212 protein-coding genes, 2 pseudogenes and 1 riboswitch are annotated in these 230,686 nt (G+C 44.9%); of the genes and pseudogenes, 177 read left to right on the top strand and 37 right to left on the bottom strand.

Features of this window, described 5'->3' with window-relative positions; all coding sequences use genetic code 11:
• Window positions 1-751: 751 nt before the first annotated feature.
• The 6 genes from HP548_RS24230 to HP548_RS24205 all read left to right on the top strand — a co-directional run bounded on the left by HP548_RS24230 (window position 752) and on the right by HP548_RS24205 (window position 8,946).
• Window positions 752-2,977: a hypothetical protein gene (locus tag HP548_RS24230; RefSeq protein ID WP_175383104.1), complete on the top strand. Its 2,226-nt coding sequence runs from the start codon at window positions 752-754 to the stop codon at window positions 2,975-2,977.
• 26 nt (window positions 2,978-3,003) lie between these two features.
• Window positions 3,004-4,215 (top strand): HEAT repeat domain-containing protein, encoded by a 1,212-nt coding sequence (locus HP548_RS24225; RefSeq protein WP_076288245.1) that lies wholly within the window; start codon window positions 3,004-3,006, stop codon window positions 4,213-4,215.
• A 22-nt stretch (window positions 4,216-4,237) separates the two neighbouring features.
• Window positions 4,238-5,635 (top strand): glycosyltransferase family 2 protein, encoded by a 1,398-nt coding sequence (locus HP548_RS24220; RefSeq protein ID WP_175383103.1) that lies wholly within the window; start codon window positions 4,238-4,240, stop codon window positions 5,633-5,635.
• A 68-nt stretch (window positions 5,636-5,703) separates the two neighbouring features.
• On the top strand, window positions 5,704-6,507 hold the full coding sequence (locus tag HP548_RS24215) for a response regulator (protein ID WP_175383102.1): 804 nt from the start codon (window positions 5,704-5,706) through the stop codon (window positions 6,505-6,507).
• Between the two features lie 139 nt (window positions 6,508-6,646).
• Complete coding sequence (locus HP548_RS24210; protein ID WP_099858236.1) at window positions 6,647-8,014, top strand: nucleotide sugar dehydrogenase; 1,368 nt, start codon at window positions 6,647-6,649, stop codon at window positions 8,012-8,014.
• Window positions 8,015-8,046: 32 nt separating this feature from the next.
• Window positions 8,047-8,946, top strand: coding sequence for a hypothetical protein (locus HP548_RS24205; protein ID WP_310853677.1), 900 nt, complete (start codon window positions 8,047-8,049; stop codon window positions 8,944-8,946).
• Window positions 8,947-9,072: 126 nt separating this feature from the next.
• Here HP548_RS24205 and HP548_RS24200 read toward each other — a convergent pair whose 3' ends face one another.
• Complete coding sequence (locus tag HP548_RS24200) at window positions 9,073-9,945, bottom strand: helix-turn-helix transcriptional regulator (protein WP_063565624.1); 873 nt, start codon at window positions 9,943-9,945, stop codon at window positions 9,073-9,075.
• A 510-nt stretch (window positions 9,946-10,455) separates the two neighbouring features.
• On the opposite strand from HP548_RS24200, the gene HP548_RS24195 reads away from it, so the two are divergent.
• From HP548_RS24195 to HP548_RS24155, 9 genes are all read left to right on the top strand, one after another.
• Complete coding sequence (locus HP548_RS24195) at window positions 10,456-11,637, top strand: LLM class flavin-dependent oxidoreductase (protein ID WP_175383412.1); 1,182 nt, start codon at window positions 10,456-10,458, stop codon at window positions 11,635-11,637.
• A 288-nt stretch (window positions 11,638-11,925) separates the two neighbouring features.
• On the top strand, window positions 11,926-13,200 hold the full coding sequence (locus tag HP548_RS24190) for an ABC transporter substrate-binding protein (protein ID WP_175383101.1): 1,275 nt from the start codon (window positions 11,926-11,928) through the stop codon (window positions 13,198-13,200).
• A 3-nt stretch (window positions 13,201-13,203) separates the two neighbouring features.
• Window positions 13,204-14,076 (top strand): carbohydrate ABC transporter permease, encoded by an 873-nt coding sequence (locus HP548_RS24185; RefSeq protein ID WP_175383100.1) that lies wholly within the window; start codon window positions 13,204-13,206, stop codon window positions 14,074-14,076.
• A gap of 178 nt (window positions 14,077-14,254) precedes the next feature.
• Window positions 14,255-15,070, top strand: coding sequence for a carbohydrate ABC transporter permease (locus tag HP548_RS24180; RefSeq protein WP_063565626.1), 816 nt, complete (start codon window positions 14,255-14,257; stop codon window positions 15,068-15,070).
• Window positions 15,071-15,184: 114 nt separating this feature from the next.
• Window positions 15,185-16,402, top strand: coding sequence for an MFS transporter (locus tag HP548_RS24175; RefSeq protein ID WP_076288250.1), 1,218 nt, complete (start codon window positions 15,185-15,187; stop codon window positions 16,400-16,402).
• 281 nt (window positions 16,403-16,683) lie between these two features.
• Entirely contained in the window at window positions 16,684-17,742 is a 1,059-nt protein-coding gene (locus HP548_RS33475) for a cell wall hydrolase (RefSeq protein WP_246318201.1), read from the top strand.
• Between the two features lie 440 nt (window positions 17,743-18,182).
• The gene (locus HP548_RS24165) at window positions 18,183-19,061 is read left to right on the top strand and encodes a prohibitin family protein (RefSeq protein ID WP_099858232.1); all 879 of its coding nucleotides are present in this window, start codon (window positions 18,183-18,185) and stop codon (window positions 19,059-19,061) included.
• A 215-nt stretch (window positions 19,062-19,276) separates the two neighbouring features.
• Window positions 19,277-20,017, top strand: coding sequence for a peroxide stress protein YaaA (gene yaaA, locus HP548_RS24160; RefSeq protein WP_175383099.1), 741 nt, complete (start codon window positions 19,277-19,279; stop codon window positions 20,015-20,017).
• Between the two features lie 227 nt (window positions 20,018-20,244).
• Entirely contained in the window at window positions 20,245-20,526 is a 282-nt protein-coding gene (locus tag HP548_RS24155; protein ID WP_099858230.1) for a DUF6809 family protein, read from the top strand.
• Between the two features lie 214 nt (window positions 20,527-20,740).
• Here the strand turns inward: HP548_RS24155 and HP548_RS24150 are convergent, their stop codons facing one another.
• Together HP548_RS24150 and HP548_RS24145 are read right to left on the bottom strand one after the other, a co-directional pair.
• On the bottom strand, window positions 20,741-22,096 hold the full coding sequence (locus HP548_RS24150) for a right-handed parallel beta-helix repeat-containing protein (RefSeq protein ID WP_246318200.1): 1,356 nt from the start codon (window positions 22,094-22,096) through the stop codon (window positions 20,741-20,743).
• A 468-nt stretch (window positions 22,097-22,564) separates the two neighbouring features.
• On the bottom strand, window positions 22,565-24,157 hold the full coding sequence (locus HP548_RS24145) for a catalase (RefSeq protein WP_175383098.1): 1,593 nt from the start codon (window positions 24,155-24,157) through the stop codon (window positions 22,565-22,567).
• Between the two features lie 183 nt (window positions 24,158-24,340).
• Between HP548_RS24145 and HP548_RS24140 the strand changes: the two genes are divergently transcribed.
• Complete coding sequence (locus HP548_RS24140) at window positions 24,341-26,305, top strand: ATP-dependent DNA helicase (protein WP_246318199.1); 1,965 nt, start codon at window positions 24,341-24,343, stop codon at window positions 26,303-26,305.
• A gap of 141 nt (window positions 26,306-26,446) precedes the next feature.
• Here HP548_RS24140 and cysK read toward each other — a convergent pair whose 3' ends face one another.
• The 4 genes from cysK to HP548_RS24120 form a co-directional block, all read right to left on the bottom strand.
• The gene (cysK, locus tag HP548_RS24135) at window positions 26,447-27,406 is read right to left on the bottom strand and encodes a cysteine synthase A (protein ID WP_217504811.1); all 960 of its coding nucleotides are present in this window, start codon (window positions 27,404-27,406) and stop codon (window positions 26,447-26,449) included.
• A gap of 280 nt (window positions 27,407-27,686) precedes the next feature.
• Entirely contained in the window at window positions 27,687-28,073 is a 387-nt protein-coding gene (locus HP548_RS24130; RefSeq protein WP_064636668.1) for a hypothetical protein, read from the bottom strand.
• 393 nt (window positions 28,074-28,466) lie between these two features.
• Window positions 28,467-28,700: a hypothetical protein gene (locus tag HP548_RS24125; protein WP_064636670.1), complete on the bottom strand. Its 234-nt coding sequence runs from the start codon at window positions 28,698-28,700 to the stop codon at window positions 28,467-28,469.
• The gene (locus HP548_RS24120) at window positions 28,697-29,734 is read right to left on the bottom strand and encodes a nucleotide-binding protein (protein WP_175383096.1); all 1,038 of its coding nucleotides are present in this window, start codon (window positions 29,732-29,734) and stop codon (window positions 28,697-28,699) included. Before HP548_RS24120 ends, HP548_RS24125 begins: the two co-directional genes overlap by 4 nt.
• 850 nt (window positions 29,735-30,584) lie before the next feature.
• Here HP548_RS24120 and HP548_RS24115 point away from each other — a divergent pair.
• Window positions 30,585-31,307 (top strand): YitT family protein, encoded by a 723-nt coding sequence (locus tag HP548_RS24115; RefSeq protein ID WP_076291835.1) that lies wholly within the window; start codon window positions 30,585-30,587, stop codon window positions 31,305-31,307.
• Between the two features lie 190 nt (window positions 31,308-31,497).
• Here the strand turns inward: HP548_RS24115 and HP548_RS24110 are convergent, their stop codons facing one another.
• The gene (locus HP548_RS24110) at window positions 31,498-31,971 is read right to left on the bottom strand and encodes a DUF2188 domain-containing protein (protein ID WP_099858224.1); all 474 of its coding nucleotides are present in this window, start codon (window positions 31,969-31,971) and stop codon (window positions 31,498-31,500) included.
• Between the two features lie 230 nt (window positions 31,972-32,201).
• On the opposite strand from HP548_RS24110, the gene HP548_RS24105 reads away from it, so the two are divergent.
• Window positions 32,202-33,002, top strand: a complete 801-nt coding sequence (locus HP548_RS24105) for a lipid II flippase Amj family protein (protein WP_175383095.1) — start codon at window positions 32,202-32,204, stop codon at window positions 33,000-33,002.
• A gap of 327 nt (window positions 33,003-33,329) precedes the next feature.
• On the opposite strand, the gene msrA is transcribed toward HP548_RS24105, so the two are convergent.
• The gene (gene msrA, locus HP548_RS24100) at window positions 33,330-34,292 is read right to left on the bottom strand and encodes a peptide-methionine (S)-S-oxide reductase MsrA (RefSeq protein WP_163755087.1); all 963 of its coding nucleotides are present in this window, start codon (window positions 34,290-34,292) and stop codon (window positions 33,330-33,332) included.
• Window positions 34,293-34,420: 128 nt separating this feature from the next.
• On the bottom strand, window positions 34,421-35,032 hold the full coding sequence (locus tag HP548_RS24095) for a TVP38/TMEM64 family protein (RefSeq protein ID WP_076291839.1): 612 nt from the start codon (window positions 35,030-35,032) through the stop codon (window positions 34,421-34,423).
• Between the two features lie 200 nt (window positions 35,033-35,232).
• On the opposite strand from HP548_RS24095, the gene HP548_RS24090 reads away from it, so the two are divergent.
• Complete coding sequence (locus HP548_RS24090) at window positions 35,233-36,171, top strand: Gfo/Idh/MocA family protein (RefSeq protein WP_175383094.1); 939 nt, start codon at window positions 35,233-35,235, stop codon at window positions 36,169-36,171.
• A gap of 83 nt (window positions 36,172-36,254) precedes the next feature.
• Window positions 36,255-36,569, top strand: a complete 315-nt coding sequence (locus tag HP548_RS24085; RefSeq protein ID WP_099858220.1) for a hypothetical protein — start codon at window positions 36,255-36,257, stop codon at window positions 36,567-36,569.
• Between the two features lie 41 nt (window positions 36,570-36,610).
• Here the strand turns inward: HP548_RS24085 and HP548_RS24080 are convergent, their stop codons facing one another.
• The gene (locus HP548_RS24080) at window positions 36,611-37,429 is read right to left on the bottom strand and encodes an AraC family transcriptional regulator (protein WP_099858219.1); all 819 of its coding nucleotides are present in this window, start codon (window positions 37,427-37,429) and stop codon (window positions 36,611-36,613) included.
• A gap of 189 nt (window positions 37,430-37,618) precedes the next feature.
• On the opposite strand from HP548_RS24080, the gene HP548_RS24075 reads away from it, so the two are divergent.
• From HP548_RS24075 to HP548_RS24040, 8 genes are all read left to right on the top strand, one after another.
• Window positions 37,619-38,731 (top strand): Gfo/Idh/MocA family oxidoreductase, encoded by a 1,113-nt coding sequence (locus HP548_RS24075; RefSeq protein WP_175383093.1) that lies wholly within the window; start codon window positions 37,619-37,621, stop codon window positions 38,729-38,731.
• 27 nt (window positions 38,732-38,758) lie between these two features.
• The gene (locus HP548_RS24070) at window positions 38,759-39,523 is read left to right on the top strand and encodes a sugar phosphate isomerase/epimerase family protein (protein WP_076291844.1); all 765 of its coding nucleotides are present in this window, start codon (window positions 38,759-38,761) and stop codon (window positions 39,521-39,523) included.
• Entirely contained in the window at window positions 39,516-40,598 is a 1,083-nt protein-coding gene (locus tag HP548_RS24065) for a Gfo/Idh/MocA family protein (RefSeq protein ID WP_076291845.1), read from the top strand. Before HP548_RS24070 ends, HP548_RS24065 begins: the two co-directional genes overlap by 8 nt.
• 179 nt (window positions 40,599-40,777) lie before the next feature.
• Entirely contained in the window at window positions 40,778-41,746 is a 969-nt protein-coding gene (locus tag HP548_RS24060) for a sugar phosphate isomerase/epimerase family protein (RefSeq protein WP_024631039.1), read from the top strand.
• Window positions 41,747-41,770: 24 nt separating this feature from the next.
• A complete protein-coding gene (locus HP548_RS24055) occupies window positions 41,771-42,499 on the top strand; it encodes a ThuA domain-containing protein (RefSeq protein ID WP_175383092.1) in 729 nt (242 codons plus the stop codon).
• A 321-nt stretch (window positions 42,500-42,820) separates the two neighbouring features.
• Entirely contained in the window at window positions 42,821-43,117 is a 297-nt protein-coding gene (locus HP548_RS24050) for a winged helix-turn-helix transcriptional regulator (RefSeq protein WP_148661829.1), read from the top strand.
• Between the two features lie 167 nt (window positions 43,118-43,284).
• Window positions 43,285-44,016, top strand: a complete 732-nt coding sequence (locus HP548_RS24045; RefSeq protein WP_076291847.1) for a hypothetical protein — start codon at window positions 43,285-43,287, stop codon at window positions 44,014-44,016.
• A 196-nt stretch (window positions 44,017-44,212) separates the two neighbouring features.
• Window positions 44,213-44,926: a hypothetical protein gene (locus tag HP548_RS24040; RefSeq protein ID WP_063565665.1), complete on the top strand. Its 714-nt coding sequence runs from the start codon at window positions 44,213-44,215 to the stop codon at window positions 44,924-44,926.
• Window positions 44,927-45,012: 86 nt separating this feature from the next.
• Here the strand turns inward: HP548_RS24040 and HP548_RS24035 are convergent, their stop codons facing one another.
• A complete protein-coding gene (locus tag HP548_RS24035; RefSeq protein ID WP_076291848.1) occupies window positions 45,013-45,729 on the bottom strand; it encodes a Crp/Fnr family transcriptional regulator in 717 nt (238 codons plus the stop codon).
• A gap of 430 nt (window positions 45,730-46,159) precedes the next feature.
• Here HP548_RS24035 and adhE point away from each other — a divergent pair, with 430 nt between their 5' ends.
• From adhE to HP548_RS23950, 17 genes are all read left to right on the top strand, one after another.
• Entirely contained in the window at window positions 46,160-48,772 is a 2,613-nt protein-coding gene (adhE, locus tag HP548_RS24030) for a bifunctional acetaldehyde-CoA/alcohol dehydrogenase (RefSeq protein ID WP_175383091.1), read from the top strand.
• A gap of 675 nt (window positions 48,773-49,447) precedes the next feature.
• Window positions 49,448-51,706 carry a formate C-acetyltransferase gene (pflB, locus tag HP548_RS24025; protein ID WP_076291850.1) on the top strand — a complete coding sequence of 753 codons (2,259 nt, stop codon included), beginning with the start codon at window positions 49,448-49,450 and terminating at the stop codon, window positions 51,704-51,706.
• A 90-nt stretch (window positions 51,707-51,796) separates the two neighbouring features.
• Window positions 51,797-52,549 carry a pyruvate formate-lyase-activating protein gene (pflA, locus tag HP548_RS24020; RefSeq protein WP_175383090.1) on the top strand — a complete coding sequence of 251 codons (753 nt, stop codon included), beginning with the start codon at window positions 51,797-51,799 and terminating at the stop codon, window positions 52,547-52,549.
• 214 nt (window positions 52,550-52,763) lie between these two features.
• Window positions 52,764-54,128, top strand: a complete 1,365-nt coding sequence (locus HP548_RS24015; RefSeq protein WP_099858215.1) for an extracellular solute-binding protein — start codon at window positions 52,764-52,766, stop codon at window positions 54,126-54,128.
• A 163-nt stretch (window positions 54,129-54,291) separates the two neighbouring features.
• Entirely contained in the window at window positions 54,292-55,176 is an 885-nt protein-coding gene (locus HP548_RS24010) for a carbohydrate ABC transporter permease (protein ID WP_063565671.1), read from the top strand.
• Window positions 55,176-56,006, top strand: coding sequence for a carbohydrate ABC transporter permease (locus HP548_RS24005; protein ID WP_063565672.1), 831 nt, complete (start codon window positions 55,176-55,178; stop codon window positions 56,004-56,006). Before HP548_RS24010 ends, HP548_RS24005 begins: the two co-directional genes overlap by 1 nt.
• 31 nt (window positions 56,007-56,037) lie before the next feature.
• Window positions 56,038-57,879 carry a cache domain-containing sensor histidine kinase gene (locus tag HP548_RS24000; protein WP_076291854.1) on the top strand — a complete coding sequence of 614 codons (1,842 nt, stop codon included), beginning with the start codon at window positions 56,038-56,040 and terminating at the stop codon, window positions 57,877-57,879.
• Window positions 57,876-59,510, top strand: a complete 1,635-nt coding sequence (locus HP548_RS23995) for a response regulator (RefSeq protein ID WP_175383089.1) — start codon at window positions 57,876-57,878, stop codon at window positions 59,508-59,510. Before HP548_RS24000 ends, HP548_RS23995 begins: the two co-directional genes overlap by 4 nt.
• Window positions 59,511-59,523: 13 nt before the next feature.
• Entirely contained in the window at window positions 59,524-61,185 is a 1,662-nt protein-coding gene (gene nagZ, locus HP548_RS23990) for a beta-N-acetylhexosaminidase (RefSeq protein WP_409347676.1), read from the top strand.
• A 284-nt stretch (window positions 61,186-61,469) separates the two neighbouring features.
• Entirely contained in the window at window positions 61,470-63,737 is a 2,268-nt protein-coding gene (locus HP548_RS23985) for a stalk domain-containing protein (protein ID WP_175383087.1), read from the top strand.
• Between the two features lie 393 nt (window positions 63,738-64,130).
• A complete protein-coding gene (locus HP548_RS23980; RefSeq protein ID WP_063565677.1) occupies window positions 64,131-64,595 on the top strand; it encodes a Fur family transcriptional regulator in 465 nt (154 codons plus the stop codon).
• Window positions 64,596-64,597: 2 nt separating this feature from the next.
• On the top strand, window positions 64,598-64,849 hold the full coding sequence (yidD, locus tag HP548_RS23975; RefSeq protein WP_076291858.1) for a membrane protein insertion efficiency factor YidD: 252 nt from the start codon (window positions 64,598-64,600) through the stop codon (window positions 64,847-64,849).
• 429 nt (window positions 64,850-65,278) lie between these two features.
• On the top strand, window positions 65,279-67,348 hold the full coding sequence (metG, locus tag HP548_RS23970) for a methionine--tRNA ligase (protein WP_281364908.1): 2,070 nt from the start codon (window positions 65,279-65,281) through the stop codon (window positions 67,346-67,348).
• Between the two features lie 306 nt (window positions 67,349-67,654).
• Window positions 67,655-68,650 (top strand): metal ABC transporter solute-binding protein, Zn/Mn family, encoded by a 996-nt coding sequence (locus HP548_RS23965; RefSeq protein WP_076291859.1) that lies wholly within the window; start codon window positions 67,655-67,657, stop codon window positions 68,648-68,650.
• Between the two features lie 37 nt (window positions 68,651-68,687).
• The gene (locus tag HP548_RS23960) at window positions 68,688-69,464 is read left to right on the top strand and encodes a metal ABC transporter ATP-binding protein (RefSeq protein ID WP_246318198.1); all 777 of its coding nucleotides are present in this window, start codon (window positions 68,688-68,690) and stop codon (window positions 69,462-69,464) included.
• A gap of 50 nt (window positions 69,465-69,514) precedes the next feature.
• A complete protein-coding gene (locus HP548_RS23955; RefSeq protein WP_024631018.1) occupies window positions 69,515-70,318 on the top strand; it encodes a metal ABC transporter permease in 804 nt (267 codons plus the stop codon).
• A gap of 48 nt (window positions 70,319-70,366) precedes the next feature.
• Window positions 70,367-71,080, top strand: coding sequence for a cytochrome c biogenesis CcdA family protein (locus HP548_RS23950; RefSeq protein ID WP_024631017.1), 714 nt, complete (start codon window positions 70,367-70,369; stop codon window positions 71,078-71,080).
• 148 nt (window positions 71,081-71,228) lie between these two features.
• Here HP548_RS23950 and splB read toward each other — a convergent pair whose 3' ends face one another.
• Entirely contained in the window at window positions 71,229-72,299 is a 1,071-nt protein-coding gene (gene splB / locus HP548_RS23945; RefSeq protein ID WP_175383086.1) for a spore photoproduct lyase, read from the bottom strand.
• Between the two features lie 230 nt (window positions 72,300-72,529).
• Here splB and mntR point away from each other — a divergent pair, with 230 nt between their 5' ends.
• From mntR to HP548_RS23930, 3 genes are all read left to right on the top strand, one after another.
• Complete coding sequence (mntR, locus tag HP548_RS23940) at window positions 72,530-72,958, top strand: transcriptional regulator MntR (RefSeq protein ID WP_076291863.1); 429 nt, start codon at window positions 72,530-72,532, stop codon at window positions 72,956-72,958.
• A gap of 207 nt (window positions 72,959-73,165) precedes the next feature.
• Window positions 73,166-74,764, top strand: a complete 1,599-nt coding sequence (locus tag HP548_RS23935; protein WP_076291864.1) for a family 10 glycosylhydrolase — start codon at window positions 73,166-73,168, stop codon at window positions 74,762-74,764.
• 84 nt (window positions 74,765-74,848) lie between these two features.
• Window positions 74,849-75,850: a patatin-like phospholipase family protein gene (locus HP548_RS23930; RefSeq protein WP_076291865.1), complete on the top strand. Its 1,002-nt coding sequence runs from the start codon at window positions 74,849-74,851 to the stop codon at window positions 75,848-75,850.
• Window positions 75,851-75,918: 68 nt separating this feature from the next.
• Here the strand turns inward: HP548_RS23930 and HP548_RS23925 are convergent, their stop codons facing one another.
• Both HP548_RS23925 and HP548_RS23920 read right to left on the bottom strand, forming a co-directional pair.
• Window positions 75,919-76,251 (bottom strand): hypothetical protein, encoded by a 333-nt coding sequence (locus HP548_RS23925; protein WP_076291866.1) that lies wholly within the window; start codon window positions 76,249-76,251, stop codon window positions 75,919-75,921.
• A 5-nt stretch (window positions 76,252-76,256) separates the two neighbouring features.
• Window positions 76,257-77,249 carry a DUF1385 domain-containing protein gene (locus HP548_RS23920; protein WP_063565687.1) on the bottom strand — a complete coding sequence of 331 codons (993 nt, stop codon included), beginning with the start codon at window positions 77,247-77,249 and terminating at the stop codon, window positions 76,257-76,259.
• 215 nt (window positions 77,250-77,464) lie between these two features.
• Between HP548_RS23920 and HP548_RS23915 the strand changes: the two genes are divergently transcribed.
• From HP548_RS23915 to HP548_RS23895, 5 genes are all read left to right on the top strand, one after another.
• A complete protein-coding gene (locus HP548_RS23915) occupies window positions 77,465-78,043 on the top strand; it encodes a YqhR family membrane protein (RefSeq protein WP_076291867.1) in 579 nt (192 codons plus the stop codon).
• A 77-nt stretch (window positions 78,044-78,120) separates the two neighbouring features.
• Window positions 78,121-78,564: a type II 3-dehydroquinate dehydratase gene (gene aroQ / locus HP548_RS23910; protein WP_076291868.1), complete on the top strand. Its 444-nt coding sequence runs from the start codon at window positions 78,121-78,123 to the stop codon at window positions 78,562-78,564.
• A 39-nt stretch (window positions 78,565-78,603) separates the two neighbouring features.
• Window positions 78,604-79,677: a M24 family metallopeptidase gene (locus HP548_RS23905; RefSeq protein WP_175383085.1), complete on the top strand. Its 1,074-nt coding sequence runs from the start codon at window positions 78,604-78,606 to the stop codon at window positions 79,675-79,677.
• 297 nt (window positions 79,678-79,974) lie between these two features.
• Window positions 79,975-80,532: an elongation factor P gene (efp, locus tag HP548_RS23900; RefSeq protein ID WP_024631007.1), complete on the top strand. Its 558-nt coding sequence runs from the start codon at window positions 79,975-79,977 to the stop codon at window positions 80,530-80,532.
• Window positions 80,533-80,723: 191 nt separating this feature from the next.
• Window positions 80,724-81,977: an aspartate kinase gene (locus HP548_RS23895; RefSeq protein WP_099858207.1), complete on the top strand. Its 1,254-nt coding sequence runs from the start codon at window positions 80,724-80,726 to the stop codon at window positions 81,975-81,977.
• A gap of 78 nt (window positions 81,978-82,055) precedes the next feature.
• On the opposite strand, the gene HP548_RS23890 is transcribed toward HP548_RS23895, so the two are convergent.
• Window positions 82,056-82,805, bottom strand: a complete 750-nt coding sequence (locus HP548_RS23890; protein WP_175383084.1) for a 2-phosphosulfolactate phosphatase — start codon at window positions 82,803-82,805, stop codon at window positions 82,056-82,058.
• Between the two features lie 276 nt (window positions 82,806-83,081).
• Between HP548_RS23890 and spoIIIAA the strand changes: the two genes are divergently transcribed.
• From spoIIIAA to HP548_RS23760, 26 genes are all read left to right on the top strand, one after another.
• Window positions 83,082-84,086, top strand: coding sequence for a stage III sporulation protein AA (gene spoIIIAA / locus HP548_RS23885; protein ID WP_076291872.1), 1,005 nt, complete (start codon window positions 83,082-83,084; stop codon window positions 84,084-84,086).
• Entirely contained in the window at window positions 84,079-84,597 is a 519-nt protein-coding gene (gene spoIIIAB / locus HP548_RS23880; protein ID WP_076291873.1) for a stage III sporulation protein SpoIIIAB, read from the top strand. Before spoIIIAA ends, spoIIIAB begins: the two co-directional genes overlap by 8 nt.
• A gap of 29 nt (window positions 84,598-84,626) precedes the next feature.
• A complete protein-coding gene (spoIIIAC, locus tag HP548_RS23875; RefSeq protein ID WP_017687585.1) occupies window positions 84,627-84,830 on the top strand; it encodes a stage III sporulation protein AC in 204 nt (67 codons plus the stop codon).
• A 32-nt stretch (window positions 84,831-84,862) separates the two neighbouring features.
• The gene (gene spoIIIAD, locus HP548_RS23870) at window positions 84,863-85,252 is read left to right on the top strand and encodes a stage III sporulation protein AD (RefSeq protein WP_017687586.1); all 390 of its coding nucleotides are present in this window, start codon (window positions 84,863-84,865) and stop codon (window positions 85,250-85,252) included.
• A gap of 21 nt (window positions 85,253-85,273) precedes the next feature.
• Window positions 85,274-86,464 carry a stage III sporulation protein AE gene (gene spoIIIAE, locus HP548_RS23865; RefSeq protein WP_076291874.1) on the top strand — a complete coding sequence of 397 codons (1,191 nt, stop codon included), beginning with the start codon at window positions 85,274-85,276 and terminating at the stop codon, window positions 86,462-86,464.
• Window positions 86,465-86,493: 29 nt separating this feature from the next.
• Window positions 86,494-87,372, top strand: coding sequence for a stage III sporulation protein AF (spoIIIAF, locus tag HP548_RS23860; RefSeq protein ID WP_099858206.1), 879 nt, complete (start codon window positions 86,494-86,496; stop codon window positions 87,370-87,372).
• A gap of 15 nt (window positions 87,373-87,387) precedes the next feature.
• Window positions 87,388-88,029: a stage III sporulation protein AG gene (gene spoIIIAG, locus HP548_RS23855; protein ID WP_175383083.1), complete on the top strand. Its 642-nt coding sequence runs from the start codon at window positions 87,388-87,390 to the stop codon at window positions 88,027-88,029.
• A 65-nt stretch (window positions 88,030-88,094) separates the two neighbouring features.
• A complete protein-coding gene (locus HP548_RS23850; protein ID WP_076291877.1) occupies window positions 88,095-88,934 on the top strand; it encodes a SpoIIIAH-like family protein in 840 nt (279 codons plus the stop codon).
• A 139-nt stretch (window positions 88,935-89,073) separates the two neighbouring features.
• Window positions 89,074-89,538: an acetyl-CoA carboxylase biotin carboxyl carrier protein gene (accB, locus tag HP548_RS23845; RefSeq protein WP_076291928.1), complete on the top strand. Its 465-nt coding sequence runs from the start codon at window positions 89,074-89,076 to the stop codon at window positions 89,536-89,538.
• 55 nt (window positions 89,539-89,593) lie between these two features.
• Window positions 89,594-90,937, top strand: a complete 1,344-nt coding sequence (accC, locus tag HP548_RS23840; RefSeq protein ID WP_099858204.1) for an acetyl-CoA carboxylase biotin carboxylase subunit — start codon at window positions 89,594-89,596, stop codon at window positions 90,935-90,937.
• Window positions 90,938-91,163: 226 nt separating this feature from the next.
• Window positions 91,164-91,574, top strand: coding sequence for an Asp23/Gls24 family envelope stress response protein (locus tag HP548_RS23835; protein ID WP_024630996.1), 411 nt, complete (start codon window positions 91,164-91,166; stop codon window positions 91,572-91,574).
• A gap of 148 nt (window positions 91,575-91,722) precedes the next feature.
• Window positions 91,723-92,262, top strand: coding sequence for an alkaline shock response membrane anchor protein AmaP (gene amaP / locus HP548_RS23830; protein WP_076291879.1), 540 nt, complete (start codon window positions 91,723-91,725; stop codon window positions 92,260-92,262).
• 14 nt (window positions 92,263-92,276) lie between these two features.
• Window positions 92,277-92,510 (top strand): DUF2273 domain-containing protein, encoded by a 234-nt coding sequence (locus HP548_RS23825; RefSeq protein WP_053784412.1) that lies wholly within the window; start codon window positions 92,277-92,279, stop codon window positions 92,508-92,510.
• A gap of 195 nt (window positions 92,511-92,705) precedes the next feature.
• Window positions 92,706-93,158, top strand: a complete 453-nt coding sequence (gene nusB, locus HP548_RS23820; RefSeq protein WP_063565701.1) for a transcription antitermination factor NusB — start codon at window positions 92,706-92,708, stop codon at window positions 93,156-93,158.
• 229 nt (window positions 93,159-93,387) lie between these two features.
• A complete protein-coding gene (gene folD, locus HP548_RS23815) occupies window positions 93,388-94,245 on the top strand; it encodes a bifunctional methylenetetrahydrofolate dehydrogenase/methenyltetrahydrofolate cyclohydrolase FolD (protein WP_076291880.1) in 858 nt (285 codons plus the stop codon).
• A 9-nt stretch (window positions 94,246-94,254) separates the two neighbouring features.
• Window positions 94,255-95,619 carry an exodeoxyribonuclease VII large subunit gene (gene xseA, locus HP548_RS23810; protein ID WP_175383082.1) on the top strand — a complete coding sequence of 455 codons (1,365 nt, stop codon included), beginning with the start codon at window positions 94,255-94,257 and terminating at the stop codon, window positions 95,617-95,619.
• Entirely contained in the window at window positions 95,609-95,866 is a 258-nt protein-coding gene (gene xseB, locus HP548_RS23805) for an exodeoxyribonuclease VII small subunit (protein ID WP_063565703.1), read from the top strand. Before xseA ends, xseB begins: the two co-directional genes overlap by 11 nt.
• Window positions 95,859-96,764: a polyprenyl synthetase family protein gene (locus tag HP548_RS23800; RefSeq protein WP_076291882.1), complete on the top strand. Its 906-nt coding sequence runs from the start codon at window positions 95,859-95,861 to the stop codon at window positions 96,762-96,764. The genes xseB and HP548_RS23800 overlap by 8 nt, the downstream gene beginning before the upstream one ends.
• Before the next feature lie 281 nt (window positions 96,765-97,045).
• Window positions 97,046-98,953, top strand: a complete 1,908-nt coding sequence (gene dxs, locus HP548_RS23795; protein ID WP_076291883.1) for a 1-deoxy-D-xylulose-5-phosphate synthase — start codon at window positions 97,046-97,048, stop codon at window positions 98,951-98,953.
• 69 nt (window positions 98,954-99,022) lie between these two features.
• Window positions 99,023-99,868: a TlyA family RNA methyltransferase gene (locus tag HP548_RS23790; protein ID WP_091001512.1), complete on the top strand. Its 846-nt coding sequence runs from the start codon at window positions 99,023-99,025 to the stop codon at window positions 99,866-99,868.
• Window positions 99,869-99,952: 84 nt separating this feature from the next.
• Entirely contained in the window at window positions 99,953-100,438 is a 486-nt protein-coding gene (locus HP548_RS23785) for a hypothetical protein (protein WP_076291885.1), read from the top strand.
• Between the two features lie 124 nt (window positions 100,439-100,562).
• Complete coding sequence (gene ahrC, locus HP548_RS23780; RefSeq protein WP_063565708.1) at window positions 100,563-101,012, top strand: transcriptional regulator AhrC/ArgR; 450 nt, start codon at window positions 100,563-100,565, stop codon at window positions 101,010-101,012.
• Between the two features lie 57 nt (window positions 101,013-101,069).
• Window positions 101,070-102,788, top strand: a complete 1,719-nt coding sequence (gene recN / locus HP548_RS23775; RefSeq protein ID WP_076291886.1) for a DNA repair protein RecN — start codon at window positions 101,070-101,072, stop codon at window positions 102,786-102,788.
• A 120-nt stretch (window positions 102,789-102,908) separates the two neighbouring features.
• Complete coding sequence (spoIVB, locus tag HP548_RS23770; RefSeq protein ID WP_076291887.1) at window positions 102,909-104,240, top strand: SpoIVB peptidase; 1,332 nt, start codon at window positions 102,909-102,911, stop codon at window positions 104,238-104,240.
• Between the two features lie 192 nt (window positions 104,241-104,432).
• Window positions 104,433-105,248, top strand: coding sequence for a sporulation transcription factor Spo0A (gene spo0A, locus HP548_RS23765; protein ID WP_076291888.1), 816 nt, complete (start codon window positions 104,433-104,435; stop codon window positions 105,246-105,248).
• 160 nt (window positions 105,249-105,408) lie between these two features.
• Entirely contained in the window at window positions 105,409-106,389 is a 981-nt protein-coding gene (locus tag HP548_RS23760) for a tyrosine-type recombinase/integrase (RefSeq protein ID WP_175383081.1), read from the top strand.
• 296 nt (window positions 106,390-106,685) lie between these two features.
• Here the strand turns inward: HP548_RS23760 and HP548_RS23755 are convergent, their stop codons facing one another.
• From HP548_RS23755 to HP548_RS23740, 4 genes are all read right to left on the bottom strand, one after another.
• The gene (locus tag HP548_RS23755; RefSeq protein WP_175383080.1) at window positions 106,686-107,288 is read right to left on the bottom strand and encodes a hypothetical protein; all 603 of its coding nucleotides are present in this window, start codon (window positions 107,286-107,288) and stop codon (window positions 106,686-106,688) included.
• Window positions 107,289-107,787: 499 nt separating this feature from the next.
• Window positions 107,788-108,504 carry a hypothetical protein gene (locus HP548_RS23750; RefSeq protein ID WP_175383079.1) on the bottom strand — a complete coding sequence of 239 codons (717 nt, stop codon included), beginning with the start codon at window positions 108,502-108,504 and terminating at the stop codon, window positions 107,788-107,790.
• Between the two features lie 125 nt (window positions 108,505-108,629).
• Window positions 108,630-108,869 (bottom strand): hypothetical protein, encoded by a 240-nt coding sequence (locus tag HP548_RS23745; RefSeq protein WP_175383078.1) that lies wholly within the window; start codon window positions 108,867-108,869, stop codon window positions 108,630-108,632.
• Complete coding sequence (locus HP548_RS23740) at window positions 108,866-109,093, bottom strand: helix-turn-helix domain-containing protein (protein WP_175383077.1); 228 nt, start codon at window positions 109,091-109,093, stop codon at window positions 108,866-108,868. The genes HP548_RS23745 and HP548_RS23740 overlap by 4 nt, the downstream gene beginning before the upstream one ends.
• 166 nt (window positions 109,094-109,259) lie before the next feature.
• Between HP548_RS23740 and HP548_RS23735 the strand changes: the two genes are divergently transcribed.
• The 4 genes from HP548_RS23735 to HP548_RS23720 all read left to right on the top strand — a co-directional run bounded on the left by HP548_RS23735 (window position 109,260) and on the right by HP548_RS23720 (window position 112,903).
• Window positions 109,260-109,739: a hypothetical protein gene (locus HP548_RS23735; RefSeq protein WP_175383076.1), complete on the top strand. Its 480-nt coding sequence runs from the start codon at window positions 109,260-109,262 to the stop codon at window positions 109,737-109,739.
• Window positions 109,740-110,558: 819 nt separating this feature from the next.
• Window positions 110,559-111,185, top strand: coding sequence for a hypothetical protein (locus HP548_RS23730; RefSeq protein ID WP_175383075.1), 627 nt, complete (start codon window positions 110,559-110,561; stop codon window positions 111,183-111,185).
• A gap of 50 nt (window positions 111,186-111,235) precedes the next feature.
• Window positions 111,236-111,451, top strand: a complete 216-nt coding sequence (locus tag HP548_RS23725) for a YgiT-type zinc finger protein (protein ID WP_175383074.1) — start codon at window positions 111,236-111,238, stop codon at window positions 111,449-111,451.
• A 606-nt stretch (window positions 111,452-112,057) separates the two neighbouring features.
• On the top strand, window positions 112,058-112,903 hold the full coding sequence (locus tag HP548_RS23720; protein WP_175383073.1) for a hypothetical protein: 846 nt from the start codon (window positions 112,058-112,060) through the stop codon (window positions 112,901-112,903).
• Between the two features lie 1,274 nt (window positions 112,904-114,177).
• Here HP548_RS23720 and HP548_RS23715 read toward each other — a convergent pair.
• Entirely contained in the window at window positions 114,178-114,705 is a 528-nt protein-coding gene (locus HP548_RS23715; protein WP_175383072.1) for a pyruvate kinase, read from the bottom strand.
• Window positions 114,706-114,829: 124 nt separating this feature from the next.
• Window positions 114,830-115,630 (bottom strand): hypothetical protein, encoded by an 801-nt coding sequence (locus HP548_RS23710; protein ID WP_175383071.1) that lies wholly within the window; start codon window positions 115,628-115,630, stop codon window positions 114,830-114,832.
• 370 nt (window positions 115,631-116,000) lie between these two features.
• Here HP548_RS23710 and HP548_RS23705 point away from each other — a divergent pair, with 370 nt between their 5' ends.
• The 3 genes from HP548_RS23705 (at window position 116,001) to HP548_RS23695 (ending at window position 118,484) form a co-directional block, all read left to right on the top strand.
• Complete coding sequence (locus HP548_RS23705) at window positions 116,001-116,165, top strand: hypothetical protein (RefSeq protein WP_175383070.1); 165 nt, start codon at window positions 116,001-116,003, stop codon at window positions 116,163-116,165.
• A gap of 298 nt (window positions 116,166-116,463) precedes the next feature.
• The gene (locus HP548_RS23700) at window positions 116,464-117,357 is read left to right on the top strand and encodes a hypothetical protein (protein ID WP_175383069.1); all 894 of its coding nucleotides are present in this window, start codon (window positions 116,464-116,466) and stop codon (window positions 117,355-117,357) included.
• The gene (locus tag HP548_RS23695; RefSeq protein WP_175383068.1) at window positions 117,348-118,484 is read left to right on the top strand and encodes a hypothetical protein; all 1,137 of its coding nucleotides are present in this window, start codon (window positions 117,348-117,350) and stop codon (window positions 118,482-118,484) included. The genes HP548_RS23700 and HP548_RS23695 overlap by 10 nt, the downstream gene beginning before the upstream one ends.
• A 90-nt stretch (window positions 118,485-118,574) precedes the next feature.
• Here the strand turns inward: HP548_RS23695 and HP548_RS23690 are convergent, their stop codons facing one another.
• From HP548_RS23690 to HP548_RS23675, 4 genes are all read right to left on the bottom strand, one after another.
• Window positions 118,575-119,717 (bottom strand): phosphoribosyltransferase, encoded by a 1,143-nt coding sequence (locus HP548_RS23690; protein WP_175383067.1) that lies wholly within the window; start codon window positions 119,715-119,717, stop codon window positions 118,575-118,577.
• Window positions 119,710-120,828, bottom strand: coding sequence for a DNA-processing protein DprA (dprA, locus tag HP548_RS23685; protein ID WP_175383066.1), 1,119 nt, complete (start codon window positions 120,826-120,828; stop codon window positions 119,710-119,712). Before dprA ends, HP548_RS23690 begins: the two co-directional genes overlap by 8 nt.
• Before the next feature lie 325 nt (window positions 120,829-121,153).
• Window positions 121,154-121,516: a hypothetical protein gene (locus HP548_RS23680; RefSeq protein ID WP_175383065.1), complete on the bottom strand. Its 363-nt coding sequence runs from the start codon at window positions 121,514-121,516 to the stop codon at window positions 121,154-121,156.
• 698 nt (window positions 121,517-122,214) lie between these two features.
• On the bottom strand, window positions 122,215-122,580 hold the full coding sequence (locus HP548_RS23675; RefSeq protein ID WP_343054927.1) for a helix-turn-helix domain-containing protein: 366 nt from the start codon (window positions 122,578-122,580) through the stop codon (window positions 122,215-122,217).
• 169 nt (window positions 122,581-122,749) lie between these two features.
• Here HP548_RS23675 and HP548_RS23670 point away from each other — a divergent pair, with 169 nt between their 5' ends.
• Window positions 122,750-123,436 (top strand): hypothetical protein, encoded by a 687-nt coding sequence (locus HP548_RS23670; RefSeq protein WP_175383064.1) that lies wholly within the window; start codon window positions 122,750-122,752, stop codon window positions 123,434-123,436.
• Window positions 123,433-123,981: a hypothetical protein gene (locus HP548_RS23665; protein ID WP_175383063.1), complete on the top strand. Its 549-nt coding sequence runs from the start codon at window positions 123,433-123,435 to the stop codon at window positions 123,979-123,981. The genes HP548_RS23670 and HP548_RS23665 overlap by 4 nt, the downstream gene beginning before the upstream one ends.
• 157 nt (window positions 123,982-124,138) lie before the next feature.
• On the opposite strand, the gene HP548_RS23660 is transcribed toward HP548_RS23665, so the two are convergent.
• A complete protein-coding gene (locus HP548_RS23660) occupies window positions 124,139-124,780 on the bottom strand; it encodes a hypothetical protein (RefSeq protein ID WP_175383062.1) in 642 nt (213 codons plus the stop codon).
• A gap of 287 nt (window positions 124,781-125,067) precedes the next feature.
• On the opposite strand from HP548_RS23660, the gene HP548_RS23655 reads away from it, so the two are divergent.
• The 6 genes and pseudogenes from HP548_RS23655 to HP548_RS23635 all read left to right on the top strand — a co-directional run bounded on the left by HP548_RS23655 (window position 125,068) and on the right by HP548_RS23635 (window position 130,384).
• Window positions 125,068-125,724 carry a stalk domain-containing protein gene (locus HP548_RS23655; protein WP_343054938.1) on the top strand — a complete coding sequence of 219 codons (657 nt, stop codon included), beginning with the start codon at window positions 125,068-125,070 and terminating at the stop codon, window positions 125,722-125,724.
• A 573-nt stretch (window positions 125,725-126,297) separates the two neighbouring features.
• Window positions 126,298-126,396, top strand: a complete 99-nt coding sequence (locus tag HP548_RS34145; protein ID WP_409347675.1) for a putative holin-like toxin — start codon at window positions 126,298-126,300, stop codon at window positions 126,394-126,396.
• Window positions 126,397-126,664: 268 nt separating this feature from the next.
• The gene (locus HP548_RS23650; protein WP_175383060.1) at window positions 126,665-127,795 is read left to right on the top strand and encodes a TIGR02391 family protein; all 1,131 of its coding nucleotides are present in this window, start codon (window positions 126,665-126,667) and stop codon (window positions 127,793-127,795) included.
• 181 nt (window positions 127,796-127,976) lie between these two features.
• A pseudogene (locus HP548_RS23645) lies at window positions 127,977-128,204 on the top strand (sporulation initiation factor Spo0A C-terminal domain-containing protein); the annotation flags it as partial.
• A 307-nt stretch (window positions 128,205-128,511) separates the two neighbouring features.
• Complete coding sequence (locus tag HP548_RS23640; RefSeq protein WP_343054926.1) at window positions 128,512-129,378, top strand: EAL domain-containing protein; 867 nt, start codon at window positions 128,512-128,514, stop codon at window positions 129,376-129,378.
• Between the two features lie 175 nt (window positions 129,379-129,553).
• Complete coding sequence (locus HP548_RS23635) at window positions 129,554-130,384, top strand: GGDEF domain-containing protein (RefSeq protein WP_246318196.1); 831 nt, start codon at window positions 129,554-129,556, stop codon at window positions 130,382-130,384.
• Window positions 130,385-130,706: 322 nt separating this feature from the next.
• Here HP548_RS23635 and HP548_RS23630 read toward each other — a convergent pair whose 3' ends face one another.
• Window positions 130,707-130,991, bottom strand: coding sequence for a hypothetical protein (locus HP548_RS23630; protein WP_099858201.1), 285 nt, complete (start codon window positions 130,989-130,991; stop codon window positions 130,707-130,709).
• Between the two features lie 130 nt (window positions 130,992-131,121).
• Between HP548_RS23630 and HP548_RS23625 the strand changes: the two genes are divergently transcribed.
• From HP548_RS23625 to HP548_RS23605, 5 genes are all read left to right on the top strand, one after another.
• Window positions 131,122-133,080: an AraC family transcriptional regulator gene (locus HP548_RS23625; RefSeq protein ID WP_175383058.1), complete on the top strand. Its 1,959-nt coding sequence runs from the start codon at window positions 131,122-131,124 to the stop codon at window positions 133,078-133,080.
• A 185-nt stretch (window positions 133,081-133,265) separates the two neighbouring features.
• A complete protein-coding gene (locus HP548_RS23620; RefSeq protein ID WP_175383057.1) occupies window positions 133,266-135,251 on the top strand; it encodes an AraC family transcriptional regulator in 1,986 nt (661 codons plus the stop codon).
• 157 nt (window positions 135,252-135,408) lie between these two features.
• Window positions 135,409-136,446 (top strand): NAD(P)/FAD-dependent oxidoreductase, encoded by a 1,038-nt coding sequence (locus HP548_RS23615; RefSeq protein WP_076291893.1) that lies wholly within the window; start codon window positions 135,409-135,411, stop codon window positions 136,444-136,446.
• A gap of 225 nt (window positions 136,447-136,671) precedes the next feature.
• Window positions 136,672-137,316: a hypothetical protein gene (locus HP548_RS23610; protein WP_099858200.1), complete on the top strand. Its 645-nt coding sequence runs from the start codon at window positions 136,672-136,674 to the stop codon at window positions 137,314-137,316.
• A gap of 539 nt (window positions 137,317-137,855) precedes the next feature.
• Window positions 137,856-138,332, top strand: coding sequence for a hypothetical protein (locus HP548_RS23605; protein ID WP_024630975.1), 477 nt, complete (start codon window positions 137,856-137,858; stop codon window positions 138,330-138,332).
• A 223-nt stretch (window positions 138,333-138,555) separates the two neighbouring features.
• On the opposite strand, the gene HP548_RS23600 is transcribed toward HP548_RS23605, so the two are convergent.
• The gene (locus HP548_RS23600; RefSeq protein WP_024630974.1) at window positions 138,556-139,149 is read right to left on the bottom strand and encodes a thymidine kinase; all 594 of its coding nucleotides are present in this window, start codon (window positions 139,147-139,149) and stop codon (window positions 138,556-138,558) included.
• Window positions 139,150-139,333: 184 nt separating this feature from the next.
• On the opposite strand from HP548_RS23600, the gene HP548_RS23595 reads away from it, so the two are divergent.
• Complete coding sequence (locus HP548_RS23595; RefSeq protein ID WP_076291895.1) at window positions 139,334-139,546, top strand: hypothetical protein; 213 nt, start codon at window positions 139,334-139,336, stop codon at window positions 139,544-139,546.
• A gap of 8 nt (window positions 139,547-139,554) precedes the next feature.
• On the opposite strand, the gene HP548_RS23590 is transcribed toward HP548_RS23595, so the two are convergent.
• Both HP548_RS23590 and HP548_RS23585 read right to left on the bottom strand, forming a co-directional pair.
• Window positions 139,555-139,902: a potassium channel family protein gene (locus tag HP548_RS23590; RefSeq protein WP_024630972.1), complete on the bottom strand. Its 348-nt coding sequence runs from the start codon at window positions 139,900-139,902 to the stop codon at window positions 139,555-139,557.
• 186 nt (window positions 139,903-140,088) lie between these two features.
• Complete coding sequence (locus HP548_RS23585) at window positions 140,089-140,412, bottom strand: DUF2627 domain-containing protein (protein ID WP_076291896.1); 324 nt, start codon at window positions 140,410-140,412, stop codon at window positions 140,089-140,091.
• 244 nt (window positions 140,413-140,656) lie between these two features.
• Between HP548_RS23585 and lpdA the strand changes: the two genes are divergently transcribed.
• From lpdA to lipB, 5 genes are all read left to right on the top strand, one after another.
• Complete coding sequence (gene lpdA / locus HP548_RS23580) at window positions 140,657-142,081, top strand: dihydrolipoyl dehydrogenase (protein WP_099858199.1); 1,425 nt, start codon at window positions 140,657-140,659, stop codon at window positions 142,079-142,081.
• A gap of 139 nt (window positions 142,082-142,220) precedes the next feature.
• Window positions 142,221-143,249 (top strand): thiamine pyrophosphate-dependent dehydrogenase E1 component subunit alpha, encoded by a 1,029-nt coding sequence (locus HP548_RS23575; protein ID WP_099858198.1) that lies wholly within the window; start codon window positions 142,221-142,223, stop codon window positions 143,247-143,249.
• 2 nt (window positions 143,250-143,251) lie between these two features.
• Window positions 143,252-144,238, top strand: a complete 987-nt coding sequence (locus HP548_RS23570; protein ID WP_024630968.1) for an alpha-ketoacid dehydrogenase subunit beta — start codon at window positions 143,252-143,254, stop codon at window positions 144,236-144,238.
• Window positions 144,239-144,286: 48 nt separating this feature from the next.
• A complete protein-coding gene (locus HP548_RS23565) occupies window positions 144,287-145,741 on the top strand; it encodes a dihydrolipoamide acetyltransferase family protein (protein WP_175383056.1) in 1,455 nt (484 codons plus the stop codon).
• 166 nt (window positions 145,742-145,907) lie between these two features.
• Window positions 145,908-146,615 (top strand): lipoyl(octanoyl) transferase LipB, encoded by a 708-nt coding sequence (gene lipB, locus HP548_RS23560; RefSeq protein ID WP_175383055.1) that lies wholly within the window; start codon window positions 145,908-145,910, stop codon window positions 146,613-146,615.
• A gap of 27 nt (window positions 146,616-146,642) precedes the next feature.
• On the opposite strand, the gene prli42 is transcribed toward lipB, so the two are convergent.
• Window positions 146,643-146,744 carry a stressosome-associated protein Prli42 gene (gene prli42, locus HP548_RS23555; RefSeq protein WP_090810668.1) on the bottom strand — a complete coding sequence of 34 codons (102 nt, stop codon included), beginning with the start codon at window positions 146,742-146,744 and terminating at the stop codon, window positions 146,643-146,645.
• A gap of 83 nt (window positions 146,745-146,827) precedes the next feature.
• On the opposite strand from prli42, the gene HP548_RS23550 reads away from it, so the two are divergent.
• The gene (locus HP548_RS23550; RefSeq protein ID WP_076291900.1) at window positions 146,828-147,961 is read left to right on the top strand and encodes a tripeptidase T; all 1,134 of its coding nucleotides are present in this window, start codon (window positions 146,828-146,830) and stop codon (window positions 147,959-147,961) included.
• A 127-nt stretch (window positions 147,962-148,088) separates the two neighbouring features.
• Here the strand turns inward: HP548_RS23550 and HP548_RS23545 are convergent, their stop codons facing one another.
• Window positions 148,089-148,223, bottom strand: a complete 135-nt coding sequence (locus tag HP548_RS23545) for a Z-ring formation inhibitor MciZ (RefSeq protein WP_143764840.1) — start codon at window positions 148,221-148,223, stop codon at window positions 148,089-148,091.
• A gap of 121 nt (window positions 148,224-148,344) precedes the next feature.
• Here HP548_RS23545 and HP548_RS23540 point away from each other — a divergent pair, with 121 nt between their 5' ends.
• From HP548_RS23540 to sigF, 11 genes are all read left to right on the top strand, one after another.
• Window positions 148,345-148,920, top strand: coding sequence for an NUDIX domain-containing protein (locus tag HP548_RS23540; RefSeq protein ID WP_076291901.1), 576 nt, complete (start codon window positions 148,345-148,347; stop codon window positions 148,918-148,920).
• On the top strand, window positions 148,920-150,140 hold the full coding sequence (locus tag HP548_RS23535) for an endonuclease Q family protein (protein ID WP_409347674.1): 1,221 nt from the start codon (window positions 148,920-148,922) through the stop codon (window positions 150,138-150,140). Before HP548_RS23540 ends, HP548_RS23535 begins: the two co-directional genes overlap by 1 nt.
• A 187-nt stretch (window positions 150,141-150,327) precedes the next feature.
• Window positions 150,328-150,957 (top strand): stage II sporulation protein M, encoded by a 630-nt coding sequence (gene spoIIM / locus HP548_RS23530; RefSeq protein ID WP_076291903.1) that lies wholly within the window; start codon window positions 150,328-150,330, stop codon window positions 150,955-150,957.
• A 108-nt stretch (window positions 150,958-151,065) separates the two neighbouring features.
• Entirely contained in the window at window positions 151,066-151,533 is a 468-nt protein-coding gene (fur, locus tag HP548_RS23525; protein WP_063565729.1) for a ferric iron uptake transcriptional regulator, read from the top strand.
• Window positions 151,534-151,690: 157 nt separating this feature from the next.
• The gene (locus tag HP548_RS23520; RefSeq protein WP_024630960.1) at window positions 151,691-151,933 is read left to right on the top strand and encodes a DUF4227 family protein; all 243 of its coding nucleotides are present in this window, start codon (window positions 151,691-151,693) and stop codon (window positions 151,931-151,933) included.
• Window positions 151,934-152,006: 73 nt separating this feature from the next.
• Window positions 152,007-152,897 (top strand): tyrosine recombinase, encoded by an 891-nt coding sequence (locus HP548_RS23515; RefSeq protein WP_076291904.1) that lies wholly within the window; start codon window positions 152,007-152,009, stop codon window positions 152,895-152,897.
• 179 nt (window positions 152,898-153,076) lie between these two features.
• Window positions 153,077-153,901 carry a purine-nucleoside phosphorylase gene (locus HP548_RS23510; RefSeq protein WP_076291905.1) on the top strand — a complete coding sequence of 275 codons (825 nt, stop codon included), beginning with the start codon at window positions 153,077-153,079 and terminating at the stop codon, window positions 153,899-153,901.
• A gap of 304 nt (window positions 153,902-154,205) precedes the next feature.
• On the top strand, window positions 154,206-155,327 hold the full coding sequence (locus HP548_RS23505) for a D-alanyl-D-alanine carboxypeptidase family protein (RefSeq protein ID WP_246318228.1): 1,122 nt from the start codon (window positions 154,206-154,208) through the stop codon (window positions 155,325-155,327).
• A 143-nt stretch (window positions 155,328-155,470) separates the two neighbouring features.
• The gene (gene spoIIAA, locus HP548_RS23500) at window positions 155,471-155,824 is read left to right on the top strand and encodes an anti-sigma F factor antagonist (protein ID WP_036663380.1); all 354 of its coding nucleotides are present in this window, start codon (window positions 155,471-155,473) and stop codon (window positions 155,822-155,824) included.
• Entirely contained in the window at window positions 155,821-156,276 is a 456-nt protein-coding gene (spoIIAB, locus tag HP548_RS23495; protein WP_062324397.1) for an anti-sigma F factor, read from the top strand. The genes spoIIAA and spoIIAB overlap by 4 nt, the downstream gene beginning before the upstream one ends.
• Before the next feature lie 14 nt (window positions 156,277-156,290).
• Window positions 156,291-157,046 carry an RNA polymerase sporulation sigma factor SigF gene (gene sigF, locus HP548_RS23490; protein WP_076291907.1) on the top strand — a complete coding sequence of 252 codons (756 nt, stop codon included), beginning with the start codon at window positions 156,291-156,293 and terminating at the stop codon, window positions 157,044-157,046.
• Between the two features lie 88 nt (window positions 157,047-157,134).
• Here sigF and HP548_RS23485 read toward each other — a convergent pair.
• Window positions 157,135-158,067: pseudogene (locus HP548_RS23485) on the bottom strand (DMT family transporter).
• Window positions 158,068-158,176: 109 nt separating this feature from the next.
• Here HP548_RS23485 and HP548_RS23480 point away from each other — a divergent pair.
• The 16 genes from HP548_RS23480 to HP548_RS23405 all read left to right on the top strand — a co-directional run bounded on the left by HP548_RS23480 (window position 158,177) and on the right by HP548_RS23405 (window position 173,374).
• Window positions 158,177-159,082 carry an AraC family transcriptional regulator gene (locus tag HP548_RS23480; protein WP_175383053.1) on the top strand — a complete coding sequence of 302 codons (906 nt, stop codon included), beginning with the start codon at window positions 158,177-158,179 and terminating at the stop codon, window positions 159,080-159,082.
• Window positions 159,083-159,720: 638 nt separating this feature from the next.
• The gene (locus HP548_RS23475; RefSeq protein WP_175383052.1) at window positions 159,721-160,377 is read left to right on the top strand and encodes a stage V sporulation protein AA; all 657 of its coding nucleotides are present in this window, start codon (window positions 159,721-159,723) and stop codon (window positions 160,375-160,377) included.
• Window positions 160,358-160,786: a stage V sporulation protein AB gene (locus tag HP548_RS23470; protein WP_076291911.1), complete on the top strand. Its 429-nt coding sequence runs from the start codon at window positions 160,358-160,360 to the stop codon at window positions 160,784-160,786. Before HP548_RS23475 ends, HP548_RS23470 begins: the two co-directional genes overlap by 20 nt.
• 83 nt (window positions 160,787-160,869) lie before the next feature.
• Window positions 160,870-162,480 (top strand): spore germination protein, encoded by a 1,611-nt coding sequence (locus HP548_RS23465; RefSeq protein WP_099858268.1) that lies wholly within the window; start codon window positions 160,870-160,872, stop codon window positions 162,478-162,480.
• 102 nt (window positions 162,481-162,582) lie between these two features.
• Window positions 162,583-163,914 carry a diaminopimelate decarboxylase gene (lysA, locus tag HP548_RS23460; RefSeq protein WP_175383051.1) on the top strand — a complete coding sequence of 444 codons (1,332 nt, stop codon included), beginning with the start codon at window positions 162,583-162,585 and terminating at the stop codon, window positions 163,912-163,914.
• 221 nt (window positions 163,915-164,135) lie between these two features.
• Window positions 164,136-164,567 (top strand): peptidylprolyl isomerase, encoded by a 432-nt coding sequence (locus HP548_RS23455; protein ID WP_024630947.1) that lies wholly within the window; start codon window positions 164,136-164,138, stop codon window positions 164,565-164,567.
• Between the two features lie 146 nt (window positions 164,568-164,713).
• Window positions 164,714-164,877: riboswitch (FMN riboswitch) on the top strand.
• Between the two features lie 359 nt (window positions 164,878-165,236).
• Complete coding sequence (gene ribD / locus HP548_RS23450) at window positions 165,237-166,340, top strand: bifunctional diaminohydroxyphosphoribosylaminopyrimidine deaminase/5-amino-6-(5-phosphoribosylamino)uracil reductase RibD (protein ID WP_175383050.1); 1,104 nt, start codon at window positions 165,237-165,239, stop codon at window positions 166,338-166,340.
• Window positions 166,341-166,380: 40 nt separating this feature from the next.
• Window positions 166,381-167,049, top strand: a complete 669-nt coding sequence (gene ribE / locus HP548_RS23445; protein ID WP_099858191.1) for a riboflavin synthase — start codon at window positions 166,381-166,383, stop codon at window positions 167,047-167,049.
• A 57-nt stretch (window positions 167,050-167,106) separates the two neighbouring features.
• The gene (locus HP548_RS23440; protein ID WP_217504807.1) at window positions 167,107-168,345 is read left to right on the top strand and encodes a bifunctional 3,4-dihydroxy-2-butanone-4-phosphate synthase/GTP cyclohydrolase II; all 1,239 of its coding nucleotides are present in this window, start codon (window positions 167,107-167,109) and stop codon (window positions 168,343-168,345) included.
• 86 nt (window positions 168,346-168,431) lie between these two features.
• Window positions 168,432-168,899: a 6,7-dimethyl-8-ribityllumazine synthase gene (ribH, locus tag HP548_RS23435; protein ID WP_063565743.1), complete on the top strand. Its 468-nt coding sequence runs from the start codon at window positions 168,432-168,434 to the stop codon at window positions 168,897-168,899.
• 102 nt (window positions 168,900-169,001) lie between these two features.
• Window positions 169,002-169,802, top strand: a complete 801-nt coding sequence (locus HP548_RS23430) for a segregation/condensation protein A (protein ID WP_175383049.1) — start codon at window positions 169,002-169,004, stop codon at window positions 169,800-169,802.
• Complete coding sequence (gene scpB / locus HP548_RS23425) at window positions 169,771-170,427, top strand: SMC-Scp complex subunit ScpB (RefSeq protein ID WP_175383048.1); 657 nt, start codon at window positions 169,771-169,773, stop codon at window positions 170,425-170,427. The genes HP548_RS23430 and scpB overlap by 32 nt, the downstream gene beginning before the upstream one ends.
• Before the next feature lie 188 nt (window positions 170,428-170,615).
• Complete coding sequence (locus HP548_RS33960) at window positions 170,616-171,341, top strand: DUF2953 domain-containing protein (protein ID WP_175383047.1); 726 nt, start codon at window positions 170,616-170,618, stop codon at window positions 171,339-171,341.
• Window positions 171,342-171,532: 191 nt separating this feature from the next.
• Window positions 171,533-172,024, top strand: coding sequence for a GerW family sporulation protein (gene ytfJ / locus HP548_RS23415; RefSeq protein ID WP_076291919.1), 492 nt, complete (start codon window positions 171,533-171,535; stop codon window positions 172,022-172,024).
• Window positions 172,025-172,091: 67 nt separating this feature from the next.
• A complete protein-coding gene (locus HP548_RS23410) occupies window positions 172,092-172,616 on the top strand; it encodes a phage holin family protein (protein WP_246318195.1) in 525 nt (174 codons plus the stop codon).
• On the top strand, window positions 172,616-173,374 hold the full coding sequence (locus tag HP548_RS23405) for a peptidoglycan recognition protein family protein (RefSeq protein WP_175383046.1): 759 nt from the start codon (window positions 172,616-172,618) through the stop codon (window positions 173,372-173,374). The genes HP548_RS23410 and HP548_RS23405 overlap by 1 nt, the downstream gene beginning before the upstream one ends.
• Window positions 173,375-173,803: 429 nt before the next feature.
• Here the strand turns inward: HP548_RS23405 and HP548_RS23400 are convergent, their stop codons facing one another.
• The 3 genes from HP548_RS23400 to HP548_RS23390 all read right to left on the bottom strand — a co-directional run bounded on the left by HP548_RS23400 (window position 173,804) and on the right by HP548_RS23390 (window position 175,432).
• Window positions 173,804-174,040 (bottom strand): hypothetical protein, encoded by a 237-nt coding sequence (locus tag HP548_RS23400; RefSeq protein WP_175383045.1) that lies wholly within the window; start codon window positions 174,038-174,040, stop codon window positions 173,804-173,806.
• A gap of 198 nt (window positions 174,041-174,238) precedes the next feature.
• Window positions 174,239-174,508, bottom strand: a complete 270-nt coding sequence (locus tag HP548_RS23395) for a hypothetical protein (protein ID WP_175383044.1) — start codon at window positions 174,506-174,508, stop codon at window positions 174,239-174,241.
• 183 nt (window positions 174,509-174,691) lie between these two features.
• The gene (locus tag HP548_RS23390) at window positions 174,692-175,432 is read right to left on the bottom strand and encodes a GT-D fold domain-containing protein (protein WP_175383043.1); all 741 of its coding nucleotides are present in this window, start codon (window positions 175,430-175,432) and stop codon (window positions 174,692-174,694) included.
• Window positions 175,433-175,621: 189 nt separating this feature from the next.
• On the opposite strand from HP548_RS23390, the gene HP548_RS23385 reads away from it, so the two are divergent.
• The 44 genes from HP548_RS23385 to HP548_RS23170 all read left to right on the top strand — a co-directional run.
• Entirely contained in the window at window positions 175,622-176,281 is a 660-nt protein-coding gene (locus HP548_RS23385) for a glycosyltransferase family 2 protein (RefSeq protein ID WP_175383042.1), read from the top strand.
• A gap of 73 nt (window positions 176,282-176,354) precedes the next feature.
• Window positions 176,355-177,365, top strand: a complete 1,011-nt coding sequence (locus HP548_RS23380; RefSeq protein ID WP_217504806.1) for a glycosyltransferase — start codon at window positions 176,355-176,357, stop codon at window positions 177,363-177,365.
• On the top strand, window positions 177,334-177,972 hold the full coding sequence (locus HP548_RS23375) for a hypothetical protein (RefSeq protein WP_175383040.1): 639 nt from the start codon (window positions 177,334-177,336) through the stop codon (window positions 177,970-177,972). The genes HP548_RS23380 and HP548_RS23375 overlap by 32 nt, the downstream gene beginning before the upstream one ends.
• Before the next feature lie 261 nt (window positions 177,973-178,233).
• Window positions 178,234-179,055: a hypothetical protein gene (locus tag HP548_RS23370; protein WP_175383039.1), complete on the top strand. Its 822-nt coding sequence runs from the start codon at window positions 178,234-178,236 to the stop codon at window positions 179,053-179,055.
• Window positions 179,056-179,184: 129 nt separating this feature from the next.
• Window positions 179,185-179,667, top strand: coding sequence for a hypothetical protein (locus tag HP548_RS23365; protein ID WP_072735271.1), 483 nt, complete (start codon window positions 179,185-179,187; stop codon window positions 179,665-179,667).
• 200 nt (window positions 179,668-179,867) lie between these two features.
• Window positions 179,868-180,023 (top strand): hypothetical protein, encoded by a 156-nt coding sequence (locus HP548_RS33465; protein ID WP_246318194.1) that lies wholly within the window; start codon window positions 179,868-179,870, stop codon window positions 180,021-180,023.
• A 67-nt stretch (window positions 180,024-180,090) separates the two neighbouring features.
• Window positions 180,091-183,912, top strand: coding sequence for a phage tail tape measure protein (locus HP548_RS23355; protein WP_175383038.1), 3,822 nt, complete (start codon window positions 180,091-180,093; stop codon window positions 183,910-183,912).
• Between the two features lie 14 nt (window positions 183,913-183,926).
• Complete coding sequence (locus HP548_RS23350) at window positions 183,927-184,577, top strand: S-layer homology domain-containing protein (protein ID WP_099858180.1); 651 nt, start codon at window positions 183,927-183,929, stop codon at window positions 184,575-184,577.
• Window positions 184,578-184,677: 100 nt separating this feature from the next.
• Entirely contained in the window at window positions 184,678-186,042 is a 1,365-nt protein-coding gene (locus HP548_RS23345; RefSeq protein ID WP_175383037.1) for a hypothetical protein, read from the top strand.
• A 13-nt stretch (window positions 186,043-186,055) separates the two neighbouring features.
• On the top strand, window positions 186,056-189,196 hold the full coding sequence (locus HP548_RS23340; RefSeq protein WP_175383036.1) for a M23 family metallopeptidase: 3,141 nt from the start codon (window positions 186,056-186,058) through the stop codon (window positions 189,194-189,196).
• Entirely contained in the window at window positions 189,196-189,612 is a 417-nt protein-coding gene (locus tag HP548_RS23335) for a hypothetical protein (RefSeq protein WP_175383035.1), read from the top strand. Before HP548_RS23340 ends, HP548_RS23335 begins: the two co-directional genes overlap by 1 nt.
• 18 nt (window positions 189,613-189,630) lie before the next feature.
• A complete protein-coding gene (locus HP548_RS23330) occupies window positions 189,631-190,041 on the top strand; it encodes a hypothetical protein (protein WP_099858176.1) in 411 nt (136 codons plus the stop codon).
• 11 nt (window positions 190,042-190,052) lie between these two features.
• Window positions 190,053-191,972: a hypothetical protein gene (locus tag HP548_RS23325; RefSeq protein WP_175383034.1), complete on the top strand. Its 1,920-nt coding sequence runs from the start codon at window positions 190,053-190,055 to the stop codon at window positions 191,970-191,972.
• A gap of 16 nt (window positions 191,973-191,988) precedes the next feature.
• Window positions 191,989-193,122, top strand: a complete 1,134-nt coding sequence (locus HP548_RS23320; protein WP_099858174.1) for a hypothetical protein — start codon at window positions 191,989-191,991, stop codon at window positions 193,120-193,122.
• A 101-nt stretch (window positions 193,123-193,223) separates the two neighbouring features.
• Window positions 193,224-199,118 (top strand): hypothetical protein, encoded by a 5,895-nt coding sequence (locus HP548_RS23315; protein WP_175383033.1) that lies wholly within the window; start codon window positions 193,224-193,226, stop codon window positions 199,116-199,118.
• Window positions 199,119-199,163: 45 nt separating this feature from the next.
• A complete protein-coding gene (locus HP548_RS23310) occupies window positions 199,164-203,810 on the top strand; it encodes a hypothetical protein (protein WP_175383032.1) in 4,647 nt (1,548 codons plus the stop codon).
• 16 nt (window positions 203,811-203,826) lie between these two features.
• The gene (locus HP548_RS23305) at window positions 203,827-204,966 is read left to right on the top strand and encodes a hypothetical protein (protein WP_175383031.1); all 1,140 of its coding nucleotides are present in this window, start codon (window positions 203,827-203,829) and stop codon (window positions 204,964-204,966) included.
• Window positions 204,967-205,025: 59 nt separating this feature from the next.
• Window positions 205,026-206,792 carry a hypothetical protein gene (locus HP548_RS23300; RefSeq protein ID WP_175383030.1) on the top strand — a complete coding sequence of 589 codons (1,767 nt, stop codon included), beginning with the start codon at window positions 205,026-205,028 and terminating at the stop codon, window positions 206,790-206,792.
• Window positions 206,793-206,838: 46 nt separating this feature from the next.
• A complete protein-coding gene (locus HP548_RS23295) occupies window positions 206,839-207,138 on the top strand; it encodes a hypothetical protein (RefSeq protein ID WP_143806503.1) in 300 nt (99 codons plus the stop codon).
• 12 nt (window positions 207,139-207,150) lie between these two features.
• Window positions 207,151-208,209, top strand: coding sequence for a hypothetical protein (locus HP548_RS23290; RefSeq protein ID WP_175383029.1), 1,059 nt, complete (start codon window positions 207,151-207,153; stop codon window positions 208,207-208,209).
• Between the two features lie 3 nt (window positions 208,210-208,212).
• The gene (locus HP548_RS23285) at window positions 208,213-209,166 is read left to right on the top strand and encodes a hypothetical protein (protein WP_175383028.1); all 954 of its coding nucleotides are present in this window, start codon (window positions 208,213-208,215) and stop codon (window positions 209,164-209,166) included.
• A 16-nt stretch (window positions 209,167-209,182) separates the two neighbouring features.
• A complete protein-coding gene (locus HP548_RS23280) occupies window positions 209,183-209,974 on the top strand; it encodes a hypothetical protein (protein ID WP_175383027.1) in 792 nt (263 codons plus the stop codon).
• Window positions 209,975-209,988: 14 nt separating this feature from the next.
• On the top strand, window positions 209,989-210,549 hold the full coding sequence (locus HP548_RS23275; RefSeq protein ID WP_175383026.1) for a hypothetical protein: 561 nt from the start codon (window positions 209,989-209,991) through the stop codon (window positions 210,547-210,549).
• Window positions 210,546-210,941, top strand: a complete 396-nt coding sequence (locus HP548_RS23270) for a hypothetical protein (RefSeq protein WP_175383025.1) — start codon at window positions 210,546-210,548, stop codon at window positions 210,939-210,941. The genes HP548_RS23275 and HP548_RS23270 overlap by 4 nt, the downstream gene beginning before the upstream one ends.
• A 10-nt stretch (window positions 210,942-210,951) precedes the next feature.
• Entirely contained in the window at window positions 210,952-211,866 is a 915-nt protein-coding gene (locus HP548_RS23265) for a hypothetical protein (RefSeq protein WP_175383024.1), read from the top strand.
• 179 nt (window positions 211,867-212,045) lie between these two features.
• The gene (locus HP548_RS23260; protein WP_099858162.1) at window positions 212,046-212,372 is read left to right on the top strand and encodes a hypothetical protein; all 327 of its coding nucleotides are present in this window, start codon (window positions 212,046-212,048) and stop codon (window positions 212,370-212,372) included.
• Entirely contained in the window at window positions 212,338-212,529 is a 192-nt protein-coding gene (locus HP548_RS23255; RefSeq protein ID WP_072735249.1) for a hypothetical protein, read from the top strand. Before HP548_RS23260 ends, HP548_RS23255 begins: the two co-directional genes overlap by 35 nt.
• 243 nt (window positions 212,530-212,772) lie before the next feature.
• On the top strand, window positions 212,773-213,189 hold the full coding sequence (locus tag HP548_RS23250) for a Na-translocating system protein MpsC family protein (RefSeq protein ID WP_099858161.1): 417 nt from the start codon (window positions 212,773-212,775) through the stop codon (window positions 213,187-213,189).
• A gap of 737 nt (window positions 213,190-213,926) precedes the next feature.
• Entirely contained in the window at window positions 213,927-214,493 is a 567-nt protein-coding gene (locus tag HP548_RS23245) for a sigma-70 family RNA polymerase sigma factor (protein ID WP_175383023.1), read from the top strand.
• 144 nt (window positions 214,494-214,637) lie between these two features.
• Window positions 214,638-215,024, top strand: coding sequence for a hypothetical protein (locus tag HP548_RS23240; protein WP_175383022.1), 387 nt, complete (start codon window positions 214,638-214,640; stop codon window positions 215,022-215,024).
• Between the two features lie 85 nt (window positions 215,025-215,109).
• A complete protein-coding gene (locus tag HP548_RS23235) occupies window positions 215,110-215,544 on the top strand; it encodes a hypothetical protein (RefSeq protein WP_175383021.1) in 435 nt (144 codons plus the stop codon).
• A 347-nt stretch (window positions 215,545-215,891) separates the two neighbouring features.
• A complete protein-coding gene (locus HP548_RS23230; RefSeq protein WP_099858157.1) occupies window positions 215,892-216,524 on the top strand; it encodes a lytic transglycosylase domain-containing protein in 633 nt (210 codons plus the stop codon).
• A 77-nt stretch (window positions 216,525-216,601) separates the two neighbouring features.
• Complete coding sequence (locus HP548_RS23225; protein WP_246318193.1) at window positions 216,602-217,369, top strand: sigma-70 family RNA polymerase sigma factor; 768 nt, start codon at window positions 216,602-216,604, stop codon at window positions 217,367-217,369.
• A gap of 159 nt (window positions 217,370-217,528) precedes the next feature.
• Window positions 217,529-218,716 (top strand): D-alanyl-D-alanine carboxypeptidase family protein, encoded by a 1,188-nt coding sequence (locus HP548_RS23220; RefSeq protein ID WP_175383019.1) that lies wholly within the window; start codon window positions 217,529-217,531, stop codon window positions 218,714-218,716.
• An 18-nt stretch (window positions 218,717-218,734) separates the two neighbouring features.
• On the top strand, window positions 218,735-219,361 hold the full coding sequence (locus tag HP548_RS23215) for a nucleoside recognition domain-containing protein (protein WP_063568316.1): 627 nt from the start codon (window positions 218,735-218,737) through the stop codon (window positions 219,359-219,361).
• A gap of 6 nt (window positions 219,362-219,367) precedes the next feature.
• Window positions 219,368-219,901 (top strand): spore maturation protein, encoded by a 534-nt coding sequence (locus HP548_RS23210; RefSeq protein WP_062324415.1) that lies wholly within the window; start codon window positions 219,368-219,370, stop codon window positions 219,899-219,901.
• Window positions 219,902-219,965: 64 nt separating this feature from the next.
• A complete protein-coding gene (locus HP548_RS23205; protein ID WP_064636817.1) occupies window positions 219,966-220,784 on the top strand; it encodes a S1 family peptidase in 819 nt (272 codons plus the stop codon).
• 214 nt (window positions 220,785-220,998) lie between these two features.
• A complete protein-coding gene (locus HP548_RS23200; protein WP_063568319.1) occupies window positions 220,999-221,748 on the top strand; it encodes a pseudouridine synthase in 750 nt (249 codons plus the stop codon).
• Window positions 221,749-222,001: 253 nt separating this feature from the next.
• Complete coding sequence (locus tag HP548_RS23195) at window positions 222,002-222,529, top strand: redoxin domain-containing protein (protein ID WP_076291921.1); 528 nt, start codon at window positions 222,002-222,004, stop codon at window positions 222,527-222,529.
• Between the two features lie 14 nt (window positions 222,530-222,543).
• Window positions 222,544-224,217 carry a cytochrome c biogenesis protein ResB gene (gene resB / locus HP548_RS23190; RefSeq protein ID WP_175383018.1) on the top strand — a complete coding sequence of 558 codons (1,674 nt, stop codon included), beginning with the start codon at window positions 222,544-222,546 and terminating at the stop codon, window positions 224,215-224,217.
• The gene (ccsA, locus tag HP548_RS23185; protein WP_175383017.1) at window positions 224,214-225,476 is read left to right on the top strand and encodes a cytochrome c biogenesis protein CcsA; all 1,263 of its coding nucleotides are present in this window, start codon (window positions 224,214-224,216) and stop codon (window positions 225,474-225,476) included. Before resB ends, ccsA begins: the two co-directional genes overlap by 4 nt.
• Before the next feature lie 143 nt (window positions 225,477-225,619).
• Window positions 225,620-226,336 (top strand): response regulator transcription factor, encoded by a 717-nt coding sequence (locus HP548_RS23180; protein WP_017687664.1) that lies wholly within the window; start codon window positions 225,620-225,622, stop codon window positions 226,334-226,336.
• A 55-nt stretch (window positions 226,337-226,391) separates the two neighbouring features.
• On the top strand, window positions 226,392-227,789 hold the full coding sequence (locus tag HP548_RS23175; protein WP_326101901.1) for an ATP-binding protein: 1,398 nt from the start codon (window positions 226,392-226,394) through the stop codon (window positions 227,787-227,789).
• A gap of 196 nt (window positions 227,790-227,985) precedes the next feature.
• Window positions 227,986-230,686 (top strand): collagen-like repeat preface domain-containing protein (locus tag HP548_RS23170; protein WP_217504805.1); only part of this gene is annotated, 2,701 nt, incomplete at its 3' end.

Genomic DNA, 230,686 nt, shown 5'->3' with positions numbered 1-230,686 from the left:
TTTATAAGCATATCCGACAATGCCAGATGCGGCAACCGGAATTATTTTGCAATTTGGACACAAATATTGGATGGACCTAATAGAGTCAAAATTTAGGAAATAAGATGTATTTTTTTACATTTCATGTAAGAGATCCGTGACTTCCGGGTGATGACCGGGTGTTCATTGGGCTTTATGTAAAAGTAATATAAATGGGCACAGTCCTATAGGGGGGGACTGATGTCCTTTTTTCATTTTCTGCACTTTTCAGAAAACCTTGATAGGGCGCGGGTTTTCAAGGATATGTTATCGGACTATAGTATCAATTTTGTAATCTTTATGGTTAATACTGTAAAAATGTCCGCAACTTTAAAATATCATTAGCGTTTAATGGGGTAAGCGTTCAAGCGGAAACAGATCTCGCAATCCGCGTTGCATATAACAATAACGGGTAGAGATGTGCAAGGCTGGAAGAACTTCAAAGGACGGTTAAAGTGACATATATTCGTGCCCATGGAACATAAGAGCAAGAAGGGCTCCTGAATGCTAGTTGATGGCGCATTTTACGAATTATGGGCAGAATGTTGCAGTTCACGTTTGCTTCCATCAGCCTAGTTACAAATGCAGACACTTAGAGCTATAGTGAGAACTACACCGCTGACATCTCTACCCAAAGCGGACATCCGATGCGGAATTTCCCGTAGACCTTCATGTCATTTAAGATCCGCAGATGAAGCAGGATGCATACTAGAGAGGTGAGCAATTAAGAGCCATGAGCAGACGAAGACGAAGACGCTGGTTGCTAACGATGTTTGCAGGAGCGGCCGTAGTGACAGGCGGAATATTTGCCGGCTGGCACTATATGCAACCCCAGCTCGTTACGTACACAGCGGATAATGGCACGGAGATGAAATTCAAGACCGATGGAGACCGGTTCATGGAATATGGACCCGATGGTGCATGGCGGGAGATGTTCGTGAAAGGTGTGAACCTGGGCGCAACATCACCAGGACATTACCCAGGCGAGTTTCCGTTGACCAAAGAGGATTACTTAAAGTGGTTCCAGCAGATTGAGGATCTGGGGGCCAATGTCATCCGGGTGTACACGGTACATGAGCCGGTTTTTTACACCGCATTGGTTGAGTATAACCGTGGCCGGGAGCAACCGTTATATTTTATACAGGGCATATGGTCGCCGGAAGAAGAGTTGATCGAGAAGCAGGATGCCTATGCTGACCATATTGAGCAGACGTTCAAGCAGGAGATTGAAAAGGCGGTATCGGCTGTATATGGGGATGCGGACATTCCCGATAAACCGGGAGAGTCAAGCGGCAAATACAAGACGAATGCCGGGAAATATCTAATGGCTTGGCATGTGGGGACCGAGTGGGACCCTTCGATGGTGAACAACACGAATGAGAGTCACCCCGATGTGCCGCAGTACAAAGGCGCTCATTTTTCCGGGACGCAGGATGCATCACCGTTCGAGAATTGGCTGGCAGAGCTGCTGGACTATACCGCCGTGTTGGAGAAGAAATACGGATGGGAGCATCCGATGACCTTCACCAATTGGGTTACCACCGATGTGCTGGATCATCCGGGTGAGCCGCTGTTTGAAGAGGATTTGGTGAGTGTGGATGCGCGACATATTCAACCGGAAGAGTGGCAGGGCGGATATTTTGCAGCATACCATGTGTATCCTTATTACCCGGACCTGTTCCATACGGACCAAACACTCCAGACGATTAAGGATGAGAACGGCGAGTACAACACGTACAAAAGTTATCTGCGCAAGCTCAAAGCCGAGTTTTCCGATATGCCTGTAATGATTACAGAGTACGGTGTACCGTCTTCGCTTGGAATCTCCCATCTGGGTATGGGAGGTCGGGATCAGGGCGGACATAACGAGGCCGAGCAGGGCGAGATCGACGCATCGCTGACTCAGGATATTTATGATGAGGGGTATGCAGGAGCGATTTTGTTCATGTGGCAGGATGAGTGGTTCAAAAAAACCTGGAACACGATGCCGCTCGAAATTCCCGCTGATCGGCGGGCCTACTGGCTGAACGTGCTGACGAATGAGAAGATGTTCGGTCTGCTCGCTATGGACCCCGGTAAGCAGGAACAGCTGACCATCGACGGGAGGCTGGATGACTGGAATGCGCTGAAGAAGGAAGAGGTCACCGTCTGGCAAGGTAAGGTAGACGGCATCAAGGAAATGAAAATGACCCATGATGAAGCCTACCTGTACATTGGCATGACGCTCGATCAACCTTTTGATCCAGACCAGACCTTGCTGCGCATCGGAACGGATACGCTGGATGGTGGGAATCAGCCGGGTGCGAGACTTCCGGATCGAACGCTGAGTGATGGACTCGAAACAGTGATTACATTGGGACAGGATGATGAATCACAAGTGGAGATCGCCAAGGACTATGATTTTAACCAGCGCCTCTACGGCAAGGACGGTTATGGGATGCTGCCCGAGGAGCAAGAGAATGCAGCAGATCCATTCCATCCATGGAACCTGGCGGTCAGCTTACGGATGACCCCACCGGATACCCGGTCCGCCCAACCGTTCATGAATGAGAAGGTTGGCACATTGAAACGGGGAACAACAGCTCCAGATCAATCCGATACCGATTCGTTAACCGCCTGGCAGTATAACGGTAATCAGGTCGAGATGCGTATTCCATGGATGCTGCTTGGATTCGGTGACCCAAGTTCACTGCAAGCGATCAAGTATGGAGCGCTGAAAGGTGGGCGGGAATTCGAAACCGTCGCAGTCAAAGGTGTGACCCTGATTCCGTGGCTAATGGATCGTTCTACTGGAAATATTTCTTGGCCTGGTGGTGAACAGAAGACACTGGATGTGAAGACATTGCCTATATACAGCTGGCAGCCCTGGGAGCAGGTACAGTACAGTGAGCGACTGAAACTGAGCTACGAGGAAATGAAGAAACGGTATGAACAAATTCCAAGTTTTCAGACCGAATAAATGAGTATAAAGGAGGACCTTTTCACATGTTTCCGAATTTGGCTTTGGCTTATCTATTTCTATACATCTGTACGGCGCTCGTCGCTGTGGGTGTAATCCTGCTGTTTGCCATGAAAATGTCCCACAACGGCAAACGGCGCAAGATTGAGTTTTATAAATTAAAGCAGCGTGACTACTTTACGTATCTGCAGACGGCGTTGACAGAGGACAGTCCCTTGAGATTGCCACCTGGGAAGCTGGCCCCACTTGAGCGTCGGGTCATCCAGAGCAAACTTATTGAATGGATTGATCAGTTCAAGGGCGAGTATCGCAACAAATTGATTGTACTCTGCCGTGAAGCCGGATTTGTTGAGCATGATCTGAAGGAACTGAGTCGTATTCGTTACGGACGCCAGATTGATGCGGCTTATCGCTTGGGCGGTATGCGTTGTCCAGAGGCCGTTCCAGGCTTGATGGAATTGCTTAAGGATGAAAAGCCTGGCCCGATGGCCATTATGATTGGCCGTTCCATCGCAAGATGTACTACCCGTCAGGGTGAACTGAAAGACATGCTCGCGCTGCTGTTGACCAAAGGAAAATCGATTCATCATCTGGCAGCAGATATTTTGCTCGAAACCAGTCTGGATACAAGCAGAATTCTGATTGAACTACTGGAAGATCGCAATCCTGACTTTGTCAAAGTGGGATTGGTTGCGATGTGGGGACAAGCTGTGCCGGAAGTGATGCCTGCACTCGACAGACTCGTTGGCGCAGAACATCAGGATGTACGGGCAGAAGCAGTGAAGCTGTATCTTAGCGCAAGTCCGGCACTTCAGGACGAGACCATTCTGAGGCTCATGCAGGATTCGGACCCGGAGGTACGTGCTGAAGTGGTGCAGGCGCTTGGTTCGAAACATGCGGCAGGCAGCATTCCACTGCTGCGCAAAGCGCTGCGTGATGAAGATTGGGGAGTACGCTATAACAGTGCGGAGAGCCTGGGCAAGCTGGGTGAACCGGGATTTGAAGCCTTGTGTCAGGCCGCTGTGGAGGGCACAGGTGCTGAACGGGAAATTGCAATGCAGCAGATTGAGAGTACGATGCAGCACTCAGGAACAGACCACAAAGCCGTTGACCAGATGATTGCACATAACAAAAAAAGGCTGCTGTATGATCGGTACTTCGGTCCCGTACGTGGGAACCGGATAACAAGCAAGAAACGTACAGGTGTGGCTGCGGTAGGAGGGGATTACACTGCTTAGAGATCTACTATTAATCTACGGCATGGTCGCAATCTATTATGTCGTTGCCGTAAATACGCTTTACTTTTCCATTCTGGCCTTATCATTCCGTAACATTTGGACGATCTTCAGGCGATCGCATTATTCCAAATACAATACGTTGTCAGGCTCGGAGCTGGTACCATCGGTTTCCTTGCTGGTTCCCGCATATAACGAGGAACTGACGATTATTGAAAATGTGAACTGCCTGATGACGCTGAATTATCCAACATATGAAGTCATCGTGGTGAATGATGGTTCGAGCGATACCACCTTAAAGGTGTTGCTGGAAGAATATCGTCTAAAGCCGGTACCCAACACGAAGATTCGGGGCAAGATTTCCTGTCAGAAAATTCGCGGGATCTACCACAATCCGGAATTCCCCGACCTGTATGTCATTGACAAGGAGAATGGTGGTAAGGCCGATTCCCTCAATGCCGGAATTAACCTGTCTCATTATCCGTTGATTTCTTCCATCGATGCTGACTCTTTGCTGGAGAAGGATGCCCTGATTCGTATGGCTCGCATGTATATGGAGAATCCGGAAGAGACGGTTGCTATTGGCGGGGATGTACGGATAGCTAACGGCTGCAAAATCGAGAATGGGGCAGTGCAGGACGTTTCACTGCCTCGCAAGATTTGGCCGATGTTCCAGTCTATCGAGTATCTCAAAGCTTTTCTCGGCGGACGGATCGGCTGGAGTCACATGAATGGTCTGATTATCGTTTCTGGTGCCTTCGGCATGTTCCGCAAGGATGCGGTTATCGCGGTTGGGGGATACCGGGACGGTTATCCGGGTGAAGACATGAACATTATCATCAAGCTTCACCGTTATATGCTGGAGAACAAATTGAAATACCGCGTAGCTTTCTGCCCTGAAGCCGTGTGCTGGACACAGGCACCGGATTCCTACCGGATCTTGTCCAGTCAGCGCAAGCGCTGGGGACGTGGAAATCTGAAGAACATGATCGAGAATCGCGGCATGTTGTTCAACCCGAAATATAAAGTCATGGGCATGCTTACCATGCCGTACAACATCCTTTTTGAAGCGCTGAATCCGTATTTCCGCATTACCGGACTTCTCGCTCTCACGGGATATGTACTGATGGATATGACCCAGTGGCCGATACTTGTGCTCTTTGGATCGCTTAACATTGTGAGTGGTTATCTGCTCAGTGTGGGAGCCCTTGTGCTCGAGGAAATTGCATTCAAGCGGTATAACAAGCTATCGGATCTGGTCAAAATGCTGTTCTACTCCGCTCTAAAATTCGTCGGCTATCATCAGCTCGGCGTGCTGTGGAGATTGCAGGGGCATATCCAGTTCATGCAAAACAACAACTCATGGGGTACCATGACACGCCAGAGCTGGTCCGAGGAAGAAAAAACAAGCGAGGCGGCTTAAGCACAGCGTAATCAAAGTAATACAGCAGAAACAATATAGATAACCGAGGGAGAAGGGTGGAAAAGAACATGCCAAATACGGCGACATTGCAGCGTGAGGCTGCCGTTAATGTGTACCGCAGTGTAGAACAGGGATTGAAAGAAACGGGTGCCGAAACATGCGGCTTAATGTTCATCCATTGTGCAGGGCAGTCTCAGCCGGAGCAGCTGGTCAGGACACATCTGGAACAGACCAGTGAGTCTGAATTTCAGGTTTGGAAGGATGGAGCCACACAGGCGATTGCTGTCCTGCTGCCAGGGTTGACACTGGATGAGGTTCATTATGAAGGGCTTCGCATCAAGCATGAATTGCAGGAGACGGTACCTGGTGCCGATCCACAAATCACGCTGGCAAGTTTCCCGGCAGGTGAACGTCCTTCAAAGGCAACCATCCAACATATGGCTGAGTCGGCCAAGCTGGTAGACCCGTCGGAGATTCATATCTACACGCTGGACAAGACGGCAGACGAGCCGGAACGAATTTTGATTGTGGATAACGATCCGACGGTACGCGAGTTTCTGCAATTGCGTCTGAAGATGCAGGGGTACGAAACCTATGAAGCGGTGGATGGACTGGCTGCACTGGAATTGATTGAGAAAATCACACCTGACCTGGTACTGACCGAATTGAACCTATATGGCATTGATGGTCTGCCGTTCATTCAACATATCCAGAACCTGGATGTGGCTCAGCCGCCCAAAATCGTCGTATTGACGGAACAGCGTGTGGAACAAACGATCAGTCAATGCTTCCGCAGCGGAGTCGATGATTATATGACCAAACCATTCTCACCTGTGGAGCTGGATGCCCGAATCAGGCGTTGTCTGCATTAAACGCAACCACATAGCAAAGCGAAGAGAAACAGCTATCCTTCATTAATCTTTATTAGACAAACAAGTACATCTACAGACAAACATCTATCAAATGGATTCGTCAATCAACCAAACAAATACACTGCCCGGAGGGAATATCATGGAGAATCAACAATTCCACACATTACTGAATGCGATCGAAAATAAAGAAGCGGTGCTCGGCGTGGTCGGGCTCGGTTACGTAGGATTACCACTTGCGGTGGAAATGGTCAATCAGGGTTTCACTGTAATCGGGATTGATCTGGATGCATCCAAAGTGGAGAGCATCTATCAGGGAGATTCCTATATTCACGATATTTCGTCCGATGAATTGAAAAAAGTGATGCAAAGCGGCCGCTTCCAGCCTACAACGGATTACAGCATGCTGCGCGTGATCGACGCGTTGAGCATCTGTGTACCTACACCACTTAGTGAAAATCAGGACCCAGATACGTCTTATATCGAGACAGTGGTGGATCAGATTAAACTGCACATGAAACCAGGCATGCTAATTACACTGGAGAGCACTACTTATCCGGGTACAACGGAAGAACTGATCCAGGATGAGCTGGACAAAATCGGACACGAAGCAGGTAAAGACTACTTCTTGTGCTTCTCGCCTGAACGTGTGGACCCGTCCAACGGACGATTCACTACTTTTAATACACCAAAAGTAATCGGGGGCACAACTGAAGCTTGCCTCAAGCTGGGAACAGCGTTGTACAGTAAATACGTTGAAACGGTTGTACCTGTATCTTCACCAAAAGTGGCAGAAATGTCCAAACTGCTGGAAAATACGTTCCGCAGCGTCAACATTGCCTTTGTTAATGAAATGGCCATGATGTGTGACCGTATGGGCATCGATATCTGGGAAGTTATCGACGCAGCTGCGACGAAGCCGTTTGGATTCATGCCTTTCTATCCGGGCCCTGGCATCGGCGGTCACTGCATCCCGCTTGATCCGATGTACCTGTCCTGGAAGGCTAAAGGATTCCGTTTCTACAGCAAGTTCATTGAGCTGGCGCAATCCACCAATGACAATATGCCATATTATGTACTGAACAAAACATCAACCATTCTGAATGAGTACGCGAAATCGGTACGTAAATCCAACATTCTGTTGCTCGGTATGTCGTACAAGCCAAATATTGCCGATTTGCGTGAATCTCCAGGACTGGAAATCTATGAACAGTTCAAGGAAGGTGGAGCCAATGTCAGCTATTATGATCCACATGCGGAATCGTTCCGGGACAAACATGGCGAGACGGTTTATAGCGAAGCGTTCAATCTGGAGCAGTTCAAGAAGTACGATTGCATCGTGCTGATCACCAACCACAGCGATTTGCCTTACTTTGATATTGCCGAGATGGGTGTGCCAATTCTGGATACACGTAATGCGTTCAAAACGTATTCACATCCGCACATTTACAAGATTGGTCATTCGGTACAGCACCCTGTGCTTGAGCCAAGTGAAGCGTTGCTCGTCTGAGGAATATAACGAACAAGTGGGGCAAACTGACGGTGAAGGCAAAATGGGCCATCTTGGCCCTGCTGTTCTGCCTGCTTCTTCTGCCCTGGCTACTCAAATGGTTTTCACATGAGGAACATAAGGCGACCTGGCTGTGGGACGCTTCCATTATTGCAGAGCAGACGCCTGAGATTATCTCCTTCTCCAAAGCGCAGGGTGTGGATACCATTTTCCTGCAAATTCAGGATGAGGTACCCGATGCGACATACCGCAAATTCATCGCGGCTGCGAGGCAGGCTGAGATCAAAGTGCATGCCCTTAACGGTCATGCAGACTGGGCCTATACGGAGAAGCGGGAAGAGGGACTTGCGTTTATTGAAAAAGTACGGGCATATAATGCAGCTTCGGCCAAAAATGAACGCTTTGAGGGAATTCAGCTGGATGTTGAGCCTTATCAGCTAAAACGCTGGGAGAACGAGCAGAATAGCGTTATTGCGGAGTGGAGCGACAACATGAAGGCATGGACCAAAGCTGGTAAGGATGCCGGACTCTACATGAGCGCCGCGATCCCTTTCTGGCTGGATGCACGCGAGTCGGCAGAAGGCGGAGGTACATTCAGCCGCTGGGTGATTGATCACTTTGATGCGGTAGCCATTATGGCTTATCGGGATAGTGGTCAGCAGATGTATGATCTGTCCAAGGAAGAGCTGGAAGAAGCGGATGAGCTTGGCAAGAAGGTATGGGTTGGAGCCGAGCTGGCCGATACGCATGAGGGTGATCATCTAACCTTTTTCAGCAAATCCATCACTAATATGGACGAAGAAATGAAGAAAGTGTTTGATCTCGGCGCTTCTCATTCCTCCTTTGCAGGTGTCGCAGTGCATCATTATGAGGCATGGTATGCAAAGGAAAACGGAATTCCGCTGGCTCGAAAGAGCGAGGAGAAGAAGTAGCGGGTGTATATATTAGGTATATGCAGTTTAAGAAAGAGCACTGTAATATGTAATGAGGAAAAGGCAAGTCTCCGATCAAGGAGGCTTGCCTTTTTTGCTATTCGTTAGCATGCGGCTGGCGACAAATCAGCTTTTATTGTTCTCGGCGGTTCGATATCTGTTGGGTGGCAGACCCACCTGCTTTTTGAACGCTTTGGAGAAAGAAAACAGATCAGGGTAACCCACCGAATGCGCTACTTCAGTTAACGTTAACGGGGTCTGAACAAGCAGCCGTTTGGCCTGATTCATTTTGAGACGTTGAATATACTGGACAGGAGACAGGCCGTAGGCTTTGCGGAATTGTTTGGCAAAATGGGTCCGATCCACGCCAGCGTGAGAAGATACACCTTCCACGGTAATGCCGCCGGCAAAGTGAATATCCATGTACTCCTTGCCCTTTTGCAGCCAGGGTGTGGCAGAGTCTGGTTGAAGCACTCGGGTAGCAGGGGATTTGGCAATCCGGTCAAACAATCCGAGAAAACGGGTAAGTCGTCCCAGGTCGCTTGCGCCTCCCTGAGGTTTGCGAACCTCTTCCATAAAAGCACGCATGCCACTTGCCGTCTCCGGCGTGAGTACACCTGAACGATGCGGCGCGTCTGGAGTAAGCCCGATTCGTGCCAAAAGTTCAGCTGCATGTTTTCCATCAAAGGCAATGAAAATTTTGTGCAAAGATTCCTTTGGGTCGGACCAATACTCATGGGTAACCTGTGGATACAGGCAGAATGCATCGCGGGCACGCAGGGAATAACGATGTCCGTTCTGTATGAAAGTTCCCTCGCCCTCCAGAACAAAAATTAAATAATGAAAAGGCGTCGTTCGAGGGCCAATATGATAATTGCTCTTGGCTATATTACGACCGATTCGAATCGGCCATGCTCCACCGGCTTTCTCGAATTCAGACGGAGTAAAAAAAATAATATCCAAAAACTCGTGGTGGTCCTCCTTCATGCTCTCGATCATCAGGAACACCTCTTTAATATAAGTATAGTTTGTAATCTCTGAAAGTTTCTCTTATAACCTATTATACAGGTGGGTTTTGTAAATATTCAAGATCGAGAAGACCTATTCCTGTGAATTCACCACAAAATGACAAAATAAAATTACCGCGAAATGACATTGATCACAGACAAATCAATTGTTATGATGTCCATACCTATTAAACCAAGTTAATTAATCGGCATTTGGGAGTGTACGTACTTATAAAATGATTAGAAATTAGGCGTACTTTAAAAATAAGGTTTAACGAGTGCGAACGTAGTGAAGGGGACGAAATCGATTCTGAAGAAGCAACGCGTTCACCTTTATCTCCGGATTTTCCCCTTTGAAAAGGGAATCAAAAAAATCTGGAGATAACAGTGATCGAAAGAACGATTCGTAACCGGAACGGCCAATGTGCACAACACCGATCTTATTTTTAACATGAGACTTTATTTATAGAAGGGATTGACTTGCGTGAGCGAACAGGAAGAGATGAAGTTTGGTTGGTTTTTGCCTACAGCAGGAGACGGAAAATATGTAGGGGTTGCCCCGGAGCGTGAACCGAGCCTGGATTATTTGGTTCAAGTAGCGCAGACAGCGGAGACGGCAGGTTTTGAATTTGTATTGATTCCGACAGGTGGAGCCTGTCTGGATGCGTGGGTTGTGGGTTCGGCTGTCATGAGTCACACGAAAACACTGCGTCCGCTTGTGGCCATTCGCCCAGGTCTGGTCACCCCTGTATTGGCGGCACGAATGGGAGCGGCACTGGATCAACTGTCTGGCGGTCGTGCCATGATCAATGTGGTGACAGGCAGCTCGGTTCGGGATTTGGAGGAACTGGGAGATCCACTGGCTCATGCCCATGATGAACGTTATGAACGGGCGAGCGAGTACATGGAAGTGATGAAGCGTTCATGGACACAATCGGCCGGGCTCAATCTGACCGAGTTTGCTGGAAGTGGTGCTCAGTCGAATCAGGAAGCATCCGAAGACAAATCGGAGTTTAATGGTAAGTATTACAATTTCAAAGGTCCGGTAGGCATGCCTGAAACGGTGCAAAAGCCGTATCCGCCGTTCTACCTGGGTGGAAGTTCACCGATTGCCAAACGGGTCGCTGTTGAACACGCAGATACATTCCTCATGTGGGGCGAGCCGCATGACTGGATTCAGGAGCAGATCGAAGAAATTGAAGTCATTCGCGAACAGATCCAAGAGGAAACCGGACAAGATCGCCAGTTGCGTTACGGCATGCGGGCACAAGTACTCATCCGGGATACGGAAGAAGAAGCATGGGCGGCGGCTTGGGAGATTATTAGCAAAGTCCCACCAGAGGCAATCGAAAAAGCCAAAGCAGCCTTCGCAGAGACGGATGCAACCAACCAACGCAGACAGAATGAGCTGCGGGAGTTGTCCGAGAAACAGCAGTTCGTTGTAGGGCCAAACCTGTGGACAGGGTTATCCGTTGTTCGTTCAGGCGGAGCGATCCTCATTGTCGGTACAGCGGAACAGGTCGCAGAACGATTGATGGAATATGGAGATCTGGGCGTGACCACATTTATATTATCCGGGTACCCGCATTTGGAAGAAGCCGAAATTTTCGGACGCACGGTTATGCCCATCATTCGTGAGAAGTGGAAAACAAGACAGAAGAAGCATTCAGTTACTACCAACTAAGTGAGTTAACCCTTTTTTTACACTTTAACGGAGAGAGCAGAACCGATCTGAAGAAGCGGAGCTAAAAGCTTTCTGAAAGAAAGCTACTTCGTAAGCATCATCTCGCCTGAAAGCTTTCTGGAAGAAAGCTACATCGGAAGCATACGCTATCCCGAGATTTTAACCATTTATAGAGATGATTCAAAGAAATTCGGTGATAACAGCGATCGGAAGATGGTACTGCACTCGGAGTGCCCAGTGTAAAATCATTGTTTAACTTATATAACATCCTTCAGGAGGTCTTTTTTTATGAGAAAAAAACAAAAATATATCCTGCCCCTTGTCAGTATGCTGGTGATGTCCATCCTGCTGTCTGCCTGCGGCGGCGGGGAAAACGCGGCATCAGGAGGGGACGATTCCTCCGGTTCGGGCAAAGTAACAATCAGCTTCATGCACTGGCGTGGAGAGGATGTGGAAGCATTGAACAAGACGATTGATGCGTTTGAAAAGGAAAATCCGAACATCCATGTGGAAATGCAGACTCTTCCTTCAGATCAATATCAATCTACTGTACAATCCAAAATCAGTGATGGTTCAGTTGGAGATGTATTTGCTTCCTTCCCTGGTGCACAGTTCGAAGCCTTCACCAAAGCCGGATTGTTCACCGATCTGACCGGGTCATCGTTTCTGTCGGCCTACAATTCAAAGCTGATTGAAGCAGGCCAGCACGATGGCAAACAATATGCAATTCCCTATCAACTCGTATACAACGATCCAATCTATAATGTGAAGCTGTTCGAAAAATATGGACTGACACCACCGACGGATTGGGAAGGCTTCTTGGCACTCTGCCAGACGCTGAAAGAAAACGGCATTATTCCGATTGCATTTGCTGGAGCGGATATTGGTCCGGGCCAATTCATGAATACGATGGTGATGAACAATGCACCAAGTGACGACATTTTTACCAAAGTGGAAGCCGGAGAGGCCAAACTGACGGATGAGTTTTGGGTGAAAACATTAACCCAGATCAAAGAACTGAACGACAAAGGATACTTCCAGCAGGACGCACTGGGAACGAAAGACCCGGCAGCGGGAGCACTCTTTATCCAGGAGAAAGCAGCCATGCTGGCAAGCGGATCTTATCAGCTGGCTCAGAACAAACAGCAGAACCCGAATCTGGAGCAGAAGCTGCTTGCACCGATTACGGTGAGTGCCGATCAGGCGAAGTATGAAGGCGTTCATACCACGACATTTATGCTTGCGGTGAACAGCAAGTCCAAACACCCCGAAGAAGCGAAGAAGTTCATCGAATTCCTGAGCAATCCGGAAGTGGCTGGCGAATATGCGAACCAGACGGGACAGAATGTAACAGTGAATGATGTGAAGTACGATACACCTGAGCTCCAGGTTGCCGGAGATTGGGCGAGCAAAAAGACCGTGTTCCAGCCACGGTTCACTATCCTGAACGGAGATAATCAGAAAGCAGTAACCAACTCCATTCAGGCTGTACTGAGCGGAACTTCTCCTGAAGAAGCAGCGCAGCAGGCACAGGCGATCATTGATCAGCATATCGGGAAATAAACAATGAAGAACCGTATTCAGCTATCCCTGTTTTTGTTACCCGGGTTGCTGCTGTACGTTGCACTGTTCGTATTTCCTACATTGACGGGGCTGTTCTACTCCTTTACGGATTGGGACGGGGTATCCCCGTCGTATGCATTTGTAGGGCTGGATAATTACAAGGACAGTCTCAGCAGCATCGTATTTCGCAAAGCCTTTGGCAACAACGTTGAGTTCATGTTAACGGTTGTCATTGCGCAAACCTTTATTTCACTTGTTCTGGCGCTGCTCCTGGTACGTAACACCAAGACACGCATCGCACTCCGGGCGCTCTATTTTCTGCCTGCGATTCTGTCCTCTGTATCGGTGGGTCTGATCTGGGCATTTATGTACGATCCTTCGATCGGGCTGATTAACTATGGATTGAACGAGGCAGGTATGGGGAGCATGGCCCACAACTGGATTGGTGATCCGAAGATCGCCATCTACTCGATTGCAGCTGTACAAGTCTGGGCGCATGCCGGGCAGATGATGATCGTGTTTATCGCAGGTCTGCAAGGTATTCCGGCGGAGCTGTATGAAGCAGCACGTATGGATGGCGGCAGCAAATGGCAGGTATTCCGTACCGTGACCTGGCCGCTGCTGGCACCTTCGGCAACGATTGTTGTGGCCTATACGACGATTCAATCGTTCAAGGCGTTTGACCTCATTTTCACCATGACGGACGGAGGCCCTAACTACGCTACTGAAATTTTGACGACATACATCTATCATACTGCCTTTGGCAGCTACTCATTTGGCCTTGCTTCTGCGGGTTCGATGATTTTCCTGGTTCTGCTCGCTTTGCTGACGTTATTGCAGTTCAAGGCGCTGCGTGCCGACCGGGTAAGCTATTAACGATTGGACGGATTGATATGCTTGTGAATAGGTGAGTTGTGAGTATTCTAATTGTTAAACGAATTATTGAACGAGTTCTGGATTTCATTACGTTGAAATGACTTTAGGGCAGAAAACTTGAATGAGAACGATGCCTGAGCAGACCTAAAAGACTTAAAGAAGAAGGGAGGGGGTTCCTATGGTTTTAAAATGGTTCAATCGACTGATCCTATTGGTGTACGCCCTGTTAATTCTTGTGCCGCTGTACTTTGTATTTGTGTCATCGTTCAAAACGAGCAGCAACTTCTTCATCAGTCCATTTAGCTGGCCGGACCCGTTTACGTGGGATAATCTCACTGGCATGTTTCGCAATCAGCCGATGTGGCAGTATTTCGGGAACAGTCTGGTCGTGACGCTGGGCACGGTTGCGATTGAGTTATTGCTCAGCAGCATGATTGCGTATGCCATTGTCCGCTGGGGTGGCAGCGTGGGCAAAATTGTGTTTGCTTTGTTTGTTGCAGGTCTAATCGTTCCTTCCCAAGTGAGCATGCTGCCGATCTATTCTCTGACGCGTACGCTCGGGTGGTCGGACAGTCTGACAGGACTCATTGTAGTATCAGCCGCGATGTTAATGCCGGTCTCCGTATTTATGCTGACGGGCTTCATGCGTATGCTGAATGCGGAAATACTGGAAGCGGGCAGTATGGATGGAGCAAGCGAGTGGAGGCTCTATACACGAATCGCTTTGCCGCTGGCTGCACCTTCTCTGGCAGCTACAGCCACGTTCCTGCTCGTGATGGTCTGGAATGACTTGCTCATTCCGATGCTAATGCTCAGCAGTAAGTCCAAGCTAACGTTACCACTCGCACTCATGCAGTTCCGCGGGGAATACGTGACGAACTATCCGATGATGCTCACCGGTGTGCTAGTAACAGCCATTCCGATGATCGTGCTGTTCATTTTGCTCCAGCGTTATTTTGTAGCAGGCCTGACAGCGGGTTCACTCAAGGGGTAAGGTATGGGGAGAAGATCAACGGATATGCGTATTTTACATTGATTTCTGGATCATTCTGCATAATAATGGTTTAGTGTCAGAATGACTACATAGAGATCAAGGGAGCTATAAGACATGAGCAAACTGGAAGTATTGCGGAATCCCAAGCAGCGCAAGCTGCTGTTCAGTGCCGGCATGAGCTGGCTGTTTGATGCAATGGAAGTCGGCATGATTTCCTTCATCGTGGCTGCACTCGCCAAGGAATGGAGTCTCAGTCCCGGACAAGTCGGGGTGCTTACGAGTATCAACTCCATCGGTATGGCGCTAGGTGCATTGCTTGCGGGGGCACTTGCGGACCGTTTCGGCCGAAAGGCAATTTTGATGTGGACCCTGCTGGTATTTACGATTGCTAGTGGCCTGTCAGCATTGGCGACCGGATTCGCCGTATTGTGTGTACTGCGTCTGATTGCAGGTATTGGCCTTGGCGGGGAGCTGCCCGTTGCATCTACGTTGGTATCGGAGTCGATGCCTACGGCAGAACGTGGACGTGCAGTTGTACTGCTGGAGAGTTTCTGGGCAGGTGGCTGGATTGTATCAGCACTCATTGCCAACTTTGTTATCCCGGAATATGGCTGGAGAATTGCTTTTGCCATTGGTGCCGTTCCAGCGTTCTATGCGCTGTATCTGCGCCGTGCCATTCAGGACCCGCCTCGTTACAAGAACAATACCAAGATTAAGAAAATCACGTTCCGCGAAAAGGTTGCGACCGTATGGTCAGCACCGCATCGCCGCACAACGTTGATGCTCTGGATCTTGTGGTTTACCGTCATTTTCTCTTATTATGGTATGTTCCTCTGGTTGCCGTCGGTTGTTATGGCAAAAGGCTTTACGCTGGTCAAAAGCTTCCAGTACGTGCTGATTATGACGATCGCACAGTTGCCAGGTTACTTCACAGCGGCGTACTTCATTGAGCGGTTTGGCCGCAAATTTGTACTTGTCGTTTATCTTACATTGACAGCAGTAAGTGCGATTGCTTTTGGACTGGCAACAACGGAAGCGACGATTCTGACCGCAGGTATCTGTCTTTCCTTTTTCAATCTGGGAGCTTGGGGCGGTCTATACGCGTATAGTCCGGAATTGTACCCCACTTCCGTTCGTTCAACAGGTGTGGGTCTTGCCACATCGGTAGGCCGGATTGGGGGCGTGCTTGCTCCATTAATGGTTGGTATGCTGGTTCAGCGTGAGGTTGCAATCAGCCTGATTTTCACGATTTTCTTCGTGACCATCCTCATTGGTGCAGCAGCTGTGCTGTTCCTGGGCCGGGAAACCAAGGGTCTGGAACTGGCCGAATAAATGTCAATAAATACAACGCAACTTTTGTGCGGGTCTGCCTGCCTACGCCTATAACGGGCTGGATAAGCGGCAGAAGGTTGATACAAGAAGAGGCATGACCATGGCGTGACCATGGGCTCATGCCTCTTTTTGCTGTGTGTGGAGTGGATTTTCGCCTGCGCCATCGGTCCGATAGACGTTACTTTTTCTATATCCTATAATGACACTCGGGATGTAGGGCCGTGAGGATTCAGGGGGAAAAAGTGGGATCTGGATTCAGAAAAGTGGAGGTTAATCTAATCATGAAGAACAGTAATGAAATGGATCAGACGTGTGAAATGATTGAAAAGAATATGATGAATGAGAAGAATAAAATGAATGAAAAGCAAATGATGAGTGGACAGAATAGCGTGTGTGAACGGATACGTGTGATTGAGAATGTCGGGATGAATGTGATGTACAGCTATAATGGCAACGATAGGATGAGTGAGATAAACGGGAGATATGATGTGATTGATCTTACTCCTATTAGAGAGATGAAAGAAATGAACCAGATGAAGATGACGAGCTATATCTACAGCCTTGATGAAGAGTTTAGATTAGATAGCGGGGATGAGAGGCTTGATCTACATGATTTGCACACAAGCACTGACCACATGGAACCTATTAACGTCAGCCGTAAAGTCACCCATCGCAGGGGAAGAAAGGCTGGCAAAAGAGCAGGACGAGTTAGTGTGCTTCTTGGTGCCTTCGCGATGGTTCTTGGACTTACGATGGCAGCTCCGTCTGCCGGGGCGCAGAAGCTGGAACAAGGCGTTCGCGGTGAACATGTTCTTCAATTGCAGGAGCAACTAAGCGAACTGGGGTATTTTAAAGCTGGATTGACCGGATATTACGGTTCTATTACCAAAGGGGCTGTCCGTAAGTTTCAGCAGGCTCAAGGGTTGAGTGCGGATGGAATTGCAGGTCCGGCAACGCTGAACAGACTGAACAAGAAGGCTGCAGCCCAAGGTAATACGCTGCGCCAGCTCGCGAAGCTGATCCATGGGGAAGCACGCGGAGAATCCTTTGAAGGACAGGTTGCTGTTGGCGCGGTTGTCTTGAACCGAGTGCATTCAAATGCATTCCCGTCATCAATTCCGAAAGTAATTTTCCAAAAAGGGCAGTTCACGGCCATAGACGATGGACAGTTTAATACCAAGCCAACCCAGACTTCCTATCAGGCAGCTCGTAAAGCCTTGAATGGAACCGACCCGACACACGGAGCGCTCTATTATTATAATCCGAAAATTGCCACTTCGTTGTGGAGTAAGAGCAGACCAACGTTGCTGACGATTGGGCAGCATGATTTTACAAGGTGAGTTTAAGTAGAGATAAATAATGTATTATTTGAAATGATAATGATGAACCTCGGCTGTACGCTGCTGAATGCAGACGTGCTACCGGGGTTTCTTTTATATTTTGATTGTGCAGGCGAGGGGATTGGGGGAAATCTTCCGTATTATTATGTCCCTCTTTTCAATTGACAGCAAAGAAGGATATTGGAATGGTGTCTGAATATCATTGAAACCGAATACGAATTTACAAAGTATATATAAAGGAGGATATAATTAGTTGCTATTTATAAATTTGTACTCGGTTACATCCATAGAGGGGAGGATGAATATGCCATTTATTGGGGGAATCATTTTAATCTTTATCCTAGCATTTATTCTATGGGCATTAATGATCCCGCTATTCAATAAAATAGGTAGTAGAATTCTGAAGAAATATAATAAATTCAAACAAGAGGAGAATGATGATGAAAAATTCAAAGACTTTTAGGGTAGGGGCGATCACGGTTGCCTTGGTTATTATTGTGGGAGTGTTACTGGTGACTTTCTTTTTAACACGAATTCCTAATGGATATGTTGGGGTCGTTTATTCACCCAATGGAGGCGTAAAAGATAGTACACTGAGTCAAGGATGGAAACTCGTTGGAGCGTTTGATAAAGTAACGAAATATCCGATCCGAATTCAAACGGTTGAATACAGAGATATTCAGATTGCCACTTCTGACGGGAAAAACATCACAATTGATTTTGCTTACAACTACCAAGTAGAACCAAGTAAAGTATCTTCTATTTTCAATACATTTGGGCCAATTAGCATTCAAGAAATTGAGGATACATATCTCAAAACACGTTTCCGTGACGCAGCTCGTAAAGGTATTTCCAAGTTTACAGTCATTGATGTTTATGGTGAGAAGTCATCCGAAGCAGGAGTGGATGTCCAACAACGTTTTTCTGATGACGTTAAAGAGTTAGGCTTTATTGTATCTAACGTTACCGTAGGTGTTCCTCAACCTGATGCTAAGACTCAGGAAGCAATCGATAAGCGTGTTGAAGCCTCTCAAGAACTGGAACGTAAAACGACTGAACTTGAGATCGCCAAGAAAGAAGCAGAACGTAAGCGCGTGGAAGCGCAAGGTAATGCAGACAAACTATTGATTGAAGCAGAGGGTCAAGCTAAAGCCAATAAAGAGCTCCAACAATCATTATCGAGTCAACTCGTTGAATATGAAACCATCAAGAAATGGGATGGAGCCCTTCCATATGTAAGTGGGTCAAATACGCCAATGATTCAATTACCGACTACTAAAGTAGAGCAAAATAGCGGCGCGGGGAGCGTATCTCCCTAATAGCAGTTTGAAATGCACGCCTTACTTTTTCAACAATTTAATCTGTTGAATTCTAATGAACAAGCCAGTCCAATCGTGGGCTGACTTGTTCATTTTTGAGTCTTTTCAAAGGAAACATGAGGGATTTAGTTAAGCCTAGACATTGGATTCACCTGTCCAATCCTGTACAATGAATAACGACAAAAACAACGGTAGATTAAGGATGGATCAGCACGATGAGAATTATTATATCACCAGCTAAAAAGATGAAGATCGATACCGATCTTATGGCTATTGCGCAGATGCCGCAGTTTATAAAAGAGTCAGAACAGCTACTCAGTTTGCTTCAAAAGTTAACCTATGACGAACTCAAAGCAATGTGGAAGTGTAACGATGCAATCGCCGAACAGAACGTGGAGCGGATTCGGAATATGAATATAAAAGAAAATCTTACCCCAGCCATCTATGCCTATGAGGGTATTCAGTATCAGTATATGGCGCCAGGTGTTTTTCAAAATGAGGAACTGGCGTATCTTCAGGAGCATTTACGCATATTATCCGGTTTTTATGGCATGTTACGGCCTTTGGATGGGGTTACCCCTTATCGGTTGGAGATGCAGGGCAAGTTGCAAGGTCCAGGTTTCAAGTCACTCTATCAATTCTGGGGGAGCAAATTGGCAGATCAGCTTCAAGCGGAAAGCAACTGTATTCTGAATCTGGCTTCCAAAGAGTATAGCAAAAACATCACGCCTTTTCTGAGCGAGGAAACCCGGTTCATTACATGTGTATTCGGACAAATGGTCGATGGGAAGCTTGTTGAAAAGGCAACGCGGGCCAAAATGGCTAGAGGTGAGATGGTACGGTATATGGCAGAGCGTAAGATTACAGATGTGGAGGATATTAGAAACTTTGATCGGTTAGATTTTGTTTTTTCAGAGGAGAAGTCGGATGAGAGCACGTATGTATTTATATATTGATTAATAGCCAGCCATTAAAATATAACCGTTGAAAAGTTCGCTACGTTTGTGGCAACTATTAAGGTTTACAATAGAAAGATAAGATATCATTTTATGTTAGAAACGTGATTAAACTTAAACATCGATTCAACCTAGTTATAAACTATAAAACAGTACTAGCGGATTTCCCGCTAAAAGCTCACCTTGCTTCTTTCCTTCATGTACAATTTTCCTGAGGTGACCTTACTATGAAGGATAACATGCCAAACCTGATCGAAGATTTGTTTTACGGGAACCTGCGGTTGGACGAGTCGATTCATCCTGAGCATGCCGAGTATCAGAAGATCAATCGCCGGATCTCGGATTTTATGCAGAACTATAAGATACAGCATAGCGAGAATGAATATGATGCATTGGAAGGATTGGTAGACTTGATCGGGCAATCCACGTCCATGTACGTGGAAGCAGCGTTTGAGCAAGGTTTCCGTACAGGCGGTAGGTTGATGATCGAGGTTTTGTGCAGAGCATGAGCGCAAACGATTAGCCTTACCTAGAAGCGAGCAGGGCAGATCTCAACTTTCAAAACCAGGCCCACAAAAGTCAAAAACATAAGCAACTAGCACTGTGACTGCCCGATCATTCAAAAACCATAAATCCCCTAATCCATCACCAGCAATCAGACTGGAATGGAAAGGGGATTTTGTGTTTAATCCTGAACTTTTCAACTACAGCTGACTAACTAATCTACCGCGCACCAATATTCGTACCAGCTGGCGTACCTGACCCAATCAGATCACTGCCTGTGGCAAGCTTCAAGAAGTTACCCATTACAGGGGTGCCATCGGCGGCACGGGTTACCGAAGGCACGAGGGAGACAAAATCAGCTGCGCTGGCGAGCAGGCCTTTGGCGTTCTCGCTTTTTTTGTTCTTCCACCAGACGTTGGTGCTGCTGACGTCGGTTCCGCTGGTTTTGTCACTGGCGCCGCCTTCGAAGGACAGGTTGTTGGTGAAGATGTGTGTGCCTACATCAAAGGCAAAGTTGCTTTGACCATTCTGCCAGGATGTATTATTTTTCATCTGAATAGAACCGGGATTGCTGTTATAGGTGAAGCCGTGCTTTTTATTTTGAAAAGCAATGCTGTTCTCCACGATGTGATTCACTGCGATTTTCTCGCCGCCCAGTTTGAAGCCGTTACCGTCACTATTGGTGGTGGATGTACCATCCAAAGTCTGCCCGTTGTGATGGGAGATGCTGTTGCGGATCGTCACGACGCCGATGGCGCCTGTATCTGTTTTGCTATAGAGATCCCAGCCATCGTCTACATTATAGGCAGCGATACAACCATCGAACAGGTTGCCCGGGCCTACCGTCAATTTGGCAGCAAAACCGTCGGCATCCTCGCCGTCATCCGGGTCATAGTTATCATGGGAATAGGAGCGAATAATCTCGTTATAGGCAGGCCATTCGCTGTTTGAAGCAGTCGAAGCATAACGCCCGAGCTGGATGCCAGTATCCCGGTTATGATGAGCTTCGATCTGTTCCAGGCGGTTGTAGCTGCCCCCGATAAAGATACCGTTGTCGCCCGCGTTCTTCACTTCAAGTCCTTTGACGAGCCAGTAGTCTCCGAACATTTGCAGCCCACGATTGGTGGAGGCGAAGGTTTGGGCCGAGAAATCAAAGACAGGCTTTTCCGATCCATACGCCACCAGATTTTTGCGTTGTCCCGATGTACCACTATTGCCTCGCTCAATCGTAACCGTTTCCGAGAAGCTGTAGGTGCCACCGCGCAGATATATTGTTTTACCCGGTGCGATTTGTGTCAGCGCGTTAGCCAGTGATGTAGGACTCGCAAGGGTTCCGGGATTGCTGGCCGAGCCGCCAGGAGCGACATATAGATCACCTGCAGCGAGTGTAGTACTGGAGGCAGCTACAGAATCAGAGGGATTTTGCAGTCCGCTATCGATCAGTTCCGCCGCACCAGCCGATCCACCTCCGAGCAATAATAGTGGGAACGCGGCACTTAGGCAGATGTGAGTCATTTTCGATTTCAGCGAACGTTGAGATGATGCATGAATAGAAGTAATTGGGAATAATTTCATTAAGCAAACCTCCTTAGTAATTGGGAAATGAAGTCCTAGAGGACACAGGTTCATGGTAAATGTTGTAAACGTTATCATCAATAATCATTTGATCAGATGGGCTCAACCTGCTGACAAGCCTTGAATAACTGGTCGGAAATGGAAATTCATATGAGTAGCACATAATCTTGCGCTCAGTTCATGTCCCTCATTTAACAGGGGATCATCTGAAATTAACGTAGAAAGAGCCCCTTTTCCGAGCAAACATCATGATCCATACCTCCAATCATCCGAAATCAACCTTATAAGTATTTAAAATAGAAGGCCCTCACGTGATCAGCTCACAGGCTGCTCAGTTTGAAACGCCAAATACCCCCGATAGCAGCTGCGCAAGCAGTCTTTGCTACCGAGGGTTAATTAACGAACCTATACGTTTCTATATAACATGTCCTTTACCTTAAAATACGCCTTAACTAAACCAGCCAGTGCTTAATATGGATCTGCTTCATGACTGCGCTTGGCGGCCTGTTCCACTGTGGGCTCATGCTTGGGCTGAACTGTGGGGCTGTCATCCGTTGAGACGGAGGATAATCCTTCCGCTACCCGGCGTCCATAATCGGCATCCGCTTGGGTAAAATGGGAGATCATGCGCTCGCGGATATCCGGTTTGCATGTCGCTAAAGCATCGACCAGATTGCTGATCAGCTCATCCCGCTCCCAATCCTCGAACGCTCGGTACGTATCGCCGGCTTGTCCGAAGTCATTGGTACGCTCAATTTTTTCACGAACAAGACGACCCTCAATAAGAGGTTCATGTTCCTTGCCGCGTGGAGTTGCTTCCTTTAAGCCACCCAACGAGGAAGGTTCATAGTTGACATGTGGATTCTGCCCCGGTGCACGATCGACTTGATACTGCATCTGACCGCCGCTTTGATTCGTTGCAACCCGGTTCTTTGGTGCATTCACAGGCAATTGCAGATAGTTCGCACCCACCCGGTGACGCTGGGTATCCGAGTAGGAGAAGGTGCGCCCTTGCAGCAGCTTGTCATCCGAGAAATCCAGTCCATCCACCAGTACACCTGTGCCAAAGGCTGCCTGTTCCACTTCATTAAAATAGTCCTCGGGATTACGGTTTAGCGTCATTTTTCCAACAGGTAAAAACGGAAACTGCTCTGGCGGCCACAGCTTGGTCGGGTCCAACGGATCAAAATCCAGTTCGGGATGCTCGCCGTCCTCCATCACCTGAACGCACAGCTCCCATTCCGGGTAGTCTCCTTGTTCGATGGCGTGATACAGATCCAGCGTGGCATGGTTAAAGTTCTGCCCCTGGATATCGCTGGCGTCTTTCTGGAGCAGGTTGCGTATGCCTTGATTGAGCGGCTCCCAGTGATATTTAATGAGCACGCCAGTGCCTTCCTGATTCACCCATTTGTATGTATTGACGCCCGACCCCTGCATTTGTCGATAGTTGGCCGGAATTCCCCAAGGGGAGAAGAGAAACGTAATCATATGGGTGGCTTCAGGACTGAGCGAAACGAAATCGAAAAACCGTTCCATATCCTGTGCATTGGTCAACGGGTCGGGCTTGAAGGCATGTACCATATCCGGAAACTTGAGCGGGTCACGAATGAAAAAGATTTTCAGATTGTTGCCCACCAGATCCCAGTTGCCGTCCTCGGTATAGAATTTTACAGCAAATCCGCGCGGGTCCCGAAGTGTCTCCGGTGAATGTCCACCGTGAATAACCGTAGAGAAGCGAACGAATACGGGCGTTTCTTTGCCTTTTTCCTGAAACAGACGAGCGCGAGTATACTTCGATACCGGTTCATCCCCGGCCGTTCCATACGCCTGAAATACACCATGAGCGCCAGCTCCGCGGGCATGGACAACCCTTTCCGGGGTGCGTTCACGGTCAAAATGGGTGATCTTTTCGAGAAAATGATAGTTCTCCAGCGTAGTCGGTCCTCGACTGCCGACGGTTCGAACATTCTGATTGTCCGTGATGGGATGGCCTTGCCGATCCGTTAATGTCTCGGGTGCCTTGTCTGAGGAATGATCAGGTTGTGAAGAATGGTTATCCATAGAGACCACCTTTCCTTAAGTTGGATTTCTGTATATATTTTCCCTGTGGTCCGGTTCTATACATAAAATTTCGCAAAAAAAGCTTGTCACCCACCTCATGGCGTGGGATAATTAACTTTTGCCCTATGGACGGTTTTTAGATAAAAATGCACCACTTATAGAAGAATGGAGGCTGACTTAGGATTGTCTACACAACGTTATCCTTTTGCATATGATCCGGCAGAGCCCTTTGTATCCCGTTTAGGGGAATGGGTTGCCGATGTTTTTTACGATATTTTGCCTGAGTCCGGCTTCGAGGTACGGGATGAACAGATTTTTATGGCGTACCAGCTTGAACGGGCCTATGGAGATAAAAAGACCATTATGGCTGAGGCTGGTGTGGGAACAGGAAAGACATTAGTCTATCTGCTCTATGCGGTCTGTTATGCACGTTATACGGGGAAACCGGCGGTGATTGCCTGTGCAGATGAGTCCTTGATTGAACAGCTCGTGAAGCCGGGCGGAGATATTGCAAAGCTGGCTGCACATCTGGACTTGGAAGTAGACGCACGTCTGGGCAAGTCACCTGACCAATACGTCTGTCTGAACAAATTAAGTGCGATGAGATTTGCGGATGAGGATGCGCCTGTCATTGAAGAAGTGCATGAGAGCCTTCCGGATTTTGTGAATACGCCGGGTACGCTTCAGGCATTTCATCCATATGGTGATCGCAAACAGTATCCACATCTGAATGATCGCCAGTGGAACAAAATTAACTGGGACCCGTTCCAGGATTGCTTCGTTTGTCCCAAACGTCAACGCTGTGGCTTGACGCTGTCGCGTGACCACTATCGTCGTTCCAAGGACATCATCATCTGTTCCCATGATTACTACATGGAGCATGTGTGGACCTATGAAGCGCGCAAACGCGAGGGACAATTGCCACTGCTGCCAGATCACAGCTCGGTTGTATTTGATGAAGGACATTTGCTGGAAGAAGCGGCCCTGAACGCACTGAGCTACAAATTGAAACACCGCATCTTCGAGGAACTGGTTACCCGTCTCCTTGAAGGGGAGATTCGTGAATCCCTCGCGGAGCGTGTGGATGAAGCGATTGAGAGCAGTGAACGATTGTTTGCGCTGCTGGATACGTATACGGTGGCGATTCCGGGATCGGAACGGAAAGAAGTGCGGGTAGAACCGCCGTTGCTTCGTGAGATTGAACGACTGACCAGCGTATTGGATGCGATCGGCGAAGAATTGGTATTTGAGAGCGGATTGTTCTCACTGGATGGCTATCAGATGCGTGTAGTGGAAGAACATCTGGACATGATTCAGTCTGCACTTGCGTTGTTCCGTAAGGAAGATGGGTACATCTGCTGGGCTGAAGAGAGCGAAGACGAGACAACCTTATCGATCATGCCGCGTACCGTGAAGGAAATTCTGAACGAGCGTGTATTTAATACAGGCATTCCGATTGTCTTCTCGTCCGCAACGTTATCTGTGGATAATTCATTCCGTTATGTGGCAGACAGTCTGGGGATAGATGATTTTGTATCGTTCTCAGTGGCTTCTCCATATGACTATGCAGACAAAATGCAGATGAAGATTACAGATGAAACCGTACCTGGTCACCCGGAAAACGAAAATCGGTTGCGTGACGCCGTGACGCTGCTTCAGGAGAGTGGGGGCCGTGCCCTGATTCTGTTCCGTACGATGGAGGAGCTGCGTGCATTCAAGCAGGACATCGTTCATGTCCCTGAGGCTCAAGGGTTACGTTTTATGTATGAGGGAGATCGGGAGATTAGTGACCTGATTGCCGCTTTCCAGGAGGATGAGGAAAGTGTGCTATGCTCCGTCAATCTGTGGGAAGGTCTGGACGTTCCAGGACCGTCATTATCCAATGTCATGATCTGGTCGCTCCCGTATCCACCACAGGACCCTGTATTTAATGCAAAACGCACAGCATCAGCGGCACCTTATGAAGAGATCGATCTTCCATACATGTTGCTGCGCGTGAAGCAAGGTCTGGGACGTTTGATTCGGACCAGCAGTGATTCAGGTACCGCCGCGATTCTCGATGAATCGTTGTACAGCAAAAAGGAAGCCAAAGACCGCATTGCGGCTCTGCTTCCCGAAGGTGTAGAATGGACAACCCTGACACACTAGTTCACATTCATATTTAGAATATTTAACTTAACTGGCTCCCTTTCAAGAGTAAGTACTTGTACGCTGCGAATTCAACGTCCAGCTGTGATCAAGCGCTCATTTTGGAGGGGAGCCTTTAACTTGTGTAAGAGTTTTTCTTTGTTAAAAAATACCCATGCTCAAATACCGTTCCCCGGTATCGGGCGCAATGCAGAGCACTCGGTGACCCGGCCCCAGTTCCCGCGCGATGCGCAGGGAGGCCCACACCGAAGCGCCAGAGGAAGGGCCGAGCAGCAGCCCTTCCCGGGCAGCGAGCTGCCGCATCGTATCCAGTGCATCCTCATCGGACACCTGGATAATGGCATCCCACACGTCGGTATTCAGAATGTCCGGAATGAACCCCGGACTTGTACCGACGAGCTTGTGGGGTCCGGGCTCGCCCCCGGACAGCACAGGTGAACCTTTCGGCTCTACCGCATAGATACGAATGTCCGGCAGCTGCTTACGCAGTTCTTCTCCCGTTCCGGTGATCGTACCGCCTGTTCCCGCCGTGGCGATAAAGGCGTCCAGCTTGCCCTCCATCTGCTGCATAATTTCGGGAGCCGTGGTGATCCGGTGGATATCCGGGTTCGCTTGGTTCTCAAATTGCTGGGGAATGAAACTTCCCGGAATGTCGGCCTGAAGTTCTTTGGCCTTACGAATCGCACCAGGCATCCGTTCCGCAGCAGGGGTAAGTACGACATCTGCACCATAGGCTTTCAGAATGTTGATGCGTTCCTTGGACATGTTGTCCGGCATGATCAGAATGGCCTTATATCCTTTGGCAGCAGCATTCATCGCAAGACCGATGCCGGTATTGCCGCTTGTCGGTTCGATAATGGTTGCGCCGGGAAGCAGCAGTCCTGCCCGTTCAGCCTGAACGATCAGGTTATAGGCGGCACGGTCTTTGACGCTGCCGCTTGGGTTGAAGTATTCCAGCTTGACGTATACGTCAGCGGAATCGCTGCCTGTAAGTCTGTTCAGTTTAACGGCAGGTGTCTGGCCGATCAGTTCGGTAACATCTGCGGCAATGCCTGTATGTGCGGGTGTTTGATTTTTAATTAAATGCGAATTCAAGTCCATGAAGTACAACTCCTTGATTGATAAGACGTTGAAAGCAATTCCAATGAACAAGTCTGTCCGCCGTTAATGGCAGGCAGGCTTGTTGCTTATAGGAATCCATTTTCATTACAAGTCTGAACGGAATGTACAGACATGTCTATTCCATCTTAATGAACGCAGCCTTCCGGGGTCAACCTGTTTCGATTAGGCAGAAGGGTGAGGAGTCTGAGGAGTAAGTGAACTAAGTGAACTAAGAATTATGAATTTAAACCATGACGGGTACATTAAGCAGATGAATCAGCTATAACGGCTGGGTCAAGTCCATATCCAAATGCCGACTAAGCTCTTTTTTGACTTCATTCCGTGCGAACGTCCACAGCATATAGAACCGCTGTAAATATCCTCTGCACAGGTACTGGGTTTCGATTCCATCAACTTGCCGTTTCTCTTCCAGAACCTTGACGCCACGAGTTCTCATCTGTTTGCGAAGCGTCAGCATTTCCTTAAGTACATCATTCTGAATGCGGGTTAGAGACAGAATGTAGACCTCTGGCATTTTGAGCTGCAACGTATCCAGTGTGCGAATATCCCGTTCAAGCACATCCAGCAGCAGGGTGCGTACAACCATGCTTTTAATCAATCGGTGGTCTTCATCCGCAGGGGATGGGGCGGAAGGGGATGATGACATACTTTCACTTCCTTAACCTTGAATTCGGACATGTTCTTATTTACAGAACGTATGTTCTTATATTATAATCAATATATGCAATGATGATACATAATACAACCGAGAAATATTGGAAGTAGTCCGTATGCGATTGATGTTGAGGTTGTAGGCGGTGAAATAGGGACAGGCCATCTCCAAAATAAGGTATAATATTTGGGTTTTGCAGGAAACCTAAGGGCATAAGAAAACGACTTAATGCATCAGAGGAAGAGATGAAGAGCTTTTGGTTCGTTGATTGGGGAAGGTTATGAAGAATTGCCAAGGTGTTGCAACAAAAAAGCCCCTGCCTTGGGCGGCGGGGCCAGAGATGATCTGCCGAACCAGACGGCAGAGTTGTATATGAGCATAAAGCGGTTAAGCCAGATACTGAGGCTTCTCATAAAGAGCCTCTTTTTCCAGAATCACTTTGTAAGGTCTTTCTTTACCCTTCAGTGAAGGGCCAATCGTAGTCAGCGGTACGGCCGGTTTGTGGAAACGATCTTCTTCCTTGGGTTCCGGAACCGGTCGTGATGATTCGGGCGCAGAACTGAGGCGTACCTTTTTCTCGCTGCCCCAGCGCTTGCTTATTTTTTTCGTTTCCGGTTTCATTCCGGTTCGCCTCCTAACAAATCGTTGATGGCGTTGAACAGATGACGATTCTCCAAATCCATCTGCTGAAATATCGCCTCATCCGCTTCAATATGTCCAATAATATGGACTGTGATTACATACCTCTTGGCTACAGGATAGCATAGCAGATACTCTTTCTCAAGGTAGTCGTCGTAGAGATTGATCTTGATTTTGTTCTCCCGGTAAGAATCAATAACCAGAATTCGCTTCGGATCATCAGGCTGTTTGTCGTCGTTGGCGGACAAGTTATATTTTCTCCCCGGTTCCCCAACATTACCACATAATTGTTCAATATGACCACTGTCATCTGTACGGTATATGGCAGTTCCACGCACGGCAAATGGAGGAAGGGATACAAATGCACTTCGAAGTGCATCGCTCATTCGCTCCAACATAACCGAATCTGCTTTGCGGGTACGCAGTAACTCCCTGAAGAATCGCAGCAGCTTGAGCAACTGTAATCGGGCTTCGCCCTCAGACCTTTTATGTTTCTCGATGATTTTTTCCACTTCGGGATCGCTCCATCGTCCCTGTTCTTCGATGCTGTTTGCGATTTTGGAACAGGCCACCGAGACGGCTGGCGCCCATTTCCCGTCTGAACGAATTTCATAAACCAGTGGATTTAATCCCAGGAGGTCTGTAGGCATGCGTAAACCTTCGATCTTGGAAGCGTCTTTGATGTCCGTAATATCTTCGGGGAGAATGAAAAAAATACGCTTTCGTCCTAGCCGACCCATAAACAAACCCATTTCCAGCATTGTATTATCACGGACAGAGGCATAGTACTTCCCGCGAATTTTAGATATATCATCCGGATGAAAAATAAAAATGGCAAAGTCAGTCGTACGCACTTCTGTTTCCAAATCGTCCATGGTATAACTGCTTGGATTAAAAACTCCGGAGTACCAAGGGGTAACTTCGGCCGAGAAACGCAAGTTTTCGTGTACTGCGGCTGCAATCGGCTTCGCTTCCAGCGAGCAGCCAATAAAGATTCTTGGCTTTAACGTTTTCATCAATCCGCCTCGCTTAAACGGGTAGTGGGAATCAATTGTTATATTATACCATAAACAGCAGAGTAAGTCTGGAAACGTTTAGCTGGACCAAGATAAGCCGATTACATTTGCTATAGTGTATGTGCAAGAGGGAAATGATTCCTTTAAAATCCGCGGAAAAATAAAAAATGGACCCAAATTGTCACAGTTGGGTGACTGGATAGTTATATTTGGAAGCTTCAGTCATAGAATGAAGGAGCAGGTAGCACCATTAGTTAGAGAAGCTTGTCCTGGTGTGGCTGTTTGACGGCACAAGCAGACCAGAGTGTGCTTTTTGCGCATATTTGAAGGGTCTGCTGTTTCGACCCAATCACATCGGTGTTATATAATAGAAGAACAAGCAAGTTAGCTTTGATGTTTAAACTAAATCTTTACACGGTAACGGAGAGTGTAGACCCGTCTGAAGAAACGAAGTGTTCGCCTTTATCACAGGATTTTTCCCTTAGAAAAAGGGAATCAAAAAAATCCGGGGATAACAGCGATCGGAAGAGGGTGCTACAATCGAAGTGATTAGTGGAAAGTATACGTTTAACCAAGCATAGCTAACCACCAACAGACAGAAAGGATCAGGATACCATGAGTTCCCGAAGGATAATCTCCCCAAGGACGATCTGGAAACGTTACGATCTCTCTTACACTTAGCGCCCCTTGTAGAGTACACCACCGTAAAGAAAAAAAACGGCTGACTCTGCGAAAGAGGGGATTGGAATGAATAATATTCGAAGGACAAATACGATGATTTCTTCCAGGCTTGCCTTTTGCAGGGTACGGTCGGTGCAAACCAACCTTTACAAACTGCGAGGGAACCTGAATGAAGAGAACATCGTTAACCTTACAACAAGTTAAGACAGAGGCGGGAAAGTTCGCCATTATGCTGCTCGGAACATTTATTTTGGCATTTGCCTATTATCACATTAATTTTCAGAATCATTTATCGGAGGGCGGATTTGTCGGTCTGGCCCTGCTTGGAAAGTACGCGACAGGCTTATCACCTGCAATCGGCATGCTACTGCTGGATATTCCAGTCATGATTCTGGCCTGGTTCCTCAAGGGCTGGAAGTTCATGATTCAGGCGCTGCTGGGTGTGGCCGCATTCTCATTGTTCTATGACGGGTTTGAGCGGTACTCTACCCTGGTCATTCCGTTTCATGGTAATCTGTGGATTCCGGCAGTCCTATCCGGTGTTATTACCGGCGTGGGAGCTGGCATGGTGCTACGATTCGGAGGAGCGACAGGTGGAGATGACATTTTGGCGGTGCTCATTAGCCGTTGGAAAGGCTGGAAGCTGGGAACGGTTTTCTTTGTCAGCGATGCGTTTGTACTCGGATTGTCGCTTTTCTTTCTACCGGTAAAAGAAACTTTATATACCATTCTGGCCGTATGGATTGCCAGTAAAGTGATTACGTACATGGTCAGTTTCCCGGCTCGCCGGACGGTTACGACCTCAGCTGTGAAACTGCCCGTGTCGACTGCAGCCAAAGTAGTCAGCGGTGCTTCACAACGAGTTCCAGTGGCTAGAGGGGTTTCGCATTAAACGTAACGACCACCCTATTCGAAATGAATGTTGTTCGAGTATGGTGGGCTTGCCTCATACCAAACACAAAGCCCTTTTGCATGCTTGATGGGAATCATTCCATTAGCGGCGAAAGGGCTTTTTTGCTTGCCTTCAGTAAAAAAATTAACGTAATACATTCACGATATATCCTATTTTAGAACAGATTCACTTAAGGCTTAATGGAAGAAGCGATTTGCCCATCTTCATTATGGATAATAGCCCGAATGTTCTGTTTTTCACTCTTTTCTTTGGCAGCATCCACAGCTTCGGCTTTGGTTCGGAACGTAGCCAGAGATTTGGATTGACCTTCTTCCTTGATGGCCCAGCCAGAGTCGGTAGGAACCACATGAATATTATCATGGCTTTTGGAAGAAGAGACAGGTTCGGAATGACGGCGTGGAGATGAAGATTTTCCATGTTCTGATTTGCTGTCTGATGAAGGTTGTTTCGTACCCTGCTTCGAATGCTTCGATGTGGGATGGTTCTCATCCCATTCTTCCGCTTTGGCAGTAGCGATCGCAATGGAGCGTCCTTCCTCATAACCGTCATCCAGCAGTGCATTGGCAATTTCAATGGCCTTATGTCTGACACGAGGCTCCAGATTTTTCATGGAAACGGGATAATCCTGTTTGTTCCACGGCATATTGATTCCCTCCTGTACAATATAAGTTATTTGTATATTACCCTGTACCCGGATGAATAAACGATTATTGTGGAGAACCTTGAAGCACACGCTGTAGTTTTGGTGCATTCTACTGTTTAGCTTCTCTGCCCTTTTCTATACTTTTATGTGGATGAGGAGTATAATGCTTCCATACTTGAAATTACAATAGAAGCCCATTAGGAAAAAGAAAAAGATAAGGAGATTTACATATGTTTAGTTTGAGCCTAGCCATTCCTATGTTGTTTACGATGCTTATTCATGCCGCTGACAGTCTGTCCTATGCGCTGCGCCTTGGAGGATTACGTACTCGCAGAATCGCGCTGGCCTTGTCCCTGTCCGGAATTTTGCTGCTGGTGTCGCGTACCTCCAATATGGCCCAAGGGCCGATGGTAGGTAATCTCGTGGATACGGCAACGAATGGAGGGAATCCACACTTTGCAGCGCAATTGCACTGGCTAATGGGTGCGGCTACGATAGGAACAGCCCTGGCTATTCTAAGTTTTCCAACGATGGTTAAGCTCGCTTCCCGAATGGTCGTTCATTTTGAGGCGGCAGGATCGATTCCATCCATGATTCGAGGTCTGCTGAAGCGCAGCAAGTTCAAAAATGCGATGTATTACATTACCCCGCCATCATGGAAAATGGCAAAGCTATTGGTACACAATGGAATGCCCAGACGTCTAATGACGTTGAACATAGCGGTGACAGCGATCTATACGACTGGAGTTCTGTCCAGTCTGTACGCTGCGTATCTTTATCCGGGGCAGGCTGTAGCTGCTTCGCAATCCACAGGACTCATTAATGGAGTAGCAACTATTCTGTTAACCATTCTGATTGATCCTCGCATTTCGTTGCTCAGTGACAAATCTCTGCGCGGTGAAATCCGGCTGGATCGAATGAATCAGATCTATGGTTGTATGCTTGTATCCCGTTTATTTGGCACATTGTTGGCTCAGTTGTTATTGATTCCATTTGCCTACTGGATCGGCTGGATTGTGAGTATGATGTAAGCTAATTCCAATCTATATACAAAAAAAGAGAAATAAAAAGGGGACTTCCCATGCGTCATGAAGATGACGGGAAGTCCCTTTTTTAGTCTTACTTAATGTCTAACGAACGGAGCACAAGTTAATAGCTCCAGTCCCTCAAGTCTGCGGTTTAACGAGTCGTAGAGACATTATGTCATCGCTTTACATGTGCTGCCTCAGGCTGTTCCGCAGTTTCACCGGAATAACGTGACTGAAATTCGTTAAAATTAGCATTCCAAGTGAATTGTCCTCTTAAGATGCGATCGATTCGCTAGCGCTTCTTAAATACGTACTTCAATGGACCATTACTTAATTAAAAAGTACGGCGTATTCGGCATATCCTTCTTTTTCAAGATCTTCTTTGGGTACAAAACGAAGGGCTGCGGAATTGATGCAATAACGCATTCCACCAGCTTCGGCAGGGCCATCATTGAACAGGTGACCCAGATGGGAATCCCCTTCACGACTTCTCACTTCGGTACGAATCATGAAGTGGCTGAGATCTGTTTTTTCCTTCACATTGTAGTCACGTAGTGGACGGGTGAAGCTTGGCCAGCCGCAGCCTGAATCGTATTTGTCGGTGGAACTGAACAATGGCTCGCCGGATACGATGTCCACGTAAATTCCGTCACCGTGGTGATCCCAGAACTCGTTATGGAACGCTGGTTCGGTTGCGTTGTTTTGGGTTACTTCATATTGCAGCGGCGTAAGACGCTCCTTCAGGCCGTCTTTATCCACTTTGCCGGACCAGTTACGTTCGATAAAGTCTTCACGTCCAGAACCTTTACGGTACCGTTTGTAGTGCGCAGGGTTTTTGTGATGGTAACCTTGGTGATGCTCCTCTGCTTCATAGAACGTTTTCGCTGGCAAAATCGGTGTGAAGATTGGTTTGTCAAAACGTCCGCTTTGTGCCAAAGCTGCTTTGGAAGCCTCTGCGATCTGGCGTTGTTCTTCACTATGATAGAAGATGGCTGTCTGATAAGATGATCCACGGTCATGGAATTGTCCACCCGTATCTGTTGGATCGATCTGTTGCCAGAACAATTCAACGAGTTTCTCATATGGGAAGATGGCCGGGTCGAATGTAATTTGAACGGCCTCTACGTGACCTGTCGTTTCCGAGCAGACCTCCTCATATGTTGGGTTCTCCGTATGTCCTCCTGTATATCCCGATACAATCTTATGAATACCGGGTAGTTCCTCGAAGGGGGATACCATACACCAGAAGCATCCGCCTGCAAAAGTTGCTTTTTCACTAGTATGTTGTTCCATGCTATAGTCACTCCATTTCTGATGAAGAATGATATTTTGGCTTACTCTTCTATTATATCCCGAATTGGCAAGCCAACCAAGCAGGATCGTAAAGAGGATGAGTCTGAAATGTTTCTGACTGTTCCGACTTAGACTTTTTTACGAGAGCGTAAGCGAAACCAAAGTAATATTATCGTCATGAACACGAGATAACCGGCAAGGATTAACAGGCTCACCCAGATTGATGATTCTGCTTGTGCACCCGCATAGGCAAAAACAAAAATCGCAGGCAATTTGCCAATCGCTGTCGCAACCATGAACACCCAGAATGGGGTGTAGGTAATGCCCGCATAGATATTAACCGCCATTTGCGGCACGATGGGCAACAGTCGCATAGACATGATACCCATGAAGGGATGAGCCTCCATCCACGTTGTAAATCGATTTAAACCCCGAATGCGTTCGAGATAGGTTCTGGCCTGATTTCGGAATATCGTTCTTGCTCCGGTGTATACCAGCAGTGCAGCAAATGTGGTTCCAAGCCAGCATATCCAGGCTGCTGTTGCAGTGCCGTAACTGTAGCCAAAGGCAATAATGACGATTTTGTACGGAATTACGGGTACAAGAGCAAACAACGTCGCCATGGCGAGTAAAAGTGGTATGGACTGATGCAGATCGGTCCAGGCCAGTAGTTCATATCTGTAAATAAACGTGACTCCGGCAACTAAAACATATAAGAGGAGCCATAACCATTTTCGCAAAATCCCAAACGCTCCTTTCAGACCAGGAAGGTCTTACCGTATCCCAATCCGTATTGCTATCTCTCTAAAGTTTACCACGTTCAACCAAAGGATGGACAATTCGTACCGGTTCTAGCTGCAATCACTGGCATGTTGCTGTCTGAAGGGTTACACTATAGGACGTAGAAATATAGAACTCATCTGAAGGTGGAATGATCATAATGGAAACAACCAAGCGAACCCGTGCTGCGATCATCGGACTCGGGGATATTGCACGTAAAGTATATTTGCCGCTGTTGACTGCCCACGCTAACGTGGAAATTACGGGGATTATGAACCGTTCTCCCGAGCCGGTGAAGGAAATACAGCATACCTATAGATTGAACAATGGAACAACGGATATAAAAGAATTGTTGTCCTGGGATCTGGATGCGGTGTTTGTACATACAGCGACAGAAGCTCATTTTGACATCGTTATGCAATGTTTGGAGCGCGGGCTGGCAGTATACGTGGACAAACCGCTGTCCTATACGTTACGGGAGTCGGAAGAAATGACCGCATTTGCTGAAGCACAGGGTCTTCTTTTGGCGGTAGGTTTTAACCGGAGATTTGCACCGTTGTATCAAAATGCGAAGGAATGGATGCAGGCTGGACAGGGTTTTGAATCGCTGACAGTTACTAAACATCGGACAGGCATTCAGGATCGTCCCGCTGCGGAAACCATCTATGATGATCTGATTCATATCCTTGACCTGATGTTATGGTATTCGGATCACAATGTGCAGCTGCTCCATCAGTGGATACGTAAAAATGATCTGGACCGACTGTTGCATGCGGCTGGTTCAGCCAAGCTGGGCAGAACGGCATTTGGCAGATTCGATATGGTACGCCAAGCAGGAGTGGATCTGGAGAAGATTGAGCTGTATGGCGGGGGAAGATCGGTAGAAGTGCTGAACATGGAAATAGCGAAGTATGAGGAACGTGGTGCACAGGAACGCAAGGAAACCTTTGGCAGCTGGGAAAGTATTTTGACCCGAAGAGGATTCACAGGAGCAATTGATCAATTCTTGGCAAATCTTGAAACCCCGGATGACTGTGCCATCAGTGCAAGTCATGTCATGGACAGTCATGACCTGGCCGAACAGCTTATTCGCGGTTAATCTTGAAGAAGGTCGTGCGGGAGTGTGAATGAAGCCTTCCGCACCAATGATTCATTAAACGATATTGGAGGAAGTATAATACCATGGATGAATATGAAAAAGAACGCAACAAACAGATTGAGGAAGCTGTAATTGAGACGTATAAACAGGAAGAGGAAATGATGATTCTGGTATTTGCCCAGTGGTGTGTCAATCATGGACTGGATCCGGAAGAGATGTACCAGCAAGCCTACCCGGAACAACTGAGCAACGAGCGTTTGCAGCAGGTGCTGAAGCTAGTTGTATCCAAGGAGGAAGCCGGTGACATTCCGGACGACACTGTATTGGGCGTGTTATCCATGTTTGGCAATGAAGATCTGGCTATGGTTGTATCCGAGGCGATTGCCAAGCGCAAATAAGTTTCGGTTACGAATAATACGTATACGTATTAATGAAGCGATTACATCTGTTCCCGGTGAATGACGCGGAATTCCTTGGGCGACATGCCGAACCGGGAGCGGAATACCCGGTGGAAATACGTATAATTGTTAAAGCCGGAAGATTCGGCTACATGTTCGAGTGTCATTGGACTAAAAATGATCCGTTCCCTGGCCATGTTCAGTCGTACATCCAGTGTATATTGCATAATACTTTTACCAAACGCTTCTTTGAAGAGATGAACTCCCCTTGATACACTGATTCCAATATGGGTAGCTATATCTTCAAGCTTGAATAGAGAAGAAGCGTTTTCCTCGATGTAACTTTTAATCTCATATGCCACATAGTTGGTATTAGTAATCGTCGGATGCTCCGAGAGCATACGATCCACTTCAAGACAAAGAATTCGCATATAATAACTGGCGATTTCAGGGTACGGATTGGAAATACGGCGCTGCTCCAGTACGAGCTGTCGAAACAGGGTAAGCAGGCTTTCGGTTAGCTGCACCTTGATCCGGTTCGGCCTCTTGTGATGTTTCCACCACTCATCCACCCAGTCCCCATTGAAGAAAATATGGTAATCACCACTCTCCACAAGTCGTTCGCCCATCGGATTTTGCTCTTTGTCTATTCTCAGTTCATATGGCTCATCTGGACTAAACAGAAGCAGATCACCCGCATCAACAAGCGACATCTCGCCGTCTACACGGGCTCGGCAACGTCCGTCCGTCTGGAGCCTCAACAAGTAATTCTTTACTCCCTCAGGATGCAAGCCTATATAAGGTTTGCGATGAAACGAGAAGCCTGCTGTAAGAACCTGGCAGGAATAATCAGTCGGCATTGGCATACTCCTTGCAATTTGAAAATTATGACCAGATAGTTCATGTTTCGATCATATTATTCATTTTAATTGAAGCCGAAACGGAATACCATAGTATTAAATTCAAGTGCAACACTTAAGCGTAAAACCTTCAATTACAAATATGTAAATTTACAGGTTCTCACCATTCATAAGGAGATGAACATCACTGTGGAGAAAATGAAAGCGGGCATTATAGGTTGCGGTAACATTAGCGCCATTTATCTTGAGAATTTTAAAGATAATCCTCTCATTGAAGTGGTGGCTGTTGCGGATTTGATCCGTGAACGGGCACAAGAACGAGCTGATGAATTCAATATCGCAAACGTTTACAATGTAGATGAGTTGCTGCAAGATAACGAAATTGAGCTTGTGCTAAACCTCACGGTTCCTGGCAGTCATGCCATGACTGATCTGGCTGTGCTTGAAGCAGGCAAACATGTGTATGCCGAGAAACCGTTGGCAATTTCTCTTGAGGATGGTCGCAAGGTAATTGAACTGGCTGAGGAAAAAGGATTGTATGTTGGTTCAGCACCGGATACGTTCCTTGGATCAGGCATTCAGACTGCCCGCAAGGCAATTGAAGAAGGACTGATTGGTAAACCGATTGCGGCAACTTCATTCTTCATGGGTGGAGGGCCGGAGGCATGGCATCCAAATCCAGAGTTCTTTTATGTCGCTGGTGGCGGACCGATGTTCGATATGGGGCCTTATTATTTGACCGCGCTGATTACTCTCCTTGGACCGATTCGCAGAATTAGTTCATCGGCAGGTGTACAGATCACGGACCGCGTTATTGGTTCCGGGCCGAAGGAAGGTACACCTATTGAGGTACAGACGCCAACACACTTGGCAGGAACGATTGATTTTGAGGAAGGTGCCATTGCAACAATGATCACCAGCTTCGATATCCGGGGTGCTTCGGATTTGCCACGGATTGAAATCTACGGTACCGAAGGTACGATGAGCATACCGGATCCCAACTTTTTTAACGGGGAAGTGAAGCTGCGCAGATTCGGTCAGGACACATGGGAGACTGTGACGCCTGCTTTTGAAAGCAGACAGAACGAGCGCGGAATCGGCGTTACCGAAATGGTTGAATCCATTCGAGCCGGACGCGAGCACAAGGCCAGCGGTAAGCTCGCCTACCATGTGCTTGAAGCTATGCATGCGTTCCAGCGCTCCTCGCTTGAGGGCAAACACATCCAAATGGAGAGCACTTATCAAGCAGGAGCAAAGAACAATACAGATGAAAATCAGTCAGAGGCTGTACAGTCACACTAATTGATCTCGGATGAGGTGAACCGGTAAATGTTGAAGGTTGGATTACAGCTATATACGGTACGTGATGAACTGGAACGCGATTTCAAAGGCACACTCGCTAAGGTTGCAGAGCTTGGATATCAAGGCGTAGAGTTCCATAACTTTTACGGACATAGCCCGGAAGAAGTAAGGGCCATTCTGGATGAATTCGGTCTGGAGATTGTGGGTACCCATGTTCAGTACAATAGTCTGCTTGAGGATCTTGATGGCGTGATCGCTTATCACAAAGCCATCGGAAACAAAAACCTGATTGTCCCTTATCTGTCAGAAGAACAAAGGCAGTGGGATAACGTATTTGCTTCCCTGAATGATATTGGTGAGAAATGTGCAGCGCAGGATATGGTGTTAATGTATCACAATCATGATTTTGAATTTACAGAGCAGGTTGAGGGGCAGCCGGCGTTATACGCGATGTATGATACCGTAACCGCTTCCCATCTGCAAGTGGAGTTGGATTCGTGTTGGGCTCACGCCGCAGGATACCCGCCAACGGAAGTCATCGCGAAGTATGCGGGACGTCTGCCACTGGTGCACTGGAAAGACATGCGCCGTTCAGAAGGTCAAGTCCTGACTGTGGAATTCGGCCAAGGTGAGGTAGATTTGGGTGCTGTAGCTACAGCGTCAGATCAGGCGGGAGCCGAGTGGCTTGTTGTGGAGCAGGATGTATGTCAGAATCCTCCACTGCAAAGCATCGAGAGCAGTATGAACTGGATTAGAAAATATGCCGCTAATGGAGGACTTGTTCATGTCTAAAGTACTTAATATCGCCATCGTAGGTTGTGGCGGAATCGCCAAAGGTAAACATATGCCCAGCCTGTCCAAACAATCTCAGGGCCGTATGGTCGCTTTCTGCGATATTGTGAAAGAACGTGCGGAGGAGGCAGCAGCCGAATTCGGTGCTGAGGGAGCCAAAGTATATACGGATTATAACGAGATGCTCAAGGATGAAAGCATTGATGTGGTACACGTGTGTACACCAAACGACTCCCACTCCGTGATCACGGTCGCTTCTCTTGAGGCGGGCAAACATGTAATGTGTGAAAAGCCAATGGCGAAGACGTCTGCACAAGCGCAGGCTATGTTGGAAGCCGCACAACGTACAGGCAAAAAGTTGTCCATTGCGTATCAGAACCGATTCCGCAATGATAGCCAATACCTGAAACAAATGTGTGAAGAAGGCGAGCTGGGCGATATTTATTTCGGTAAGGCAATTGCACTTCGCCGCCGTGCTGTACCTACCTGGGGTGTGTTTCTTGATGAGGAAAAGCAGGGCGGAGGACCGTTGATTGATATCGGTACACATGCGCTGGACCTGACTCTTTGGTTGATGGATAATTACAAACCGAAGAGTGTAATGGGCTCAACGTTCCACAAGCTGGGTCAACGTGAGAATGCGGCCAATGCTTTTGGTCCGTGGGACCCGGAACAATTCAAGGTAGAGGATTCTGCATTCGGCTTTGTGACGATGGAGAATGGGGCTACAATTATTATCGAGTCCAGCTGGGCACTGAATGTTGCTGAGTTCGGCGAAGCCAAATCACTGCTTTGCGGAACAGAAGGTGGCGCGGATATGAAGGATGGTCTGCGTATCAATGGCGAGAAACGCAGCCGTCTGTTTGAAACTAAGGTAGATCTGGATGCAGGTGGAGTTGCTTTTTATTCTGGTAGTGCAGAAAATGAAGCGGATCGTGAAGCTAGAATGTGGCTTGAAGCGATCATTGAAGACAAAGATCCAGTTGTAAAACCTGAACAAGCCATCGTGGTTACTCAGATCCTTGAAGCGATCTACGAGTCTGCTCAGACAGGCAAAGCGGTTTATTTCGACTAAACCGACCAGATATCATTTCCAATGAAATAACCAGTATTCTTACGTTTAATTTCAGGATAGAATAGCTCTTGATTTTCCACAATAACGATACAATCATGTGATCTGAACGGTATTTTAGGCAGTTCATGGTTCATAAAACCAGCAAATAATATGATATTTAATCTAGGGAGGAATCGCACTTGAAACTCGGCGTATTTTTGGTACTATTCGGAGGACGTAAATTGGAGGATGCACTCGACTATGTTGCATCCAAGGGCTTGAAAGCAGTAGAAATCGGAACAGGTGGACATCCAGGTAATGCACATTGTAAACCGGATGAGCTTCTGAGCAATCCGACAGCATTGAAAAACTTCAAAAATGCAGTAGAATCCCGTGGCCTGACTATCAGCGCATTGAGCTGTCACGGTAACCCGCTTCATCCACAAAAGGATATTGCAAAAGGATTCCACGATGATTTCGTTAAGACGGTAGAACTGGCTGAGAAACTGGAAGTTCCTGTTGTAAACACATTCTCCGGTTGTCCAGGAGACCATGAGGATGCCAAATATCCGAACTGGCCTGTTGCACCATGGCCGAATGACTTCCAGGAAGTTCTTAAATGGCAATGGGACAACAAAGTTATCCCTTACTGGACAGAGTGGGGCAAGTTCGCTGCAGATCACAATGTGAAAGTGGGACTGGAGCTGCACGGTGGGTTCTCGGTGCATACACCAGCTACCTTGCTGAGACTGCGTGAAGCAGCAGGCGAAGTGATTGGCGCTAACTTGGACCCAAGCCACATGTGGTGGCAAGGTATTGATCCGGTGCAAGCAATCCACATTCTGGGACGTGAAGGCGCGATTCATCACTTCCATGCGAAAGATACAACTATTGATCCAATTAACGTGAACAAATATGGTGTAACAGATATGCAGGATTATACAAACATGCTTGATCGTGCTTGGCAATTCCGCTCGGTCGGTTATGGTCACGATAACAAGACTTGGGCTGATATTATTAGCGCTCTGCGTCTGGTTGGATATGATTATGTCGTAAGTATTGAACACGAAGATGGTTTGATGTCGGTAGAAGAAGGATTCTCTAAAGCTGTGCAAAATCTCCAACAAGTATTGATTGAAGAGCCGCTGGGAGATATGTGGTGGGTTTAGAGTTACACTAGGGGGAAATTGAATATGATTAACGTCACCATTTGGAATGAATTTGTCCATGAGAAAATTCACGATGAAGTAAAAGAAGTCTACCCTGACGGTTTGCATATGGCGTTGGCAAACGGGCTGGGAGGCGAAGGCTTTGCCATTCGGACTGCAACACTGGATCAGCCTGAACATGGATTAACTGATGAGGTGCTGAATTCTACAGATGTGCTTATATGGTGGGGACATATGGCGCATGATCGTGTGAGCGACGAGATTACACAGAAGGTTGCACAGCGGGTCCTGGATGGTATGGGATTGATTGTGCTGCACTCCGGTCACTTCTCCAAGCCATTCAAAGCGCTGATGGGCACAAGTTGTGACCTGAAATGGCGTGAAGCCAATGAGCAGGAGATTATCTGGTGTGTGAATCCGTCCCATCCGATTGCAGAGGGCATCAACAGCAAGATAATTCTGGAAAAAGAAGAAATGTACGGGGAATTCTTCGATATTCCAGTACCGGATGAGCTGGTGTTTGTAAGCAATTTCCAAGGTGGAGAGGTATTCCGGAGCGGATGTACATTCCTCCGCGGTTCAGGTAAAATCTTCTATTTCCGTCCAGGTCATGAAACATACCCGACCTTCTATAATCCGGAAATTTTAAAAGTGATCAGCAATGGAGTGAAGTGGGCATATCCTACGCGCAACGTTAAGCCTGAATTTGGCTTCAGCGAGCCTGTGAGATCCCTTGGTAACGTGCTGGTTTAAGCTGCAAATTGGCTGTGTGAACGCATAAAATAAACGATATACCAGAGAACCCTTCTCCAAGTCAAGTATGACTGTGGCAGCGGGGTTCTTTTTGGGTAAGATAGCTACATGGGAGTTAGACGATATTTTCCCATGGTTCCGTTGTCCCATGTGATGTATACTGAGTTGTATCATCGAAGTTGAGTTATGCTCTAAAAATTTAACTTTTTAGCGGCAGACGTTTTCTTTGAGACTTAAATATGTTATTATGAAATATACTAACTAAACGTAAGTTGAGTGATCTCTAAAGAGGTGATTAATGTGGAAGGCCAAGATTTGCGGATGTGTCCGCGCTTTGAGACGGCGTTTTCTTTTCTGGGTAAGCGCTGGAACGGTCTGATTATTCAAACGTTGATGAGTGGTTCGAAGCGATTCAAGGATATCTCCAACCTGATACCATCCATGAGTGATAAGATGTTGTCAGAACGGATGAAAGATCTGGAAAGCGAAGGAATTCTGATCCGTCATGTCTATCCGGAGACGCCAGTTCGTATTGAATATGAACTGACAGAGAAAGGCAAGGCGCTACAGCCTGTTATGAATCAAATTCAAGACTGGGCAGAGCAGTGGGTTGAGTAGTAACAGCTTCCCCGGCTCAAACTAAGTGAACTGTTGGGATAAAGGCTCTTGGTTTCCAGTGGAAATCAGGAGTTTTTGTCTTCACGGTCCTGCACATGTTGTCGCGAGTTGTAGTATAATTGTAAATAAAATGGCCGCAGGCGGCCGGAGCGAGGAGGCCACTTGTCATGAGAGAAGAAAGCTTATCCCGTGAAGTACGCTACGGCAAGCAAGATATTGCAGAACTTGAGAGCGCATCCATCCAGGTACATCTAATCTACAAAAAAGCTGCGGAGCTATTTAAACGAACTTCATATTCCGCGTCGGTTAAGGATGATGTTGCAGGAGAGAAGACTCATTCCACGAATAGCAATGGTCAGGTAATGGCTCCGGCGGTACTGCAAAAATGGATTCAGACAGCAAGAGGCTGGAAATGTATCGGATGTGAACTGAGACAACCCGATTCCATCGGAGCACAGACTGAAGCCAACTTTCATGAAGAACGTGTGTATCTGGATGTGGGCGAAGGTCGTTTTGTTCAAGCGGAGATGCTGATTCAGGCGATTGTATGGTCACAATATGAGAAGATCCGCCTGTTCGCGCCTTGGCTGGGTGATGACACCTTCTACACTGTACAGGAGCTGGATGTGATTGCCCGTTATATTGTACCTACCTATTTCTCCGAACGGCCGCTGCATGAGCAGGGCAAGGTATCCAAGGTACACCATTCATATGGTCAGATTCCGTTCTATCAGGAATATGTGGATGCACCTTCGTTCTGTGTACAGGTGGACGGTGGATTACTTGAAGGGCGTTTGCTGACAGGTGTTTATGTGTCGGAGGAACAGTTCTTTGGGCTCAATCCGTATCTGAAGGATGGAGACGGGGGCCGTACCTACATGCAGGCTTGTGTCCAGTAACCATGTTATTCAATAACCTTAAAGATAATTAGGAGCCAAAGGGCCTGCTTGCAGGCTCTTTGTGCTGTACAAACCAGTTATGGACGCTACTGGATGAAAAGTAACGGCATTGACACTTTTTTTGCATGAATTTTGTGCCATAATAGAGGTTATGGACAACAGGGTGAATGATTTTACGCAGGGTGGTGTTACCTACATGAAGAAGAGAATCCCCGGTTACATAGGTATATGTCTGCTTATTCTGGTTATATTAGCCGGTTGTAGCGAGACACAGCCTTCCGAACAGCCAATCGTCAAAGAGACCGAATCGCAGAATACGATCACTGTGGCAGTGGATGGCAGCACTTTTTTGCCTGACGCAACGAAGTCCATTAAGAGAGATTTTAGTGAAGGTCTGACGCTCAAGAAAGCACTGTTGAACAGTGGACTTGTCGATTTTACAGCAGATGGAAAGCGGATCCAATCCGTGGGGGAAGTTTCTCTGGACTCCTCACTTAGCTGGGCAGTCAAACTGAATGGCAAGGATATTGACCCGGAAAATTGGGACATGGAACTTCATGTCAAAGATGAAGTGATCATATATGTAAAAGCCGCTGACAGTGGGGGAGACGATGTTGTTTACCAAACAACATTACTCAAGGTGAGCGGTGGAAATATTATGCCAAATCTCAATCGTCAATATGCCGGGGTGTATGTTCAGGAATGTACTGTGCGTGATGTATTGAAGTCCAGTGGGATTGTAAGAATGTCGGAAAACAACAAGTTCGTCGTTTCCGTTGAAAATGTAATTCCCCGGATGAACCAACGCTGGATGATCATGGTGAATGATAAGGAACTGATGGAAAACGGTTTGGACATGAAATTGAATCCACGTGATGCAGTAAAGCTTGAGTTGACTACTGTATCTTAAGTATAACAAAAGCCCAATCTTCGTTATAGAAGATGGGCTTTTTTCATTTGCGTATCAAATGTTTACAAGATGGGGAAAGCGTCAAATCAAATTCGGCAAATCTCGTTAGGACACAATTCACAGTGACAGATGCCCTGGAGCATGTGCAGATCCTTGATGACAATCATGCCGTTGTCGTATTCAATGGCGTCTTTTTTACGCAGATCGCTTAACATGCGGTTGACACTTTCACGGGTCGCTCCAATCATATTGGACAGATCCGTGTGCGTTATTTTTTTATGAATCATGACATGCTCTCCATGGGGTTCGCCGTAGGAATTGGACAATCGAATTAGCGTGGAGCAGAGTGCACCTGGTTTCCCATATAACATCAGATCACGGAATTTGGTTTGGGTTAACCGGTGATGGATACCCATCCATTTCATAAAGTCGATCGCAAAGTCACAGTGTTGGCAGATCAGCATCTCCAGGTCTTTATGCTCCAGTACACCGATCTCACTATCCTCCAGCACTTCCGCCGAAAAGCTGTGTTTCGATCCGAAGAACGGATCAGCCTGCCCAATCATATCACCGGATTGATACATGTACATAATCAGTTCCTTGCCTTCATCCGTGGATTTGGTGATCTGAGCACGGCCCCGTTTCATATAATAAAGTTTGTCAGAGACATCTCCTTCCCAATACAGATGGGTTCCTTCCGGATAGGTTCTGTCCTTCATCGTTACGAGCAGATGGTTGAAATTCGCTTCCGAGAAACAGTTGGTATTTCCGCGTTTTTCCAGTACACTCAGTTGTTCTCTCATAAGTCTATCTCCCCTTTGTGTCCATCGGACGGCCTTCTGCAGCTTGGACTGGCCCCCGTGGTTCGCCGCAAACCGTTGCCGTCCTGATCAGGGTCATCTCTCGGCCGGGAAGGACGGTACAAATTGCGGTGGTTCAATTTTTAAGTTCAGTATATACCTTATCTTGCCGTTTGAGGGGCGTGGAAAGGGGGCAAAAATGGCGAAATTTCAAACATTGTGATTAAATTCACTTTCTGAAGGGGAGGATGAATCTGACAGCCCTATAGTTTAAATAGGAAGTGTGAATGGCTAAGTGAGGGACACTAAAAAACTTAAATTAAATTTGTTATACTTTGTGAAAAAAATCACATAATTAACTCTTTCCCCATGATACGATGTGAATGTAAAGAAGAGAGACAAACCAATACGAACCTTTAGGAGGATGAGGGAGATGGCTGTAAAGAACGAAGTCGCCCCAGTAAAAGAACCGACAGCAGGTCAGTATATTCAAACGTTAATTGACAAAGCGAATAAAGCACATGCAGCATTCATGTCCATGGATCAGAAACAGATTGACCGCATCGTGCAAGCGATGGCGCTGGCAGGTCTCGACAAACATATGATGCTCGCCAAGATGGCCGTGGAAGAAACAGGCCGGGGTGTGTATGAGGATAAAATCACCAAAAATATATTTGCAACAGAGTATGTATATCATAGCATCAAATATGACAAAACAGTAGGGGTTATTGAAGATAATGAGTACGAAAGTTTCCAGAAAATTGCGGAGCCTGTCGGCATTATCATGGGGATTACCCCGGTAACGAATCCGACATCCACCACAATGTTCAAAGCACTGATTTCCATCAAAACGCGTAACCCGATCATCTTCGGTTTCCACCCATCTGCACAGAACTGTAGCCGGGAAGCTGCCAAAATTTTGCGAGATGCTGCAGTGAAGCATGGTGCTCCAGCGGATTGTATCCAGTGGATAGATGATCCTTCAATGGATCGTACAAACGCGCTGATGAATCATAACGATGTGGCGCTCATTCTGGCAACAGGCGGGTCAGGCATGGTACGGGCGGCATACAGCTGTGGTAAACCGGCACTGGGCGTAGGGCCAGGGAACGTACCTTGCTTTATTGAGAAAAGCGCAGATATCAATCAAGCGGTAACGGATCTGATTTTGTCCAAATCGTTTGATAACGGCATGATCTGTGCTTCCGAGCAAGCAGTCATCATCGAAGAACCGATCTTCGATCAGGTGAAAAAGAAAATGATCGCGAACGGCTGTTACTTCGTCAACAAGGATGAGGCTGCGAAACTGACCGCAGGTGCCATTAATGCTGAGAAATGTGCGGTGAACCCGGCGATAGTTGGTCAATCTGCAGTCAGCATTGCGCAAATGTGCGGTATCGAGGTCCCTGCTAACACCAAAATTCTCGTAGCCGAGATTGAAGGGGTAGGTACAAAATTCCCGTTGTCGGCTGAAAAACTAAGCCCGGTACTGGCTTGTTACAAAGTGAAAACGGCAGCTGAAGGGATTGAGCGTGCAGCAGAAGTGGTTGCTTTTGGCGGCATGGGTCACTCCTCTGTTATTCATTCGACGAACGAAGAAGTCATTGGCAAATTCGCAGATCGTCTGCAAACCGGACGGATTATCGTGAATTCGCCATCCACACACGGTGCCATAGGTGACATCTACAACACCAACATGCCGTCACTGACGTTGGGCTGCGGATCGTATGGACGTAACTCGACTTCTTCCAACGTAACCGCTGTGAACTTAATCAACGTGAAAAGGGTGGCTCGCCGTACCGTGAATATGCAGTGGTTCAAAGTGCCGAACAAAGTCTACTTCGAAAAAGGTGCAACACAGTATCTTGCCAAAATGCCGGACATCACACGCGTAGCCATTATTACCGATGCGATGATGGTCAAACTCGGTTATGTGGAAAAAGTAGAGCACTATCTGCGTCAACGTCAAATGCCAGTAGCTATTGAAGTGTTCTCTGATGTCGAACCCGATCCATCGACAACAACGGTAGATCGCGGTACAGAAATGATGCGCCGCTTCCAGCCAGACTGCATTATCGCACTCGGTGGGGGATCACCGATGGATGCTGCCAAAGCGATGTGGCTGTTCTACGAATATCCTGACACAGACTTTAACGACTTGAAGCAAAAATTCATGGATATCCGCAAACGGATCTACAAATATCCACGTCTCGGCGTGAAAGCGAAATTCGTAGCGATTCCGACAACTTCGGGCACAGGTTCGGAAGTAACATCGTTCGCGGTTATTACAGATAAAAATCAAGGAAATACCAAATATCCGCTGGCAGATTACGAGTTGACACCAGACGTGGCGATCGTGGATCCTGAGTTTGTATATACTCTGCCTAAAACGGCTGTCGCAGACACAGGTATGGACGTACTGACGCATGCGATCGAAGCGTATGTCTCCGTTATGGCGAATGATTACACGGATGGACTCGCGATCAAAGCGATTCAACTGGTATTCCAATACCTCGAGCAATCGGCGCTGCAAGGTGACAAATTGGCTCGTGAGAAAATGCATAACGCTTCGACGATTGCCGGCATGGCTTTTGCCAACGCCTTCCTGGGTATTAACCACAGCTTGGCACACAAATGGGGCGGTCAATACCACACTGCACATGGACGTACCAATGCGATCCTGATGCCGCACGTCATTCGCTACAATGCGAAAAAACCGACGAAGTTTGCATCGTTCCCGAAATATTCGCACTTTGTGGCAGATGAGCGTTATGCCGAAATTGCCCGCATTCTGGGATTGCCTGCACGTACGACAGAAGAAGGGGTTACCAGCCTCATCAATGCCATTCGCAAACTGAACAAAACATTGGGTATTGAAGAGTCGTTCCAGGAAATCGGATTCGATGTCAAAGACTTTGAGGCACATGTCGATTATCTGGCAGACCGCGCATTCGAGGACCAATGTACAACAGCCAATCCAAAACTGCCGCTGGTGACTGAACTGGCAGATGTGTATCGCAACGCTTTCTACGGCAAGTTTGAATAACAACTAAAGCAACAGCATGATTCAGCCATATAGTCAGGGTTCCCCGTAAGGGGAGCCCCGATTGCCGTCTTTCCTGTAAAAAAAGGTATAACGTAATCTTTGCAGTTGTCTTTTTTAAAAGAGGTTACACGGAATCGGTGATGTTACTTTTTGAACTAGGTATTCAAACCATAACGAAGAGGGAAGAAAGAACTGAAGAAGCGAAGCGTTCTCTTTCAAACACGATTTCATCCTTTTATGCTATATAGTTTGAATCATAAATGTACACGATAACGGAGAGGAGAGAAAAAACCTGAAGAAGCGATAGCGCTCGCCTTTATCCCCGTATTTTACCCTTAAAAAATAGAATCAATAAAATTCGGGGGTAACAGCGATCGGAAGTTGTTCTGTCCGCGCAGTGGCTAAGTGTGAATTTGCAGGGTTCACCATGACACAGCACAGGTGGAGTGAGGATGGTCACAAACTTTGTGATAAAAATCACAGATGATGAAAGAACGAAGTCGTATACTGAAAATGTAAGAAAAACATTCATCCGCGGTTCCGGTTCCCAAGTAGAGAGAACATGTTCCGGCTTACATGTGAAAAATATCACATTAATCGCGGCTCTGGGCACAGATGAGACGAGTGAAGCATCCTGTCATGTGTCCGGAAATCCAAATTTGTGGAGGGATTACTATGTCGGTGATCGAAAAAGATGTCAAACAACAAACAGGTTGGAGAAACTTTACCAAAGGAACATGGACGAAATCCGTAGATGTGAATGATTTTCTAGTACGCAACTTATCACCTTACTATGGCGACGAAGCATTTCTTGCAGGTGCAACTCAGAATACAAAAGAGTTATGGGATATCGTATCCGATCTGACCAAAAAAGAGCGCGATAATGGCGGGGTACTCGATGTTGACGTAAACACGCCAGCAACGATTGTTTCTCACCAACCCGGTTATCTGGATAAATCCAAAGAGCAGATTGTTGGTGTTCAAACGGATGCTCCATTCAAACGTTCCATTCAGCCATTCGGTGGAATTCGCATGATGATTGATGCTTGTGAAGCTTATGGTTTTGAAATGCCTCAAGGCGTCATTGATATATTTACGAACATCCGCAAAACACATAATCAGGGCGTATTTGACGCTTATACATCCGAAATGCGTGCAGCACGTAAAGCAGGGATTATTACCGGTCTGCCTGATGCTTACGGCCGTGGCCGGATCATCGGTGACTATCGCCGGGTAGCTCTGTATGGCGTGGACTTCCTGATTCGAAATAAAAAAGGTGAGCTGAATGCACTTGAAGTCGATGTGATTGATGAAGATGTCATTCGCCTGCGTGAAGAACTGTCTGAGCAGATTCGTGCATTGCAAGAATTGAAACAACTGGGTGAAATGCATGGTTTCGATATTTCCTTGCCAGCCACAACCGCAAAAGAAGCGTTCCAATGGCTCTACTTCGGTTACCTGGCTGCGATCAAAGAGCAAAATGGTGCGGCGATGTCGCTCGGACGTGTTTCTTCGTTCCTGGATATTTACATTGAACGTGATTTGCAAGAAGGCTTGCTAACTGAAGAACAGGCTCAAGAACTGGTTGACCATTTTGTTATGAAACTGCGGATCGTCAAATTCCTGCGTACGCCAGATTATAATGAATTGTTCAGTGGAGACCCAACATGGGTAACTGAATCCATCGGTGGCATGTCCGTAAATGGAGAAACCCGTGTTACGAAAAACAGCTTCCGTTTCCTGCACACCCTGAACAACCTTGGCCCTGCACCTGAGCCGAACCTGACTGTACTTTGGTCCACAAAGCTTCCGGAGGCTTTCAAACAATACTGTACGAAAGTATCCATCGAAACGAGCTCCATCCAGTATGAAAATGATGATCTGATGCGTCCGATCTACGGAGACGATTATGGTATTGCTTGCTGCGTATCTGCGATGAAAATCGGGAAACAAATGCAGTTCTTCGGCGCTCGTGCGAACCTGGCAAAAGCATTGCTGTATGCAATCAACGGCGGTCGTGATGAGAAATCGGGAGCACAAGTTGGACCTGAATATCCGGCGATCACAAGCGAAGTGCTGGAGTACAATGAAGTTATGAAACGGTTCAAACCGATGATGGAATGGCTCGCCAAACTGTATATGAACTCACTCAACGTCATTCATTATATGCATGACAAATACAGCTATGAGCGTATTGAAATGGCCCTACATGACCGTGACATTGTACGTACAATGGCTTGTGGTATTGCTGGTCTCTCGGTTGCAGCAGACTCTCTGAGTGCCATCAAGTATGCGAAAGTCAAACCGATCCGCAACGAACAAGGCATCGCAATTGATTTTGAAATTGAAGGCGACTTCCCTTGTTACGGTAACAATGAAGACAGTGTCGATAGCATTGCAGTTGAACTGGTGGAAAGCTTCATGGGCATGATTCGCAAACACAAAGCGTATCGTAATGCGATCCCAACACAGTCTGTACTGACGATCACATCGAACGTAGTGTATGGCAAAAAAACAGGTACAACACCTGATGGCCGTAAAGCAGGCGAACCGTTTGCTCCAGGGGCGAACCCAATGCATGGTCGGGATAAAAAAGGTGCACTGGCATCCCTTGGCTCAGTAGCCAAACTGCCGTACGAACACAGCCTTGACGGGATCTCTAACACATTCTCCATCGTGCCTAAAGCACTCGGAAAAGAGTCAGACACACGTAAATCCAATCTGGTTGCCATGATGGACGGTTATTTTGGTCAAGGGGCACACCATCTGAACGTGAACGTATTTGATCGCCAGCAGTTGATTGACGCGATGGATCACCCGGAAAACTATCCGCAGCTGACTGTACGGGTATCCGGTTACGCGGTTAACTTCATCAAACTGACACGTGAGCAACAACTCGATGTCATTAACCGGACCTTCCACGGTTCGATGTAACACGGGCTTAACTTAACAGTTCATAGGAGATAGGAGTAGAACCTCCATATTAAACGCACAGCGGATGCGATACAGAAAGGAAGAGGCAGCATGGTTAATGGACATATTCATTCACTCGAAACTTTCGGGACGGTTGACGGCCCAGGCATCCGCTTCGTGCTTTTTATGCAGGGATGTCTGCTCAAATGCCAGTATTGTCATAATCCGGATACATGGGCACTGGATGGTGGCAGGGAAATGAGTGTGGAGGAGGTACTGGCTGAAATCGAGCCATACCTGTCCTACTATCGCAGTTCCGGCGGAGGACTTACGGTATCCGGCGGGGAGCCAACATTACAGGCTCATTTTGTAGCCGAAGTTTTCAAAGAAGCGAAACGCCGCTGGGGATTGCATACTACGCTGGACAGCAACGGTTTCAATGAACCGGATCGGATTCATGATTTGTTAGATAACACGGACCTGGTTTTGTTGGACCTGAAGCACATTAATGATGAGAAACATATCAAGCTGACAGGTAAATCCAACGAGAGAACATTGCGCACCGCACAATGGTTATCGGACAATGGACGAAAAATGTGGATTCGCCACGTGTATGTGCCAGGGATTCACAATGAGGAAGAAGACTTGCTCAATCTGGGGCGGTTTATTGGAACGCTAAATGGAGTCGAGAAGTTCGAAATCCTGCCTTATCATCAGATGGGTATTTACAAATGGCAGGCGCTGGGGAAAGCCTATCCGCTTGAAGGTGTTCCTTCTCCGAGTGATGAGGAAGTAGAACGAGCGTATCGTTTGATTGAACAAGGTCATACGGAAACAGCAGGCGTGGCTTGTTTCAATAAGTAAACATTTATATACAGATCTTCCAACCAAGCAGTCTTTGCGAACATGTTTCGCAGGGGCTGTTTTTTACTGTTATCAATTGTAAATGCAAGATTATTTGTCCAGTGAAGGATTTTATCCCTCTATTGATGAATTGTCATCCTTACGATGTAAGCTACAACTTTTTATAATCAGAGTGTAAAGCCAAATGCTCAATATCTTGAGGGGGGTCATACGAATGAAAAAAGGAATGACATTACTGCTTTCATTATTGCTTATCGCATCATGGACATTGGCAGGTTGTTCGAGCTCAACTAACGAACCACAACAGGGAGCAGGCAATACGCCTGCGGAGCCAAGCAAGGAACCGGTTGAGATGCTTCTCCGTCACACTCAGGTGGGTGCCGACAAACAAAAAAGGCTGGCCATTCTGCAGGACGTTGTGGCCAAAGTGGAGAGCGAAGTACCTAACCTGACCTTTACACTGGACGGAGTTGAATCCGATGTAAACCGTAAGGAGAAGCTTCGTGGTGAGATGGCAGCAGGCAATCCGCCGGATATCTTCGAATTGTTCGGTAGTCCGGACTCCAAAGTATATGCCAAGGAAGGCATGTTGTTAGATCTCACGCCGATCTTGCAAGAACTGGGCATTCAGGACCAATTCTCATCACTTGAACCATTTACCTATGAAGGCAAAGTGTACGGACTGCCTATTGGCGGATCGGGTGAAGGATTCTTCTACAATAAAGAGTACTTTACGCAAAAAGGTTGGAAAGCGCCTTCAACAATGGCTGAGCTGGATAATATGCTCGCTGAGATCAAGGCTGATGGCAAAGTGCCACTTGCTTCTGCTTCCAAAGCAGGCTGGGTTCCACTCATGTTAACAAACCATCTGTGGTCCCGTTACGCTGGACCTGATATTACGGCGAAGTTTGCTACAGGCGAAGCCAAATGGACTGATCCAGGCGTTGTCGCAGGATTCGCGAAGCATAAGGAATGGGTGGATAAAGGTTACTTCAAAAAAGGCGAGCTTGGCTTTGAGTATGCAGAATATACAACTCAATTTACGAGTGGTGAAGCGATTCTGATGTACGACGGTACATGGAAATCGTCTGTATTCAAGGAAGGACAGAGCGGTGAGTCACTCATTGGCAAGGTTGGTTTCTTCAATATGCCTCCAGTAGAGAACGGTGCAGGAGATCAAACAGCCCTGATGCGTGACGTCAATAACGGATACGGCTTCTCCGCAGCGGTTGCGGATGATCCTCAGAAGCTTGCGGCTGTTAAAGCCTTTATCAAAAACTTCTACAACGAAGATATGCAAGTTCGTGGACTCGTAGAAGACGGTGTGTTACCAGCAATGAAATTGGATGAAAAAGTGCTGACAGACAGCATCACTGACGATTTGATGAAAGAAATCGTAGCTGTTCTGAATGCATCGCAGACTTCATTCCCGGCTTTCGATGCACTCGTTCAAGCCGATGTAACGACAGAGATCAGTAACTTGCAAATTCAGAAGCTGGTTGGTGGACAAACGACACCAGAGAAAATGGCTGAAGAATTGCAGAAGGTTCAGGAAGAGGCTAATGCTTCAGTAGAATAAACGATCTTTAAGCGAAGAAGAGTACCTGCTAACACCATGCTGGTTTACCCCGGTTGGAACACTGCCGGGGTAAAACCCTTGGTCCTATCTAGAGAATTATACTGCTGAGGAATCTGCTCTATATACGAGCATAAGAAGTTGAAGTCACTGAAGGAGGTAGATCATGAATACTTCACTCCGCAGCCCGCTGATCTATACGTTGTTTGTGTTGCCGGCACTGATCCTGTTTATCATGTTTTTCCTGTATCCTATCGGCAGTTCGCTCTATTACAGTCTGACCAGTTGGAACGGTGTATCCGCAGAGCCGCGTTTTGTGGGACTGTCCAACTATGCAAAAGCATTGACAGATGAACGTTTTTGGATTTCTACGCGCAATAACGGTTTCTTTATCGCATTTTCGGTTTTGATCCAGGTGCCTCTCATTGTGCTGTTTTCCCTGCTCATTGCGAATGTAAAGAAATTGAAGGGATTGTACAAAACAGCCGTCTTTTTGCCGTCCATTATGTCAACGGCCGTCATCGGTATTCTGTGGGGATTCATATACGAGCCTAACATCGGCCTGTTGAATCAGTTACTTGAAACCGTAGGTATTTCGCCAGTCTATTGGCTATCCGATAACCGATTCGCAATGATATCCATTCTCGTAACCAATGCGTGGCAGTGGACGGGATTTTATATTGTCATGGTTTTGGCAGCCATTCTGGCTATTCCCAAGGATCTGGATGAAGCGGCAGCCATTGATGGAGCAACAGCCGTACAAAGAGCTTTCAAAATTACATTGCCACTTATCAGACCTATTATTTCCGTCGTCATCATGTTATCCATTGCCGGGGCGATGAAGGCAGCAGATATTGTTCTGGTTATGACCAAAGGTGGACCCGCAGGCTCTACCGAAGTGCTTGCTACGTATATGATCAAATATGCGATTACCAATTTCAAATACGGTTATGGCAATACGATTGCTGTTCTGATCTTTGCTCTGACGCTTGTGCTCACCGCGGTATATCAGTTGCTGGTGGCGAGACGCAACGAAAGGGTGGAATATTGATGGTAAAAAACATAAAAGGCAGTATACCTCATGTTTTGTTAATGTTGTATCTACTTGCGATTCTGTTTCCCTTTTTATTCGTAATTTTTTCTTCATTTAAGCAGGATAACAACGAAATTGCACTGAATCCGTTCGGTCTGCCTTCCACTTGGGTGTTTAATAACTACGTTGAGGCTTGGGTAAATGCCAAGATTGGAACGTATTTCTGGAACAGCATGTATATTTCGGTCTTGTCCTCAGTCGGAACCATTGTGCTTGGTGCTATGTTTGCTTTTGCTATAACGCGGATGAGACACCGCAAATGGAGCATGTTACTGTACAGTCTCATTCTGGCGGGCATGCTGATTCCAAATAATGCGCTCATGCTGCCAATTTATTTGCTTGTCCGCAAGCTCGGCATTTTGGATACTCATTTGGCGCTGATCATTCCTTATGTTGCGAATGCAATTCCGTTCACAATTATTATTTTGGCTGCTTTTATGCGGTCACTCCCTGGAGAAATTGAGGAAGCCGCGGTTATGGATGGGTTGAGGGCTCCGGGTATCTTTGCTAGAATAGTGATACCCCTTACAGTTCCAGCCATTGTTACGGTGTTTATCGTGAATTTCCTCGGCAACTGGAACGAATTTTTACTCGCCAACTATTTCTTATCCACCGATAAACTGCGTACATTGCCTGTCGGCATGGTCCAGTTTCGTGATCAGTATCAAATGAATTATGCCCAGATGTCAGCAGGCATTGTATACAGTGTTGTACCGGTTGTTGTAATCTACGCCATATTGCAGGAGAAAATCATTGAAGGCGTAACGGCAGGTAGTGTTAAAGGTTAATTAACGATGCGTTATATAGGGAGAACGGGAAATGAACTTGCGGATGAAGCTGGCCATGGCATTTCTGTTGCTCATCATTGTACCGATGTGCACGCTTGGAATCGGCATGTTCTTGGTCACATCACATACGATTGAGAAAAAATACAATCAGCAGTCTGAATATGCACTCCAGGCGATCAGCTATAATATCGAGAATGTTTTTCAGCAGATCAACAATGTCACGGACAACGGCATTGCCACATCGGTATTCCAGATGGCTTTGAACGCCAAAGATCCTAGCAAACAGGACCTTGGAATCGGTAATCAATTGTCGCTGAATGCCAGCCAGCGTAATTTCCGTTCCCTTTTATACAACTACCCGTTTATTAGTTATGCCTTCTTGTATGATTTGCGTCCGCGTTCGTCTCAGGATAACCAGATTGTTTCTATATTTACGAAAGAAAATTTTCAAGCGCTTCCTTTCCAACAATTTAAGGTTCATCCAATATTCAAAGAAATCCAGGAACTCAACGGCGTGCCCAAATGGCTGGCCCCTCTGGAATATCCTGAACTGACGGGCGTAGAGCCTGTCTTTACTCAGATTCGGTTGGTCAAGGAACTCAGTTATTTTCAGAATATTGGGGTCCTTGTCGTTCAGATTAAAAAAGGGGAGATGGACCGCATCTTCCGCCATCTGCAGATAAGTGATCCTGCACAGGATACTTCGTTCCTGCTCATCAATGAAGAGGGTCTGATCGTATACGATCCTTCCGGACGCTACAGCGGAGAGAAGATGGAGAATCTGGGTGTGCGTTCTGGAATTTACGGACCAGGGTTCAGCAGCACCAGAGCAGTGTTCGATGGCAGTGAAAGCATCATTTCACAATATCATCTGAAAAACTATAACTGGAGTCTGGTCAGTGTCACTTCATGGGAAGCATTATCGGCAGAGACGAATGTGTTTGCTGGCTGGTCGATTATTATCATTCTGCTGTGCCTGCTTGCTGCGATGGTTTTCAATGTGTTCTTCATGAACCGGATTACCGGCAATATTGCGGTACTCGTACGATTCATGAGGCGTGTAGATGACGGGGACTTTAATGCCCGGGTCGAAGGAAGTGGCTTTGACGAGATGCAGCTGCTTGCCCAAGGGTTCAACGAATTGCTGGATCGCATCGGCGGTCTGTTCCGACGTGTTCGTGCAGAGCAGGAACAGAAGGCCAAGGCAGAACTACGCGTGCTTCAAGCCCAGATCAAACCTCATTTTCTATTTAACACGCTGGAATCCATTAACGGACTAGCCATGAGGGGAGAAGGGCGTAAAGTAAGTGAAATGGTGACACGTCTTGGCAATATGCTGCGGATCAGTATTCAGGATCAGGAGGAGATCTCGCTTAGTGAGGAGTTAAGGCACTTGCAGAGTTATCTTGAGATCCAGCATTACAGGTTTAGTGATTTGTTCCGGTACGAGATTGACATTCCATCTCATCTGTACACCTCATCTATACTCAAGCTAACCCTCCAACCTCTTGTGGAAAATAGTATTCAGCATGGGTTCGAGGGAATCGAATATCAGGGTGTACTTCGGATCAGTGCATTTGTGGAAAGGAATAACTTGGTGCTTCGAGTTGAGGACAATGGTATCGGTATTCCCCAGGAAATGTTGGCTCGATTCGAATACATGGCAGAAGACCCGCCTGAATACATCATGGCTGAGGGAACGAAGCAGCTGTCTTCAATGGCAGAGCGTCGAGGGCTGGGTTTAAGAAGTGTTGCAGATCGGATAAGGATTCAATATGGGGCCGGATACGGGGTGTTTATATGTTCCTCTCCGGGACATGGCACTATCATTCAATGTATTATTCCACAATATGAGCAGGGGGAAGATGAATGAATCTAACCGCGTTGTTGGTTGACGATGAGCTGCCGATTTTGGAGAATTTGAGTTTTATCTTGCCATGGGAAGACATGGGCATTGAAATTGTAGGTACGGCCAGAAGCGGGTCCGAAGCACTGGATAAAGTTGCTGAATGTCACCCTGACATCATGTTATGTGATATTCGCATGCCCTCTATGGATGGTCTGGAACTAATTCAAATATTGCGGGAACAAGGTGAAACTTGCGAGATTATTTTGCTGACAGGATATCAGCAGTTTGAGTATGCTCGTACGGCCATTCGTTACAATGTCCATGAATACATATGCAAACCAATCGATTACCTGGATCTGGAACAGAAATTGCGTGAGCTTGCTAGTCAGATTCAGAAGAAACGGTTGGAAGTGGAGGCTGAACGCCACCGCAAATCGGAGATGGAAGTATGGGTAAGGCACAAACATATCATTGACCTGATGCGAAAAGAGGAAGATTCATTATATTCTTCCCCTCCTTCTTCCTCCGAACCACAGGCATCTTCGTTACGATATATCCTGCTACTTATCGATGTGTCAGGTTATTTTAAACATTCGATCGGATGGTCTGGGGCTCGGCACCAAAGCTGGCATGGAATGGTCCGTTCTAAACTTAGGGAGATTACAGACCGGATTTGTGAAGGTACTCTGCTGATTTCGGCCCGTAAGGGAGAATGGTGCATGTTGGTGGAGGCGTCAGATGAATGGAGACTGCGAGCAGATGCACTGGCTCAACAGGTCCAGTTGGAACTAGATACGACATTTGAGATAGGTTCAGGCATGAAGACAAGGGTCATTCAGGATGTTATGCCTGTGAAACTGAATGATCAGATGGCTGAGCGATACCGGCACTGTCAGCGATTACTAATTATGAATGATTCTAATCAGCGCAGCGATGGGCAGGAACAAGAATCTGCTGAGCACTCTATCATGTCATCCAAAGAACCTTCCAGCAGGACAACAATGTGGATTACAAAAGAGGATTTGGACTTGATCACCCGCTGGATCAGACAGGGAAATAAACAAGGATTGATAGACCTGCTAGTGAGGCTCAAACATCAGATGAGCGAGCATAAAAGTACGCTGGATGGCGTAGCCGAAAATAGTCTGCGTTTTCTGCTGGTACATATGCTTCGTGAATTGCGCGAAGTACATGTCATGGCTGAACAGGACGAAATGCACTTCTGGAGTGCATTGCATTCAGCAACATCCATCAAGGAATTAATCGAACTGGCGGAGGCACTTGCTTATGTTTGTCATGATAAGAAAAGTGTACCTCGCCCCTCTGTGTCTGAGCTGATCAGTTCTGCGTGCGAGTATATGAACGCCAGATTGGAATGTGATCTGGGCATTGATGAGGTAGCTGATTGGCTGGGCATCAGTCCGGGCTACTTTTGCCAGCTGTTCAAAAATCAGATGGGTGTAACCTTTGTTGAATATATGACCCATAAGCGAATGGAGAGTGCGGCCTTATTATTGAGTACAACGGAATGGAGTATTACAGCCATTGGAGAAGCGACGGGGTATAAGGAACGGCGATATTTCTCCAAGGTGTTCCATAAACATTTTCACATGAAACCATCAGAATTCAGGTCAAACCAAAGAGCAGGTTCATAATGGGGAGGAAAGCATGCGTATGAATTCGATCGATCAGCTTTCGTTGGAACAGCGGGTAGGACAGATGTTTATGTGTGGATTCCATGGACAGCATGCTGATGAACAGATCAATCAACTGATCCGTGATTATCATGTTGGAGGCGTCATTTATTTCAGGCGGAATGTGGAAAGCGTAGACCAGTTAAAACGACTGTCTGCCGACTTGCAAGCGATCGCAGCTGAAGCCGGAGATTTACCTCTGATGATCTCCGTGGATCAAGAGGGTGGGATGGTGGCCCGGATTGACAAAGAGGGAGTGACCCAGGTGCCTGGAAACATGGCGCTTGGAGCGACGGGGAATCCGGACTATACCCTTGAATGCGCACAGATTCTAGGTCAAGAGTTAAAAAGCATCGGTATCGATATGAACCTCGCTCCAGTGTTGGATGTGAATAATAACGTTCTTAATCCGGTCATCGGGGTGCGCTCCTATGGCGAGAATGCGGAGAGCGTAGCTTCTCACGGTGCAGCAGCCATCAAAGGATATCAATCCCAAGGCGTTGCTGCAACAGCCAAACATTTTCCTGGACATGGAGATACAGCGGTGGATTCACATCTCGGTATGGTCACTGTACCTCATGAACGTAACAGGCTGAATGAGGTGGAACTTCTGCCGTTCCATCGCGCTATTGAGGCCGGAGTGGATGCCATCATGACTGCTCACGTCGTCTTCCCGGCGATTGAACCGGAGCCGATTCCAGCTACATTGTCCCGTAAAGTGTTGACGGGGCTGTTACGCGAAGAAATGGGCTTTGACGGCATTATTATTACAGACTGTCTGGAAATGCATGCGATATCCAAGCCATATGGTGTGGCCGAAGCAGCCATTCGTGCCGTGGAGGCAGGTGCTGATCTAATTCTGGTCAGTCACACACTGCAAGATCAAGTCTCTGCTGTGGAAGCCGTTGTGGAAGCCGTTCGCACTGGGCGAATTGAAGAAGCTACCATTAACCAGGCATTGGAACATATTATTTCATGGAAGGCAGCGCGTTGTGGTCAGTGGGAGCATGCGTTTGTCTCCATGGAAGAGGATGATACTGTATCGGATGGATCTGATGAGGATGGGATCACGTTCTCAATAAAAGAGAAAGATGAATCATCAAGGTCGCTGGCCTCCATCGAATCCAGGTTGGATGAGATTGCCTCCAATAGTATTACTGTAGTTCAGAATGATGGATTGCTTCCCTTAAACCCTGAAAAGAATGTGTATGTCATCTGGCCGGAGGTTGTGCAACGCACAGAAGTGGATGAACCATGGTCTCATACAGATTCGCTTGGCGTGGCGTTATCGCAGCTGAGAGCCGGAGTTCGGGAGCACAAAATAACGACACAGCCTTCTTATGATGAAGCGGACGAGATACTCAAGAATGTGTCGGAGGAAGATCAAATCATCGTATGTACTTACACTTCCGCAGGCCATCTTCCGAAAGGGCAACATCATTTGGTTCAAAAACTTAGTGAGAAGCATTCCCTGATTGTAGTCGCTCTGCGTAATCCATACGATCTATTGGAGATTCCGACGCCGGGAAGTTATGTATGTACGTACGAGAACACTCCTGCAGTGGTTCGCGCATTGTCCCTCGTTTTAACAGGTGAATTGCAGCCAACAGGACGCTTGCCCGTCAGTTTGCGTTAGCAAGTTCGAAAACTCTATATCTCTAAATCTCTCTGTGGCATGGTGCTTATTCAACCATGTCTTGAGGGATTTTTTTATTGGAAAATGCGGCCGGTTTTAATACAGATTTCACTCCAAGTCGAAGGTGTGATAGATAACTATTTTCATAGTATTTTCGCTCTATTAAATGTTTACAATTCTTATCAAATATTTTTAGCAACTTTTCCCGGTACTAAGCGTCTAATAGTATGACTTTTTGAGGGGGATATTTATAAAATGGGAGCAGAAGGAGCCAAAGACAAAGAATGAATTTGAAGAAGAAATTATCCATACTTACCGCTTTAGCTGTATTCCAAGCGTTTGCAGCGATTCCAGCGAATGCACTAGCAACCGATCAAAGTGATACAACAACAACAAATACAGCCAATGTAAAATCCGTGGAGGTTGTGAAGAAAGAACAAACAATCTCGGAATCGGATGTAAAGTCTGGGGCAGATACAAAACAGCCTGATAACAATGATAACAATGCAGTCGAAGGAACAAACCCGGTGACGAATGAACCTACCGGTACAGATGTTACTCCGATTGACCCTGTTACAGACCCTGCTGATGGAGAGGATGCGGAAGAGGAAACAACAGTTCCGACAGCTCCAGTTGAGGTTGAGCAACCATCTACAAGCGGTCAATCTGTAGCCGGAAGTAAAGGCGGAGATCTGACACTTTATATGAACAGCAACAAAATGGTGCAAGACGGCAAAACATATCTTGCTGGACAGCCGATGGCTGTTAAAAATGGAGTATCTTATGTAGCGATCCGCGCACTGGTTGATCGGGTTGGTTATGAAGTGAAATATGACAATACAACCAAAGAAACCATTATTATTAGTGGCGAAGATGAGCTTCGCTTCAAAACAAATAGTAACATTTACACTGTTAACGGTGAATCCAGAACGATGAAAGGCCCTGCCTATCAACAAAAAAATACGTTCATGGTGCCACTGACATCGATTACTCAGGCACTTAATATTACTTATAAAGTTAATCAGTCTGCCAAGACTGTTGTACTGAACCTGAATACCAAACCTGTAGCCAGCTTCACAGTACAAAAAGAGATCTTTGTAGGAGACACGGTGACATACAACACCAAATCCAGCTCTCCAAAGGGATTTGATATCGTAGACGAGCGCTGGACTGGCCGTCAGGATTCGTTTGACCAACCAGGTACATATACGGTAACGTATGCTGTCCAGGATTCGAGCGGACAATGGAGTGATTCGTACTCTGTTACGATTCAAGTTCAGAAACCGAATCTTCCCCCTGTAGCGATGTTTACGACAGACAAGGAAGAATACAAAATGGGTGAAAAGATCACGTACATTGATCAGAGCACTGATGATGAAAATGCTATTGTAAAAACTGAATGGGAAAACAATGCTCTGGCATTCTTTGTTCCGGGTCCAAAAACAGTAACAATTACCGTTACGGACAAACATGGTGCTAGTAACAGCTATACCAAGAATGTCAATATCACTAATGAAACACTGTATACTATCTCTGATTTTAATCAGTTGTTCACGCCGGTAGGTGATAAGTTCAGCTTTAACGGCAGTGAAGTTCCTGCCATGGAGAAAGTTCCGTACACTTATTACGATGAGCAAAGTGTGCTGATTCGTAGTAACAGCCCAGAAACCGTTAATTCGGAAGGGATTGTGTACAAAGAGTCTTCAATCGGTCAGACCCGTTTCATGATTCACCATGTAAATAACACCGGTAAAAACGTGAAAATGTACGTTGTTGCTACGAATAATAATATGTACGCAGCAACATTAGAGCAGCAAAATATGGGCTTCGCGGGTCCTTCGCCATTTGCAACAGTAGCCGGAAGGTTATCGATTGAGCGTTGGTTCCAGTCCATGCAAGATGGCACTGGAAAATTGAATGTTGTGTTGCAGCCAGGAGAGAGCAAATTGATTCTTACTGAACTCAATGCTCTTCCTATGAAGCAAGGGCAAGTAATTTCACTGTATTCTGATGTTTTCAGCGACTACAGGCTGGATTACAACATTATCATGATCGAAGAAAATAAAGATCCGATGGCTGTATGGTCCACACTGCCTGTTCTGGATCGTGACGGTGTGCACAACCGTGGTACGTACCCGAATGCAACACGTGTCATCACGTATGACCAAGAAGTAGGTTCGAAGCCCGCTCGTCTGCCACTTGGGGATAATGCAAGTGATCCGAATCTGGTCGGCACAGACCCTATGGCCTATACGGAAGCTTCTAACGCGGGTAACTTCGGCGTACTTTACAAAATTACACTGAACAATGTGGCTCCGCACACGCTGATCTCATTCAACCCTCGTGGTGGTAGATACTCGGGTGTAGCACTTGTTAATGGTCAGGTTGTGCAGATTTCGAATGGCAGCAAATCGTTAAGTGCACCAAATGAACAAAGTGTACTCTACCGCACAGGTTCTTACGGCGAAGCTGTAACGATTGTGTTCTCGGCTGCACCAGGAAGCAATTTGCCGGTTAACCTGCTGTTCACACCGCTTCCGACAGAGAAGTAATTGTTTCACCTGTTACCTAGGACGGACGGTTTGGTGTGAAGTTATATGGTATTATCCTGTCACCCCCAAAGTCGCCCGAAGGATTGATCATCTGAACCGTCAGAAGAAGGAGTTGTCCCCAAGTCATGCAAATGACCGGGGGCAGCTCTTTTTTAGTCACGCTTGTAATTAGCGGTATCCAAGCGCTTTCGTTGACTATGAACTTCATTTAAGGCATTATTAGTAGTATATAAATCAAGCATAAGTATCAGCATTTGCATAATTTGATTCCACAGGCTAACGGGTACAATACCTAGACGAATAAAACCATTCCGATCTAAGTATTGCTGGAATTGAAGTCTCGCTCTTTGGGGGTTATGCAGAATGCTCAAATGACAGGAGGTGCTTTAGATCATGCTGTCGACAGAACAGATTATTACTACCATGTCCTCGCAGGGGCTCCGCATTACGGATCAGCGGAAGACACTGGCCCGGTTATTTGCCGAATCCCCTGGGTATTTGACACCCAAGGACGTCTATGAATATATGGGTAAGACTTACAGCGGACTGAGTTTTGACACGGTGTACCGGAATTTGCGTGTCATGCAAGAATTGGGTGTGCTGGAGCAGGTCATCTTTGAAGATGGGGTGAAGTTCAGAGCACATTGCAGCGAGGATCACCATCACCACCATATGATTTGTTTGAAATGCCAAAAGACATATCCAATCGTTTTTTGCCCAATGCAGCTTGCAGATGCGCCTGAGCAATTCCAGGTTGTCGATCATAAATTTGAAGTTTTCGGGTACTGTAAGGACTGTGCTGAACATGTGCCAGCCAAAGTGTCATCTGGTCATCAGCACACTCACGGGAAGCACTGACGATGAAGTTATCCCGCAGACTGGTTCAGGCTCCCATTCGGGTGTATCGTAGCTATATCTCTCCTTTGAAGCCGCCGACATGTCGTTTCTATCCTACTTGTTCGGCTTACGCGATGGAGGCGATTGAGGTGCACGGTGCGTTCAAAGGATCACTGCTTGCGGCAAAGCGTATTGCGAAATGCCATCCATTTCATCCAGGCGGAGTGGATCTGGTGCCGCCCAAGGCTGAAAAGACTGTGATGGTATCGGATTAACAATCCAATGGTCGATTTTACCGGTTTGAGTTGAATCAAGATTGCTGTCCACTTGACAAAGGAGGCAGTATTTCAGTATATTTTTGGTATGTATATCTGATCCAAAAGTTTGGTTTTCAGTAGTTCTATATGATTTCCAGTGAAGGGATAAGTACAGACACACCCCCAGTGCAGAGAGCCGGATGAGCTGAGAACCGGTCTGGGAGGAGGATGGAATATGGTCCCGGAGGAACCTCTTTCGAGCGTGCAGACGTTGATTAGAACGGCTGTCGTAAGGCCGAGGCGTGATCCAGCGTTAATGGGCGGTCGAAGGACCGGCAGAGCCTGTGGTTTGTGAAAAGCACGGGGAATTTGGGTGGTAACACGTGAGAGCAACTCTCGTCCCATACAGGGACGGGAGTTTTTTGTGTTCTTTTTTAGGCAAATGCAATGAAAAAGCACGACTATATGAAGGAGGAGAATTCATCTATGGCTGATCAAAAAACATTTTATCTGACAACACCGATTTATTATCCGAGTGACAAACTGCATATCGGGCACGCCTACACGACTGTAGCGGGTGACGCTATGGTTCGTTACAAACGTCTGCGTGGCTATGAAGTTCGTTATTTAACAGGAACCGATGAACACGGACAGAAGATTGAACGCAAGGCACAGGAGAAAGGACAGTCACCGCAGGCTTTTGTAGACGACATCGTGGTTGGCATCAAGGAACTGTGGAACAAACTGGATATTTCCAATGACGACTTCATTCGTACGACGGAGGAGCGCCACAAAACAGTGGTACAGGATATCTTTGACCGTTTGCTGAAACAAGGGGATATCTACAAGGGTGAGTACGAAGGTTGGTACAGTATCCCGGATGAGACGTATTACACGGAAACCCAACTGGTTGATGTGGAGAAGAATGACAAAGGCGAAATTATCTCGGCCAAAAGTCCGGATAGCGGACATCCGGTTGAGCTGGTAAAAGAAGAATCCTACTTCTTCCGGATGAGCAAGTATGCGGATCGTTTGCTGAGATATTATGAAGAGAATCCGGGTTTTATTCAGCCGGAGTCCCGCAAAAATGAAATGATCAACAACTTCATCAAGCCAGGTTTGGAAGATTTGGCCGTATCCCGGACAACTTTCGAATGGGGTGTCAAAGTTAAAGGCGATCCGAAACACGTTGTATACGTATGGATTGATGCGTTGTCCAACTACATTACAGCTCTGGGCTATGGTTCATCCGACGAATCGCTTTACAACAAATTCTGGCCTGCGGACGTGCATCTGGTAGGGAAAGAAATTGTTCGTTTCCATACGATTTACTGGCCGATTATGCTGATGGCATTGGACCTACCTTTACCGAAGAAAGTATTCGCTCACGGTTGGCTGTTGATGAAAGACGGCAAAATGTCAAAATCAAAAGGCAATGTCGTTGATCCGGTAACTCTGATTGACCGTTATGGTCTGGATGCACTGCGTTATTACCTGCTGCGTGAAGTTCCATTTGGTTCAGATGGTACATTTACTCCAGAAAGCTTTGTAGAACGTGTGAACTCCGACCTGGCCAATGACCTTGGAAACCTGTTGAACCGTACGGTAGCCATGGTGGACAAATATTTCGAAGGCAAAGCGCCTGAGTTTACTTCTGGTGTGACCGAATTTGATGCATCTCTTGAAGAAGCGGGTCTTGCTGCTGTGGAGAAAGTGGAGCAGGCTATGGAAAACTTGCAATTTTCCGTAGCGTTGACAGCGATCAGTCAGTTTGTTAGCCGCAGTAACAAATACATTGACGAGACTCAGCCTTGGGCTCTGGCTCGTGATGAAGCAAAACGCAATGAACTGGCATCGGTAATGTCGCATCTGATTGAAAGCTTGCGGATTGCTTCTATCCTCTTGCAGCCGTTCCTGACACGTGCTCCGCGCAAAATTTGGGAACAACTTGGCATTCAGGAAGGTGAACTGACGGCTTGGGATACAGCGAAGCAATGGGGTGTTATTCCAGCTGGCAACGCATTGCAGAAGGGTGACCCGATCTTCCCACGTCTGGACTCTGAGCAGGAGATTGCTTATATTGCTGAAGCGATGACTGGAGGCAAAAAAGCTGAAGCGCAGCCTGAGGCAGCTCAAGCTGATGCTGGAGGCTCTTCTGAAGCCGCTCAACCCGTCACAGCACCAGAAGGTAAAGAAGAGATCAGTATTGACGATTTCGCCAAAGTGGAACTGCGTGTCGCTCAAGTAATTGCTTGTGAACCGGTCAAGAAAGCCGATAAATTGCTGAAGTTGCAGCTGGATCTTGGCTATGAGCAACGTCAGGTTGTATCGGGAATTGCGAAGTTTTATTCACCTGAAGATATGGTTGGACGCAAAGTCATCTGTGTGACGAACCTCAAGCCTGTGAAATTGCGCGGTGAACTGTCCCAGGGCATGATCCTGGCCGCATCTCATGGCGACCAGCTTACTCTGGCAACGGTACCGGATAATATGCCTAATGGTGCACAAGTAAAATAATACTTTGAGGGTACAACAAGGTTTTGATTTATATAGTTGTAATAGAAGGTGGCTCGATGAGAATCGGGTCACTTTTTATTTTGGGGTGAAATCGGATCTGATAGGAAGAAAACAAGCATATACTGTTATGAACTCCGTGCTCAAGGAAAGAATGGATAGGACAAAGCGGCTTGACAAGTTCGAGCAGGTTACCTATAATTCTTTCAGTAATGTTTACGATTAAGAGATGCGGAGTGAATACTAGTGAAACTTTATAATGGAAGAAATCTAGACCAGTTAAACCGGACTCAAGTGACAGGTAGAAGAATGCATATGAAATTGTTGCTCAGCGGTCTGCTTGTTCTTAGTTTGCTCATATTGTCGGCATGCGGTCAGAATAATTCGGATAGTGCCAAGCTGGTGGAAGGCAAAGTGAATGTGATCACGAGCTTCTATCCTGTCTATGCGTTTACTTCCACTATTGGCGGGGAAGATGCAAATGTCATTAATTTGCTGCCCACAGGTGTTGAACCACATGACTGGACGCCGAAGAGCCAAGATATTGTGAATACATCCAAAGCCGAGTTGTTTCTATACAATGGTGCAGGTTTGGAAGGATGGGTCCCCAACTTCCTGAAGTCACTGAATAGCGATACCAAGGTGAAGTCAGTTGCAGTAAGTGAAGGGGTTACTCTATTGACTGCTGAAGGTGATGATGGACACGGTCATGGTGAAGAACAGGTGGATGAACATAGCGACGAACATGCTGATGAAGCTAACGCAGAGGATATCGCAGACCATCATGTGGACCCTCATACGTGGGTAAGTCCAAAATCGGCAATGGTAATGGCTGAAAATATCAAAAACAGCCTGGTTGAAGTAGACCCTGCACATAAAGAAGGATATGAACAACGTTACGAAGAGCTGCGGACCAAGCTGGAAACACTGGATCAGCACTTTACGGATGAATTGTCTAAAGTACCCAACAAGGAAATTGTCGTATCACACCAAGCCTTCGGGTACCTTGCACGTGACTATGGGTTGACCCAGCATGCCATTATGGGACTTTCTCCCGATGCGGAGCCTACAGGACAAGATATTGTGAAGTTGGCCAAGTTGGTGAAGGATGAAGGGATTAAATACATTTTCTTCGAAGAGTTGGTATCTGACAAACTGGCGAAAACTCTTGCCAATGAAGCGGGTGTAGAGACCATGGTCCTGAATCCGGTAGAAGGTTTAACCAAAGAACAGGCTACCAACGGGGATGATTATTTCACTCTGATGGAGAAAAATTTGCAAAATCTGCTGATCGCATTAAAATAAGATAGACTGAAGGATTCGATTGCAATCCTTATATATAATGAAGGGCGGCTTTGCCATGCAGCAAATCATGCCATTGTGTCATGATCCAATCATAGAGATCGAGAAACTATCATTTTCCTACGGTGACCAGCGAGTAATTGAAAATCTCGATTTTATGGTCCAGGAAAGGGATTTTGTCGGAATTATCGGTTCAAACGGGGCGGGCAAAACGACATTGCTGCGGATGTTGGTTGGACTTTTGCCTCCAGCCGAGGGAGATATCAAGCTATTCGGACAGTCGATCCGCCGATTTAAGGATTGGGAACGGATTGGTTATGTTCCGCAAAAAAATGCGTTTAACCCATTGTTTCCTGCGACGGTAAGGGAAGTTGTGATGTCTGGCTTGTACAACAATAAGAATATGTTCCGCCGAATGTCGCGTAAATGTCAGCAGCAGTGCACAGATGCTATGCAGGTGATGCGGATTGAGGATTTGGCCAACAAACGGATTGGACAACTGTCAGGCGGACAGCAACAGCGTGTGTTTTTGGCACGGGCGCTTATTAATCACCCTGACCTCTTGATTCTGGATGAACCGACGGTGGGTATCGACGCTGAATCCCAGGCCAGTTTTTTCGAATTGATTACCCATATGCATGAACACCACCGGATGACATTCCTGATGGTATCACATGATATGGACCGGATGGAGAGTTATCTCGGTTCCAAAGCAGCGGTGACAAACGGAAAGATACATTTCCATGTCCGTCATTCCCATGAGGTGGAAGACTGCGCCGAGACTAATTTGCAGCATACCACCACCCAGGTACGTTAGACGCGAGTACGCAACCAGATTAGAGCAAGGCCGAAGGAGTCGTGTGTGTTTTGGAAATTTTAATGAGTGATTTTTTTCAGCGGGCGCTTGCGGGGGGATTGTTAATCGGCATCACCGCACCGTTGATCGGATTGTTTCTGGTGCTGCGGCGTCTATCCATGATCGGGGATACCCTGTCTCATGTGACTATAGCCGGGGTTGCACTCGGATTCCTGATTGAAGTGTATCCGATTGCGGTGGGGCTTATTTTCGCCGTGCTCGCATCCTTTGCGATCGAGAAACTGCGCAAGGCGTACAAAAGTTATGCCGAATTATCGATCGCGATTATCATGTCCGGTGGGGTAGCGCTGGCTTCATTGTTCTTCACGCTGGGCAAAGGTTATAATACAGATGTTATGAGTTACCTGTTCGGCAGTATTTATACACTTGACTCCACAGATTTGAAGCTGGTCGGTGTGGTCACGTTGATCGTGGTCATCGTTGTAGCACTGTTACATAAGGAGTTTTTCCTGCTCAGCTTTGAAGAGGATGCCGCAGCGGTAACCGGATTACCCGTGAAATTGCTTAACATGCTGATTACCGTGATGACAGCCCTTGTCATTAGTACGGCGATCAAAATCGTGGGTGCATTGCTGGTATCCGCACTGCTGACCATTCCGGTAGCTGTAAGCTTGCTGATGGCACGAAGTTTCAAATCGGCGATTATATTGTCCGTAGTCATTGGCGAAATTGCCGTGGTCATTGGGCTGGTTGTGGCCGGGATCTGGAACCTTGCACCAGGAGCAACAATTGTACTTTTGCTTATCATGATGCTGATTCTAACGATGATTGGAAAAAAAGGGTTCCGAGCCTGAGTCTGAACGAGAGCAAGTGAGCCCCCAGGGAAGGGAGATATCCGCTTCATGCCTGATGTTAATGTGTGGCTGGCTTTTGTAGCAGGATTAGCTTCGTTTATATCGCCATGCTGTCTACCGCTGTATCCATCGTATCTTTCCTACATTACGGGGATGACGGTACAACGGTTGAAGGATGAGCGCAATCAGCGTGAAGTTCGCTTCAAGACATTGACTCATACGCTGGCGTTTATTTTGGGCTTCTCAGCTGTGTTTTATTCGCTCGGACTGGGAGCCGGATTGTTTGGCCAATTTTTCAATGATAACCGAGATCTCATTCGTCAATTATCCGCAATCTTAATCATGTTAATGGGTTTATTTTTGCTTGGTTTGTTCAAACCTCAGTTTCTGATGAAAGAGCGCAAAATGGATATGAAATGGAAACCAGCGGGGTACTTAGGCTCATTTATTTTTGGCATTGGTTTCTCGGCAGGATGGTCGCCTTGTATTGGGCCGATATTGACTGCTATCATCGCGATGGCTGCGAGCGAACCAACAACGTGGTTGGCTTTAATTACGGGTTACACAGCTGGATTTGCGTTACCGTTCTTCATTTTGGCCTTTTTCATCGGTTCTACACGCTGGATCTTGCGTTATTCCAATATCATGATGAAAGCTGGAGGGGCATTAATGTTGTTCCTCGGAGTGTTGTTGTTTACGGATCAGATGACGAAAATTACGATTTGGCTACAGCAAATTACACCAGACTGGATGATTATCTAGCACAGAGTAACGACGCTTTTTATTATTTTACTCAAGGGTTATTTTAAATAAGAACAAAGCAGGCTACATGGAAACCAGAATGATTCTGGGCTCATGTAACCTGCTTTTTTAATCAATGGCTCTTTAATATTAGGTATCAGCTCTACGCTTAAGTGAAGTAATCAATGTTGGCCAGTGGGAAATGTTCAAAAATGCGTTCAGTAATAAACTCACGCAGGGCATCCTGCTGATCATCTTTATACACATATTTGTACTGGCCCCAGCGGCCCCATTTCATTTTCCGCTTTTCGATATCCATCTCCAGCTTGGTTTTGGGGTATCGCTTCTCAATGGTGGCTTTTGCCGTTTTGGTAAAACGGTGTTGGATCATCTCAAAAGTTAGATCCTTGGTTGCTTCTTCGGGAAGTGTATCGGCAAGTTTTTGTAAAAGCTCGCTATATCCTTCTTCCCACCCGTCGTACCACATAATTGGGGCAATAATGAATCCGAGCGGATATCCGGCATGAGCAATTTTGCCTGCGGCTTCAATTCGCTCTTCAAATCGTGAGGTGGCTGGCTCAAAATTTTTGATCACATAATCCGAATTCACACTGAAACGGATTCGAGTGTGTCCGTTATGCTTGATGTTTAATAAAGGATCAACATGATGATATTTGGTTACAAAGCGAAGTCGCCCGTGTTCCTCATCCGCCATAAAACGAATTAGGTCACCGAGATTTCCTGTAATATGCTCCAGACCTACGGGATCAGATGTACAGGCTGCTTCAAAACGGGTAAGTTCAGGTGCACGTTCCTCAATGTATCCCTTGGCAGCCTCAATGATTTCTTCGGTGTTTACATAGACACGGACATAGGGTTTGGCCCCAAGTGTCGTTTGAAGATAACAATAATGACAGTGGCCCATACAACCTGTGGAGATGGGAATGGCATATTCCGCCGAAGGCTTCGATTGGTCAAACTTGAGTGTTTTACGCACGCCGACGACAAGGGTGCGCTTGGCCATTCGGTATTTTTCCTGTTCCGTTTCACCAGGGAGATTGGTAATTCGATTATGGGATGTCGTCATCTGATATGGGATATCTCTAGAGGTAATCCATTCCATAATTCGTTTACCTTTTTCATATTCCAGCGCACCGGGTTCAAAATACACCAAATCGGGAATAAAGGGTTTAGTGCCTTTTGCTTTGCGAACGGGTGGCTGCGCTACACTTGTACTCACGAAATCACTCCTTTCAATACGGAACCTGCTTAGTTTGCCTCGTTTAGAGATAAGTCACCCTTGCCAATACTTGCGTAATGGTGAAGGAATTCAAGCCCGAAAAGTGTTTTATGGACTGTAAATAGTGAATGAATTGTGCAGGACTTGCCAATGCGTATTGATAACATGTATCATTATAAGATAGTGACCAGGCAAGAATATTGCAGGTCAGAGAGAAGAGAGGGAAGCAGATGCCAACGCCCAGTATGGAAGATTATTTGGAGCGTATATACAAATTAATTGATGAAAAGGGCTATGCTCGTGTGTCTGATATAGCTGAAGGTTTGGAAGTACATCCTTCATCGGTGACGAAGATGATCCAAAAGCTGGACAAAGACGAGTACCTGATCTATGAGAAGTACCGCGGGCTGGTGCTTACGCCAAAAGGTAAAAAGATGGGCAAACGGTTGATGGAGCGCCATCATCTGCTTGAACAATTTTTGACGACGATAGGTGTTCAAGAAGAAAATATTTACCAGGATGTTGAAGGGATAGAACACCATTTGAGCTGGGATTCCATTACCTGCATCGAATCTTTGGTTGAATATTTCCGCCAGGATGAGACTCGACTGCGTGATCTCAAAAGTATTCAGGATGTCATGAGCAATACAGAATCTTAAGTTTTTAAGCCAGACTTAACTGAAAAATTACAATGAATATCCATTCAAAATCAGAGGATGCACCTGCCGCTAAAACGGTAGGGAGCGTCCTTTTGCATTTTTCTGACCAAAATTTGGCGATTATTCGCAACTTAACAATCATTAGGAGCGTCTATTAAACTAGCAGAATTTGCCGCGAATTTATAATTATTTTGGAGGATTGCACTGATGAAGCTTCGTAAAGGATTAATCCTGCTGCTCATTTTTGTTCTGGGTTTACAAACGTCAGGACTGACGGCGCAGGCAGCTAGTCAAAAGGAAATTGTTATTTATTTGGATGGACAGCGTTTGGAGTCTGATGTTTCACCTTACATTTTGCCCAAAGTAAATGTAACGATGGTTCCCTTGCGTGTTATTAGCGAAGGACTGGGTGCATCTGTGCTTTGGTCACAGGCTACCCGCACAGTTACGATCAAGAAATCCGATTCAGTCATTACGATGACGAGTGGACGCCAGCAGGCAACGGTGGATAGTGCTGTGGTTGATCTTGATGCATCGGTAGAACTGAAGCAAGGCCGCGTTATGGTACCGATTCGATTCGTCAGTGAGAACTTGGGAATTCAGGTCACCTGGAACCAGTCTGAGCAGACGATTAATCTGGCCACAGGCAATGCTCCCAATCCTACTCCAGTGACACCAGCAGAGCCTGGAGGCACGGGAACTACGCCAAATACAGATGAGATGCGAGGAGCCTGGATCTCGACTGTAAACGGAGACTGGCCTTCATCTAGTGCCAAAGGAAATGTAGAAAAACAAAAGTTGGAGTTCATTCAGCAGCTTGATACGTTGAAGGATATGGGGATCAATGCTGTATTTGTTCAAGTACGAGCCAATGGGGATGCGATCTATCCATCAGGTCTTGTACCGTGGAATAGTGTACTGACAGGCACACAGGGGAAAGATCCTGGGTATGATCCACTTGCATTTATGATCGAGGAAGCTCATAAACGTGGCCTTGAGTTCCATGCTTGGTTCAACCCGTTCCGGGCTACCAACTCGGCAACGACAACTGGGCTTGCTGCCAATCATGTATCCAAGCTTCATCCGGACTGGATTGTTAACGCATCAGGCAAGCTGTATATTAATCCAGGCATACCGGAAGCGAGACAGCATATTATTGATTCCATCATGGAAGTGGTTAACCAGTATGATGTTGATGGCGTACATTTGGATGATTATTTCTATCCTTCCAATGTAACGTTTAATGATGATGCGGCTTTCAAAGCATACAACACATTGAATACGAGTGACCGGGCAGAATGGCGCCGGGACAATATCAATCAATTCGTCAAGCAGCTCGGAGAGAGCATTCACAAGGTGAAAGCTGGCGTTGAATACGGCATTAGCCCATTTGGTGTATGGCGTAACAAATCGGTTGATATGACAGGTTCTGATACAAAAGCCGGAGTAACCGCTTATGACAGCATGAATGCGGATGTGCGGACTTGGATCAAGCAGGAGTGGATTGACTATGTTGCACCCCAAGTGTACTGGAGCATGACACTAAGTGCTGCCAGATATGACAAGGTGGTTGACTGGTGGGCCAATGAAGTGGCAAATACCGATGTGAAATTGTATATTGGTCACTCTCCTTATAAGCTTGGTACACCAGAAATCGGGTGGCAGACATCCCAAGAAATCATTGATCAGCTTATATATAATGAGAAATATGATACGGTGAAAGGGGATATTTTCTTCAGCTCACAGTACCTGACGAAAAACCCGCTCGGCTTAATCGCCAAATTAAAAGCCTATTATGGACTGTAAAACATTTTAACGTAATATGACCAACCCCTGTTCTCATACAGTGGCAGTAGTAGCATGGACTGCCTGGAGAACGGGGGTTTTATTGTGTTGATTAACGGAGTATTTGAAGGTGGCGGCGTAAAGGGAATTTCACTTGCTGGCGCCGTAAAGGGTGCAGAGGATCACGGTGTTGAGTTCAATCGCGTAGCGGGCACGTCATCGGGTTCCATCGTAGCTGCTTTGTTGGCGGCTGGCTATTCGGCGGAAGAGATGAAAGGCATTATCGAGAATACACCGTTTGCTTCGTTGCTGCGACGTTCTCCCATTTTTGATACGAAGTGGATCGGGCCCGCCGCAAGGCTGTTTTTGAAGAAAGGACTATATTCTGGTGAAGCGCTGGAATGCTGGATTCGGGATATGCTGAAAAAAAAGGGGGTTAGGACGTTTGCTGATCTGCCTCCAGGTAAATTGCTAATCATTGCATCCGACATTTCCAATGGCACCATTTTGGTGCTTCCAGACGATATCAAACGATTCGGGATTGATCCTTCGAAACTGGAAGTAGCCAAGGCCGTACGCATGAGCTGCAGTATTCCCTATTTCTTCGACCCGGTTGCCATTCGCAGATCCCCGATTCTATCCAAAGGTTTACGTTTTGCGGACCAGTTTGTTTACATCGTGGATGGCGCATTACTGAGCAATTTTCCGCTCTGGCTGTTTGATGGAGAGCGTACAGAACGTGGAGGAGACATCATCCCTGTAGTCGGTTTTAAGATGGTTGGCAAAACCGAAGGAGAGCCAGCCAGAATCAGAGGGCCTCTAAGTATGCTTCAGGCATTGGTTGAAACGATGCTTACTGCTCATGATGAGCGATATATCGAACAGGTTAATCGATTCCGTACTGTAAAAATTCCTACCCTTGGAATTAAACCGACTGAATTTCACCTTTCTGTACAAGACAGTACAGCTTTATATCAATCTGGTGTTACCGCTGGTACTGAATTTTTCAGTGGGTGGAATACCAAGATATATGGTGAACAGCTGGACAAACAGAGACGAGAGCTTAGAAAGAAACAGACGGACATACCACCGCTGACTCCTGTATAAAAATGAAAAAGCAATTCTCCGCATGTTTGGAGAATTGCTTTTCTGTGTGTTTCGTCTGTATTAGCGTTTTAATGATACTTGGGAACGTCTTCATCACTTTTACCCTTTTGTCCCTGAATGACTTGGAAAGGATAATCCTTGCGTTTTTTGGAAGCACCGCTACTTTTTCGGGCACCAGACTGTGCGTTAACTTTAGCCATGGTTTTAGCCGAGGGTTTAATCTTTGGTGATGATGTCTTGCGTGCCCAACGGCGGGGCGGATATTTATAGAGCAGGAACACAACTCCGAACACGACGAGGGGGATGATAATTTGGGATATACCTCCACTTCCCAGCCTAGCCAAGATTCCAATAGCAGCGAGTGCGATGAACGTCCAAAATATGATTGCCTGCTTCTTCATATCATTCACCCTTTCACAGGATCAAGTGTTGCAACAGGAACTTCCGACGTGGCCGAAACGTTTGCGAGTTTGGCATCCAATTCACGCATACGGTTAAACGAAGCGATGGATACTTCTACCTGTTCATTCGTTGGCTCTTTGGTTGTCAGCAATTGCAGCCACAGCCCTGGATATCCGAGATAACGAAGTACAGGGATGTCACGTACCGAGTTGGTCATCTTCAACAATTCGAATGAAATACCGAGTACTACTGGCAACAACAGCAACCGCTGTCCCATACGTTCCCAAAGGTTATCGTATGTGAAGAGCGAGTACAAAAATATGCCGATAATGACAGTTAACATAATAAAACTGCTTCCGCAACGATAATGCAGACGGCTATACTTCTGCACATTCTCTGGTGTAAGCTCTTCTCCGGCTTCATGAGCACTAATGACTTTATGTTCAGCACCATGGTATTGGAACAGACGTTTAATCATTGGTGTCTGAGAAATCAGCCACAGATAGGCAAGCAACAGAATCAGCTTAATTCCGCCTTCCAGTAAATTATGCAAAAACTGATTGTCGAATGCATTTTTAAATAGAAAATTTTCAATGACAACCGGCAACAATGTAAGCACAATTTTACCAAAGAGGAACGAAAGGATAGCTACTGCAGTAACGCCGATAATCATGCTAAGGCTCCAACCTGAGCCTTCTTTTTCTTTTTGCTTTGCTTTTTCTTCAGGTTCCAGTTCATCATCAGCATATGCGTCAGCAGAATAATTGAGATGTTTGCTTCCTTTGACGCTCGAATCTATAATGCTGACAATCCCGCGCAGTAGTGGAATCCGCCGCAATTTCATGACCCAGGACTTGTCTTGCTTGGGAACTTCCAGATACGTAATTTCGCCGTCTTTTCTTCGCACAGCTGTAACGTTGACATGTTTACCGCCAAACATTACGCCCTCAATGACAGCTTGCCCCCCGTAGCTGACAGGCTTGGATTGTTGAGGCAAATTATTCACCTTCCTATTCTGTTCTAGGCCTTCATGGTCGAAGGCAGTTTTATAACCCTATTGTATCGAATTTTGAGAGCAATTTCTAGTTTACGAGTCGATACAGGGTCGATGTTGTTAACTTTGTCCTGATTTGTACATACTACCCGGTAGAGTTAGGACGAAAATGGAGATTTATTCACAGTTTTGCAAACTGAACGTGAAGGAGAATATCGATGACAGAGCACACGAGCGAACAAACATCCCATAAGGAAAATCAGCGTGCTGACAAAGGAGAGCAAAAGGACCGGGGTAGACGTCCTACCCAGCGTCAAGGGCAGGCACATTATTTCACCAAGCCCTTCCCTTTTGCAGTGGAGCTAGGTTTTTTCGCAGGTTTTATCTGGGGAGGTTTGCATTGGTTATTCTATCTGCTTCATTTTACGACTGTGCCACTGGGATTTTTGGCTGAACCGTTTTTCAAGCACAATTTTATCTATACTGCAGCAGGGCATTTGACTGGGTGGCTGTTTTTTATTGTCTTTTCCGTTCTCACCTCCCTGATTTACACGTTCACTTTGAAAAAATGGAAAGGGCCGCTTCCAGGCATGGGTTACGGAATTTTTTGGTGGCTCATTATCTTTGTTCTGGTAGGTCCCAAACTGGATATGGTGAAGCCCTTAAACCGGTTAACCTGGGATTCAATCATTACAGAATTTTGTTTCTTTTTGTTATGGGGACTGTTTATTGGCTACACCGTAGCCATGGAGTTCACGGATGAACGAAAACGTGAGCCAGAGCAAGCGGGAGCATAGCCGCAAAAAAGCTTCTCAATCCGGCAATGGCTGTGTTAAAATAGCAGATGGTTATTTGCAGAAAGGGTGGAGCAGCTATGAAACGGATTGTTGTAATCAATGGCCCGAACCTGAACATGCTCGGAGTACGTGAACCCGGCATCTATGGAACGCTTAGTCTGAAGGATATTGAGGACAAAATTCGCAGACAGGCGGAGGAGCTGGGCGTCTCCATCGCTTTTTATCAATCCAATCACGAAGGGGACATCATTGATCGAATTCATGCAGCGATGGGCGATGCAGACGGAATCATGCTGAATGCCGGAGCGCTGACCCATTACAGCTATGCTGTGCGTGATGCCATCAATGCCGTAAAAGTTCCTACAGTAGAAGTACATCTATCCAACATTCATGCACGCGAAGCATTCAGACATCATTCAGTAATTGCTGCAGAAACAATCGGGCAAATTGCCGGATTTGGCGAAGTAAGCTATGAACTGGGGCTGCTGGCTCTCGTGCGTCATCTGGACAAACAAACCTGAGCCGGGGACCCGGGAATGTGAGAGAAAGAAGGGTTACCGATGGAAAACAAACGAGTAAATAAGTTGCGTGAGGCCATGCATGAACATGAACTCACGGCTATGCTGATTACAAATCCGATTAACCGTCGTTATATGACGGGTTTTACAGGTTCAGCAGGATATGTACTGATTACGGAACAGGAAGCTTATCTGCTTACCGATTTCCGTTACATGACACAGGCGCCGCAACAAGCCAAAGGATTTACCGTTGTGGAACATGGACCAAAACCGTTGGAATCCGTACGCGAATTGCTTACATCTGCGAATATCAAACAGGTTGGCTTTGAGCAGGATCATGTCACTTATGGCACGCATACTGCTTATGCCCAAGCGCTTCAGTCCATTGAATTGAAAGCTGTATCCGGTATAGTGGAGCAACTTCGCATGTTCAAGGACGAAGATGAGATCGCTGTAATGCAAAGAGCTGCGGATCTGGCAGATGCAACATTCAGTCACGTTTTGCAATTCGCAAAACCGGGTATGACTGAACGTGAAGTGGATTTGGAGATGGAGTTTTTCATGCGCAAACATGGAGCAACCTCCTCTTCATTCGACACCATTGTGGCTTCGGGTGAACGTTCTGCTATGCCTCACGGTGTAGCAAGTGGCAAAGTCATCGGACAAAATGAGTTAATTACATTTGACTTTGGTGCGCTTTTGGATGGATACTGTTCAGATCTGACACGTACCATCGCAACGGGCACACCTGTACCTGAACTGCGTAAAATTTACGATATCGTACTGGAAGCCCAGTTACATACGCTGGCGAACCTGAAACCGGGCATGACCGGACGGGAAGCAGATGCATTGGCACGTAATATCATTGCAGGGCACGGATACGGAGAGCAATTCGGACACAGCACGGGCCACGGTCTGGGTATGGAAGTCCATGAGGCTCCTCGTTTGTCCAAGCTTAGCGACGATGTATTGAAACCGGGCATGGTGGTAACCGTTGAACCGGGTATCTACATTGACGGCCTTGGCGGCGTGCGTATCGAGGATGACGTGGTGATTACCGAGACAGGTATTCACATTTTGACGAATTCGGACAAGAAGTTCACCGTTATTGGCTAAATTACAGCCAACGGTGATATAAGACGATTTTTAATTTATGCTTTTGAATGAAGTAAACATGGAATTACACAATAACGGAGAGGGCAGAAAAAACCTGTAGAAGCGAAGCGCTCGCCTTTATCCCCGGATTTCTCCCTATTAGGATAGGGATTAAAAGAAATCTGGGGATAACAGCGATCGGAAGGTTGTTCTGCCATCGTAGTGGTCTGTGTAATATGACGGTTTGACTTGTTCAAACTTAAATTAACCCATCGTCTTATATCACCTACTTTTCAACCATATCAGGAGGGATTTTTTGTGATTTCAGTAAACGATTTTAAAACAGGCTTGACCGTACAAGTAGACAACGACATCTATACCGTACTTGATTTCCAACATGTTAAACCAGGTAAAGGCGCTGCCTTCGTACGTTCCAAACTGAAAAACTTGCGCAATGGTAACACCGTTGAGAAAACATTCCGTGCAGGTGAAACCATTGGTCGTGCCATCATCGAAAACCGTGGCGTATCCTACTTGTATGCAAGTGGTACAGAGCACACGTTCATGGACAACGAAACATATGATCAATTCACACTCACAAGTGACCAACTGGAGTGGGAATTGAACTTCCTCAAAGAAAACATGAACGTAAAAATCGTTAGCTACCAAGGTGAAATCCTCGGAATTGACTTGCCTACAAGTGTAGAGTTGAAAGTTATCGAGACAGAGCCAAGCGTAAAAGGTAACACAGCACAGGGCGCTACTAAAAACGCTAAAGTTGAAACAGGCTTGAATGTACAAGTGCCATTGTTCATCAACGAAGGCGATGTTCTGCTGATCGATACTCGTGAAGGTAAATACTCTTCCCGCGCGTAACGTTCACATGGTGTAAGCTAAATAAAGCGTTAATTCAACCCTTTGCCGTTTCTCTGGCAAAGGGTTTTTTCGAAAAAAGATTAGCCTATCAGACGCTTTCGTAATATACTGGGTTAAAGTCATTTTTCGGAGAGAATAATGACGATGGACATCAATTATGCATACTGCACAAGGTAGGGAGTGGATTTGCGTTGTCATTGTACGTCATGAAATTTGGGGGCAGCTCGGTCGGAGATACAGAGCGCATGAAGCGTGTAGCCGGACGTGTTGTAGAAAAAGCGGATGAAGGACATCAGTGTGTAGTCGTGGTTTCGGCCATGGGGGATACCACGGATGATTTGATTGATCAGGCGAAACAGCTGAACAGTGAACTGCCTGCACGTGAGATGGATATGCTTTTGACTACGGGAGAACAGATCTCGATTTCATTGTTATCTATGGCGATTCAGGCGCTGGGACGCAAAGCCATTTCATTTACAGGCTGGCAAGCGGGATTCCGAACAGAGTCGGTACACGGCAAAGCACGGATTAACGATATTCATCCGGAACGGGTGAACCAGGCGTTGGCAGAAGGCAACATTGTAATCGTTGCAGGCTTCCAGGGAATGACGGAAGACGGCGAGATTACGACGCTAGGCCGCGGCGGATCGGATACAACAGCAGTAGCTTTGGCTGCAGCCATCAAGGCTGACGCTTGTGAGATTTACACGGATGTAGACGGTATCTATTCCACCGATCCGCGTATCGTGAAGGTTGCACGCAAGCTTAAGGAAATTTCGTACGACGAGATGCTGGAACTGGCCAACCTGGGAGCAGCGGTATTGCATCCGCGTGCAGTTGAATACGCGAAGCATTCCGGTGTACCTTTGATTGTAAGATCCAGCTTTAACCATAATGAAGGAACGGTTGTGAAGGAGGAAGCAACAATGGAACAAGGTGTGGTAGTTAGTGGAATTGCCTATGACAAAAATGTGGCTCGCATCAGTATTCTGGGTGTACCAGACGTACCAGGAGTTCTTGCTGAAGTATTTGGTGCCCTTGCATCAGAACAGCTGGATGTCGACATTATCGTTCAGAGCGGTGTGATGGACGGTAAAGCAGACTTCTCGTTCTCTGTTGCGCTATCTGACCGGGAGAACGCACTGCGTGTCATTGAAGCTCTTCATAGCCGCCTGCCTTACCGTGAAGTTACTTCTGAAGAAAACCTGGTTAAAGTCTCGATCGTTGGTGCAGGCATGGTTAGCCATCCTGGTGTTGCTGCGAAGATGTTCAAAGTCATCTCGGGCGAAGGCGTTAGCATTAAGATGGTCAGCACTTCCGAAATCAAGGTATCTTGTGTAATTGATGGAGAGAAGCTTCATGACGTAATCAAGGCGCTGCATACAGCGTATGATTTGGATACAGCTGAGCAAGCCGTAATTGGCGGACCGCAAGTTCGTAGATAAAAAGAGAAAATGGCAAAGAAATACCAAAGGTGTACTGTGTATTCCCATTCGGGATCGCAGTACACCTTTTTAGATTGTTCACAGTGACTTAAACAGCGGTTCCTTACGCGTTCCTCTGAATGGTTGCATTCGGTTCCCTTCACCCATCTCTGGAACGCAGTCCAGCAAGTTCAATTGGGTACAATACGTTACGTCATGCACCCTCCCTAACCTCTCCAACCTTCGGCCACCAGCGGATACTCTAATCAGATCGGGTAATTTGTCCTCGGCATGAGTAGCAGCCTGATGAAGAGCCAGCCCCAAATCGTTCAGCATAATGGGAAAAGGAGATTGTCGGTACAACTCCTCGATAATGCTGCCTGCACATAAACCATCTTCCAGCGCGAACTCATCCTGATCCCCGGCGCATAACAATAAGATATCCCTGCGCAGCTCGCACAGAACAGCCGCCACCGCTTTCACATTGAGAAATGAGCCTGCAAACACATGTCTAGCCTTGGAGGCCTTGATCAGGGCACGCGTACCATCTGTTGTAGTCAGAATAATGGTTTTCCCCGCAATATTCGGAGTCATATATTCATAGGGGGAATTGCCCACCTCGAATCCTGTAATTTTTTTATCAAAACGCTCCCCGCCACGAATGGCATCTTTCAAGTTCAATTGTTTCGCTTGAGGAACTGTTTCTACAGCAATGATGTCCGCTGCATCGTATGCCAGTGCCGTAACAATAGTACTGGTTGTTCGCAACACATCGATAACGACCACACATCGTCCTTCAATATCCATTTTTCGAACTTCATTCACATTGCCTACTACATCGACTCGCACTCCCCACAACTCCTTTCTATATTTGGGGATAGTTGGTTCTGTCCTTTTTTATCCCGGAATGTTTATCACCTGTCTGCAAGCACTATATGCACTTGGATCTAGACAGGTGCCTAGAACTGGAACAGTAGGCTGATCTATGATTTTTAACTCTCCTCCCTATTTTGAAGAAAATGATAGATTTCAGCGTCATAAATTCAATGTACACACATAAACTTGAGATATGAACAAGCACCAGGAACGCAATAAAACCGAATTCCAGGTTGGAGGGGCCTATTCATGATGGTGAACTGGAAGGATCTCTTTCCGGAACCGATTCGAACCATTCTGGGAAGAATGCCGCCCGCTTTATTAGATAAAGTGGAGGAAGTACGTATCCGTGAAGGAAGACCACTGGAAATCAATGCAGGAGACACCTATCACTTCCTCACACCCCAGGGCAGTCCGACTTCGAAGCCTGATGAAGCCTATATTCCCTTAAAAGAGGTAACACACAGGCTGCTGGATCTGATCAGCAATCATTCGCTTTATACATTGGAAGAGGAGCTGCGTAAAGGGTTCATCACCATTCCTGGCGGGCACAGAATCGGACTGGCTGGCCGGACGGTGTTAAGTGGAGGCCGGGTCGAATACCTGCGCGACATCAATGGATTTAATGTCAGGGTGGCCCGAGAGATTCACGGAGTTGCTGATCGGATTCTGCCGTATCTGCTGGACATGAAAAGTGGACAGGTCATGCACACCTTAATTCTTTCACCTCCGCAGCAAGGCAAGACCACATTACTGCGGGATTTGGCAAGACAGATTAGCAGTGGTACCAAACTTACGGGTGTCAATGAACTTGTTCAGGGCATACGTCCACGTCTAAAGGTTGGCATCGTTGATGAACGGTCTGAAATCGCTGGAAGTTATAAGGGCGTACCCGGATTTGACGTAGGACCTCGCACCGATGTCATGGACGGATGTCCAAAGGCTGAGGGCATGATGATGATGCTTCGCTCCATGTCTCCCGATGTCCTGATCGTGGACGAGATAGGCCGACCGGAAGATGCGGAGGCGGTCATGGAAGCACTCCATGCAGGCGTATCTGTCATCGCTACTGCGCATGGTCGTGATCTGGCCGAGCTTTCTTCCAGACCTGCACTGAGAACCCTGATCGTCGAGCAGATGTTCCAACGCTATGTACAGCTGCAACGGACGAGCCGGGGCATGACCTTTCGATTGGCCGATGGCAAAATGCGTGGTCTCCAGCAGGCGGAAGTGGGAGGTGAGGCCTTTGGTTAACATGCTCGGTGCTGTCATCATTCTGCTGGCCAGTACCCTCGCCGGATTCTATAAGGCAAGGCAGTATGCCTTGAGGCCAAGACAACTGCGAGAATTAATCGCCGCTCTCCAGCGGTTGATGACAGAGATTAACTACGGGCTGACCCCGTTACCTGATGCCATGGGGAAAATGGGAGCCCAGACAAAAGAGCCTGTTCGGACGCTGTTTCTCCACGCAGCCAAACAGATGGAACCACCTCATGGACACACTGCTCGTGAGAGTCTTCAGTCTGGTATAGCAGAGGCGTGGGGAAGATCAGCCATGAAGGCGGACGAGCGGGAAGTCATGCTGCAATTGAGCTTCAGCCTTGGCACCAGCGATCGTCAGGATCAGACCAAGCACATCTCGTTAGCCATTCAGCAACTTATGCATGAGGAATCCCGTGCCCAAGCCGATCAAATGAAATATGAACGAATGTGCCGCAGTCTCGGGATGCTTGTCGGAGCGTTAATCGTCATTCTGATCTTCTGAAATAGCCGGGATAGTGAGGTGCCAAGGTCATGAATTTAGAAGTGAACGCAATCTTTCAAATTGCGGGCATCGGAATCATCATTGCGATGATTCATACGGTGCTGAAACAAATGGGAAAGGAAGATATGGCTCACTGGGTGACCGTGATCGGATTTGTCGTTGTATTGTTCATGGTGGTCCGTATGCTGGACAGCCTGCTGCAAGAGATCAAATCGATATTTCTTTTTCAATGAAAACGGTCATGAAGCCGGGATGGTGGTGACCTGTGGAAATTATCCAAGTTGTAGGTCTGGCGCTCATCGCAACAGTGCTCATTCTAGTTATCAAAGAACAGAAGCCGATGTTCGCTTTTCTGATTGCGGCTGCAACCGGCATCGTGATCTTCATGCTGCTGATTGGCAAGATTGGCGCGGTAATCGAGGTGTTGAAACGGCTTGCCGAAAATTCAGGCATGGAGAGTATTTATCTGAAAACTGTACTGAAAATTATAGGCATAGCGTACATTGCTGAATTCGGAGCACAGATTGTCAGGGATGCAGGCCAGGAGAGCATTGCTTCCAAAATTGAACTTGCTGGCAAGGTGCTGATCCTTGTACTCGCGATACCGATCATCAGCATTATTATCGAAACCGTCATGAAGCTGATGCCGGTGTAGAGGGAGGCGTGCGGACTTCATATGAAAATGATGCATCATAAGCCGCAGTGGCGCCTTACCTTCGTGCTGACGCTGTGTTTTCTGTTTGCGATCATGGGACAGGTATTCGCGGGTTCTCCCTCGGGAGAGTGGATGCAGCAGCAGGCTGACCAGCTTCCCAAGGATCAGGTAGAAAAATATTGGGACCAACTAATGCAACAATACGGCGGTTTTTTCCCGGAAGGAAAAACACCTTCCTTTATGGATATGTTAATGCCCGGCAATGAAGGGTTCAGCCTGAAGTCGGTGTTTATAGCAATTGGAACCTTCATGCTGCATGAGATTTTATATAACGGCAAACTCCTGGTCACGATTGTGATGCTAAGTGTGCTGAGCATGATTCTGGAGACATTGCAGACTGCTTTCGAGAAAAATAACATTAGCAAAATCGCTTACTCCATCTGTTACATGGTCATTATTATCATCGCCATCAATAGCTTCAGTGTGGCGATTGGATACGCCAAGGATGCCATAGCCAGCATGATCAACTTTATGATGGCCATGGTGCCCCTGTTGTTTACGCTGCTGGCTTCAATGGGGAATGTCATTACCGTTTCTGTTACCCATCCGCTGATCATTTTCATGATTCATCTGGTCGGTACATTGATCCACCTGCTGGTGTTCCCGCTACTCTTTTTCTCAGCCGTATTACATCTCGTCAGTTCCTTGTCCGACAAGTACAAGCTTACACAGCTGGCAGATCTCTTACGGAACATTAGTGTGGCTCTGCTGGGTATACTGCTTACGATGTTCCTGGGCGTAATTTCGGTGCAGGGAGCATCGGGCTCCGTGGCAGATGGTGTCAGTCTGAAAGCGGCGAAGTACATCGCAGGCAACTTTGTCCCCATTGTCGGTAGAACGTTTGCGGATGCAACGGACACGGTTATCACAGCGTCACTGCTGGTGAAAAATGCAATCGGACTAACGGGTGTCATCATCATCTTGTTTCTATGTGCGTTTCCTGCACTTAAAATTCTGACGTTAGCCCTGATCTACAACATAACTGGCGCGATCATGCAACCGCTGGGGGATACGCCAATTGTAGGATGTCTGCAGGCGATAGGCAAAAGCATGCTTTACGTATTTGCGGCACTGGCAGCAGTCGGACTGATGTTTTTTCTGGCAATCACGATCCTGCTAACCGCAGGCAATCTGACCGTCATGATGAGATGAGGGATGCTCGATAGAAAGGGGCTGGAAGGATGGGGTGGCTGAGCAGCTGGCTCCGGGAATTGATCATGATCGTTCTGTTGGCGACTTTCGTGGATATGCTGTTGCCCAACCGATCCATGGAACGCTATGTCAAGCTTGTGCTGAGCCTTCTTATCCTGCTGACCCTGTTATCGCCCATAACGAAGCTTTTGAAAAGTGATCCGGTTGGCGAGCTTAAGCGAGCGATGACCGCCATGGATTCGCCATCTGATGGAAATGCAACACTTGAACAGATTTTGGCTCAGGGCAGGCGGCTGCAATCCAATGAACAGGAACAATCGCTGCAATGGACAGCCAAAGAGCTGGCTAACGTAATGAAAGGGCAAATTGAAGAAACAACGGGGGAGCGAGTGCAGTCTGTTGAGGTAAAGCTCGCCATGGATACAAGCAAGCTGGAGACGGATTTGGCCTCTTCGGTGGAACTTCCGGTGATCCAGTATGTTTTGGTGGAGATGTCAGGGGAGACAGCAGCTGGGAAAGTCAACTCCAATACAGCTCAACAGGAAGCAACGGCAACGACAAAACCGATATTCGACTCTGACCCGGAATCCCAAACCACTGAATCTCCTCCAGTTCAGGAGCCAATCGAGATTGGTCAGATTGAGGTGCCTGATGTACAGATCGAGGTGAACAGCGTTAGCAAAAGTGAAAGTAACATGGGTAACGGTAACTCTGGCGAACCCCAAAATGGACAGGTAGCAGACTCCACACCTGTGTCGGGTGAGCAGGCAGAGACAAACACTCAGCAAGGACAGACATCATCCCGATCTGAACGAGCAGTACAAATTATTACGTTGTTGACAGAGAAGTGGGATATTGATGCAAACAAAGTACAGGTGAAAGAAAAGAAGAGCGCTTCAACGCTGTAAGAAGGAGGGTATCCGATGAGGCAATGGCTCAAAAAGATGGAAAGCTGGTTCGGCGGAGGAGGAGAAGGTGGGCAACGGCGCAGTCAAACCTTTCGCTGGCTGATTATCCTTGGATTGATCGGAGTCGGAATTATGCTGTTCAACTCTTTCGTCAATGTCAAAAAGATTGATTCTGAAAATATCGGTCGTGAGCCTCCTGATCCGGCTACATCCATGGCATCCATACAGACGGATCCGACAGATCAGAATCCATTTCAGGCGATAGAGGTCGCATTTGAGGACAAGATCAAGGGTGTGCTGGAAAATATCGTAGGTGTGGGAACTGTTGATGTGATGGTTACCGTTGATTCTACAGAGGAACTTGTTGTACAGCGTAATGTGAAGGATTCGCAGCAGCTCACCGAAGAAACGGATGCAAGCGGGGGCAAGCGACATATGACGCAATATACCCGGGATGGCGAGATTATTACGTATGAAATATCAGGGGATCAGACACCGATTGTCACGAAAAAGCTCAAACCGCAGATCCGGGGCGTGCTTGTCGTTGCCAGAGGTGCAGAGAATAAGGTTGTGAAGGACCTGATTACAGATGCTGTGGAAAAAGGACTGAATGTTGCGGCCTACCGGATTTCGGTTGTTCCGCGTAAGCAGGATTAGTCCGAAACCATGAAACACAAGATTTGATGTCATAAGAATGAAGCCAATTCGAGGAGGAAGTTCTAATGAATAATAAACGTCAAACGGTATGGCTCGTATCCATGCTGAGTCTGATGGTCATTTTGTCCGCCTATTACCTGTTCACTGAAGATTCCGGTCCGGTTAATACACCTGTAGCTGAGAGCACGCAGGTGGATGGTATGAAACAGGGAGAAGCGAAGGAAACGGCTGGAATCCTTGATCCGACAGAAGGTCTGGTTGTGAATGAAGTGGTGAATGGCGGCGAAGTTACAGGGACTGAAGGAGATCAAACGGCAACTGAATCTGTGGATAATCCTGCGGTTGTAGATGGTAAAGAAGCTGGAGACACCGAGAAATCACCGGCTGCGGAATCCGGTGAGAAACAAGGTGAAGCAGGTAAAGACAGCGAGAAAGGGACCGACAAAGGCGCTGCAACCACTCCTGATGCAAGTTCTGGAACAGACAGCAGTGCAACGAAAACCGATGAGGACGTTCTCAAGGAGATGGAAGAACAGAATACCGCGGCGTCTGCGAGTAGCCAGTTCCAGAACTACCAGTGGCAGCGTGAGGAGAGCAACAATCGAAAGTATGAAGAACTTATGACCGTTGCGGGTGATCTGAGCAAAACACCAGAAGAAAATGCCAAAGCAACAGAGCAGCTTCGTACGCTGGAAGAAAAAGAAGCCAAAATCAATGGTATTGAAGAAACCTTGTCGCAGCAGTTTGCCAATGCCATCGTTCAAGAGGATGCCGATAAGTATAAAGTCGTTGTTCTCAGTGACAAACTGGATGTAAAACAAGCGGTTTCCATTGTGGATCTGGTTATGAAAGAACTGGCTGTATCCCAAAATAAAATCAGCGTGCAATACGTGACAGAACAGTAATCTAAAATATGGAAAAGTAGCCCCGAGAGCTGGATTAGATCTCGGGCTCTTTCCATTTTTAATGATTATGATATAATACATAAAGCCATATGACCGTCCTAGTGAGACTGGCATGATGCCGAAGGAGTGAATAATGGAAATGTTTAAATTGAGTGAGATCAAAGAGTTGATCAAACTGGTAGATGAAAGTTCCGTTCAAGAGTTGGAAATTGAAAATGAAGGATCACGGTTGTCGATTCGCAAACCGGGTAAAACCGAGTATGTTCAGGCAACTGCTATTCAACCGCAAATGATTGCTGCACCACAGGTGCAACCGGCTGCAGTTGTAGCTGAGGCTGCTCCGCAAGTCGATACTACAAGTCATTTACATAAAATTGTATCTCCGATGGTAGGTACTTTTTACAGAGCTTCCTCGCCGGAAGCAGGTCCTTTTGTAAGCGCTGGTGATAAAGTTGTTGAGAAAACAACGGTATGTATCATTGAGGCGATGAAGCTGATGAACGAGCTTGATGCAGACATCAAGGGAGAAATCGTTGAAGTGCTGGTTGAGAACGGACAGCTGGTTGAGTATGGACAACCCCTGTTCCTGGTAAAACCGGAATAACGGTTACAGCCGCATAACGTCAACTGCATGAGCTTCGAAGGAGGACAATAACGAAATGAAATTTCAAAAAATACTGATTGCGAACCGTGGCGAAATTGCGGTACGTATTATTCGTGCCTGTCGTGAAATCGGCATTTCGACGGTAGCAGTCTATTCGGAAGCGGATAAAGACTCCCTGCATGTTCGTCTTGCAGATGAAGCGTATTGTATCGGGCCTACACTTTCGAAAGACAGTTATCTAAACTTCACAAACCTGATGAGTGTAGCTACACTGACGGAATGTGATGCGATCCACCCAGGCTACGGATTCCTGGCAGAGAACGCTGATTTTGCAGAAATCTGTGGTTCCTGCAATATTACGTTCATCGGCCCATCTCCGGAAGCCATTACTAAAATGGGGGATAAGGCTGTTGCCAAACAGACGATGAAGGATGCAGGTGTACCTGTCATTCCGGGGTCCGACGGTTTGGTTGAAAATATGAATGAAGCCATTATGATTGCTAGAGATATTGGATATCCTGTCATTATCAAAGCTACCGCTGGTGGTGGAGGTAAAGGGATTCGTATTGCTGAAGATGAAGAAACACTGATCAAGCAAATAACAGCTGCCCAGCAGGAAGCACAGAAAGCTTTCGGTAATGCCGGAGTATATCTGGAGAAATTCCTGACAGGCATGAAGCACGTGGAGATTCAGATCATTGCAGACAAACATGGAAATGCAGTGCATCTGGGTGAGCGTGATTGTTCCGTTCAGCGTCGACGTCAAAAGCTGGTGGAAGAAGCACCTTGTCCAATCATCTCCGAAGATGTGCGTACACTGATGGGAGAAGCCGCAGTACGGGCAGCGCTTGCCGTGGATTACTCGGGAGCAGGTACACTTGAGTTCTTGCTCAGCCCTAACGGTGAATTCTATTTCATGGAAATGAATACACGTATTCAGGTCGAACATCCTGTAACAGAGATGGTTACAGGAGTGGATCTGATCCGCGAAATGATCTCGGTAGCTGAAGGCAATCCACTTTCTTTCCGTCAGGAAGATGTTGTGATCAATGGCTGGTCCATTGAGTGCCGTATTAACGCAGAAGATCCGGACCGCAACTTTATGCCGTCACCAGGCAAAATTGGTTTCTACCTTGCACCAGGAGGACCGGGTGTACGTGTAGATAGTGCAGCTTATCCGGGATACACGATCTCTCCTTATTACGACTCCATGATCGCTAAATTGATCGTATGGGGAGCAAACCGGGAAGAGGCCATCGCGAAGATGAAGCGTGCATTGGCTGAGTTCGCGATTGAAGGCATCTCCACAACGATTCCTTTTCATCAGAAATTGCTGGATCACCCAACGTTTGTTCGGGGTGACTTTGATATCAAATTTCTTGAGGAAAATGAGATTTAAAAGGTATATTGGGCTTGTTTGTCATAATGTAGCCCAAATGATATAGTATGTAATAATAAGAGCGCATGTCTCCTGCAGAGGATAAGCCGCCGCACATACGCGGATGAAGGTTGCAGGAGTTCCGGTAAAGCCGGACCGGAAGGGTTCTGAAGGCCAGATTGGCCTGAGTACCAGCGCCCTGACGGATGGCCGCAAACTTATTTCGCGAAAGGTGTGTTGAACAGTTATGAGTACACTGCCGACAGAATTTGAACGAACGGATATCGGTGAAATCCAGATCGCACCTGAAGTTATTGAAGTGATCGCTGGACTGGCTACAGTTGAAGTCAAAGGTGTTGCAGGCATGAGCGGCGGATTCGCTGGTGGATTTGCTGAATTGCTTGGTCGCAAAAACCTTTCCAAAGGCGTTAAGGTTGAAGTAGGTCAGCGTGAAGCTGCAGTGGATGTTTCCGTAATTATTGAATATGGTTACCGTCTGCCACAGGTGGCTACCGAAATTCAACAGAACGTGAAACGCTCCATCGAGAACATGACAGGATTGAATGTGAATGAAGTTAATGTGCACATTCATGATGTTCAGTTCAAGAGCACCGAGAAAGTGGAAGAAATCGACCTGAACAGTCAGCGCGTAAAATAAAAGAAGACAGATTCCCCCGGCATCACTGCCGGGGGTTATCCCGTCTTGGACAGGTCTTCATAAAAAGCGGAAGCTTACACCTGAAGATCATCTTTTTGCCAAAGGGCAGGTTAAGCCATGTTAGTGAGCAAGGGAGGCTGTGCAGTTCGTGGCTAAAATACTGGATCGGCTTCTGTTGTTTATATACAGCATAAGCGTTGGAGCAATATCGGCAGCAGTCATACTTCTTATCAGTGGTGTGCTGCCTTACGAATTGAATTACCAGCAGGAACAAAACGTCATTATTGCAGCAGTTGTTGCAGCAGCGATTTTGTTTATCCTGAGTTTGCGATTTTTCTACATCTCGGTTCGGCGTGATCGTGCTTCATTGCCGTCTGTAGATCAGCGTACTGAGTATGGTGATGTGCAGATTTCGATGGAAACGATTGAAAATCTCTGTCTGAAAGCGACTTCCCGATTCCGGGGAGTACGTGATGTCAAAGCTCGAATTCGTGTGGTTGAATCCGGACTGGAGATTATGATCCGTGCAGTAGTGGATGGCGAGACGCCAATCCCGACGCTGACAGCCGATCTGCAGAAGGCAATACATGATCATGTACAGGAGATTACGGGTATCCCGGTTTCTTTTGTCACCGTGTATATTGCCAACGTTACCCAGTCGCCTAACTACAAGAGTCGAGTGGAATGAGGTGAGTTTCACTGATGCTGTGGAGAGAGATTTGGGATAGTCACAGAGGCCGAATTACCGGAATTGTCGGCGGCATCTTTTTTGGATTTCTTTATGTATGGATCGGTTTTTGGGATATGTTGTTCTTTGCACTCTTGGTGTTCATCGGTTATACGTTAGGCAGACGAAGCGACTCGAAGCTGGGCTCGTTCATTCCCTGGAGGGAATGGGGGCAATGGCTTGGCGATCGCTGGCGTCCCTTTAAGTGAGCCACCTGAACCCTGCAATATGTTTCTTCCGAAAATAGAGCTGTAGTTTAGGTTGCCCGTTTTTTGGAGGAAACGATTGCAGGTTTTTTTGTGAAAAGGGATAACAATATAATAAGATCTCTGATTCCATCAAAGATTTTATATTTTAAAATAAGCATGATGACGCTCCACAGGGAGCGCTGCAGGAGGCAGGACATGAAAAGACGTTTGGCAAGGGAAATTGCAGTACAAAGTCTGTATCAGATGGAAATGAATGAAGTGGGCGCAGCTGAAGCCGTGAATATGCTGATTAATGAAGCCGCTGAAGACAATGAAACCGAAGTGGTTATTCATGATGCAGATGTAATGCGTACCTACGTGACCGAAATGGTACAGGGCGCATGGAACAATAAAGAAGCGATTGACGGATTATTGGTCGATTATTTGAAAGGCTGGCAGATTAGCCGTCTGTCACGTGTAGACCGCCAGATTTTACGGCTTTCCACGTATGAAATGGTGTTCCGTGATGATATTCCGGCAAAAGTATCCGTCAATGAAGCGATTGAATTGTCCAAATATTTTGGTACAGATGAATCCGGTAAGTTCGTTAACGGCGTACTTGGGCGCATGATTCAGGAAGTCAGCACCATCAAAGCAAAACTGTCTTAAGTTACAATTAACTACAGTGCGTGTTCAAAAAGACCGATTTTCAGTACCGAGAAGATGGGATGAAGCTAGAAATGGAGTAGCGGAGCGTAGGGAAAACTACGTGAGCAACGGACATTTCGGCTGAATTTCATATTCGATGCTGATGATGCCGATAGGCATCCTTCGTAATCAAAAGCGGACTTTTTGAACAACCTCTAAAAATATGTTCACATAAGGGAGAGAGAGTACAGTGACAGCATCTATTATTAACGGAAAAGAAGTATCCCAAGAAATGCGCGCAAGCATGACAACAGAAGTGAAACAGCTTAGCGAACAGGGGGTAGTACCTGGTCTGGCTGTTGTGCTCGTCGGTGAAGATCCGGCATCCCAAGTATATGTGCGTAACAAAGAAAAAGCATGTCATGACCTCGGTTTCTATTCCGAAGTTCATCGTTTGGATGCAAGCACGTCCCAAGAGGATTTGCTCGCGCTGGTGGACAAGCTGAACAAACAGGAATCCATTAACGGTATTTTGGTTCAGCTCCCATTGCCGAAACATATCGAAGAGAAAGCGGTGATTGATGCAATCGCCGTGGACAAGGATGTGGACGGATTCCATCCAGTTAATGTGGGGAACCTCGTCATTGGAGACGATAGTTTATTGCCATGTACCCCTGCGGGCGTAATTGAGCTGATCAAGCGTACCGGTCTTGAAATGTCAGGCAAACATGCCGTAGTTATCGGACGCAGCAATATTGTCGGTAAACCGGTATCCTTGCTGCTACAACGTGAGAACGCAACGGTAACGATGTGTCATTCTCGTACAGCGAACATGAAAGAGATCACGCGTCAGGCAGACATTCTTGTGGTTGCTATCGGACGTGCAAACTTTGTGGATGCCGATTTCGTCAAACCGGGTGCCGTTGTAATTGATGTTGGGATGAACCGTCTAGATAACGGCAAACTGGCAGGGGATGTGGATTTCGAAAGCGTGAAGACGGTATCTGGTCCAATTACACCCGTTCCTGGTGGCGTTGGTCCAATGACGATTACCATGTTGATGCAAAATACACTGATCGCTGCCAAACGCGCTCACGGATTGGCGTAGGTTGAATCTGTGGCAGATCAAAAGATCTACTCCATCAAAGATCTGAACCGATACATCCGGATGAAACTGGAATCAGATCAGGTACTGTCGGATGTATGGCTGCGCGGAGAGATTTCCAATTTTACACATCACTCCAGCGGTCATATGTATTTTACATTGAAGGACAAGGACAGCCGAATTAAGTCCATTATGTTTGCTTCCCATAATCAACGATTGCCCTTTGTACCGAAGGAGGGTGCAAGGGTTATTGCTCGTGGTAATGTCTCGGTGTATGAGCGGGATGGACAATATCAATTCTACGCTACACACATGCAACCGGACGGTATTGGAAGTCTGTACTTGGCCTATGAGCAGCTGAAAAAAAAGCTGGAGGACGAGGGACTGTTCTCTACATCACGGAAAAGACAGATTCCCCGTTTTCCACAGACGATTGGTGTGGTAACCTCACCTACAGGTGCAGCGGTAAGGGATATCATGATTACATTGCAACGCAGATATCCTTCTGCCCAAGTGATTCTGTATCCTGTACTCGTTCAAGGTAAAGGTGCAGCTCCTTCCATTGTGAAGGCCATCAACAACCTGAACCGAATGGGTGAAGCCGATGTGCTGATTGTCGGACGAGGCGGCGGATCACTGGAAGAGCTGTGGGCTTTCAATGAGGAGATCGTGGCAAGAGCGATTGTGGGTTCGGCCATTCCAGTGATATCAGCCGTTGGGCATGAAACGGATTTTACAATTGCCGATTTTGTTGCTGATTTGCGTGCGGCAACGCCTACGGCTGCTGCTGAACTGGCAGTACCCAATCGAGCTGAGTTGCTTGATCAGATCGCTCAGCGTCAGCGTCAGCTACAGCACAGTTTACGTCAGCGTGCTGTTCATAATCGGGAGCGACTGGCCAGATTGCAACGATCGCCTGTGCTTGTGCATCCTAGACGTACCTTAATGCAGCATACGGAGCGACTGGATATGCTGCAGCAGCGTCTTCTGCGAACTGTAGATACACGTATGAAATGGACAACTGAGAAACAGGAGCGTTTGCGTGCAGCGCTACAACGGTTCAATCCTCGTGAACAGGTGAACGCAGCAAGACGTGAGAATGCATCAGCTCGGCGTCAGCTGGAGATTGCAATCCGATCTATTACGAGAGCGAAGCAGCAGCAGTGGAAATCATCTGTACGTCATCTGGATGCGCTTAGCCCGCTCAAAGTAATGTCACGTGGATACAGCCTTGTCTATGACGAACAGGAACAACGATTGATCAAATCGATGAAGGATGTACAACCTGGAGATTCGATAAAGATTAAATTAACAGACGGACAGCTGGACTGTCAGGTTTGGGGAATGAAGGAGGACGACAATACCCATGGCGAATGAACCGGAATTGAATTTTGAAGAGGCAATGGCGGCATTGGAAGACATCGTAGGTCAGCTTGAGCATGGTGATGTTCCACTGGAACAGGCCATCGATTTGTTTCAGCGCGGAATGAAACTTTCCCAACTTTGTGGTTTGAAGCTGGAACAAGTGGAACGTAAGATCGAGATGATCGTAGAAGAGGATGGGGAACTTCGCAAAAAACCGTTCGGCGCTGCCGTCGACGAAAGCGGTGAAGTCAATGAGTAATCGTCCTTCGTTTGAAACGTATCTTGAGGAAGTTACAGCTGAAGTGACGGGAGAGTTGAAGCAGACTCTTCCTGTGCACTGGGATGTACCTCAGTCACTGGTTGACGCGATGCAGTATTCACTTATGGCCGGGGGCAAACGCCTTCGTCCACTTCTGGTCGTTGCTGCGGCGGAAGCCTTCGGTGCACAGCGTACAGCTGCATTGCCGGTAGCCTGCGCCGTGGAGATGGTTCATACGTATTCGTTGATCCACGATGACTTGCCTGCCATGGATAATGACGACTATCGCAGGGGAAAATTAACGAACCACAAAGTATTTGGTGAAGCGACAGCAATATTGGCTGGCGATGCACTGTTAACGCATGCTTTTTATAGTATCGTTCAGTCTGGTCGTCGCAGCGGTGTGTCTGCAGATGCATTGTTGTCCATTGTGGAGGAGTTGTCCGAACTGGCTGGAGCAAGAGGTATGGTTGGCGGACAAGTGGCTGATATGGAAGGCGAGCAGGGCATGACAGATCTTGCCCAATTGCAATACATTCATCTGCACAAGACTGGAGATTTAATTGTGTTTTCCCTCATTGCCGGCGCTCGTATTGGTGGTGCGACAGAAGGACAGTTGGAGGCGCTGCGTGTATTTGGTAGAGACCTGGGGCTAGCTTTCCAGATTCAGGATGATATTCTGGATTTGACGGGTGACGAGCAGAAAATGGGCAAGAAAACGCAAAGTGATGTGAATCAGCAAAAGGTTACATACCCTTATTTTATTGGTATGGATGCCTCTCTTCAAGAGGTGAAGTCCCTGACGCAATCTGCGAAAGATGCACTCGGCAGAGCAGAGTTACCAGACCCTTCCAGACTGATGGAGATCGCAGATTATCTGATGAGTCGAGATCATTAGTTTTGGTTGAGCGTCACTGTTTCAAATCACCCAGAATCGTGTAATCAATTTAATGTGCTTTTTCTGGGTTTCATGAAGAGGGTCTGTTCCAACTGGAGATAGAAATACATATTGAGGAAGATCATACGAACCTTGCTGGCGAAAATGCTCGTTATCTGGAGTATACTGCCGTAAATTATGATTCTTGTTCTTTTATGTTATAATGTTTTAATGTCATTTAATAAACTGTGTATATATGGATTACACCAAATCAAACAATCTAGGAAAGCGGGGAGATTCTCGTGCTGCTTCCACAAATTAAACAACCCAGTGATCTAAAGTCGATGTCTCAGGATGATCTCGTTCTTTTGTCGGCAGAGATCCGGCAGTTTCTGATTGAGAAGCTGTCCGTTACAGGGGGCCATCTCGCACCCAACTTAGGAGTGGTTGAGCTCACGGTAGCCCTGCATTACTGTTATAACAGTCCAGTGGACAAAATGATCTTTGATGTAGGGCATCAGGCATACGTACACAAGGTGCTAACGGGGCGAATGGATCGCTTCGATACACTGCGTCAGCATAATGGCCTATGCGGATTTGTTAAACGTAACGAGAGTGAACATGATGTATGGGAAGCGGGCCACAGCAGTACATCATTATCTGCTGCGATGGGTATGGCGCTTGCCCGTGATCTCAAGGGTGAAGACAATCAGGTGATCGCGATGATCGGGGATGGAGCGCTTACAGGTGGTATGGCCTTTGAAGCTCTCAATCACATCGGTCATGAGCAGAAAAAACTGATGGTTATCCTCAATGATAATGAAATGTCCATTGCTCCGAATGTCGGGGCTATGCATAAATACTTGAGCAAAATTCGTTCCGATCGCCATTATTTGAAAGCCAAGGATGACGTGGAAGGAATGCTCAAAAAAATTCCTGCCATCGGGGATCGTTTGGCCAAATCGGCGAGCTGGATTAAAGATAGTGTCAAATACATGATGGTTCCAGGAGTTTTGTTCGAAGAGTTGGGCTTTACCTATTTAGGCCCCATTGATGGACACGACATTCCGAAATTGATTGAAACGTTCAAACAGGCGGATAACGTGGATGGACCTGTAATGGTTCATGTGCTGACAACCAAAGGTAAAGGCTATCAGCCAGCTGAGGCGGATTCACACAAATGGCACGGAATTTCTCCGTACAAAATTGAATCAGGTCAAGTGCTTAAAGCTGTAGGAAAACCGATGTACACGGAAGTGTTTGGTAAAACGTTGATTGATCTTGCCAAGCAGGATAAACGAATTGTAGCGGTAACACCAGCCATGCCAACAGGTTCAGGTCTCATTCCTTTCAGTAAGGAATTTCCTGATCGCATGATTGACGTGGGTATTGCCGAACAGCATGCAGCAACCATGTGTGCAGCACTGGCAATGGAAGGCTTAAAACCTGTATTTGCCGTCTATTCGACGTTTATGCAACGTGCGTATGATCAGATTGTACATGATATTTGTCGTCATAACGCCAATGTCATGTTCGCCATTGACCGTGCCGGATTTGTCGGTCCAGATGGTGAAACGCATCAAGGTGTGTACGATGTGGCGTTTATGCGTCATATTCCGAATATCGTTCTGATGATGCCTAAGGATGAGAATGAACTGCGCCATATGATGAAGACGGCGCTTGAATATAATGAAGGTCCAATTGCTTATCGTTATCCACGAAACAATGTTGTAGGCGTGCCTCTTGATGATGAACTCATTCCGATTCCAATCGGTACATGGGAACAGCTTCGTCCATCTGAAGGTTATGCTATCGTCGCTTCGGGATCAATGGTACAGCTTGCTGAAGAAGCTGCAGAGACGGTTAAAAGAGAAGGCATTACGGTTGGCGTAATTAACGCCCGCTTCCTTAAGCCGCTTGATGAGCAGATGCTGCGTGATCTGGCAGTTCGAGGCACGAAGTTAATTGTGCTTGAAGAAGCATCACAAGCAGGCAGTATGGGCAGTGCAGTTCTGGAGTTTTATGCAGAACAAGGGCTACATGATGTTCATGTGCAACTGATGGGCATTCCGGATCGATTCATTGAACATGGCAGTATTGAGGATCAAAGAGCTGAAGTGGGACTCACGGTTGAGAATGTGAGCTCAGAGCTGCGTAGCATGGCAGCCCAATCTTCATATGGTATGTCCAGAACTCGGTTCCCTTCATAGAATGGAACAATCAGAGGAACTGGAGCACATTATTGATTAATCAGGATTACTACATGATAGGAGAAAGACATGTCACTCCCGAAAGAACGAATTGATGTTCTGCTGGTTGAGCAAGGATATTACGAAAGTCGTGAGAAGGCAAAAGCTGCAATCATGGCTGGACTGGTATATGCAAACAATGAGCGGATTGAAAAAGCGGGCATGAAGATTCCACGGGAAGCCGAACTTAAAGTAAAGGGTTCAGTACATCCCTATGTCGGTAGAGGCGGATTAAAGCTTGAAAAAGCGATCCGTCACTTCGATCTCGATATGAATGGACTTGTGATGCTCGATATCGGTTCATCCACAGGTGGATTTACCGATTGTGCCTTACAACATGGTGCCTCTCATGTATATGCCATTGATGTAGGTTATAACCAGCTGGATTGGTCACTGCGTAACGATGAACGGGTTACTGTAATGGAAAGAACCAATTTCCGTTATGTGACTCCCGAAGATCTACATGGACCTGTGCCGAATTTTGCCAGTATCGATGTATCCTTTATTTCGCTTAGAATTATTTTGCCGCCGCTGCTGGCACTTCTAAAGCAACCGGCAGACATTGTGGCGTTAATTAAACCTCAGTTCGAAGCAGGCCGTGAGAAAGTCGGCAAGTCCGGCGTCGTTCGTGATACTAAGGTTCACAAGGACGTTTTGCAGACGATGCTTCGTTTCGCCAATGAGCTTGGATTAAAGCTAAAAGGTTTAACATTCTCGCCGATCACAGGCGGAGAAGGAAATATTGAATTTCTCGCGCACTGGCGTCTGGAAGAACCAGAGGCAACACAACAAGAGAACGTTCAGGCTTCACTTGATGCACTTGCAGATCAAGTTGCAATGGAAGCTGCCCATACATTTACAGGAAACTCATCATAAGATGAGTTTCTTTTCGCTGGAAAGGTGACATTCTAAAAGGAAATCGGTTGTCGAATCTCGAATATGTCTTCGAGGTGAGCGATGATGGATGGGCAATATGACACAATTGTTATTGGTGTACTTGCTGTCTGCTTGATTTTATGGCTGTTCTTTGGCTTTCGGAATTGGGTTAATCGTCCGATTCCAGTAAGCTTGTCGGGTATGCAACTGAATTTAGAAATTCAGGATTCACCGGCAGTGGATCTGCTTGAAGCGGAAGGATATGAAGTCATCGGAGGTAAAATGAAAATCCCTTTAGCCTTTGAAGCGGATGAATCCGTTTATTACAGCAGGCTTTTCATTGATTATGTAGCAGAGCGGGATGATGAGAGATATCTGGTGAAGACGTCCCGTCGCAGGCAACCTCTTGAACTTACTGGACCCTCCCTGCGAGATCGCTTTCTGTATTATTTATTGTTATATCCCGGTTGTGAAGGGTTGCTGTATGTGGACATGGAGGAATCGAATATCAAGGTAATCAGGCTCATGGATTATCAGGAAGACGTGTACGATGGAGATGATCTGGACTAAGGGTATTTAAGAAACCTGAGAGTTGTTTATATAACGAATGACGAATTGCAGGATGACAAACTTTAAGGAAATAAGAATTAGCCGTTTTATGTAATACATTGAACTATTTTAACTGGAGGCATGTATGAAAGGACAACGACACATTAAGATACGTGAAATCATTAGTCAAAACGAAATTGAAACCCAGGATGATCTGGTTGAAGCATTGCGTAAATCCGGATTTCAGGTGACTCAAGCCACTGTATCACGGGATATTAAGGAGCTTCTTTTAATCAAGATCCCCATGGATGATGGACGATATAAATATTCACTGCCTACAGACCAACGATATAATCCGATTCAGAAACTGAAACGTGCCCTCGTGGACAACTTCTTACACATCGATCATACAAACAATCTGGTCGTGATGAAATGTTTGCCTGGCACAGCTAATTCCATTGCTGCCTTGCTCGATAATATTGAGTGGACGGAAGTGATGGGAACCATCTGTGGAGATGATACCATACTCATCATCTGCCGGACGGAAAGTAACAGCGTGACCGTAATCGAGCGGATTATGGGTTATATTTCTTAGAATATAATGGTTCAAAAACATAATTTCTGAGTGAGTCATCCGGAGGTGTTTTTGCAGATGTTAGTTACATTATCGATTCGTAATCTGGCTGTTGTAGAAGAAGTTGATGTTGTTTTCCACCCGGGATTCCATGTCTTGTCTGGTGAAACGGGAGCGGGTAAGTCAATCATTATTGATGCCTTGGGTCTAATTGCTGGTGGACGAAGCTCTGCCGATCTGATCCGCTATGGATGTGAGAAGGCCGAGATGGAGGCTCTGTTTGAAATGGAGCCAAGCCATCCGGTATGGGAAACGCTGGAGAAGCTTGGCATCCATTGTGAGCCGGAGGAGCATCTAGTGATTCGCCGTGAACTGAATACTCAAGGTAAAAGTACATCTCGTATTAATGGCCAATTGGTCAATTTGACGATGCTCCGTGAAGTCGGAGAAAAATTAATTAATATTCACGGACAGCATGAACATCAAAGTTTGTTGCGCGCAGAAAGCCATCTGGGGCTTCTGGATACATACGGGGCAGCAATCATCGGTCCAGTCAAAACGGAATATCAGGAACGCTACAGTAAGTTTATTACTGCGGAAAAAGAACTACGTGCACTTCAGGAGTCAAGTCAACGTGCGTATCAATTGCTGGACATGTACCGGTTTCAACTTGAAGAGATTGCAGCTGCTTCTCTAACACAGGGCGAGGATGAATTACTCGGAGAAGAACGGGTCAAACTATCCCATAGTGAGAAAATGATGGACAGTGTTGCTGGCGCATATGATCTGCTTAGCGGTCAACGTGGGTTAGAAGCTGTAAGTATTGCATTGTCACGGATTGAAGATATATCGGGATATGACAGCAAAGGGCTACAGCCTATAGTTGAACAGCTGCAGTCTGCATTTTATCAGTTGGAAGACGCGACGTTTCAGTTGCGTGATTATCGGGAGAAAATTGAATTTAACCCGGGTAGATTGGAAGAAGTGGAACAGCGACTGAATCTGATTTCTGGCCTCAGACGGAAATACGGCGACAGTGTGGAACTTATTTTGAATTATTATGAACAGATTAGCCATGAAACCGATCAGCTGGAGAACAAGGATGAACGTCTGGAGAAGCTTCGTAATGAACGTGACAAATTGCTCAAATTAGTCATGGAGTCTGCCGAGGAACTTAGCCGTGTTCGTAAACAATGTGCCGAGGAACTTGCAGCGCAGGTGGAGAGTGAGCTGAAGGATCTGCAGATGGAGAGAACGACGTTACGAGTTCAGATTACGCCTTTTGAAGATGCAAAAGGGATTGAGTGGAATGGGCGTCGTATTCGTCTCACGCGTCAAGGTGCAGATAATGCGGAATTCTTGATTTCTCCGAATCCAGGTGAGCCTTTACGTCCGCTCGGCAAGATTGCTTCCGGTGGTGAGTTGTCCCGAATGATGCTCGCGATGAAGAGTATTTTCGCACGCCATGACCGGATTCCAGTTTTAATCTTTGATGAGGTGGATACAGGTGTGAGCGGAAGAGCAGCACAATCCATTGCGGAAAAATTATACCGTCTGTCTTCTACTTGCCAAGTTTTCTCTATTACTCACTTGCCACAGGTCGCTTGTATGGCCGATCATCAGTATCTCATCGAAAAGCATGTGTACGACGGACGCACGATGACACAAGTGGAATCGCTGTCAGACGAAGGCAGAGTGAAGGAATTGGCACGTATGCTGGGCGGTGTGGAAATTACAGAAAAAACGCTGCATCATGCACAGGAAATGCTGAATTTGGCGGAAGCCAAAAAAGGGTGAAACGAGCGGCTGGCGTAATGATTGACAGTAATAAAAGCCTGGGGGCGAGGTTATCTTATAGGTACGCAATTGGCGACCACCTTTCGTCAAGCGAAAGAAGCAAAGGGAGTGTGACAGCCATTGAATTCCCCCCTCAGGAAGAAATTGCTAGGTCTTTTATTTGCCTTCTTTCTATGTGTGATTAGCCAGGCCATTCAGCCTGTGCAAAGTTATGCTTCATTGCCTGATGAACTCCAGGTATTTGCAGGCAGGCAGGCAGACGTTCATCTCGCTGTACCGGCTGCTTCAAGCGCTGTCGTGGATCGTCCTGACATCGTCGGTTTTGATGGAAAGGAAACTGCGGTTCACGTAACGAAGCAACAACCTTTGCATCTTCATCCCCAACAAACGGGACGTGCCAAATTAACGTTGAAGCTGTGGGGCAAAATTCCGGTAAAAACGGTTAACGTAAACGTGATTCCGGATTTGCGTGTAGTACCCGGGGGACAAACCATTGGCGTCAAAGTAAAATCCGCAGGCATTCTCGTTGTAGGGCACCATCTGGTTCGTTCTGGACAAGATGAACGTGTATCCCCTGGAGAATCAGCAGGCATTAAGCTTGGAGATCTGATTACCCATATGGACGGTAAACGCCTTGATGGTGTATCGGGTGTAGCTGAAGCAGTTGAGCTTGCTGGCAAGAGCAAAAAAGGAATTGATGTCGTTTTAAAACGCGGTAAAGAAACGGTTAAAACCCGTTTGACACCTGCTTATGACGCTGAAGACAAAGCCTGGAGGCTTGGGTTGTACATTCGTGACTCCGCCGCAGGTGTAGGAACATTAACCTTCTACGCTCCGGATCAAGGCGTATATGGCGCTCTGGGACATGTCATTACGGATATGAACACGCAGACCTCCATCGTTGTCGGTAGTGGTCAGATTGTTCAGTCCAATGTAACGTCAATCTCTAAGAGTGAATCCGGTGATCCGGGTGAAAAACGAGCTCATTTCCTGAAAGAAAGCAAAATTTTGGGCAATATTGAACGTAATACGGCTTTTGGTATCTTTGGTAAAATGTCCGGAAATCCTGAACATAGTTTGTATTCAAAAGGGATTCCTGTTGCTTTCTCTCATGAAGTAAAAGAAGGTCCGGCAGAAATTCTCACAGTTGTTGAAGGTCAGCAGGTTGAGCGTTTCTCAATTGATATTGTTCACGTAGCAGACCAATCCGAACCGGCGACCAAAGGTCTGGTGCTTCGTATCACAGATCCGAAGCTGCTGGATAAGACCGGGGGCATTGTACAAGGCATGAGTGGCAGCCCCATTGTTCAAAACGGAAAACTGATTGGAGCTGTGACGCATGTGTTCGTCAATGATCCGAAATCAGGTTATGGCTGCTTCATTGAGTGGATGTTACAAGATGCAGGAGTCATGATGAAAAAGGAACATGCAAAAAACCTTAAGGCGGGTTAACCTCCTTAAGGTTTTTTTGTCGAATGCAAACATATAATATCGGATAATGGAATAAATTATTTATTATATAGCAATGAGAAAAAAAAATAAAGAAAAATAATTTTCGACAGAAGGAATTTCCTCTCCTATGTCGAAAATTTAACCTGTAAGGAAATGTACGAAACGATGTTTAAATTAAAGGAGGATACCGTTTTGCAAAAAATTGAGGTATTGCTGGCCGATGATAATCGTGAATTTACGAATTTGCTTGCCGAATATATATCCGAACAGGAAGATATGGAAGTAACCGGAATTGCTTACAATGGAGAAGAAGTGCTGCAGTTGCTGGAGCAGACTCGCGATGTACCGGATGTACTCATTCTGGATATTATTATGCCTCACCTGGATGGACTGGGTGTACTGGAGCGTCTGCGCAACCTGAATCTGTCTCCACAGCCCAAAGTCATTATGCTTACGGCTTTCGGACAAGAGAATATCACGCAGCGTGCCGTGCAACTCGGAGCTTCTTATTACATCCTGAAACCCTTTGACATGGAAGTACTCGCGAATCGTGTACGTCAACTGGTTGGCACGCAAACCACGATCTCTACAGGTGGTGGTGGCGGGTCATCGATGTTTATGAACAAGTCCAACGTGGTGCCAATGGGTAAACACAAAAATTTGGATGCAAGCATTACGTCCATCATACATGAAATCGGCGTTCCTGCGCATATTAAAGGATATCAGTATTTACGCGAAGCCATTACTATGGTGTATAACAATATCGAAATTTTGGGTGCTATCACGAAAACCCTGTATCCAGCGATTGCCGAAAAGTTCAAAACAACGCCGTCTCGCGTCGAACGTGCCATCCGTCATGCCATTGAAGTGGCTTGGACACGTGGCAACATCGACAGCATCAGCCACCTGTTTGGCTATACAATTAATATCAGCAAGTCGAAACCGACGAACTCTGAGTTTATCGCGATGGTTGCTGACAAGCTGAGAATTGAGCATAAGGTATCCTGAAAGTAGGCGTGGTGCGGGTTTTGGCATATTTACCGTCTGAACAATTTTGGCGGTAAATATCTGGATCATTCGATTTGGAACCGATAAACTTCTATGATATAAACCAACTAATACCGTCATTTATTGGGTTTGGAAAAATCCAATGAAGGGCGGTATTTTTATGAATGATATCGAATTTCAGTTAGATAACTTTATGCTGTACTGTTCATCCAAAAATCTTTCTCGTAAGACCTTGTCAAGCTACGAGCAAACGCTCAAGTTATTTGTTGCTTATTTAAACAGAGAATTTCAAATTGAAGAGGTAAAGAAGGTACAGTCAGGGCACATTCGTCAATACGTGAAATATTTGAGGGAGAGAGGCAAATACACAGTGGTGAACAAGGAGGAATCCAAGCTCATCAATCGTCCTGAAAATCGTAAAGATTTTAAGAAAGAGATATCAACAACAACGATTGCTAACTATGTACGTAACATTAAAGTGTTCTTCAATTACCTTTATGAAGTTGAGAGGGAGATTCCTAAAAATCCAGTCGAGAAATTGGAAAATCCAAAAGTGGAACGCAAAATGAAGAAAACTCTGACACCAGATGAGTTAAAACGAGTGTTTGGTCAGTTCGAGACAAGTACATTCCATGGATACAGAAACCACGTGATATCCCGTTTATTGTTGGATACGGGGATGCGAATTGGAGAATGCCTAAGTATATTGCCAGAACAAGTGGATTTTCAACATAAAAGCATTCATGTCATCAATACTAAAAACAAGCAAGAGCGTTTCGTGTATTTTTCCTATAAGTCTTCAAACGAACTTAAACAGTGGCTGCGTTACAAAGATCGATATTCGAGCAGTCCTTTCCTGTTTCCAACAACAAAAGGAACTCAACTTGATGTCAGAAATTTTGAACGTGCATTACGAGTAGCTGGTGAGAGAGTAAACATTCATATTCATCCTCATCAACTCAGAAACAACTTTGCAAAGTACTATATCTTAAACGGAGGAGATTGGTTTAGTCTTTGCCGAATTCTTGGACATTCATCTGTAGAAGTTACACAAAAAGCTTATCTGGATTTTTCGGATGAAGAGATCGCACGTAAATACCAAAAGCATAGTCCACTTACGTTTATGGATGAACTGAAATGATTTTCGATGTATGTACTGCTTTGGATGAAAGCCAATTCGTAAATTCGATGTGAGGCAGTGTCAAATTGGTTGTACGAGGTCTTAGCCTGAATGGAGACCATGAGTTGGTTGGGATATTTTTGAGGCGTTAAACTATATTGGAAAGGCTGAGATTGCGGGTAAATTCTGACCAGTAGAACAACATTTTCACACACCAGAATTTTGGAAAGTTTACATCATTATGAATTAAAACACAAAATGCCGTTATCATTGCTCTTACAATATTGATAACGGCATTTTGTGTTTTAATGGAGTAATTATTTCACTGCTATTTCAAACTCTTTTCTATATAGACCGTCAACTACAACTAATGTAGTCTTTCCCTTTCCTTTTGTTGTTAACTGACTGGTAGCGCTGTTGTAAGAAGCGATTTCTTGATCAAGTGTATACATGAATGTATCAATTTTCATTGGGTCGAATTTCAAGACCTCTCCATCATATAGAAGTGTTAAATTCATTGTAGAGTTTGTCCCTGCAACAATCTTTTTTGCTTCTTCATCATTGCCAAGAAGAGTATACTTTTTGATGTTTTTTTCAATTTCATGCTCAACTGAACTTGCCAAGATGCTCTCTGATGTAGAAAGCCTTGGATCAACTATAGCGAGTTTGAGGAAATACAACACATATTCTTGTGCTTGTGCATGAAGTTTGACCAGTTCTCTCATTGACTTGTCCTGACAATAATTATATTGACAATTGTTATAATATTCGTTTAATGCAGCAATTCGCTCATCTTGAGTGATTTTCTCAGAAGAGGCAGTACTAAAAAAAGTTAATGTGGAGGCGACCAAAAACAGTAAAGATAAAATTCCCCAAATGAACTTTCTATTCTGAAACACCCAAAGCATACGTGATTCCATCGTATCCCCCCATACTATGTATAGATATGAATACGTTAATAATTTTCTATTGGTTTCAATACTAAAGGGAATAAACAGCAATGAACAAACTATACTGGGTTATGGATAAGGCAAACTAATCTACGGCGCAATGGTAACATTAGTTACGAGTGAAGGCAGTGAGGTTAACCGTTGATTTAATTGCAAAGCTGTTCTCGTATCTGATTTAATGACGGGCACTCACCGCTAAAGGATACGTTCCTTTCTGATAACGAAGAGGTGTGGGAAATTACTACGCAGGGAAGTTAAAGATAAACAAAAGTAAGAATCTTTGATTTGCATAGAATTTCGCAAGTGTTGAAGATAGATCTTTTTGACGGCAGGAAGTAGTGTGATAATGACAGAATGAGACAAAAAGGAAATGGTGAGGGGTCACGGATTCTGAATAAAGTATAACAAAGAGAGGACTCCACACACGGAATGAGGAGTCCTTTTTGCTTTTTGTTTTTATCTAATTGGTTTATCCTTGAATCCAATCCATTGTAACGATAGATGATTTACTTGGCTCTAACATGGATGCTCCACCTAAATAAGTATCGCTAAAAATCCCTTTTTGATACACTTGACAAAACGTTGATTTATAGATTGGATACCCAATCACAATTCCAGTTTTTTGCCCTGGAATATCCATAGGAACCATAACTGATGTGGATACACCACCTGTTTCATTAAGTGAGCGACCAAACTCTGCGGCAACAAACTCTTTAACGCCAACACTGAGAGATGACTGTACCTCAACAGCAACACTTTCGTTTGCGGACACTGAAATTTCTACTCTGTTGCAACTTTGACCTTTCGGTTTTGTGCAGAAGTGTTTTCCTCTCGCAATTTCCGTCCAACCATCGATAAATTGAGGTGTACCTTTAGTGAGTTTAAAACCCCAAATATTCTGAGGGTTAACTGTGTCATTATTCTCTTGTAAGAATTCTCTTGCTCCGCGAGGATCATTATTGACTACACGAATCGTTTTTAACTGAGCGCCTTCTGACGGCTTTTCAATGCCATACTTGGCGATGATTTCATCTTGGTTTGCTTCATTCACTTCAATAACTTCGTTTTCCTTTATAGGAACTCCATTCAGATAAACGTAACCACTTTCAACTTTACCTGAGTCCACTGGTACTATTTGTGTCTCAGATGCGCTTGCTAAAGAATAGACGTAAACTGATATTGCCATGACTGATATGAGCAGAAGTGACAATCTTTTTTTCAGACTATTATCCCTCCTTTATCAATATATACAAATAATATCCAATTATATTATTATATTCAATCAAAAGTTGTACAAAACAGTCATAATGATCAATCTTTTTCAACAATCCTCTGTTTTAAATACTTCTCATTTGTTCCATCGCAAATCCCTAAGTCAAGCTCAAGGTGGAATAGGAAGTTTGTAATAGCTTGGTGTTGATTATCAGTCACGGTACTATCCTGCGTTTGATACCAATTGAGAAGAGACACTAAACAGAAATCTTTGGGAAGGAAAACTCCCGTTTCATCTTTAACCACTCCAAGTTCTGTAAGTCTTTTGTCTGAGATCATTTATATTCTTCCTCCACTTCTATAAGTTCAATAAGTTGGTGTATGTCTTTGATATCAAAATGATTAGCTATCTTTTCAATGATAGGGATGTTAATTTCTGAACGAATATTCCTAGACATCTCAGACAGTGTTGCTTGCCTGACTTCAATGTCTTTTGAGAGTTGGCTCTGGGTTATGTTGTGCTCTTTTAGTAACTCATCAAGTTTTAAGCGGAGTTTTATCATATAGCCATCGCTCCCTAAGTTTAAGTAGTTGACATTATACGATCCGGCGTATAATATTTGGTTATACGTTGGATCGTATGAATCATATCATTAACCAGTGAAAAAAACTATAATCGTCTATTTATTGATTTACAGAAAAATATTAATACTCAAGGAGACCAAGACAATGACATCTGTAACAACTAATTCATACAACAAAGCACGTAAAGAAGCCCTACAAAAGGTACCGTACCATTTGATACTCGCTAACCTTGGCAATTCGAAACAATCATGGATTGACTTTCTGACGTGGAACGACTTCTCTAACATTTGGATTGACAAGATTGAATTTCTTTTAGAGTCAGAAGATGACCTAGTAGAGTGGAACGGCTATTGGAATGGTGACCTGGATGAACTTGTATCCTTTATCAGCGACTTCAAGCAACAGAAAATGGAACGCTTGCATGCTAAGCTTACTTTGTCAGAGTTTGAAGGAATGTGTGTCAGGGGCAGAAAGAGTGCGTTGGAAAAGCTCTTCATGGAGCCATTGTATTATGAAACAGTGGAAAGAATTGAGAGATTGGGGTATTCGAATGAGGATATCTTTAAGCTTACACTGAACAAGCAAGTAGATAATGCTCACGGCTTGCTCTCGTATGCAGCGTAACAATGCTCTGCATCATGCTAGTTAGACAGTTGAGAGGTGTCCTTCATGTTGAGAGGTGCTTGAGACGCATTCACATAAGCTGTGCGCTCTTTAAATGCTGTGTGGGTGCAATTTCACCATTTGGATTGTAAATAGGCTTACAACGAAGCTGGTGAAGAATAATGGGGATACACTTGTACCTTCCCCGACAGGGGAAAGGGGGCGAAGCCCAATAAGCGTAAGCGCCTCAAGGCTTTAGCCGTTCTGATATGGCAAAAACCTTTGACATGATATTTAAAAGATTTATTAAAGATTTAAAAGAATTATTACATCGGGGTTTCGGGGCAAAATATCACGCGACGAAGACCGCCACAGAGCCGTTTTGGATCAAAATATCACGATCCATATTTCTCAAAATTGACCTCAATCCCTTGCCGCATAAAGGCAAATTCAACTTCGACCAGTGTATCCCATTCTAGGGGCATTGGATCAAGTTTTGGACGACCCATCGGGGCGGTTTTGGGGCAAAAAATCAAGGGTATCCAGAGGCTATAAAAACCTCAAGAAACCCTTAATTTTATACTAGTTTATCTAGCTTTCTAAGCGAACGGAAGGTAGATATTTCTATATGTAAGCTAACGAATAGGTGCTATAATAGTAGGTTGGGAAACCGTTGTTATCCGAACAAAAATAACAAAAGCAAAAATATCCCTTTACAAGAACTAATAGATAGTATAATCTACTCGTATCTTATAGAAAGGATTATGATATGTTTGATAAGCTTAGTATACGAGAAGAAAAAAGTATTGTCAATACCTTTTTAGAAGGGGAAATTGTAAATTGTTATACTTTCAACAAGCTAGTTTTAGTGCATATGCGAAGAATATCATCGTAAAACTTGATGTATTTCCGTGGCATGGTTACCGAGATTTGCAGAATTATTCTTTTGTATTCTCTATTTATCCTGAAAGGGAACCTGATGATGACTTGTCTTATGTGGATATAAAAATCATCCATGATTCCAAATTGCAAGCAATGAACAAAGATGTTTTTAAACTGGACAAGTATATATTCACGGAGGGAAGTTTGATCATCAATGAGGTTATTGAAATTGTACAAGAAGAGACTCGTTTTCAAACTCAGTATGTCGCAATCTTAAAGAAACAGGTCAGTCCTATTAAAGGTAGATATGTAGGGACTAGGAACGTTCTTCTGTTCGCTAACAATCTCGATGGTGAGGGGTTAAGTGATAGGTATTCAGCGTATTATGCTAAAGGATTTGAGGCGAGTGTCGCTTGGCAAAAAGCTGAGCTTGAATATTATCACTATATGGAAATGTATTTTTCTATTCATAATTCCCCTATTGGAGATCAATTCAAAAAGTTAGTGGATGAGAGGAAACTTGAGATGAAGGCGAAGTGGGAGCTATATCTCGATGCCTCGAAAAGAGAGTATTTGGAGTTATGATATTCAATTTAGATGGAGAAGTACGATAAATCAAATGCGGAGGGTCCCATATGGAGAATTTTGTGCCTATTAAATGTTTTCAGTGTGGCGCTCACAACCTATTGAAAGTTAACTGGTTCTATCGTGACAAGGATGGAACGCTGATATCTGATAAGATTCCAGCATATGAATGCCAGAATTGTGGTGAACATACATTCACAAGAGAAAGTCACGCTGCATCAGAAGCGGCGTATAAAGCCTATACAGAAAAAAGCAACATGAGATAGTGTGTCAGGTAACAATTAACTCTAGTTGACTCCTATGATCATGTAGTTAGCTACAGTTACTGCATGGTCTATGGGTTGATGTTTGAAAATTGTGACAAAACAACCTGGTTTTTTTGTGGAAAACCACTGTGGATGTTGGGTTTAGTTAAATATCGAGATGACAAATGGCTTGGTATTTAGATTTGGAAGGCTGTATCTATGCCAACTCTCCATCAAACTAGGATGTGATGAATGTAGGGATGATGTCAATGTGTTCCCATTTTAGGATACACTTAGCCTAGTTTTCTTTCGAAAAATCTCTTGTTTTCCATTGGAGTTTCACCTTGATGAGCTCAATTTGGGGATGCCAAGCAACCGCATTTTTATTTAGGTTGATGTCTTCTGGTTTGCCCAAGTGGTTCAATACAAGGATATATTAAACATTATTAATAAGTAATCTTTAATAAATGTTTAATATCTCTTGGTGGAGTTCATCCACCAATTAAGCGGCTAAAGCCGTTAAAGCGCTTCGCTTTTCCCCCTACGGGGTACCCTGCGGGGCTGAATAACTTAAAACGAAAGGTCTATTATATGGAGAGAATTTATGGAAGTGTCAAGATTAAGTCAGTGTGGTTTGACCATACAAATGATAAAAGAAAATTCTTGAAGATTGGTCATGAGGGTCTATATGTGTATATAGCACTCACGAAGCATAGGCTTCACAGAGTTAATGAAAACCAAGTTTTCACATTCCAAGTGAGTATTGACACTCTAAGAAAGGAAACTGGTTACACTGCTAAGAAACTCATCGAATTACTTAAAGTACTTAAAACCAATAAGGTAATAAAGATGGAAAAACCATCGAGATGGGATAGGCTTCATGATGAGGATGGTAATGTAAATATTCATCAAATGATGATTATAACTGCTACTGACGTTCCTCACACTAATTGGGACAAAACGGAGAAAAAAGATATACCAGTTGATGGCGAAAACTTTTTTATATCTATTGATTTAGACATGCTTGAGTTATACAAGGCGAAGGGACTGAAAGAACGCTATATTCCTCTATATTGCCTTATGACGAAGCTTTCAAATGGTATAGAGAGAAAATCGTTTATGCGAATTGAGAAAATGGCAACAACTCTAGGATACAGCAAAGATACAATTCACAAGTATATCAAGAAGCTTAATGCAGAATACCTACTATATACACATAAAAGTCCGAATGGTAAGGGTGGCTATAAATTCGAACACAAATTATGTTCTTCAGTAAGATTTCAAGATGAGTTCTTGCGTGCACATAAGGAGTCAATTGATAAAAATATAAGAAGATGGAAAATGAACGATTATCTTTTGGAAGATGAGAGTGACGAGACAGAAGTAGGAGGCTATAGCGAGGGGGAAAAGGAAACAGAGGATGTCATTCCCTTCATTCAAGAGAATGACGAACAAATGCTAGTTGTTCATTGAGTTATTACTCTTGCGAAGATAGAGATCGTGGAAGTAGTAAAAAGCAGGGGGGAGGATCGTTGCATTGCGGGCTTCTAAATCTGTCCTACGGTGCTAGGTCTGTTACATCTACGATGGCTTATTACCCAAAGAACGCTATAAGAAGTCAATACTTTTATCGTGGATAGCAATTCAAGCTTAGTAATGAATGCTATTAAAAAAATGAAAAACATAACTGACAGTTAGCGCCTTCATTCGTGTGCTATCCTGTAACCTCTGGTGTGGCTCTTGCTGCAATGATAAGCTCATTTAGCTGCGTGTGTGTCGATCTGCGATGGTGCGTCTACGCATGTTTGACGCTAGGGAAATTCAAGATAAGCCTTTTGCGATGTAAAACTACTATAGTGATCTGCGATAGAAGCACATTGTTTTGATATAAAATGAAAGCGAGAGGGGTAAACTGCGAAAGAGAACACAGAACACAGAACACAAAAACGAATTACGTAAATTTGTAAACATGATGAAAGGGATGCAAGGAGACATGGACAGGCGCTTGGATACACTAGATAACCAGCTCATTGAACTAACTGGAATTCTTGATCCTGCAAACAAGCAGGGAGTATAAATTCAAGAACGGCTAGAGAAGATGGAGGCTGACATTAGAATGATAAAAAATGATGTGCCAAGAATGGTGCGGCGTATAAACGATATTGATAATGAGGTACTGAGTCTAGCTAGACAGTGATACTGCTGTTATGTAGGTGTACCTGAAAGAGCCTAATGTAGGCTCTTTTTTGCATTGTGGGGAGAGACATGCATCGCAAACTTCTGTAGGATGACTCGGATGAGGCATGAAGCGAGGTTACGTTTCAATAGAGTAGAGAGCTGATAAATCGTGTTGAGCGCATAAGAGTGTACTGGAATGCCTATCAGCATGTGTCTGGTAATGAGATGATCAGGATACGAACTGACTGATTGGTATCGAATGAGCGGGACAAATACAAGCAAATTGTATATATTGGATGAATATTTATACAAATATTCAGCATAAGAGGTGCTTTGCTTATATTTCTTTGATTTTTACATCAATTTAGGCTGAAAAACGTTACCTAAGCCATATTAGGTAACACTTTTGGCAAGGGGGGGGGAGGGGTGGGTTTAGATCAAAATGACATTTAATATGGTATTTTTTACAAGTGACACTTCCACCGCGACGGGCTGATTTGTCGAGATAATCATGCTTACTAATAAAATAGCTCTTTCAATAAGAAAGAGCATCAGGGAATGGTTATAGTTTAATTGTACAGATAAGTATCATCACCGTTCTGGTTACCAAAATAACGGAGACGATAACCTTCTTTATAACGTGCTATCACTTTGTCAATTAACAGATCATCTTCAAATTGAATGTGACCAGTTAAATAGAGAGCTACCAAGTATTCTTCAAATAATAAGTTTCCCAGAACCATTTCCTCTTTGGGTATTTCTAGTTGTAACACGCCTATCTCAACACATAGCATATGAGAAAATCCTCGTATTGTAGAGTTGATGATCCAAGCAAATTCTAATGGTTCGTAAATTTCTTCTTCGTTGTTCAGTTTTAGCAGCTCAACAATTCCACGTTGGTCTTTGAAAACATAAGCAGCAATAGCTTGATCAAACTCAGCATCAGGATCGTTGCTTAAATCAGAAAATAGACTGAGATCGACCTGTTCCGCGTAGTATTTTTTGATTAGGCGATCATGAATCTGCTCTAACGAAAAAGGACTAGGGATATCAAGAGTGAGGTATTTTTCGTATAACTTTCGTATATCAATTTCCAATCTTGTTTCCTCTTTTCATCGGATAATTTGGTCAAGTTAAAAATTCAAGTAAACTTAAAGGTTTAGCTCTGGAGATGGTATATGTATTTTTATAATATCATATGAAAAAACTTGTTGCTTCAGGTTATGGTTTCTTTACAGCTCCCATTTGACTTTCAGTTCCATAAAAAATATGACCTGAGCGAACTCCACTTGGTTTCTCTCCATGAAAATGCCAGAAATAGCGAGTGTCATTATAGTTCGTTTTGTAATGGTTTTCTGGACCAACAATCTTACCTCCACCTGCATGTTTAGATGCGAGAAGTCTAGCATCGTTGTAATTAGGTGTCCACACTTCACCAAACGGACTGTTAACACGATCAAGTGCTTGCTGATCAGTTAATGGGGAACCTACATACATATAATTTTTATCATATTTAACTGTATAATACTTAGGTTTATCTTTCTGTTTGCTCTTTGTGAGTTCACTCACAAACGCTTTAGCTTCTACAAAGCCATCAATAACTGCTACTCCAACAGCGGCTCCAGCAGCTAGCCAAACTAAAACTTTTCCGATTTCCCAACCAACCCAAGGGAGTACCCATGCTACTTTCGACTCTTCAAGTGGAACATCTTCTCCAATAATATCAAAGTCGCCAATGTTTACATTATGGTAGTTCTCATTAGACGGAGTTTCTGTTACGTTACTCTGACTTTGACCTTCATCATCTGTGCGTGTATACTCTGTGATATTTTGCGTTTCGTCAGCCACAGTTTCTGGAACAATATTATTCTCTGTGCTAGTTACAACTTCTTGATCATTTTGCAGCTTTTCAACCCCTGCGGCTAACGAATAAGACTGTGCACCTGTCACAGCAAATAATAAGAAAGCCATGGTTAGAGCAGTAATACGGAAAAACGATTTTAAAGATGTCTTTTTAAACAATTAAATTCCCTCCGAAGTTTTTTATTTACACCATCTCCAATAACTAAACATTGATTCTATATAGTTAATTAAGAACCAATGTTTACCATGGTAATTTAATTTATATCAACAAGCAAGTATGTACATTTTTGTATATTAATATTAATATAAAGTTTTTATTAGGTATAGTTCCATATTCCTACAGTTAAAATCTCTAAAAACTAGGCTTAAAGGTATAGAGTTTGTTTGGAATGATGATATTTCATCAGCAAAGATACTAGATAGAATTGTTAGAGTGTTTGATGAAAGGAACTTGTCTCGGAGCCTTTGTCTTGATATAATATAATAAGGTGAGCAGTCCTCTGTATACTTTAATTAACGGAGGAATACTATGAATTATATTGAATTGATTATTTCTATTTCGATTGTGTCATTAGCGATAGGTTTGCTTGGCAACAAGATTAAGCTGCAATACAAAAAGGAAACAACTGAGGTTATATCTAAAAATGGACGAAAACGAAGTAAAACAAAACACAGATCCTTTAAAGCAGGCTAAAATACTACTTTGATATATGAGGTTGCTCACCTGTAACTTCCTTCTCAGAGAAGCTACAGGTGAGTAATATAATAAAATAATATAATGAGAAGACCGCTGATGTTAGAAATGGCGGTCTTTTTGTCATTTAAAAGGAGTGCACAGTGAGATGGAAAAAATGAATGTAAACCAATGATAAACATTAATGTTGACATATGGATAGTTAGTGTGTTATGATAAGAGTAAGGCAATGGATATTCACACCTTTAATTGAAAGCGCTTACAAAAAATGATGACATATATAAAAGGAGATAATGTATTGAAGTGTATCAACAAGAAACATATCAGCAGTAAAGAGACGCAGCTCAAGAAGGCGAAGGGACCATACTGGACGAAGAAAAACGAAGCCTTCTGTATAGAGGTGTTAGAATCCATTCAGCTTCAACAAGACAAGATTGCCTTAACATCTAATGATTTGATGATAACGCTAGTATTGCTCCTGAATTCGTGCAGGAATTCAATTTCCAGAGTAAAGGACAAGAGCAAAAAAACGTATTTTGGGAAGGAACATGGATTCAATAACTCTAGAGAGATGGCTGAAGCTTTGATAGCAAAAGAAAATTTCCTGAGAGAATGGTTTAGATGTTGCGAGTTGTACATTGCATATGGCTTTAAGCTAGAACATAGACCTACTCTGGGCAGAATAGACCATGATCTTGGCTATACTTTAGAAAATCTTGAGGTGCAAGGGTATTCAATCAATACATCTTCGAGAATGAGAGAGCGTTCATCTAAAGAGTGTGCAGCTATTGTAGTGTTGAAAGAATCCGAGAAACTGATTCTATTGGAGTGTTCTAGTGGTAAGAATGCGATTCAAAGGATCAATGAAGTTACTGACATAGAGATAACAAGAAGTTTGTTAAGAGGTAATCTTACCAGTGGGCTACGGCGTTCAAACAAAGAGTATTCTGTCTTGATCATAGGGAAAGAAAGCTTAATGGGTACTCCAGAAATCATAGAACTTCCGTTTCCAGTTACCGTGATCCACGATGAGAAACATAATAGTCTTATTGCCCTTTCTAATGAAAGCGATACCAAAACGAGTATCTACATAGATGAAAAAGGTGCTTTGCGTATCGACTGGATAGATAATCAACAGACAATCAATTATGTAAATATAATAGAAAGAGAAGGACAAGACACATGGCAATAGTAAACATTAATGCAAATAGCGCGAGTTATAGCAGTATATCAGTTTCCGCAAGCTTTACTACTGGCGGTGGGCTGGCAAAATACTACAGGTTTTTCAAGAATGGCGTGGGAGATTCAGGGCTTGAAGCACTGGTTAGCCCAGTATCATCGACGACCAAGTATTGGACTTACAGCGGGCTGTCAGATGACACGTACTACAGTCTGAGCGTCACATTCTACGACTCGAACAGGAACGTGCTTGGAAGCGCATCCACTGGTCAGAGGACTACTGTAGCGCCTGACACGACGCCACCAACAATCAATAGCTGGTTTATGAATGGTAGTGCCTCCAGAAACTCTATCCCAATGTATGCTTCTGCATCAGATAACAGAGGTGTCAGCGGATTCTATTTCTACCGTGATGGTGTATATGATGGCTCTATGTATGGTTCAAGTGGTGGATATACATTTACAGGATTAAGCCCTGGCACCCGTTATTCCCTTGGGGTAAAGGCGTTTGACACTAGTGGGAATACATCGATTATGACACAGTACGGAGCCACTACAGCGTACGATTTTGCTCCTAGCGTCCTGTCTTGGTCTGTATCAAACACGGGCGTAAACACTGTTCAGATGTATTACTCAGCGTCAGATGACTATGGTGTAGGCTATGTACAATTTTATGTCAATAGTGTTCAAACTGGGACGAGTTATAGTTCGAGTGGTAATTACACATTCTCAGGGTTGCAGGAAGATACGAATTACACGCTGGGGATCAAAGTTGTGGATACGGCAGGACAGAGTTCTACAATGAGGACGCTGGCAGTAAAGACAAAGAAGGCAAGACCAGCGAATTTTGAATGGGATACTGCAAAAAATGCTAGTTCAGACTTCAACATCACTGCTGCTGAATGGAATAGGTTGACTGCTAAAGTTAACGAGTTCAGGTTGTATAAGGGGATATCGAGTTACACATTTACAAGAGCGGTATCAGGATCAGATTTTAAGGCGACTTACTACAATGATGTCATTAGCATCATTGGATCAATGAGTCCGACAACTGCAATACCAAGCAGCAAAGCGGCTGGAGACAGCATTCTTGCAAGCGACATCAATCGAATCCGCAATTCATTAAATTCAATAAGCTAATCAGGAGGCAAAGTGTAGAAGGAACAATCATTTTGTATGGATAAAGAAAACAACCCTGCTCTAGAAAAGTTAGAGCAGGGATTCTCGTGTTCAAGTTGGGCTGTTTATAATTGCGTGAAGACTCCGCAATTCTTCGTTTGCTGAATCATTAAAAGTGCCATTAATGTTTTCACGTTTAATAAATTCATATGAATACCCTGGACTAAATACGTCTCCCTCAATTTTGTAATCTTGTTTAACGTATTCTGGACTATAAACATTTTTTTTGAATCGTCCTAAAGATACAAAGATGATTCTTTTAACTCCAGCGTACTCCAAAAGATTTCTCAAAGTCTCGAAGGAAGTACCATTTGTGAGATAGTCATCTAAAATACAAACTGTTTTATTTTTCAATTTTTTCTTATAGAACGGATTGAGGCATATAGTTTCGAAATGTCTATCGCAAGGAATTCTAGAATCATTTCTAATGTGATGACTTTTGGTTGTTGCTGTGTGGCGTACAAACAAAGGTTGTGTTAACTTTTTACTCATTAAGTGTCGAACTCTATCTTTAAATAATTCTAGTTGCTGGCTAGCTTGGGTACCAGAAGAGGGCATGGTACCCCAAAAATCAACATCAAGAAAATCATTATTATGGACTATGGATGCTAAGAAGTGAAGTAACAAAACATCGTAATACTTGGTGTCTCCTGTTTTGAGGAGTCTGTTGAACCCATCAATAAGCTCTTTCTCAGATTCATATGTAAGATACATACTATTAGCTTTTGTCAGTGAGAAAACGTTAACTTTGTCGCTTATCTTGAGTTCATAAAACCAAGAACTTTGGTTGTTTAAAATCTTCATGATGTTGACAAAATCACTTGGCTTCTCTACGTGATGACCATACTTTGCAGTTTTCTCTTCTTGTACATCAGACCACTTTGAATGAAACAAGAGAATCTTTTTGCTCGCAGTGAGTTGTAAGTCCACATCACTGCTACCAACATATACAACTTGGTTGTTATGATATTTCTCAAGAACTTGTCTTATAGTCCATCTTGTTGTTGATTTAATATAACTATAATGTGAACCAAGAAGAGCGATAATTTCTGCCAATCTGTTGCCGTTATGAGAAACAATGAATATAGTATCTCCGTCAGCATTTAGTCGATCGAAAAGTTCTTTGATACCCGTATAAAGATTCAAAGAACTATCTACAACAGAAGAGCTTGCTATAAGTACTAATTTACTCATTTTTTTGATTTCTCCCCTCGTATGAAATAACAAAGCTACGCATCAATGCATTTATCATCTCTTTGGTAGTGATGTCATTTTCTTTAGCTATGTCTTTAACTTTTTTATATACATTGCTATCGATTCTTGTGGTCACTTTTTTGAATAGCGACTCTTTGAGAGCTTCATTCGAAAGTGAAAAGTCAATTTGAAAGGACAGCTTATCTTCTTGTTGCGCAGTTAAACTATGCTGTGAAAGAACATCAAGTATCTCCTTTGCAGAACTAACGGACAGAGCGCTATTTGATTCAATCAGTTTCAAGACACCACTAGATGTATTATCTGCAGGGCAGAAAATTTGCTTGTGTTGCTTATATGCAAACCTTGCTGTATGCATTGTGCCACTCCGTTCATCTGCTTCGAAAACAATAACACCTTGTGACAGCCCTGCAATTATGCGATTTCTTTGAACAAAGTACTCTTTTTTTATAGGAGTACGGATAGGATATTCACTAAGTAGCAAACCATCTTTGTTTAATATTTCCTGAGAGAACTTGTGGTGTTCTGACGGATAGATTTTATCCAATCCATGTGCAAGAACAGCTATGGTGAGTCCATCGTTCTCAAGACAGACTTTATGTGATTCATAATCAATTCCGAATGCTAATCCGCTGACTATCACTTGATCTGCCTTAGAGAGACCAGAAACCAATTTCTTCACGGCTAATTTACTTTGTGAGCTTGGTTTACGTGTGCCAACACAAGCAACTGAATCTTTTGTTTTGAGCAAAGAAACGTTCCCGATAGCATTAAGAAATAGTGGTGGATTATGTATCTCTTTCAATGATTCAGGATAAGCCTCGTCAAAAATGGAAATTATCTGTATGCCTTCTCTGTCAGATAATAAAAGTGTTTCGCTAGCTTTCTGTTCTGCTAGTTTCCGCTTATTAAGATCTGATAGAGAGTCAATCTCACTCGTTGAGAAAATGTTGTATTTGAATTGTAAATGAAGCATGTTTGATTGAAGTAGATCGTACATGTCCTCTTGATCAAAATTATAGTATATAAAACTTATACTCTTATTGCTTATGCCTAAATAGTAAAGAGTAAGAAGGTTTTGTTTCATTTCCATATTACTTCCCCCAATATGTACAAGTCCTAGCAGTCCACAGACATTTAGTAGTTGATATCATATTACATTAAAATGAAAACGATATATAGAAGAAGTTTTGTTGTACAGTAGATAAGAAGAAGAAATAACCCACTCCTAGGTTAGCCGCCGAAAGTGTGGGTTATTTCCGTCTTTGTCGTTATTTTGGAGATGGGGTTCCCTACTCAACAAAAATTGTGCAGGAGACGGTATAGCGCACCGTATATCTCTCCATATGCAATTATATACCAAACAATCTAGGATTTAAACTCGATATATTTTCTGTAACTAGTAATTTGATGGTAACTTATTGAACAAAAGAGGAAATTCCATTCTTCTTATATTCGTAAAGATCAATCTGCACTTTCATAGCATTTCTTGCTGATAAACGATCATCATGTCCTTTCAACTCAGCATACATGCAATATACGATGCCTTTAGTGTATCTTTCTGTTGGTAGTTGTATTAATCTTTGTCTCATATTATAGCTATGAGATACGAAGAACTTTCCGTCTTGGTTTATTGATACTATAATTCCTGGCTTACTGGGGATGTCACCAAAGGTTTCCACTTTAAGTGGCTTACTGAAGTTTAATTTCTTAGTTATGTTACGAGTTGAAATATCAAGTTGGGGGATCGTTAGGCTAATTATTTTCGTGTTACGATACATAAAAGTCTCCTTATGTTTCTCCTCTAAAATTGAGGAGATATTGAAAATGAAATTCGCTTATCACTTTCTATTAGTAGAATCTAGTGTAGGGGGTTAGCGACTACGCTTAGGTGAGGATTGAGATAGGGCGCTTGCAGCAAGGGATTTTGTCAACTTGCTAGTGGACTTGCTTCTTAATGCCTTGGAAGCTTTAGTAGCTACAGAGGATGAAGTTACTTTTCTTGCACTAGATTTAACCATGAGTTCACCTCCAATCTGAAAAGATGGTATATATTACATGAACTAATGTTACAACACTATATGTAGTGTGTCAATACAGCTTAAATTTACACATATTGTGTTTTGTTGTCTGGTGTTACAAATGGGAAACTTACATTCTATTCTTTTTAATAGATGCAATAGTTCAACGTAAGCAAGTGATTAGCCTCACTTTAAAATTGTGATTTTAGGAAGTCGAGAACATTCCAAAATACTAACGTTTCCATTGCCCTTCGATAAACGTGTTGTAGAAAACCTTTCTTCATTAAATATTGATTGGAGTCATGTGACCAGTGGGAAGCAGTCAGAACTGAAAACGATATCTGATCCAACTAGAGCGCATCGTGAGCTGTCCGCAGCGGAGGTTGAGTGGTTGTTGGGAGAATGCAAATATCGAGGATGATAAAGAAAAGAGCACGTAGTCAAACGACTATGTGCTTTTAACTGTTCTTTTTAAATGTTTGGATAATATCGTTCAGTACACGATACACCATGTTGACCTCTGCCTCATTACATAATTCTAACTGGTTGCTTATCGCCTTTAGCGTTTCCTGTTTGTTGGATTCTTCATCAAGTACTAACGTATCTGCGAAGTTCAAGATTTGCATTGGATTGATCTCGAAAGCTTCAACAATCTTCCCCAAGCTCTCTAGAGACATGTTTCGTCCCCCGCGTTCCAATGATGAAAGATAACTGTAGTGTAGGTTTGCTTTCTCTGCTAGCTGTTCTTGTGTCCAACCACGCTGCTTACGTAAGGCTCTAATCCTGTTTCCTACTGCTATAGAGAACTCTGACAAGCTAATCACCTCTATTTAAAGGTAGGTTAGCGAAATCATTTGAAACAGATAAACATAGGATTGAAAGTTATTGAAAATTTTACTGATAGGCACTAATATGATTGTTGTAGCTAAAGAAAAACTACATTGAGAGGAGCAGATCAAGATTTAAGTAAAAGTTTTCGAAAAGAGGAGTGCTATGAGTAATACAGATGACAAGAGTCTGGTGATAGGGTGTCTTGGAGCAATAATTGTTTTTGTTCTTCTGTGGGTCGCTACAGGTAACTTTATAGTCGCTATTGTGATTGGCTTTGGGTTAGGACTAGTTTCGAATTGGTTAGCAAAGAAACGCAAGGATACGCAAGTTGAACGAGATCAGGAACTATTGATTATCCACATGAAGACAGCTAAGAACTTTCAAGTGTCACAATACTACATATCTGAGGACAAAAAGAGCCTAATTGCAGTAGACAGTGTAAATAAAAAGTTTTGCTTTGTTGATGATAGGCATGGTGGAAGGAAGAAAGTGTATTCATACGAGGATTTGCTGCGTTCAGAAATAGTTGAAGATGGAGTGGCAATAACCAATACCTCCAGAACTATCCAGATTGGTGGGGCTGTCATTGGAGGCATGCTCGCTGGTGGTGCTGGAGCGATGGTAGGAGCGTTGACAGGTAGCCAGAATACAAGCTCTCATGTCAAACTGGTCACGTTGCAAGTTACCTTAGATGATCTAGAGGAGCCAGTTAGGTACATAAGATTCCTTTATAAAGATTCTCCTATCCCAAAAGACTCTGAAAGATACCAGATCGCTATACGAGAAGCAAATCATTGGCATGGGATGATCAGTATTTACATACGAAATGCCAGTAAGGAACAATCATGACTCCACAAAAAGAAAGAGGAAGCTTAGTGAAATACAAAACAAAATTCGTGTGTCTTATCATGCTTATCGTAGCATTTATATTAACGGCTTGTGGAGCAGAGTATGATTCCAGCATACACGATGCTAAAATAGCTGAAATAAACAACAATAGTGATTTAACGAAATATATTAACTACTATGAGGCATTGGGCAAAAACGACATTATGATAATTAAAAGCGAGGACAAAGAAGAATCAGAGTTTACGGACGGCAAAGTATATCAATATACAGTTCTGATTGATGTAAATAGCAATTTTATGACCGCTTCTAGAAGCAATCAATTCGATTTTGTAAGCAAAGTAGCGGATATCTTTGAAGATACGGTAGCTGGTGAAGGCACATCATTTGTAGGAATATACGATAAAGTATTGATTACTTCAAGAGATAACGATCCTGAATATATGAAAGTGATGAATATACATGGAGTTAGAAAGTTGGATCGTAAAACGAGGGATGAGTACACTTTTGTGTATTACGATTCCAAAGGAAACCCAGTTTATGATTGATCACTGATATCAGCGAGTCATTAAGAAACAATGACGCAAAAAAAGCCTCTAGACCCACTTGTAAATATGGTCTGGAGGCTTTGTTTGGGATGAATCAAATTTCCTTCTGAACCTCGCTTGTAGATGACAAGTTGAGAGTTACTTATTCACATGAAGCCTATTTCATTTTGTGATTTAGACTGAATTCTTTTTCGATCTCTTCAATCACAACTATATGTTTCTTGTGAAGGGAATTTTTCCAGTATGTAAAAATTATGTGGAGAACTGAGAGAAGAAAAAGCAGTAAAGCAACTTTCATTAAAGTTTGATAAAAATTTATGCTGCTCGTCAAACTTACCAAGATTGAACTGATGCTATCGTACCAAGCATTTGCTTGATTAGGATCACTTTCCTTATTACTATTGGCGATGTCTAGGCTAGATATCATAATTGTGATTACCACGCCTGTTGCTGTAAGTACTATGGTAAAGATGATTTTCATGAAGCCATCAATAGATTGAGGTACTATTTCAGAGTTGTTCCATGATTGAACTTTCAATTTAGCCATTTTGAATTGCATTTTCGGTAATTTTTTATATGCCATATAAAGAGCTTCTATGGAATTAGGTTCTTTGTTCTCATAGGCACTGAAAGGATGTCTCAGCATCTTCTTAAAGCGAAAATAATAGTGTGTTTCAAGCAATGCTACTCCTAAAGCTGCTATGATCCATAAGATAAGTACAGTTGTTTGCAGAAAAAGTCCCTCCAGTTGTAGCTTATGTCTTAACTGTTGAATGTCCCAGGAATAATGGTTGAACAATGAATGATATCTTCAACTGGAATCCATGTAGTTTCATCGTGGGCGTGTAGTTTGACGTGAGATTTATTACTAGTTAGCGAGATGTTACCGTAGAATGTGGTTCCATCCTCAAATGTGAGATGAACTGAGTAATGTTTCTTCTCTGCGAGTATAAGGTCTTTAGTCATGGTTTTTCCTCCTTGTGTTTCTTTAGTCGTGTATAAGTATAATTCTTATTTACTATAAAGGGAATATCTGAGATAATTTATTTGTTGTAAATACATTTTTCAGGAGGAGTTACATTGGGAGTGAAAAAAGTTAGTATTGTTCTGTTAGCTTGTTTACTAGTAGGTGGAACGGCAACATACGCAGCGACTAAAAGTAAGACGGTTCAAGCGACAGTCAGTAGTTTCAAATATGCATTAAATGGAGTTAACTGGAATCCGAAAACCACAACAGCACCTGTAGTGATCAATGGGCAAACGTACATACCAGTAAGCTTAGCTAAGGAAGCAACGAAGACGAATATAAGTATTGACGCCAAATCAGGTAAAATGAACTTTGGAGAAAAACTTGCTGAGACACCAATAGATAAAGAAAAGATTTCATATGGATACGGTAATTACGCTGCCCTGTCCAAAGATACAAAGTACACTCAAGCAACAGAGGTGCCATACAAAGAAGTGATAGTTGGAAAGAACCTTGCCCAAATCACCTTTTACCCTGATAACAAGTACCAGACCATGGTTCTTGATTTGAAAGCTTTTGATGGTTCGGCAAAGGTGTCAGTTATCGATGAAGATACAAAAGAAGAATTAAAAGCATTATTCCTTAATATAGATTCTCCAGTTGAAGAGTTGGATTTTAGTGTTGTGGGACGGAAATCTATAGTTGTGAAATTCGAGGCAGATAATTATTCTAAAGGTACAAACGTAACAATATTCCCAAGTTCTTACTACAAATAAGATTAAAGAAATGCTGTCGGCAACGAGCCGACAGCATTTTTATGCGCATCAGCCACAAACCAAGTCGGATTTATTGATCAGTTTGATCATTACAATTAATAGTGCTGGGATAAGGTACTGTACTGTTTCTTATGTAGCGTGGTGGGCATAGATGCTCTGTGCGGCAATGTGTGGATAAGTGTCTCTAGAAATGCATTGAGGTCATCTGTTCGTTTTTCAATGAAATTAACAAAAAACAGTTAGGCGTCCAAGCTGTTAGTTCATATACTTTGGGAAGTACTGGGGGAAATTAACTGAATAAAACTCATAGCAGACATATGCCACGGCATTAAAGTCCACGATGATTTTATGTGGTGTGATGGTATAACTATAAATGTTGCGAGATATGAAGCGGAGATTTGGCTGCTGAGGTCGATGATAGTGCTGCCATAGTCTGTGATTGTGATACGGAAGTCCTCTCCAGCAAAAGAAAGAGCCGAGCGGCTCGTAGCTAGCAAATATTTATTATTCCATAATTTAGTTTCCACATGTATACTGTAAAGTGGACAAGAGCGGACTTTAACTGACCTCCATATGAGGGGAGGTGGTAATATGTCTACTTATGAGGCACTTATTCTTATGATCTCATTCGCTACACTTATAGTGTTAATCATTCGAAACAAACAGAAATAACCGCCCTCTCGCCAAAGACTGCGGCTATCTCATAGAAAACTATTACCGCTCTTGTCCTTTGTAAAATATAATTTACTGAAACAAGTGGCAATTCAATTTTAACTTCAAATGTAACGCATTACAATAACTTTAATAGTTATTTTTATTCTTTAAAAGCAAATGTAACACACATCATAAAGAGAATTGACAAGTTACAGACAATCGTAATGTCTAACAGATGGTCTTATTTTTAAAATTATTGAATTTACACAAATTAGAGGTGAATATTTTGGAATTGAAGATCAACATAAAACAAGAACTGTGGGAATCTATTGAAAAGAATTATGAGAATGAAAGCTATTCTAGTGCTATCTTGGATGCTATCCATCAACTGACTGAAACTATTCGAAATAAGACTGGTCTAGAGGGAGATGGCTCCTCCTTAGTTGGTCAAGCATTTGGTAGTGATTCCCCAAAGATTCAGCTTAACAAGATGCAGACTGAATCAGAGAAAAATGTTCAAAAAGGAATGGGAGAACTATTACGAGGGGTATACACAGCGATTAGGAATCCCAGAAGCCACGATAAGCATATCGACAATAAAAGCGAAGCCGATGCGATAATACTTTTCCTTGATTACTTACTCAAGGTAATTGATAATTCTAAGGTACAATTTGAAATAGAATCATTTTTAGGACGTGTGTTTGATAAGTATTACGTATGTACAGATGAATATTCTAAACTGTTGGCTGATGAAATACCGAAAAGACAGCGACTTAACATTGCAATAGAGGTAGTTCTACGTAGAAAAAACGAAACTGTGGACATTCATGGTCTGAAAAGTTTTATGTTTTCTTTGTTAGAAAGGCTAGAGGAGAATGAAATTAAACAATTATACGTTGTTATAAGTGAAGAATTGAAATACACAAGTGAATATGAAGACTTATACACAATTTTACATATATTACCTTCAGAATATTGGAATTTAATTAATAAAGCAATTAAGATTAGAGTTGAGAATATCCTTTTCCAGGATGTTAAGTCAGGTACTATAGATGCCAAAACCGGAAAGTGCAAAGAGGGAGCATTGGGAACTTGGATGCAAATGGATTTAATTAGTCGATTTGCGAACATTAATGACTGGACTGGAATGATAATTGATAAAATGAAAAGTGGTAATGAGGGAGAAATAGCTTATGTTGAAAGGTATTTTTGGGGAGACATTTGCATTGCAAATAGAGATGAAATTACCTTTTATCTTGAATGGTATATAAGGGATGGCTTAGAGGAAAAGGATCCCATAATAATAGAAAAATTAATGGAAGAAATTAAATTTGATGAAGATCATCCTTGGTGGGAAGAGTTTGAAGAAGAGTTGAAGGAGCATCCTGGGATACAGCATGTCGAGTTGCCTTTTTGATCTGGTGAGGTATGTATTCTTGAGTGCAGAAAACTCGTTTTGAGTAACATTACACTTTGAATTGTCACTTTAATGTTGACAATAAATCAGGGTCTATAGTATCTTTTTCGTGAACAATTTTGGCAACTAATTGTTCGCCTCGAACCCAATAAATGATGAATAGTTAAATAAAATTATAGAAGTCTTAAGAACCCTGTACCCAGCGATTGCCGAAAAGTTCAAAACAACGCCGTCTCGCGTCGAACGTGCCATCCGTCATGCCATTGAAGTGGCTTGGACACGTGGCAACATCGACAGCATCAGCCACCTGTTTGGCTATACAATCAATATCAGCAAGTCGAAACCGACGAACTCTGAGTTTATCGCTATGGTTGCTGACAAGCTGAGAATTGAGCATAAGGTGTCCTGAAAGGATCAGGAATAGTGATTATCTAAACAAATAAATTTAACTTATTTACACATAAGGAACACCACGTTTTTGTTGAGTTTTTCAAGACCAATAAAAACGTGGTGTTTTTTTGCGCGAAAAATATGTAAATCATTTTTAGAATAATGAAGCATCCTTTATTAAACAGGAGCGATTGGAATGAATCTTTATCAGATATATATTTGGAATGATGAAATTTTTTACAAACTTTTACTTGCAGTTAACGCTTTCTCAGCAAGAAAGTGGTACGATGTGACCACTGACAAGATACACATTATAGGTATAAAGGATGAATTATATGAGGAGAACGGCTTTTTTCAGTAAATACATAAATGAACTATACAATTCTTTGAAATATGTAAATAAATCATTTCAACAATCCATGCTTAGTTACAGGCAATTCACCGGACTGCAAAAAATTATGCGTAATAGAATGCTTACTACATATTTTCAACCAATCTTGAATCTGCAGAATGGGAGCTGTCTTGGATACGAGATATTAAACCGTCCTCCCATCTCTAATCTTTTTCCAAATGCAGAATCTTTTTATCAATTCATTGGTCATACGGATCAGGTGTTCACGTTTGAACGCTTCTGTCGTGAGATTTCGATTGAAAGATTCAGAGCCTCTTTAACGACAGAGCGTTATCCCGACAATACCGTCGTTTTTTTGAATATACATCCTCAGGTTTTAGCCGATACCACATACCGCAGTGGAGAAACAATCAGTCTATTGAACAGTTATGGTCTTTCCCCTGAGCAAGTGGTCTTCGAGTTAACCGAAAAACAGGCAGTCCAAGACTATGTAGAATTCGAACGCATTCTTTCGAATTATCGCTCACAGGGCTTTCGGATTGCCATTGATGATGCGGGTTCCGGATATAGCAGTCTGAAAGCGATTGTAAGTCTAAAACCAGATTTTATTAAATTGGACAGAGCACTGATTAGTCGAGTGGACACACATTCGGATCAGCAGCACATTGTAAGAATTCTTAAACAATTTGCTGTCGACTCGGGGACGAGTATCATCGCTGAAGGCATCGAGCGTTACGAGGAAATTCAATTTTTGCGACATGAAGGTATCGAATACGGTCAGGGTTACGCACTTGGAAGGCCTGACACAGTATTAAGGCCATCTCCATTATCTTTTCCATAGGGGATAATTAAAGATTTAAAAGTAGATGGTATGGCTATGTACAAAGGAGGCGAATGTTATATTTACGCAAATAGGTGAGATAGCCGATACGATTCCTATAGTAGCATCCGAAACAAAATGTGATATCGTCTACCATCTTTTTAAATCCAATCCCAATCTGGAAGGTGTAGCTGTTATGGGAGAACAAGGTGTGTCATTAATGATGCGTGCTCGTTTCTTCCAGCAGATTGGTACACAGTATGGCTATAATTTGTATATGGGACGCCCGGTGGAACTGGTTATGAACGCCCGGGCACTAGTCGTCGATTACGCTGAACAGATTACGGATGTAAGTGTTCTGGCTATGAATCGATCTGAAGAAGAGTTATACGATCTAGTTCTTATAACAGCTGAAGGCATTTTGAATGGAGCAGTTAGTATCCGACGTCTGCTGCTCGCTGTGGCTGATGTTCGTGCCGAGATGGCTATTTTTATGAATCCCTTGACAGGTCTTCCAGGTAACCGAATTATAGATGAACGATTGTATCAGTTACTTCAGCTTGATTATTTTAGTGTTCTATACATAGATTTGGATCACTTTAAATCCTACAATGATAGCTATGGGTTCAAAATGGGGGATCAGCTCATTCAAGCTACTGCTAATCTGCTCCGGAAACATTTTGTTTTTCCAGAGGCTTTTCTTGGCCATATCGGTGGAGACGATTTTATTGTGATATTAAATCATCATGAATTTAGAAACGTTTGTGAAGAAGTGATCACAGGTTTTGAGCAGATCAAGGGTACGTTTTACAATCAGGAGGACTTGGATAATCAATATGTTTTGGGCGAAGGGCGTTCTGGACTGAACCGACCTATACCGCTTGTTTCGGTGTCGATCGCTGTGGTCACGAACCAAAGACAACAGTATGAAAACATTGATCAAATTGTGAGTGAGGCGACGCGGGTTAAAAAAGTATGTAAATCGGTGAATGGCAGCATTATTTGTGCAAATGAGGAGGTCGTATAACCAGTAATGTCAGGAAAAACATTAGATACGGAAAAAACCGTTATTTACAGGTCTCTTCTACCTGTAAATAACGGTTTTTTTAATGGAGAATAGTTATCTATTATGTAATCAATTAAACCCGAATGTCCAGCGATGTATAGGATGGGGCAGGGGATGCATTTGATTGCGTCTCTTGGATTTTTCCAGGTTCTTTATCATTCTCCGTATCGTTGGAAATCTTCGATTTGTTTTCGGTCTTATTTTCTTTATTTACTTCCTTATCTTCATTTGCAGGAGATTGTGGAGTAGAATGGATAGCTTCTGTTGGTACCGGTTGGTTGATTTATTTTAATTTTTTCCCGATGGACTGATCAACCTTTCGGATTTGAGAATCAATCTCTTGAACCATCTCACGCTTCATTTGAAAAACAGTTTGTTCAGCGTTCTCCAGCATCATCGACTTGCCCATATCGTTTCCAGCGTCATTATCGAGAACGATCCGGTCGAAGCGGGTTTCCCCTTCTAGTGTTTGAATGGACCCGACCATGCGATCACGCAAACCTACCAGTTTGCCTAACTGATCATAAGTCTGGCTATGTTTGATTAGATGACCCATTACAAGAAGCAAATGAAGACACGCCTGCTAATAAGTTCACTTTCACTTCTTTGTTGCTTACTTGCTAATAATAATTGATAATGGTTATCAATAAGTGAAGGACTGTTTAGTCAATCTATTTAGACGGAGTTGGGTTAATGAAATGTGGAATAATTATTACATACTCTGGAACTATGCTGCTGTGAGTATTGCGGATATACGTTATATGGAGTTAGGGCCAACTGAGGAGCTAACATACAAATTTCCTGCGAGCACGTTTGTATTCACCATCCAGGGTAAAGCCTATGTAACCATAAACGACCAGAAGCATGAAGTGAGTCGTTTTTATGTTCTTCATGGTGGAAAGGGAAGCGTGCTGCATATTGAAGCTGGACAATCCGGACTGAATCTGTTTTACCTTATGTACAAAGTAAGTCTGCCTAGTGGAGGAAGAACCGATTTGGGCAACATGATGGAGCGCATGAATCCATTTCAGTTAACCTATGGTTTTGCCCCCAAGTCACCAGTTGTGCTGTATGAGCAAGTAAAACAGATACACACGTTTTGGAATCAAAAGAACCCCATACATCATTTTCAGGCAAAGAGCCTGTTTTACCCTTTTGTAGAGAAGGTATCAGCACAAATTCCTCATGCTGCAACTCGCTATTCCGTTACGGATCAGATCAGTAAAGTTATTGAAATTGTGGAATCCTCTTATGCGGAGCCATTGACGTTGCATGTTTTGGCTGAGAAGGTCGGCAGCAGTCCCAGAAGTCTGTCCCGCAAGTTCAAGCAGGCCACGGGTTATAGCCCAATTGACTATTTGATTCAGTTCCGTTTGTTCAAGGCCAAGGAGGTGCTGCTGCACACCGACGCTACATTAGATGAGATTGCAGCAGGTATCGGTTATCCGGACGGATATTATCTGGGACGTATGTTCAAAAAACATACAGGCCTTTCTCCACTTCAGTTCAAGGAGAAAACATCCGGACCTCTAAAGTGGCCTGATCTGACATCGACATTGGCTCGAAATGACATTTCCAGTGGAAGAGCTGGAAGGTATGTTTATAACGATGATGATAATCATTATCAATATAAACACGGAGGGTCATTGTACATGAATAGACAGACAAGAACGGGAATGCTGCTTAGTATTTTATTAAGTCTCACTTTACTGCTGAGTGCCTGCTCGACAGGAGCAACTAGTAATTCTGGGGGAGAAAATGCGGGAAGCAAAGGGGCTTCGAGTGCCACCAGCACAGTAACGACAGATAGCCAATCGAACAATTCCGAGCCTCGGATCATCTCCACGGTTAAGGGAGATATCACGGTCCCGGCTGAACCCAAGCGAATTGTGGTTGATTTATATTTGGGAAGTCTGATTGCTTTGGGAATCAAGCCAGTCGGTACACCGGAAATGAACTTGAAAAATCCCTATTTTACCAAATCACTTGAGGGTGTAGAAAATATTGGTGAATACGAAACCATTTCTCTTGAAAAGGTGTTGGAACTTCAACCAGACCTGATTGTCACAGGTGATCCTGATTTGTTTGATTCTTTTAGTAAAATTGCGCCTACGCTTGTTGTTCCTTATGGTGAGTTGAAAAATACCCATGAAGAGATCGCTTATTTCGGTAAAGCATTGAACAAAGAAAAAGAGGCCGAGTCATGGTTGGCCGATTACGACGGACGAATTGCGGACGCCAAGAAGCGTGTCAGTGAAGCAATCGAAGCAGATGCAGAAGTATCAGTTATGCAATTTTACGATAAAGCACCATTAGCTTTTGGTGATAATTTTGGGCGTGGAGGTCAGGCTGTATACAGTGCTCTCGGATTGAATCCTCCAGCAGACAAAAAGGAGATATTAATGAAAGATCAGCTTGTTGAAGTTTCGTCCGAATCCATACCCGAATTTGCCGGTGATTACATTATTCTTACGGCAGAGAACCTGACTGTAGAGGAATTGAAATCTAAGCCAGTATGGAGTTCACTTGATGCCGTAAAGAATAATCGTGTGTTTATCTGGAGTCCGGATCGTTCATGGTACTTTGACCCTATTGCAACGTTGGATCAGACCGAGGAATTGGCAGCTTGGTTCACGAAGACAGCGGATCAAAAGTAAATCTTTCGGATCATTGGTTGGTGAAATTGAATCCTGGTCAAAATACAGTTGATAATGAAAATTATTATCATCTATAATGAGGAATAATAGTGAACCACTATAACGCTTCGGTTAAGGATGGTTTGCAGAATAATGACCTGAACAAGGTCTTTGTTCCTGGTGAGACTGGGATTGGAGAGTAATCGATGCAATTAAACGAACAGATGCATAGCTGGAATCAAGCGGCTGTTAAAATTCTGGATATACGCCGGATCGTCATGGAGGCAGGGGAGATACAGGAATCCTATTTGCTTCCGGCAAACGCTTTTATATACAGCATTCGGGGTGCAGCACAACTTATATTGGATGGGAAAACACACGAAGCACAGCGATTCTGTATTCTGCATAGTGGTAAAGGGTCATCACTGGATATTCGGGTGAGCGAAAAGTTTGAATATTATTTGCTGTTCTACAGGGCATTCCTTGCGTTCCCAACTCATCGTAAAACATGGAGGTTATCACAACCTCCTCAGGTTCAGGTTGCTCCGTTCTCTTTGCAATATGGGTTTACGCCGAGCAATCCTCTTGCTATATTACGCTATTTTGGTGAACTGGAGAAAGCGTGGGATCAGGCGAGCAGATTGGACTTGCTGCAAGTGAAAAGTTTGTTCTACCAATTCATTCATGAGCTGTTGTTTCAATTGGCAGAGCAGGAGGTCAGGACAGTGCTTCCAGACCCTATTGAGCAAACACTTCGCTACATTCAGCAACATTATAGGGAACAGGTGACTTTGGATTTTTTGGCTGAACAATTCAACTACAGCTCCCGTCATTTATCTATGCAGTTTAAACGAAAGACAGGACACAGCCCGATTGATTATCTCATTCAAACGAGACTGACCAAGGCCAAGAATCTGCTTGTGCGATCCGATGCAACCCTGCGCGAAATCGCGGCAGAAGTGGGATACACGGATGTGTATTATTTCAGCCGCATTTTCAAAAAACATGTGGGCCTATCTCCCACACTCTATCAGCGGAAAATAAGAGACCAGACCCTGGCAGAGGATCATCCATTACAATTCTCCGAATCGTCCATTGGCTGGAGATGGAAGCGAGGATATATTGATTATGAGAATCATTATCAATATATAGACGGAGGGTCTACATCAATGAAAAGAAGAAAAGCAAGCTCCAGCATGATTTTGGTTGCACTTTTAAGCATCACAATGCTTTTATCGGCATGCTCCGCTGGCACTGCAACAACAACAGCTACGGGGGAAGGAACGAATACGAACTCATCTACGAGCACAGCCACATCTTCATCATCAGAATCAGGTAATCAAACGAACAATGAAAATGGAACACGCACGATCTCCACGGTTAAAGGTGATGTTGTTGTTCCGGCAAATCCTAAACGGGTGGTTGTACTTTATCTTCAAGGAGATGTTGTAGCGCTAGGAATTAAGCCTATTGCGACGTCTGACGTTTTTGATGGGGCGGCATATAAGAATGAGCTTGAAGGTGTAAATTCACTAGGCACCTGGTTTGAACCAAACCCTGAGGCTGTCATTGATCTGGACCCGGATTTGATCATTGTTCCCTCAGAAGAGACTTACACGCTATTAAAAGATATTGCACCAACGGTGTATGTCCCATATGAGAAAATGACAACGGAAGAAAGACTTCATAGTATCGCTAGCATTTTCGGCAAAGAACAGGAAGCAGACGTTTTAATCGACAATCTTAACAGTAAAGTTGAAGAGAGCAAGAAAACACTTGCTGATGCAGGCATACTGGACAAAACGGCCTCCATCGTCGAGGGTGGACTGAAAGAGATGGTCATTGTAGAAAGTAAGCAGTACGGCCGAGGATCTCAGGCTATATACGAGTACTTGGAAATGAAAGCACCTGAAGCGGTCCAGAAAAAAATTGACGTCGTTTCCGACGCGGCAGGTTCGACCTTGTCCATGGAAGTTCTTCCTGAATATATGGGAGACTACGTATTTCGTTCAGTATATGAAGGCGCAGATAACCTTAACGATAACCCAATCTGGAATAGCATACCCGCTATCAAAGAAGGCCGTCTAATCGAAATTGACTTTGATTTCTTCTATTACTCGGATATCTATTCCATCAACAAGCAAATCGATTTCGTTGTCGAGCATCTATTGGCAGCTTCCAAAGTTAAGTAATCAACAAATAAATAACCGATAGTAGTTTTGTATAAGAAATGTTTGAATTTTAGCCATTGTAATTTGATAAGTTTCCCATTAGACTAGGAAAAGAGTGATAATGAGAATCGATATCAAATAGTCGAGTGCTTTGGACCGAACTGATGGAGGTAACTACATGGATCAGCATTTGGAATTATATGATGTAACAATTATCGGCGGGGGGCCTGCCGGCATGTATTCTGCATTTTACAGCGGGATGCGTGATATGAAGACCAAGTTGATTGAGGCGCGGGATAGATTGGGTGGTCGCATGCTCTTTTATCCAGAGAAAATGATCTGGGACGTTGGCGGCGTCACTCCAATTCTGTGTGAAAATTTGATTAAACAGCTGGAAGAACAGGCGAGAACATTTGAGCCAACGATTGTGTTTGAACAGCAAATTGAAGGATTCGAGCGTCAGCCTGATGGCACGATTCTGCTGACATCGAGTACAGGAGAACAACACTGGACACGTACCGTCATATTGGCGATCGGGTATGGTATATATAAAATGGCGAAGCTGGAGCTTGAAGGCGCTGACCGTTATGAGGTTACCAATCTTCACTATACAGTACAGGAGCTGGAGCCTTTCCGTGGCAAACGGGTACTGATCTCTGGTGGGGGTGACTCCGCTGTGGATTGGGCCAATGAGCTTGAAGCACTGGCAGAACAAGTGACGGTAGTGCATCGTCGTGACCGTTTTGGTGGATTGGAGCGTAATGTACTGCGGATGAGAGAATCCTCAGTAGATATTCGTACACCATACGCCGTTGATACCCTACATAGTCAAAGTGGGGAGATCATCGAACAGGTGACGATATCCCATGTTGAGACAGGTGAGAGTGAAGTCCTTGATGTGGATGCGATTATCGTTAACCACGGCATGAAGAGTGATTTTGGCCCGATCCGGGATTGGGGACTTGATCTTGGTGAATGGCATGTCACTACAACAGAGAAGCTGCAAACAAATATTCCAGGCGTCTTCGCTGCAGGAGACTTTGTAGATTACGGAAGTAAACTGTATCTGATTGCTGGTACATTTACGGATGCTGCCCTCGCGGTAAACAGTGCAAAACTGTATATGGATCCTGAGGCGGATAAAGTTGCCTATGTGTCTTCCCATAACAGCCGTTTCAAGGAGAAAAATAAAGCACTTGGTGTTGTGGAAGAATAGAATCTCTTCATATAATTCAACTCCAATTGTTCAAATCAAACGAAGTAGTTCTGGCTAATGCCGGAATTGCTTTTTTTGTTTCCATTTTCGGTATGAACCTCCTCGAATTGCACAACATAGAACAGGCACCGGAATTGAACATGCATCATCAACTGTCTATAATGAGCCTTAGAAGTGAGGAGAAACATCAAGAAACGTCAAACAGATTAGAGTGGAGTGCACAATATGAAAAAAGAATCTCAACGTATATCCACATTTATTCATCGGTGGTTCAAAGGCCCTGAGAAAAAACGGATCAAATGGTCGGAAGTCTATCTCGCTGTTGCTGGAAAAATGCATCGACTATTGGTGGAGGGCCGGCGCGCACGTTCAGCGGCCAGAAGACTGCATCAGGATTTGCCCATTACCGCTTTAGGCCAGATGAAGCTGGAGCCGGGAGATATTTTATATACGCCAAGTTCAGAATCAACTTATTACGCTGGGCATATGGGGATTATTGGACTCGACGGTAAAGTGTATCACGTACACCCTTATGGTCCTGTGTTTGCCGATTCCTTGGATTGGTACATCACCCGCTTTTATGAGGGAGATCGTTTCATTGTGTTTCGTTCCCATTTCAATCAGGCTGGTGTGAAGGCAGCGCAGTGGGTACAGGATCATTACAAGCAGGTGAAATTTTACCGATTGCAGACAAATCTGCGCAGCATTGAACGAAACTATTGTTCCAAGTTTATATATCAGGCGTACCAATTTACAACTGGACTTGATCTGTGGAGTCGAAAGTTTGTGAAGTTGAATCAGGGATATATCTATCCGTTTCGAATTGAGCGCTCACCTGAGCTGGAGGTTCTTGGAACGTTTTATAAATAAGGCAAGTTAACCGACGGAAGTTCCTTTCTCCTACAAGAGGTTTGAGGCAGGTTCTGTCGGTTTTTTTTGTATGTGTAGAGATCAAAAACAGGAAAAAGGCTCAAAACGTCGAATAGATTATGAGATAGGCATGCACAACTTGGAATCGTATACATAACCAATGCAGGATCAATTTTTGCCCAAGCATAAGCAATTTACCCCTTAGAAGGCAAACAAGGAAGAGAGAGAAAGAGATGAAATGGCTGAACTTTGTACGCAGGTTCAAATCAAACTCAAACGTAGTAAACCTATCCGATTACACTCCTAGGAAGGAAAGGAGGCAATATTGTTCCATCTGTAGTAAAAAAGTGAAGTCCATCGTGCATTATGCGACTTCCCAGGGAAATGTTGCAGGTGTATGCAGTTCTTGTAAATCAGTGGCGGAACATCGAGGAATGTTACCCATTTAATAAGGAAGAGATACGCTCAGGAAATAACATTGCTTTGATTTATGAGCGTTTTTGTAGTACATTAGCAAATGTATTCGAAGGAGGATTCTAATGTACTCAGGTAGACAAGACGATACTTTATACATCATGACCTACACCTTAAACAGCGGTATCAAGGGTACGGTTCCACTGTCAAATAAGCAGATTATTGAGTGGCTGGATTGCTACAGAAATGAGAAGCGCTTCGTGACCGAAATCGGCAAGGAGTTTTTTGGATTGAATGCAGGATTGGTAGCAGATTTTAAAGTTCAGAATCATTTATCGGATTATCAGCAGACAATTATGCCTACACAGCAGCAGGATAACATGGAACGCTTGTCCAGCGCATATAAATCAACCGAGTTATTAATGAAGATTGATTGTAAATGTGGCACGGCATATGTTACGGAATCTCCATATAAGCGCACCAAATGGTATTGCACCAAGTGCAAAGAGATTGTATTTTTGGATGCCAAAAAAGGAATGGTAGAAACGTCGCGTGGCGACGCTTACTACATGACCAACAAATATTTTGTTTCCCGGGACTAGCGGGAGATGACGAATGGAAAGCATCGCTGTGAGGCGGTGCTTTTTTGTGTGCACAGAAAGAGCGCGTGACCGAGATATGGAGAAGTATATTAAGGGCATGCTGGTAAAAAGGAGTTATAATAAAAAAAGCCCACAGGGGCTTTTTTTGAAATCTCAGGAAACCTGTAGCAGCAGATACCGCCGATCAGAACCTATAGATTGATTATTGAATAACTGAGTCAGCTCAGCATTCAACTTTGTGAGGAGGAATGAAGCAGCAGCGACAGCGCGGCTCATAAGCTTCTGAATCGCCAATCATGACGACTGGTCCAAGCGTTACAGGCTCTCCATTAACGATACGCTGGGTGAAAGCCGCATCCGGGCTTCCGCATACGGCACAGAATGCCGACAGTTTCTCAATGTCATCAGCCATGGCGAGCAAACCGCCTACATATCCGAATTCCTTGCCACGGTAATCCATATTCAGTCCATCCACAATGACATGTTTGCCACAGTAGGCTAGCTCGGAGACCAGTTCCATGATGGCACTGCTGAAAAATTGCACTTCATCAAATGCAACAACATCAGCATCTTTGGTCTGAGTCAGGATCATTTCTACGGATTCCGGGGTCAATTGCCGGGGAATGGAATGGGCAGGCAGACGATAGCCGATACGGCTAACGATCTCGTCTTGGGCAAACCGATCATCTTCGGCAGGTTTGTAAGCAACGACCTTTTTACGGCCAAATTGAATTAATTTCTGACAACGGCGAATGAGTTCACCGGATTTTTCACTAAACATAGGTCCTGTAATTACGGTAATTCGTCCTGTTTGCACAGTTCTGCTACTCCTCTCACATGCGGGATTCAACAAAAAAAAGCGACCATTACAGAGTACCACAAAATCTTTAGTAAGAGCCAGAACTAATCTAAGCAGCTTTGTGTTACTATATGGATTGTTAAGCTGTTGGTTACGGCAGTGTAGTGCATAAGCCAGGAGCGATTGAAAAGAGGTGTTAACGATGAGTGAAGCATTATCCGAATTACAAGAGCGATATGAACGTTTGAAAGGGCAGTCAGTCCTTGACGAAGCTACGCAGGCGTTGTTTGCAGACTTGTTCGCTGAAGCGGAGCGGCTGCAAGCCAGTAATCTGACGTTGCGCAGAACGATTCTGAAGTCCTCTTCCAAAGAGTCGCGCATGTCTACCAAGCTGCGGGATGCATTATACGAATAACCCGGAGATTACTCCGGGTTCTCTTCTGTCTGCAATTTGCGGGGAAATAGAATACCTGCTGTAATTCTGGCAATCATGGCGAAGGTGAGGCCGATACCTGCAAACATATAGATGACCGTAAATGCCTTGCCGAATCCGGTCGATGGTACAAAATCCGGATGTCCCACCGTTGTTAGAGTTACTGCGCAGAAGTAGAGGGCATCAATCCAGTGCAGACCTTCAACACGAGTATAGAATAACGTGCCCGAGAGAAGTGTCGCCGCAGTTAATACAAACAGAGCCAGGAACTTCTGGTCCTTGAAGGCATGGAAAATGCCTTTAAGCAATCTTTTTAGTGTAATGATAAACGAGACCATGTTGATCCATCCTGTCTATGGAAGAGTGGGCATTGTGCATATTCAAGATACTAACTCTGAATTTATGCAAAATACCTGTTTGAATAAATAAGCATTATACCTGATCAAGTAACGCATATAAAGGCAGATGTAAGGTTGGGATGTTGAAATGTTGCGGAGCCAGAAGAAATGACAAAAAGCCCGGACTCAGGAAGTCGTACCGGGCGTCTCTGCTTTGTCGGCTGATGGTGTGTTTTTTGAACGAAAACGGGGTCCTACATAATTACGCTTGCGGTCACGGAACAGAATCCAGCCTCCCAGAAAACTCATGCCTGCGGCGAACAGGACAAGTCCTCCACCAAAGGAGAGCCATTGAAAACCTGGTGAGATCTGCTCGTTCCCATGCTCGGCATAATACAGGAAAAGGGCGTCCTTCATCATTAGAAAACCCTTCATTGCCATTAACCCGGGAATGACCAGAACAATAATCGCCACAAATCGTGCAAAGATCAGTCTAGTATTCATCACCATTAAACTCCTTCTGCCTGAGGTTGACGTAAAATAAAGGTTGCGCTTACAGGTCATACCTGATTCCATCATAGCTTGGTTTTCAGAAGCTGTCCATGCGTTTCAGGGTCAAATTTTGAGTTGACTGCTCAAGGGGAGTACAATGGAATACAGATAACGTCTATGAGAAAGAGAATCATTTGAATCATCATCTTACAAATATATTGAAATTGTATTGAAATTATATGGATAGAGGAGAACATTAAAGATGCCAATTACATGTGATGTTGCCATTCTTGGAGGAGGAACGGGAGGGTACGTTGCTGCCATCCGTGCCGCACAGTTAGGAAAACAGGTTGTTATTATCGAGAAGGATAAGCTAGGGGGCACCTGTCTGCATCGTGGCTGTATTCCGAGCAAGGCGTTGCTGCGAAGTGCGGAAGTGTACGCTGAGATACAAGAGAGCGAAATGTATGGGATTGAAACTGCTGGAGCAACACTTGTATTTCCGAAGGTTCAGGCGCGCAAGGATGCAATTGTGGAGCAGCTTCATCAAGGTGTGCAGTATTTAATGAAAAAAAATAAAATTCAGGTCGTACACGCTAAAGGGCGCGTAATCGGACCTTCCATTTTCTCCCCTCAGAGCGGTGCTTTGGCTGTCGAGTTTGAAGATGGCGAGATGGATACGGTTGTGCCAACCAACCTCATTATTGCTACCGGGTCTCGCCCACGGGTACTGCCAGGTCTTGAGCCAGACGGCCGATACATCATGAGCAGTGATGAGGCTTTGCGAATGGATGAATTACCAGCATCTCTGATCATTGTTGGTGGTGGCGTAATTGGCCTCGAATGGGCCTCCATGCTGAATGATTTTGGCGTCGAAATTACAGTTGTTGAAGCTGCTGCTCATGTATTGCCAGCAGAGGATGAAGATGTAGCCAAGGAAATGCAGAGATTGCTTGGGAAACGCGGTGTTCGCTTCCTAACAGGCGCTAGCGTTCTGACAGAGACATATAGCATACAGAAAGACGGTATTCAGATTGATGTCAAGCTGGGGGACGAGAAGCAAGAGACCCTGAAAGCGGACAAGATGCTGGTGTCGGTTGGTCGCCAGGCCAATGTCGAAAATATCGGACTCGAAAATACAGATATCAAACTCGAACGCGGGTTTATTGCCGTGAATCAACATCTTCAAACGGGTGAGGGACACATTTATGCAATCGGCGATGTCATCGGCGGATTACAGCTAGCACATGCAGCGAGTCATGAAGGCATTTTGGCAGTGAATCATCTGGCGGGTGAAACGGTACATGCCGTCGAATCACATCGAATCCCGCGCTGTGTCTATACTCGTCCGGAAGCAGCGAGTATCGGATTCACGGAGCGCGAGGCCAAAGAGCGTGGTTATGAAGTGAAGACAGGCAAGTTCCCGTTCCAGGCGATTGGAAAATCTTTGGTTCATGGAAGTCGGGATGGATTCGTGAAGGTAATCGCGGATGCTAAGACGAATGATATATTGGGAGTACATATGATCGGTACCCATGTGACGGAACTGATCGCTGAAGCCTCTTTGGCTCAAATGCTGGATGCCACACCTTGGGAAGTGGGACAGACGATCCATCCTCACCCTACTTTATCGGAAATCATGGGTGAAGCCATGTTGGCAGTAGACGGAAAATCGATTGGAATGTAAGCCGGACAGGCTTATGAGAAAGGTCCTTTCCTTTTTTGGGTAAATGGGATTATAATAAGGTTAAGCCAAGTCTTAGTACCAGGTTATAAGATCGGGTAGTAAGACGGGCATAGGCTCTGATTAAAAGGAGGTACCTCATATGAGTTCAAAAGGTACTGCAGACGCGGTCCATCGGCATGAACAGCTGGGACTTAGCGATGGTGAAGTATTGGATATGTACAAATACATGCTGCTCGCACGCAAGTTTGACGAGCGTTGCTTGCTCTTACAGCGGGCCGGCAAAATTAACTTTCACGTATCCGGTGTAGGACAGGAAGCTGCGCAAGTAGGCGCTGCATTCGGTCTGGACCGGGATCACGATTATTATTTACCGTATTACCGCGATTATGGCTTTGTACTGGCGGTCGGCATGACTCCACGTGAGCTGATGCTGTCTGCTTTTGCGAAGGCGGAAGATCCGAATAGTGGCGGCCGGCAAATGCCGGGTCACTTCGGTCACAAAAAGCTGCGGATTGTAACGGGCTCCAGTCCAGTTACGACACAGGTTCCGCACGCTGTAGGGTTTGCATTGGCTGCCAAAATGAAGAAGGAAGAGTTCGTTTCTTTTGTAACTTTTGGTGAAGGGTCAAGCAACCAAGGAGATTTCCACGAAGGTGCCAATTTCGCAGGTGTTCATAAACTTCCTGTGATCATTATGTGTGAGAACAATCAGTATGCCATCTCGGTGCCAATTCACAAGCAGCTGAGTGGGAAAATATCGGATCGTGCACTAGGTTACGGGTTCCCGGGACTGCGTGTAGACGGAAACGATGCGCTGGAAGTATATGGTGCAGTCAAAGAAGCTCGTCGCCGCGCAATCGCTGGTGAAGGACCTACACTTATTGAAGCGATGATGTATCGGTTGTCTCCACACTCCACTTCCGACAATGATCTGGCATACCGGACCAAGGAAGAGGTTGAAGAGAATTGGAAGAAGGACGGCGTGCTTCGCATGAAGAACTATCTGATCGATTGCGGCATCTGGGACGAAGCCCGGGATGCGGATCTGGCTTCCCAGCTTGCGCTGGAAATGAAAGAAGCGACTGAATACGCAGACAACGCGCCATATCCGAAACCTGAGGACACTCTGACGCACGTTTATGCGGACAGCGAAGAAGGGGGACGGTAAGTATGGCGGTTATGGAATATATTGATGCAATCCGTCTCGCGATGAAAGAAGAGATGGAGCGGGATGAAAATGTCTTTATCCTTGGTGAAGATGTCGGGGTTAAAGGCGGTGTGTTCACTACAACCAAAGGGTTGCAGGATCAGTTCGGCGAAATGCGTGTCATGGACACACCTTTGTCCGAATCAGCGATTGCAGGTGTAGCTATTGGCGCTGCGATGTACGGTATGAAACCTATTGCCGAGATGCAATATTCGGATTTCATGCTGCCTGCAACAAATCAGATTATTAGTGAAGCGGCCAAAATTCGCTATCGCTCCAACAATGACTGGAGTTGCCCGATTGTTATTCGTGCGCCAATTGGCGGCGGTATTTTTGGTGGGCTGTATCACTCCCAATGTCCGGAATCGATCTTTTTTGGCACACCAGGTCTGAAAATTATAGCTCCATACTCGGCATACGATGCGAAGGGACTGCTCAAAGCAGCCATTCGCGACCCGGACCCGGTTCTCTTTTTTGAAAATAAAAAATGTTACAAGCTGATCAAGGAAGATGTGCCGGAAGATGATTACATCGTTCCAATTGGTAAAGCCAACGTGCTTCGCGAAGGAGCAGATATTACAGTTATCGGGTATAGCCAGCCACTTCATTTTGTCATGCAGGCTGCCGAAGAGCTGGAGCGTGAGGAAGGCATTACTGCCCATGTACTGGATCTGCGCACATTGCAGCCACTTGATCGCGAAGCCATCATTGCATCCGCTCGTCTGACTGGCAAAGTGCTGATTGTGCATGAAGACAATAAAACTGGTGGTGTAGGAGCGGAAGTTGCGGCTATCATCAGTGAAGAATGTCTGTTCGAGCTGGATGCGCCGATTCAGCGTCTCTGCGGACCGGATGTACCGGCAATGCCGATTAGCCCAACATTGGAGAAATTCTATATGCTGAGCAAGGATAAAGCCAAGGAAGCGATGCGTACACTCGCCGAGTATTAAGTCGTGTATTGAGATAGTTTAAAAGCAAAGTTTGGAGTGATATAACCAATGAGTATGAAATGGATCGAGGTCATTATGCCGCAGCTGGCGGAATCGCTGGTCTCGGCTACCATTGCCAAATGGTTGAAAAAACCGGGTGACCGGGTTGAACAATACGAACCGATCTGTGAAGTAATTACGGATAAAGTCAATGCAGAGATTCCATCAACCGTTGATGGAATTATGGGTGATTTGTTGGTCGAGGAAGGTACGACCATTGCGGTTGGCGAAGCCATCTGCCGCATGCAGGTAGCTGCTTCTGATGCGGAAGCAGCAGGACAAGTAACCCAAGCTTCGCAGCAACAGAATGGTGATCATGTTCATGCACAACAAAGTGCGAACTACGTACCTGCTGCTGGTGTAGCGAGTACAACAGCTCATGATCCCAATCAGCCGATGCGTAACCGCTATTCTCCTGCGGTTCAATCCCTTGCAGCTGAACATGGTCTGAACTTGCAGAGCATTCAGGGCACTGGAGCAGGTGGACGGATTACACGTAAGGATGTACTGGCTGTCATTGCACAGGGTGGAAACGCGGGCGCAACGTCTGCACAGTCTTCTACTGTAGCAGGACAGCAGGTCTCTTCAGCAGCACCTTCAGGTTCTCCTTTCAGCGGATTGAATCGGGGGAATGCAGACTTGGGCGCATCTGCCGGAGAAACAGTTCCAGCAGCTGACGCAGGCGTTCCTGTGAGACATTCCGGTATACATCTGACCGAAAGTCCGAAAATTCCGCAAATCGAAGTAGAGGGTGGCGGACAGGGAAGATCCGAATACTTCATCGACGTTACTCCAGTTCGTAATGCCATTGCTCGTAATATGCGTCAAAGCGTATCGGAAATTCCTCATGCGTGGACGATGATTGAAGTGGATGTGACGAATCTGGTGATGCTGCGCAACAAACTCAAGGATGAGTTCAAGCGCAAAGAAGGTATTAACCTGACGTATCTGTCCTTCATGATGAAGGGTGTCGTCAATGCCATTAAAGACTACCCAATCATGAACTCCGTCTGGGCTGTTGACAAAATTATTGTCAAACGGGATATCAACCTGTCGATGGCAGTGGGTACAGAAGACTCTGTACTTACACCTGTAATTAAACATGCTGATCAGCGCAACATCGCTGGCCTAGCTCGTGAAATTGATGAGCTGGCACGCAAAACTCGTGAAGGCACGTTGAAGCTGGACCATATGCAGGGCGGAACCTTCACGGTTAACAATACCGGATCATTTGGGTCCATTCTGTCACAACCTATCATTAACTACCCGCAGGCAGCGATTCTTACCTTTGAGTCGATCGTCAAGAAACCTGTGGTCATTAATGACATGATTGCTGTCCGTTCCATGGCGAACCTTTGTCTCTCCCTGGACCATCGTATTCTGGATGGAGTCATTAGCGGACGGTTCCTGCAACGTGTAAAAGAGAATCTTGAAGGATACACCATGGAATCGAACGTGTATTAAGAGAGAGCAAGTGCATCATTTCAATGAGTTACAAATGATGCCAAGCGCTGAATAGATGGATAATGGGAAAGTGTATGTGCCAATGGCCGTGCACTTTTCCCGTTTTCTTCAATAGAATGCTCATCATTATACAATGAACATTGAAACAGAAGGGTGTGGGGGAATCATGAGCAAGCCGCTGGATGTGGTATACATACCGATGCTTGATTATGAAGAGGCTTGGAACCGCCAGAAAGCGATTGTGCAGCAACTGGATGAGGGAGAAGGAGCGGAACAGATGCTGTTGCTCCAGCATCCGCCGACGTATACGATCGGTTCACAGAATCACCCGGAGCACCTGCTTCTCAGTGAAGACGAACTGCGGGAGCAAGGCATCTCCTTGTTTCAAATTGACCGTGGCGGTGATATTACTTATCATGGCCCTGGCCAGTTGGTAGGATACCCGTTAATTGTTCTTGGGCGGGATGAAGCCTTGGATTTGCATGGCTATTTACGTTGTCTGGAGCAGATGATTATTGATTATTTGGCTGATCAGGGTATTGAAGCGGGACGTAAAGACTCTTACACAGGTGTATGGATTGGAGATTTAAAAATTGCCGCCATCGGTGTAAAGTTCAATCGGTGTAAACATCGGCGCGGCTTCGTGACGAGTCACGGATTTGCTTTTAATATCACCTCGGGCATTCAGCACGCAGGCTTTCAGGGTATTGTTCCTTGCGGGATTGAGCAGTATGGTGTGACCTCGTTGGAGGATATTACAGCCAAGACCTACACTGTAGAACAGGTTGCGCACGATATCGTTCCATATTTTAATCGGATTTTCCCGTATGAGATTACCTGGATTACAGAAAAAGAAGCCCTTCCCCGTCTGTAAATCAGACAGTTAAAAGGCTTCAGGTTTCTATCCGAACAATAAAGGTTCGAGCGCAATGAAAAGGGTGGACCCAATCATGGCGAGCAGCATGAGATAGATAATGATGCGGAACCATTTCTTTTTTTGCATGATGAGAGAACTCCTTTCAACAAATAAATAAACAGACCATAGTAATTGTATTGTACCGTATCGAAGAAAGGTAGGAAAGTCCTATGATAAAACAGCAACGTGTTATTGATCATTTTATGGAACTGGTGCAGATTGATAGTGAAACAACCCATGAACAAAATATATCAAAAGTGTTAAAAGAACAGTTTACTCAGCTGGGCCTCAGTGTATATGAGGACGACACCATGGAGAAAACTGGACATGGCGCTGGTAATCTCGTGGTTACCTGGGAAGCCGAGAATACTGAAGAAGCAGCACCAATCTTTTTCACATGTCATATGGATACGGTAACGCCTGGACAAGGAATTAAACCTGAGCTGGGTGAAGATGGTTGGATTCGCAGTGATGGCACGACAATTCTGGGTGCAGATGACAAGGCGGGGATTGCCGCTTTGTTTGAAGCGATTCGAGCTATTCAAGAGAACAACCTTCCACATGGAAAAATTCAATTTGTGATTACCGTAGGTGAAGAGTCGGGTCTGGTTGGTGCACGTGCAATGAATCCGAAGGATATTGAAGCCGAGTTCGGTTATGCTCTGGATTCCAACGGAGCCGTGGGTACAATCTGTGTGGCTGCTCCGGCCAGAGCGGAAATTCAGATGAAGATCTATGGGAAATCCGCACATGCGGGTGTGAATCCGGAAGACGGCATCAGTGCCATTCAAGTGGCGGCCAAAGCAATTGCAGCGATGAAGCTGGGACGAATTGATGATGAGACTACAGCGAACATCGGCAAATTCCAGGGTGGATCAGCACTAAACGTCGTCTGCGATTTTGTGCAGATTGAGGCTGAGGCCCGCAGTATTGTGCAGGAGAAGGTAGAACTTCAAGTGGCCCAGATGCGTGAAGCTTTGGAAACGACATGCCGCAAATATGGTGCAACCGCTGAATTCCGCAGTGAGATCCTGTATCCTGCATTTGGCTTCCATGATGAACACGAGGTTGTTCAGCTTGCACAGCGTGCCATTCGGAGCCTGGGGCTGGAGACGAGCACGTTTGCATCCGGTGGTGGCAGTGATGCCAACATCTTCAATGGGTTCAACATACCTACGGTCAACCTGGCTGTAGGCTATGAGGACATCCATACGACGAAAGAACGCATCCGCGCTGAGGATATTGTGAAACTATCTGAAGTGGTTGTGGCTATTATTCAGGAAACGGCTGCTAGTAAAAAGTAATCCAAAAAGACTGAGGGTGAAACTCCCCCATGCTTCAACTGAAAAGTCCGAATCCGGTACAAACCGAGTTCGGACTTTTTGGCAAAACCATGTTATATTTCATGGGTATTGCAGACCAAGAACAGTATCATTTACGTCCAGCGAGCATATCGATTAATTTGGCATCTGGACCCCACTCACGCACCCATTGTCTGAGTATGAGCTGGACTTGTCTGGCTTGTCCGACCACGTGTACGGATTGCGGTGTTAAATAACTGTTCATTGGTTGTCCCCCTGATTTGCTATATTTGTTTGAAATCGCTATAAGCTCACCATATGCCAAAAAACAGAGGTTTATACGTATAAAGAAAATCAAAATTCGAAGAAGTGGAGTTGAAGAACAGATGAACCCAACCAATCATAAGCATCCTGCCAATCCAAAACTTGACGAAGAGACCATATCGACAAAGCCCATCTTCGAGGGCAAAGTCATTTCCCTTCAAGTCGACACAGTCAAGCTGCCTAACGGTCAGACTGCTACCCGTGAGATCATCCGTCATCCTGGAGCAGTGGCTGTCCTCGCGCTGAATGGAGATCGTATGCTCGTCGTTGATCAGTATCGTCAAGCCATGGGACGTACCGAAGTCGAGATTCCGGCAGGCAAACTGGACCCAGGAGAAGAACCTGAAGTGGCAGCAGCGCGTGAATTGCGCGAAGAAACCGGTTATGTAGCCAAATCACTGCGGCATCTGCGTTCATTTTACACTTCGCCAGGATTTGCGGATGAGATCATCCATTTGTATATCGCGGAGGAGCTCGAAGCAGGGGACATGGCTTTAGACGAAGATGAATTTCTTGAAGTATCCGAGATTACAATTGAAGAGGCTTATCAATTGATGGATCAGAATCGGATCAGTGATGCCAAAACGATGATGGCTGTGTATGCATGGGATCTTTACAGAACAACAGGACGGTTTTAATGATGAATGAGCAACAGGTAGCGTCTGCAGGGTGGGAGCCTTGTTATGCAGACCTCCATATTCACATTGGACGAACTTCGCGCGGAGAAGCTGTTAAAATCAGTGGAAGCCGTGATCTGACCTTCGAGAACATTGCTAGAGAAGCCTCGGATCGCAAAGGAATTCATCTACTCGGTGTCATTGATTGTCACTCTCCGGTTGTACAGATGGACATCGAACAGTTGCTTGAGAACGGCACGATGTCCGAGCTTGAGGGAGGGGGCATTTCGTATCAGGACACAACCATCCTGCTGGGTACAGAAATAGAGCTGCGCGAGCCGGGGATGCGGGAGTTTCATATGCTGGCTTACTTCCGTGATCTGAAAACCATGAAGTCCTTCACGGACTGGATGAAACGTTATATGAAAAATGTAAACCTGAGTTCACAGCGGGTATATGTACCCGCGCTTGAGATGCAGGTCGAGATAAAGGCGCGTGGTGGGCTTATTGTGCCAGCCCATGCGTTTACCCCGCATAAAGGCATATATGGCAGCACAGCCCCTCGTATGGCTGATGTGCTGGATACTAGCCTGATTGATGCCGTTGAGCTCGGGCTAAGCTCTGATTCATCCATGGCCAGTTATATTGAGGAACTGGATAAGGTCCCCTTTCTGACCAACTCGGATGCTCATTCTCTGGGCAAGATTGGACGAGAGTACAATGAGTTGCATCTCGCGAAGCCTTCCTTTGACGAATTTAGTATGGCACTTAAAGGACAAGCAGGCAGAAACATTACAGCCAATTACGGTTTGAATCCAAGACTAGGCAAATACCATCGTACCTATTGTGCATCCTGCGGAAGCATTATGGACGAGCATTGGATGTCGGCGGAACGCTGTCCATATTGTGGTAGTTTGAAGCTTGTGCAGGGTGTACTCGATCGTATAATGGCAATCGCTGATCGGGAGAGTCCGCATGTTCCAGCAAACCGACCTGCTTATCACTATCAGGTACCTTTGGAATTTATCCCGGGTTTGGGAAAAGCTAAACTGCGCCAGCTGCTGGACCGCTTAGGTACGGAAATGAACGTATTACATCGCACAAGCGAGGATGAACTTGCAGAGGTCGTTGGGCCAGTTCTTGCAGGTCTTATCGTTGCTGCGCGGAATGGTCAACTGGAATTGTCATCTGGTGGTGGGGGCACTTACGGAAAGGTGTCCAGCAAGGAAAGTTCAGAGTAGAGAAGTTTGCGGTAGGGTCATAAAGTGAAGTTAGCATCATTGGTACGGGAATGGCATTTTGTCATGAAGAAGAAATTGGAATCTGGACAAGAAGTCATACGTGTGCATTCCGGTTCATAAGAATGACTATGAGGATTTCACTCGACATCCTTGCAGCATGATAACCGGAAAGGGGACTCGTACCTGTATGCGTTCTGCCTACTTCACATTCAAAGGCCAAACCTCTTTATATGTATTCGTGGCTGTCTTGTTTCTGGTGGGTGTCATTTTTGGCGCCCTGATGGTTAATGCCCTATCCCTTGAACAACGCCAGGATTTGGAGGGATACCTCGGTAACTTCTTCATGACGGTACAGCACAGCGGACAGGTGATTGAGACCGGAACCTATTGGGACATTGCCATGCTTCATCTAAAGTGGGTTGGCCTGATCTTCATTCTGGGTTTATCGGTCATCGGCCTGCCGGGCATATTGGTTCTGGATTTTCTGAAAGGAGTGCTCATTGGTTTTACAGTGGGTTACCTTGTCGGACAGTATTCATGGAAAGGGCTGTTGTTTGCCCTGGTTTCCGTTGCGCCTCATAATTTATTCGTGATTCCGGTACTGCTCATTTGCAGTGTGTCGGCCATGACCTTTTCCTTATACATTATTCGGAACCGTGTTCTGATGCAGCGGACGCCAGGTCGTCAGAAGCCTTTTGCTTCATATATGGTGTTAACTCTCGTTATGGCAGCACTGCTGCTAGGGGTTGCGTCATTTGAAACATGGGTTACACCTGCGATGATGCGCTGGGTCACACCGATGCTACTACCAGCTTAGCTTTGCGCGTGATAGTGTAAAATGTTGACTTTAATTATGTACTCCCCCTATAATGAAAGAAGTGGGTTAAGTTGCAGTGTGCAGTGATTTCCTAGGGGGAGGGAGAAAATGGAAGCACGGATCGATAAAATTAAGCAGCAACTACAGTCCCAAGGATATAAATTAACGCCCCAGCGGGAAGCCACCTTAAGAGTACTTCTTGAGAATGAAGAAGATCATCTGAGCGCAGAAGACGTATTCATGCTCGTGAAAGAAAAGGCTCCCGAAATCGGTCTCGCAACCGTGTACCGTACCCTCGAACTGCTGAGTGAGCTGCATGTTGTAGAGAAAATCAACTTCGGCGACGGTGTAGCGCGTTATGATCTACGCGGAGATACATCCAAGCATCACCATCATCACTTAATCTGTGTTCAATGCGGAAGTATGGATGAAATACGTGAAGACTGGCTTGGACCGCTTGAAGAGCGACTGGAGCGGGAATTTAACTTTTCGGTAGTAGATCACCGATTGGATTTCCATGGGATTTGTTACCGTTGCAAAGCTAAAAATGACCAGAAGCCCAAAGACGAAGAATAACATAGCATATCTTCAAGCTCTCACCGGCGGTTTTGACGGGAGAGCTTTTTTGGTCCAGCGTGTGATGTGAGGTTTACCCTGAAGGTCATATTCTTGTGTTCGGTAACATACCCTGATTCTAGACGAGTCGGATTCGAACCAGAAAGGGGTACAACCCATGATTATATCGCTGCGGAGAGGACTCCGTTTTATTCGATTTATCGTATTTTTTGCTGCATTAGTTTATCTGTTCTATCATGTCCTGGATTTGTTCAACGGATGGATCTCACCTGTGGACCAATATCAGATGCCAACAGGAAATGCGGTTAAAGTATTTCAGGAAACGGTTTGGCCAAGTAACGGGGAAGGACGTCCTACAATGGCAGAGCGTCTCCGTTTATTTTATTGGTACGGAGAGTAGCTGGACAGCCAGGGATGCAAATACGGAAGCAGGTTGCCCGTGTGGCAGTCCTGTCAGATGAGGAGCGTTGTGCATGAAGCAGACGATACACGCCTATGCCTTATACTTGGAAGAGGATAAAGGGATGTCGAGCAGCACGCTGGAATCGTATCTTCGGGACGTGGACAAGTTCATCGAATTTGCGGATAAAGAATACGGTATCCGGGAAGCGGAGCAGGTGCGCCGGACACATGTTATCCTGTTTGTAGGTCAGCAGAAACAGGCAGGACGTGCGAATGCAACCATTGCCCGCAGCGTCGTATCCCTGCGCTCCTATTTTCATTTTTTGATGCGGCGTGGTGACATATTACAGGACCCTACGTTTGATGTGGAGGCTCCAAAAGCAGACAAGACACCACCGCAGGTGTTAACCATCCAAGAGATCGAATTGCTGCTCGCATCCCCCGATACCCGTTCACCGCAAGGGGTGCGTGACCGGGCCATGCTGGAGCTATTGTATGCGACAGGCATTCGTGTATCTGAACTGATTGCACTGGATGTGCGGGACGTACAGCCAGGCATGCGCTTTATCCGCTGTGGAGGTGCCGGTAAAGAACGAATTTTGCCAATAGGTGCGCCTGCAGCAGAGTGGGCAAGTGTTTATGTGAACGAGTACCGAAACCTGCTAATTAAAAATGATACGGACGAGCAGGCTCTCTTTGTCAACGTATCCGGTAGAAGATTAACCCGGCAGGGCTTCTGGAAGCTGCTCAAAAAAGCAGCGATGGATGCGGGAATCTCTGGTGAAATTACCCCACATACGCTACGTCATTCCTTTGCCGCTCACCTGATTGCCAGTGGGGCAGATACCCGCGCGGTGCAGGACATGCTCGGTCATGTGGAGCAGCCTGGGCAACAATATGGACATCATGGCCGCAAAACGATGAAAGAGATTTATGAATCTCATCATCCGCGGGCAAAATAGTTTCTACTTGGATATAAATCTGCAAAAAAAAGCGGAACAATAGTCTGATTTAGGATAAAATAAATTGAACACATTTAAACGCCGTTATACATAAGCGAATGCATCATTTCAGCGTGTAGTTTTGATTGATGCCATTTGCGGATACAGACGGATCGTTTCAACTCAAGGGGGAACATCTTATGACAGCATTAAACCAACAGATGATTTTGGAAGCGGCATCTTACATCCAAAGCAAAAGTTCCATTAAACCGGAAGTCGGTTTGATTTTAGGTTCAGGACTTGGCATTTTAGCAGAATTGATTGAAGATGGCGTCAGCATCGCCTATCAGGATATTCCGCATTTTCCAGTGTCCACAGTAGAGGGACATGAAGGCGAATTGCTGGTGGGAACCATCAAAGGCCGTCCGGTCGTCATGATGAAAGGTCGTTTCCACATGTACGAAGGATATGGCCCGGAACTTACTGCCTTCCCGGTGCGTGTTATGAAAGAACTGGGTGTAACTTCCTTGCTCGTAACGAACGCTGCAGGTGGAGTGAATACCTCTTATGAGGCTGGTGACCTGATGCTGATCTCGGATCATCTGAATCTCACAGGCAAGAATCCATTAATCGGACCGAATGACTCCGCGCTGGGTGTGCGTTTCCCAGATCTGTCCGAAGCGTACAGCCGCCGTCTGCGTGCGCTCGCGAAGGATACAGCTGCGTCACAAGGTTTTGATGTACGTGAAGGGGTATACGCAGGTATGCTTGGTCCAAACTACGAGACACCAGCTGAGATCGTGATGCTGCGTACGTTGGGTGCGGATGCTGTCGGCATGTCTACCGTTTCTGAGGTTATCGTAGCACGCCACGCTGGCCTGGAAGTGCTCGGTATTTCTTGTATCAGCAACATGGCTGCCGGCATTCTGGACCAGCCGTTGTCGCATGATGAGGTTATGGAGACGACAGAACGTGTTCGTGAATCGTTCCTGGCCCTTGTGCTGGCTGTTATTCCACAAATGTAACTGACCATTAAGAAAAGGCGATCTACCCTAATGTGATTCATTGGGGCAGGTTGCCTTTTTTATTTCCTTAACGGCTGTTCACTCATCCAGTAGTTCAGGCTCGTTTTTTGGTGTTTCACATGGATTACATAAAAAGTTCGGGAAATCATTCTTTACATGGAATAATTTACTTCAATCGGGCCGACAATGATTAGCAGTACATGCATGCATGGAACATGCAGTAAGCAAGTCATTTGAGGAGGTAACCTTAGTGAAGAAACGAATAATGGCATCGTTCATGACCCTTTGTATCCTGCTGTCCCTGATGGCATCAACCGCGCTGGCTGAAGAAACTCCCAAAGCAGCGGGGGGAACAGATTTGGCCCCGTCGGCACGCTCCGCCATTTTGATGGATGCAGATACGGGCACGGTCATTTTTGAAAAAAACAGTCATGATCAGCTGCCTCCGGCGAGCATTACGAAGATTATGACCATGCTGCTCACCATTGAAGCGGTCGATTCTGGCAAGTTGAAGCTGACGGATAAAGTGAGAACGAGTGAATATGCTGCATCCATGGGTGGATCACAGATTTTTCTGGAACCTGGGGAAGAGATGTCGGTCGACGATATGTTAAAAGGGATTGCTATGGCCTCTGGTAATGATGCTTCTGTAGCAATGGCTGAGAAAATTGCTGGCTCAGAGGAAGCCTTTGTACAACTGATGAATGAACGGGCAAAGGAGCTCGGCATGAAGGATACTCATTTTGCCAACTGTAACGGCCTTCCGGTAGATAATCATTATTCTTCCGCGCATGACATTGCGGTCATGAGCCGTGAACTGCTGAAGCATCCCGGAATTACGAAATATACTGGTGCATATCAGGACTACCTTCGTAAAGATAGCGAGAAGCCATTCTGGCTGGTGAATACGAACAAGTTAGTTCGTTTTTACTCCGGTGCGGATGGGTTGAAAACAGGATATACTTCCGAAGCCAAGTTTTGTCTCTCGGCTACAGCGATGAAGGATGGTCTGCGTGTCGTTTCCGTGGTGCTGGGCGAACCCAATACCAAAACACGCAACAGCGAAGTGTCCTCGATGTTTGACTATGCTTTTGGGCAATACACGATGAAACCTCTGTACAAGTCAGGGGACCTGTTGGGCAGTCTGAAAATTGAAAAAGGTGAAGTTGCTGAAGTGCCGCTGAATGCAACACAAAATTATAGTGTGCTGATGCGTAAAGGTGCAAAATCGGATGAGATCCGTCATGAATTGCTGATGGCCAAAGAAGTAAAAGCTCCGGTCAAAGCAGGTCAGAGTGTAGGTAAACTAGTCGTCTACCAGGGCAATGAAGTTATCAAGGAATTCGACATTCAGGCTCCGCAGGATGTGGACAAGGCAGGCTGGTGGAAGCTGTTCAAACGCACAACCTCCAATCTGTTCGATTAAACGGCGATTTATGCAGGTTGCGTACATCCTTTGAACATATTTTGTAGTTAAATAGGGGTTTTCTTCTAGTTTTGTCGGGGGGCAGGAAAAGCCTTCGGGAACGTAGAAATCCTTGTTCAAGACAGGGAGGAGAGTGAGCAAACGTGAACTTGCATGTGGAAATGGAACATCACCGCGGGATTCTGATTGTGCGATTATCCGGGGAGCTGGATCACCATACAGCTGATATGGTACGGATGCAGATGGATGAAGCCATCCAGCGCAGACAATGCGAGCATCTGGTACTCAGCCTGAAAGATCTGCAATTTATGGACAGTTCGGGTCTGGGTGTCATTTTGGGAAGATATAAGCTCATTAAGAATAAAGGCGGCAAGATGGTTGTCTGTGATGTCAATCCGCCAGTGTATCGTTTGCTGGAAATGTCGGGTTTGTTCAAGATTATGCCGATTTACGAAAATGAGGGAACTGCTCTCTCGGGTCTGGAGGTCGTCTCATGAATGAAGGAACGGGGACAAATTTCATGAATCTGCAATTCGCGGCCAAGTCGGAGAACGAATCGTTCGCACGGGTGACGGTTGCTGCCTTCATCTCCCAGCTTGATCCTACGATGGACGAGCTTAGCGATCTGAAGACAGTCATTTCGGAAGCCGTAACGAACAGCATCATCCACGGTTATAACAACAATCCGGAAGGTGTCGTGTCCATTCAAGCCGAGATTCGCGATGACATGATCACCATCATTGTGGAAGACCGCGGTGAAGGCATCGAAGATCTTGAACTGGCCAAACAGCCGTTGTATACGTCCAAACCCGAACTTGAGCGCTCGGGCATGGGCTTCACCATTATGGAAAACTTCATGGATGAATTCGAAGTCAGCAGTGAGCCCGGCAGAGGCACCTCCATCAAGATGAAGAAAAGGATTGAATCCAAGAAAGCATTGTATAATTAGGGGTTGGTGGTCTTATGGATGCTGAAGTGAAACAGTCTTCACAGACCTATTTGGACGATGCCGAGGTCAAACGGCTGATTGCGCTCAGTCAGTCGGGTGACCATGTCGCACGGGATACGCTGGTGAACTGCAACATCAGACTCGTCTGGTCCGTCGTACAACGTTTTATGAACAGGGGATATGAGCCGGAAGATCTGTTCCAGATTGGTTGTATCGGGCTGCTCAAATCGGTGGATAAATTCGATCTCAGTTATGATGTAAAATTCTCCACCTATGCTGTCCCGATGATTATCGGAGAAATTCAGCGCTTCCTGCGGGACGACGGCACCCTTAAGGTCAGTCGTTCACTGAAGGAGATGGCGAATAAAGTCCGCAAGAAAAGGGATGAATTGTCCAAAAACCTGGACCGTCTGCCCACGATCAAGGAAGTGGCTGAAGAGCTGGGGGTAACCCCGGAGGAAGTTGTTTTTGCGCAGGAAGCGAACAAACCGCCTACCTCTATACATGAGACGGTTTTTGAGAATGACGGTGATCCGATTACACTAATGGACCAGATTGCCGACGAGTCTCAGGAACGGTGGTTTGACAAACTGGCGCTAAACGAAGCAATAGGCGGTCTCAGTGAACGGGAACGGCTGATTGTATACCTCCGGTATTACCGGGATCAGACCCAGTCCGAGGTCGCCAGTAGGCTGGGTATATCCCAGGTGCAGGTGTCGCGGCTGGAGAAAAAAATACTTCAATCCATCCGCGACCAGATCGCACAGTGATTTTGGATTGCAGGCAACAATATTGGTGTTAAAACACCAATATACGACAACTAACAACCTTCTATCGCGCATTAATATGCGAAGAAGGTTATTTGTCGTTAGCCTGGATGGGTTTGGGACGATTCGACTGCAACAATAATATCAATCCAATGATACATGCGGTTCCCAGCCATTGAAATAAACCAAAAGGCTCATGTAACCAAATAACAGTGGTGCCAACGGCAGCAAGAGGCTCCGCACTTCCCATTAAACTTGTTTCTTTGGCTGTCAGGCTTTTTAAACTTTCGATATAGAACCAGAATGCAATCATTGTCCCTAAAATAATGGTAAAGGCCAAATATCCGTAGGTTTCCAAACGCAAGCTGGCAAAGTCTATTTCCCATGGTGGGTGGATGAGACTTAGTGCAGCCCCTCCGATAATCATTGCCCAGCCGACAACGACGAGTGAATCAAACTTTTCAATCAGCTTCACGGCGTAGAGAGTATAAAAGGCAGCGGCAACTCCGGATAACACCCCCCACAAAACAGCGGGTAAAGGCACAGACAATTGGGAGAGAGAACCATTAGTCAGTAGAAGAAAACACCCGCTTAGAGCCAGAATCGCTGATATAACATCCTTTCTGGTCAGAGTAGCCTGTTTTCTCCAGATCATATAGACCATGATCATGACTGGTGACAGATATTGAAGTAATGTCGCCACTGCGGAGTTGCCATGTTGAATAGACGCCATTTACGTATATTGAACAGCGAGCATCCCGAATAATCCGAAAGTGATTAGCTGCAAGGCTGTTTTTTTCTGCTTCCACATATCGAAAATTTGCGAGCGCCTTGTAGTAAAGGATTGAACCATCAGCAGCAGTATACCCGCAATCAGCAGTCGTACCGTTACAAACCAGTTGACTTCGATTCCGTATTGTTGAAACAGTTTTTGTGAAACCGTTCCACCAATGCCCCAGCATATCGCTCCTGTAAGAACGAAGAAGAGGCCTGATTTTCTGGATCTTTGAATAGATATTTTCATGAATAGCGTCCTCACCTTAAATATAAGAATAGTGCTATATTAAAACGTAATAGGCTATAATAATATCAATATCGCACAGATAAATATCATTATATTGAGATGAGAAAATATGCTTAAAGTAGAATTCAGGATTGATCAGAACGGGAGGGAACTAACGGAGCATCGTACAGTTACTCTGCCTGTTGCGTGTTATGAAACCACAATTGTACGCAATGTTCACGGGCATATTCCTTTGCACTGGCATGATGAATTGCAGTTTGTTTTGGTTGTCCAGGGCGAAGCTCTTTTTTATGTAAATGATCAAAAGATCGTTGTGCCACAAGGCGACGGGCTGTTTATCAACAGTGGTTGTATGCACATGGCGGAGGAACGGGGGGAGAAGAATAATTGTATTTATCTTTGTCTAAATGTCTCTCCGCAATTTGTTGTACCATCCGAGTTATATTTGAAGTACGTTCATCCTTATATCTCAGCAACCAATTTACCTTATCTTCATATCAAAAGGGAAGTTCCCTGTGGAGCTCAAGTCCTGAACGCCATTCGGCATGTTAAAAAGGACCTGGCTGAGCAGGCTCCATTTTACGAAATGAATGTGGCTTCAAGCCTTTTAACGATATGGAAACATCTGATTACAAGCGGATACGCGCTGGAATATGATCCATCCAAAATCATTAGAAGCAGGCGAATAAAGGACATGGTTGAATGGATTCACCTGCACTCCGCTGAACCAATCAAATTGGAGGATATTGCGAGGGCGGGTCAGTTAAGTCGCTCGGAAACCTGCCGTTATTTCAAACAAATGCTGAAGACAACCCCTATGCAGTATGTAATCGATTATCGCATCCAAAAGAGCGTGGAGCTGTTGCAACTCCAGGAACGCAGTATAACCGAAATTGCTTATGAAGTTGGATTTAATAGCACAAGCTATTTTATTAATCAGTTTCGCAAAATCATGCAAATCACCCCGTTAAAGTTCAGAAGAGAAATGGAGTTGAGGAATAAGGAGGGTTATTGAGCAGTGAAAATGAAGGTATTGTTATCCGCGCTGCTGATAATCACGGCTATTGTTTTTGTTTACATGCGTTATTTCCCCAAAGATACCTAATCCCCAAGTTTCTTACCAGTCAATCCATACCCTCTTCTCTTCTCAATAAGTCGCTATAATAGCGGCTTTTTTTGTTTGTTTAACAAAAGGATTGTGAAAAAATAAAGTCCAAATTCACCATCTATTATTTCTCTTACTACAGCCTCCCAGCATATTTATTTCAGTCCTTTGGGAAAAAAGGGAGACACGTGCAGCGGAGGGATGGAATCGGACTAAGGAGCAAAGCGTGAGGGTTCGTCTAAGGATACACACAAGCAACGCAGGCGGCAGATTAGACCTGAAGAAGCGAAGCGTTCGCCTTTGTCTCCGAATTTCTACACTAGTAGAAATCAATCAAGAAAATTTGGAGACAACAGCGATCGGAAGGTTGGTCTGCAGCTGGAGTGCCTGCGTGTAGTTCTCTTACTAACCTGAGAGCAACAGCGACCGATGGCCGATCCATCCCGAAGCGCCCTCAGTGTCTACAAAACCTTTTTCCAACCAGAATGTAATAAATTTGCACATTCTTCAAATACTAACCTAAATTACGCAGTAAAGGAGTGTTCCGGATGTCCCTGACACCCACTCCAACGGTCTATGTTCGATTGCGCAGCCGTATTCGTATCCAAAGGGGCCGAAGTGTCAAGCTTGGAGATGTAGCTCACTTGCTCACCTCTCCCGAAGAAAAGGAAGGAAGGCTGCTTGAACTTGAATTGCTGCGCCCCGGACCGGAGGATGGCAATCTGATCCTCATTGATATATTGCAGATCATCCCTCAGATCCGTCGGGCCATACCAGATGTCACCGTTGAATTGATCGGATCGGGTCATACGCTTGTTGAGGTAGTTGCGGGAAGTGGCAAACCTTCCAAATCCCTGTTTATCCTGGTGTGGCTGCTGCTTTTCTTTGGATCAGCGTTGACCATTATGAATTTTCATGCTGACGTAAACATGCAGGAAGTTCAGATTCGAATTGTAGAGATGATTACAGGCCGCCGGGATGAGCATCCGTATCTGTTTCAGGTGGCGTATTCAATCGGGATAGGATTTGGCATGGCCGTGTTCTTTAATCATTTATTCAAGAAAAAGTGGAATGAAGAACCTACCCCTTTGGAGGTGGAAATGTTCCTATATCAGCAAAATGTAGACAAGTATGTGGTGATTGAAGAAACCGAACGTATGCATGAAGAGGAACGCAGGGAGATGAATGCGGATGAGCGTTCTTAACGGAGCAATCAGCATTGTGCTGGGTATTGCGGGGGGGATCGCGGTCGGAAGTGGTGTGATTGCGCTTATTCTCGTGCTTGATATGATCCCAAGACTAGCTCAGCTTACGCGAACCTATGACAAAACCCATTGGTATGAAGGGGCCTTGATCGGAGGTTCGCTGCTCGGTACCGTTGCGGATTTTTGGCACTGGAAGGTGCATGGAGCGGTGTTGCTGAGCCCGATCATCGGACTGTTTTGCGGTGTGTTCATCGGTCTGCTTGCTGCGGCACTCACAGAAGTGTTGAATGTACTGCCAGTGCTGGCGAAACGACTGGGCATGAAATCGTATCTATTTGGATTGCTGCTTGCCATGATTTTGGGGAAGATGACAGGCTCCCTGTTTGACTTTTTTGTATACCAGCGTTGAAACGTTTGGCCTAAGGAGGATGGGAAATGGACGTAAGATCAGACAACGACGGGCATAACTCCAGCGAAGCAACATCCGAAGAGATGATGCATAAATCTCCTTATGAGATTCAGGAGGAAGAAGAAAAGAAGGCTTACGAAAAAAAGAAGCAAAATGAAATGTCTGACAGTATCGAGGAATCAGTAGAATATTGGCAGGAAAACGACGATATTTCCCCTCGCATGAGTGATAACAGATATACGCTTCAACAAGTGTTGGGACTTGGGGAGTCCTTTGATGTGAATATGAGGGAAATGGTCTTGGGCGGCAAACACGTTGGATTACTGCTGCTGACTGGATTTGCGAAGGATGAAATTTTGCTCGAAGTGTTAAAAAGATTAACGTATCTTACACCGGAGCAAGTGTCTGGACATGCACTGAAGTCGTATTTCGAATGCTACATTCCTCATATTCAAGTTGAGCGAGTGGAGAAAATGAGTGCTGTCATTAACAAGGTCCTCACAGGCATGAGTGCCATGTTCGTCGAAGGGGATCGTTCCGTTATTGTTATGGATACCCGCAGCTATCCGGTACGCTCACCAGAGGAACCTTCGCTGGAGAGAGTGGTCCGTGGTTCTAGAGACGGGTTTACAGAGACACTTCTGACCAACGTGGCGTTAGTACGCCGAAGAATACGGGACCCTGGATTAAAGTTTGAAATTATGCAGGTCGGACGCAGATCGCAAACGGATGTCTGTGTTGTGTATATTGATGATATCGTGGACAAGGTTCAGGTAGATTCCGTTCGCGAAAAAATCAAACGAGTAAATATCGACGGTATCCCTGCTGCCGATAAGCAGCTTGAAGAAGCGATTATTAACAAGGGTTGGCACCCGTATCCGTTGGTTCGGTATTCGGAACGACCGGATGTGACAGCTTCCCATCTGATGGACGGACGTGTGGTTGTATTTGTAGATACTTCACCCAGTGTGATGATTCTGCCCACGACCTTTTTTGACCTATGTGAGCATGCGGAAGAGAACAGACAGACCGCCTTTATGGGAACCTATCTGCGCTGGGTACGATTTGGAGGTATTCTGATTTCACTTTTCCTGTTGCCGTTGTGGTTGCTGATGGTTATTGACCCTGCCATTAAGCCAGCAGGAATGGAGTTCATCGGCCCTCACGAGAATGCACAACTTCCGCTGATTCTGCAGTTCCTGCTTATTGAATTCGGGGTGGATTTATTGCGGATGGCAGCAGTTCATACCCCGACGCCACTCGCTTCGGCCATGGGTTTGATTGCGGCCATTTTGGTCGGAGATATCGCCGTGAAAACAGGTTATTTTGTGAATGAAGTTGTACTTTACATGGCGATTGCCGCCATTGGTATGTTTGCAACACCCAGTTATGAGCTTGGTTTGGCGAATCGGTTGGTCAGGTTGTTTTTGCTCGTTGCTGTGGCGATATTCAAGGTTCCCGGCTTCGTTGTCGGGACGACGTTCATTATTGTGGCGCTCACCTTGCATCGCTCCTACAACTCTTCGTATCTCTGGCCATTCATACCGTTTAATGCAAAGGCTTTGGGTAACTTTTTATTCCGTTTGCCACTGTTGGAGAATAAAAAACGTCCTTCGATCAACAAAACGCGTGACAATACCAAAATGGACAGTGATCCGGACGGGGAATTGCAAAAAAGTAAAAAACACAAATGATCTGCCGAAAAATCCATTCTTCTCATTCACTAATTTGATATACTGGTGTAAAATCATTGGAATAACAGCTGTTCCAGTATATAAAAAGTGAGGAATGCAGATATGTATTTACATGGTACAAGTAAAATAAATGCACAGGGACATCTGGAAATTGGCGGAGTCGATACTACCGTCCTGAAAGAACAATTTGGAACTCCCCTGTATGTTGTGGACGAGCAATTAGTTCGTGAGCGTTGCAGAGAGTACATGGAAGCGTTCCGTGCTTCAGGCCTGGGTTTCCAGGTTGCTTATGCAAGTAAAGCATTCTGCGTAATGGCCATGTGTGCCCTTGCTGCGGAAGAAGGACTTTCCTTAGATGTAGTATCCGATGGTGAATTGTTCACGGCACTACAAGCCGGTTTCCCGGCAGAGCGTATTCACTTCCACGGCAACAACAAAACATTGGAAGAGATCGAAATGGCGCTTGATGCAGAAATTGGCTGCTTCGTTGTAGATAACTTCAATGAACTGCATCTGTTGCAGGCTGTAGCATCGGACAAAAATCGTAAAGTAAACATTTTGCTTCGTGTGACGCCTGGTGTTGAGGCCCATACACATGAATATATTTCCACAGGTCAAACAGATTCCAAATTTGGATTCGATATCGGCAATGGTACAGCATTTGAAGCGATTGACTTGGCTTCCAAGCAGTCTAATCTGGTATTGCTCGGTGTGCATTCCCACATCGGTTCCCAAATCTTCGAAGTTGAAGGCTTCCAGATGGCTGTTCAACGTGTTGCTGAATTTGCAGCAAGTGTATATGAACGTCTTAATGTTGCTTTCAAAGTGGTTAACCTGGGTGGTGGATTCGGAATCCGTTATATCGATGGAGATACACCGCTTGAAGTTTCACAATACGTGAAAGCGATCACGGATGCGGTAAAAAATCATTTTGCTCAAATCGGATATGCCGTGCCTGAGATCTGGGTTGAACCAGGCCGCAGCATCGTAGGTGAAGCCGGAACAACACTCTACACGGTTGGAACAAGCAAAGATATTCCAGGGGTTCGTAAATACGTAGCTGTGGATGGTGGAATGACAGACAATCCACGTCCAGCGCTGTATGAGTCCAAATATGAAGCTGTATTGGCAAACCGTGCAAATGAGGCAGCTCAGGAAACGGTATCTGTTGCTGGTAAATGTTGTGAGAGCGGCGATATGCTGATCTGGGATTTGGATCTGCCCAAAGTGCAAAGCGGAGATCTGCTCGCAGTAGCTTGCACAGGTGCTTACAACTACTCCATGGCAAGCAACTATAACCGGATTCGTCGTCCGGCAGTTGTATTTGTCAAAGACGGTCAAGGGGATGTTGTCGTACGCCGTGAGACGTATCAGGACATCATCCAGAATGATCTGGTACCTGAGCGTATTGCAAAACAGCCAGTTACCCGTTAATTTAAGTTCAAATAGCGGAGTTCTATATGAAGAAGACAAAAAAGGACACTCTTTTTTGTCTTCTTTTGCATCTTGAGGGCTGGATTTTGAAAAAATCTTGCTGATTATTTTGCGATCAATCCATTTTCGGTGTACACTAAGAAAAGTGCTATAAAGCTTGGCCCAGGGTCATGCGTTCTGGCACCATTAACGATGGTCAATACGAAAGGAGTCATTTACATATGGCGAAACAAGCGAAAATCAAAATGGCAAACGGCGGAGAAGTTGTAATCGATTTGTTCGATCAAGAAGCTCCAAACACAGTAGCAAACTTTGAGAAACTGGCTAACTCCGGTTTCTACAATGGTCTTGTATTCCACCGTGTTATTCCGGGCTTTGTAGCTCAAGGCGGATGCCCTAACGGTTCCGGTGCAGGCGGCCCAGGTTACACAATCAACTGTGAAATCAACCCGAACAAACATGAGCGTGGAACATTGGCTATGGCACATGCAGGCCGTAACACAGGCGGAAGTCAGTTCTACATCTGCTACCAACCGCAACCACATTTGGATGGACAACATACTGTATTTGGTAAAGTAACCAAAGGTATGGAGTTCGTAGACGCTTTCGAAGGTCGCGACAAAATGGAAACTGTTGAAGTAGTAGAAGCTTAATCAATAACTGTATGTAAACCGTTTCGCAATTAGCGAAGCGGTTTTTGTTTACACTTAAGCTTATTAAAAGTTAGTATGTGACAAAAAGGAACAAAAAACAATTGATTTTTTGACGTTAAAGTGCTAACATCCAATTAATAACGCAACGAATCCTTCAGGGCAGGGTGCAATTCCCTACCGGCGGTGATGCAGTATGTGAGGATATCTATCCAGCATTGATGCAAAGTCCGTGACCCGTCTGCCTGTGGCAGATGGCTGATCTGGTGTAATTCCAGAACCGACAGTATAGTCTGGATGGGAGAAGGAGAGGGTGCAGTCTTTAGGGCCGCATTCCGCAGGAGTGTTGCTGTACAGTTTTTGACGAATTCATTTCCTGTGCAGGGAGAAATCCGGTTACTTTCGGAAAATCTTCATACATATGCCACATCATAGAAGCTCTTTACCTGTAATTGAAGTTCATTAAGGTATGTGTCTGCTTTCACTTGCCTGAAATGAAGTTTTGGGCGATGTGTTGTTGGCGATGTATCAATAGTACTGCTGGTGACACATGTCTCTCATCATCCCCATCGAACGGTTTGTTCGACGGGGATTTTTTATTGGATATGGAACATGCCTCTCTGTTGGAAGGGAGGTCTATAACTTAAGATTTTAACCGTGGGGTGAACGGACTTGGAAATGATTAATGATGAATTTTATATGGCGCTGGCACTGGATATGGCAGAACGGGCACAAGGACAGACCGGAATCAATCCGGTAGTCGGTTGTGTCGTTGTAAAAGAAGGACGTATCGTGGGCCTCGGAAGTCATCTCAAACGGGGAACGGGTCATGCAGAGGTTCATGCGCTGAACATGGCGGGCAGTGATGCTGAAGGCAGTACAGTATACGTTACGCTTGAACCCTGTAGCCATTATGGCAAGACTCCACCATGCAGTGAACGTCTCATTCATGAGAAAGTGAAACGTGTCGTCGTATGCTGCGAAGATCCGAATCCGCAAGTCTCCGGCAGAGGGATCAGCATGCTGCGTCAACAAGGGATCGAAGTTGAAGTTGGAGTGCTGCGTGAGCGCGGAAGACGGATGAATGAGAAATTCATCAAATACATTACAACAGGTCTCCCCTTTGTAACTTTGAAGACGGCCTCTACTCTGGATGGCAAAATCGCTACGCGTAGCGGTGACAGCAAATGGATCTCTAACGAGTCAGCTCGCGAGATTGTTCACGCGCTTCGTCATCGCCATCAAGGGATTATGGTTGGTGTGGAAACGGTAATTGCAGACAATCCCGAACTCACGACTCGCTTGCAAGTGGAAGGGATTAGCCCGGTACGAATTGTGGTCGATTCCAAGCTGCGTCTGCCTGTAGGAGCCAAAATGGTCAAGGATGGCCTTGTACCAACTTGGGTGCTTACAACGGATGAGGCGAGCCCTGAAGCGGCTGAGCGGCTGGAAGCCTATGGGGTGGAGATTATACGTTGTGGTCCAGGACCACGTGTTGATCTGTTGAGTGCACTCAGCAAGCTTGGTGAGCGTGAAATTGGTTCGATTCTGCTTGAAGGCGGGGGCACTCTGAATGGTGCCATGCTGGAAGCACGGTTGGTAGATCGACTGCTCATGTTCATTGCTCCGAAAATTGTTGGAGGATACGAAACACCAGGCAGTTTCCGCTTCGAGGGTGTAGAGCGCATGAGTCAGGCAATTCAATTGCATCAGCTGGAAATTGAACAAGTTGGAGATAATATTAGCATTGGCGGAATTCCAGTTTGGCCTGAATAAATGAATTAACGATAACGAAATAAATAAAGGAGGCGGTAGCATGTTTACCGGTTTGGTGGAAGAAGTCGGTCAGATCCGGCGTATAGGTCGGAAAGGCGAAGCGATGGTCCTGAATATCGGAGCTTCCGCCATCATGAACGACTTGAAGATTGGCGATAGTGTAGCTGTGAACGGGGTATGCTTAACTGCGACAACCCTGGAGGGTGGCGGATTTACTGCCGATGTGATGCCCGAGACATATCGACATACCAATCTTAGTCAATTGCAATCAGGTAGCAAAGTTAATCTGGAGCGAGCCATGCTGTCAGGTGGTCGTTTTGGGGGGCATATCGTTCAGGGCCATGTCGATGGCACTGGGGTCATTGGAAGCATTACACGTGACCAGAATGCAATTGTTTTCGAGATCAAACCTGATGATACGCAGCTGTTCAAATATCTGATACCCAAAGGGTCTGTAACCCTGGACGGAATTAGTCTGACCGTTGTGCATACTTCACAGAGTGCATTCACTGTATCCATTATTCCACACACCATTGGTGAGACCGTATTAAATGTGAAAAAGACGGGTGATACCATCAATATTGAATGTGATATTTTGGGCAAATATGTGGATCATCTACTGCACTATGGTAAGGGACATCAGGAGACAGGTGCGGGTAAGCCGAGAAGTATCAGTGAGGATTTCCTCGCTAATCACGGATTTGCTTAACAAATCGTAATTGATTAACTACAAATATAAATTGAAATAGAAACTGGAGGGGGACCTATGTCAGAGAAATCCATTCTGAATTCTATTGAGGAAGCCATCTACGATCTCATGCAGGGTAAACCAGTTATTGTGGTGGATGATGAGGATCGGGAGAATGAAGGCGACTTTATCGCTTTGGCGGAAAAGGCTACACCTGAAGTAATCAATTTCATGATTACCGAAGGCAGAGGTCTGGTGTGTGTTCCCATTACGCAGCAACGTGCCGATGAACTCAACCTGAAACCTATGGTCCAGCAAAATACGGACTTTCATGGGACGGCTTTTACCGTCTCTGTAGATCATAAAGATACCACAACGGGCATCTCGGCTCATGAACGCTCCATTACAGTCAAGGGGCTGATTAATCCGGAAGCGAAAAGCGGAGATTTCCGCAAGCCGGGCCATATGTTTCCACTCATCGCCAAAGACGGCGGAGTGCTAAGACGCGCGGGACATACGGAAGCGGCTGTAGACCTCGCCATTATGTGCGGTTCCTATCCGGCAGGTGTAATCTGTGAAGTGATCAAGGAAGATGGCACGATGGCCAGACTTTCGGATCTGCAGGAGATCGCCCGCAAGCATGATCTGAAGCTGATCAGCATTCAGGACATGATTCGGTACCGGAATGAGAAGGAGCAGTTGGTTAAACGCGAAGTAGCTGTACGTATGCCAACAGACTTTGGTGAATTCCAGGCGGTGGCCTACACCAATGCGGTGGACAACAAGGAGCACGTCGCTTTGGTTAAAGGCGAAATTGACGGATCGAAACCTGTATTGGTTCGCGTACACTCCGAATGTCTCACAGGGGATGTATTCCATTCTCATCGATGCGACTGTGGTCCACAATTCGATGCAGCATTGAAACAAATTCATGACGAAGGCAATGGCGTTCTGCTCTATATGAGACAGGAAGGACGAGGCATTGGACTGATCAACAAACTCAAAGCTTACAAACTGCAAGAGGAAGGTTTGGATACCGTGGATGCCAATCTGAAGCTTGGGTTTGCTGCCGATCTTCGAGATTACGGTATTGGAGCCCAAATTCTTAAGGATCTTGGCGTTCGTCAAATTCGCTTGTTAACCAACAATCCACGCAAAATTAAAGGGCTTGAAGGGTACGGACTTGAAGTGGTGGAACGAGTTGCCATTCAGATGGAAGAGAACGAGGATAATACGGTCTACTTGCACACGAAGCAGGCGAAACTCGGCCATATGCTAAAGTTCGACGATATCGAGCAGAATGAAGAAAAAAACTGAGTAGCTTTTCTGAGGTTAAACAGGGTGAACTAGTTTCCAAAAATCAGCTGCGTACATCATATAATACAATTAGGGAGATGACTTGAATGCCACACTTTTTTGAAGGACATTTGGTATCAGAAGGATTAAAATATGGAGTAGTCGTAGGGCGTTTTAACGAGTTCATTACAAGCAAATTGCTCAGCGGAGCACTGGATGCTTTCAAACGTCACGGTGTACAAGATGATGAAGTGGATGTAGCTTGGGTTCCAGGAGCCTTTGAAATCCCGTTGATTGCACAAAAAATGGCTGAAAGTGGCAAATACGATGCAGTCATTACCTTAGGGACGGTTATCCGTGGTTCAACAACACATTATGATTATGTGTGCAATGAGATGGCTAAGGGTGTAGCCGCAATTAACCTGAAAACAGGCGTACCTACAATCTTCGGCCTGGTTACAACAGAGAATATTGAACAAGCCATTGAGCGCGCTGGAACAAAGGCAGGAAACAAAGGTTGGGACTCAGCTACTGCCGCTATTGAAATGGCGAACTTGACGAAACAGCTAAAATAGTGCTTATTTAATATAGTGCCCTGCTCTGCGCAGACGAAAACGGGAGACCGGATTCGGCGGCTTAGCGGGGGTTTTTATTTTTCTGGCGGGAGGATTCGTCTAGTGACGGTAGTTACATACAAACTGGAGACTTTTGAAGGGCCTTTGGATCTGCTGCTTCATCTGATTGATAAGGCAGAGATTCATATCCAGGATATTCCCATCAGCGATATTACCGATCAATATATGGCGTATCTGCATTCGATGCAGGAGCTGGAGCTGGATATTACGAGTGAATTTCTGGTAATGGCGGCAACACTTCTGTCGATCAAGAGCAAACTATTACTGCCCAAACCACCGGTAATCGAGGACTTTGAGGATTATGCATATATGGAAGGTGAAGATTATGATCCACGTGCAGAACTGATTGCGCGTCTGATTGAATATCGCAAATACAAGGGAATTGCGCGTCACTTGCACGAACGGGAGTGGGAACGCAGCCTTATTTTCTCCAAAGAACCCGAGGATTTGCGGCCTTATATGCCTGTAGAAGCACAATCGAATCCGGTCGAGGGTTTACATACCTCGGATCTGATTGCAGCCTTTCAGAAGGCGCTACGCAAGGCGGAGAAGCGGACAACCGTAACTCGGATCCAGCGGGATGAAATCTCGGTTAAGGATCGTATTCGGGATGTTATCGGGGCTTTGGAAAGGATGGGACCGGGAGGCAGACTGTTATTCTCCAAGCTGCTGGATAATCAAATTTACAGGCATGAGATTGTCGTAACTTTTTTGGCGGTGCTGGAGCTGATGAAGATGAAGCAGATTGTCTGTTATCAGGAGCGGATGTTTGAGGATATCGTTATGGAGTGGAGAGGGGAAACAAAGAATCATGGATTTTCCGAAATTGAAATCGATTATTGAAGGCCTGCTGTTTTTGTCCGGAGAAGAAGGTCTGAGCATCAAACAAATCGCCGAAATCGTGGATCAGCGAACCGAACTGGTGTCGGATGCGATTGAGGAAATGATAGCTGAATTTGCCAAGCAGGGACGAGGCGTACAAATTCTTAAAATTGCAGGGGTAGTCCAACTGGGTACATTACCGGAACATGCGGCTTATTTTGAGAAACTGGCTTATTCACCTGCACGTACGTCTCTATCCCAGGCAGCTTTGGAGACGCTCGCTATCGTGGCGTACCGTCAGCCTATCACGCGGGTAGAGATTGAGGAGATCCGTGGCGTAAAATCCGAACGTGCTATCCATACACTTGTGAACAAGGATCTCATTCAGGAAGTGGGACGGGCTGAGGCCATTGGACGCCCAATTTTATATGGCACTACCAAGCCCTTCCTGGACTACTTTGGTTTGGCTTCGCTCAAAGATCTGCCGGAGCCAGGGTTGTTTGAAGATTCCGAGAACCTGGAGGAAGAAACACAGCTGCTTTTTGAAAAATTGGATGTGCAGCATGTGGACCTGGATAGTACAAATCTCGAAGATGATGCAAATTCAAACGATATTAATAACGAAGATGATCCTTTAAATTCATAACTTTGCAGTCTGGATCGATTCAAAACCGGTGCCCTTTCGGGGTGCCGGTTTTTTTGGCGTGGTATGTGGAATGGATTGTAAGGGAGCGTTCAAAGATTAAATGGAATTTTCAGGTCAGACGTGAATTTTTTCCTATATAGAGTGTCATACTAGACGTGAAAAGAATTGAGGGCTTGGAGGTAAGGCCTGTGTGGATTTGGCTTGGAGGAATCGGCTTGTTGATCGCACTGCTTCTTGTCGCAGTCCTCATCTCGTATGTTCATGTGCATTTTACATTTAGGAAACACAATCACGATGATTATGCCAAGATTACGGTTCGTCTGCTATATGGCATTGTGCGTATTAACTATGAAATTCCTAGTATTGTCTTTCGTAATATGAAGGAAGGTTTTCTGGTGAAAACGGAGCAGCGAATGAATCATTCAAGGGGAGAAGCCCAGAGCAGCGAGCGTGTTAACAAACGTAAAGTCAAAAAATGGGCTAAGGACGTAAAAATCATGCTCAGGGCAACGGAAGCATTAAAGCTCTGGATCAAGCAAACGCTCACTCGTGTACATATGACTCATTTGTCCTGGTCCACTCGCATTGGCGTCGGCGATGCAGCATATACGGCTGTTCTCATAGGTTGGGTGTGGAGCATCAAGTCGATCATCATTGGATACCTCTCTTATCAAATCCGTTTTGAACAAACGCCACAGTTACAAGTTGTGCCGGTGTGGGAAGACGAGATGAAGTTCCAAACCGAGCTGGATTGGAAACTAAAGATCCGGATTACAGCAGTCATGATCGCAGGACTTACATTGTTAACCCGAGTGCTTCAAGTAGAGGGAGGATGGCGGATGTGGTTCAGACTCTTAAAAGAGCAACGACGCAGACGCAAGATGAAGAAACAACACAGTAAATCGCAAATATGAGTGTATGTATTGTCCCCAATTATGCTGAAATTTTCCACAGTTTAATTGCAACTGCCGGGTTATATTTTGCCGAGTCAGCGGTTTGAAGTATTGAGGTTTAGTTAAAAGGCTGGCTTACATAAGTCCCTTCAAGTTTGGGGATGATATGGTTAGATCAAACCTAGCTTAAATTGAAACTGGAGGGAATTTAAATGTCAGATCATCCAATTCAAGGCTTAATGGAAACCGCAATGGAAAATATCAAGGCCATGGTGGATGTCAATACAATCGTGGGCGATGCGGTCGAAACACCTGATGGTACTGTGATTTTGCCGATCAGTAAAGTAGGATTCGGATTTGCTGCGGGTGGCAGTGATTTTCATGTAAGTGATGGAAGCAGCAAAGGTGGAAGTGGCGGAAGCAGCGGTAGTACGACTGAACATGCCAGCTCCGCATCGGTTGCCTCACCATTTGGAGGCGGAAGCGGGGGCGGCGTATCCATTCGTCCAATCGCATTCCTGGTAGTTGGCAAACAAGGCGTTCACATCGTTCCGCTTGATAACTCAACACATCTGTTTGAGAAATTGATTGATTCCACACCGTATGTGATGGATAGAATTCAGGACATGTTCCGCAATCGTAATACAACACAACCGACAGCGTCTGGCATTCCTGTCACACCTGATCCTTCTACGTACAGCTAATTAATGATTCGGTTGAGATCCCTTCCGCGGCATGTGCGAGAGGGATTTTTGCTGTTTGCTTAATGAAATGCTGAGGAATATGTCCAAAGGGATCAATATCTCTGAGACTTATCTTGTTGTTCCGCCTAACCTAAACATGAAAAAGATGTTGAAGGGGGAAGGCAAATTGCAAAGAGATACGATCTTTACTGTTTTATTTGGATGGCTATTGTCTGCTATGGTGTACTTGGTTGGAGGGATGGATCACCTGTTTATTGCAGTAACGATTTTTGTGGGGCTCGATTACATCACGGGTGTGTTATCTGCTTGGTACAAAAAAGAACTTTCCAGCAGGATCGGATGGTGGGGGCTTGCCCGTAAGTCATTAACATTTGTATTCGTCATTATTGCTCATCAATTGGATATTATTGCTGGCAATTCGAACGACTTTATGAGAGATGCTATGCTTATGTTTATCATCGGTACTGAAGGTATAAGCATTCTTGAGAATATGGGGAAATTGGGACTTCCCGTCCCGAAATTTATCACTTCTGCTCTTTTCAAGCTTCGGGGTGAGGAAGATAATCAAGCTGAAAGCAAGGAGAAGATATAATGCTTCCAATCACAACGGACTACATACCTTTTAATAAATACAGTCGAGCGGGAATGAAACTGAAAGCTAAACGAGGAATTGTTATGCATTATACCGCTTCCCCAGGAGCATCAGCCAAAAACATCAGCAAATATTTCGCATGCTTAGCACAGCAAGTTGGAAAAGGTCGTTATGCAAGTGCACATTACTCTGTAGATCGAACCTCCATTTATAACAGTCTGCCAGATGATGAACTTGCATACCATTGCGGTAGCGAGACTTACACAAAGGAAGCTGTAGCTCGTCTTGGAACGTATCCCAACAATAGTACGGTGGGTATTGAAATGTGCATTGAGAAGGATGGCAGCATTCACGAGGATACATTTAATAACGTTGTAGACTTGGCAGTATATCTGATTAGAGAACGCGGCTTTCCCAATGTATTTTTTACACATAAAGAAGTTGTCGGGTGGAAGGAATGCCCACTACCTTGGATTAAAACCCCTGGGGAATATGAAAGGTTTAAGCAAGCAGTTAATTCTAAATTGAATTCACTTAAGGAAGAAGTGGTCATGGAGGATGAGGATGATATGAATAAAGTGTTGGATTATGCTCAATGGACATGGAATGAACTTGATAAATACATAGGAGATGCATATAACGACAAAATTATTGACGAATGGGCATGGGTGGAGAAAGTACGTAAGAAGAAGCTGACCTACGGGGAATTGCTCATGTTGAAGGTTCTGATTGATGAACGAAGACGTAAAAAAGGATGAGGTAAGCCACGAGCTGAAAAGAGATTATTCGCAACGTCTTTTTAACCAATCATTAAAATGAGCTGCGTCTTTCAAAAAATAATAATTTTGTATGATCACAATTTTGTTAGGATGTTCACGCTCATATTGTGAGTGAAACATGGATGAATCTACGAGTCCAATTACAGAATGATGTAAGTTTATAACATGTTCAGAAATTTCTTGGTTCATACAACCGTCCTTTCATTAATTGATTCATATTGAAGAAAGAGATATCCGTGATGTCTCCTACATATCTATACGAATTCAAAGAAAGGGCGTTAAGGCGTCATAAGTTAGAATTGAAATAAAAGTAGAGTCCCAAGGACTTGAGACTCTACTTTTTTTGCGCTTCCATTTCCAAGAAACATGGATTCGGTCGATCTATTAGTAATTACTAAAACGGTGTAGCTACTCTTGTAAAAAAGCGGAAAGGGTCTCATCTGCAAGGTCGAGTTCTGCGAAGGCTTTGCACACTTTCTGGAAGGATCTAATGGTATTGGTCTCGTATAAAATGTTAATGGGATCGAAACCTAGCATAACTAGTGAATCCACAAGTTCTGTCTGGTCCACTTCGATATGGTGCAGTGCTTCAAGCATGGTTTCAATGACTGCTAAAAATAGAATTGCTTTATTTACTTGATCCATACGTGTTGCTCCCTTCGTTATTTCCTTTTCTCCTGTCATTCTGCCAAGGTACATTCTTAGAATAAGCAGGGTGAGATGGAAAATAACACGAAGCCTATAAGTGATCCTGTATAAACTAAATAAATCTGAAATGAGGGGAGTACAAAGACGTGAAAAAACAGTAGAAGATCTTCAATGGAACTCCCCTTGTATGTAAGATTAAGCGTTCTCGTTCACTTCATTGATAATTGAATCAATTAACTCATCATCAACTAATGTACTGGCTTTTTCAAGAGCAGATAAAATACCTTCTGGATTATCAAAAAAAACGTTAAACAGGACGGGAGCGACGTCGTCTAAATTAATTTTCTGGGCTTTAACCATACTAATCAGAGCAACAACGATCTCGTGGCCTTCTACATTGCCTTCCATGAATCTATTTCTTAAGTGAGTTGCGACTGCTTCGGTCTTTGACTGCGAGTACGCCATTACATTCCCTCCAACGATTGAATAATCTAAGTAGTGCTCCTCTTTTATGCAAGTCTAAACCAGGTTAGATTAGGAGTTATCTTAACAATAATAAGTCAGTTAGTTCAAATTATCAATAACTACTACAGCAATGAAATTTCACTTGAATCCCGTCTTTGCTCAATAAAAAAGACCCTGTACGGGTCATTTTTTGGGTCTTCCTTCCCAATAATCCGGAAATCCCTCGTAATCCCAAGCATATAGGTTTTCGTTGTCCGCCTGAATGGCAACATCTGCTCCTGAGCCAAAATCAACACCTACAGAGCCAAGTTCTTTTGCTTTAATAGCTAATACCTTGCCAGGTGCCCCTGCACATACGAGAGCTAGTTTCCATGGTGTTTTTTTGTAGATGTTTTCCATTTCTTTAGAGGCTGCGCTCACATGAGACCAAGAGGGGCAGTCTACTGTTGCCACTATGCCTGACCAACCGTAACGGCGTTCCAGAACTTCTTTATATTGTGAGGATTTGGATCCACAGATCAGTATGGGCATAGTCTTGAACGTATCATAGAACAGTTTAAACCGGGCAATGTAATTATTTTCAAACGCGTAGAATGTCTTCTTGGGTTTAATCTTGTAATACGCGAGACACATATCAAACAGGGGTCTGAAATACCAGTGATCCGTCTGGGTCAAGTGACCAACGTAGTCGGCTTTTCTCAGGCAGTGTACAATGATTTCTCTCGCACCTACATTGGGTAACGTAATGCCACAGTATGTGGGATCATTCACCCACCCGTAATGGGATTGGATGAAATCCATGGTTAGGACGGTTCCATGGGCCAGAATTGTATTGGAAGCATCTCCGAATCGAACGGAAGCATGAGCTTCTCCATCCGAAGCCTTTTGGAACCAGTTATGAATTAATTCAACACTGCCAAGCACGCTCTTCACCCTCTTTCGGATTGAAATGATTGAAGTCCTTGTTGTACATCTGCATCAGCTCCTTCTTTTATAGAATAGAAGAAACGATTCATTCTCTCTCTTCTTTCCAGTGAAAAGATCTTTTTTTGTTGGACACGCTGAAGATTGGCGAAGATCGGTCTACACTATGTGAAAGGGGAGGGATGAATGGTGGCTGACGTATTCATAGGTGCTCCTGTGAGAAACCGGGCATGGATTATGGAGCGGCACTTGCAGTCGCTCAAACAACAGACAGTAAACAAGCATTTTTTTTACATTTTGAACGATAGCGAAGATCAGACAGAACAAATTTTGAATGATCATCAGATCCCGTACTTGACTCATAATATGGGCAAGAAATTCGGTCATCTGCGAGGTCAATACGCCTATCCTAATCTGGCTCTACTAAGAAATAAACTGTTGGATGAATTTCTGAAATCCGATTGTGATTATCTGTTCTCTATTGATACAGATATCATTATCCCTGAACATAGCCTGAAGCAGCTTATTGAAAATGATAAGGACATCTGTGCCATGCTGATTCGAAATCACCCGAGAATTAAGGCTCATAATGCAATGATTGGTGGAAAGCACGTTCCAAAATTCAGCGAGGGTGTCATCCCTGTGGATTTGACAGGTGCAGTGTATCTTATAAAACGTGAAGTTATCGAAGCGGGAGTTCGATATGGTTCACATCCGATTGGTGAAGATGCCCCCTTCTGTGAGCAGGTTCAGCAACTTGGTTATGAACTGTATGTGGATACACGGCTTCGTCCGGTTCATGCCTATGAGGAAGGAGTGGAGTTGGTTGCTAAATTGGCTGGTACATAGAAGTAGGCGGAAAAAAGCATGTTTTGAAAGCATTGAAATGACGATCATATATCCACCTGCACTCGATTGGAATTTGTTGTTTCAACGTCCACAGCAATTAATGACCGCATTCTCCAAGATTCCAGGGGTCCGTGCTATTTTTATTAACGAAGAAACGTATAAGAAACAGAGCCAGCCGATCGAGAAGTTGAGTGACCACCTCTTCCTTGTGCAAAAGGGGATTAACTATGACCATCTGGTCAAAGGAAAAAAAGTACTCTGGTTTTCCAGTCCAGGTCAGTATAACTATGGGGATGGCCGTAATTTTGATTTTACCGTATTTGACTACTTGGACAATTCAGCCGATGAATTTGCGGTTTGGAAGGATTACATTCCGAAATGTTTTGAACGAGCAGATCTGATTGCTACAACGGCAAAGGTGATGTATGAAGCTCATAAAAATGACGGAAAACCGATTTTTATGTGCCCGAATGGGGCGGATTATGAGCACTTTAAGAAAGCCCGTGTATCTCTCCCAATACCGGCAGACTTCCCCGATGTTAAGGAGGGACAAAAGGTCGTCGGGTTCCATGGGGCTATGGCTTCCTGGGTGGATTATTCACTTATTACCGACATTGCAGACAAGGGATATCGTGTAGTTCTGATAGGAAACAATGCCCTGTATCAAAAAAACATTGTGCATCCTAATATAACGTGTCTTCCACATAAGGACTACAGAGTTCTTCCTGTTTATATTGCCCAATTCGATGTTTGCATCGTGCCATTCAAGCTGACAGAAATGATCCGTGGATGTGACCCGATCAAATATTACGAATATTTGTCTGCGGGTAAGCCTGTTATAACGACTCGTATGGAGGAAATCGTCAATAAATACAGTAACGTAACCTACTTTATGGATCGTCATAATTGTGGGCAGATGCTTCAGAAAGCAATTAGTGAGAACAGCGAGGCCAAAATCGCAGCCCGTGCAATGGTTGCTAGAGCTAATAGCTGGGACGGCAGGGCCATGGATGCTGTCAAAATGATAAATCAGGTGATGGGAGGCAACGTGGATGAAACAGATATTCAAACGAATTTTCGGTAGCCAGGCGGCCGAGCCGCCAATGGAAGTTGAACAAATAGAGGTTCAAATGAGTGAGTTCAATTTTGAAAAATATGTGCCCAAAATCAATACAACCATTGTATATCTGCCTGCTATTGATTTTCATAGTGAACGATTTGGGCGTCGACCACAACGATTGTTAAGAGAACTTGCGGAGATTGGTTATCATGTGATTTATATAAATTCCAGTGATGAGTTTTATCAGGTGGATGCATTGGAGTATCCTCACCCTGAGCTTCCGAATTTTGTCGTGGCTCGTGTTGGACAGAACGTTCGTCCGTTGTTTCAGGGTGAAAGAGTCATCTATTGGGTGAATGACAGCCAGTTGGCAAATTCGATCGAGACAGCATATCCTAACCTGGTTGTATTCGATTCACTTACAGATCCCGACCTATATGAAAAAGACAAGCACAGGATGGAAGCTGTTGCTGACGTTGTGTTTATTACACCAGAGCGAATTTATGAGCATGGAAAATACTGCTCTCATGTTCATCTGATTACTGCCGATGAATATGAAATAAAGGAACGAGCAGAACAGGTCGCACAAATTATAGATGATTTGCCCAATAGACCGGCCCCTCTAATGTAGGGGTCTTTTCTTTTTATTAACCTTATTAGAAGTTGTTCTGCTTGCATAGAAATCCATTTCAAAACTTTTGTTCAACGTATTCAGTGATATGTGTTAGGGAATGAGATTAGCGTTCTACACTATGAAAAGCAGAGACAGCCACCAGCCAAGCAGCTTGGAGGAATGAAATTCTGATCTTTTCAATCCTTCGACCAGCCGCAGGCTCATGTAAGTCTCGGTAGCTAAATAATGATATTACAAATCTAAGGAGTGGACTGTTCAATGGCTAAAAAAATGATTATCAAAGGTGTAGGTACATTCATGGCGAAGCGTTACCCTACAGACCCGCTGGGTGCAATTGAAGTAATTACACTGGGTACCCTGCAAGACCTGAAAATTGACCTCAATGTAGAGCTGGAGGACATCTTTGGTGGTGATGGCCTGTTTGCTATCGATGTACTGGTGAAGTCGAAATCCATTGAGGTATCTGCTACAGATGCCAAATTTGATCTGGATGCGATTCAGCTGATGATGGGTTCAACCGTACAGGAACAAGTGAAGTCCTACGTATGGGTTTTGAATGAGCAGGATACTGCCGCTACTGGCGCAGCTAATTCCGGATTTGCTGAAGTGAAACCAAAATTCGCAAGTACAATCTATGGAAATAACGGAGATATTACGGTTCGTCTCAAAGATTCCAACAAGTTGCTGAAACAACTCAGTTCGAAGGCTGCAGCTGTGGCACCAGATGAATTTTTCTATGATGAACCCAATGATGTTGTTGTACTGAACGCTGCACATATCAGTAAGGAAATTGTGCTCAACTACAAACGCGAAGAATTGGTAGACATGGTTGATTTGCTAGTTGACGAAGTGCCTTTCCCAATCTCTGTAATTCATCATGGTACATTCCAACAAAAAGATGGCTCTTTTGCAGGAGTTGAAACCGAGCTGTACATGTGCCGTGCCAAAGGCACTTTCAGTATCAATGCTCAGCGTGCTGCAGCATCGGCATCTGCGATTTCCTTGCAGATTCTTGATCCTGAACGTGCAGACGGCAAATTGGGAAGCATCAAGCGCTTTAGTGCAACAAGCAAAATCTAAGATCTCATACGATGTTCCATTGCTCCTGGCAAGGTATTTTACGGCGTCTGTGTCCTCCCCTGCACAGACCCTTGCCTTGCCAGGTTCTTTATTTTACAGGGGAGAGAATGTTCAGGGGAGGCTCTACTTATGGTGGAAACAGAACAGGAAAAGGCTGAGCGTGAGCTGGCGGAAAAATTGAACGAGGAAGCTGCCGAACGAATCAAAAATGATCCGGCGAATAAACGGGTAACCCCGGAGGAAGCCGAAGCTGCTGAACGGGCATTCTTCGAAGATGATGAGATTATAACACTTCGTGATCGGCGGAAATACCGCATCCCACCATGTAACCTGAAGGATGCACGTCGATTAATGAAACTGCTAAAAACGGTGAACATCGACGCCATTATTCTTAACTTTATTCCAACAGAGAATGATGAACTGGATGCAAAACGACAACAGGATTTATTTGATGTGTTGGCTATGGCGTTTAAAAACTATCCGCACATTGTGACCAAAGATGAACAGGGTGAGTATATCATCAATCGAGAATACCTGGATGAGTACCTTGATTTAAATACGGCTCGTAAAGTCATTGATATGCTCATTGGTCTAAATGGTCTAAAAAAGTAGAACGCGCCGAGGGTGAGCCTCTGGAGGGAACCGAAATCCGTGATGAGGAAACGCAAGAGCCAATTCACTGGGGAGAAATCTTCTTTACCCTTCATAAGCACTGTGGGCTGAACAAGTGGGAGATCTGGGAGTACACGCTCCCTCAGGTCGCGGAGCTGTGCAAGTCAGCTGAGAAATATATTCAGTTTGAGGTTGAATTAATGACAGTACCTCTTCGCATGTTCGGTGGCGGCAGAGGGGAAGAAGAAGCCGGGGAAGATGGAAGTATTAGACGTAAACGGACCTTTGATGACGCGGATTATACAGAAATATCCGAGGATGACATCGGTTTGCTTGCACAAGCGCTTGGAGGATAAGGGAGAGACGTCCCGTTTTGCCTACACTAAGGTAGAACGGGATTTATGTATAAAGGTGGTGATGAATTTGGCTGACAAAGAAGAACAAAAACACTCTTTAACGAAAGAGATATTAACGGAGGTAGAGCAGTCTGGTATCCCAACCCCCGACTTGAAAGGGAGTAACCAATCAGGCTTTCAATCGCTCGTTAACCGTCTTGAGGAGATGAGGGACGAAATGCAGTCCCAAATGATTGCAACGTTAACCAAGGATTTGGAGACATTTTATCGTGGGGCCTTCAACGCAATGCAAGATCTGCCGGAAGCCGGTTCACAGGAGCTAGTGGACTCTATGAGCAACATGATGAAATATATCTCCTCAGGCGAAACCAAAGGGTACTCATCCGCTATGCTGAAGGAATCACTTGAGTCGTCACGTCAAATGGATGACCAGATGACCAAGGCAAATCAAAATTTCGAGATCAGATCATCAGGTCAAACAGGTCAAACAGACGGGACCGTCAAGGACCTGCAACGGATTGCACTGCAACATGGCATAGATCAGGAAGATATGGGTCTCGCATATCGCATTGGTTCCCGCTCCTATGATAATCCTCAGGAAGCCACAGCCTTTGCTAAAGAAGTCGCCAAGTTGCGTTCGTTTGACAATGTGGATGTAGAGCAGACTGCTACGGGCTTGGAAGGTGTTTCTTCTGCTTGGGGAGTGAGTGGTTATGATCTATCCAAAGTGACGGACATGATGCTTAAGGCTGCAACTATCTCACAGGTAAGCATTCAGGATCTGATTAAGGCCATGCAACGAACCGTGCCTGCATCGACTGAGCGTGAGGATGAAGCAACAAAAGAAAATGCACTTGCCCGTCTCATGGCTACGTCTTCATTGTCTCTTCAGGAGAAAGAACATTCAGGCCTGAGTGGTGGTTTAACCCAGGATCAGGCGTCAGTTGGCACTCTTGTGGATCAACTTAAGACAGTTGGCGAGAATACAGCTTCCGTGGTTCCGCGGACAGACTCAAGAGACAACTTGCAATTTCGTCAAAGCCAGTTCCGTACTGCGTTCCAAATCTCTACATACGAAGCTATGAAGGGGTTAAAAGAAGAGTTTTCTGAGCTCCAGACCTATCTTATTTCATTCTTGCGATTAATTTCAGACCGATCCAGCGGAATTGCAGACCATATGGAACTAATTAATCGGATTATGGAAGAAGCAGGAGTTCAAGTGGCCTGGGACAAGTTCGCCGATGTGATGAACGAAGGAGAACAGACGCGATACGGTAAGGGTGATACAGGTACAGGGAAGGGCGAAAGCTCAGGAGACAACACCTCCAACCCAATCGGAGTTGCTGATGTGCACCGTGCTGGTGTAACCCAGGAAAGAGCAAGACAGCAAAACCGTCTTCGTGTTCAAGGTACCCGTAAAGCAGAGATACAGACAAGAGCAACTGCCAAGCAAGAAGAAGTGCTCAAGCTACATACTAGACGAGATGAACAACAATCACTCTATAAGCAGGCAATCCAGGATGGTAATTCATCATCTTCCTCCTTTCACGAAGGAGAACGTGATCAAGCGGAGAAGGAAGCCAAAGCCAAAAGCAGGGAACTGCGTCTGTTGCGTGAGGAATTGGATTCACTCGATGAACAGATGGCGAAGACGAAACGGAGTCTTGAATTTCTAAGCCGTGAGTTGGATGAGAATGGTAAAGCGATCATGCAGCTTGAGCATCAAGCGAGAATATTGATGTTGGCGATGGATGATATGGATATGGATGCAGTGGAGCTTCGAAATAAGTTGTATTTCCTGAATGCGGAGTTCCTTTATGGCTCAACCGATGTTCAGCGTTACGAATCCGAGATCCAGAATTTGCGCAAACAATCAATTCTGTTAAATGATGTGCTAGCCAAATTAAGGAGTGAAGTGAATGCTCTGAATTCCTCATTCAGACAGGGTTCAATGGATGCCGTAGCATACATCTCCAAATTGAAGGAGCTTGAACAGGCTCAATTGGCTACAATGATGAACTCTTCTGGAGGCTTCCTCGTGGTTCCAGGTACAGGTAGTGCCGGTGCCGGATCAGCTGCAAAAGATGATAAAGAAAAGGATGACTCGGCAAACAAAACCTTCGTGGCTCGTCATGAAGACCTGATTAAGGATGTCATGAAAGATGCGATAATGGATGAATTCAATCCCGGTGGCGATTCCAAAAAGGAAAAACAAAAGACCAAAAAAAGGGGCCTTCTTTCCAGATTTAAGGACATGAAAGAGACAGGTAATCGCAAAGCATTTTTTGACAGCAATGCCCCGACTCGTGATGAAGGTGGAAATATTCTTCGAGATAGACAAGGTAATTTGATTACTCAGCGTGATATCAATGCGGAGCGTGCTGCACGTGGGATTAAAACACCGGGAAAATTTTCGAAATTAGTGAAATCCGGCTCAAGGTTGTTAAGACCTTTAAAAGCCGTACCAGGGCTTGGTGTTGCGATGGGCGCCATGGATGTGATTTCTGGCCTTGTTGATCCGCTTAGTAATATGGGCAAGTCAGACGCGGAGAAGCAGAATATTCGGGCAACGAACAAGGAAGAGCTGGCAAAACAGTTCAAAGATGTGGAGCAGTCATCTTTTATAGGAAAAGTATGGAAAGGACTTAACCTGGGGATGGATGCCGCTGTATCCGGAACAATGAGCACGATATTTGGGGATAATGCCACCAATAATAAGTTTGGCGATTATTGGAAGGGATTTAAAGCGATGTGGTCCGAAGATGGCGGAGATGCGGTCGAGAAAAAGCTGGCCAAAGAGTATAACTATGAGCAAGAGAAAAAAGAGTCGCAGCTTCAAATGGACAAGGAGTCCGGCAAGACGCCCGAGCAGAACAGTCAACCACAAGTGCAATATGTGCAGCCTCAGATTCAGTACATTCCTGCTGCTGGCGGAATGGATACCATTGCTAACGGATATACACCTCAGCCGCAAAGCAATGGTATTGATGAAATGATCGCCAAGATTAATCGTCAACTCAACAAGTCAACAAGTGACAACGAAACAAATTATCAAGTCGCTCGATCCCGTCTGTTGATTAGCGGTGTCCGCGAGGATTCTGGCCAGATGCGCACCTTGATGGAGAAATATTTGCAAGAAAATATCAAGTTCTTTGATAAGGCGATTGCTAGTTTGCAAAAGACTTACGACAAGATGGCAGAGGGCAAGGAAAAAGATGAACTCGGTCTGGAGATTAATGAGAAGAAGCAGCAAAAGGCACAATCAGAGCTTGAACTGAACGGTGTTAAAAACAGTAAAATTGACGAACTCAGACGTAAGATGAACGACCAGCTTGAGCTGACACAGTTGGATTACGACAAACGAATGTACGATCTTCTGGCGGCCAATGGGGGGAAGGAAGATGCACCAGAATTGATTGCATTGAACAAATCCCGTGCATCTGAGCTGAACTCACAAATGAGTTCGATCAAGGAAGATTGGAACAATTTGCTGAATAGTGGATTATTTAAACCGGGCTCGGATGAATATATGGAGATTTTTAAACAAATCCAATCCTTGGGTGTAGAACAGTCCAAAAATTTGGCCGAAATCAGCAAAAAAATGGATAAACCCATATCTACATTCAACATTCCAGCAGGACTTAAAGTCATGGATTACTTTGATTATATGACGACAAACAATACACATAAAAGTGTGATGGTTGGCGCGGGCGATGTCACGGTGCATGTGAATATCGACAATATGACAGGCAGCACAAAAGATGTGGAAAAACTGACGTCGGCACTGGATAAGACACTGCGGCAGAATAATCCGGGTCTTGTAAACAGGATGGCTAGTAATGTCGGTGCAAGAATGGGGAGTAATTACCCCGTATCTTTTATTAGGTAAGGAGGGCATCTGATATGTCTCAGCAAGACCCGTTTGGTTCAGCTAATGACCGGTATAAAAGAAGGCTATATGTGGATACAGGCATGAAGTTTGAGCCTGTGAAGGGTCGGATTATTGATCCGTACTCTTCACCGTCGCCCAATCCGCAAGTGAGGGAAATTAAAATGATTAATGCTCCCTCGCATTTTCATCAGATGGGTGTGTCTTCGTACAAGTCCATCATTAACATCCTGTTTAAAGACAAGCAATCCTATCATGACTACGCCATGTACGTAGGCTGGACGCACAAATTTTATGATGAGAAGGGCAATATTTATGTTGGTGTTGTAGAGTCCATCAAAGTCGACCCAATTTTCTATCATCAGGATACGATGGATAAAGATCAGAAGGGTTACAAGGTCGAATTGACCATGACCCTGATCAAGAAAGATGGATATGACCGCAAGAGTGCAGTTCAGTTTCAGGATTTACAGACGACGGAAGGTAAGAATCACTGGGCAAGAGACTCCATTGAACGCATGGCTGATTTGGGGCTGACGGTTGTAACAGAATTGGATGGTACACCCATTCTATACTTCAGGCCGGAAGATTTTATAACCAGAGCAGAGTTTGTTACTTTCCTGATGCGCACGAAGCGTCTGCTGGAACGAACCATTCGAGAGTAGGGTGACCTACTCTCTTTTCTGTCTATTCTAAAGATAGGGGGTGTTTATCATACGAAAATGGGTTGATGTAAACGAAGGGGACTGGTTCTATAACGATGTTATGGAAGCCACGAATATGGTTCTGGAAGATGGTGAAGTCTTTGTTGCCGGGATCAACTATAACAAGTTTGAGGAAGGCAAGCCTTTTGTATATGAGGAAATCAAGGGGCAAGCGGGGCAAACCTCATTTAGTCTGCCTGTTCTGATTAAGCCGACAGATGACAATCCATTGTATGTGTTTATTGATGGTGTTCAAACGATCTACGAAACGGCTGAAACAAATAGTAAGGGGTTAACTGATGTAGAGTTGTATACCGGTGTGAAAGCAGGTCAGATGGTGTCCTTCTGTAGTTATGGAGAACCGTTGCTGGATAGTGATTGGAAAAGGCCACCGGTCTCCTGGACTGGAGATCTGCCCAGAGCTGCACTTAGTGCAGCCACGACCTATTTCTACGATCCATTCAGTCGTAATCATCAAGAATATTTGTATGCAGCAGGCCAACCGCTTCGCAGACTCAGTATTCCTTCCGAGGTATGGGCAGACACCATGGGGGATGCGGCAGCGGTAACCAAAATTGCAACAAAGGCAATTGGTTACCGGACAGATGTATATTGTGTCAGTCCAGGAGGATCAGTCTTCCTCCCATTTAATCTGAATGGTGTCACCTGCAAGTTCAATTATTGGACGAAGAATAGTGGTGGAGCATTCAAATTCAAGAGTGAAGACATCAAAGCGACAACCCTTAAACCGGCATACAACAACTGTTTTTTTCCTAATGCGATTATACAGCGGGGAGAAGCCTTTCATCTGATTAACAAGCTACGCAAGGTGTTCTATGCCAGATTTACGGACAAGGAAGCGCCAACGACGGGGATTAATGAGCCTATTAAGGCATTTCAGGGACAACGGGTGTTTAGACTTAACGGCAATTATCCAGCAGGTAAAAATAAACTTAAAGTTACAGTGAAATTCAAAGAAGAAAAGAAAGATAAAGTGCAAGAAACTCCGCCTTATTCAGAAATTGACAACCATACGGTCGTCTTCAGTCAACCTTTCTCAGAAGGCGACGAAGTGACTTTCTATTATCTCAAAGATGTGAGCGAGAGGTTCGCAGACGTCGGAAAAGATTCGGCCATTTATTATCAAACCAAGGGTGAGCGGGTAGAACAGTCCAAGGATGCTTTCTGGAAAATAGCCGTTTCGGAGATGGAAGACGAAACATTTGCCAATAATGATCCTCTGATTGCAGGCATCAATATCAAGAAAAAGCTGGATGGTGCAGCAGTGGTAACTAATATGGGCAGACCTGTAGGAGGTACGGAACCGGATGAGACATGGTTTTTGGGTAATTCCGCTATGACACGGGCTGAAGCCGTGGCCTTCCTGGACCGATTCATGAAGTGGACCATCGAGCGATTTAAGTAGGGGGAGATACAATATGATTCCAATTTCGGATGAGGTTATGAATGTGCTGTCTCAGCGTCTGAAGCTGGGGGAAGGAGCACTTCCTAATATCCGGGTTGAAGTAGACAGGCTTGCATTTATCCCGGGACGGACAGAAGAGTTCAGACATATGGTTTCCGAGCAAGTACCCGTCATCAGTACACAATCCGTTTGGGTGGATGAGTCGAGTAACGGTATTTATAATGGCTCGACTCTAGCGAATACCCAGGAGATTTATTTTCCGGTCAAGGGTAAAACGATTGATAGCATTACAGTTACAGATAAATTTGGTGCAGCCAGAGATGGCGGTTCTCGAAGTCACCGAGGGATTGATCTGTTTGATGACATGGGAACACCAATTTTGGCGGCTTGGGCTGGAAAGGTTGTACATACAGCTCGCAATAAAACAAAGGGCGCGGGTAATGCCGTAACGATCAGGCATGCCAATGGTTTACTCACAAAGTACTTTCATCTGAAAGAAATTCTCTGTTCGGTGGATGATCAAGTGGCACAGGGGGCAGTGATTGGTACTCTTGGTAATACAGGGGGGGTGTACACGAATGGCCACAAGGTTTCAGCTGCTGAACGTGCCGCGGGCAGAGGAAGACATCTGCATTTCGAGATTTGGGAAGGGGTTAGTCCAACGTCCAAGACTGGGGAGGGAGGTAAGGCGGTCGATCCCCAATTATATCTGAGCGGAAAGCGTAAAATGCACGGAGATGCGAAAACAACATTTGCTGATGTAAAGCCGGTTCAGGTCGAAGGATATCCAGGAGAGATCAAATTGAATGAGAAGTTCGACAAACGTAACTGGCATGAAAAAAGCGTTTATACAACCGGTTTGAAGTTTTTGGAGTATGCCAAGATTGAATCGGGCTGGACTTTGTTTGATTCGGGAGGCAAGTTGCTCTATACGTTTGATGGCAAAGCCGCCGTAGTCGAATTTGAGATTAACGTGACTAAACTGAGCATGCCTACTCAAGGGCTTCTTAGTATTGGAATGGGAACTAATTTTAGTGAAGCGGAAGGGGATTCTTTCGCTGTGGTGATTGATGGTAAAACGTATGCCTATGTCAATAAGTTCAGCGGGGCATATGACCTGACCAAACTAACGGAATTGAACAATATTGTAATCCCCGCAAAAGCCAAAAGCATCAAAATTAAGGTGACTTATGGAGGCAAACAAAACACCACTGTTCCACCCGGATCGGTTCCTGCTTCGAAGGTGAAATATAAAAAATTCGCCATTGATTTTATTCGTATACAAGAGTTGCTGCCTGCTCCATTGAAAAATCAAAAGAGTGAAGAAGGACTTGATCCGTCCAAAGGCTATTATCAAACGAACAGCTATGAAGGTTTTGTCATGAACAATAGGCAAGAGTCGGATGTTATTCAGGTTGGATCTTTTGTGTATATGGACACGCAGGTTCTTCCTAATATCATTAGTGCCGAAATCGATGATCAGTTTGACTCTGAAGCCAGGGAAGCACGGCTGACCATCTCCAATCCCAGGGGATTCTTCTCCCCGGATTATAATCCTGCCCATTTTCCCGAGCTTGGGGGTGTGCCATCTCCATGGTCTTATTTTGCCAACGGATTTCATGTTGGGGTTCTGAGTGAAAACACACCGATACGTATCTACATGGGCTATGGTCAGCATATGATGCGGGTATTTACCGGACTGATTGACAAAGTGGACATCAATGGTGAGGGTTCCACGCTGGAGATCACAGCTCGAGATATGTATAAGCGCATTATCGAGAAAGTCATTTCGGAGAAAAAAGCTTATCCGGAGGTAGATGAGATTGATAATGTGCCAGATCCGGTGCCCCCTGCAGCAGTAGGGACGGACCGGACATCATCCATTATTCAGGCTGCCCAAGCTCAAGCTGCAGCCTATGGCGTACCGGATCACAAATTTTTGCTTGCGATATGCAAGCATGAGACCGTACTTGGCACACAAGGTAAGGGTAAAGAAGAGAACGGCAGCTTCATTCTCGGATACGGCTGTCCTAGTACAGAAGCTTGTAACCCCAGCTACAAGGGAATCCAGGAGCAGATGAAGCGTGGTGCAGAACGGATGTCTAAAGCACTGGCTTCCAGAGGGAAGAAAGTGACTTCCAAGGCGGATGTACTTTATTTTCATAATGGAGGAGACATTGCTCCGATGACCTGGAGTGCGGATCGGGATAATTGGGTGAACAGGGTATGGACCTTTTATCAGGAGATGCTCACAGACCCGGCAAGCTGGACTATAACAGCAACCTCCACTCCGGCAGCTACACCGACACCAGCTCAGCCTGTGGAACTTGAAAAGCCGGCCTGGGTCAAATCAACGGTTGTCCTAGATCTCGTTAAACATGCAGGTATGGTGGGTTGGAGGGCAACCAGTGAGGATCGCTCTTATCCTGACTATGTAATCGACGAGACCTATCTGATTGAGGTAAATCAGAAGACGGGCAGAGTCATTGTTCCGGTACCGGGACAGGAGGGTGAGTTTGAAGTCAAGGATGCAAGTACGGTGCTTACGCCCAATGGATGGCTTAATCCATTCATTGAGGAGTATGGCAAAACGTTTGAGCAATGGTCCGCCAAAGTTACGGAAGCCGTTCAGGAAATTATCTCGGAGATTCCTTATCGAAGCTACTGTGACCGTTATGGTACATACCGATTGGAGCGCTTGAATTATGACAAACCGGTCGTTGCGGAGTTTTCCGAGAACGACAATCTGATCTCTATTACCAAATCCACGGATTGGTCCAGAGGAAGAAGTCACATCGTTGTTATCGACTCGAATGGTAATCAGAACAGTTTTGTGGACAAGGAGATTTTGCTCGAACTCAAAGGTGAGATTCGAACCATGGTGCTTGCTGTTCCTTGGGCGAAGACGGTTGAAGCCAAAAGACAGGTGGCAGAGCGAGCTTTTTTTGATATGAAACGTATGTGCCGTACGCTGCAGGTATCTATTCCTGCGAACCCTGCGCTCGATCTGCTCGACAACGTCATTGTGACAGATAAAACGACCACCACACGGGCTGTATATACGATTAAAAGTATTAAAACCAGTTATTCGGTGGATCGTGGCATGCTACAGGTTATTGATATGATGTGGGCAAGAAAGGGAGTGATGGTGTAATGGCCGGCATTGTGAATGAAAATATTGTTTTTCCCGTGCTGGATCTAATCCACCGGGAGCTTCGCAAATATAGCAGTGTCTCCAATTCAAATGTTTCTCCTCTTGAAGGTGAGCCTTCCGTTACATTATATCGGGAACACCTGCAGGACCCGGATAGAGTGACTGGAGCAGACCTCTTCTATGAATCGGAGTGGAAGGTTTCGATCTGGATGAAGTTTGGCTCAGAGGAAGAAGAAGACTTTCCTGCGGGAGTGGGCTATGCCCACCAGGATTATGACTATTACAAGTATTTCAGGTTAACACAGGTGACCGCCCGTACATTTGATCCAAGTGGAGAGTCGATGTTCACCTATAATATTGGTCTAAATTATGATGACGAAGGACGCTTAACTGGAACAAGCGTAAATCGTATATAGCATTTAGGAGGTGGTTCCATGGCATTTAATGTTTCTTACATCGCGGGTGGCGTCATCGACAAAGTGCGCGAGCTGCCGTACCCACACTTCAGTAAAAAGACGATCCCGTTCATACGGGGGCAGATGTTGGACATTCCGGCGGCCAAGACCACCAAGTCCGATACGTTCACCTTGGCGTATGACACGGAGTTTCTGAGCATTGCGTTTGCTGCGAGTCACTACTGTGTCGGCGATTACTGGGAACTGACGATCGGGACGGAGCGAGTATGTCAAACCATCTATACGAAGGAGCTTCCCGAGTCGGTTTCCATGGGTAACAGTTTCGGAATTGTCTACCCGATTCCGGCGGGAACGACCATTAAGTTTGACTTCGTAAGCGTGGTGGCTGAAGCCAAGTCGGTCTGGTACAACATCAAATTTTTGAGATAAGGAGGGTGACGATGGCACTGCAAAAACCGCAGACGAACTTTGCCGCCTTTATTGACGGAGAGTCGGAAGCAAAAAATCTGATCAACACGTTGGCCGATGAGATTGTGAGTGCTGACATTCCTAGAGTAGAAGGCGGAATTGACGCAAATCGTTGGGAAAAAGTCTATGAGGCTGAACAAGATTATTGGGTAACATACAGTCCTAAGACTCGGCCTAATATTCAAGGGAAGTATCTTCATACGGATGGTAACTTGTATGACGTGGTTAAAATTCCTGACTATACTAAACTTAAATTTAAGGATGGAACACCAGCCGTTGAAGAGGATGGTTTTCTTTATGAAATGAGTTCAGTATATTGGGACCCAATCGTGGAAGGTAGTAGTCGCCCCGCAGTTAAAGAGAAGGATTACGGCAATTACAAAACCGGAAGAAAGATCCAAGTTGTTCAATTTTCTTATACCGATAAGACAGGGGATAATATTTTTGTAGATATTCCTAATCAGCTTGCTACATTGGTAACAGACCTGACCAAACCTGATGGTGTTACTGCTTATATTGTAAAGCAGAGACAAACCCTTAGTACGGGAGAATTAGTTTACCTGGATGACTGGAATGAATTCGAGTTGGTTACGGAACTTCCAGATGACTGGAACTATAGTCTCAAAACGGCTTATCAGTGGGAGTATGTTAGATATTATGATTATTACAGCACATGGACTTCTTTAAAGAACAGTTTGGTAGAACCAGGTAAATCAAGGTATACGTTTACGGAGCGATTCTATACTGCTGATCCAGTTCATGATGTGCCTTCAAGAGTAGTAGTTAAAGGTACACCAACGGTACCCACAGGAATTCCTGTTCGAGAGTACTCCGTTATGTTGGAGCAACCTACGAATGACTGGAACTACATTAACATTTATTATGGCGAAGACTTTGAGGGTATTAACGCAAGTGGAGATTCGTCAACCACATATATAGGGGCTTGTGATCCAGCTACGGTTAAACCGGGGCTAACGCCTACCGTTACCAATCAAGCCAAAGCACAAGCAATTTATGAAATGTGGAATACCGATACGATTGTCAAAACATTCATTCCGCCAACAATCCAGTGGAAGTTGGACTACGACGGGAAAACAGAAATTGTCAGCCCGGCAGCTCGCTTTTTCCATGGGCGAGATTCTACAACGTCTTGGCTGCCTAACAAAAAACGCAGACCAGACTACCTGGTAGCATATACGCTATCGGTAAACAATGATCGGGTTATCGTTGTTCTTGAAGGTGATCCTTCACCGAATATCCATAGCTATTATCGAAGTTTTGGATACATAGGCAAAATTGTTCCGTTCAATGACTTTGACCATGGGGGGAACTTCGGGGTTACGGTAGGTATGGGTGATTTGCGGACGGATATGACAGGTTATACGAAAAAAGATATTCTAACCGACCTTAATCCGGACCTGTACGCCAAATATGGTGAGTACACTTCAAATGGCATGGATTCCATGTCTATGTTGAAGACACGCAGTAATGTCCTGTTTCAACGTTATTACCCGGCCTTTATTTCGCATCTTCCAAATTATCCTTCTGTCGGTACACTTCCTCCGGGGCTGTCCAAACTTGTTGTCGATACGGACGGTTTCCAGAAGTCCCTCTGGACAGGAAAGTATCACGCCAGTCCAATCTACCTTGTTCATCAGGCTGAGGGGTATCGGGGATATATGGATGGTGTGGTCGCGATTTACGATCATAACCTGGTCAATCGTGATGAATTAATCGTAGATACAGAGATTATGAAAGATAAGTCTAACCCTTCTCTGGGGACATGGACAGAAGTTTATAAATTTTTCAGTATCAAGAGCCCATTGAATCTGTTCAAGCATTCACCATCACCAGATGTCATCACCATTGCATTTTTGAAAGAGATAAAATAAGGAGGACTACTACACAATGGCAAACTTTAAATATGTAGAGACAATCACCACTTCCCAGGACTTGTTGACAAAACTGAAGGAGGAAGTTACGGGCTTTAAGAGCTTCCCTTTTGAGTCAACTGCGAGTGAGACCCAAGAACAAAATCTGTGGGAAGTATTCTATGAGGAAAAGGACAGCAACGATCGCGTTCAGGAACTCATCCTTCGTGGAGTTATGACGATCGGAACTCAAGCAAGTCCAATCACCAAAAAATTCTATGTTAGCTTCATCAATCATGCTTTGGTACCACGAGTCGTTGCACCTGTTCCGGCTTATGAAGAGCATAGTACGCTAACTGTACAGTTGCTTGAAGGACTCGAGGGAAGTGAGCCAACTACATTACCAGTTACAACCCGACCTACCTTCAAGCTGACAGGTCATCCAGTACTTTATCAATGGGCATTGGAGAACTATACACCAACGGATCGAAATAAAGAGAAACCCGTATATATGTATGTCAATGTCATGAACAACCGTTTGGCAATGGTGCTTGTTGCAGACCCTGCGGTGAACTTCCTTGATTACAAAAAATCCTTCTTGTATGCAGGTGCCTTGAAACCGTTCAAGTACAACCTGAATGATGTAGATGGTAACGTGATGCTGACAGCCGGTGCCGTAATTGAGGAACCCGATATTTCTCAGATTGCCAAAACAGGAACATACTATTATGGTCAATATACTTCTGCAGGTAACAACACACTTCAGATGCTGAAAACCAAATCAGGTATTGAATTCCAGCAGCATTACCCTTCCTTTATTACACAAGCTCCACCAAAAGGTAAAGCTTATCTTGATCCGGAATTGGGGGATACAGGTCTGGAATTGGAGCCACAAGGCTTCCAGGCATCGAAGTGGACTTCCAAATATCACTTGTCTCCAATCTATGTGGTTCACCCTTATGAGGGCTACCGCGGTCAATTCGATAACTGCATCGCAGTGACGAAGCATAATATCCTTCACCTCGATGAGTTGATCATTGATGTGGAAGGTAAGTCTTGGAACCAAGAAGTGTATCGTTACTTCGATACAGATACGGCACAGAACTTTATGAATCTTTCTGCCAACCAACGCATGGGTGTGGCCATTCTGAAGGAAGTCCGCTACTTGTAAGTTGAACTGAATGAAAGCTGAATCGTATAGATTCAGTGAGAGGGAACTTTCTGAGACTCCACTCAGGGGTTCCCTTTTTTTCATTGGAAGGGGGCAGTGACGTGAGTCAAGTAGTTAACCAGTACGATTTTACCGTAATAGATTATACGACAACTCAGTACGGCTACCTGTTCACTGTTGGAACTACAGGAAGCAGGCCTGAGGATTATCGATTTATATATATGCCTTACAGCCGTTATCCAAGTGTCCTTATGCTTGATTTCTATATGGCAAGATCGATTTCTCACGGGTTCAATCATCAACTTGTGGAAGCAATTCGCAAGGATCTTGAAGGAGAAGAACGGTTTATTGTTCTGGGTGATGCCAAACAGGGTAAAGAAGGCATTCTACCTAGCTCCTTTGAAGGATCGGGCTCGACCACTAAGCAAGGACAAGTTATGGATTTTTCGTTTGAGATGGAGAGATCTGCGTTAATTGAAGCTTTGGAGATGGATTATCGGCAAGAGGGTCACAGACTAAATGATGAAAAAGCATCAGCCGTCGATGGAGACATGACAGAAGGCTGGCGGGTGGATAACGACAAAGAGCTGAAGATTGTGCGAAATTTGGGTCTTACCCGTAACTTTGTAAAGAATTTGGACAAGCTAGAGCCCGGCAAAATCAGTTTCAGGGTGAGTGAGTTTGGGATGATTGCGGACTATGCAGATAGCGCAGAGGAAGACAGTCAATCCGAATTGGTGATTAAGGAATTAGTGCACTCCCTCAGAAATGATAAACCGGATATGGATGTGGCAGAGGTTTTCGAGGAAGTGAAGAAGATTATCGGACGATCAACGGAGAACAATTTTCTGTTGCAAGCACTGCAAGATAATCTTAGGACTACAGTACTCGGGGAAAGTATTCAGTCTCAGAAGGTAAGCAGACAAGATGTAGAACTGCTGTATCAGGACCTGCTCGGGTCAAGGGAGAGCGATAAGGAGACATACACCGAGGAAGCTACCATTATCGAAGCGAGGATTTACAATGACCAGCAGTTATCTATTTTTTCAGAAATGTCTACAGCTTTTATTCGCCGATTTCAGGAAATAAAGTATATGCATATTGATCGGACGAGCTCTCAAGGTACAAGAGTGTATAACACTTCCCAACTGGCTCTCATGCGAACGCTGGGTGGTGCTATACGAGAGACTACATTTAGTGGTATGACAACGGGGAAAATTGCTCAAGCATTCAGGGACATTGAAGAGAGTATGTTCCTGTCACAATTGAATCAAGCTACTCGTGACATTGAGTATGAGATGATGACTCATGAGAATGTACTTGCCAAACTGAAGGAGCGTCAGTACCCCACAGTTCTCCATACGGATATAAGAGGTGTACGCCAAGTCGATAAGAGACTGCACCTTCAAGATGATCTTGTTCAAAGCAGCCGTGATCGATATCGATCCGAGCTAGTACTTCGTCCAAGTGAGATTCTCTGGCATCCGATGCAAGCTCACAGAATTATAGACAAACATCCTTCAACTATAGAATCGGACATTATTTTAGCCAAAAGGGATATAGAGTCAATTACCGATGTGGAAAGGCATTTTCCATGGGCTGTTCGAGATCATGTTGAAGAGATGAACATCATGAATGATCTGACTACGGCTCAGAGAGTTTATCTGGAGAGAATGTATATTGAATATGAGCGTCCTGAGGCTCGACGGATTTATGTGGTGCAAAGTACTGTTGATCGTGATGCTGACCAGGCTTACCGCGAAAGTACAGAATATGGTTTCGTTTTCAGAGATCTGCAAGAAAGCAGACGGATCAGCAAAATCCCAGGGTATGTAGAAAGGGAAAGTAAAATAGGTAAACGAGTATCCGTAGAGGCTCTTGAATTACTTAGCCATCTTTCTCTAGGTGAGAGGCAGAGTAAGTTCGAAACCTATATTGAGGAAAGATTTCATACTGCAAAATTAGAAAACAGGAAACTTTTCATTCCCAACATTGAGGAAAGTGCAGATAGAAAAAAATCCTTTAATGGCTATACGACAGAATTAACAACGGTAGAGAGAGCGCTGGCCCATGATTTATGGTTACCTGAGTTTGAGGAGCATCTGGCTGAGAAAGAAATGATACGTCCTTCCCTGCTCGAAAATTTAAAAACGTTTGAAAAGAACGGTAATCAGAAGCAATTGCATCTAACAGATAAACCACTTGTATCGCACCGAAATCGTAAGAAGATGGATATGGATTCCATTCTTCGGTCTATTCGAGATATAGGTCGTCCGACTATGATTCGAGACGAACTCTTGGACAAATTGGTTGGTGGAGGCTGGTTGGGGAATAAAGCGTACCCTGGATATCTGGACGAGGAATTCATTGTTGGGGAGATCTTGCAGAACAGTCCTGCTGTCATTCTGGAAATGATGATGGAGGCTGTGAATGATGATCGTGCTTCTAATTACTTTGACGAAAACTTCCTGGTTGGGGTGAGGGAACGGGTAGACGCGTTAATCGACTGTGGGATCTTAACAGCTGACAAAGAAGGATCAAGGTCAGGTATTATTTCCTTTAATTTCGAAGGTGCGAAGAACTCTCAGATTGGTGTTATTGGGACGGAACTTGCAGAAGCATCGAAACATTTGGGTGAAACAATACTTGAAGATGAATCCATATCGGCTGAAATGAACAGACGTAGGTCCACTTTAGAGGCAGACGGTTTCGAGGGAGTAAAGGTGAAGGAGAATCTGCATGGCGAAATTACGGAAGTAATTTATGGGGCAGATTTTAATACAAGGCCGGCTATGATTGAGGCGGAAGATCCATTAGGCTACTTGACTCCAGGCGGAGGATTATTTCCAGACGACCCGGCGTATCAGGGTAGTGAGGTTGAACGTAAAGGACAAGCCTCTGTCGAGTATACGACGGGAGCGAAATTTGAACGTGATGGAGCTGTTCTCGATCATGGTAGCATGGGTTCCAGCGGGAATCGTGAAAGTGTACTTCATACTGAATTCAATATGGGGGGGGCTTCCCGCGACCGCTATGGAACCATCAATGAAGAATACACATTGGGTGGCACGAATTTGCGCCAGATGCTTTTGAATACAGAATATCTTATTGGAATGCCAAAGCTTCGTGAGGGATATTCGAAAGATCATGAGGCTATGGGAACAAGCCCAACAAGAGAGGCTCTATTTACTGATGAGTACTCCATAGGTACATCCAAAATTAGACAGTTGTATTTCAATGAGAGTTATTCTATTGGAATGATTGAACCACGTCAAGCTGCTATTGATATAGATTACTCTCTGGCTACATTGATATGGAGACCGTCTTTGCTTAGCAAGGATTATTCCATTGGCAGCGTAAAACCTCTAGATGGAGAAGCAGAGATTAGAAATACATTCGGTTCCTCGTGGGCAAGGGAAATTGCGATGGATATGGAGTTTAATGCAGGAATGCGCCAAACTTGGGAATCCACTTTGGAAAGCGTCGCTCCTATTGGGAACCGGGGAGATCATTATGGTTTGGTGCAAAATGAGTTATTTCTGGCATTTACAGAAATGAAACCAGCTGACCATGATGATATCCTATTGGCTGATTCAATCACACGCAAGGGCCAATTGAACGTTGAAATCATTTCGGATAACATGAACAGATTGTCCTTCATGCTTGAAGAGAACTATTCCACAAGAATTATGAAAGAAGCATCAATCCATGAGGTTGAGAGTGAAGTGGTCAAATTACGCTTCAGCCAGTTGGTTGATGAGAGTATGTATGGTGGCAAAGGTATTAGGGATACGGACTTTATTGAACTGAATTATGAATCGATAAAGGGCAAAAAGGATTTGACACTGGAAGATATCTTGGTAATAGGATCGAAGGGTACACGTATAGCCTTAATTGAGGAGTCCCTACTTTCCATTCATCTGTATAGAGATGCTATAAATTTCGATAATGATGTTGTTTTTGCCTACAAAAATACTCAGGATTCTTACCTTAATGAGACAACAGAGAGCGTTAAAGAAAAGATTGCTAATCTTGAAGAACAACTGGTAGCGGACAAACCGCAATATGGTTATCTTGATCCTGTATTGCCACTGGGCGGTACAAATCTGAAGTATGGTGATGTCCCGGTGGAATCCGTGGGGGGCACGGGACTTAGCTATGGAGATATACCTATAGAAATAGTTGGCGGAACGAATTTGAAATACGGAGATGTTCCGGTTGAGATTGTAGGTGGGACAAACCTGAAGTATGGAGCGATTGAGAATTTGCTCTCAGCAGATAAGCCCCAGTATGGCAATATGGAAGAGAATCTGCTCGCTGACAAACCGCAATATGGACATTTGGAAGAAAATATTTTCGGAATGAAAAATGTTAAAGATTCATTTCTTCATTCACAGCTTCTCGGCTTGAAGAACGGTAAAGAAACTGACTTGATCCAAACTATTGATTTAAATAAGGAGGGTAGATCAGCATTCCAGCATGACAACCTTTTCGGGAGGAAAGGTGAACGATGGGCACATAGCCATGAGACGGTTGATGATGTAAAGAAACTGCGAAATGGATCGCTGGATCAGGACATGTTTTACGGAAACAAAGAGCTAAGAGAATCTATTATGGAGATGGAACTTGTTGGATTCCAATATAAGCAGCTGGACCTCTTCCAAACCGAATATGCTTATCTGAAAACGAGAGATGGTCACATTGAGGAGGATTCGTTCCTTAGCTCCAGAATTTCTTATGAGGCTTATAACCATCAATTGGATTCTGGGATGAGCCTGTTAAGAAGCACGACTCTCGATTGGGAGCAGGTCACAGCAGGGAAAGTCGATCGACATGGTCATTCACATGAGATGGAAAGTGGAGCTACAGATCAACGAGCCGGAGATCATTTCGACGGAATTTATGGGACGACACTTCAAAGGTTTGCTTTCTCAGATGATGAGGTAAGCTATGGACATAGTTCTCCATATACAAGCTACATTGTTAATGATGGCGAGACTTTTGGCAGCAAGTTGATAGACCCAGCTTATCTGAGTAAGAATAATTTTGAAGGGATAACTGAGGAACGTGAAACTAGAATAGAGAGAGATTTACCGACAGGAATAGCCAATGCCAGACTGTCTGAAATTGAGGATCCTGATCGGCTCATGGCTTCATTTGAGGAACGTTGTTCTCAAGTCATCACAGGTTTTATTTTCGCTGAAAGGCCTGAGAAGAGAGCAGAATATTTGGAACAGTTACACGCGTTTCTTCCTGAGAGAACGACTCATCTAATGGAGATATATCATGAAGCCAAGATGGAACCGCGTGATAGCTTCACACTGACTGATCATCCGGTGGCGCACCGTGAATCTACTGATGCTTACATACCGATGATGGATACGATGGCACAGGGTCTTATATTCGATTACTCAGATGATTTGCTGGATAGGGGGATGGATCCTGAAGATTGGGAGGGAGGCTTGGGCGTTCCAGAGGACTATGATCCGAATGATCCGTTCAATGTATACTATCCTTACTCCAAGGATATGGATGCGCTGGAGCTATCCCAGTCTGATGACTGGAATAAATTCGGTAAGGGCGATTGGGATCGGGACCGATTGATTGGGAAGTTTTATTCCAAAGAGGATACGAAGGACATCAGTGGATGGTATCGTAATAATTTTCTGGCAGAGACCTACAAGTTCTCCGTTGACTTCAAGGTTGATACGGACACGGATGGTGACGGTGCCGGAATTATATTCAAATACTTTGATGAAAATAATTATTGGATGTTTATGGTTCACGGAGGAGACAGTGATAACAGCCTGGATATGAGGACACCGATGCAATTATATAAAATCGTTGCTGGCAATCCAACTGCAGTAGGTTCTCCGATGCAACCGTTTAAGTGGGAGAAGAATAAATGGTATACATTGTCCGTATCAGTCATGGAAAACAAGCTCCAGATCTACACGGATTCGAAATTACAATATGATCTTACGGGCACCGATTAACTCGGTGCTCTTTTTGTCGTATAGAGAGATTGGGAGGTGATTGGTATGGGTCATACATTTGGTTTGTTCTCCAAGTCACAGAAAGGTGTATTGTTCGCGAATATGAGGGCGAAGATTGCGGACGAAAGTTACGACAACCCTAATAACCCTGCATATTTACCGCAGAGTCCCAATGCACCAAGGAGCGAAACCGATCGGCATGGTGAAGAAAATAACCCTATTCTGGGTGATCCAGGTTACGGTCAAATAGGACGATGGCAGACGGTTCAATTGGATGCGCTGGAGAACAGTATTGATCAAATCATTGAGCAATACCTGAGAGATAAGTCATGGTATGCGAGTGTGCGATGTCGCGAAGCGTTATGGAATATGTACCGCAGGATTGAATGGTGGGTGGAACAGCAGCAGCCTCCAGACAAAACACAATATCAGCGGGTACTGCAAATGATTAAAGATTGTATTCACAAGATTCTTGAAAATGCTCAGAAGCCTGGAGGCAGCCATCATGGTGTGTCATTACCAGTCTGTCCGGCACCCTACTACCATCATTTTAGTGGGAATTACTTCAATCATTTTGATGCCACCGTATATGAGATACCGCTCTTTTCGATGAAAAAAGACGTACCCTTCTCGAACAAATTTCCTGATTTCTTTAGATATGTCTCATCGACGGAGGATCAGGAATGGGTAGCTGTCCACTCCGTAGGCCGAAATGAACAATCTGGTTCAGAGATGATCTTGAAACTGGATCTAGGGCTTCTGGAGATTGGAAACTCATCCAAAATCACATTTAACTGGCGTGTGAAGCGTTATGGACAGATCAGGTTCAAGTACCTGGCTAGTGCTAAGCGCGGTAATGGCATGCTGTTCTATATTAATGGGCAGCAAGTCGGAGGCGAATGGAGTGAAAATATCGGATGGCAGGAAGCTGCATTTACACTGCAGCCAGGTCAGATGTACAAGTTTGACTGGCTGATCCGCAAAATGCGACCTGAAGTATGGCAGAACAATGGCATCTATATCAAGGATGTTGAAGTGGTTGAGATTGTGGATACACGCAAGCCGCCTGCGCCGAAGGATTACGATCTGGATGGCGAGGACGTATATGAGTATGGAAACTGGGTTGTAAGATCACCGCAAAGTGTGGCACAAGCACATTTTAAAGGACAGTTCATTACGGATGATTTGCGTAAGAAAACCATGACAATGGACCTGGATAACGAATGTGATGGTACGATTTCATTTGCTTACAAAATGGGTGTGGATGAAGAGCCGTATCCCGATCATGATTATCAATTGTTTTTTGATGATGAATTCGTTCAGCGGACCCAGCGTGGATATGGAGATCATGGTAGCTATGCTCGCTCAGTGCATGGTGTGGAATGGATACTGAATGGGGACTATTCAGAAACAGAGACCAACCAGGCTAAAATCGAATATGAAATTGTTGCAGGGCCGGATACGACGGTGGACTTAAGAGGTGCACTTGAAGTAACTTGTCCCCCGCGAGAGATTGATCATTGGGAGCCGTCTCATCGTGGACAAGGGATTGGGAAATATCAATGGTACATCTCGGGAAATCCAAGTTGGATTGATCAAGGAGATGTATTGCGTCTGGAAGAGCCAAAGGAAGGGGATATGATTGCTCAGACCTCGGTACCTTTACAGGATGAGGGGTGGTTCATATTCAGTTATAAGCACCAGTTACGGCCTACTGAAGCGTTTGAGGTAACTGTAAATGGTATGTCCGTTCATTATACAACGATGAATGGTAACGGCGAACAAGTACGTATTCCTCTGCAAGCTGGAAACAACGTAATCCAATTTCGAATCAGAGATAGTTTAACGGAAGACCCCTTTAAATATAAGTTGGACAAGTTGTTTACTTATGGTAATAACACGGGCAATACATACCGTACAACGTCTCCGCTAGGTTCATATGTTGATGTGAAACGTGGATGGGATGTAACGGATGCTGGTGCAAGGACGGAACAGAGCGGGGATACGATCACGTACAAAGCGGAGTTGAACCCTGGTGCTAAATTTAATATTAAAGAACATATGCGGATTTATCCCGCGATGGACTATAATTATGATCCAGAAACGGGTGCAAATAGAGATAAAATGGTATTTGATGAACTGTTCAATGATGAAGATAAGATTGATTCAAGATTAAGATTTATAGGAAGCTGGGATTGGAAAGAATTGATTCATGGTGATGGCGTGATGTGGGCGCAGGGACATGATCAGGAATTCATCTGCGAACTTGATGCACAACTGGATAAGCCAGGTTACATATTCTGGCAGTATGGTGGCGATTTCGATCCCGGAGAGAAATTGGAGCTTCAGGTAGATGGCGTTTCAGTCTGGACAGGAAATCAATCGAATGGAAACGATGGAACAAACTGCATGTATCCAGTTCCCTCAGGCAGTCACCGTTTTCGCTGGATTTACCGGGATGGTAAGGCATATGTGCCTAGCGACGGTAACCCAGGTGGATCTGGCAGCGGATCTGCAAATCCAGGCGGAAACGGTACCGGAAATGGTCAGTCAAATGGTTCGACTACAAATCCATTTGGAGAATTATGTTTTCCTGGTGGAATGAAAAATCATGAGATTCAGTATGGACAAAGTTCTTATTCAGGACGGTCTGACCAGACGAGTCTGTGGGGATGGAAAAATGAAGGAGCAACTTATGACGGCAGTCATAGACTTCTGGATGAAGGGAAATATATTACCCGGGATTTTTATGCTCCTCACATTGGTAAAATTGATTATGTTGAGACGCTAAAGGTATATCCTATAAAGAAATTAAACAACACGGGTTTACGACCCATTCGAACTTCGGACATGATGAGACAATATTATGCCGAACCAGGTACCATTTATCAAAATAAAGAAAACAATTATTACGGATTAAATGTGAAAAGTCTATCTCCTGGGGAACCGAAAACGGAGTTTGATAGTCCACATACCAAAATGATTTTTCAACGATTTTACTGTGAAGGCGAGTTTAGCATTGATTTTAGATATATTTGTTATCTGAGAGATAAGGATCAACAAAAAGCGAGATTTAGGGTGTATTTTTATCCTGAATCTGGTACGAAACGAATAATATTAAACGAAATTAATAACAGAGGGAAAAATAACGGGAAAGTGAATTACAAGAATATAAGTGCTACTGACTGGAATACAGCAGCGACCTTTTCTGAAACAGTTACTAATTTGAAAGCAGGATATTACTATATCTGCATTGGCATTACGGATACTTTTGGTGACAGTGATCAAGATAAAGATGGTTTTCTCTACCATGCTTCTATTAAGAATCTATCCATTAAAACAAAAGACTCTGCTGGATTGAACGGCGGCAATCTGGTTTATCCTAACAGAACGGATAGTGAGACGTATGTATTGGTTGATTTGATCGATAAAACTGCAGGTTCAACGCTTTACTCCTATCGTTACCCTGCAAGTAATGGACAGATACAGACATACAATATGGATTTTACTCCTTATACAATACCTGGTAAGGCATACACAGTTCAATACAGTTTGCATAAAGCATCAGGTACAGCTGGCGGTAGTGGCTTGGATGCTGGAGGATTTACACTTAGTGGAGGACGTTTTAGAGAAACTTGGAATGCGTACTGTACAGATTCACAGGGGCGTTTGTACCTGGAAGGGCAATCACCACATCCTGGGGAGGATACATGGAATCCACCTGGCCCAGGCACGACTGCGCCAGATGGTGGCAGTCATGCCTGGCTCGACGTTATTCGATTGTACGAGAATAGAGATAGGGTTTGTCGAGGAACCAAAATTGTCATTGAAACTTATGAGGACGGTCAACTATTAATTCCACCACGACCAGTGACAAATGAAGATGATCAGATCATCTCCATTGAAGTCGAGAATACCTCAGATCAGAAAAAAAATTACGAGGTTCGCGTTCGATTCGAGCAGGACTGCCCTGGAGATGGCGCCATGATCTGGGGAGGTTCAATGCAAATTGAAGATCGTAGCAAATTAGATCCATCCTGGGCAGAAGTGACCCACTTCGAAGTTTGGAATAACAAACCAATCTGGATGGGCGGCTGCGATAACAGTAATATGCGCGTAAAAATTACACGTGAAGACGGAAAAGTGTTATGGGATGAAAAGTATTACGGGGATGGGTATCAGGGCTTCGAACTGAATGATCTGGCTCCCAAGCCATATAGCAAGTATAAAGTGGAGATTACTACGGATCAAAAAGGGGAAATTAGTGACTGGACAGGAAAACGATACATGACCACCTTCCGGGTGCATGACTTCAAAGCCTACGAAAGATGGGTGTGGGTACCTGAGCCGTTTGATTGTCAGCTCGATTTCTTCATTGACGATGAGCTGATCAAAACATTCACTCAAGAGGGTGGATACTATTCCTTCTCACATCCGGTGCCCAAAGGCAAACATGAGTTCAAATGGGTGTTCACCTCACTTCAGGAAGTAGGTACACGTAGTTACGAATACGCGAACCTGGACTGGATGAAACTGACCAACTGGATCTGTGATGACGTCTATGTCATTCCTTACTGCGAAGGTGGAGGTGGAGACCAGTGTGTAGAAGCACTCATCAAGTGCTTGCTGGAAGTTTGGAAAGCAAGGCCTAAGATGTGTGTGATCGGTAAGCGGATCTGGCTATTCACGTAATGAAAGGAGGATCTTTATGGGTGTTGCAAGATTGATAGAATCAGGCAGGATTTACGAGGAAGACTTCACCAATTCCAACTCCAGCCTTGATTTTAAATGGGAAGTGCTGCCTAACGACCCTGCCCGCTTTGAAGCGGGTAGAGGTAGCTTAGTGCTGAAACATGGCTCCGATCCACTGTATATGTTCTACAAACCTTTAACGGATATCAAGCAATTCGTGATGGATGTGAGGAACAGCTACAACCCGGATACGGAGGGGTGTTATGGAGGCGTTATTGTTTTTGTGGACGAGCATAATTTCATGGAGATTGAAGAGTTTCTAGATATGTCTCTGCCAACCCCTTTGTTGAAAACCTATCCTTGGATTCGGTTAGTACGAGACTACAACTATTATACGGCATATTGGTCAGATGATGGCTTGCTGTGGAACATTATAGGTTCCGTTGAATTGGCGGGAGCGCCCAAGATTGGTCTCTATTTAAAAGGGGATGGAGATCATCCAATGCAAGTTCAGTATATTCGAATCAACAAGGGGACGTCTGTTGCCGTAGATAATCTGACCAAAGGAACTGTGGTAGATCTGATTGACAAGAATGGGATTGTGCTCGAATCAAGAGTATGTCGGTCCGAGGAAACGGTTGTGCATTTTGATATGGGGCAATATTCGTATCCTTTTGAGGGGAATTTTGGGGTTAAGCTTCCCGATGGTAATCGTTTTCAGGCCATGGATTCCATAAAGCTCTTTCGAGGTGACCAAATGTATTTCGAGGTTACTCCAGATTTATATTATAAAGAGTCAAATCCTGAAACCGGGGAAGATTTCGATGTCCTCCTTTACCCAAATACGGATCGTTTCCTTGGTTATTTAACAGCAGGTGGTTCTGCAACTCAAGAAGTTCGAATGTTCGCCAAAAATCCCATGTTGTCAGGAGAATTTAAGGATGTAACCTTTGCGCTTACAACAGGCACGGAAAAAGTACAAATTGCGCCTGACGTTGGAGGTATCCCGGGTGCTTTCAGTTACTCAAACACGGCCTTTAGCATTTCGCCGGGAGCCTACTATCCATTTTGGCTGCGAATGGAAAGGGAAGAATCACAAGACAGATATGCCTCCCAAGTTAAATTTTCTCTCCAAATGTATTCGACATACATCTAGCTTAATTTTAATGGAACCATTACGTATAGATTATGTAAGGCAAGAATGGAGGTGGTCAAATGTCAGTAAGAATTAACCAGTCTCATACATCATCCGCCAGGAGTCATAAGGAACTAAGTGATATCGGGGTTAGAACGCATACTGAGATTGATTCCTATCTTGCAGAATTGGATGACGCCAGAGGTTCTGAGGTTAGTCTGGGTGATCGAATTACCCTAGTAGAAGAATCTGCAAAGGTTAGTCGTGATAAGGTAAATGATCATGAGCAGAGACTAGGCGCTGTGGAGACTACAGTTACTTCGAACAACTCACGACTTGATGATGTTCAGCAGGATATTCTGACGGTAAGAGCAGATGTCAACGTCCTTTCGAAGAATCAGGATGATCATGAGAAAAGATTAAGTTTGGCAGAGATAGAAATTAAGGAAGCACGTGGAGAAGAGGTATCGATAAATCAACGGTTTGATACTTTGGAGAAGGTCATTGAGGTTGTATCTAAGCAGCCCATTCAGGATTTCGCCATTACGAACCCCACATATCTGAGTATGTATAACAGTGTTCAAGTTACGATTAATGCCGGGAGAGCGAGTATCAACAAGGTTATTGTAGATCAATTTTCCCAAACATTTAGCATTCCGGACATCACAGCAAATACATCTTATTATATTTTTCTGCATGAGGATGGCAGGTACGCCTATAGTATAAAAAAGGAGGAACCGCAAGATGCTATAATTATTGGTGGACTTGATGTTGGGGTATCACCAACGACTTCACTCACGGCTATGGATTTTAGATATTTCTTAACTAAGGGCTCTATCGAAAATGACATGTCTGCACTAGGAGAACGCGTATCTAGTCTGGAAACAACTGTTGGCATGCATACCACAACGATCGTTACACATGATGCAGAGATCAAAGCCATGCAAACCGAATTGGAGACCACTTCAAAAGAGGTTGTTGTTTCACGGGAAGATAAAAATGGAGTCGTCTATGATGCTCTTAAAGACAGACTCGATAACATGCAGAGCCGACTTGAATTAGCTGAAAGCCGAGGTACCATGGAACATCAATCGGTATTTCACTTCACTTCGTCTCCTAACAGTAGATTGTCGATTACCAGGGATTTTCAGGTACCTCGATACGTGATTGGTTCAAATTCCGCAGAGGTATTTCTGGACGGAATACGCATGGATGTAGGGGACGATTACATTGAATATAGCGATACGCTTATTCGGTTTAGATTTGATGTGCCTAAGGAAGCTAGAGTAACTGTCATTGGCCGAGGGTCTATCATTAACACGACTTCGGTAACGGATTATACCTACTATCCCGATGGAAAAGTACATAGAGAAAAGATTAATGGAGGAATTAATCGCACGATTGAGTACTTCTATAGCATGGATGGAAACCTCGAACGACAAGAGATTACTGAAAGTAGCGGACAGATCAAGTCCATTGAGTATCAGCGAGATCTTACAGGTAAGGTAATGAGGGAAATTAACAATGGAGCTGAGTATTACGTGCTTCAAGGGGGAGATACCTTCGATGATACGGACATCCGCAGAAGAATTGATTTTCTTGAAGGATCTGCTCTGGAACTAGATGTCGTATATAACTATTATTCAAATGGTGACATCGAGTCCGAGGAAGTGTTCTCTGTGAACGTGACACCGCAGCTTTTGAAAAGAACATCATTTACCTACAATACGGACGGTACGGTGAAGACCGAAACCTTGATTTATGACGGCCGAGGAGTTCAGAAAGCGTTTGAATATGACGCTATCGGTAATATCAAACAAGTAAAAATCAGAAAGGTTGTGATTTGAAGTGACGAGGACTGTACAGGATGTCAAATTTGCACTCCATACCATTATGGATAAGTTAGTGGGTAATCATTCGGAGCCGTTCAATACAGAGGAAATTGAAGTACTGATTTTTGCTTTTGAAAGCCATATTCTGTTTGATAATGTAGCACATAAGTTTTTGTCTTCGCTTAAAGGAATAGTTGAAATTTCAGATTTAAATTCAAATAAGAATAATGAAGAGCACCAATCACCAGAAAGTAGAGATTTTTTATTTCTTCAAGAAAGAAGCACGATGGTTAAAACGCTTCTTCTAACTGTTATTAAAGAGAGCATTCTTCGAGAAATGAGTATTCGATTCGGTAGTTAAGGGGGGGAAATCATGGCTGAAAATATATTACTCGGACCATTACGAAGATATGAATTCTATTCTTACTGTAACAACTTTATTTCTGAGCTACACAAGACAGTAACTCAAGATTTGTATGGAGATATTCATTGGGAGTGGTCATATTATAACAATAATGAGTATGCTGTACCTAAAAGTTGGAATTCTACGGGGCGGACTTCTACTAATCAGGGGACAATTACCGCGCAGAATGTAAAAGACCCAAGTATGTTCTTTACAATTAGCATGAATTTCTCGCGTTTCTACACGAATTACGATTATGTAGATTACAGCAGAAGTTATGTTTGGCGAGTAGGTTTACGAAACAATGGGACTGAAATCAAGCCAGACTTATATACAGATGTTGGTCACATGACAGAGATACCTTTGAATACTTGTATTCTGGATGGAGGAACTCGTAGTCACAATGCAGTTAACACTTATTATAAGTGGAATTTGTTCATCACGGAGCAGTATATTTTCCTCTATGGAGAACCTCAAGGAGGAAATCAGGCATATCCAGTAAGACTATACATGGGAAGATTAATGGCTCTTGAGAATGAAGATCCACTTATTGCAAATGACTTTGTTGGAGTTTTTAGTCACTATCCTCTCGGCCTGAATAATGATGATGATGAGCTCATGTATAGGGCAGGACGAGGTTATGTGCGTTCTTCACGAAATGGTAAGCCTAACTCTTTATACCATTTCGCTACAAGTTCTCAGGTTCCGTCACCTGGAGTAGGGGGAAGATTTTTTATTTCTCCATTTTATGTTTGGCATGATATAGAAGGTGTAAGAGGCGAGTTTTATGGAGTGAAGACAGCAGTTCTTAGAGATTCAAGTATGTATCCAGATGGTTCGATTCTCGATCTCGGAGATGAAAGGTATTATGTCTTTCATACCTTGTCTCAGCAGAATCCACCAACATATCAAGGTTGGGCCTCTACAGCAGGTGGATTTTTCTCAGGCCAACCCTACTTCTTCGATTCTCCTTTACTCCTCGGTGGCGGACAGCGAGTGCTGTTGTTCGAGATTGAAAAGGAGGTGTAATATATGACAATGATACGCAGACACGAGTTTACCAGTACCTTGAATGTATTTGCTTCAACACTTGTTAGCACGTTAAAAGATGCACTCGACCCCTATTGGGATACGATATATACGGCCGAAACGACCTATGCCAACTGGGGAAATGCGCTGCTTACTAATAAAAAAAATACATCCATGCGTTTTACGATGTGTGTATGGGCGCACGCCAGAGGAGTCAATATTCGTTGGGGACTGAAGAATCTTGGAAGCAACATAGCATCGCCAGATCTATTCGTAAATCCACCATTAGACACAGATAAATTCATGTTGGAAACTCCCTTTTTGTGTCATAACGGACAGTATAATGTGAATTATAAGTGGTCTGTGATTACGAATGAAGATATCTTGTTCATCCACGGGGAGAGTCTAAACTACCCGGAACGAGCCTACCCAGTACGGATATTTCTAGGTAAATGCCAGTCATTAGAGCAAGAAGATCCGGCAATCGCGAATAAGTTCTATGGTATATTCCCACATATGCCTTTCAATACTTCGGATAACAACACGTCAGATCAATACGACACCCCAAGGGGGGTTGTAATGACTTCCCGGAATGGAGCAGAATATGCGCTATACAACTTTGGAACGGAGTCCATTCCTTCTCCAGGTGTAGGCTCAAGATACTATGTTACTCCATTCATGGTTTACCACCCATTGGAAGGAGCGCGGGGCGAATTTAAAGGCATGCGGTCCATTGTTTTCAAAAACAGTGCGCAGCACCCGGACGGATCGATACTCGACCTTGGTAATGACGGTAAGTATTATGTGTTTCATGTCGTGGATCAAGATTATCCCAATACGGATTATGGACGGTATTACTACAATACGAATCAGGTTGCTGTGTATGGCAGGCCTAAGTTTTTTCACGGTGCCAGACTGCTTGGTGGCGGGCAAAGGGCTTTACTTTTCCAAATCTAGGAGGTGTTTATGAAGTATGGCCAATTTCTCAGGTAGAGTTAAAATGAATGAATTATTCGCAAATATGGTACAGGGGTTTAAAACGATTGCGGGTTCGCCCTGGTCGATCTTTTATGAAACAGCCAGTGTGATCGTGCTCAAATCAGTTGGTACTACAGGTACAGACAAGTTATTCTTCCGACTCGAGGTTGGAAATACAAAGGGAACTACGGGGAACAAACTCTCAGTGAGCGTGTGCGAAGATGTTATGGCAACAGACGGCAGCATCCCGGTGGGTAGAACTGAAGTGAAAAAGGACTTTCTATGTCATACCAGTATTGTGGACACGAATCTATTGATTGATTATCAGGTTTCCGTCCAAGCGAACCGAATCATTATTTATTTGCAGGGTGATGTGAACTCGGTTACAGGCATCTCTAATCTAGGTTACTTCGGAATTTTGAACAGGTATGCCACAGAGGCGGATTCCTCAAGTTTGGGTGTCGGCCTCAGTTACAACGGGGATAACGGCATCCGAACGTTAAGGGATAAAGATAAACAGATGGTCAACAACATCTATGATGCTTATTCTGCAATGCTTCCGGTTAATCCAGGTTGGGGTTCTCTTTATCATCTTGCCCCGGTTATTATGTGCAATGGTGTGGAAGGACCAAGAGGTGAACTTATTGATATTTATGCAGTACCTTCTGCCGGTGTTTCCCATGGAGATGAGATCAAAGTAGGTACCAAAACATATAAGGTGTACTCGTTGTCCATCGGTGGACAGAGCTTCTTATCAGGCGCTACGGTTGCTGTCCTGATGAATTAAGGTGGTGAGTGGACATGACAGTGCATCAAGGAAACGTTGTAGGAACCGCCACGAGCGGTTCTCTTTTTACCCAAAGTAAGGCGGGAGTCCCTCATCGTGTTGGATACGATCTCAATGCTGTTCCGTTAACCTTTGAAGGCAAGGAAATGATCTATTCGCTAGGAGCACTATCTACTACGGCTGAATTAATTGACATCTATCGTTGGGGAACGTGGAGGCTGCTGGACAGCCATGGTGATGATCTGATCGGATACGTTACGGACAAGTATATTTACGGAGCAAGAACGAGGATTGGAATTCCTTACGAAAAAAATATGATCCTTAAGCACAAGTTCTTGACTCAATCTAGTGGAGTAGGCTTAATCCGAGAAACCATCAGAGGACTGAAAGTGAAGCAGAATTATACAGGTCTCGATTGGTGTATCAAGGTCAAAATTCCTGTTAACCAGTCCGGTTTGGTAGGGAAAACGTGGGGAGATTGGTCTTACAGTGGAAGTGGCAATACGTCAGGTGCTTACCTGCGTCCACGGAGATATCCTGATACACATATTCCTAGAAGGAGGGAAAAGCCTTGAATCGAACATGGAAACTGATGGAGGAGATGAGAAAAGTGATGTTGCCAGTTTCATTTGCCCGAAGAGTAGAGTATGTTGGCGTTGGGGCAATGGCGTTGATCGATATTCCGATGGAGCATCCTCGATTCATGATTAAAACGATCAGGGTCATTCCGTCCAGAGAAACGAATGTGGAAGTTCATGTACTGAATAGCGCAGGCCCTCATCCGGAGGTTCTGTATTTCAACAATGCCCAATACTCGACGGGAAATTTTATGGAAGGCATTTACGATATGATCGATTTGCCTTATGAGGACATCGATGGGACTTCCACACTTCACTTGTCGTTGAAAAATTTAGGAACAGATATGGCCAACTTCGATATAGAGGTCGTTGGTTTGACTACAAGGTAGGAGGGATACCATGGATATTGTTTCATTCAGCAAAGCTGCCAAGGTAGAACGTGAAGTCAAACAAGCCAGAGATTCCTTTGCCACGCTTGATGGAAGACTGGACGCAGTGTCCACTGGCAATGTCGTTTCGGTGAGACTAAAAACGGAGCTGCCGACCATAGGTGAAGCAGGAAGATTATATCTGGTACGCCAGGACTCAAGCAATCAGAACACCTCAACGACGTATACATACAGCGGTGGAGAATATGTGAAGGTTGGCGGTGACCGCGTTTCTAATCATACCGATAACGGAGCCGTGAATATCAATGGTACCAAAACGTTGATTTACTCCCACCCCGACACACACAGTGCGGACATTATAATAGATGGAAGTACTAAAGTGGTTATGACCTCACAAGAGCGTGAAAAGCTACTCAATATCGAGAATGAAGCGAATCATTATATCCATCCGGATACACATAGTGCAGATATGATTATAGATGGTGCAACCCGTGTGAGTATGACTTTGTCCGAGCGCAAGCGCCTGAGTGTGACGGACCCTTGGGATGCAATCAGCGATTTGGTGGATTATACAGACGTAGTTACATATTTTGCTTTTGATATGCAAGGCCGGGTCATTCGACAAGTCGTCACAGACAATTACATGGAGCAGGTCGTCACAGAGCCATTGCTGACCATGCCGATTTCGACAGATGGATATGGGCAAAATGATTCGTTTTTGGTGATATCTGTTGGTGAAGTTCATCGGTTGGACGGACAAGAATTCGTGCAGCTCCCGACCTTGGTCGATGTAATATATCAATATGATGATGAAGGAAGACTGGATTCAAAGTCCATCACCAGGATGGCAGCAACCCCAATTCAAACCAACTTCAAATACATCTATGACTCTTTGGGCAATCGCATAGCGGTTAAGAAATATTAAGGGATAGCTTATGCTGTCCTTTCTTTGTTTCAAAAAAGAGAAATGCGGCTGCATAGGGTTAACATCCTGACGATTAGGACGTATAGAGAGAATAGTGAAGGTATGAAGGCTAACACTCGAAGTTTATTCTTTATTTCCTAATACGTTAGAACACTAATTTAGCCAGGAGGTATTACTAGATGAATATTGGACTCACCGCTCATTTCTATTTCAAGGGAAGTGGCAAAAAGAAAACAGTGACATGGATTGAGGACAATCCCCGGCTACAACAGAAAGAGAAGGATTCCGATAAGGTTGTACGCGAGATTCCTTTAACTGCCGATGAAGTCAAGCAAGAATACCGAAGACTTTTCACTAAACATAAAAATGAGGGAAAGTCGATTACTTTGGAAGATACAGATGATGTTGTGCATATCATTGATCTCACCGATGTTCGCAATATTGAACTTACTTCAAAGGAGGGAACCATCGATGCTGTACAGACTGACCTTTGCGTTGAATCATGAGGAGATCATCACGATGGAGATGACCACGGAGAAGGACGACCTAGTTGGTGCAACGGAAGAAGCGTTCGATGTAATTGAGAAGGAATATGGTGCCAATGTGGTTTTGAATCTAGTGGCGTTCAGCCTGCTCAAAGTTGACGTGCCTAATGAACAATGAAGTTAAAAATAGATACTAAAACGAAATAGTATAGTTTTAAACGTAATGTGCTGCTTTATTTGCATAATTGTAAGCCATAGTAAAACCAGTGATATACCCCAAGCCTACTTCTGGGGTCTATTCCTTTTTCATGAAAAGATCGTGGGGACTTTAGTCCGTAAACGCATTGAAACTTGTCTTGTATAAAGAGTTTTGATTAAATTAGGTTTGATTATTGTATTCAGGGCAATAGGAGGAAAAAGGATGATTGTAGGGAGGGATGTGAACATTGACATAAAAGACTTGGAAAGAGAACTCGCGAAAATGGCATCAAGAATAAGAAAAGATTTTACTGAACGCGGGCCAGTAGATACCAGAGTCGTCATCATGAATTATTTTATCATCCTTAAGTTTACAGCAAAATTCACCAAACCTGAAGCGTTCATGCTTGAACACATGCAATCGCATTCCAGTCAGATCTTTGCCGAATACAAGCTGAAGCTTGCAGAAATGATGAGAGAAGATTTCAGTCCTGTTTTCTCCTATATTCACCTGGGTTTGAAAATTGAAGATATTGAAACCATGTTCTTTGGCACTGATTTTGCGGAACAGGTAACCGTCTTTAAAATGAACAAGGATGTTGAGGGGCTGCTGAAAAATGATGCAATAAACATGCCTTAAGACCCATGAAAATTCATTTTGTTATTGGATAGGTTCTTCGGAACTAATTTTGATGTTGACAATATCCTACATATTTCCTTATACTACCCTTATGGCGATCAGATAGAATTAATAATCTTGACGAAGCCTGTAATCGTATAAAAGGGCTTCAAGACCATATCTTCGGTAATTGGAACGAAATAGATGTCAGACCAAGACCGACACATTCCACCATTTTGGTATTTTCCTAGTGGTGCGCTCTGTGTTGGTCTTTTTGTTTGCAAAAAAACGGGCTTTACGTTTCGCATTTGGCTTCGTATATAGTGGGTAAATGGTGTACTAAAGAAGCTGATAAAAATATGTTGCGAACATTAGTTCGTATTTGTTATTCTGAATGTAATAGGTTGGAAAAGTATCTCTGATAAATTGTCCCATTGCTGAGCTTTGAAAGTTAGTTTTATATCTTGATGTGGATCGGAAGGGGAGGTGGATCATCTACGCAATTTTTATGTAATGCAAAAGACTTATCTAGCTTTAAGCATTGCCTGAAGAAGAAGTTTTCATATTTACGAAGAAGTGATAACACTACATATTAGATATGGTTTTTTGGACATCGGCAAGCAATATTTGAGGTTTGATTAGGGTTAGGATAGTAGATTGCTGAGTGAGCAAGAATTAATCAAAATTTTAACGATAAAAATGCAAGTTAGAGTTAACAAACAACTAAACAACTAAATAGTTATTGGGGGAAAATGATGATGTCTGCTACAACTGCTTTGGGGTTTGATGATTTATTTGAAATTGGGGATATAGATACGTTTTTGAACAAAGCACAGGAAAAATGTCGCCATAAACTTAGAGGCAAAACGTTTGCAGGGATGGAAAAAGAGGATGTAACGCAGGAGATCATGATTAAGTTGTATAATGCGCTAGACAAGTATGACGCAGAAAAAGCAAAAATGTCGACATTTGTTGATCACCTGATCGAAAATAAAATCAAGGATATGTACCGCAAATGCATGTCTGAGAAAAACCTCAGTGTCGTTAACGCTGTCCAGCTAGTGTGTACTGATCTTGGCGCCAGTGATGAAAGTGATGGAACGGATACAGCGCTATCGCTTGGGCACGCTGGGTTTGCTTTTGAGAATTTTGAATTCGTAACTGACATCATGGAGAATATGAAACTTAATGACCGGGAAAAAGAGATTTTTAAACTTCGAACCTCCGGGTACGAGTTTGTAGAAATTGCAGCAATGTTAGGTGTATCCAAGGCACGCATATCACAGTTATGGAAAGCGATTCGTGAGAAATACGAAGCTCTGTAGTTTTAATAAAGTGGCAATTCATAGCCAAAGTTTGTTGAAGATCGACCAAAACGGTACATAGAACTAAAAGCACCCTTAACGGGGTGCTTTTTTATATCGTATAGAGTAATTAAGCGTTTGAATAATGGAAGGTGGCAGAAGAATATGCTCAGTGTTGTTGTGTTGGGATTTACTTTGGAAAGTCTGTCGGGATTTTCTGATATTGCTTGGGCCCACCATGATTCAGCTAAAGCGTCCGGCCTAAGTAACCGGGAGTATGCGTTGATTATAGAGAAGGTTGTCTTTCAAGCAGATGCGTTGCTCGTTAATCTTGATGTGGAAAAGCTGACTCCTACTGAGGTAGTGATCTTGCATCATGCGTATATTCAAAACAAACCGATCATGGGTGTAGGACTCAGAGTATGGGAGCCTGTCATTGAGGAGATGTTGTCCAATCGAATAAATGATCTTGAGCGTGCTGTAAAGCATATTCGAACGCATTATACGCTCATAAGTGGCACCCTAAATGCCTCTCCTGTGGTACAACGTTAACTGTTAATAATATAACGCGTATAGAGAAATTGAAGAGTTGGATATCCGAGTCTAAGATAATTTAAATATGTGGAGGAATAACTGTATGACACAAATGATAAAAGCAAAAGACGATACATTAACCGAAGAATTGGTTGCAAGTCTGATTGGTAAATGCGTTCACGCACCAACGAATGTGCATGAGATTCAAACGCCAACAGGCGCAACAACAAAAGCCAATGTATGGTTTGCAGGTATTGTAGCTGGCTATGAAAAAGCCGTTATTGGATTCAACTACGAAGCGGACGAATTTCACGAAGAACCGCAAACCTACTACAACGTTCATTTAACGGACGGTATGGGATATATTCTCACAAGTGCATTTGAACTTGAGATCCATGAGTTGACACAAGAGGAGTTTGCTCAATTGATCGAGGAGAAGAAAAAAGAGGAGAGCACTACTGAATCCCCTTCTGCTGTACAAAGCGATAAAGAAACAAACGAACAAACAAACCCTGAGCTTCTTATCGCTAATGAATAAATGGACATGAAAAATTATGCCTTAGATATCGCTGTAAAGATGTTTACATCACCATCACCAATGGACCTAGAAGAACAGATTAATATCTGGATGAATGACAATCCCAATGTATTAGTCACTGGATTAGATGTTACTTCCACTTACGATTCAGCAAATAGCAGGATAGAGTATACAGCAATCTTGGCATATCAGACCAGTGAACGAGATGAGTCTTAGTAGGAAAAGAGAAGCCTTTAAATTCGACTATACACCCTCTAATTAATTGGGGTACAAGTTCGTACAAGCATTGAAAAACTACGGTTTCCTTCTATTATATAAGGCTTAACCTAAGGAGGTGAGCAATCCCGTTGGTCACTTTTGAAAAAATCGGGATTATCATTACGGCGGTACTGGCATCGATAACGATATATGGAGGGCTGATTGTACCAGCTGCTGTTAATCCGATTGGAGAACAAAACACAAAACAAACCCTAAAGCAAGTGAAGTCAAATCCGGACGCTACGTCCCATAAAGAAATGGTAGATATGTTAGAGCTTTATATAGAATCTTATCAGGAGAAGATAGTAAGCCAGCCTAAGCTGCTGAAGTATGTGAAGTGGGTGGACCATTATATTGAAGGCTCCAATATGGATTCTGTGTGGATATTGGCCATGATGTGGCAAGAGAGCCGCTTAGTAGAGGATAGCACATCATCTCATGGAGCCATTGGACTCCTTCAAATACTACCAAGTACGGCCAAATCGTTTGGTGTTAGCGGCAGTGACTTATACAAGCCGGAAATTAACATCAAAACCAGCATTGAATATATGGAATATCTATTGGAAAAGTATGACGGAAACCTCCGTACAGCAACAATTGCGTACAATCAGGGGGAGGGCAATGTAGACAAAGGCAAGGCTCGCCCCTGGTATTACAATCAAGTGAAGAAACACCATAACAATATGGTTCAGATACTAAAGAAAATCAATAAAGAACGTTAGAACGGTAGATTGTTGGTGAACTTCCACAACATTTACATAGGGAGATCTAGATGGATAAATTTTCAGAACATATTAGCATGAATTTGAAGTTGGACAAGAAATTTTACTCTATGGACCTAGTCGGAAATATTGAACGATGTCAAGTCGATGAACATTTTCTCGGAGATAGTATTTTGGTTAATGAGAACTTGATTTGGCATTCAGTACATAAATACATTGGAAAACCGGAAGTCATTATCAAAAATCATTGTGTGGAAAAAGACGATATTCTTCAATTGGGACGCCTTGGATTTATTAAAGCAGTCAAAGCATTTGATACAGGGCGTGGAGTGAAATTCAGTTCGTTTGCTGTTACTGCGATTGTAAGGGAAATCCGATGTTTTCTGAGAGACAGCGCAAGTATTATTCGCCCCACTCGCACGGCTACAGAATTAATTAACCGAATCAATCGGCTGGAGCACGATATGGGGTATCTTCCGACCGCTCATGAAATCGCTCTGTTGCTTGATGAGGAAGAGGAGAAAATCAATAAGGCCCTACAAGTGGGGAAGGGAGTTAAATACCTGGATGAGCCTGTCGGAGCAGATGATCAGCAAGCCCAAGCAGTTACATTGATGGATACCATTTATAGCGGAGAAAATATTGAAGATGGAGTGGTCGACAGAATTTATGTTGATGCAGTTATAGAATCGGTGAAACGCAAGTTAAGCGAGAAGGAAGTCACTGTCCTGAAGCATCGGGTAGAGGGTTTTAATCAAACACAGACAGCAGAGATGGAGGACATTAGCCAGATGAGAGTCTCCAGAATTATGCGGAAAGTGGCCAAGATGCTGGACAATAAATAAATTTAATAAATCCTAGCATCTCAATTTTTTAAAACAGCAAAAATCCCTTCCGCAGCATGTGCGAGAGGGATTTTTGCTGTTTGCTAACACTGGGACATACTTCGGGTTGTCCTGTCATAAGCTAGTACAAGATTCCAAGTGACCCGGAGGAATGAATCGATGCGAAAATTAATGAAATTTATGGCATGTATGCTTGTACCCTTGTTTCTGTTTCCCTCAATTGGACTTGCTGAAGCCCAGGGAACCATACCTGGCCCCTCAAATCATGCGCAAAGCGCTGCTCTCATTGATGTGACGTCGGGCCGAATATTGTACAGCAAGGACGGGGATAAGGAACTCAGAATTGCCAGCTTGACCAAAATCATGACAGCAATTGTTGCGATTGAACACGGTAAACTGGATGACAAAGTAAAGGTAACTTCTTCGGCTTTTGCCAAAGAAGGGTCATCCATCTATCTCAAGCTGGGTGAAGAAATGACACTGGAAAACATGCTGTATGGGCTGATGCTTCGATCGGGCAACGATGCGGCCTCGGCGATTGCTGAACATGTCGGTGGATCTGAAGAAGGTTTCGTTCTTTTAATGAACAAAAAGGCAGAGCAAATTGGTCTAACCCATTCCCATTTTATGAATCCCCATGGACTTGACGCAGATGGTCATTACTCCACCGCCAATGATCTGGCACGCCTAACCGCGTATGCGCTCAAGAATCCGGTATTCAAACGAATTGTAGCTACGGAGAACAAATCGGCCCCAAATCCGAATGAGAGCTGGGAGTATTCCTGGCAAAACAAAAATAAAATGCTGCGATTGTACGAAGGAGCCGATGGCGTAAAGACCGGATATACCAAAAAAGCATTCCGTTGTCTGGTCAGCTCTGCTACTCGCAATGGACAACAACTTGCTGCGGTAACCCTGAACGATGGTGACGACTGGAATGACCATGCACGTATGCTGAATTTCGGTTTTGAAAACTTCCCTTTGGTGGAAATTGCAAAAAAAGAACAGCCTGTACAAAACACGGATGTGGTCACTGGCCGCGGGTTCACCTATCCTCTGGCGAAGAGTGAGACATCTTCATTGACGAAAAAGCTGATTTTACTCGATAACCGTGTCCAAGAGAGTACAGAGGGAGATGCAAAAACGACTGATCCCACCTTTGGACTGGCCGGCCGAATTGATATGCAGCTTGACGGGAAACTTGTGGGTTCAATTCCTGTGTATCGCAAAGGAAGTTATATTCCGCCAGAGCCAAAGACAGAGGATGCAACTCTGGGGGGGATCGGTGAAATTTCTACCTGGGCTTCCGCATGGCGTGCAGTATTAAGTCATTTGTTATCTCCATAATGAGGGGAGGGTTATCTTTTGATCAATTTAATCTGGCTTCTCATGATCGTAACCGGATTTGCTTTTGCAGCCGCACAGGGCAAAATTGAAGTCGTTACGCAGGCAGCTTTTGATGGAGCAGCAACCGGAGTCACGGTATGCTTTGGGCTGATCAGTGTGCTCGTGTTCTGGATGGGGATGATGAAAATGGCTGAGGATGCAGGGCTCTTGGGACGAATCGCAAAGCTGCTGGGTCCGGTTGTTGGCTTCTTGTTCCCGGATGTTCCACGGAATCATCCAGCCATGGGCTACATTTTATCCAACATGAGTGCCAATCTGCTCGGCTTAGGCAATGCGGCAACCCCAATGGGGATCAAAGCCATGCAGCAACTGCAAGAGCTGAATCCGGATAAACAAACGGCTTCCCCTGCCATGTGCACGCTGCTGGCTCTGAATACAGCGAGTATCACCATTATTCCAACAACCCTGATAGCCATTCGGCTTAATTATCATTCTGCGAATGCCACGGAAATTGTAGGCACCACGCTAATGGCAACCATTATTGCGACATTTGCAGCCATCGTAGCCGATCGCTGGTACCGAAACAGGGCACTTCACAGGCCGCCGCGTGTACATAAAAGTGACAATCCCGGTATGAAAGGATGAGCAACGTTGTTAACCTTCATCAACTGGATTTCCGTCTGGGCCATTCCGGTTATCATCGCGTTTGTTCCATTATATGCGTTTACCAAAAAGGTCCCGGTCTACGAATCCTTTGTTGATGGGGCCAAAGACGGCTTCTCTACGGCAATTAGCATTATTCCCCATCTGGTAGGTATGATGGTAGCGATCAGTGTATTCCGTGCTTCTGGTGCATTGGATTATGTGATCAGCCTATTCGCACCACTTGTGTCCTGGATGGGGGTTCCGGGAGAAGTATTGCCACTCGGTATTTTGCGTCCTTTGACTGGGACAGGCTCGCTTGCCTTTACAACTGACCTAATTAAAACCTATGGCCCCGACTCGATGATTGGCCGCATGGCTTCCACGATTCAAGGCAGTACGGATACAACCCTATATGTATTGACTGTTTATTTTGGAGCGGTAGGGATACGTAATGGTCGCTATGCGCTCAAAGTTGGGTTGTTTTCCGATGTAGTTGGTTTCATTGCAGCCTTGGTCATTTGTTTGATTGTATTTGGTTAAAAATATGCCCTCTCCTTCCGATATACGAATTATGCTAGAATGATAGCGGAGGAGAGTGAGAATCATGCAAAAGAGTTGGAAACGAATGCTCCGCTTTGGAATGTCAGGCATGCTTGCCATTGCGTTGCTTGCAGGACAGACGGGGTTGGCTGCGGCTCAAGCCGTTAATACGATTCATTTTACGGGTTACTTCGATAAACAACTACGTGCTCAGTTGGCCGTTACAGCGGATTCTTTTCCAGTTGTGAACGTACGTCTGGTCAAGCAGGATGAACCCGATTCAGTATATTATGATGTAGGCACATCTATACTGATCTCCAAGGATGAGGTGCTAACCAACTATCATGTCGTTCAGGATTATGCTGAACTGTCTGATGGGGACGAAGGCACACTTACTGTAGCAAGCCCAGGTCATCTGGACAAGCCTGTTAAAGCCAAAATCATTAAAACAGATCCGGTGACAGATATGGCATTGCTGAAGCTGGACAAAGAAATCGACGCACAACCGGTGACGTTTGCAAATGCCAAAGATAATCAAATTGTCTATACCATCGGATTTCCTAAAAATTCTGCCGGGGAACTTGTGCTGTTGGACGAAGATTTCCCTTCAACTTATAATACAATTGCCAAGAGCCGAGTATTTAATTCACAAGATTCAGACGTTCCAGGCAAGAAGGGCATTGGCAGTATCGTAAAATCTGTGGCACAAGGCAATTCAGGTGGCCCTGTTCTGGACCAGAACAATCGGGTTATTGGTATGATGACCTTTGTATACGGAGGACGTACTTATTATATTACTTCCAAAACGTTGCAATCCTTTATTAAAGAAAGTGCAACCCCTGCGAAAAAACAGGTCGTTGTTGCAGGTAAAGTAGCCAATTAACTTATTGCAGTGGTTACATACAATTGAAAGTGAACGGCTCACCTTAACGCTCCTGTCGCATACAGGCAGTGAGAGGGTGAGCTTTTTTGGTCTAAATACATAGCTAAATGCAGCTCTAAAGGTGTTTACAACCCCTGCGTTAACAAAATCGATGGATTATCCTTGTGATTTCAGGCCTTGATGGGTATCATTAGTGTGAGGTGACATGACAAACATGGAAAGATTACAAAAAATTATCGCACAGGCAGGCATTGCATCCCGCCGCAAGAGCGAGGAACTGATCCTGTCCGGCAAAGTAGAAGTTAACGGGGAGGTCGTAACCGAACTGGGTACGAAAGCGAACCCCGAAGAGGATATGATTACGGTTAATGGTAAACCGATCCGCAGTGAAAAGAAAGTGTACATGATGTTGAACAAACCGAAGGGTGTTATCACAAGTGCTTCAGACCCTGAAGGTCGGAAAATTGTATCCGACTATCTTAAAGGTGTCAAAGAACGGGTATACCCAGTGGGTCGTCTGGATTATGACACAGAAGGATTGCTCATTCTGACCAATGACGGCGAGTTTGCGCATTTGTTGACGCATCCGAAGCATCACGTACCCAAAACGTATCATGCAACCGTTAAAGGTGTTCCACATGGTTCGGCTCTGGAGAAATTAAAGACAGGCATTATGCTGGACGACGGTATGACAGCTCCGGCAGAGATTGAGTACAAAGATGTGGATACCGCAGCAAATGAATCTGTTATCTCTATTACGATTTACGAAGGGCGTAACCGTCAGGTTAGACGTATGTTCGAAGCGATTAACCATCCGGTAACACGTCTGAAACGGATTTCGTTTGGTGGTATTTTGCTTCAAAACCTGAAACGCGGACTCACACGTAATCTAACCAAAGAAGAAGTCAACAACCTGATTACGCTCGCAAAATCAGAACCCGCCAAAAAAATGAAAAAAAGGTAATGTGAGGACACATAATTTTCATAAAAGCGCCGCAGATTTGTGACGAAATTCGCTATAATTGTTCATAGGATGTTCACAGGTGTCCAAGACCGTTATATGCGAATGCTAGTCACTCAAGCTTTTTGCATAAATCCCTGGAGCGACTTTCAATCAGCAAGAGTTAGATCGAAATGGTGTTATTCGTCTAATTCTTGTACCCGGGAGCGTTTAGAATCAAATTATGCAAAAAGCTGACTTAAAAGGGGAGCAGCACATGGGGAAATCAAGAAGAGCGGTGCAAATCGTCATTTTGTTATTGATCCTGGTGTTGGGCGGATATGCGATTACTACATCGGTATCCGGCTCGAATGGCAAGCCAAAAGAAGGAGACAAAGCTCCTTCTTTTGAATTGCTGGGCCTGGATGGACAAGTTCATACGTCTGAGGAATACAAAGGCAAAGCCATGGTGATCAACTTCTGGGGGACTTGGTGTGAGCCTTGTGTCAAAGAGATGCCTGCGCTACAAGCGCAAGCAGACAAATGGAAGGACCAGGGTGTCCAATTTGTTGGAATCAATGTTGGGGAAGACCAGATGACCGTGGAAAATTTTGTTCGGCAGGTGGGCGTTACGTTTCCGATTATGCTCGACCGTGACAAAAACTCGATCCGGGATTTCGGTATATCTCCGATGCCAACGACATTTTTTGTCTCCGACACGGGTAAAATCTCCACCATTCATATCGGTCAACTTGATTTGAACACACTTGACGCTCAAATTTCACAACTGGCGAAACAGCCCTGACAGGAGGTCTAGTCGTGTTCCAAAATACGAAGTGTGAGTGCGGACACCAGAATCCGGTGGGCACTGTGCTGTGTGAAGCATGCGGCAAGCCGCTGCTGGAGGCTGAGGTCAAATCGGATGAAGTATTGGAAATGCGTTATGATGGCATGGCGCGTCGTTCGCAGCGTACGAATCCAAAAATTATTGACCGCATATGGAACTTTTTCTCATCGGTCAAAATTGCTGTTTACATGATTGTGTTTACACTTGTAGGTTCCATGCTAGGCACGATCTATCCGCAAGAAAGTACATTTCTGAATATTGATCCATCCGTATATTACAAGGACACATACGGTCAGTTGGGTCATATCTATTATCTGCTGGGTCTGTCCCATACATACGAATCCTGGTGGTTTATTTTGCTACTGGTGCTGATCGGTGCTTCATTGGTCATATGCAGTCTAGACCGGGTACTTCCACTATACAAAGCGCTGAATAAACAGAAAATACGCAAACACATGCAGTTTCTTACACGCCAGCGACTGGTGTACCAAGGCTCCATAGAAGAGGCATCAGAAGACTGGATTAAGAAAGCGGTTACGCCACTTAAAAAGAAAGGTTATCGTGTGCATACCGAGGGTAGTGCATTGCTGGCTGAGAAACAGCGATTCAGTCGCTGGGGACCTTATGTTATCCACATCGGCTTGATTATCTTTCTACTGGCAGTACTTGCCCGAGGGCTTCCCGGGCTGAATCTGGATGAGCATGTTGCTTTTCCCGAAGGTGAGATCAAGAAAATACCGAATACCTCCATGTATTTGAAGAATGAACAGTTTAATGTTGAGTTTTACAGTGAAGATGAGGTTCCAGAACAGTTCAAAAATTTGAACAAAACCGTTCCAAAACTGTTTGAAACCAAAGTGGTGTTGTACGAATGTACGGCAGATTGCTCGGATCCTTCGAAAAAACCTCAATTGACCGAGGTGGACCGACATGATGTTCGAGTGAACCATCCACTGAATTACCACGGATTGAAAGCATATCAGTTTGATTATGATTTGACACCAACGATTCGTTCGGTAACGCCTGATCTGGTCAATGCCCAGACGGGTGAGAAGTACGGAGCAATCCAAATTGCTATGGTGGATACGCAGCGAACGTTTGAAGCTGGACCCTATAGTCTGAATGTGAAAGAAAAATATATGGATTTTGGGCTGGATGAAAATGGAGAGCCCAAATCAAAGTCCCCTTCACCTAATGCGCCTGCCTTTCTATTTAACATCAAGGGACCCAATTTACCCGCAGAAGGCATGCAGTACTTGTATTTTGCGAAGCAGATCGATAAACAGCGTTTTCAACAGGACGCAATTAACAAACAGCTGAATGGAGGAGAAATTCCTTTGCAGCTAGAGGTCGATAGCATGGATAAGGTGGACATCATTCAGTCCGTGAGTTACCTCAATATCCGTATTGATAAGGCCATGCCTTTCGTATGGGTTGGGGCAGGCATCGTTATGTTGGGTCTGGTTATGGGCTTTTACTGGCACCACCGACGTATTTGGATTCGGATTGATGATGGACAACTCACCCTAGGTGGCCATACGAACAAAAACTGGTTTGGATTTAGGCGCGAGGTTGCAGCTGTGTTAAAACATATGAATGTGGAAGTGGATGAGAAGTCGTTGGATAACGGGGGGAACCAAACATGAGTTTATTGGATTTCAGCAGCGACGCATTTATCGTATCTTTTTTTCTATATTGTGCTGCATTTATGTTATATGGCGTTGCCGTCATGGGCAAGAAATGGAGTAATCGTGACCCGCAAGCTCATGTAGAACGATGGGGCAAGCGAGCCTTTATTGCATCAACGGTTGCACTAGCTGCACATCTCATCTTCTTTGGTACACGATGGGCTGGAGCAGGCCATATACCCGTAAGTAATATGTATGAGTTTATGAGTTTTCTATCCATGATGATTATGGTGGCATTTATTGTAGTTTACGCAATTTATCGAAAATCGTTGCTGGGACTATTTGCATTGCCACTAACCATCATTATTATGGCATATGCAGCCGTATTTCCTCAGGAAGTACAGCCGCTGATCCCTGCTTTGCAATCGATATGGCTCAAGATCCACGTGACGTTGGCTGCACTTGGCGAGGCATTCTTCGCCGTAGGCTTTGCCGCAGGATTCATGTACTTGTTACGCACAGTGGATTTCAGTGGCAAGGATAAGTCATCCAGACGCCAGCGAGAATGGGTTGAGTTTACATTAATCACCATCGTCGTTGTGGTTGGGTTTATCGGGTCGGTATTTGCTTTCCGTGCATCCGGATATGAAGCGGTTTTTGTTCAGAAAACCACGAGCATTGACACAGAGGTACAGGAAAATAGTACAATAGAGAAAGTGATTTATCGCATGCCTCCTATATTTGCACCTTATAATAGCGAAGTGGAGAGCATAAAACCGTTTCTTGGCATGAAGGAACCTTTGCTTGAGACACCTTCCTGGATGAACGGAGTTAATGCTGGACGTAAACTGAATACGGTAGTCTGGTCTTTGATTGTAGGGCTGATCTTATATGGACTTATTCGTTTAATTGTAAGAAGACCGCTTGGACAAGCTCTGCAACCAATGCTGGATGGCATTGATGCCGACGATCTTGATGAGATTAGTTACCGCGCAATTGCTATCGGATTCCCGATATTTACATTGGGAGCATTAATTTTTGCTATGATCTGGGCTCAGATTGCCTGGAGCCGTTTCTGGGGATGGGACCCTAAAGAGGTGTGGGCACTGATAACATGGTTATATTATAGTGTGTACCTGCATTTGCGTTTGTCCAGAGGCTGGCAGGGCCGCAAGTCTGCCTGGCTTGCAGTACTTGGATTTTTGGTCGTTATGTTTACGCTCGTTGGTGTGAATTTGATCATCGCCGGGTTGCATTCATACGCTGGGGCAGACTAGGAGAGGTAGTTTCGTAAAGTTCCCGAGAGAAATCCATGAAACACATACGTAAGCCCCTACGTTCAATGGGGCATTCAAATATTGTTCGCCAGATCGAACATAATAGAAGTGATGAGGAGTTATTGCAAAGGGGCTGGAGTGGAATGGCTGAACATGAGAACCGTATACTAGTCGTGGATGACGAGGAAAGAATCCGACGGCTTTTGAAAATGTATCTCGAAAAAGAAGGTTATGAAATCGATGAAGCAGAGGATGGGGAAACTGCGTTGCGAAAAGCAACTGCAGGTGACTATGGTCTGATTTTGCTTGATGTGATGTTACCGGGCATGGACGGCGTTGAAGTATGTACCCGTTTGCGTCAGGTAAAATCAACCCCTGTTTTGATGCTTACTGCAAAAGGCGAAGAAATTAACCGCGTTCAGGGCTTTGAAGTTGGAGCAGATGATTATGTCGTTAAGCCGTTCAGTCCACGTGAAGTGATTTACCGGGTGAAGGCGATTTTGCGTCGTTCTTCTGCGACAGCTTATCTGTCTAAGGAAAGTAATTCAAGCAACAATATCGTATTTCCTCATTTGGTCATCGAACATGATGCTCACCGCGTAACCGCAGGTGGGGAAGAGATCAGTCTAACACCGAAAGAATATGAACTGTTGCATTATCTCGCGACATCTCCAGATAAAGTTTTCTCCAGAGAAGAGCTGCTGAAGGATGTATGGAATTATGAATTCTTTGGTGATCTTCGTACTGTGGATACGCATGTGAAGCGTCTTCGCGAGAAGTTAAACAAGGTTTCGCCAGAGTCAGCGGCGATGATTACGACGGTGTGGGGTGTGGGTTATAAACTGGAAGTACCGAAGTAGTTTTAGTTTCTGGAGATCGCTGGTCGGGAAGTTATGGATTACGATTATTTGCCTTGTGGGCTGTGTACTCATAGCATTGGGTCTTTTTTTGCTGCCGTATATTGATACGAATTTTGCGGAGTCTGAGTCGAGAGATATCAAACGTTTGTTCACATATGTTTGTATTATCGGTTTCAGTTTGACGACCTTTTTTGCGCTGTTTCTTTTTACGAAAATTACGCAGCCGATGCAGCAGTTAATTCAAGCAGCCAATGCGATTCGAAAAGGAAACTACGGTACACGTCTCTCCCTTGTAACGAGCGATGAGATTGGAGAATTGGGTAATACATTTAATCATATGGCTGCACAGCTGGAAGATAACATTCGCAACCTTAACCATGAGAAAGAACATCTGGCGAGCGTGCTCCGAAGCATGACCGATGCCGTAGTGACATTCGATGGTGAGGGAAAGGTTATTTTGACAAACCCCCCCGGCGAGAAAATCATGCAGGCTTGGTGTGATTTGGACTGGGCACAGATGGGCGAGAGACAGGATTCGGAGAATGCTGTGAGTTCTTCGCGAGAGGTACCGGAACCACTCGTTCCTTTGTTCAAAAAGGTGATGGAGCAGGGCGGCGATCAGAACTCTAACGTGCATGTGCAGCAGGGAGTCTGGTCTGTTCAGATGGCACCTTTGTACGCGGATAGTGTCGTTCGAGGCGCAGTAGCTGTGCTTCGTGACGTGACGGAGGAAGTACGACTGGAGAAGATGCGTCGTGATTTTGTCGCCAACGTCTCTCACGAAATACGTACTCCGCTATCCATGATGCAAGGGTACAGTGAAGCTCTTTTGGATGGGATGGCGGCTTCCCCAGAAGAAAGTGAAGAATTAATTCAAGTGATTCATGATGAGTCTTTGCGTATGGGCAGGTTGGTTAAGGATCTGCTTGATCTTGCGCGAATGGAAGCGGGTCATACGGATATGGCCGTGAAGGAAGTGGATTTGGTTGAACTATTGGAACGAGTATACAGAAAGTTCTCGGTACGTTCCAAAGAACAGGATATCCATCTTAGGTTTGAGTGCAAACAGTCTTCCATTGAACTTCATCAGGCGGATGAGGATCGACTTGAACAGGTATTTACCAATTTGCTGGATAATGCGTTTCGGCATACTCCCTCAGGCAAAAATGTTGTCATATCGGCAGAGCTGTTAACTGATGTCCGGACACCTGTAGCTAAAGTGACTGTAAAAGATGAAGGTGTAGGCATTCCGTCTTCCGATCTGCCATTCATCTTTGAACGATTCTACAAAGCAGATAAGGCTCGTGTTCGGGGTGAAAGTGTCGGTACAGGACTGGGGCTCGCAATTGTAAAAAACATCGTAGATGCGCATCACGGTACCATTATCGTTAATAGCGTACTTGGCGAAGGTACAGAGTTTATTTTACAATTTCCGGTGGATTCATCGAAATAGCCCGATTTCATACAAAAAGTGCGGAAGCACCCTCATGCTGAGGGTGCTTTTTTTGTTGAACAGTACCGTTTAATCTTGTTCAACGTGGAACAGTATGTTCACTTTTTTTGCATCGAAAAAAGTGTCCAAGATAATTTTGCCTCTTATGAAACATAAGCTTGAAAAGCGAAGAAGTTAAAGGAGGAGTAGAATAGGCATGTCTGATGAAAGAAAAAGGGTGAATATTAAAGCTTTCTTAGAAGGAAGATCGTTTCGAGCGGGATCACCGTTTATTCCAATAACATCGAGTGAAGTGGAGCAGTTTGAGTCCATTTTGAAAGCACTAGCAGTGACTATTCCTGCAGCTGTCAGTCAGCCTACAGCGTCTAATACTCTCGCGTTGCAAAACAGTTTACGGAGTTTGCTCAACTTTGTTAATACCTCTGGTTTTCGAGCTGGGGTGAAAGCGGAGTTACAATCCGTTCTGGAACTAACCATTGCAGGCTCTGAAGTTGTGCCTGTAGCCGTTATTAATCTAGCTGGAAACTTGCAAAATTTACTCGATGATGTATTAAGTGTAACGTTGCTTCTGGAAGTTCCGCCTGCGGAAAAAGATAAATTGGTTGGTTTGATTCGTTCCATATCCGTATCATTGACTCGTGCTACCAGTTCATTTGGAACATCAGGAACTCCAGGTCCTCCAGGTCCCCCGGGAGTTCCGGGAGTTCCAGGGGTTCCGGGTGTTCCCGGACTGCCAGGTCCGACCGGGCCAGGAGGAACAGTTGGACCAGTAGGTCCGGTAGGTCCGGTAGGTCCTCTAGGGCCTCAAGGCGTACCAGGTCCGCAGGGGGCGCCTGGAGTTGGACTGGATGATATATCCGTTTTTGACCCAGCTCAGGCACCTGGCTATGTGCAAGGTCAAGTAGTTTCGTATAACGGTAGTCTTTATGTAGTTAACGTGAATGGTCCCACCGGTATACCTGGAAGTTCTCCAGACTACACGTTGTTTTTGTCAGGAGGAATGACTGGAGCAACAGGGGCAGGTTTAACGGGCTCTGTTCCATTTGATCCAGCGGTAGCACCAGGTTATCCGGCAGGACAAATTGTAACATTTGGCGGTAGTACCTATATTACTAATATGGCATCGCCAACGGGAACACCGGGTAGTTCACCGGATTATACTTTGCTAGCAGCGGCCGGAGCTACTGGAGCCACCGGGGCAACGGGTGTGGGACTCGCTGGTTCTGTTCCATTTGATCCAGCGGTAGCACCAACGTATACTGCGGGTCATGTCGTAACATTTGAGGGCAGCACCTACATTACAAATGTGGCATCGCCAACAGGAACTCCCGGTACTTCACCGGACTATACACTCTTGGCGGGAGCAGGACCTACAGGGGCAACGGGAGCCACTGGCTTAGGTTTAAGTGGAATATTACCGTTTGATCCGGCGGTAGCACCAACGTATCCAGCAGGTCAAATAGTGACGTTTGACGGTAGTACCTATATTACTAATGTAGCTTCACCAACTGGAACTCCAGGTACATCACCAGACTACACATTGCTTGCTGGCGCAGGAGCCACCGGTGCAACCGGAGCAACAGGAGTGGGCTTGAATGGAGCAGTTCCGTTTGACCCAGCAGTAGCACCAACGTATCCAGCGGGTCAAGTTGTAACTTTCGACGGCAGTACGTATATTACAAATGTCGCATCGCCAACGGGAACGCCGGGAACATCACCGGATTATACGTTGATTGCAGGCGCAGGACCAACAGGGGCTACGGGTGTAACGGGAGCGACTGGAGCGACTGGAGTAGGATTGAGTGGGATTGTACCGTTTGATCCGGCGGTAGCGCCAACGTATCCGGCAGGACAGGTGGTTACGTTTGACGGCAGTACGTACATTGCCAATGTTGCATCGCCAACCGGGACGCCGGGCACATCACCAGACTACACTTTGCTTGCAGGTGCGGGTGTTACTGGTGCAACGGGAGCAACAGGCGTGGGCTTGAATGGAGTAGTTCCGTTTGATCCAGCAGTAGCACCAACGTATCCAGCGGGTCAGGTCGTAACATTTAACGGCAGCACGTATATTGCAAATGTGGCATCGCCAACGGGAACGCCGGGAACATCCCCGGATTATACATTGCTTGCAGGCGCAGGACCAACGGGGCCCACGGGTGTAACAGGAGCGACTGGAGTAGGTCTGAACGGGATTGTACCGTTTGATCCAGCAGTAGCACCAACGTATCCAGCGGGTCAAGTCGTAACGTTTGATGGCAGCACGTATATTGCGAATGTCGCATCGCCATCAGGCACCCCAGGAACGTCCCCGGATTACACGTTGCTGGCTGGTGCGGGAGCCACAGGTGCGACAGGGGCAACCGGCGTCGGTGTACCGGGCGCAACCGGAGATACGGGTGTGACGGGAGCCACCGGTGCAGGTCTGACAGGCGTCGTTCCATTCGACCCAGCAGTAGCACCAACGTATCCAGCGGGTCAAGTCGTAACGTTTGATGGCAGCACGTATATTGCGAATGTCGCATCGCCAACAGGCACCCCAGGAACGTCCCCGGATTACACGTTGCTGGCTGGTGCGGGAGCCACAGGTGCGACAGGGGCAACCGGCGTCGGTGTATCGGGCGCAACCGGAGATACGGGTGTAACGGGAGCCACCGGTGCAGGTCTGACAGGCGTAGTCCCATTCGACCCAGCAGTAGCACCAACGTATCCAGCGGGTCAAGTCGTAACGTTTGATGGCAGCACGTATATTGCGAACGCTGCAACACCACTGACCACGCCAGGAACGTCCCCGGATTACACGTTGGTGGCCGGTGCGGTAGCCACGGGTGCGACAGGGGCAACCGGCGTCGGTGTATCGGGCGCAACCGGAGATACGGGGGTAACGGGAGCCACCG

Origin of the sequence: Paenibacillus taichungensis, assembly GCF_013359905.1 — a bacterium.
In the GTDB taxonomy this organism is placed as follows: domain Bacteria; phylum Bacillota; class Bacilli; order Paenibacillales; family Paenibacillaceae; genus Paenibacillus; species Paenibacillus taichungensis.
Note: the sequence above shows the minus strand (reverse complement) of the source record. Positions and strands in the feature narration are given on the sequence as shown.

What these genes read in the sequence shown, in the direction of transcription:
- HP548_RS24115 (WP_076291835.1), top strand. Translation starts at nt 30,585, where the DNA reads ATGAAGAGAACATCGTTAACCTTACAACAAGTTAAGACAGAGGCGGGA.
- HP548_RS23195 (WP_076291921.1), top strand. Translation starts at nt 222,002, where the DNA reads ATGGGGAAATCAAGAAGAGCGGTGCAAATCGTCATTTTGTTATTGATC.
- HP548_RS23455 (WP_024630947.1), top strand. Translation starts at nt 164,136, where the DNA reads ATGGCGAAACAAGCGAAAATCAAAATGGCAAACGGCGGAGAAGTTGTA.
- scpB (WP_175383048.1), top strand. Translation starts at nt 169,771, where the DNA reads ATGGATTTTCCGAAATTGAAATCGATTATTGAAGGCCTGCTGTTTTTG.
- HP548_RS23285 (WP_175383028.1), top strand. Translation starts at nt 208,213, where the DNA reads ATGACAATGATACGCAGACACGAGTTTACCAGTACCTTGAATGTATTT.
- HP548_RS23510 (WP_076291905.1), top strand. Translation starts at nt 153,077, where the DNA reads ATGACAGCATTAAACCAACAGATGATTTTGGAAGCGGCATCTTACATC.
- HP548_RS23905 (WP_175383085.1), top strand. Translation starts at nt 78,604, where the DNA reads ATGGAAAACAAACGAGTAAATAAGTTGCGTGAGGCCATGCATGAACAT.
- HP548_RS24165 (WP_099858232.1), top strand. Translation starts at nt 18,183, where the DNA reads ATGAAAAATTCAAAGACTTTTAGGGTAGGGGCGATCACGGTTGCCTTG.
- HP548_RS24000 (WP_076291854.1), top strand. Translation starts at nt 56,038, where the DNA reads ATGAACTTGCGGATGAAGCTGGCCATGGCATTTCTGTTGCTCATCATT.
- HP548_RS23565 (WP_175383056.1), top strand. Translation starts at nt 144,287, where the DNA reads ATGAGTATGAAATGGATCGAGGTCATTATGCCGCAGCTGGCGGAATCG.
- HP548_RS23400 (WP_175383045.1), bottom strand. Translation starts at nt 174,040, where the DNA reads ATGGATCAAGTAAATAAAGCAATTCTATTTTTAGCAGTCATTGAAACC.
- HP548_RS23205 (WP_064636817.1), top strand. Translation starts at nt 219,966, where the DNA reads ATGCAAAAGAGTTGGAAACGAATGCTCCGCTTTGGAATGTCAGGCATG.
- HP548_RS23680 (WP_175383065.1), bottom strand. Translation starts at nt 121,516, where the DNA reads ATGTATCGTAACACGAAAATAATTAGCCTAACGATCCCCCAACTTGAT.
- HP548_RS23690 (WP_175383067.1), bottom strand. Translation starts at nt 119,717, where the DNA reads ATGAGTAAATTAGTACTTATAGCAAGCTCTTCTGTTGTAGATAGTTCT.
- HP548_RS24040 (WP_063565665.1), top strand. Translation starts at nt 44,213, where the DNA reads ATGAAGAAGAGAATCCCCGGTTACATAGGTATATGTCTGCTTATTCTG.
- ribE (WP_099858191.1), top strand. Translation starts at nt 166,381, where the DNA reads ATGTTTACCGGTTTGGTGGAAGAAGTCGGTCAGATCCGGCGTATAGGT.
- HP548_RS23925 (WP_076291866.1), bottom strand. Translation starts at nt 76,251, where the DNA reads ATGAAGAAGCAGGCAATCATATTTTGGACGTTCATCGCACTCGCTGCT.
- HP548_RS23465 (WP_099858268.1), top strand. Translation starts at nt 160,870, where the DNA reads ATGATGCATAAATCTCCTTATGAGATTCAGGAGGAAGAAGAAAAGAAG.
- HP548_RS23550 (WP_076291900.1), top strand. Translation starts at nt 146,828, where the DNA reads ATGATAAAACAGCAACGTGTTATTGATCATTTTATGGAACTGGTGCAG.
- recN (WP_076291886.1), top strand. Translation starts at nt 101,070, where the DNA reads ATGTTAGTTACATTATCGATTCGTAATCTGGCTGTTGTAGAAGAAGTT.
- yaaA (WP_175383099.1), top strand. Translation starts at nt 19,277, where the DNA reads ATGAGAATTATTATATCACCAGCTAAAAAGATGAAGATCGATACCGAT.
- HP548_RS23670 (WP_175383064.1), top strand. Translation starts at nt 122,750, where the DNA reads ATGAGTAATACAGATGACAAGAGTCTGGTGATAGGGTGTCTTGGAGCA.
- HP548_RS24195 (WP_175383412.1), top strand. Translation starts at nt 10,456, where the DNA reads ATGAAGTTTGGTTGGTTTTTGCCTACAGCAGGAGACGGAAAATATGTA.
- HP548_RS23985 (WP_175383087.1), top strand. Translation starts at nt 61,470, where the DNA reads ATGAATTTGAAGAAGAAATTATCCATACTTACCGCTTTAGCTGTATTC.
- HP548_RS23300 (WP_175383030.1), top strand. Translation starts at nt 205,026, where the DNA reads ATGTCAGTAAGAATTAACCAGTCTCATACATCATCCGCCAGGAGTCAT.
- HP548_RS23245 (WP_175383023.1), top strand. Translation starts at nt 213,927, where the DNA reads ATGTCTGCTACAACTGCTTTGGGGTTTGATGATTTATTTGAAATTGGG.
- HP548_RS24220 (WP_175383103.1), top strand. Translation starts at nt 4,238, where the DNA reads ATGGTCGCAATCTATTATGTCGTTGCCGTAAATACGCTTTACTTTTCC.
- HP548_RS23265 (WP_175383024.1), top strand. Translation starts at nt 210,952, where the DNA reads ATGGATATTGTTTCATTCAGCAAAGCTGCCAAGGTAGAACGTGAAGTC.
- HP548_RS23755 (WP_175383080.1), bottom strand. Translation starts at nt 107,288, where the DNA reads ATGGAATCACGTATGCTTTGGGTGTTTCAGAATAGAAAGTTCATTTGG.
- HP548_RS23240 (WP_175383022.1), top strand. Translation starts at nt 214,638, where the DNA reads ATGCTCAGTGTTGTTGTGTTGGGATTTACTTTGGAAAGTCTGTCGGGA.
- prli42 (WP_090810668.1), bottom strand. Translation starts at nt 146,744, where the DNA reads ATGCAAAAAAAGAAATGGTTCCGCATCATTATCTATCTCATGCTGCTC.
- HP548_RS24180 (WP_063565626.1), top strand. Translation starts at nt 14,255, where the DNA reads ATGGTTTTAAAATGGTTCAATCGACTGATCCTATTGGTGTACGCCCTG.
- HP548_RS23980 (WP_063565677.1), top strand. Translation starts at nt 64,131, where the DNA reads ATGCTGTCGACAGAACAGATTATTACTACCATGTCCTCGCAGGGGCTC.
- HP548_RS23610 (WP_099858200.1), top strand. Translation starts at nt 136,672, where the DNA reads ATGAAAAAAGAATCTCAACGTATATCCACATTTATTCATCGGTGGTTC.
- HP548_RS23960 (WP_246318198.1), top strand. Translation starts at nt 68,688, where the DNA reads ATGAAGGGCGGCTTTGCCATGCAGCAAATCATGCCATTGTGTCATGAT.
- nagZ (WP_409347676.1), top strand. Translation starts at nt 59,524, where the DNA reads ATGCGTATGAATTCGATCGATCAGCTTTCGTTGGAACAGCGGGTAGGA.
- lpdA (WP_099858199.1), top strand. Translation starts at nt 140,657, where the DNA reads ATGCCAATTACATGTGATGTTGCCATTCTTGGAGGAGGAACGGGAGGG.
- lysA (WP_175383051.1), top strand. Translation starts at nt 162,583, where the DNA reads ATGTATTTACATGGTACAAGTAAAATAAATGCACAGGGACATCTGGAA.
- spoIIIAG (WP_175383083.1), top strand. Translation starts at nt 87,388, where the DNA reads ATGAGGCAATGGCTCAAAAAGATGGAAAGCTGGTTCGGCGGAGGAGGA.
- adhE (WP_175383091.1), top strand. Translation starts at nt 46,160, where the DNA reads ATGGCTGTAAAGAACGAAGTCGCCCCAGTAAAAGAACCGACAGCAGGT.
- HP548_RS23290 (WP_175383029.1), top strand. Translation starts at nt 207,151, where the DNA reads ATGGCTGAAAATATATTACTCGGACCATTACGAAGATATGAATTCTAT.
- HP548_RS23405 (WP_175383046.1), top strand. Translation starts at nt 172,616, where the DNA reads ATGCTTCCAATCACAACGGACTACATACCTTTTAATAAATACAGTCGA.
- metG (WP_281364908.1), top strand. Translation starts at nt 65,279, where the DNA reads ATGAAAAAGCACGACTATATGAAGGAGGAGAATTCATCTATGGCTGAT.
- HP548_RS23620 (WP_175383057.1), top strand. Translation starts at nt 133,266, where the DNA reads ATGCAATTAAACGAACAGATGCATAGCTGGAATCAAGCGGCTGTTAAA.
- accC (WP_099858204.1), top strand. Translation starts at nt 89,594, where the DNA reads ATGAAATTTCAAAAAATACTGATTGCGAACCGTGGCGAAATTGCGGTA.
- HP548_RS23260 (WP_099858162.1), top strand. Translation starts at nt 212,046, where the DNA reads ATGAATATTGGACTCACCGCTCATTTCTATTTCAAGGGAAGTGGCAAA.
- aroQ (WP_076291868.1), top strand. Translation starts at nt 78,121, where the DNA reads ATGAAACGGATTGTTGTAATCAATGGCCCGAACCTGAACATGCTCGGA.
- ahrC (WP_063565708.1), top strand. Translation starts at nt 100,563, where the DNA reads ATGAAAGGACAACGACACATTAAGATACGTGAAATCATTAGTCAAAAC.
- HP548_RS23800 (WP_076291882.1), top strand. Translation starts at nt 95,859, where the DNA reads ATGAGTAATCGTCCTTCGTTTGAAACGTATCTTGAGGAAGTTACAGCT.
- spoIIIAC (WP_017687585.1), top strand. Translation starts at nt 84,627, where the DNA reads ATGAATTTAGAAGTGAACGCAATCTTTCAAATTGCGGGCATCGGAATC.
- HP548_RS23750 (WP_175383079.1), bottom strand. Translation starts at nt 108,504, where the DNA reads ATGGCAATATCAGTTTACGTCTATTCTTTAGCAAGCGCATCTGAGACA.
- accB (WP_076291928.1), top strand. Translation starts at nt 89,074, where the DNA reads ATGTTTAAATTGAGTGAGATCAAAGAGTTGATCAAACTGGTAGATGAA.
- pflB (WP_076291850.1), top strand. Translation starts at nt 49,448, where the DNA reads ATGTCGGTGATCGAAAAAGATGTCAAACAACAAACAGGTTGGAGAAAC.
- HP548_RS23330 (WP_099858176.1), top strand. Translation starts at nt 189,631, where the DNA reads ATGGCATTTAATGTTTCTTACATCGCGGGTGGCGTCATCGACAAAGTG.
- spoIIM (WP_076291903.1), top strand. Translation starts at nt 150,328, where the DNA reads ATGCGTTCTGCCTACTTCACATTCAAAGGCCAAACCTCTTTATATGTA.
- HP548_RS23475 (WP_175383052.1), top strand. Translation starts at nt 159,721, where the DNA reads ATGTCCCTGACACCCACTCCAACGGTCTATGTTCGATTGCGCAGCCGT.
- HP548_RS24155 (WP_099858230.1), top strand. Translation starts at nt 20,245, where the DNA reads ATGAAGGATAACATGCCAAACCTGATCGAAGATTTGTTTTACGGGAAC.
- ytfJ (WP_076291919.1), top strand. Translation starts at nt 171,533, where the DNA reads ATGTCAGATCATCCAATTCAAGGCTTAATGGAAACCGCAATGGAAAAT.
- HP548_RS23705 (WP_175383070.1), top strand. Translation starts at nt 116,001, where the DNA reads ATGAATTATATTGAATTGATTATTTCTATTTCGATTGTGTCATTAGCG.
- HP548_RS24175 (WP_076288250.1), top strand. Translation starts at nt 15,185, where the DNA reads ATGAGCAAACTGGAAGTATTGCGGAATCCCAAGCAGCGCAAGCTGCTG.
- HP548_RS23740 (WP_175383077.1), bottom strand. Translation starts at nt 109,093, where the DNA reads ATGATAAAACTCCGCTTAAAACTTGATGAGTTACTAAAAGAGCACAAC.
- HP548_RS23200 (WP_063568319.1), top strand. Translation starts at nt 220,999, where the DNA reads ATGGAAAGATTACAAAAAATTATCGCACAGGCAGGCATTGCATCCCGC.
- HP548_RS24210 (WP_099858236.1), top strand. Translation starts at nt 6,647, where the DNA reads ATGGAGAATCAACAATTCCACACATTACTGAATGCGATCGAAAATAAA.
- HP548_RS23735 (WP_175383076.1), top strand. Translation starts at nt 109,260, where the DNA reads ATGACATCTGTAACAACTAATTCATACAACAAAGCACGTAAAGAAGCC.
- HP548_RS23785 (WP_076291885.1), top strand. Translation starts at nt 99,953, where the DNA reads ATGGATGGGCAATATGACACAATTGTTATTGGTGTACTTGCTGTCTGC.
- HP548_RS24185 (WP_175383100.1), top strand. Translation starts at nt 13,204, where the DNA reads ATGAAGAACCGTATTCAGCTATCCCTGTTTTTGTTACCCGGGTTGCTG.
- HP548_RS23470 (WP_076291911.1), top strand. Translation starts at nt 160,358, where the DNA reads ATGCGGATGAGCGTTCTTAACGGAGCAATCAGCATTGTGCTGGGTATT.
- HP548_RS23335 (WP_175383035.1), top strand. Translation starts at nt 189,196, where the DNA reads ATGGCCGGCATTGTGAATGAAAATATTGTTTTTCCCGTGCTGGATCTA.
- xseB (WP_063565703.1), top strand. Translation starts at nt 95,609, where the DNA reads ATGGCGAATGAACCGGAATTGAATTTTGAAGAGGCAATGGCGGCATTG.
- HP548_RS24130 (WP_064636668.1), bottom strand. Translation starts at nt 28,073, where the DNA reads ATGTCATCATCCCCTTCCGCCCCATCCCCTGCGGATGAAGACCACCGA.
- ribH (WP_063565743.1), top strand. Translation starts at nt 168,432, where the DNA reads ATGCCACACTTTTTTGAAGGACATTTGGTATCAGAAGGATTAAAATAT.
- HP548_RS23615 (WP_076291893.1), top strand. Translation starts at nt 135,409, where the DNA reads ATGGATCAGCATTTGGAATTATATGATGTAACAATTATCGGCGGGGGG.
- HP548_RS23540 (WP_076291901.1), top strand. Translation starts at nt 148,345, where the DNA reads ATGAACCCAACCAATCATAAGCATCCTGCCAATCCAAAACTTGACGAA.
- HP548_RS33475 (WP_246318201.1), top strand. Translation starts at nt 16,684, where the DNA reads ATGAAGAACAGTAATGAAATGGATCAGACGTGTGAAATGATTGAAAAG.
- spoIIIAA (WP_076291872.1), top strand. Translation starts at nt 83,082, where the DNA reads ATGATGGTGAACTGGAAGGATCTCTTTCCGGAACCGATTCGAACCATT.
- fur (WP_063565729.1), top strand. Translation starts at nt 151,066, where the DNA reads ATGGAAGCACGGATCGATAAAATTAAGCAGCAACTACAGTCCCAAGGA.
- HP548_RS23595 (WP_076291895.1), top strand. Translation starts at nt 139,334, where the DNA reads ATGAGTGAAGCATTATCCGAATTACAAGAGCGATATGAACGTTTGAAA.
- HP548_RS23375 (WP_175383040.1), top strand. Translation starts at nt 177,334, where the DNA reads ATGAAACAGATATTCAAACGAATTTTCGGTAGCCAGGCGGCCGAGCCG.
- spoIIIAF (WP_099858206.1), top strand. Translation starts at nt 86,494, where the DNA reads ATGGGGTGGCTGAGCAGCTGGCTCCGGGAATTGATCATGATCGTTCTG.
- HP548_RS23585 (WP_076291896.1), bottom strand. Translation starts at nt 140,412, where the DNA reads ATGGTGATGAATACTAGACTGATCTTTGCACGATTTGTGGCGATTATT.
- ccsA (WP_175383017.1), top strand. Translation starts at nt 224,214, where the DNA reads ATGAGTTTATTGGATTTCAGCAGCGACGCATTTATCGTATCTTTTTTT.
- HP548_RS23825 (WP_053784412.1), top strand. Translation starts at nt 92,277, where the DNA reads ATGCTGTGGAGAGAGATTTGGGATAGTCACAGAGGCCGAATTACCGGA.
- HP548_RS23275 (WP_175383026.1), top strand. Translation starts at nt 209,989, where the DNA reads ATGACAGTGCATCAAGGAAACGTTGTAGGAACCGCCACGAGCGGTTCT.
- HP548_RS23320 (WP_099858174.1), top strand. Translation starts at nt 191,989, where the DNA reads ATGGCAAACTTTAAATATGTAGAGACAATCACCACTTCCCAGGACTTG.
- HP548_RS23915 (WP_076291867.1), top strand. Translation starts at nt 77,465, where the DNA reads ATGACAGAGCACACGAGCGAACAAACATCCCATAAGGAAAATCAGCGT.
- HP548_RS24005 (WP_063565672.1), top strand. Translation starts at nt 55,176, where the DNA reads ATGGTAAAAAACATAAAAGGCAGTATACCTCATGTTTTGTTAATGTTG.
- HP548_RS24190 (WP_175383101.1), top strand. Translation starts at nt 11,926, where the DNA reads ATGAGAAAAAAACAAAAATATATCCTGCCCCTTGTCAGTATGCTGGTG.
- HP548_RS23760 (WP_175383081.1), top strand. Translation starts at nt 105,409, where the DNA reads ATGAATGATATCGAATTTCAGTTAGATAACTTTATGCTGTACTGTTCA.
- HP548_RS24055 (WP_175383092.1), top strand. Translation starts at nt 41,771, where the DNA reads ATGATTAACGTCACCATTTGGAATGAATTTGTCCATGAGAAAATTCAC.
- HP548_RS24105 (WP_175383095.1), top strand. Translation starts at nt 32,202, where the DNA reads ATGTTTAGTTTGAGCCTAGCCATTCCTATGTTGTTTACGATGCTTATT.
- HP548_RS23625 (WP_175383058.1), top strand. Translation starts at nt 131,122, where the DNA reads ATGTGGAATAATTATTACATACTCTGGAACTATGCTGCTGTGAGTATT.
- HP548_RS24145 (WP_175383098.1), bottom strand. Translation starts at nt 24,157, where the DNA reads ATGGATAACCATTCTTCACAACCTGATCATTCCTCAGACAAGGCACCC.
- HP548_RS24050 (WP_148661829.1), top strand. Translation starts at nt 42,821, where the DNA reads ATGTGTCCGCGCTTTGAGACGGCGTTTTCTTTTCTGGGTAAGCGCTGG.
- HP548_RS23665 (WP_175383063.1), top strand. Translation starts at nt 123,433, where the DNA reads ATGACTCCACAAAAAGAAAGAGGAAGCTTAGTGAAATACAAAACAAAA.
- HP548_RS24110 (WP_099858224.1), bottom strand. Translation starts at nt 31,971, where the DNA reads ATGCCGTGGAACAAACAGGATTATCCCGTTTCCATGAAAAATCTGGAG.
- spoIIAB (WP_062324397.1), top strand. Translation starts at nt 155,821, where the DNA reads ATGAATGAAGGAACGGGGACAAATTTCATGAATCTGCAATTCGCGGCC.
- HP548_RS23790 (WP_091001512.1), top strand. Translation starts at nt 99,023, where the DNA reads ATGTCACTCCCGAAAGAACGAATTGATGTTCTGCTGGTTGAGCAAGGA.
- HP548_RS24035 (WP_076291848.1), bottom strand. Translation starts at nt 45,729, where the DNA reads ATGAGAGAACAACTGAGTGTACTGGAAAAACGCGGAAATACCAACTGT.
- HP548_RS23370 (WP_175383039.1), top strand. Translation starts at nt 178,234, where the DNA reads ATGGCTAAAAAAATGATTATCAAAGGTGTAGGTACATTCATGGCGAAG.
- HP548_RS34145 (WP_409347675.1), top strand. Translation starts at nt 126,298, where the DNA reads ATGAGGGGAGGTGGTAATATGTCTACTTATGAGGCACTTATTCTTATG.
- HP548_RS24070 (WP_076291844.1), top strand. Translation starts at nt 38,759, where the DNA reads ATGTTGAAGGTTGGATTACAGCTATATACGGTACGTGATGAACTGGAA.
- HP548_RS23850 (WP_076291877.1), top strand. Translation starts at nt 88,095, where the DNA reads ATGAATAATAAACGTCAAACGGTATGGCTCGTATCCATGCTGAGTCTG.
- HP548_RS23325 (WP_175383034.1), top strand. Translation starts at nt 190,053, where the DNA reads ATGGCACTGCAAAAACCGCAGACGAACTTTGCCGCCTTTATTGACGGA.
- dprA (WP_175383066.1), bottom strand. Translation starts at nt 120,828, where the DNA reads ATGGAAATGAAACAAAACCTTCTTACTCTTTACTATTTAGGCATAAGC.
- cysK (WP_217504811.1), bottom strand. Translation starts at nt 27,406, where the DNA reads ATGGACTTGAATTCGCATTTAATTAAAAATCAAACACCCGCACATACA.
- HP548_RS23835 (WP_024630996.1), top strand. Translation starts at nt 91,164, where the DNA reads ATGAGTACACTGCCGACAGAATTTGAACGAACGGATATCGGTGAAATC.
- HP548_RS23395 (WP_175383044.1), bottom strand. Translation starts at nt 174,508, where the DNA reads ATGGCGTACTCGCAGTCAAAGACCGAAGCAGTCGCAACTCACTTAAGA.
- HP548_RS23280 (WP_175383027.1), top strand. Translation starts at nt 209,183, where the DNA reads ATGGCCAATTTCTCAGGTAGAGTTAAAATGAATGAATTATTCGCAAAT.
- HP548_RS23365 (WP_072735271.1), top strand. Translation starts at nt 179,185, where the DNA reads ATGGTGGAAACAGAACAGGAAAAGGCTGAGCGTGAGCTGGCGGAAAAA.
- HP548_RS23520 (WP_024630960.1), top strand. Translation starts at nt 151,691, where the DNA reads ATGATTATATCGCTGCGGAGAGGACTCCGTTTTATTCGATTTATCGTA.
- msrA (WP_163755087.1), bottom strand. Translation starts at nt 34,292, where the DNA reads ATGGAACAACATACTAGTGAAAAAGCAACTTTTGCAGGCGGATGCTTC.
- HP548_RS23570 (WP_024630968.1), top strand. Translation starts at nt 143,252, where the DNA reads ATGGCGGTTATGGAATATATTGATGCAATCCGTCTCGCGATGAAAGAA.
- HP548_RS23590 (WP_024630972.1), bottom strand. Translation starts at nt 139,902, where the DNA reads ATGGTCTCGTTTATCATTACACTAAAAAGATTGCTTAAAGGCATTTTC.
- sigF (WP_076291907.1), top strand. Translation starts at nt 156,291, where the DNA reads ATGGATGCTGAAGTGAAACAGTCTTCACAGACCTATTTGGACGATGCC.
- HP548_RS24215 (WP_175383102.1), top strand. Translation starts at nt 5,704, where the DNA reads ATGCCAAATACGGCGACATTGCAGCGTGAGGCTGCCGTTAATGTGTAC.
- mntR (WP_076291863.1), top strand. Translation starts at nt 72,530, where the DNA reads ATGCCAACGCCCAGTATGGAAGATTATTTGGAGCGTATATACAAATTA.
- HP548_RS24010 (WP_063565671.1), top strand. Translation starts at nt 54,292, where the DNA reads ATGAATACTTCACTCCGCAGCCCGCTGATCTATACGTTGTTTGTGTTG.
- HP548_RS23345 (WP_175383037.1), top strand. Translation starts at nt 184,678, where the DNA reads ATGGAAGCCACGAATATGGTTCTGGAAGATGGTGAAGTCTTTGTTGCC.
- HP548_RS33465 (WP_246318194.1), top strand. Translation starts at nt 179,868, where the DNA reads ATGACAGTACCTCTTCGCATGTTCGGTGGCGGCAGAGGGGAAGAAGAA.
- yidD (WP_076291858.1), top strand. Translation starts at nt 64,598, where the DNA reads ATGAAGTTATCCCGCAGACTGGTTCAGGCTCCCATTCGGGTGTATCGT.
- HP548_RS24085 (WP_099858220.1), top strand. Translation starts at nt 36,255, where the DNA reads ATGGATGAATATGAAAAAGAACGCAACAAACAGATTGAGGAAGCTGTA.
- HP548_RS23225 (WP_246318193.1), top strand. Translation starts at nt 216,602, where the DNA reads ATGAATTTGAAGTTGGACAAGAAATTTTACTCTATGGACCTAGTCGGA.
- pflA (WP_175383090.1), top strand. Translation starts at nt 51,797, where the DNA reads ATGGTTAATGGACATATTCATTCACTCGAAACTTTCGGGACGGTTGAC.
- HP548_RS23440 (WP_217504807.1), top strand. Translation starts at nt 167,107, where the DNA reads ATGTCAGAGAAATCCATTCTGAATTCTATTGAGGAAGCCATCTACGAT.
- HP548_RS24200 (WP_063565624.1), bottom strand. Translation starts at nt 9,945, where the DNA reads ATGATCGAGAGCATGAAGGAGGACCACCACGAGTTTTTGGATATTATT.
- HP548_RS24045 (WP_076291847.1), top strand. Translation starts at nt 43,285, where the DNA reads ATGAGAGAAGAAAGCTTATCCCGTGAAGTACGCTACGGCAAGCAAGAT.
- HP548_RS23340 (WP_175383036.1), top strand. Translation starts at nt 186,056, where the DNA reads ATGATTCCAATTTCGGATGAGGTTATGAATGTGCTGTCTCAGCGTCTG.
- HP548_RS23350 (WP_099858180.1), top strand. Translation starts at nt 183,927, where the DNA reads ATGTCTCAGCAAGACCCGTTTGGTTCAGCTAATGACCGGTATAAAAGA.
- HP548_RS23575 (WP_099858198.1), top strand. Translation starts at nt 142,221, where the DNA reads ATGAGTTCAAAAGGTACTGCAGACGCGGTCCATCGGCATGAACAGCTG.
- HP548_RS24225 (WP_076288245.1), top strand. Translation starts at nt 3,004, where the DNA reads ATGTTTCCGAATTTGGCTTTGGCTTATCTATTTCTATACATCTGTACG.
- HP548_RS23180 (WP_017687664.1), top strand. Translation starts at nt 225,620, where the DNA reads ATGGCTGAACATGAGAACCGTATACTAGTCGTGGATGACGAGGAAAGA.
- HP548_RS24125 (WP_064636670.1), bottom strand. Translation starts at nt 28,700, where the DNA reads ATGAAACCGGAAACGAAAAAAATAAGCAAGCGCTGGGGCAGCGAGAAA.
- HP548_RS23725 (WP_175383074.1), top strand. Translation starts at nt 111,236, where the DNA reads ATGGAGAATTTTGTGCCTATTAAATGTTTTCAGTGTGGCGCTCACAAC.
- HP548_RS23640 (WP_343054926.1), top strand. Translation starts at nt 128,512, where the DNA reads ATGAATTATATGAGGAGAACGGCTTTTTTCAGTAAATACATAAATGAA.
- HP548_RS24150 (WP_246318200.1), bottom strand. Translation starts at nt 22,096, where the DNA reads ATGAAATTATTCCCAATTACTTCTATTCATGCATCATCTCAACGTTCG.
- HP548_RS23235 (WP_175383021.1), top strand. Translation starts at nt 215,110, where the DNA reads ATGACACAAATGATAAAAGCAAAAGACGATACATTAACCGAAGAATTG.
- HP548_RS23950 (WP_024631017.1), top strand. Translation starts at nt 70,367, where the DNA reads ATGCCTGATGTTAATGTGTGGCTGGCTTTTGTAGCAGGATTAGCTTCG.
- HP548_RS23745 (WP_175383078.1), bottom strand. Translation starts at nt 108,869, where the DNA reads ATGATCTCAGACAAAAGACTTACAGAACTTGGAGTGGTTAAAGATGAA.
- HP548_RS24120 (WP_175383096.1), bottom strand. Translation starts at nt 29,734, where the DNA reads ATGAAAACGTTAAAGCCAAGAATCTTTATTGGCTGCTCGCTGGAAGCG.
- HP548_RS23635 (WP_246318196.1), top strand. Translation starts at nt 129,554, where the DNA reads ATGGGAGAACAAGGTGTGTCATTAATGATGCGTGCTCGTTTCTTCCAG.
- HP548_RS24230 (WP_175383104.1), top strand. Translation starts at nt 752, where the DNA reads ATGAGCAGACGAAGACGAAGACGCTGGTTGCTAACGATGTTTGCAGGA.
- spoIIIAE (WP_076291874.1), top strand. Translation starts at nt 85,274, where the DNA reads ATGAAAATGATGCATCATAAGCCGCAGTGGCGCCTTACCTTCGTGCTG.
- HP548_RS23305 (WP_175383031.1), top strand. Translation starts at nt 203,827, where the DNA reads ATGGGTGTTGCAAGATTGATAGAATCAGGCAGGATTTACGAGGAAGAC.
- HP548_RS23515 (WP_076291904.1), top strand. Translation starts at nt 152,007, where the DNA reads ATGAAGCAGACGATACACGCCTATGCCTTATACTTGGAAGAGGATAAA.
- HP548_RS23535 (WP_409347674.1), top strand. Translation starts at nt 148,920, where the DNA reads ATGATGAATGAGCAACAGGTAGCGTCTGCAGGGTGGGAGCCTTGTTAT.
- HP548_RS23605 (WP_024630975.1), top strand. Translation starts at nt 137,856, where the DNA reads ATGTACTCAGGTAGACAAGACGATACTTTATACATCATGACCTACACC.
- HP548_RS23255 (WP_072735249.1), top strand. Translation starts at nt 212,338, where the DNA reads ATGCTGTACAGACTGACCTTTGCGTTGAATCATGAGGAGATCATCACG.
- HP548_RS23995 (WP_175383089.1), top strand. Translation starts at nt 57,876, where the DNA reads ATGAATCTAACCGCGTTGTTGGTTGACGATGAGCTGCCGATTTTGGAG.
- HP548_RS24090 (WP_175383094.1), top strand. Translation starts at nt 35,233, where the DNA reads ATGGAAACAACCAAGCGAACCCGTGCTGCGATCATCGGACTCGGGGAT.
- HP548_RS23295 (WP_143806503.1), top strand. Translation starts at nt 206,839, where the DNA reads ATGGATAAGTTAGTGGGTAATCATTCGGAGCCGTTCAATACAGAGGAA.
- HP548_RS24065 (WP_076291845.1), top strand. Translation starts at nt 39,516, where the DNA reads ATGTCTAAAGTACTTAATATCGCCATCGTAGGTTGTGGCGGAATCGCC.
- HP548_RS23965 (WP_076291859.1), top strand. Translation starts at nt 67,655, where the DNA reads ATGCATATGAAATTGTTGCTCAGCGGTCTGCTTGTTCTTAGTTTGCTC.
- HP548_RS23410 (WP_246318195.1), top strand. Translation starts at nt 172,092, where the DNA reads ATGCTGAGGAATATGTCCAAAGGGATCAATATCTCTGAGACTTATCTT.
- lipB (WP_175383055.1), top strand. Translation starts at nt 145,908, where the DNA reads ATGAGCAAGCCGCTGGATGTGGTATACATACCGATGCTTGATTATGAA.
- HP548_RS23695 (WP_175383068.1), top strand. Translation starts at nt 117,348, where the DNA reads ATGGCAATAGTAAACATTAATGCAAATAGCGCGAGTTATAGCAGTATA.
- nusB (WP_063565701.1), top strand. Translation starts at nt 92,706, where the DNA reads ATGAAAAGACGTTTGGCAAGGGAAATTGCAGTACAAAGTCTGTATCAG.
- HP548_RS24015 (WP_099858215.1), top strand. Translation starts at nt 52,764, where the DNA reads ATGAAAAAAGGAATGACATTACTGCTTTCATTATTGCTTATCGCATCA.
- HP548_RS23250 (WP_099858161.1), top strand. Translation starts at nt 212,773, where the DNA reads ATGATTGTAGGGAGGGATGTGAACATTGACATAAAAGACTTGGAAAGA.
- HP548_RS23545 (WP_143764840.1), bottom strand. Translation starts at nt 148,223, where the DNA reads ATGAACAGTTATTTAACACCGCAATCCGTACACGTGGTCGGACAAGCC.
- HP548_RS23935 (WP_076291864.1), top strand. Translation starts at nt 73,166, where the DNA reads ATGAAGCTTCGTAAAGGATTAATCCTGCTGCTCATTTTTGTTCTGGGT.
- HP548_RS24080 (WP_099858219.1), bottom strand. Translation starts at nt 37,429, where the DNA reads ATGCCGACTGATTATTCCTGCCAGGTTCTTACAGCAGGCTTCTCGTTT.
- HP548_RS23505 (WP_246318228.1), top strand. Translation starts at nt 154,206, where the DNA reads ATGGCATCAACCGCGCTGGCTGAAGAAACTCCCAAAGCAGCGGGGGGA.
- HP548_RS23480 (WP_175383053.1), top strand. Translation starts at nt 158,177, where the DNA reads ATGCTTAAAGTAGAATTCAGGATTGATCAGAACGGGAGGGAACTAACG.
- HP548_RS23310 (WP_175383032.1), top strand. Translation starts at nt 199,164, where the DNA reads ATGGGTCATACATTTGGTTTGTTCTCCAAGTCACAGAAAGGTGTATTG.
- HP548_RS23220 (WP_175383019.1), top strand. Translation starts at nt 217,529, where the DNA reads ATGCGAAAATTAATGAAATTTATGGCATGTATGCTTGTACCCTTGTTT.